The sequence below is a fragment of the Marinobacter sp. ANT_B65 genome (assembly GCF_002407605.1).
Taxonomy (GTDB): domain Bacteria; phylum Pseudomonadota; class Gammaproteobacteria; order Pseudomonadales; family Oleiphilaceae; genus Marinobacter.
In genome coordinates, this window is record NZ_NXGV01000001.1 from 741,970 (window position 1) to 972,655 (window position 230,686).

Consider the following 230,686-nt stretch of genomic DNA (forward strand, 5'->3'; position numbering starts at 1 on the left):
TGGGTTTATACAGCCAGTTGATTGACCGCTGCCTCGGTGCCGGTTTTGACGTGCTTGCCTATGATCAGCCGGGCCACGGACTTTCCAGTGGAACGCCGGCAGCGATTGGCAGTTTCCTGGAATACCAGGGGGTTTTGTCAGAAGTTATTGCCAGTGTCCGCGAAAAAGTTCGCGGGCCATGGTTCGCCGTGGGCCAGAGTACAGGGGGCGGTATATTGATTGACTACCTGCTGTCTAACCACCATTCCCGGCAGACATCGGATTTCCGCAAAGTCGTTTTACTGGCCCCGCTGGTGCGTCCTGCTGGCTGGCTTGGTGCGAAGGTATTGCACTCTATGGCAAAGCCGTTTCTTTCCCGGTGGCAGCGAGTGTTTTCAGCCAACAGTGGTAACACCCGGTTTTTGCGTTTCCTGCGTGATCATGATCCGTTGCAGGCCAGGTCGGTGCATGTGGACTGGGTCAGCGCACTACGCATCTGGATACCGCACATTGAATCTGCCCGCCCCGTAGACTTCCCGGTTACGGTTGTTCAGGGCGAGAAAGATCAGACTGTAGACTGGCAGCACAATCTGAGAATTATCCGGAACAAGTTTGCATTGGTAGAGGAAGTGAGAATCGCCGACGGCCGTCATCATCTGGTCAATGAGGCGAAAGATTTGCAAGCGACCGTTTTCAATACGATTATTGATACGTTTGAACATCCGACGGTAGACGCTCTGGCTGACTCTTGAAGCCGTTACAAGAAGGCTTAGAGCTGAAAGGCGCCTGCAGAAAATACAGATACAGGAGAATGCTGTGAAGAAAACCATGCTTGCATTAGCAGTGACGACTATGGGCCTTGCCGGCTGCATGACTTATGACCCATACACTGGTGAGCAGAAGACCTCTGATGCCACTAAAGGCAGTATTATTGGCGCTATCGGTGGTGCGGCCATCGGCGCTGCAACCTCAAGCAAAAGCGATCGTGCTAAGGGTGCCCTGATTGGTGCGGCAGGTGGTGCAGCCATTGGTGGTGGTATTGGTTATTACATGGACCGGCAGGAAGCCCAGTTGCGGCAGAAGCTGGAGGGTAGTGGTGTTCGGGTTGTTCGCAACGGTGACCAGATCGAACTCATCATGCCCGGTAATATTACTTTTGACCTGAATCAGACTTCGATTCGGGGTGGTTTCACCGATACTCTCGAATCGGTTGCTCTGGTACTGAAAGAGTTCGACCAGACCATTATCCAGATCGAAGGTCATACTGACAGCTCCGGTTCGGACAGTTACAACCAGTTGCTCAGTGAACGCCGTGCTGGCTCGGTGCGGGATTTTCTGCTTAATCAGGGTATTGCGTCCAGCCGCACCCGTGCGGTGGGTTACGGAGAGCGCTACCCTATTGCTTCCAATGATACCGCTGCAGGGCGTGAGCAGAACCGTCGCGTAGAGCTGACGCTGGTTCCTATGCAGTAACGGGGCAGTAACGGGGCAGTAACGGGGCAGTAACCTGGTTCGGGTATTGCCGGCCATAAAAAAACCGGAGCAAAGGCTCCGGTTTTTTTATGGTGCTGTGGCTTAAAACAGTACGCGGCAGCGTATGGTGCCTTTTACCTGGAGCAGTTTCTCCAGGGCCAGCTCACCGTAGGCTTTATCCACATCAATTACGACATAACCAATGTCTTCTTTGGTCTGCAGGTACTGACCGCAGATGTTGATGCCATTCTCGGAGAATACCTGGTTGATTTCTGACATCACTCCGGGCACGTTCTCGTGAATGTGCAGCAGACGGTGCTGATTCGGATGCGAAGGCAGTGCAACTTCAGGGAAGTTGACTGACGACACGGAGGTACCGTTGTCGCTATACATGGTCAGTTTCTCGGCCACTTCACGCCCGATGTTTTCCTGGGCTTCGATGGTCGAACCGCCCACGTGCGGCGTGAGGATCACATTGTCGAACTCCCGCAGCGGGGAAACGAATTCTTCGTTGTTGGACTTGGGCTCAACGGGGAACACGTCAATTGCAGCACCCAGCAACTTGCCACTTCTCAGGGCGTCAGCAAGTGCATCAATATCAACAACGGACCCTCTTGACGCGTTCATCAGGATAGAGCCAGGCTTCATCTGGGCCAGTTGCTCTGCCTTGAACATGTACTTGGTGGCCGGTGTCTCCGGAACGTGCAGGCTCACAACATCAGCGATGTTAAGCAGTTCCTGCATCGTTCCTACCTGAGTGGCATTGCCGATGGAGAGCCTGGATACTACATCGTAGAAGTACACGTCCATGCCCAGGCTTTCTGCCAGAACACTGAACTGTGTACCTATGTTGCCGTAGCCAATGATTCCCAGCTTTTTGCCACGAATCTCGTAGCTGTCTTTTGCTGATTTCTGCCATTCGCCCCGATGCGCCTTGGCGTTTTTCTCTGGAACACCGCGCAGCAGGAGGATAGCCTGTGCAAGAACCAGTTCAGCAACGCTGCGGGTGTTGGAGAATGGGGCATTGAATACTGCGATGCCGCGACGGGTGGCTGCCTGGAGATCCACCTGGTTAGTGCCAATACAGAAGCAACCCACGGCGACCAGTTTTTTGGCTGCCTCGAATACTTTCGCAGTCAACTGAGTGCGCGAGCGAATACCGACAAAGTGCGCATCGGCGATTTTCTCAATCAGGTCTTCCTCGGCCAGGGAGTGACTGAGGTACTCAATGTTGGTGTAGCCTGCAGCATTCAGGGTATCCAGTGCGGACTGATGCACGCCTTCCAGCAGCAGAATGCGGATTTTGCTCTTTTCGAGAGACGTCGTTGACATGGGCTTTGCTTCCGAACCTTTCGTCGCATGAAGTGACCTGTAACCAGTCATCATCTGGGCTGGCTCACAGAACAGGGGCGGTATGATACCATAAAAGCAACTTTTCACAGTGTGCCGGTTCGCCTGGATCAACTGAACTGAGAACTTTTTGTCCAGAGCTGCCAGCCTAAACCTGACGAGACTAATGCCTTCATGAAATCTGAACAGATCATTGCTTCCCTCAAAGAGCTGGTTGCCACTGACGCGGCGCCTGGAAAGGTACTGACTGACGCAGCTGATCTCGAAAATTATGGCAAGGACTGGACGCGCATCTATGCCCCCAACCCTTTGGCCATTGTGCTGCCAAAAACTACGGAACAGGTTCAGGCCCTGGTGAAGTTTGCCAATGAGCAGGGGGTGGCTCTGGTTCCTTCCGGAGGCCGCACGGGCCTGAGTGCGGGCGCAGTGGCCGCCAACGGGGAAGTTGTTGTTGCGTTCGATAACATGAATCAGATCCTGGATTTCAGTGCCAGCGACCGGCTGGTTCGTTGCCAGGCGGGCGTGGTAACTGAACAGCTGCAGAATTTTGCCGAAGAGAACCATCTCTATTACCCGGTAGATTTCGCATCTGCCGGCTCCAGTCAGCTTGGCGGGAATCTTTCTACCAATGCTGGCGGCATCAAGGTTATCCGCTACGGCATGAGCCGCGACTGGGTGGCGGGCCTTAAAGTGGTAACCGGAAAAGGGGACATTCTTGATCTGAACAAGGATCTGGAAAAGAACAACACCGGATACGACCTTCGCCATCTGTTCATCGGTGCTGAGGGCACCCTGGGCTTTATAACTGAAGCTACCATGAAGCTTTCTCGCCAACCGGAGAGCCTCACAGTTCTGGTTCTAGGGCTGAACGATCTTTCCAATACCATGGACGTGCTCAAAACCTTCCAGGGCGGCCTCGATCTGACTGCCTACGAGTTCTTTTCACATCAGGCCATGGGGCACGTTCTGGCCCACGGGCAGGTACCGGCGCCGTTCGAAACTGAAGCGCCTTACTATGCGCTGCTGGAGTTTGAAGCCACTTCTGATCAGGTAATGGATAGCGCCATGAGCCTGTTTGAGCAGTGTATGGAAAACGGATGGGTGCTGGATGGTGTCATCAGCCAGAGTGAAACCCAGGCACGGAACCTGTGGCAGCTGCGTGAACGCATCTCGGAATCCATCGCGCCCCGTACGCCTTACAAAAACGATATTTCCGTTGTTGTTTCCAAAGTGCCGGGGTTCCTGCAGGAAATCGATGAGGTAGTAACCCGGCACTATCCGGATTTTGAAATCATCTGGTTTGGCCACATTGGCGATGGCAATCTTCACCTCAATATCCTCAAACCAGAAGATATGGCAAAAGAAGATTTCTTTGAAAAGTGCCAGCAGGTTAACAAGTGGGTATTTGAAATTGTCGAGAGGTATGAAGGCAGCGTCTCTGCTGAACATGGCGTAGGCATGACCAAAAAGCCTTACCTGCAATATACCCGCAGCGAAGCGGAAATCGCTTACCTGAAAGGGATCAAGAAAGTATTTGATCCCAATGGAATCATCAACCCCGGCAAAATATTCGACTGATGCAAAGACACATAGTAGTACTCACCGGCGCTGGTATCAGCGCCGAAAGTGGCCTCTCTACATTTCGCGATAACGGCGGCCTCTGGGAGCAGCACAGTGTGTATGATGTTGCCACCCCCGAAGCCTTTGCCCGCAATCAGGAGCTGGTGCTGCGTTTCTACAACGAGCGCCGGCGCCAGCTTGCCGAAGTCCAGCCCAATCGCGCCCACCGACTGCTGGGTGAACTGGAACAGCACCATCGCGTAACCATCATCACTCAGAACGTAGACGACCTGCATGAGCGTGGGGGTTCCAGCCACGTGATTCACCTCCATGGCGAACTCACCAAAGCCAGAAGCTCGCTGAATCCGGAGCTGGTATACGACATAGGTTACCGGGATATTGAGCTGGGAGAACAGTGCGAACTCGGGCAGCAGCTGCGTCCGCACATTGTCTGGTTTGGCGAAGAAGTCCCTATGCTTGAGGCCGCGGCGGAGCTGGTTCGCACAGCAGATGACCTGCTGATCGTGGGCACGTCGCTACAGGTATACCCTGCAGCGGGCCTGGTTCACGAAGTGGAGAGAGATGTACCGATTACGGTAATCGACCCGGGTGAACCCGCTGGGGTCTCCAGGGCAAGGGTCATCCGGAAAGGAGCCGGTGAAGGCATTGCTGAGTGGGCTGCAAACTACCTGGCCAGATAGGCATTGTCAGTGCGGTTCCGCAAGATACTTGCGAAGCTCCTCACCAAAAGCTGCCTGCACCCCGAGGCGCTTCAGCATCCAGTAATGTCCGGCAATCATCCGGTCAATAAAGATACTCTCAACCGGCGGTTTAAACGAATCCAGGTATTTGAATACCGTGCTTGTTTTGGCGGCTACATGCATGTGAATGCTGGATTCGCCAAAATCATAGGGCTGCTCTGAATCGAAGGGTACAACCAGAATGTCCCGCCACATGGCGTAGTAGGCCTCATCAATGGCCGGCTGACTCCCCACCCGGGCACCAAGATCAATCAGGTAGGCATCCAGCGCCTTGTAATCCTGGGCCAGTGCCGCCGTAACTGCATTGCGGTAGGCTTCAACAATTTCCGGTTTCAGTTTCTTCACGCAGCCGAAATCGTACATCACAATGCTGCCATCCGGGCGATATGCAAAGTTTCCGGCGTGGGGGTCACCATGAATGCACTGAAAACAGAATAACTGGTCCGCCATGGCCTTGAACATGCGCTGGCCGATCATGTTGATCGTCGCCTGGTCATAGCGCTCGGGCGTGACCTCGCTCACGTGGTCACCTTCCTCCAGTTCCAGTGTAAGTACATGGCGGGTTGAGTGGCCGGGAATTACAGAAGGAATAACTATCCAGGGGTCCTTTTTGTGAAACTCCCGGAACAGTTCGATATTACGGGCTTCGTTTTCGTAATCCAGCTCTTCCCTGAGCCGCTCACGGATTTCCGTAAATAACTGGTCAACTGATTCCTTGGGCATTTTCAACAAGCCACCGAGCTTCAGGGCAAGGCGCAATTGTTTCAGGTCTGAATCGCAGGATTCATCTACACCCGGGTACTGGACCTTTACGATTACATCGGTGCCGTCATGCAACCTGGCGCGGTGTACCTGGCCTATTGATGCAGCAGCGTAGGGTGTGTCCTGCAGGTATTCAAACAGCTCACCAACCGGTTTTCCCAGTTCGGTTTCTATCTGCTCAAGAATGATATCGAAGGGCATGGGTGGCGCTTCTTTCTGCAGTTTCTGAAGCGCGTCCGAGAACTCCCGGGGGAGGAAGTCCTGAGTCTGGGAAGCAATCTGGCCAAGCTTCATGGCCGCACCTTTCATTTCACCGAGTGTATCGGTGATGCGGTTGGCCATGCGGGTATAGCTTTCGCTACGGGCACCGTCATCGTTTTCGCTGCTGAACATGCTGCGGGCTTTCTGGCCCGCATACTGCCCAGCTACCGAGGCAGTCATACCCGCAAGCTTGAAGAATCGACCACTGCGTGAGGTAACCGGTTTTTTTGCCATGGCTGACTATACGTGCTCTACAGAAAGAAAGATTGTGTCAGTCCAAGTTAAACCACTTTGGTGGAAACAGACAACAGGTCTTCCAGTTCTAGCGAAAGTGTCTGCCCTGAAGAAAGAGGGCCTACACCCTTTGGAGTGCCTGTGAGTACTACGTCGCCGGGCAGTAGCGTGAAATGGCTGCTTATATGCGTAAGCAATGGAATGATTGGGAAAATCATATCCCGGGTGTCGCCGCTTTGCTGGCGCTGGCCGTTGATATCCATGCTGAAGGTGATGTGATCACCAGGGAAATGGTCTGCAGCCACAAAAGGGGACAAGGGACAGGAGCCATCAAAGGCTTTTGCCAGTTCCCATGGATGCCCCTTTTCTTTCAGTCGGCTTTGCAGATCCCGAAAAGTCAGGTCCAGCGCCAGACCGTAGCCAAGAATGGCATCCCGGGCCTCGCTGGACGATGCGTTGGTGAGGGGTTTGCCGATCAATACCGCCAGTTCAGTTTCAAAATGCGTCTGGCCCTTGTTTGCCTGGAGTTCCAGGGGGCGTGTTACATGGACTGCGGCGGTAGCGGGTTTAATGAACAGCAAAGGTTCTGCCGGTACCGGGTTGTTGAGCTCTTTCGCGTGTTCGGCATAGTTCCTGCCAACGCAGACGATCTTTCCCAGGGGCAGGTGCACGGGTGTGCCGTCTTTCCAGTAGTGCTGGTATTGTTCCATAGGTGACCTTCCAGTGCCGCTTTACATACTCGTGAGGATGTCGGGGCGCAAGCGTCTATTCGCCCTCAAACGAGCATACAGTATAGACCTTGAGGCCTTCTTCCTGCAGTTTGGCTGAGCCTCCAAGATCGGGCAGGTCGATCATGGCGGCTACCTCCACTATGTCAGCACCAATGCGCCGAATCAGTCGGCTGGCGGCCAGCATGGTTCCGCCTGTAGCAATCAGATCGTCGACAAGCACTACCTGGTCGCCGGGCTTGAAGGCATCCTTGTGCAGTTCCACTGATGCGGTGCCGTATTCGAGTTCGTAGTCTTCCACCAGCGTATCGAACGGCAACTTGCCTTTCTTGCGCACAAGAACCAGCGAGGCATTAAGTTCATAGGCCAGCGCTGAGCCAATGATGAAGCCCCGGGCATCCACCGCGGCCACAGCATCAATCTTCTGGCCGTGGTAGCGATGAACGAACGCATCAATCAGCTTCCGGAAGGCAGTCTTGTCCTGCAGAACCGTGGTGATATCACGGAAGGCAACACCGGGCTTGGGCCAGTCAGGCACGGTGCGAATGGCTTGTTTGATGCTTTGGGAAAAGTAATCCATAAAATCAGGCCCTCAGTCCGGGCGCAGCTCAGGCTGCGTCCAGAAAGATGAATTTCAGGATGAATACGACAGAAATTACCACAACGCTCGGGCTGAGCTCAGACCAGCGTCCACTCAGAGCCTTGATGACAGCGTAAGTAACGAAACCCATTGCGATGCCATTGGCGATAGAAAAAGTCAGTGGCATCATCAGAGCGGTAACAACCGCAGGAGCGGCTTCCGTAATATCGTCCCAGTCTATCAGCTTCAGGCCGCTGGCCATCAGTACTGCAACATACAACAGTGCGGGAGCAGTGGCATACGGCGGAATAATACTGGCAATGGGGGATAACAGCAGGCAGGCAAGGAACAGAACAGCTACAACGACGGCGGTCAGGCCGGTGCGGCCGCCGGCAGAGATACCTGCGGTCGATTCTATATAGCTGGTTGTTGTTGAGGTGCCGAGTGCAGCGCCTGACATGGTGGCAACGGAATCAGACATCAGTGCCCGGCCCAGGCGTGGAAGTTTGCCGTCTTCATCCAGCAACCCACCACGGTGGGCGGCGCCAATGAGGGTGCCGGAAGTGTCGAACAAATCGACAAACAGGAATGCGAACACAATACTGATCATGCCGACGTTCAGTGCGCCAGCAATGTCCATTTGCATGAACGTGGGCGCAAGGCTTGGGGGCGCTGCGAAGAAGCCCTTGTACTCAACCATTCCCAGCATCATGGCGATCACGGTTATCGCAATAATACCGATCATCACAGCGCCGGTTATGCGCCGGAATGAGAGTGCACAAATTAGTACAAACCCTCCAAAGAACAAGAGGCTTTCTGCGGATTTCAGGTTGCCCAGACCTACCAGTGTGGCAGGGTGATCTATTACGATGCCGGCATTTTTAAGGGCGATCAAAGCGAGAAAGAAGCCAATGCCCGCGGAAATGCCGAAGCGTAGCGACATGGGAATACTGTTAATTATCCATTCGCGAACCTTGAAAATACTCAGCAAGAGGAAGATAAAGCCAGAAAGGAATACCGCCCCCAGGGCTACTTCCCAGCTATAGCCCAGACTGCCCACCACGGTGAAAGAAAAGAAGGCATTGAGCCCCATGCCCGGAGCCAGGGCGATAGGGTAGTTTGCCCATAGCCCCATGATCAGGGAGCCAATAGCTGCTGCCAGACAGGTGGCGACAAACACCGCACCGAAGTCCATGCCAGTCGAGGACAGAATGTCCGGGTTGACGACAATAATATACGCCATGGTCAGGAAGGTAGTGATACCCGCAACCAGCTCTTTACGCACATTGGTGCCGTGGGCCTGAAGTTTGAACAGTCGTTCGAGCATGAGGGGAGTCTGCCTCTAGGGATGTCAGAGTGTAGGGTGAAAAAACGGTAATCTTACTGGCTGGGGAGCCTGAGGCCAAGAGATGATTGGCGTCTCCCCATTATCGGCTCTGTGCCGGGTCACGTTGCAAGCGAATATCGAAACGTACCGCAGCCATTCGCACAATAACGATAAATAACAGGCCAATCGTCAACGACAGGGTTTCGCTTTGCAATGTCCATTGGCACAGGAAATAAAGCCAGCAGCCAGCGAAGGAAATGGATGCGTAGATCTGGTCCTTGCGAAAAATGAAGGGCACCTCGTTACAGAGGGTATCGCGAAGGGCTCCACCGAATGTACCTGTCATAACCCCGAGTAGTGATGCGATAAACCACGAGTGACCCAGATCGAGGGCCAGTTGTGCTCCCAGTATGGAGAAAGTGCCAAGCCCGATGGCATCCGGAAATACAATCCAGGACTCGCGAATACGTTCAGAGCGCTTCCAGTAACTGAATACAATCGCCATAGCGAGAATCAGAATGGGCTGTTCTTCGTGTTTTATCCAGTAAACCGGATGGTTGTCCATGATGAGGTCGCGCAGGGTTCCGCCGCCCAGAGCGGTAATAAATGCGATGGTGAAAACACCGACCGGATCCATATTCTTGGAGCGCGCAACCACCATGCCTGATATGGCGAAGGCAACAATTCCAATCATTTCAAGCGAGTAGATGACGTCGAGCATAATTGAACCCTGAAGGAAAGGCGGATGGCTGCTGAGTGGCTCGGATCAGGAGCGGGAAGAATAGCGGAAAATGACGCCCGATTCATCTCCGGAAACCTGCCCGTAATAATCCGGGTATAAGCATTATTTATAAACCCCGATAAAGGTTCTTTATTTGCTTCGTGGGTTGAGTCTGTTTAGCTTGACGGAACTCAAGAACAACAGAACTTATCAAAAGGAGCCCTAATGAAAGCGATCCTCTGTAAAGAATATGGCACTGCGGAAACACTCGTCATAGAGAACGTGCCCAGCCCGGAGGCCAAAGAATATGGCGTTAAAGTCCGGGTAAAAGCAGCGGGTCTGAACTTTCCTGACACACTGATTATTGAAGGCAAGTATCAGCTCAAGCCGCCCATGCCCTTTTCGCCAGGTGGCGAAATGGCCGGTGAAGTCATTGCAGTGGGTGACAAGGTTACACGTTTCAAGGTCGGTGACCGGGTTGCGGGTCTTACGGGCTATGGTTCATTTGCCGAGGAAGTGATTGTCCCGGAACAAAACCTGCTGCCAGTGCCTGACGGCATGAGTGATGAGAAGGCGGCGGCGTTCACGATGGTATATGGCACCTCCTATCATGCCCTCAAACAGCGGGCTAACATCAAACCTGGAGAGAGTCTTCTGGTTCTGGGAGCCAGCGGTGGCGTAGGGCTGGCAACGGTCGAGTTGGGTAAGGCTATGGGCGCTCGCGTTATAGCCGCAGCCAGCTCTGCTGAGAAACTGGCTGTGGCCAAAGCAGCCGGTGCAGATGAGCTGATCAATTACTCCGAGGAACCTTTGAAGGATGCGGTAAAGCGTCTGACAGATAATAAGGGTGTGGATGTAATTTATGATCCTGTGGGTGGTGATTTTACAGAGCAGGCATTGCGGGCTATGGCCTGGAATGGCCGCCATCTGATCGTTGGCTTTGCTGCAGGTGATATTCCCAAGATTCCGGCAAACCTCACGTTGCTGAAAGGCTGCGCTGTTGTTGGTGTGTTCTGGGGTAGCTTTACCCGGAAAGAACCCGAAGCAAGTGCCCAGAATATGATGGAACTGATGAAGCTCTATAGCGAGGGTAAAATTGACCCGGTAATCAGTGAGGTTTTTGAGTTTGAGGATTACGCAAAAGCCCTCGGCGCTCTGACTGAACGCCGTGCTACAGGCAAGGTGGTGCTTAAAGTCGGGTCCTGAGTTGATGCTAAAAACGAACCGATCCTGAATCAATATCCGAAACCAGCTGCGGGGTAAGTTGTACATACCCCGCAGTTTCAGGTAGCCAGGCAAACACTTCCTCGCCGGGGCGATCAAGGCAGTAGCCGGCTTTCTGGATATCTACCTTACGGTATTTGAATGTCCCCGTTTTCTCGATGGAGTGAGTAATTCTCACAAACACCGGAACCGCATAGGCTGGAAGGTTGTCGCGTAAGAACATCTGCAGCTTGTTGATATCGAAAGCACTGCCTTTAGGGACCAGTGTAACCATGCCTGCTTTGCCGTTGGTGTCCGGAATCTCTACGCCGTAGACGATGGCCTCTTCCACCATTCCTGAACCGTCGATGATATTCTCCACTTCGGTGGTTGAAACGTTCTCACCTTTCCAGCGGAAAGTGTCTCCCATCCGATCCACAAACTGCAGGTGACGGCATCCTATGTCTTTCAGGACATCACCTGTGTTGAACCAGGCGTCTCCTTTTTTGAATGCGTTGCGCAGGATGGATTTCTCCGTAGCCTCTTTCTGTGTGTAGCCCTCAAAAGACCACTTTTCCGTGATTTCTCCGATGAGCAGGCCCGGATCGCCCTTTGCCACTTCCTGCATGAAGCCTTTTTCATCACGGATCGGGTCGCGGGTGCCGTCGTGAAATTTCACCAGCTTGTAGGGGGCGGTAGACAAGCCGACGGTATTGTCCTGATTGAAGAAGTTGCTGAAACCGATATTGCCTTCGCTGGAGGCATAGAGCTCCGCAATGGTTTCAATGCCGAACCGATCTTTGAATTCTTTCCAGATAGATGGCCTCAAACCATTTCCAAGCATTTTTGTCAGGCGGTGGTTGCGATCCTGATCGCCTGGCGGCTGGTTCAGCAGATAGCGGCAGAGTTCGCCTATATAGCCAAAGACAGTTGCATCGTAGCGGCGCACGTCGTCCCAGAAGGCGCTCGCAGAGAATTTCCGGCGCAGGGCAAAGGCCGAGCCTCCAGCCAGTACTGCTCCCCAACAAACCACAAGGCCTGTGCCGTGATAAAGGGGCAGTGTGCAGTAGAAAACGTCTTCCGGTTTCATGGATAAAGACATGAGGCCAAAGCCTCCGTAGGCCTTCAGGAACTTGTTGTGTGAGCCAGGAGCAGCTTTTGGAAGCCCGGTTGTCCCGGAGGTGAACAGGTAGATTGCCGTATCTCCTGTTCTTGGTGGGTCAATCAGATTCAGGTTGTCGCTGTTAAATGTGCTGACCTGCCGGGCCATATTGGTGTAGCCCGGGGGCGCATCTCCGAAGGCATTGAGGGTATTGGTGTCGGCGAGGAACAGGAAAGGTGACGGATGGTCGAGCTGCAGGCTTTCTTTTATGTCATCAAACGCAGACACCAGTTCCTCACCGATCACGACCAGTTTTGGTTTGACCAGACTGGCGCTATGTTCCAATACCTTGCCTTTCTGGGATGTATTCAGCATGGCGCAGGCAACGCCTATCTTGGCTGCACCCGCAACCACCGCCAGAACTTCCGGGCGATTTTCCAGGAACACGGCGATGGAATCGCCTTTTTTCAGGCCCAGAGCCTGAAAACAGCCTGCAATACGGTTGCTCCAGGCGTTGAAGTCACCCCAGGTAATGCTGCGATCTTCAAAAAGAATCGCAGGTCTGTTTCCATATTTTTCAGCGTTTTTTTCGATCAGGGTTCCGAGGGTAAGGATTTTGCGTGCACCCTTGACTGAATAGTAGTAATAGCCCCTGGCGATAGCGGGGAACCGTTTGAGTATCCCCGGCAGGCTGCGTGCGATATCCATTGCGGTAACAGTGGGCTGACTCATAATCTTTCCTTGTTTTTATAGTTGATTCAGAGCCCCGGAATAACCTCGCTTTGAGGCTAGTCCAGGTAGAGGTCAGGCAGCAGAGCTGCGTCGCCGGCTTTGTATCTGTAACTTTCAAAGTCGGTTACCCCGTCCTGACGAAGCAGATCTTCGTCTATCAGGTTCTGGCCGGTCATTTCTTCCACGGACCGGTTCAGGATGCTTACCGTCGCATCAGCCATGATGTCGGGCGAGCGGCCCTTAGCCATCAGTTGCTCACCGCCTGCTTCATGCAGTATTGCAGCAGTGGATATCAGGGTTTTCGGCCACAAGGTGTTAACTGCTATGCCGTAACGACGGAACTCCTGAGCCATACCGATACTGATCATGGTCATGGCGTATTTTGTGGACGTGTAGGGGCCAAAGTGTGCAAACCATTTAGGATCAAGATTCAGTGGTGGAGACATGCTGAGGATGTGGCCCCGGCCTGATTTTTTCAGCCAGGGCAGGGCAGCCTGACTGCAGGCGAGCACTGCCCGTGCATTCACCTGGTGCAGCAGATCGAAACGGCTGACCTTTAGCTTTTCCACTCCGCTCAGGCGTATGGCCCCGGCGTTATTGATAAGCGCGTCAATACCACCAAAATGTGCGGCCGCCTCGTCGATGCGTTGTTTAATCCGGGCTTCATCCCGCACATCCAGTACCAGTGGCAATGCTTGGCCGCCCGCTTCGCGAACTTCCTCTGCTACGGTGTGAATGGTTCCTGGCAGTTTTGGATGGGGTGTGTCCGATTTTGCAGCAATGACAACATTTGCTCCCTGGCGGGCGCAGGCCAGAGCAATTGCACGGCCGATACCCCGGCTGGCGCCAGTAATGAATACGGTTTGCCTGTTCAGGGGGTTCATTTATTGCTCTCCTGTCCGGATACTTCGCCGTTGGTGATTTCCACCAGTAATTGGTCACGTTTCACCTGGTCTCCTTTTCGGGTCAGAACCCGGGTAACCACGCCCCCACAGTCGGCTTTTACTGGATGTTCCATTTTCATGGCTTCCAGAATCACGAGGATTTCACCCTGGCTAACTGTCTGGCCAGGCTCGATCAGCACATCGATAATGGAGCCGTCCATCGAGGCCTGGATATGTCCGCTGCCAGTTCCATTGGCAACTGCGGCGGGTTGATGCGTAAGGTCTTTGACTTGCCAGGATTCTCCGAACGCCTGTAAATACAGGGAGTCCCCTTTGCGGTGATATTGGCAGCGCTGACGTACGCCGTTGTCGACAGTGCATAAGGTGCCGTTGTGAATACTGGTGATTGCGAGCTCATGATGTTCGTCGCCCAGCTTGCATGAAAGCCTATTGCCCATACGCCTTACCAATAACTCGACGATTTCATTCCCGGTGTCGAGCTTCATGGGCGTGGTGGTGGCTGGTGCGTTGCTCCAGGATTCCTCGCCGCTAGTGCCGTGGATCAGTATGCAGGCTGCGAGGGCCAATTGGCGGATCTCTGGTTTTGTTGGCTGCAACGACGGGTCCTGGTTGAATGTCGTCTGCAGGAAGGCTGTGGTTGCTTCACCAGCACCAAAGCTGTTGTCTGCAATAATACGGCTGAGGAAGTACCTGTTGGTGGTTACACCAAAGACGGTGGTGTCTTCCAGTGCCCTGATCAGGCGCCGGCGGGCCTGATCCCGGGTTTCCCCCCAGGCGATCACCTTTGCAAGCATGGGATCGTAGTGAGGCGTAACCGTATCGCCAGAGCGGATGCCTGTATCAAAGCGCAGACCTTCGCCTTCAGCAGGTTCAAATACGTGCACCGGGCCGGTTTGCGGAGTGAAGCCGCTGGAGGGATCTTCGGCGTAAAGCCGGACTTCGATGGCGTGGCCATTCAGCTCAATGTCGCTCTGGGCCAGAGGCAGTATCAGGCCTTCAGCAACGCTCAGTTGCCAGGCGACCAGATCCTGCCCGGTAATCAGTTCGGTTACCGGGTGCTCTACCTGCAGGCGTGTGTTCATTTCGAGGAAGTAGAAGTTACGTTCTTTGTCGACGAGGAATTCGACGGTGCCAGCACCTTCGTAGTTGCAGGCGAGGGCAGCTTTAACGGCAGCTTTGCCCATGGCAGCCCGGAGCTCGGGGGTCACGAAAGGGGAAGGAGCTTCTTCCACGACTTTCTGGTGGCGGCGCTGCACTGAGCAGTCTCTTTCGCCGAGGTACACGGCGTTGCCGTGGCTATCAGCAAAGACCTGTATTTCCACGTGGCGAGGTTCGATAACGGCTTTTTCGAGGATCAGTTCGTCGTCGCCGAAGGCTTGTCTGGACTCGGATCTGGCGCGTTTGATGTTACCGGCCAGTTCTGATTCTTTCTCGACCAGACGCATGCCTCGGCCACCGCCGCCGGCGGAGGCTTTGATCATCAGAGGGTAGCCAATGTCTGCTGCAGCGGAGATGAGTTCATCATCACTGGCGTTGTCGCCTTCATATCCGGGAACGACGGGGACTCCGGCTTTGTGCATGGCGATCTTTGAACGGCGCTTGCTGCCCATGAGCTCAATGGCGCTGGCTGGCGGCCCTACGAATACGATGCCGGCTTCTTTGCAGGCATTTGAGAAACTAGCGTTTTCGGAGAGGAAGCCGTAGCCGGGGTGGATGCAGTCTGCGCCGGTTTTACGGGCGGCATCGAGTATGGCGTCGGCGTTCAGGTAGGAAGCGGCTACTTGTGCCGGGCCTATGCAAACAGCTTCATCTGCCAGCTCTGTGTGCATGGCGTTGGCGTCAGCCTCGGAGTATACGGCGACTGTGCGGTATCCGAGGGCTTTGGCGGTACGAATAACGCGGACTGCGATTTCTCCGCGGTTCGCTATTAGTAACTTTTTTAGCATTGTGCTGGTCTCTTGTTCTGTGTGAGGCCGCGAGTGAGGAGGGACAGACGTCTCCAGAAAACCGCTACGAGCACATCCATGTGCGCTTGTTTCCGGTCATCCTTGGCCTCCAACATTTTCTGGAGACGTCTGTCCCTCCCCACTCGCTCCACAATCAATTGTTCTCATCTGCCCAGGCTGGCGGACGCTTCTGCATGAATGCCATGGTGCCTTCAGCTCCTTCGCTGCCTCGAACGGCGGCTGTGAACATTTCGGCTGCGCTGTCGAGTAACCCGCCCATGGATTCGTGTCCGACCCGGTGGAGCAGGGCTTTGGTTTTTGCCGTGGCATTTGGCGCGCAGTGGCGGATGCGTTCCAGTGCATGTGCCAGCATGTCGTTCAACTCTGTATCGGATGCTGCTGCTTGGTGAACGATGCCCAGCGCACAGGCTTCTTCCGCTCCAATTCTTAACCCGAGCAACGCTAGTCGTCGGGCCTGGGTCAGGCCTATGCGTTCAACTACAAACGGAGCGATCTGGGCCGGGATGATGCCTAAGGAGGTTTCTGGCATGGCGAATCTGGCAGTGGGGCCCGCAATAGCGACATCGGATACACAGGCCAGGCCAAATCCGCCGCCCATTACTGCACCTTCGGTGACGGCGATGACGACCTTGGAGGATTCGTTCACTTGCTGAATCATCGCCCCAAAGGCGCGATTCAGAACGTAGAAGGGGTCAGCTTCGCCTTCGCCGGTTTTCTGGTTGCGCGCGCCAGCCATGTCTTTGATGTCACCGCCTGCACAGAAGTGGCCGCCAGAGCCCCGGATTACCACGGCGCGTATGCTGGTATCAGATTCCACTTCGGTAAAGATCCTGGATAACTCCGCCACCATTTGCAGACTCATCGCGTTCCGGGTGTCTGGCCGGTTGATGGTGATGTGCAGGGCTGACCCCTGTTTTTCCAGTACCAGTGTTTTGCAGTGAGGCAAGGTTTCCATCGATAGACTCCACGAACATTATTTGGGGCCGGTAGTGCGATTGAACTCTTCAGAACCGTTGAGGGCCAGGGATCGCCCGATCGAGCCCTACAAGGACGTACTCGCGGGCGTGTCCTGAAGAGTTCAATCGCATTACCGGCTTGGCATCTAAGTTCAGCTTTAGCGCTTGCTTGGCAAGGTTCCCATCATTTTGCAGATGATCCCCAGCATGATTTCGTCGGCACCGCCGCCGATGGATACCAGGCGAACATCGCGGAATGCACGGGATGCGGGGTTGTCCCACATGAAGCCGTTGCCTCCCCAGTACTGCAGGCAGCTATCAGTAACCTCACGGCCCAGACGCCCCGCCTTCAGCTTGGCCATTGAAGCGAGCTTGGTGACTTCCTTGCCTTCGATGTGCAGTTCGCAGGCCTGATAGGTGAGGGCGCGCAGAGCCTCTACTTCAGTCTGCAGTTCGGCCAGACGGAAGTGGATCACCTGATTATCAATCAGTGGCGTACCGAAGGTTTTCCGCTCCCGGCAGTATTCGATCGTCTGGTTGATGCAGTTTTCCAGCGCTTTGATAACATTTGCGGCGCCCCATAACCGTTCTTCCTGGAACTGCAGCATCTGCATCATGAAACCCATGCCCTCAGCGCCAATGCGATTGCGCTGAGGAACCCGAACGTCGTCGAAGAAAATCTGGGCGGTTTCGGAGGAGCGCATGCCGAGCTTGTTCAGGTGCGGGCTCATGGTTATGCCCGGGGAGTTCATGGGAACCACGATCAATGATTTGTTTTTATGTGGCTTGTCGTCACTGGTGTTGGCCAGCAGGCAGATAAAATCGGCCTTTGGGCTGTTGGTGATCCACATTTTTGAGCCGTTGATAACATAGTCATCGCCGTCTTTCTTTGCGGTGGTTTTCAAGCCTGCCACGTCGGAACCTGCGCCGACTTCACTCACGCCAATGCAACCCACCATGTCACCGGCGATGGCCGGAGCCAGGAAGGTACGCTTGAGTTCGTCTGAGCCGAAGCGGGATATGGCCGGGGTACACATATCGGTTTGTACACCAATCGCCAGAGGTACGCCGCCGCAGTTGGCCATGCCCAGTTCTTCAGCTGCTACAAGGTTGTAGCTGTAGTCCAGCCCCATACCGCCGTACTCTTCCGGCTTCTGAATTCCCAGCAGGCCGAGGTCACCCATTTTTTTGAATATGTCATGAATAGGGAATTCACCGGCCTCTTCCCATTCGTCGCAATATGGGTTGATTTCTTTCTGCACGAAATCGCGAACGGTGTTTCTCAGGGCTTCGTGTTCGGCTGTGAATTTCACTTTTCTTGTACTCCTCAGGTCGTTCGTGCCTGGTTGGTCTGGTGCACGTTTTTTAGCTTGGGTGGCAGGTGTGTGGGGCCAGTTTCAGAAAACCGCTACGAGCACTTCCATGTGCGCTTGTTTCGGGCCATCCATGGCCCTCTACATTTTCTGAAACTGGCCCCACACACCTGCCCATGCCTGCAAATATGTTGCTACTTGCTGAATTTTTCTTTTTTGCAATGAGCCAGCTTTCTCCTAACTAACCTGTGCCTTTTGCCTGTGTCTGAAAGAGTGTTGCATGGTGGCTTTCCGAGTTGTGCTGAACCGTTTGGGGGGAGCTGTCCAAAAATGTTGGAGGCCATGGACGGCCGGAAACAAGCGCACATGGAAGTGCTCGTAGCGGTTTTTGGACAGCTCCCCCCAAATGGTTCCGCCTCCCAAACTTGGCAGCCATGAAACACAACTCTCCAGAAGCCTGAATCAAAGTCGAGCCACGCCAAATGTATTAGGCCGCAACTGACGGATCTCGGCTTCGCGGCACACGTCCAGAACCAGGGCGACTACGCGCCGTGTATCCCTTGGGTCGATCAGACCGTCGTCCCAGAGCCGTGCTGTACCGAACAGGGCTGTGGATCCATCTTCCAGCTTCCTCGTGGTGGCTTGCTCCAGAAAATCCAGGGTTTTCGGGTCAGGCTCTATGCCGTTGCGGCGCTGTTTGTCTTCCGCCACTATGCGCATTACCTTGCCAGCCTGCGCCGGGCCCATCACAGCGGTTCGGCTGTTGGGCCAGGCGAAGATGAAACGAGGATCCAGGCCGCGGCCACACATGGCGTAGTTGCCTGCGCCATAGGATCCGCCGATTACGATTGCGACCTTGGGGACCCGGCAGTTAGCGACCGCCTGAATCATTTTCGATCCATGTTTTATGATGCCGTTCTGCTCTGAGTGCGTACCCACCATAAAACCGGTTGTGTTGTGCAGGAACAGCAGCGGCGTGCCGGCCTGATCGCAGAGCTGAATAAACTGGGCCGCTTTTGCACTGCCGGCCGGGGTAATCGGCCCGTTGTTGCCGATAATCCCGACAGCGTGCCCTTCAATGCGGATGGTGCCGCATACGGTGTGATTGTCGAATTCGTTCTTGAAGTCCATGAACCTGGATCCGTCAGCAATTCGTGCCAGGATCTCCCGAACGTCATAGGGTTTTTTTGAATCGGATGGAATGACTCCCAGGAGCTCTTCTGCCGGATAAAGGGGCTCATCCCATTTCATCTCACGCCTCAGAGGGAGCTGTTCATTCCAGGGCAGGGCTTCAAGAATGTTCCTGGCCATGCGGATGCCGTCAGCGTCGTCTTCGGCCAGATATTCGGCGGTGCCGGCAACCTGGGCGTGCATTTCTGCGCCGCCGAGTTCTTCGTCATCGGCTATTTCGCCAGTCGCTGCTTTCAATAGCGGCGGGCCAGCCAGAAACATTTTTGCCTGGCCACGGATAGCGATCACATAGTCAGACAAGCCCGGCTGATAGGCACCACCAGCAGTAGCGTTGCCGTGCACAACGGTAATCTGGGGCAGGCCTGCTGCAGACATCCGGGCCTGGTTGGCAAAGCTCCGCGCGCCCTGCACGAAGATATCTGTGGCGTAGTTCAGGTTGGCGCCGCCGCTTTCTGACAGGGAAACAACCGGTAGTTTGTTTTCTCTGGCGATCTGTTGCAGGCGCAGGGTTTTATCCAGGCCAGCGGGCGTGATGGTACCGCCTTTGATGGCGCTGTTGCTGGCGACCACCAGGCAGCGTATGCCGCTGATGGTTCCAATGCCGGCGATGATGTTGCCACCGGCCATGCTGCCGTCTTTGTCGTCATGCATTTTGTAGCCGGCCAGAGAGCACAGCTCCAGGAACGGAGTGCCTCTGTCCAGCAGGCGGTTGACGCGATCCCGGGGCAGGAGCTTTCCCCGTCTGGTGAACTTTTCACGTGCGGCTTCAGCCAGGTCCAGAACCTTTTGCTCCACGTCGCGGAACATCTGGATATGGCAGTTCATGGCCTCGGCATTGCCGCAGAACTCGTCGGATTGTGGATTAACGCTGGTTTCCAGTGTTTGCATAAAGCGTTCCTCAATCTTCGCTGAGAACTTTGGGAGTTACTGCACGGTGAAAGCCATTAAAGGGCGTGTTGTTCCTGGCTTTGGGCAGAGGCCACACCCGGGTACCCTGTGAGGCGGCACCATCAATACGCAGGCAGTCACCGCTGATAAACGCAGCCCCGGGGCTCAGGAGAAAGCAGATAGCTGCACTGATTTCAGATTCCGTCCCCATGCGTTTGACAGGAACGTTGTCGGCGAGACCGCGAATCCACTGCTTCATGTGTTCCGGGTAGCTGTCCATGCCGCTGGACGCAATCCAGCCGGGAGCAACCGCATTAACGCGAACGCCGGATGCACCCCATTCCACTGCAGCGGTCTGGGTGAAGTTCACCATGCCGGCTCTTGCTGCTCCTGAGTGCCCCATGCCCGGCATTCCGCCCCACATGTCCGCCACTATGTTCACTATGGCGCCACCGGTTTTAACCAGAGCCTGAGTGTAGGCTTCTCTCGCCATCAGAAATCCGCCGGTCAGGTTGGTACGCACCACGGTTTCCCAGCCTTTCTGATTGATGCCGGCAAGGGGTGAGGGGAACTGACCGCCTGCGTTATTAACCACGCCGTTCAGCCCTCCATGCTCTTCGATGACCGCTTTCACCGTGGCTTTCACTGCCTCTTCTTCACGGATGTCGCACACATGAGCCGAGGCAATGCCGCCGTCTTCAAGAATTTCTGCTTTTACTGCTTCAACCTTCTCGGACTTGCGACCAACAAGCGCAACTCTTGCCCCAAGGGAGGCGAGTTCGTGGGCAGTGCAACGGCCGATACCGGAACCACCACCGGTCACGATAAATATCTGGCCCCTGAACAGGTCGGGGTGGAATACGGATTGATAGCTCATAGTTTAAAAACCTTATTCAATATTCAGGCACGAACCAGTCCGGAAGGCACTGGTACCGGAAATTCAAGTAATTGCTGGGCAAACGCTTTGCCTTGCGGATCAATTCGCAGGCTGGCAATACCGCCGCCGCCCAGGCTATGTTCCAGGAGAAAATTGAATGCATGGAGTCCGGGCATCGGCCAGCGAGTGACTTTTCCGGTTTCCGGATTCAGTGTATGGGCCATCCATTCGGCAACAGCATCCCCGGTCAGCGCTGCTTCGATAAACGGAACAAATTCCGGCTTGCGTGCAATAACACCAATGTTGCTGTGATCACCTTTGTCGCCGCTACGGGCCCAGGCCAGATCGACCAGGCGTACAGTGGTATCTGTCGCCGGCGCCGGTTTGCCAGCAGGCTGTTCTGTGATTTTTCCGGGCTGGAATCCACCGTCAGAATTTATGTAGACGGGCGTCACCCTGTCATTCAGGTTAACCGACACAGCCACTTCGCTCTTGGGCACCAGGCAGGAGTAGAGCCGGATTTTAGGCCACACCGCTGGCCGCCCCCCCACAATTCCGGTAAGACCTGGTGCCATGCCCGTTGCTGCCTGTGCAATTTCCCGGGAGAACAGTACGAGCGCGCCCTTATTGCTGTGAGCCGTAGCAATCTTGACGACTACTTCCCGGGTGCTCTGGCCTCGGCTCTGCTTGCCATAGGTGGTTTCGGTACCCAGGAGTTCGATACTGGTCTCGGTGTAGTCGGGCAGGCCTCGCTCCCGGAACAGTCGTGATGTTTTGGTCAGAATTGCTTCAGCCACGGCCCGGGCTTTTTTCGGGGCATCAATGCCTGCGAGCAGGAAGGTTGCGGTGCACTTGAAACCGTCTGGCCAGGTGCCGGATACTTTGTAGCTGCCGGTTGGAGGAAGACCACGAGCACCGCGTACGGTTACACGGTTTGTTCCGCTTTCTTCCAGATCAACACCGGTAAAGTCGCAGGTGACATCGGGCAACAGATAAGCGCGTGGGTCGCCTATTTCATAGACCAGCTGTTCGGCCACGGTGCCCCGGCTCACCAGGCCTCCGGTTCCTTCTGGCTTAGTGATGACGAAATCACCGTCTGCACTGACCTCTGCAATCGGGAACCCCATATCAGCGAAGCCTTCGGCAACGTCTTCCCAGTCTGTAAAGTTGCCGCCCGTTACCTGCGCGCCGCACTCCAGAAGGTGACCCGCCAGGCTGCCCTGAGCCAGCTTGTCGTAATCTGCCCAGTCCCAGCCAAATTCGTGAACCAGCGGGGCGAGTATCAGTGCGCTGTCTACGATCCGGCCGGTAAGGACAATGTCGGCTCCCTGTTTCAATGCCTCCACCAGGCCCGGTGCGCCAAGGTAGGCGTTCAGGCTTACCATCATGGCCGGCATAGGCGCGCCAGTGGTCAATTCGGTTGTTCCGGCTTCGCTCAGAGCCTGCTTTTTTGGCAGCAGGTTGTCACCCAACACCAACGCAATGTTCATCTTTACACCGGCTTTTTCGCACAAAGATTGCAGGGCGTCTCGGCAGGCTACCGGGTTGACTCCGCCGGCATTCGCCAGCACGCGGATGCCTTTTGCTTTGATATCTCCAAGCAAAGGCCCCATAACCGTTTCCACAAAGTCCCGGGCGTAGCCCTGGCCTGGATCCTTCATCTTTTGGCCAGCCATGATCGACATGGTGACTTCGGCCAGGTAGTCGGCAACCAGATAATCAATGTTGCCTTTGTGAACCAGTTGCGCTGCCGCAGTTTCGGTATCGCCCCAGAATGCGGAGGAACAACCGATGCGAATGGATTTCCGGGGGTCAGGCATGGTTTTGAATCCTGTTGCTGTGTTGGTCAGAGTCCCATGCTCGGGGATCAATGGTTGATCTGTGCATCAGACAATACCAAGCAAGCGCTTGGTGTGTAAACATTTAAATATCAGGTAGAATGCCCATTCTTTTAAAGCCGGTGGATGCTCCCGTGAATCAAGATGAAATTGTTCAGTCGCTTATTGCTGATAACCTGGTTTCTGATCCGGACAGTGCCCGTGGCCGGCTGCTCCGTGAAGCCGCGCGCCTGTTCCGTGATAAGGGTTATGAGCGAACAACCGTCAGGGATCTGGCAGCTGCTGTAGGCATTCAGTCGGGAAGTCTTTTTCATCATTTCCGTACCAAAGAAGAGATTCTGAAAGCGGTCATGGTTGAAACCATCAGGCTGAACACTGCAGTTATGCAGGCAGCTATGGATGCCGCTGATTCCAGCCGTGAGAAGTTAAGGGCACTGGTAAGTGCAGAACTGGAGTCCATAAACGGCCAGACTGGAGAAGCTATGGCCGTTCTGGTGTACGAGTGGCGAAGTCTCTCTGAAACGTCCCAGGCTGAAGTGCTAAAGCTTCGTGATATCTATGAAGCTTTGTGGCTCGATGTGCTTGGCAGCCTGAAAGAGGAAGACGCTCTTTTGGCAGACCCGTTTGTGGTCCGCCGCATGCTGACAGGTGCGCTGAGCTGGACGGTCACCTGGTACCGGCCGGAGCGTGGTGGCCTGACTCTGGACGGGCTGACCGATCAGGTGGTTGCGATGCTGGGGCTTGGCCAGTCGTAATCTGAAATCTGGCCTCTTGCTTGTGCGATTTGTAATATCCCCTCCAAACCGTGTGTCGTACACTGGCTTCTGTTCAATATCAAAGAGGCCAGTAGGGATGCCCGCCAATTCACAAGCAGCAACTTTTTTCAGGCCGGTCATTCTGGCGGGGCTGATGATTGCGCTGTCAGGCTGCAGTAGCGGCTCTGACAACAGTGCGCCGACAACTGACTCAACCGCACTCGCTGGCATCATCGACATCGAAGCAGGAACACGGGTCGATGCAGATAATGCCGCCACTCTGGCATTGAGTAGTTCTCCCTTGCTCAGTCCGCAGCTTCTGCCTCAGGAGTTCATTCTGGCGGGGTATGTCAGCGCGGGCTCCGGGAGCTACCCCGGTTTGGACGGGTTCAATTATCTGGCCGATCCTGTCGATGCCTTTTCGATGTCTCTGCGCAAAGGGCAGAATATCTATCTCCAGCCATTTTCTACAAGTGCGGGTCAGTCTGCGCTGAATCTGTCGTTGCTGAGTGGCACCCGTGTTATTGAAACTGTTTCCACCAGTAGCCTGCCGGTTCGGGTTGCGTTGCCAGAGACTGAAGTTGCGGGCAGTTATACAGTGCAGGTTGAGGCAGCTGGCGCTGCTCCGGTGCTCTATATCCTTTCTTCATCAGTTGCCGACAGTGTCCGGGTGACGGGGTTTGAGTGGCCGGATTATGACTTTGTTGAGTCAGAGGCAATTGTCGAGTTCAAGCGAGATACGGATCAGGTTTCAATGCAGTCAGCGACATTGCAGGCTGCCATGGAACCGAAAGAGGAGCTGGCTCCGGGAGTCTGGCTGGTGAAGGCTCCGGTCCAGACCGCGCAAAGCCGGACCGCACAACCCAAAGAAGCGACTCTGGAGTGGGTCCGGACACTGAATAAACGCGCGGACGTTGTGTCTGCCGTGCCCAATTATAAAATGCGGGCCATGCAAACCCCTCTGGATGAACCACTCTACAACAGTCCGTCAGTCGGGCAGCAATGGCATTATGAACTGCTTAATGCACCTGTTGCATGGCAGATCACTGGTAATGGTGGGGCCGGCGTCACTCTGGCGGTGATGGATACGGGGTTATTTGGTACTCCAGGAAGCTGGCACAGTGATCTGGATGCAAATGTCGTTAGTCCTCTGCCTGCTGGCACAGACTTTGTGTCGGCAGAATTTGATAATGATGGCGTGCCAGGCCCGGACAGCAACCCTTCCGACCCCGGGAATGCGTTTGGTAGCAGCATTTTTCATGGTACGCATGTAGCAGGAACTATTGCTGCTGTGGTGAACGGTGCGGGTGGGGCTGGTGTTGCATACGAGTCGGCGTTGCTTCCCGTTCGTGTTCTGGGGGAGGGGGGTACTGGCTCGTCTGCGGATTTGCTGGCGGCTCTGCGCTGGGTCGTGGGTCCGCCGGAAGGTGAGCCGTTGGCAGAAATCGTCAATCTCAGCCTCGGAGGGCTGCCCTTTTTACAGCCGTTGCAGGATGTCATCAGTTATGGCGCTGACCGGGGCGTTATCTTCGTTGCAGCAGCGGGTAACTCGGCCTCTACGCTTGCTTCATACCCTGCAGCATTCGATAAGGTTTTTGCTGTTAGTGCGGTGGATGGCGCAGGGGAACTGTCATCCTACTCGAATTACGGAAGCTGGATAGATCTGGCAGCTCCAGGAGGGGATGCCAGTCGTGATGGCAATGCAGATGGCCGGAGCGACCTGGTCAGCAGCACCAGTGCGGCCCTGATTAACGGCATGGTTGAGGAAACCTATATTGGTTTACAGGGAACATCTATGGCGGCTCCCCATGTATCGGCGGTTTTTGCTCTGATGAAGAGTCTTGATTCTGAACTGGGCTATGACGAACTCAATGACATGCTGATGGCTGGGAAGCTGACTTGTGGCAGCACGGTATGCCCGAAGACAGATGAACTGGGGTGGGGGCTTCTGGATGCTGGCAAGTCAGCCTTGGCTGCTTCAATGACCAGTGTATCGGATTTTTTAACGGCATCTCCCTCCATTGTGAACCTTTCAACTGAAGGGGATTTGTCCGCGACTGTTGGCCTGAGTATTTATGGCAGTGAGTCGGGCGGCATCACCATTGAGTCCGTAACTGTTGGCGCTTCATGGCTTCGGCTGGATTCCGCGCCGGCCAGTGAGGAGGTTGGAACGGATTTCGCCATTCGGGTAACTCTGTTGCCTGAAGCTCTGGAGGCTGGCGTTTCAGAGCGGACGATGATTACTGTTGAGTACAGAAGTGATGAATCCCGTCGGCTTGAGATCCCCGTTGTAGGCCAGCGGGTGACTGATCAGCAGGTTCGTGATGCAGGCAGGCATTTTATACTCCTGGTCGACCCGGAGCCCGACGGCGATGTTTATTCAACGGTTGCCCAGGTCAGTGCTCTGGCTGAGAACGGGCAGTACAGGTTTTCATTTATGCTCGATGATGGTGAGGAGCCAAGGCTTCTGAACGAAGTGTCGCCGGGTAGTTATATCCTGGTTGCAGGGTCTGATCTGGATAATGACGGGCTGATCTGTCATGCAGGTGAGGCCTGTGCGGAATACCCTGTAGCCGGCCTCCGGGAGGAAATTACGATCAGGGAAGGGGAGCCCGTTACAGGTGTCCGGATGACGACAAGTTACTCCCGGCCAGCCATATCTGCTGCTACACCTGACGTTTTGCCCCGTCCCGGATTCCGGGGGTATAGCCTGATAGATCCGCAGTCAGACAGTGTGACTGCCCCCAGAACAGTCGGAGTAACGCGTTGATTACAGTATGCAGAAAGATATTCGAAGGCTTGCCTGTGGCTGCTCTGTCGGCCGTGTATGCCTTATTGGTTGGCTGCGCATATTCAGATGCAGTGCAGGATAAGCCTGATGCGCCATGGGCTCGTCAGGTTACCCAGTCTGCCCATTGTGGGCTGACTGGCCCCGGGGTGGCCTACGTCCAGACATCAGAACGGTTACAGCAGTTACTGGAGCTGCCTGCCCAGAATATGGCAGTTCAGCAACTGCGGCAGGTAGACCTGGCCAAAGAGCACCTGCTGTTCGTCACTCTGGGCGAAAAACCGACGGGTGGTTACAGTGTCAGTCTGGCTTCCTCTTCGATCGAAAATCCAGGCAATATCTTACGGCTTGCCATGGCTGTGCGAGAGCCGGCGCCGGAAACAATGGTTTCTCAAGTCATCACCTCTCCCTGTGTGGTGCTTGCCGTTCCGGTGGCGGCATGGCCTGAAATCCGGGTGTCGGGTATTCGTGACCGGGATCTTGTTGTTAAGCTTTAAGTTCCCGGCCATTCACTGGATCTCTATACAAACAGCAAACAGCCGTTGATCTTTGCCGGCGAATCCCTAAGCTATGGGGACGAATTTTTCTTCCTTCGGAGTCACTTCCTGTCTATGAGCCAGCAACAATATAACGCCGACGCCATTGAAGTACTTAGCGGTCTGGATCCGGTGCGTAAACGCCCCGGTATGTACACCGACACCAGTCGCCCGAACCATCTGGCCCAGGAAGTGATCGACAACAGTGTGGATGAGGCTCTCGCAGGCCATGCACGGCGTATTGATGTGGTGCTTTACGCTGATGGATCTCTGAGTGTTGAAGATGATGGCCGGGGTATGCCAGTTGATCTCCATAAAGAAGAAGGGCTGCCCGGGGTTGAGCTGATTCTGACCCGGCTGCACGCGGGCGGAAAATTCTCACAGGGTAACTATAATTTTTCTGGTGGCCTGCATGGGGTAGGCGTTTCTGTAGTGAACGCGCTTTCTACTCATCTGGAAGTGACAATCAGACGAGACGGCCAGCTCCATCGCATGACGTTTGCAAATGGAGACAAGGCTACCGAGCTGGAAGTTATCGACACCGTCGGGAAGCGCAACACCGGCACCCGCATCAAGTTTACTCCGGATATCAAATACTTCGATAGCCCTAACTTTTCCGTCAGCCGCCTGCGGCACAATCTGCGGGCCAAGGCTGTGCTCTGTCCCGGGCTGGCCGTGACATTTGTGCAGGAAAAAACCGGTGAGAAGGATGAGTGGCTCTATGAAGATGGCTTGAAGGACTATCTCCGCACTGAGCTGGCCGACATTGAGGCCATTCCTCTGGAACCGTTTACCGGCAGCTTTTCCGGCAACAAAGAGGCTGTTGACTGGGCAATCCAGTGGCTTCCGGAAGGCGGCGAGACGGTTATGGAGAGCTACGTTAACCTGATTCCCACTGCCCAGGGCGGCACCCATGTGAACGGTTTGCGAACCGGGCTGCTTGAAGCTATGCGTGAGTTTTGTGAATTCCGCAGTCTGCTGCCAAGGGGCGTAAAGCTGTCCCCGGAAGATGTATGGGAAAGGGCGGCCTACGTTCTTTCGTTCAAGATGCAGGAGCCGCAGTTTTCAGGGCAGACTAAAGAGCGGTTGTCCTCGCGGGAGGCTGCCGGGTTTATTTCGGGAGTGGTCAAGGATGCGTTCAGCTTATGGCTGAACCAGCATACCGATGTGGCTGAGGTGCTGGCGGAACTGTTCATCAGCAATGCTCAGCGCAGGCTCAAGGCAGGCAAGAAAGTAGCGCGCAAAAGAGTAACCTCCGGCCCTGCCTTGCCCGGTAAGCTTGCAGATTGTTCCGGTGGTGATACCGCCCGGTCCGAGCTGTTTCTGGTAGAAGGTGACTCGGCGGGCGGTTCAGCAAAACAAGCGCGTGATCGCGAATTTCAGGCGGTAATGCCGTTGCGCGGGAAGATTCTGAACACCTGGGAAGTGGACTCCGGTGAGATTCTCGCCTCTCAGGAAATTCACGATATCGCGGTTGCTATCGGTGTTGATCCCAACTCGGACAAGCTCGGAGACCTGCGCTACAACAAAATCTGTATTCTTGCTGATGCAGACTCAGATGGCCTGCACATTGCTACGCTGCTGTGCGCATTGTTTCTTAAGCACTTTCGCCCGGTTGTTGCGGCCGGTCATGTGTTTGTTGCCATGCCTCCCTTGTATCGGGTGGATGTCGGCAAGGAAACTTTTTATGCCCTCGACGAACATGAAAAGCAGGGTATTCTCGCGCGCATAGAAGCGGAAAAGCGTAAGGGAAAAATTTCCGTGACCCGCTTCAAGGGCCTGGGTGAAATGAACCCGCTTCAACTTCGGGAAACTACCATGGCGCCGGATACCCGTCGGCTGGTCATGCTGACTATTGAGGATGGAGACGATACCGATAGCCGGATGGACATGCTTCTTGGCAAGAAGCGCGCGTCTGACCGGAGAGCCTGGCTTGAAGCCTATGGCAATATGGCCGACGTCGCTGTTTGATGGCCTGGAGACGTTCCGGCTTTCTGTTATTCCTGTTTTGCCTATAAAAAGAATTCGTTATTCTTTTTAATTATTCGTGAAGCTCGTTATCCTGCTGGTTTTATGAACGGGAAAACCGCAGATGGACTGGCAAGGCTGGTTTGCGCTCGGCCTCGCAGGGGGCGCGCTGTTGCTCATGAGCTCAGGACGCTACGCGCCTCATTTGGTTATGATGGGCGTTCTTGTCGTACTGAGTGCCAGCGGCATTATTTCGGCGGATCAGGCGCTGGCAGGTTTCAGTAACACCGGGTTGATGACCGTTGTTGCTTTGTTTGTGGTGGCTGGAGGTATTCACCACTCCGGCGGGGTTGATCTGCTGGTAACGCACTTACTTCGAAATCCGAAAACGATCCGTTCCGCCCAGGCACGGATTACGCTTCCTGTCGCCCTTTTAAGTGGCTTTCTCAACAATACCCCTGTTGTCGCAACTATGATTCCGGCCATTCATGCCTGGTCCCGGAAGATTGGAATTTCACCCTCCAAACTAATGATTCCTCTGAGCTATTCCGCCATCCTTGGTGGCACGCTGACCATGATCGGTACCAGCACCAATCTGGTAGTTAATGGCCAATACGAGCACCTGACTGGTGAAGCCGGTCTTTCCATCTTTTCCATCACAGCAGTGGGCCTGCCCGTAGCGATTCTGGGCGTGGCTGCCATTTTGCTTTTTATGCCCAGAGCCTTGCCAGACCGGGAAGACCAGCACAAATTCGGTGCCATGAGAGAGTTCACCCTGGAGGTTGCTGTGGCCTTTGGTGGGCCTTTGGTTGGCAAAACGGTAGGCCAGGCGGGCCTGAGGGAGTTGGAGCGGCTTTATCTGGTAGAGATTGAGCGTGATGGCAGTGTTGTAACAGCAGTGCCTTCAGAGGAACGCTTGTGCGGTGGCGACAGACTTGTGTTTGCGGGCGACACTCAGGCGGTTTCTGACTTACTGCGCATTAACGGTATTGTGCCTTCTGTACATGCGGATGAGCCCAGTCTGAGTAAGGATCGTGCAGAACGGTGTCTGGTGGAAGCAGCGTTGTCTCCCCAGTCAGAAGTGCTTGGTTTGACGATCCGCGATGCAAGGTTCCGGGAGCGCTATGGTGCGGTGGTTCTTGCGGTTGCCCGGGGTGGTGCCAGGGTGTCCGGGAATCTTGGTAATATTCGTCTGAAACCCGGAGACGTACTTTTGCTCGAGGCCCGGCCGGCGTTTGTGAGCCGTCAGCGCTACAACAGAGAATTTTTGCTTATAAACGACCTGGGGACAGAGGCTCCCAGGCATGATCGTGCATGGCTGTCCTGGGTTGTTCTGATTGTTCTGGTAGGGCTTGCGGCCGGCGGTGTTCTCAGCATGCTGAACGCGGCTATGCTCGGGGCAGCCGTGATGATCCTCAGCGGTTGTTGTTCTGTCGGGCAGGCGCAGAAGTCTGTCGATGTGCCTGTAGTGCTGACTATTGGAGCGTCTTTTGCCCTGGGTGCAGCCCTGCAGCAGACCGGGGCGGCAAACTATGTTGCTGGAGCCATCCTCGGTCTCAGTAACGGTGATGTGTTGATGGCGCTGTTTCTGGTCTACTTTTCTGTGTCTGTACTCACAGAAGTTATTACGAACAATGCGGCGGCGGTTCTGGTTATCCCGGTAGTGCTGTCAATGACCAACACCATGGGTGTGGCGGCAGAACCCTTCGTTATAGCTGTGATGATGGCTGCATCGGCCAGTTTTGCCACGCCTCTGGGTTATCAGACCAACATGATGGTTTTTGGTCCCGGCGGCTACCGGTTTTCGGATTTTGTGCGGGTTGGTCTGCCCATGAATGTGTTCATTGGCCTGGTTTCTGTTGCGGTAATCTCTCTTGTATATGGAATCAGCCCTGGCTGACAGATGATGCAGGCGTGTTGGCCAGAACGTCGCAGCAAAGCACCTTAAGTTCGCTCCCGTGAGAAAAGCAGAGTGACAGGGTTACACACATGTAAGCGCCGGTTACGCAGAGGTAGGGTGTTGTGGCGTGCAGGTTGCCTGGCTGAGCCAGGGCCTGCCGAAGATACTGTTGCCGGTACCAGTCTGCTTTGCTGGTATTCTCTAGCGGCCTGAAGCGCGGATCCAGACCTCGGGATCCAGTGTCTGATACCAGTGTATCCTCAATCTGAACGCCTTTGTCGTTTGCCAGATAACAGCGCGAAACTGTGGGGTGGCTCAGCAGCTTGCTGCACGCCTGGGTCATGGTGGCTCCGCTTTGCAGTTGCTCAGTCGCCCGATGAAAAATCCCCTCGAAAAAATCCACCAGTTGCCGTGTCGGGTCCCGGGTTATCTGGTGCCTGGCTTTATAGTCCTGCAGTAGCTGGTCAAAGTCTGTCGATTCTTTGCATAGCTGTGTCAGATCCGTGCTGGGACGGCAGAAGTAGAACCCCTGAACAAAATCCACGCCCGCATCAATTGCAATCATGGCCTGATCGTTGGTTTCCACGCCCTCAAGTAAAACCAGGCACCCTGACTGATGCAGCAGAGAAACGATACCATTCAGTATCTGTCGGGCTTTATGGTCTTCTGTTGCCCGCGTCAGCAGTTTACGGTCCAGTTTTACGATGTCCGGTGACAGGTTCCAGATTCGCTCAAAGTTGGAGTGCCCGGCACCAAAGTCATCAATGGCTGTCAGACATCCCAGTCTCTTGTAATAGGCAACAGTTTCACGCAGGCGTTCAGCGTCATCGGTTGGCTGTTCGACAATCTCGATAACGATCCGGTGTGGCGGCAGCTTGGTTTTTGCAAGCAATTCGCCGAAAAATGAATCTGTCCGGCTGCCGATGGTCACAACCCGGGGGGAAACATTCAGAAACAGCCAGTTGAGCTGATCCTCTGCAGCACTGTAATTCTGCATATGCAGATACCGACACAGCCGGTCCAGAAGGAGTGCTTCTGCATCTGAGGTGGGTAGCTCAAAAAGATGCATAGGCAAAACACTGGAGTTATCCGGGTCGAACGCCCGAATCAGGGCTTCATAGCCAACAGTTCGTTTGTGGGAAACGCTGTATATGGGTTGAAGGGCGGTGCTTAGAATCAGTCCGCGAAAATCCGCCGACCAGGTGTTGCCGTTTCTGTGTAACATCGGCGACAGCTCATCAAGTTCAGGGTCTGTCGGTGTTTCCGGGAGGGCGTGCCGCATAGTAAGAGTCGGGCCATTAAACGAATGCATCAGGAGCTACGAACCAGGCGCCTGCACGATTATGAATCAGTCACTTTGAAACCGGAAAAACCCTGAGTAAACTGATAGTTGGGATAGAGATTGCCAAAAACCCGGGAACATTGCCACTATTTCATGAAGAAACCGGACGCGGCGTGTAGTGTTCTGGGAGACAGTAGGGGAAGCGGAGAAGAAGGAGGCCCCGTACAGGGGCCATGGCAGATCAGTTATTGCTAGGGATTACAACGGATTCGTCGAATTCAAGTTCCATGTTTTTTCCTCTCGTTCAATGAGGCCCCCGACGGGGCAATTCAGTATGGATAGAGTCTATCGGAGCCATGGATTTCAACAATCCGTAAAACCCGTATGAGACGAAAGCCAAATACCTGATGTCCAAGAGAAACATGTTCAGAATTTTTGATCATGGGGGCCAAAACATTCCAGTTTTTATTGTGAATCTGGCTTCCTATACTTCCCGCAGCAAGTCACAGACAAGGATCAAGAGGCTGTAGTTACCATGCAATTAAGCAATACATCTGCCGGTTACGGGGTGCTGGCTATTGTTGTCCACTGGGTGGCTGCCCTGGCCGTGTTCGGAATGTTTGCTCTGGGATTCTGGATGGTTGACCTGTCTTACTACGATGACTGGTATCGCCGCGCTCCGGATATTCACCGGAGTATCGGTGTTTTATTGTTTGTCCTGATGGTGTTCAGGCTGGTCTGGCGCTTTTTCGCAGGGTCGCCAGACCCGGTTGCGGAACATAAGCGCTGGGAGACTGTCAGTGCACATGCCGCTCATGGTTTTCTGTATGTACTTGTTTTTGTAGCGATGGTGAGCGGATTTCTGATTTCAACCGCAGATGGCTCGTCAGTTAGTGTATTTGGCTGGTTTGATGTGCCATCGGTCACCGGACAGGTCAAAGGCCTGGAGGATATCGCGGGGCAGGTGCACTACTGGAGCACATGGGCTCTGATTGTTCTTGCTCTGATCCATGCGGCTGGTGCGCTGAAGCATCATTTGGTTGATCGTGACAAAACCCTGAGCCGGATGTTGGTTCCTGTGCGCCGGAATGGCTGATTTGTTTAATTTCGCCCTGAGTTGGCGCGTTTCTGTTTGATAAAAGGAGAGTCTTATGAAGAAAGTATTACTTGCATCTGCTGTTTCCATGGCGCTGGTAAGTAGTGTTCAGGCTGATGAGCACAGTGGCACCTATGCATTTGACAGCAAAGGCGCTCACCAGTTTATTACATTCAAGATCTCTCATTTGGGCTACAGCTGGCTCTATGGTCGGTTCAACGATTTTGATGGTCAGTTTTCATACGATGCTGAGAGCCCGGAAAAAAGTTCAGTAAGCGTAACGATTGATACGTCCAGTGTGGATTCGAATCACGCTGAGCGGGACAAACACGTGCGTGGCGAAGACTTTCTGGACGTGGATGAATACCCGGAAGCGAGCTTCAAGAGTAAACGCGTGGTCGTTGATGATGCGGGCGAGGCGGATATTGTAGGTGACCTCACGCTCCGCGGTGTAACCCGTGAGGTGACTCTGGATGTTGAGATGCTGGGGCATGGCAAAGACCCCTGGGGCGGTTACCGTATGGGGTTTGAAGCTGAGACCGAGCTACGCCTTGAAGACTTTGGTATTCCGACGAACCTTGGGAAGGCATCCGAGACTGTAGAGATTATTATCTCGGTTGAAGGTATTCGTCAGTAAATCCGGCTCTCCGGTCAAAACAGACTCCGGGATTAAACCCGGAATCTGCCTGTCTGGTTTTCCAACTCTCGTGCATAACCGTCAAGGGATTGGCTGATTCCGTCAATTTCTCCCGATCTGATCGCGCTTTCTGAAGCCAGATCGTTGATATCCGTAATGCTGCGGTTGATCTCGTCAACAACCTGAGTCTGTTGTTCGGTGGCAGAAGCAACACTGGTGTTCATGTCAGCAATTCGGGTCATGGCGTCCAGCAGGGCGTTCAGCTCCTGTTCGGCTTCAGTTGACAGCTTCACGGTTTCTGAGGCTTCCTGGCTCCCGGTTTCCATGACTGAAACGATATCTGAAACACCGGTTTGCAGCTTTTCAATCATAGCCTGAATATCTTCTGTAGACTGCTGTGTGCGTTGGGCCAGAGTTCGTACTTCATCTGCAACCACGGCAAAGCCCCGCCCCTGGTCGCCGGCCCGTGCAGCCTCGATTGCCGCATTCAGAGCAAGCAGGTTGGTTTGTTCGGCAACGCCACGGATGACATCCAGTACCGATGTGATGTTGTCAGAGTCGTCGGAGAGCTTGCGGATAACCTCGACCGCTTTTGTGATCTGGGCTGAAAGGCGGTGCACCTGTTCTGAAGAATCGCGGATGATTTTCGCGCTGTTGTTACCTTTTTGCTCCGCTTCCCTGGTGACATCTGCTGCCTGGGAGGCGTTTCCGGCTACCTCTTCTATGGCGCTCTGCATTTCATTGATAGCTGTTGCGACCATGGAGATAGCGTCGGTTTGCCGGTTAATACCTTCGTTGTTGTCATTCGAAGCCTGGCGGAGGCTGTTTGCACCCTTGCCCAACTCTATGGTCAGTTGCTGTATTGAGGCGATCATTGACTGCAGGTTTTCAAGAACCAGGTTGAAGCTTCCGGCAAGTGCACCCAGGTCGTCATCGAGTTCAACCGGAATGCGCTGGGTAAGATCTCCCTCGCCCTGTGCAATGTTGTCCAGGTGCTCCTTGAGGGTTGAAATGGAATGAATAATCATCCTCAGGAATATGACAAAAAGCGCTATGCTGCCCAGGATGGCAATGGCAGTAATGATGAGAATTGTCACCGAACTGCTTTGTCCCTCGGAGGCCACGGCTAAAGCCCGTGCATGGGCCCTCTGGTCTGCATGAGCTCCAACATTATCGAAATAGCTGCGAAGGGAATCAAAGCGAGAGGCGGTTTCAGTTGTTGCCAGCTCTCTGGCCTGTTGCTGCATATTCCTGTCCGCCAGACTGATCACTTGCATGGCGGATTGATGCCAGCTTTCGAAGGCGGCGTCGAACCCTTGTGCTACGGCCGCAACACCGGTGCCTTCGAGCTGTTTTACAGTTGTCTCGAAGCGCTCCTTTGCCTGGCCGGCATTTTCTTTAAATTCTGAAAGAAACCGGGAGGCGTCTGTATTGTTGGATTTTGCATCCATATAGGACGTCTGGGCGACGAGAGCCTGATAGAGATCCCTGTCACCGTTCAGAATGCGGCTGACTGAAATCAGGTATGTATTGGCGATATCTTCTGTGCCTGAAACCAGATAGCGCGTGGTGTTAACGCTGAATAATCCAATAAAAACAAGGGCAAGAGAGGTGATGGCGAAAGGGAGTGCGATCTTGGAGCGTAGTCCGAAATGTTTACCGATACTCATAATGTGCTCATGTGTCTGCTTGTTTTTTTAAAGCATAGCAGGGTAGAGCGGATTTTAAGGATTTTATTGCGGCAGTGGTTACTGTGCCATGATATTCAGGCGTCAGTGTGCAGGTTTTGATGTGCTGTGCTGGCTGCATCCCGGGCTGTACCACTGGCCTGGCAAAGGTGCCGCTGGCGCCAGAACTGGGCGGCAAAGATAACCAGCCATATCAGCAAACCTGCAACAAGATAGGTTGTAGGAACCTGAAACGTACCACTGATTGCGAATTCAACAAGAAGCATCAGTGCAACGGCCAGTGCTGCATTCACCATTGCTGTAGCCATGGCCTGCCCGCAGGCTTTGAGATTAGGTTTCATAGTGTTCCGCTTGTTTGGAGGGAAAACGGTCTTCTACTCATCACTGGAGAAGAGCATACGGTGCACCTTACCGACTCTCCATGCGGGAATTCCGCTATTGGAATTGAGGAATACAGGCGTAAGTGAACTGTTTTTCCAATAAATCCGCAGGTTGTTGGTGTATCTGCCCGGTGCTCCATATAATGTCTCTCTGCACCAGCTTCGTGATTATCCGGGGCAAACAAGGTAGCACACGGACTCCTTAAACATCAGGCAATACAGGCAAAAAGAGGCATCCATGCCAGAGTTTCAGACAACGGATGAAGGCTTTGAGCGGGTATCACTCAGGGACTACACGGAAAAAGCCTATCTCGACTACTCCATGTACGTCATTCTTGACCGCGCACTTCCCAATGTCGGCGACGGACTGAAGCCGGTTCAGCGACGCATTATTTACGCCATGTCAGAACTGGGCCTTAAATCTACGTCCAAATACAAGAAGTCTGCCCGTACGGTAGGTGACGTTCTAGGCAAGTTCCACCCTCACGGGGACAGCGCCTGCTATGAAGCCATGGTGCTCATGGCTCAGCCGTTTTCCTACCGGTATCCGCTCGTAGACGGGCAGGGTAACTGGGGGGCGCCGGATGATCCAAAGTCCTTCGCGGCCATGCGGTATACGGAATCACGGTTGGCACGCTTTGCTGATGTACTGCTGGCGGAGCTTGGTCAGGGTACTGTGGACTGGACCCCCAACTTTGACGGCACCATGGACGAACCCTCAGTCTTGCCGGCAAGGTTGCCCCATGTTTTGCTCAACGGCACAACCGGCATAGCTGTGGGCATGGCTACGGACATTCCCCCCCATAACGTAAGAGAAGTAACTGCTGCCTGTATCCGGTTGCTGGATGATCCGGAAGCGACCGTTGACCAGCTTTGTGAACATGTAAAAGGACCGGACTTCCCGACCTGCGCGGAAATCATTACCCCCAGGAAAGATCTACGTCAGATGTATGAGACTGGCCGGGGCTCGCTGCGCATGCGTGCCCGCTGGGTTCGGGAAACGGGCGAGATTGTGGTAACCGACCTGCCTCATCAGGTATCGGGTAACCGGGTGCTGGAGCAGATTGCGCATCAGATGCAGGCTAAAAAGCTGCCTATGGTTGCTGACCTTCGTGATGAGTCTGATCATGAGAATCCGACCCGTCTGGTTATTGTGCCCCGCTCCAACCGGGTCGATCTCGATGGGTTGATGGCCCATCTTTTTGCCAGCACCGATCTTGAAAAAACCTATCGGGTGAACATCAATGTCATCGGTAACGATGGCCGCCCGGGCGTAAAAGGCCTCCATCAGATGCTGACCGAGTGGCTGGCCTTCCGGCGTACCACGGTCACTCGCCGTTTGCAGTACAGGCTTGATAAGGTGCTTGCGCGCCTGCACATTCTTGAAGGCCTGTTGATTGCCTACCTGAATATTGATGAAGTTATCCACATTATCCGCACCGAAGATAAGCCCAAGGCTATCTTTATGGAGCGGTTCGGACTGTCTGCAGATCAGGCAGAATCCATCCTTGAGTTGAAGCTGCGGCATCTGGCCAAGCTTGAGGAAATGAAGATCCGTGGTGAACAGGATGAGCTCGCCGCTGAACGTGATGAACTTCAGACGATTCTCGGATCTGAAGACCGTTTGCGAGAGCTTATTAAAAGCGAACTGCTGGCCGATGCAGAAACCTACGGTGATGATCGTCGTTCCCCGATTGTTGAGCGGCAAGAGGCCAGGGCTTTCAGTGAGAACGACCTGGTTTCCAACGACCCTGTCACCGTGGTTCTGTCTGACAAAGGCTGGGTGCGTGCTGCCAAGGGCCACGACATAGATCCGGACGGGCTGAGCTACAAGTCCGGTGACAGTTTTGCGCTGGCCGCCAGAGGCCGTAATAACCAGCAGGCAATCTTTCTGGACTCTACCGGCCGGGCATATTCACTTATGGCACATAGCCTGCCCTCGGCGAGAGGGCAGGGCGATCCTTTGACAGGAAGGATTAACCCTCCCCCGGGGGCAACTTTCTCTGGCCTGCTGATGGGCGATCCCGCACGCAAAGCATTGCTGGTGACGGATGGCGGTTACGGATTTGTGACCTCGCTGAATGACATGATCAGTAAAAACCGGAACGGCAAGGCGGTAGTCAGTGTGCCGAAAGGTGCCAGAATCATACCCCCGGTGGTTATTCCCGTTACGGACAAGACACTGTATCTGGGAGCGATATCCAATGAGGGGCGAATGCTTGTTTTCCCGCTTAACGAACTACCGGAGCTGAGTAAGGGCAAAGGCAACAAAATTATCAGTATCCCCTCTGCCCGGGTGCAGAACCGCGAGGAGTATGTGGTGGCCATAGCAGTATTCGCAGAAGATGATCAGCTGGAGATTCGTGCAGGCAAGCGCAAGATGGGCCTGCAGTTCAGCGATCTTGAGCATTATCTGGGCGAACGCGGCCGGAGGGGACATAAGCTGCCCCGAGGGCTGCAGCGGGTAGATGCCATCGACGTTATCCCTTCTGCTGCCCGAGCGAAGGAAGAGGAGAGTTCTGAAAGTGAGTGAGCTTGTTCTGATCAACGTATCCGGGCGCGATAAGCCCGGGCTTACGTCGGAAATCACCGGCATCATGGGGCGGTATGACGTGCGGATTCTCGATATAGGTCAGGCGGTCATTCACGACCACCTGACATGGGGCATTCTCATTGAAATACCGGATGAATCGAAATCCTCCCCGGTGATCCGTGATTTGCTGTTCCGGCTGCACTCGCTGGACCTTCAGGTACGGTTCGCCCCGATTACCATAGAGGAGTACCAGACCTGGGCCGAAGGGCGTAACAGGGCCTGTTATATTGTCACTTTGCTTTCCCGCGATATCAAAGCGGAGCAAATTGCCCGGGTTTCTGCAATTACAGCCCGTCATGGTCTGAATATTGACAATATCTCCAGGCTGTCGGCAAGGCCTTCGCTCAACACGACCAGCAACGGGATCGCCTGTGTGGAGTTTTCAGTCCGCGGCACGCCTTCCGACCTGGGGCAGTTGAGAGCCGATTTTCTGCATATTGCCGGTGAGATGAATGTAGATATTGCATTCCAGGAAGATTCCATCTTCCGGCGTAACCGTCGGTTGGTGGTGTTCGATATGGATTCCACCCTCATTGAAGCCGAAGTAATCGATGAACTTGCCCTCGAGGCGGGTGTAGGCGATCAGGTCGCGGAGATTACCGAGCGTGCGATGCAGGGGGAACTGGACTTCAGCCAGAGCTTTGCTGAGCGCCTGGCGTTGCTTAAAGGCCTGGATGAATCTGTGCTGGAGCGTGTTGCAGGCCGGCTCAAGATGACAGAGGGTGCAGAACATTTGATTCTGAGCCTGAAAGCCCTGGGCTATCGCACAGCGATTCTTTCCGGTGGTTTTACCTACTTTGCCCGACATCTCCAGGACAAGCTGGGCATTGATTATGTGTACGCGAATGAGCTGGAGATCCGCGATGGCAAGGTGACGGGTGAGGTTTCCGGCCGGATTGTGGATGGCAAGCGTAAGGCAGAGCTGTTACTGGAAATAGCGGGCAAAGAGCATATTTCACGGGAACAGGTAATTGCGGTGGGCGATGGTGCCAATGATCTGCCTATGCTCAGTCAGGCAGGGCTCGGTGTTGCTTTCAGAGCCAAGCCACTGGTCAAGGAGTCTGCCCGACATGCCATTTCGACGCTTGGGCTGGATGCGATCCTCTATCTTATCGGCTTCCGTGAGAGTGAAACGAATCAGGGTTTGAAGAACGCCGGCCTTTGAGCCGGCGCTCCTCTCCGGAGGCAATTCAGCCTCAGTTATCGCCAAATTCGTAATTCATTTCCGGCAGCGGTGCCTGCAGATAGTACCCCTGGATATAGTTCACTCCGGCCTGCCATAGTGTCGCAAGAACCGCGGCGTTTTCCACCAGAGGCATAATGGTCAGCTTTCCGGCGCTTTGCAGGCTCTTCACCATTTCTTTTACCTGTTCCCTGGATTCTTCACTCTTCTGGATTTCTTCCGTGAAGGAACCGTCGATCTTCACATAATCTGTATCAATGTGCTTCAGGGTATTGAACGGATTCAATGCGCAGCCGAACTGGGCAATGGACACCTTGCAGTGAAGCTGGTGCAGGGTTTTTGTGAATTCTTTGGCCTGCTTCATATACTTGTTGGCATCGCCTTCACGGATCTGGAAAATCAGTGAGTCGCCGGGCAGGCGAGCTGCTTTCAGGGCCACGCTAAGCCAGGATGTGAATGTTTTGTCCTGCAGGGTCTCCGCCGTCACATTAAGGAACATGCGTGTATCGTTGCCTTTCGAGCGGTGGCTGGATAGTTGTTTGATTGACTGAAGAATAACCCAGCGATCGATTTTGATGGCAGTATCACTTGGCCCCATGGGAGGCAGGAAGTCGTAAGGTGAGACTTCTTTCTCATCCTGATCAAGCATGCGCACAAAAGCTTCGTAGTGCTCTTCTCCCTCTCCGCGCAGATTGATAATAGGCTGGAACAAGAGTTTGAAGCGGTTCTCCTCCAGAGCCTTCAATATTGCATCTATGGCGCTGCCATCATCCAGAGTTTCGTAATCTGCCGGGTTGTAGACGCAAATGCCGTTGCCCTGTGCATGGCCTTCCTGTGTACGTACTTCGGAGGATGCGTTATGAGCCCGGGCCATCAGCTCTTCGGCTTTTGGCGAGTTTTCAGTAATTGATGCAATCCCGATACTGACGGTTAAAGGTACCGTACTACCGTTGATATCGAAGAGATGCTCATCTACCGCTTTGCGGATCTGCTCACATCGGTTGGTCAGGGCCTTCTCATGACCGGGCATGCTCAGGAGGCAGAATGCATCATCGCTGAGGCGTGCCAGTACCAGATCATCAGCAGCCTCTTTCTTCAGCAGGGTGGCCAGATCTCCAAGCAACAGATCTGCGCCGGCAATGCCAACCTGTCCCTTCATGGTTATAAAATTATCAAGAGCGATATACGCCAGGGCTCCCATTTCATTGTTTTTACCGGCATTGGCGATGGCTTGTTCAAGCTCTTTCATCAGATATTGCCGGTTATACAGTCCGGTAAGCAGATCCTGGCTGCTGATCTCACGTAACTTCTCTTCCAGTTCCGCATCGCTATGTTCCGGCTGCAGCACTATCTGGGTGCAGACTTCGCTGTCGTAGGTTGCGGCGGACACTGACATGGTCACATTCAGCTCATGATCATCGCTGCGCTTCGCCGTGCAGTTGATGGTCATGCCATCTTCACCCTTCTCCGCGAAGGATTTCATGAACGCCTTGTAGTCGTTCTGGCTTTCGGGCGTTAGCGTATCGAGTACGGGGACACAGATCAGGTCATCAATATCGTCGTATCCCAGAAACTCCATGTAGGACTGGTTGGCATAGATGTGCATGCCGTCATTGATGTAGGCGATGGCATCCTTGGAGCTTTCCAGCAATAACTGGCATCGTTGTTCTGCTTCACGCAGGTGAGATTCCAGTGCTCTGCGGCGGCGGCGATCCTCTAGGGCTGCAAGCTCCCGCTTGGCCATGAGGACCAGCAGATCGTTGTGGCCAGACTGAACTGTACCCTGACCACCGGCTTTCATGACGGCTACCGTTCTTTCACGGCTTTCCTGCTCGGTCAGGAACAGGCAAGGAATGTCTTTATCCATGCGTCGGATCATGGCCAAAGCGCTGTCCGCTGAGAATTCCTGCTCGACATCACGAGCCAGAAGAAGGTCCCAGTTGCTGTTTTTCAGAGCTTCTTCCAGATCCTCTTCGGAGGTAATGCGGTGTGCACGGGTAGCCCTGCCGGCATTTCTGAGCAGGCTTACCAGGGACTCGGCATCATTCTGGGAAGGGTCGAGGATAAGCAGGTGTACGGTGGCGTTCTGTTTCTGCATTCCTAAGGCGTCTCGTAATACAGGTTGGCTGAGCCGGCCCCGGCAGAGATAACTCTACCTTAACTACAGCGTCTTGCAGGAAACTGTGAACTGGTACTGCGAGACCGGACTATCACTACCGCTGAATGATGCAGGGGTTGAGGCTTAATAACAAGCCTCTGGGAAATACACAAAGTTACCTGAGGGTTTCAGAGTGACGGCCACAGGGAATCGAAGTCATCTTCGTTGGTGCCGTTCGCCATTGAGGCGTTCGCAGGTGGCGAAGCCGCGTTGCTGTTCTGTAGTTTCAGCTCGAACTGGCTGATGCTGCCCGTTGAGGAGATCTTTTTCAGTAATTGCCCAGGTTCTTCCCTGCCGTTTTGCAGCAAGGAGATGCGGCTTCCATTCTGGAACGGAAGTCGAGGCGTAATCAGGGTGGCGGCTTGATTGACCACACTGATTTCAGGAAGCAGAAGTCCGCGCAGGTACTCACTGCTGTTACCAACTTTCTGGATCAGACGGACGCCGCAGGGCGATCCGCTGGGTGCCAGGAGTTCGATGCCAACCTGAGTGCCCTGGTTTTTGATCTGCCGGATCCAGCGAACGACCGCGATGCTCCATGGATGTGAGCGTTGCTCTCGCACCCCGAGTATCTCTCCGGCCTGCATCGACGGCGGCACATTGGACTCCCATGAAACGCAGTAGCCACCCGGGCTCGTATTGACCAGCAACGCAGCGTGAGATCTGGGGCGGTTTTTATCGGTTGCCGGTGTCGGCGTATTCCCGAAGCTGCCACGAAAATTGATCGGCGTATCCGCGGAATACAGGTGTTCCTCGTTCGGAGATGCGTCAGGAGCTCCGGCCCAGGCGTCGCCCCGTTGGCGGGACGTGCGGACAAAAAGGTTTTCTTCACCCGCATTGCCATTGTCATTGCCTGTGACGAACTCAGTAAACGACTTCTCACCGGCAATGAAATAGTGCGCTGCAGAGAGCCCTACGCATATTTCGAGGGAACCCTGGCTGGCAATCCGGTTGAAGTTCCGTTTTGCCAGAATCCCCAGAGCCTGGCTCAGGTGAGTGAGCAGGGTATCGTTTACGTCGCCCGGTAAAATCAGAGTATCGGGTGCAGGAAGCTGGCGCAGTCTGGCGTCGAGGTTTTCGGAAATGGTGGTTGCCAGTTCACGGGTATCAAATCCGAAGCTTTCGTCTCCGGGCTTGGACTCAAGCAGGCTCCTGTATACCGGAGAGCTGTCTCGTTCCATGTTTACGACGAAAAGAGTGTCTTCACCTATGTCGCGCCCGCAGTGGGTTTGTTCCGTCCAGGATTCGAACAGGTCATATGCCTGGAGCAGCTCGGACTGCCTGAGCTGGTTTGGCCTTGCGCAACCCAGCAGCAAAAGACGCTTGTAGCTGTCTGCCACTGTACTTGCCTGTCTTTGCTTCAGGGTGTCGTCTTCTATTGCAACGCCTGAGAGCTTGTTGCGGTATGCAAACCGGAACATGCGATGACATTCCAGCCAGCTCTGTGTCGGGCTGGGGCAATAGAGCTGGTGAGATCTCAGGATTGTTGAAGCAAGCTCGGAGATGGCCCTGTGGATGGACGTCGCAACCAGCTTGCGATTTTTATCCAGGCCGCCGTCGTCCAGAGCTTCCAGGATACAAAGCTTATAGCCGCTGGCAAGGTGCAGCTGGAGTGCCTGAGACAGATTGGCGATCTTGCGCTGTTTCTCGGGCAGGGCCACTGCATGGCCGAGGTAGTGGCGGGAGAGTTCACCGCAGACAAAATGAATCTTCTTGCGGGTCAGTTCAAGGAACTGCAGGCGCTGCTGGGGCGCCAGAAACAGGTGGTTGAGTTCGATGATGGCGTGATAGAGCTGACGCGAAACCTCGCCAATATTGGCCATGGGGAGCAGGTTGATCCAGGTCCTGAACGCCTTGGGCGTGGTATCGCAAAACGACAGGCTCGACGTTTTCTGCTCGGGAACACGGAGATCTGGTTTGAGGATCATTCCTTCCATGAGTATGCGCCAATATCAGGACTGGGTTTCGAATTCCGGGCTTTATCCGGCAACACGGACACTGCCGCAGTTTGCCGGTTTACCAGGAAAACACCGAATATACATTTTTTTACAAAATAGACGGTACTGGACTTTAAGGTAGCAAGCCAGCGCAAGAAAGCGAGAAAATTGTGTGTTAACAATGTTTGACATGTGAAATCGGGCCAGCGTTGGATAATCCTCACTCAAAGGGGATTTGAGTAAAGATCAATGGGCGTTTTGGCTGTCTTTCCGGGAACTTCGCGAACCAGCCGCGGAACCAGAAATCCTGGCAATCTGGAGAGCAGATCCCTGACCAGTAAACGGGCCTCTTCGTCGGAAACATCGAAATGCTGAGCTCCCGCAACCGGGTCAAAAGCGTGAAGGTAGTATGGCAGGACCCCTGCATCAAACAGGGCTTCGCTCAAATCCTCCAGCACACCGGCATCGTCATTGACGCCTCTGAGAATAACGCTCTGATTCAGCAATGTTACGCCCGCCGAACGCAGGTAGCTCAGGGCACGACGGGTCGGCTGGTCAATCTCTGCCGGATGGTTGATGTGCAGCACCATCACAACCGGCACAGGTGTGTTGCTGATCCACTTCAATAGTGCGTCGCACACCCGTTGTGGTATGACTACCGGGAGCCGGGTATGCAGCCGTATACGGCGGATGTGGGGGATGCTGCTGATGGCTGATGCCCATTGGGACAAAAGCTGGTCGCTGACCGCAAGCGGGTCGCCGCCGCTGAATATGACCTCGTTGATTTCAGGGGATGCGGCCAGTGTATCCAGCACCTTTTGCCGGCTGGACGGGCTGAGGCGCTGTTCTGTATAGGGGAAATGCCGGCGAAAACAGTAACGGCAGTTTACCGCACACTGGCCGGTAACCATCAGCAATGCCCTGCTTCGATACTTGCGAATCAGGCCTGTGGTCTGTATTGCACTGTCTTCCTGCAGCGGGTCGGTGACAAACCCCTCTGCCATGTTGTTCTCAAGGTCCAGTGGCAGTACCTGTCGTAGCAGGGGGTCTGCGGGGTTTCCTTTCTCCATTCGTGCCAGAAAAGGCTCTGGAACCCTGACGGGAAATAACCGGTGGCCGGCCTCGGCGCCAGTCAGCCAGGTTCTGGCTGGCAAATCCAGCCTTTCCAGTAATTCCTGAGGTGAAGTTATTGAGTCGGAAAGCAGTTGTTGCCAGCTCCGGTTATCATCGCCTGAAAGCCGGGCTTCTATAGAGATAGGGGTTCGCTGTATCATAGCGGCCTTCGAATTTTAAACAGCATTTTGGCAGGTGGACATTTCATGGCTTCATATTCTACCAACGAATTTCGCGGCGGTCTTAAAGTATTACTGGACGGCGACCCCTGTATTATTCTTGAGAACGAAATCGTAAAACCAGGTAAAGGCCAGGCCTTCAACCGGGTCAGGCTGCGCAATCTGACAAGCAACCGTGTGTGGGAGCGTACCTTCAAGTCTGGTGAGAGTATCGAAGCAGCAGACGTAATGGATCATGATATGGAATACCTCTATACCGACGGGGAATTCTGGCACTTCATGCTGACCGACGGTTCATTTGAGCAGTTCGCTGCCGACGCAAAAGCCGTGGGGGATGCGCTTAAGTGGCTCAAAGAGCAGGAAGTTTACACTGTTACCCTGTACAACGGCGCCCCTCTTACGGTTACTCCGCCAAACTTTGTTGAGCTGGAAGTCGTTGAGACTGACCCTGGCATGAAGGGCGATACTGCACAGGGCGGTTCCAAACCGGCAACCCTGTCTACCGGCGCGGTTGTAAGCGTGCCTCTGTTCATCACCATCGGTGAAGTACTCAAAGTGGACACCCGCTCCGGTGAGTACATGAACCGGGTAAAAAGCAGCTGAGTAAGGTATGAAAAATCAGCCCGACTGGCAGCCTTCGGGCTCCCGGGCAGCTCTGGAAAACCGCGCACAACAGTTATCCTATGTGCGCGGTTTTTTTGCGCAACGGGATATACTGGAGGTTGAAACCCCGGTGCTTGGCCGTTGCAGTGTAACGGAGCCCAACCTTGATAGTGTATCCGCCGGGATAAGCGCCCAAGGTGTTATGGGCGGCTGGCTGCAGACTTCTCCCGAGTACCATATGAAACGCCTGCTGGCTGCGGGCTCCGGCTCTATTTACCAGATTTCAAAGGTCTTCCGTAATGGCGAGCGAGGCCGCCGCCACAATCCTGAATTCTCAATGCTTGAATGGTATCGCCCCGGCTTTGATGATGCCGCTCTGATGGCGGAGGTTGCCGAGCTCGTATGTTGTTGGCTGGAATGCCCTGAGCCAGAAGTAACAAGCTATCGCCAGGCAATGATTGACTGGGCAGGTATTGATCCCTTTGTGATATCGGAAAGCGACCTGCACCAGCGCTGTCGGCAATGGCTTGAGCCTGCACAGCTGGAAGACCTTAGTCGCGACGGTTGCCTGGATTTACTGATGAGCTTCGCTGTAGAGCCAAACCTGGGTATTGGTGCTCCGGTTTTCATCAATCAATACCCGGCGACCCAGGCCTCTCTGGCCAGAATCTCCAGAGTTGATGGTTTCGATGTGGCTCACCGCTTCGAGCTTTACATCGACGGCCTTGAATTATGCAATGGCTACTGGGAGCTCACCTGTGCAGACGAGCAGCGTGCCCGTTTTGAAGCAGACAATCGTTTGCGAAAGGCGGCCGGAAAGTCTGAAATGGAAGTGGATGAAGCCTTTCTTGCCGCTATCGAGCACGGCCTGCCGGATTGTGCCGGCGTGGCCTTGGGGCTGGATCGTCTGTTAATGCTGAAAACGGGTGCACGGGATATTTCGGACGTACTGGCATTTCCGTTGGAGCGGGCCTGAGGTCAGGGGTTAACCTGACCAAAAGCTTCGCCCATGCGAACCCGCTTCCCGGCGACCTGTTCAGCATTCCAGCCGACACTGCCCTTGGGCATAACCATCACTACCGTGGAGCCCAGGCGGAAGCGCCCCATCTCTTCGCCTTTAGCAAACGAAATGGCGCTCTCGCCTTCGTAGGTAATCGCCTTTACGCCGTTGTTGCCGGGCACCACAATGCCCGCCCAGGTCGTCTCAACACTGCCCACAATCATCGCGCCTACAAGTACCAGCGCCATAGGGCCTGACTCTGTATCAAAAATGCAGATAACCCGTTCATTCCTGGCAAACAGGTTGGGAACATTCTCTGCTGTTGCCGGATTTACTGAAAATAACTTGCCCGGAACATGAATCATTTCCCGAAGCGTGCCCGCCAGAGGCATGTGTATGCGGTGATAATCCCTGGGAGCAAGATAAATCGTTGAAAACTCACCCTCCGAAAACGCATCCGTCCGGTGAGTGTCACCGCCAAGCAGTTCTGTCAGACTGAACGATTGCCCCTTGGCCTGGAATACCCGGTCTCCGGTTACCTGGCCGAGCTGACTGATGGTGCCATCTACAGGGCTTACAAGTGTATTATGCCCTTCGGCAATCGGACGTATGCCGGGCTTCAGTGCCCGGGTAAAAAATGCGTTGAAGCTGGGGTAGGCTGTCGGATCCTGTTCGGCGGCTTCGCTCATGTCCACGTCATAGCGTTTAACGAACCATTTGACTACCCGGTTTTTGAGCGCAGGGGCGCGATCATTATCTGCCAGGCGGCCGGCCACGCTGGAAACAGTGTGCTGCGGCGTGACGTACTGACTCAGAACAAACAGCTTGTCGAACATTGAGGGGTCCTATGCGTTCAAAGGCTCGAAGTTTATCAAATACTATGGCAGGAGTGTTGTGCATACGTCTGTATGTATAGAAATTGTTTCATGGCTTCGCGGATAATGCAGAGGCTTGCTATGATCAAGCCAGAAAATCCGTGACTGACACCGGCACCGGCCGACAACCTAAATATAAAGGCTTACATTCTTCCCATGTTACTTATCATTGGCGCAGTGATTGTTGTTGCCAGCGTTCTTGGCGGGTATACCCTCCACGGCGGCAATTTAATGGTGTTGTGGCAGCCGACAGAGGTTCTCATAATCTTTGGTGCAGCCATAGGCTCTTTCATAATCGCCAACCCGCTTCATACTGTGAAGGAAGTTTTTTCCGGTGTTTTACGCCTGCTGACTGGTTCGCCGTTCAATAAATCCTATTACATGGATTTGCTGAGCATGCTTTATGAGCTCTTCGACAAATCCCGCAAGCAAGGCGTAATGTCCATTGAGGAAGATATCGATAACCCCGAGTCCAGCCAGATCTTCAGTCGCTACCCGGCGATCATGAAGTCAAAGGAACTGCTCGCTTTCATTACGGATTACCTGAGAATCATCAGTGCCGGAAATATGGCGACTCATGAGCTTGAAGGCATGATGGAGAGCGAAATCGATAGCCGTCAGCACGAACTTGAAGAACCTGCCCATGCCGTGAATAAAATTGCCGACGCGTTGCCGGGTCTCGGTATTGTGGCAGCGGTGCTTGGTATTGTAATTACCATGAATTTCCTCAGCGAGGGGCCAGAGCGTATTGGTCTGAGTGTGGCGGCAGCGCTGGTGGGAACCTTTCTGGGTATCTGGATGGGCTATGGTTTTGTTGGCCCGATGTCCATTGCGATGGAGCACGCTGCGAAATACGAGCTCAAAGCCTATGAGTGCGTTAAGTCCGCTATTGTTGCCACTGTTTCGGGGCAGGCACCCCAGATGGCCATCGAGTTTGGTCGCAAAGCGCTGCCAACCGATAAGCGGCCTGGCTTTCAGGAACTGAATGATCATGTGCGCGCCAAATAGCGCCACCTGCTCTCAGACCCCAGACCCAGGAGTGGCCTTGTGGAACAGCAGCCAATAATCATAAAGCGTAAAAAGGTTGTCGCCGGGGGGCACCATGGCGGCTCCTGGAAAGTGGCCTTTGCGGACTTCGCAACGGCAATGATGGCATTCTTTCTCGTGCTCTGGCTGACTGCCACGGCATCACCGGAACAGAAAAAAGCTGTGGAGGGTTATTTTCGCGATCCGGTCGGCTTTACAGACGGCGGGTCACCGAATCCCGTAGATCTTGAGGGCAGTGCTTCCGTAATCAATGAGGCAAGCATGGATGTTGATCCAGGCCAGATTCCGATCAGCGATAATGTGGTGGATGCGCTCTCGGAAACCCTTGAACAGCGCCGTATGAACGAGCTGTTTCAGGAATTGAAACAACGTATTGAAGAGAATGAAACGCTACAGGAATTCAAGGACCAGCTGTTAATCGATATCACGGATGAAGGGCTGAGAATCCAGATCGTTGACCGCTCAGGTCGCCCTATGTTCGATAGTGGCAGAGCCGAGCTGAAATATTATTCGCAGGAAATTCTGTTTGAGCTTGCGAAAACCCTCGGGACTGTAGACAACAGGCTCAGCATTACCGGTCACACAGACGCAACCCCCTTCGGCGGCCGGCCAGGATACACCAACTGGGAACTTTCAGCCGACCGCGCCAACACTGCCCGCCGGGCCCTGGTCGCAGGCGGCGTACGTGCCCAGCAGATTGCAAGAGTGGTGGGGTTGAGTGATTCCGTATTATTTGACCAGAGCGAACCGACAGCTGCCGTGAATCGCCGGATTTCCATTATCGTACTCAACAAGAAAACTGTGAGCAGTATCCAGAGCAGCGCCAGCGCGACGGGTACGCCTCTTATTGATCTTACGGCGCCATCGGAAGAAGAGCAGAATAAAGCCCGCGAAAACCTGGAGAGCGGTGACTGGCTGAAGGAGAAAGCGGAGCCTGCACCTGGCGAGCTTGACTGGTAGGTCGCCGGGCAGTGCTATCTCAGGTGGCTTTCAGGCCCCGTGACTGCTGCTCGGCCATATCCTCAAGAATACGATGAAAACTTCGTAGTCGTTCCGGGCTGAGTTTACCCGCTTCAGCCGCTGCATCAATGGCGCAGCCAGGATCACCCATGTGGCGGCAATTGCGAAACTTGCAGTAGCCAATAACATCGCGAATCTCGCGAAAGCCATACTCTATTTCCTGCGGCGACATATGCCAGAGGCCGAACTCCCTGATTCCCGGAGAGTCGATCAGGTCGCCGCCCATGGGCAGGTGAAAGAGCTTTGCTGTGGTGGTGGTATGAACACCTTTGCCGGTACTTTCTGAAACCGCGCCAACCCGAATTGCTTCATCGGGCATCAGTGTCTGGATAATCGATGATTTACCAACTCCTGACTGGCCCACAAACGCGCTTGTTTTACCTTTTACCAGCGCCTCAACCTCTGGTGAAGGTCCGCCGTCGAACTGAACTGCTGATGTGCGGACTATCTCGTAGCCCAGCGCAGCATAGCGTGCCAGCAGCGCGTCGATCTGGGCCCGGTTGCGATCAGTGATCAGGTCTGTCTTGTTCAGCAGGATGACCGCAGGAATATCTGTGATCTCTGAAGCCACAAGGTACCGGTCAATCAGGTTGTCATGGGGCTCAGGCTCCGGTGCGATTACCAGAATAATATGATCAATATTCGCCGCTACTGGTTTGACGGCACCAAAATTATCCGGCCGTTGTAGCAGGTTGTCACGATCACAGCGCGCAACAATCACCCCTGTTTCGTTCTTGCCTGGTCTCCATACAACCCGGTCACCTGTTACCAGGCTGTCGATATTCGCCCGGACAAAACAGCGGACAACGTCACCTTTGCGTTCACCCTCCAGGGCTTCCACATCAAGCTGTTGTCCATAGTGAGCAATAATCAGTCCTTCCTGTTCAGGCCCCAGTTCGCCAGCGTCGGCCTGCGCCTGAACCGACTTCTCTTTGCGGGCCGCGCGGGCAGCGCGCTCCTCCTGAACCTTCTTGATCCGGAATTGTTGTTGCTTGTTCAGTTGCCGTTTTGCCATAAAGTCTCAAATAACACGGATGAAAATGGTGACGTTGCTGTGACATCATACGGTAATTAATTATGTGTGGCTTTAATATGGCTGTTTCACCAATGGTATAACAGTGAATTATGGGGCGGGGCTGTCTTTACCTTCCGGGAGTGTCGGAGGCCATGGATGTGCTCGTAGCGGTTCCCGGCAGGTAAAGGGCAGCCCCGCCTACCAACGACGTTTGGTTAAAGAGGAAAGTAGAATGTCAGCAGGCAATCACCTGGTTTGGATTGATCTGGAAATGACCGGCCTTGATCCGGAAAAAGAACGCATCATTGAAATGGCCACCATCATCACTGATTCAGAACTGAACCTGGTGGCCGAAGGCCCGGTAATAGCGGTCCATCAACCCGACAACCTGCTGGATGCCATGGATGAATGGTGTACCCGCACCCACGGCGAAAGCGGGTTAACGAAGCGTGTCCGGGAAAGCAAAGTCTCCGAGGCTGAGGCAGAGCAACAAACACTGGCCTTTCTCAAAGAGTATCTTGAAGCCGGAAAATCCCCCCTGTGCGGTAACAGTATTGGCCAGGATCGCCGTTTCCTCGTGAAATACATGCCTCAGCTGGAAGATTTCTTCCACTACCGAAACCTTGATGTTTCCACCGTAAAAGAACTGGCCCGCCGTTGGCGTCCGGATGTGCTGAAAGGTGTGAAGAAGCAGGGCAGTCATCAGGCGCTGGATGATATCCGTGATTCTATCAACGAGTTGCGCTACTACCGGGAGCACTTTTTCAAGCTATAAGCCATGCTGTGCCAGGGCCCATTGAACATGCTCGCGGACCATATCTGAAGGGTAGTCCGCGCGCTGTTTCAAGGCTTCAATGACCGGAATTGTAGAAGGCGCATTGCCCAGCCCCACCGCAAGATTGCGCAGCCATCCTTCATAACCTGTGCGGCGAATTGCCGAACCCTCAGTTCGTTTTAAAAACTGCTCTTCAGTCCATAAAAACAGTTCCGCCAGCGAACTGTTGTTCAGGCCGTGTCTGGGCTGAAAATCATCCTCACGGGTAGGCTTTTTAAACTTCTGCCAGGGGCAGACGAGTTGGCAGTCATCGCAGCCAAAAACCCGGTTGCCCATCAGGGCGCGCAGATCTTCCGGAATGCTCCCCTTGAGTTCTATTGTGAGGTAACTGATACAGCGCCGGGCATCCAGCTTGTGTGGCCCCACAAAAGCATCCGTCGGGCACAGGTCGAGGCAGGCGGAGCAGGTGCCGCAATGATCGGTTTCAAAGGCAGGGTCTACGGGCAGGGGGGCGCTGGTAAATATCTCGCCAAGGAAAAAGAAGGATCCGGCCTTTGGGTGTATCAGCATATTGTTTTTGCCTATCCAGCCCAGCCCGGCACGTTGTGCCAGAGCTCTTTCCAGTACGGGGGCGCTATCTACAAAGGCACGGTGGTCATAGCCGCTTACTGCATCGTCAATTTTTTTTGCCAGGGTTGCCAGCCGCTTGCGGATCAGTTTGTGATAGTCCCGGCCAAGGGCGTAGCGAGTAATATAGGCGTTTTCGCGGTTAGTAAGCGCTTCTTTCGGGCTGTCCGGTGTGGGCATATAATCCATGCGTACAGAGATTACCCTGGTTGTACCAGGCACCAGGGATTTCGGGGTATAGCGTTTATCCCCGTGGTGAGCCATGTACTCCATCTCACCCTGATATCCCTTGGCCAGCCAGTCCTGCAGATGCTGGGCATGTTTGCCAGTGTCTGCGGTTGTGATACCGGAGTCGGAAAACCCGAGCTCTCTGGCCCATTGCCGGATAAGTGCAGGCAAATCAGTCAGTTCTGGAATCACAGATTTGTCGGTTTCAGTTGTGCTCATAGTTTCCGTTGTGCCAACTGCCCGGCAGGCGCTGGGAATAAGTATATTTAATTTGATTAAGTTATGACCTTTTCTATGGTTTTGCTATGCTTTACAGATAGCTGGCCAATTTTCTTAAACCGGTTTCTGTAACGGGAGCAAAGGTTCATGCCACCGCACACTGGAGGCAGTTTATCAGATGCGCTGTTTTCCGCCGATTCTGTGCGCCGTATCGATCAGTATGTAATCGGGCGCCAGGGCGTTGACGGCTTCGAATTGATGCAGTCTGCTGCCCGGGCGGCGTTTCGCCGACTGGTCGGGCACTGGCCCGATGTGGAGCAGTTACTGGTTCTTTGCGGCGCCGGTAATAACGGCGGCGATGGTTATCTTGTTGCTGCAAGGGCAGTCAGCCACGGGCTGACTGTACGTTGTATTGCGGTTGCACCTGCGGACAAACTTGGTGGTGATGCCCGCAAAGCCTGGGAGAAGGCGGTTGCGGATGGCGTGGAGGTGGAGGAGTTGGCAGACCTGGGCGAAGTCGGGCTGGCATCTCTGTTTGAATCGGCAGAGTTGATTGTTGATGCCATGCTGGGGACGGGTGTTTCCGGTGCTCCCAGAGAGCCGTTTGCCAGCGTAATTGCGCGCTGTAACCGCTCTGGTTTACCTGTGTTGGCAGTTGATCTGCCATCGGGGCTGAACGCTACCACCGGAGCGGCCGAGGGTGAGGTAATACAGGCTGCTCTTACGGTCACCTTTATCGGCCGTAAAGTTGGGCTGTATACCGGTCAGGGTGCTGCCGTGTGTGGTGGTGTGATTTTTGAAACGCTGAACGCGGATACGGGTGTTGTCGGGAGTGGTGAGTGCCCGATAGCCACGCTTCGACGCTGGGACTCCGTAAAATCCTGGCTGCCTGCCCGTGCGGCTGACGCGCATAAGGGTCGGTTTGGCCATGTCCTTGTGGTTGCCGGAGACCGGGGGTTCGGCGGTGCCGGTATTCTGGCTGCAGAAGCAGCGGTGCGCTCCGGAGCCGGGTTGGTTTCACTGGCTACGCGCCCGGAACATGTCACGGCCGCCTTGGCGAGGTGCCCGTCGGTCATGGTTCATGGCTTGATTCACGGTTCGGAATTGCCGGCAATGCTCGATGCGGCAACGGTAGTCGTGTGTGGGCCCGGTTTGGGGAGAAGCGCCTGGGGGCAGCAAATGCTCCAGCAGGTAATTGAAAGCGGCAAGCCCCGCGTTCTGGATGCGGATGCCCTTAACCTGCTTTCGTCACGGGTAACCACGTGTGCCAGCGCACAGATTCTTACGCCCCACCCGGGAGAGGCTGCAAGATTACTGGACTGCAGGGTTCCGGATATAGAGGTGAATCGTATAGCTGCCGCCCGCAAACTGCAGTCCCTTTACGGCGGTGTAGTGTTGCTGAAGGGGGCCGGGACGGTTATCGCGTCCGGGGCCGATGTGGTGGATATTGCGGGTGGCAGCAACCCCGGGATGGCGACTGGCGGCATGGGAGATGTGTTGTCGGGCGTCATTGGTGCGCTCTACGCCCAGATGATTGAAGAGCCTGCGCATGCTGCAACAATCGGGGCGGCTGTGCATCTTGAGGCAGCCTGCAGGGCATCGGCTGATAAAGGATACATGGGGTTGATACCGACCGACGTAATCGACGCATTGCCTCAGGTTTTCCGGGAAACAGAGGCAGTCAGTAGTTGCATCGGGGAGAACTGATGAGCATTTTCGGAAACGAGCGCAGGTTGTTTCTTGAAGGTGAGGCTGAAACAGAGAAACTGGGCGGCGAACTGGCCCGTCTGGCAAAAGAGTCGGGACATGGGCTGACGGTGTTTCTTGAGGGCGACCTCGGCATGGGTAAGACCACCTTCAGCCGGGGAGTGATCCGTGGTCTGGGGCACGAAGGTGCGGTGAAGAGCCCGACTTATACGCTTGTTGAGCCCTACGAAGAACTGTCACCGCCGGCCTATCATTTTGATCTGTACAGGCTGGGTGACCCGGAAGAGTTGGAATACATGGGTATCCGGGATTATTTTAACGGCCAGAGTATTTGTCTTATTGAATGGCCGGAGCGGGGGCAGGGGCTGCTTCCTTCACCGGATCTTGAAGTGCACCTGGAGTATCAGGGTGAAGGTCGCTCGGCAGTGGTCCGGGCGCGCTCGGAACTGGGTGCATCACTTTTGAACGAACTTGAACTGATAGGGCTGGACCATTAAAGGGCCAGCACTGGATAAACAGGCAAGCTGTATGACTAAATTCAAGCTCACGATGAAAACAACGATTGCTCTGGCATCTTTGTGGTTGCTCATGTCGAGCCTGTGCGCGCAGGCAGGTACACAGGTGGAAGGTATCCGCATCTGGCCGGCACCGGATCACACCCGGCTGGTACTGGATACTGCAGGCAAGGTCGATCACAACATGTTTGCACTGAGTAACCCTGCGCGTCTGGTGATTGACCTCAAGAACACCCGGCTGAAAACAGATTTCGCTAAACTCGATCTGTCTAACAGCCCGGTCCGGCGTATTCGTAGTGCCACACGCAACGGCACTGACCTGAGAGTCGTTCTTGATCTGGCCAAGGACATCAAACCGCGCAGCTTCCAGCTGGAACCCAATCAACAGTATGGCCATCGCCTGGTGCTTGACCTTATTGATGAAAGTGGAAGCCGTCTGGAGAAGGCTGCCAAGCCTACGGTAACCCACGATTCAGCCGGCAAACGCGATGTTGTTGTAGTTATTGATGCAGGCCACGGTGGTGAGGATCCGGGAGCTATAGGCCCCAAGGGTACGCGTGAAAAAGATGTGGTTCTGAAAATGGCTCACATTCTCGCGGATATGATTAATAAGCAGTCTGGCTATACCGCCAAGCTCACCCGGACGGGAGACTATTATATCGGGTTGAGGAACCGGACAATTCTGGCCCGCAAATACAGTGCTGATCTCTTTGTTTCTGTACATGCAGACGCGTTTCGTACGCCACAGCCCAAAGGCGCCTCGGTATTTGCGTTGTCTCAGCGCGGTGCGACCAGTGAAACAGCCCGCTGGCTGGCACAGAGCGAAAACCGATCTGACCTTATCGGCGGTACCGGGGGAGTTTCTCTTGATGGGCGCGACGATATGTTGGCTGGTGTGTTGCTTGATCTGTCTATGACGGCGAGCATTAACGCCAGTCTGGGTGTGGGCAGTTCTGTATTGGGCAAGCTCAACGGTGTGGCTAAACTGCACAAGCCAGGTGTAGAGCAGGCTGCGTTCGCTGTGCTCAAGTCACCGGATATCCCTTCTATCCTTGTGGAGGCGGGTTTCATCTCCAATCCTCAGGAAGAGAAGAATCTTGCAACAGACTGGTATCGCCGCAAGCTGGCTGGCGCAATCATGAATGGTATTGATGAGTACTTCCGTAAAACACCTCCCCCTGGCACCTTGCTGGCATGGCAGAAACAGAGCCGTCAGGGGGGCAGTCGTGTAAGTCAGTACAGAGTTCAGAGCGGCGATACGCTTTCAGGAGTAGCCAGGAAAAATCAGACTACTGTCAGCGAGCTTATGCAGTATAACGGCTTGAGGGATGACCGTGTTATGGTAGGGCAAACCATTCGCATTCCCTCATCCTGAGCAACATTCCGAACAAAAGGTAGTCCTGAAATATGCCCTCCATCCGATTGCTCTCGCCGCGATTGGCAAACCAGATTGCCGCAGGCGAGGTAGTTGAACGCCCTGCATCTGTCGTCAAGGAACTGGTTGAAAATGCACTGGATGCTGGTGCTGACCGTATTGATGTCGAAGTGGAGCAGGGTGGCGTCAAGCTGATCCGGGTGCGTGATGATGGCAGTGGTATTGCCGAAAGTGATCTGCCCATGGCACTCAGTCGTCATGCCACCAGTAAAATTGCCAGTCTGGATGATCTGGAATCCGTATCTTCCCTCGGATTCAGGGGTGAGGCTCTGGCCAGTATCAGCTCTGTATCCCGCCTGGCGCTGACCTCTCGTACTGAGGATCAGGAGGCAGCTTCCCGTGTAGAGGTTGAAGGTCGTGACATGGATGCACGAATCTCGCCGGCAGCACATCCTGTGGGAACCACTGTTGAAGTACGGGATCTCTTTTTTAACACCCCTGCAAGGCGCAAGTTTCTGCGTACCGAGAAAACCGAATTCAATCACGTTGAAGAATGCGTACGCCGTCAGGCTCTTGGCCGGTTTGACGCGGGCTTTACGCTGCGTCATAACCAGCGGGTTGTTCAGAATCTCCGGCCTGCGGAGTCTGTGCTGGACAGGGAACGCCGCATTGGCGCCTTGTGCGGGCAGAAGTTTATCGACAACGCAGTGGTTATCGATGCGGAAGCCACGGGGTTGCGGTTGTGGGGGTGGGTGGCTTTGCCAACGTTCTCTCGCAGTCAGGCCGACCTTCAGTATTTCTTTGTGAATGGCCGGGTAATCCGTGATCGGCTGGTGGCGCATGCCGTGCGTCAGGCCTACCGCGATGTGTTGTATAACAATCGTCACCCGGCGTTTGTGCTTTACCTTGAAGTTGATCCTGCAACGGTGGATGTGAACGTGCATCCGACCAAGCACGAAGTGCGTTTCCGTGATGGTCGTCTGGTTCACGATTTCATTTTCCGGACTTTACACAAAGCCCTGGCTGATGTGCGGCCGGACGACCACTTTCGTGGCGCCGCGGCTCAGTCCTTCAGCCGTGAAGCAGCCGGGCAGGGAGAATCTCAGACAGACAGTCAGGCCGCTCAGGCCCGACCCTGGAACGGGCAGCCAGGGATTCCGTCAACGGGAAACCATATACCGGGTACTGGTTTTGGTGGGCAGGCAGCCCCGCAACAGGAGTGGAAAGCCAGTGATCAGATGGCTTTCTACAAGTCTCTTGGCGGGGGTGGTGTCAGCTCTCCGCAAGCGTCGGTATCTCATGGGAGCACTGAAAGTGTAGCTGGCTCCAGGGCCGACTACCCGGGCATTGCTGACGATCAGGCCGAGCCACCTTTGGGTTATGCCATTGCTCAGCTGCATGGCATTTATGTGCTGGCACAGAGCAGCGCCGGAATGATCGTCGTAGATATGCATGCAGCCCACGAGCGGATTACATACGAACGCATGAAGCGCGCCCTGGCAGAACAGGATCTTAAAAGCCAGCCGTTACTGGTGCCTCTGTCTCTTGCTGTCAGTCAAAAAGAAGCAGCCTTGGCAGAGACTCATGGGGACGAGTTGCAACAGCTTGGGCTTCAGATTGAGCGGATCGGGCCGGAGACGCTTGCTATCCGGCAGGTTCCCGCGCTGTTGCGGGGGGCAGACACGGAGCAGCTTGTCAGGGATGTTTTATCTGACCTGATCGAGCATGGCCAGAGTGACCGCATTGAAGCCGTTACCCATGAGCTTCTGGGTACCATGGCCTGCCATGGTTCAGTGCGTGCAAATCGCCAGCTGACTATACCGGAAATGAACTCTCTGCTTCGGGATATGGAAGCGACAGAGCGCAGCGGCCAATGTAATCATGGTCGCCCAACCTGGACGCTGGTTACGCTGGCGGAGCTGGATAAACTGTTTTTGCGGGGGAGGTAGAGTGGAAACGAAAATGCCACCTGCCATTTTTCTGATGGGGCCGACAGCTTCCGGTAAGACCGACCTGGCCATGGAGCTCTGTGACCGTCTGCCTTGTGACATTATCAGTGTTGATTCGGCGATGATCTACCGCGGGATGGATATTGGTACTGCAAAGCCAACGGCTGAGGAACTGGCTCGTGCTCCGCACCGTTTGATTGATATCTGTGATCCGTCTGAAACCTATTCTGCCGCCGATTTCCGGCGGGATGCACTGGCTGAAATGGAACGGATATCCGGCGCCGGTCGTATTCCGTTGCTTGTAGGCGGCACCATGATGTACTTCAAGGCCTTATTGCACGGTATGTCCGGGCTGCCGGCTGCAAGCCCTGAGCTGCGAAGAACCCTTGAGGCTGAAGCAGAAAAGCTCGGATGGCATGCGTTGCATGAAGAGCTTCAGGCTGCTGACCCTGTTGCGGGAAAACTGATTCATCCGAATAATCGCCAGCGTCTGCTGAGAGCTCTTGAAGTCATTCGCCTGACAGGCCGACCGATTTCGGCTTTCTGGGAGTCTGAAGGCAGCCGGACGTCTCAGCAACAGCCGGGTCGGCAGGATATTGAGGATTACACATATTTTACTCAATGGCAGGCAGACGAAACTTCATCGCTTCCGTATACTGTAACGCAGCTTGCTATGGTGCCTCCAGAAAGGCGAGCGCTTCACGAAAGAATACATCGGCGCTTTCTGAACATGATTGAGATGGGGTTGCTGAATGAAGTCGGCGATCTGATGGGGCGAGGCGATCTGCACCCGGATCTCCCTTCAATGCGTTGTGTCGGCTATCGCCAGGCCTGGAGCCATCTGGCCGGTGAAGATGATTATGACGTATTTGTAAATAAGGGCGTTGCGGCCACCCGTCAGCTTGCCAAGCGGCAGCTCACATGGCTCCGTAAGTGGACTGATTTGAACTGGCTGAATAGCGAAGATCGCTTTATCGTTGATGCAGCCTTGAAAAAAATCAGATGTCACACCACATTTAGTTCTGAATATTGACTATCTGCATTTACTAATAAACAGGAGAATACACATGTCAAAAGGGCACTCGTTACAAGACCCTTACCTTAATGCCTTACGCAAGGAACGTATTCCGGTTTCCATATTTCTGGTTAACGGCATCAAGTTGCAAGGGCAGGTAGAGTCTTTTGACCAATTCGTAATTTTGCTGAAAAATACTGTCAGCCAGATGGTCTACAAGCACGCAATCTCCACCGTTGTGCCTGCCAGGAATGTCCGCATTCCACAGCAGAACCCGGCCGGAGAAGATGAGTCTGAAGACTGATCTTCCCGGGTTTCCGGTATTGCCACCCGCTTACCTGACGAGCCTCCGGGTTCCGATGGTAGCGGGTGTTTGTTTTTGTGACCTAAACAAACAAACTGATTGTTGCGGAGTTAATGCCCATTGTTTGAACGCCCTGATGTAGGTGAGCGAGCGATACTCGTCCATATCGATTTCACCTCCCACGACGGCTCGGAAGACCCGGATGAGTTTCGGGAACTTGTGTCGTCGGCTGGAGTCGAGTCGGTTGGAATCGTAACCGGATCCCGCAAGCAACCCAGCCCCAGACTGTTTGTGGGCGAAGGAAAGCTTGAGGAAATTCGCGATGCAGTAATCTTGCATGAGGCAGATGTTGTATTGTTCAATCACGCCCTCAGTCCAAGCCAGGAGCGGAATATTGAGCGTGAGCTCAAGTGCCGTGTGCTGGATCGTACCGGTGTAATTCTGGATATTTTCGCTCAGCGTGCCCGTACACATGAGGGCAAGCTGCAGGTGGAACTGGCTCAGCTGGAGCACATGTCGACGCGTCTGGTTCGTGGCTGGACACACCTTGAGCGGCAAGGGGGCGGCATTGGTTTGCGTGGCCCTGGTGAAACCCAGCTGGAAACCGACCGCCGACTCCTGCGCGAACGGATAAAATCAATTCACAAGCGCCTCGAGAGAGTTCGGCGCCAGCGTAACCAGGGTCGCAGAGCGCGCAAGCGTGCCGATATTCCGACTGTATCTCTGGTAGGTTATACCAATGCTGGCAAGTCCACGCTGTTCAACCGGATTACTACGTCTACCGTATACGCTGCGGATAAATTGTTCGCAACTCTGGACCCGACGATCCGTCGTCTGGAACTTCCGGATATCGGGGCGGTCGTAATGGCGGACACAGTGGGCTTTATCCGGCATCTGCCGCATAAACTTGTGGAGGCGTTCCGGGCAACTCTGGAAGAGACTACCGAAGCCACTATCCTGTTGCACGTCGTTGACAGTCACGATAGTCGTCGTGATGAAAATATTGAGCAGGTTGAGGAGGTGCTGGCGGAAATCGGTGCCGATGAGATACCTGTGCTGCAGGTTTTCAATAAAATAGACCTGATGGATGATTTTGCCCCTCGGGTCGAGCGCAACGAAGATGGTGTCCCTGTCCGGGCATGGGTCTCGGCCGTTACGGGTGAAGGTCTTGAGGGCCTTTATGATGCCATCGTTGAGCGGCTGGCTGAGGATGTTGTTCATCACTTTGTTTTGCTCGGGCCTGCTGACGGCAAGCTCAGAGCGCTCCTGCACGAGGCTAATTCGGTGCTTGGCGAAGAGCATCGCGAGACCGGAGAAACAGTACTTGAGGTCCGGCTCCAGCGCCGGGACTGGCTGCAGCTTCTTAGCCGCGCCGGCATGAGTGAAGAAGAGGTGCGCCTGGAAGACAGGTAAGCCTGAAACCATAGCAGCTATTGCCGGGGCGATGATAAATCCCTAGTATTTGCAACCATTCGACACGTTAGGAACGGAGAGCACTATGGCCTGGAATGAACCGGGTGGAAATCGCAACGATAATGACCCCTGGGGAAATGGTGGTGGTCGTCGCGGTAATGATCAGGGGCCACCAGACCTTGATGAGGCACTGAAAAAGGGTCTCGACAAGCTCAACAAAATGCTGGGCGGCAAAGGCAAGAAGTCGGGTGGTGGCAGCAATGGCGGCGGATCAGGAGTGGCCGGCAGCTTTGGTGCCGTTCTCGCGCTCGCAGCCATTCTTGTGTTGGGCTACGTCGTCTTCCAGTCGTTCTACACAGTAAACGAACAGGAGCGCGCGGTGGTGCTGAGGTTTGGAGAGTATTCCAAGACCGAAAGCCCTGGCCTGAGATTCAAGGTGCCGCTGATTGATGATGTAACCAAGGTATTGGTCACCAGCGTGAGAACCGCCCAGTCCAGCGGTCAGATGCTGACTCAGGATGAAAACCTGGTTACGGTTGATCTGCAGGTACAGTACCGGGTGGGCGATGCCCGCGATTATGTGCTGAACGTGCGGGATTCCAATCAGGCATTGGCATTTGCCACAGATAGCGCCCTGCGTCACGAAGTGGGCAGTTCGTCGCTGGACGACGTGCTCACAGAAGGTCGTGCAGAGTTGGCCGTTCGTGTTGAACAGCGGCTTCAGGGCTTCCTCAAGGAATACGGAACAGGCCTTGAAATTGTGCGGGTTAACGTTGAAAGCACCCAGCCACCGGCAGCTGTGCAGGACGCCTTTCGGGAGGTTCAGCGTGCCCGTGAAGACGAGCAGCGTGTGAAAGAAGAAGCTGAAACCTATCGTAATAAGGTGGTTCCGGAAGCTCGTGGTCAGGCTCAGCGCATGATCGAAGAGGCTAACGCCTACAAGCAGGAAGTTATTGAGCGTGCTCGTGGTGAAACTGCCCGTTTTCTTGAGTTACTGGCTGTTTACCAGATGGCGCCTGAGGTAACCCGTGAGCGGATGTACCTTCAGACTCTCGAGACAGTACTGTCCAACAGCAGCAAGATTCTTGTGGATACTGAGAGCAGTGGCAATATGATGTATCTGCCTCTGGATCGTCTGACCCAGGGCTCATTGCCACGCAGCGGAAGCCAGTCTTCCAGCAGTGGTGGAGAGATGGATATTCAGTCGGTCACTGATCAGGTTATCCAGGAAATTCGAACCAGGCAGGAAGCTAATACACGGAGGAGCAGATAATCATGGGACCTAAAGGTGTAGTGGGCCTTGCAGGCGCTCTGATCGTCATCCTGCTGGTAATGTCGAGTGTATTTATCATTCCGGAAACCCATCGTGGAGTGATGCTGAGGTTTGGTGAGTTGGTTGAGACCGACATCCGGGCGGGCATTCACTTCAAGGTGCCGGTAATCGATCAGGTTCGTGAGTTTGATATCCGTGTGCTGACGATGGATCTGCCTTCCCGGCAGTATCTGACGATTGAAAAGAAGCCGCTGGATGTCACCTCCTATATCGCATGGAAAATCCGCGATGTGGATCAGTTCTACCGGGCGACCGGCGGAGACGAGTTTCGCGCTCAGTCGCTGTTGTTATCCCGGGTGGATAACGGCTTGCGGGATGAGTTTGGTGTTCGCACGATGCACGAAGTTGTTTCAGGTCAGCGTGATGAGCTGATGCATAACCTGCGTGACCGGGTAAACGAAACCTCCGTTAAGGAATTCGGTATTGATGTAAAGGATATCAGGGTCAAGGCTATTGAGTTTCCGGGACAGGTCAGTGACAACGTCTATCGCCGTATGGCGACAGAACGTGAAAAACTGGCACAGGAATTCCGTTCCCGTGGTCGTGAGCTTGCAGAAGGTATTCGTGCCGATGCAGACCGTCAGAAAACCGTTACCCTGGCGGAAGCCTTCTCTACTTCGGAAACAACCCGGGGTGAAGGGGATGGTGAAGCAGCCCGGATCTACGCAGATGCCTATGGCTCCAGTCCGGAGTTCTACAGCTTCTATCGTAGCCTCCAGGCCTATCGGAACACCTTCTCTGGCAAAGACGACATAATGGTTATTGACTCCAAAAGTGAATTCATGAAATTCATGAAGGATTCAAAGGGCGGAAACTAAACTCTGCCCTGTAGGTCGAAAAACCGGAATACTGAGGTATTCCGGTTTTTTTGTGTCTGCCAACAGTGTAAAATCCGTCAGGTTTTGGTTCGGGTTTTTCTGCCCCGAATTTCACCCTAAAAAACCTGCGCGCTTCTTCTGCTTCACAAGCTGGCGTTTGCAGGATGGACAACGGAATCTCATGACAGTATCTGATCGCTGGTTACTGCCGGACGGGGTGGAGGATATCTTGCCGCCACTGGCCGGACAGATAGAATCCCTGCGCCGGGATGTAATGGATACCTGCCAGCGTTGGGGCTACCAACTGGTAATCCCACCGCTAATCGAATATCTCGAATCTCTTTTTACCGGAACCGGGCATGACCTGGAGCTGCAGACCTTCAAGCTGACTGATCAGCTGACTGGCCGCATGATGGGTGTTCGTGCTGATATGACGCCCCAGGCGGCCCGGATTGACGCTCATACGCTGGGGCAAGACGGCATTACCCGCCTGTGTTACGCGGGGCATGTACTTCATACCCGGCCCAGGCACATGCTGACCGGACGTACGCCGATTCAGGCAGGCTGTGAGCTGTTCGGCAGTGCGTCTGAAGCTGCGGATCTCGAAATCATCAGCTTGATGCTTGAAGCTCTTCGTGTGGCCGGTTTGCCGGGCATTCACCTTGATCTTGCGCACGTGGCCATCTATGAAAGCCTTATTGGCGAAGCCGGGTTTGATCGCGATACAAGTGCGGCAATATTCGACGCCATGGCTCGCAAGTCGGTACCTGAACTGGACAGGCTGCTGGGTGACTGCCCCCTCGGTTCAGCCGGCGCACGTCTGCGGGACCTTGCGCGTGTCAATGGTGGCCCTGAAGCTCTGACAGAGGCGCGCAGAATATTAAGTGGAGCCTCCGAGAACCTGAGCGCTGCGCTGGATCAGTTGGGTCGGGTTGCCGGGATGCTTGAGAGAGACTACCCGGAGATCAGTTTCGGTTTCGATTTCTGCGAACTGCGTGGTTATAACTATCATACAGGCCTGGTTTTTGCGGCTTACGTGCCAGGCTGCGGTGATTCTGTCGCCAAGGGCGGCCGCTACGATGCGATAGGCAGTGACTTCGGGCGTGCCCGTCCCGCCACAGGATTCAGTCTGGATGTGCGAGCTCTGGTAACGCTGGGTAAGCGCTCAGTTAATTGCGGCAAGGCCGTCTGGGCCCCTGCAGATAATGACGCAGCGCTGGAGCAGTTGGTCTCGGAACTGAGGAGGACGGATACCGTCGTCCGGGCTCTGCCGGAAGACAACGGAGTGGACCCCGTAACCCGTGGCTGTGACCGTAAGCTGGTAAAGCAGGGTGATCATTGGGTCGTTCAGGCACTGAGTTAGCGCCATTTAGCTGCAGTGAACTCGTACAGGTACATTTGCCAAATTTGCAAGACGCACCTCTTACCGTGTGCGCATTGAGAGATAATCATGGGTAAAAACGTTGTTGTGCTGGGCACCCAATGGGGTGATGAAGGCAAGGGTAAAATCGTCGATCTGCTGACGGAAAAAGTCGCAGCGGTAGTACGTTTTCAGGGAGGCCATAACGCGGGCCATACTCTGGTTATAGAAGGCAAAAAAACAGCCCTGCACCTGATTCCCTCCGGTATCCTGCGGCAGGACGTTCAGTGCCTTATTGGTAACGGCGTTGTTGTTTCGCCTGAGGCCCTGCTGAAAGAAGTCCGTGAACTTGAAGCGTCTGGCGTTGCGGTTCGCGAGCGGTTGCGTATCAGTCTGGCCTGCCCGATTATTCTGCGCACTCACGTACGCATTGATCAGGCCCGTGAACGCGCCAAGGGTAATGACAAAATCGGTACCACCGGCAGAGGTATTGGCCCTGCGTATGAAGACAAGGTTTCCCGTCGGGGAGTTCGTCTCGGCGACCTGTGTAACCCGGCAGATTTCGAATTGAAATTGCGGGAAATCATGTCTTATCACAACTTTGTACTGACTGAGTACTTCAAGGAAGAAGCCGAAGATATTGATGCGGCGCTGGATGAGCTGAAGCAGATGGGAGAGGAAATCCTGCCGATGGCGGCAGACGTTACCGACCTGCTTCACGACTACCGCAAACGCGGCGATGATATTATGTTTGAAGGAGCTCAGGGTTCCCTTCTGGATATCGACCTCGGCACCTATCCGTATGTAACCTCATCCAACACCACAGCAGGTGGCACGGCTACAGGCTCCGGTTTTGGTCCTCTGTATCTGGATTATGTACTGGGTATCACTAAAGCCTATACCACGCGAGTGGGCTCAGGACCTTTCCCCACAGAGCTCTTTGATGACCTGGGCCAGCATCTGGCGGTCAAAGGTAATGAAGTCGGTACGACTACCGGTCGTTCCCGACGTTGTGGCTGGTTTGATGCGGTTGCGCTGCGCCATGCAATCCAGATCAACAGCGTGTCCGGTATCTGTCTGACCAAGCTGGATGTTCTTGATGGGCTGGAAACAGTCAAGGTCTGCGTAGGCTACAAAACGCCGAATGGTGAAATTACCCGGCCACCGATCGGTTGTGACAGTTTCAAGGATATAGAGCCGGTATACGCCGAATTGCCGGGCTGGAGTGAAAGCACTTTCGGGCTGACCACGCTGGAGCAGTTACCGGAAAATGCACGGGCTTATATCCGGTTCCTGGAGGAGCAGATCGAAGCTCCTATCGATATTATTTCCACCGGGCCTGACCGTGTGGAGACCATTATCCTGCGTCACCCCTTTGACAGCTGATCGTCAAAGGAGTTGAAAACCCGCCCTGCCTTCAACGGCAGGGCGGGTTTTTTTTATTTTCAGGGCTTCTCGGCAATGATTGTGGCGCGTTTTGGCCCGGGGTAGCCTTCGATGGTTTTCCCGGGGTCATCAGGATCCAGGAAATCCTGAAGGGAGTTAAAGCGCATCCAGTCTGTACTGCGCTGTTCGTCTGTGCTGGTCTCAGACACATCCACAACGCGGGCATTGCGGAACCCTGTACGGTCCAGCCACCGCAGCAGCGTGTCGCAGCTCGGCAGGAACCATACGTTGCGCATCTGCCCGTAACGGTCTTCGGGCATCAGGCTATAGCCCTCAGGCCCATCCACCACCAGAGTTTCCAGTACCAGCTCTCCACCCCTGCGCAGCGTTCCTTTGAGTTCGAGCAGGTGATCGAGCGGTGATCTGCGATGGTAAAGGACACCCATGGAAAAGGTGGTATCAAAGAGTTCCAGATCTGCAGGCAGGTCTTCCATCCGGATGGGCAGAAGATCAACCGCAACCTCGCCCAGATAACGTTTTACGCTGAGAAACTGGAACATGAACAGCAGTCCGGGATCAATCCCGATTACACGCCCAGCTCCGTCGCCCAGCATGCGCCAGCAATGGTAACCGGAGCCACAACCTACATCCAGAACGCGCCGGCCGGAAAGATCAGAAAGGTAAGGCGATACCCGATCCCACTTCCAGTCGGAACGCCATTCTGTATCAATGTGAGTCCCGAAGAAGTCGAAAGGCCCCTTGCGCCAGGGCATGAGTCCTCTGAGCCCGCTCTCAAGCATTTGTTGCTGGCCGGAGTTTAGCGGGTTCGCGGAACTTAAGGAGATCGCCGGGGTGTTCAGCTCCGAGGTGGTCCCGGAAATATCCGGGAGGCTGTCAAGTGCTGACTGCCAGCGGCCGATGTCGCCGTGGGGATTGTCATCAAAGCGCTGTATAAGCTGGCTTCTGATCGTGTCTGCCCAGCTGCTCTGGCCAGTGTCGTGCAGGTTAGCCAGAAGCTGGCCAAAACAGGTTTTCCAGTCAAAATCCGACATGGGGGGCATAGTCTCCGTATGGGGTTCAGGCGGCCTTTATAGCCAGCATGGATACGAAGTTGAAGCACTGATACCAGACAAGCACTCGGTCAAACCCTGCGTCTTCAAGGCGCTGCTTGTGAGCATCCAGTGTTTCCGGGATCAGTACCTGTTCAATGGCGCTGCGTTTCTGGCTTATCTCCAGATCGGAGTACCCGTTGGCACGCTTGAACTCATGATGAAGGCAAGTCTGAATATCCTGTTCATCCTCGGAATCGAAGCGGATTTTTTCAGAAAGGATCAGCACACCTCCAGGGCGGGTTGCCTCGGCAATCTTGCTCAGAAGGCTGCTCCGCTGCTCCGGGGGTATAAACTGTAATGTGAAATTGAGGGTCGTCACCGAGGCGTTTTCAAGCTCTGTTTCCTGAATGTTCTCGCAGCGAAGCCGGACCGGCAACGAATGGTCGTCCAGTGCGATGTAATGCTCGCAGCGCTCGATCATGGCGGCGGAATTATCCACGCCAGTCAGAGAACAGCTATCAAATGAAATGCCATGACGCATAGCCAGAGTGGATGCGCCCAACGAGCAGCCAAGGTCATAACAATTTGAACCGGCCTGGGCATATTGTTCGGTAATGACTTCAATCATCGGGATGATAGTGGTGTAGCCAGGCACAGACCGGCGAATCATGTCCGGGAATACGCGGGCAACCGCAGCGTCGAACCGGAAGTCTTCTGGCTGCCGTTCAGTAGCAAAAAGCCGGTCTGTCAATTGCTCTGGTGAGCTATCAGCCTTACTCATCGCTGGTGGGTTCCTCTGGTTGCGTGGGCATCTCTGGCTGCGATATCGCAGCCGGTGCGGTCGGAGATGGCCGGGAACAGCGTACGCCCCGGTTTTTGTAATCTACAAGGATGCCGCGAAAAGACGGATCCACGTCGGCGGCAATGGCGAGATAACCGTTTTCGCAGGTTGCATGAAGTTCAGAGGCCTTGGGTGACATCCGGAAGGTTTCTCCCGGCGTTACATGGATTGCCTTGAAGTCGCCGACCGGTACATAGTCCTTATTGTCTGAATGCTTGATGCTTCCGCTGACTTCCAGTACCAGTACAGTGCCCACGATGGATACCAGGGCGGTAAAAAACAGGCTGCGGATAGTGTAACGGGTCTCGTTCTGGCTCATGCCTACCTCAATTTACTGTGAATGAATGATCAGTATTGACCGGGAAGTACAATAGAAGGCGCTTGCAGAGCCGCCAGCTGTTCTCTCAGCGCCAGTACCTGGTCAGACCAGAACCGCGGTTGGGCGAACCATGGGAAAAAGCGCGGAAAAGCCGGGTCATCCCAGCGTTTTGCCAGCCAGGCGCAGTGGCTGATCTGCCGGTAACAGCGCAAAGGCTCAATCAGGTGTCTCTCACAGCGATCAAAATCCCGGAACATTTCATAGCCTTCGAGTAACTCGCCCAGTTGTGCCCCGCGTTCGTTGTCCTCGCCATTCAGTAATAACCACATGTCCTGAATGGCCGGGCCGGAACGGCAATCGTCCAGATCCACAAACAGCATCTGCTCATCGCGGCACAATATGTTACCGGCATGGCAGTCTCCGTGCAGTCGCAGTGTTTCGACTTCTCCGGCATTTTCCATGCGGGCCCGACAGTGAGTCAGCAGATCCGGTATCAGACTGTCCCACGCGGGCCGAAGGTCTTTGGGAATCCAGTTTCCTTCAAGCAACAGCTGATTGTTTGCTTCGATACCATCCAGCAGCGACAGGGCGGTGCGATGACGGAAAGGCTTAACAGCACCAATATTATGAATCTGGCCGAGCCACTGCCCGAGTCGGTAGAGAGTATCGGTAACGCTTGTGTCAGGTGCCTGCCCGCCACGCTGGTCAAAAACGGCGAAAAAAAAGTCACCGTGTTTCCCCAGGGTGTCTCCCGACGGCATCACCAGTGGTGCGACAACGGGAATATCCGCTGCGAGCAAGTCCCGGGTAAATTCATGTTCTTCCCGCACCTGTTCTTCTGTCCAGCGGCCGGGGCGATAGAATTTGGCGATCACCGGTGCCCCTTCATCGAGACCAATCTGATATACGCGGTTTTCATAGCTGTTCAGGGCAAAAAGGCGACCACTTACCGCGAAACCGGCATCTTCCATGGCATCCAGAATGGCGTCTGGTGTCAGGGCATCGTATGGGTGGGTTGAAACGTTCATTTTAAAGCGCAGCCCGACTGGTAAGTGTGGGCCCAAGTATACCTTCTTGGCAGCACTCCCGTAATGCAGGCAGGGCATGTTTCCATGGTTCCTGGCTGTGCAGGATTAGGTTAATGTTAACCTTGGTGGATTTGGGTTATCAGGAGCACCCGGCCGGCAGAAGCTATTAGCAGGTCTGTTCAGCAGATCGATTCTACAGGAGTATCAAGCAGGTGTTTTCGTGACAGGTGATCTTCTCGAACTGGATACAGCGGTTATCGGAGCAGGTGTTGTCGGGTTGGCTGTTGCCCGGGCTCTGGCCCGGGCCGGGCGTGATGTGATTGTTCTGGAAGCCGGAGATCGCTTTGGCGAAGGCGTCTCGTCCCGAAACAGTGAGGTTATACATGCCGGAGTCTATTATCCCGAGAACTCACTGAAGGCCCGTCTTTGCGTAGAGGGTCGCAGGCAGTTGTACGGCTACTGCGAAAGCCACAAGGTAAGGTATCGCAAGTGCGGAAAATGGATCATTGCTACCAGCGAAGCGCAAATCCCCATACTTGAGGGGGTTCAGTCCCATGCGGAATCCAACGGTGCTCCACTGGTTCTGCGGGATGGTAATGCAGTCACTCGCCAGTTGCCCGAAGTCAGTGCCAGCGCGGGACTCTGGTCCCGGGAAACCGGAATACTGGATACTCATGGCCTCATGCTTGCCTTACTTGGCGAACTGCAGGACGCGGGAGGCTCGCTCGCGTTGCGCTCACCGGTTGAGAGCATCGAATCGGCTAATGGTTGTCATGTGCTTCAGGTCGGCGGCGATATGCCGTGCAAGCTCAAGGTCCGGAATCTCGTTAATGCGGCCGGGTTAGGTGCTGTGCCCCTGACCCGTCACTGGGGCGGGCTTCCCGACGAACAGAAACCGGAGCAATGGTTCGCCAGGGGCGTTTATTTCAGCTACAGCGGGCGCCATCCGTTCACTAGTCTGATCTATCCGGTTCCCGAGCCTGGCGGACTGGGCGTTCACCTTACTCTTGACCTGGCCGGGCAGGCACGTTTCGGTCCGGATGTAGACTGGATTGACCGGGAAGATTATGCGGTTGATCCCGGGCGAGTGCAGACCTTTGCTGCCGGTATCCGGCAGTGGTGGCCAGGTCTGGAGGCTGAGCGCCTGCAGCCGGCTTATGCAGGCATTCGACCGAAGCTCAGAAATGCTGAGGGAGGATTTTTTGATTTCCGGATTGATGGTCCCGGTGAGCATGGTGTTCCGGGGCTGGTAAACCTGTTTGGTATTGAGTCGCCCGGGCTGACATCGTGCCTGGCGATTGCCGATCTCGTGAGGAGCAAGCTGGTCTGGCTATAGCGGGCTTAGCCGGGGGTTCTCGCCAATGCCCATACCTGGATTTCCTGCGCTCCAGCCTCCCTTAAAACCGATGCAAGCACTCGCATTGTTGCACCAGTTGTAACCACATCATCTACCATCGCGACCCGTTCTGGCACTGTTGAGCAGACCTTAAAAACGCCCCGCAGATTTGCGAGCCTGGATTCTCTGTTCAGCCCTCGCTGCGTCTGAACTTTGTGTGCCCGGCGAACTATGTTGATGTCAACCGGGACGTTGATCATCGTTCCAATGCTCTCGGCAATATCCCGAGCCTGATTGAAGCCGCGTTTGCGCCGGCGTGAGGGGTGCATGGGCGAGGGGATCAGTATATCTGGCTTTTCCACTCCATAAGCGGCAAGAGCAGGTTCAATATAGTCCACAAAGCCCGCGATCAATGGCCGCGCGAATTTTCGCTGCCCCTGGTATTTATAACGGCTGATCATGCTGTCGACCGGATATTGATAGCGCCAGGGTATAAAAGAGTAGTCAAACGGGGGTGGCGATGTCAGACAGTCACCGCAAAGGTGGTCGCCCCCGGGGTGTGCCAGAGGCAGGGCGCAGCAGCGGCAGTGCCAGTTATTTGCCGGAAGATCTGCATGGCAGGGTTTACACAAACCGCTGGTGGCGTTGGGGGACAGACAGCCTACGCAGGCGCCTTTCATTTTTTCTCTGTTAACCTTTGGTCCATTTAAGGTTGACAGCAAGCTCAGTCTCTTTATCATCTGATTTATCCGTAAACCCAGACTGATAAAAAGGTTAACAGGACTTCTGTATGACTGCCACAGTATTGCGCCATGACTGGACACTTCAGGATGCCCGGTCACTTTTTGAACTTCCGTTTAATGATCTCCTGTTCCGGGCACAGTCTGTGCACAGACAGCATTTTGACGCTAATGAGGTGCAGATCAGCACTTTGCTGTCGATCAAAACCGGTGCCTGTCCGGAAGACTGTAAATACTGTCCCCAGAGTGGTCATTACAATACCGGTCTGGAGAAGGAGAAGCTCCTGGAGCTTGAAAAAGTAGTTGAAGAGGCCCGCGCGGCGAAAGAAAGCGGAGCCTCTCGATTCTGCATGGGCGCCGCATGGCGCAGTCCTGCGGTGAAGGATATGCCCTATGTGCTGGATATGGTCCGACAGGTGAAGTCTCTTGGCCTGGAGACATGTATGACGCTGGGCATGCTGAAGCCGGAGCAGGCGGAAGAGTTGGCCGAAGCCGGGCTTGATTACTACAACCACAATCTTGATACCTCAGAGAAGTACTACAGTCACATCATTACCACACGTACCTATCAGGACCGGCTTGATACCCTTGATAACGTTCGCAACGCGGGTATGAAGGTGTGCTGTGGTGGAATCATGGGGATGGGTGAGGATGAAGATGACCGGGTTGGTTTACTGGTTCAGCTGGCAAATCTGCCGCATCACCCTGAAAGTGTGCCCGTTAATATGCTCGTCAAGGTGAAGGGAACGCCCATGGAGCACGTGGAAGACCTGGACCCATTCGAGTTTGTTCGCATCATAGCTGTGGCCCGGATCATGATGCCGGCGTCACACGTTCGCTTGTCTGCAGGTCGGGAGACAATGAATGAGCAGTTGCAGGCCTTGTGTTTTCTGGCGGGTGCGAATTCAATTTTCTATGGCGAGAAACTGCTGACGACTGCGAACCCGGAAGCGGATTCAGATATGGCGCTGTTCCGTCGTCTTGGTATTCGTCCCGAGCAGCGGAAGCAGTGTATTTCCGAAGAGCAGGAAGAACAGGTGATTGCCGACGATCTCGAGTATGAGGCGACACGTCAGATGTTTTATGACGCGACCAGGGAATCTGCTTAGTTATAGGGATGGTAGCGGGCGGCTGGTTCGTTCCAGGATTGTAGAGGGCCAAAGACGGCCCGAAACAATCGCACATGGATGTGCTCGTAGCGTATCCCGGAACGAATCAGCCGACCGCTGGTTGAACAGTAGATTAACTTCCAGGTGTTATCGTGCGAGATTTTGCGTCAGAGCTTGAACAACGGAAACAGGCGGGGCTTTACCGGACACGCCGGCTGATTTCCGGCCGGCAGCAGCCGGTTCTAATCTCTGGCGGGAAGCCGTTGCTGTCGTTTTGCAGCAATGATTATCTTGGCCTCGCCAGTCATCCATTGAATATTGAAACCTTGAGAAGTGCCCTGGCCGAAAATGGTATCGGAGGGGCTTCATCCCACCTGATCTGCGGACATAATGAAGCACATCATCGGCTGGAAGAACGTCTTGCGGCGTTTACCCGGCGTAGTTCAGCGTTGTTTTTTTCCACCGGATATATGGCTAATCTGGGAGTGATTTCAGCGCTGGCGGGCCGTGGAGATACAATTTTTTCTGACCAGCTTAATCATGCATCTATTATTGACGGCTGCAGTCTGAGCCGGGCGCGGGTATGCCGGTATGCCCATGGGGATGTGGCGTCACTGGAGGGCATGCTTTCGGAGACTGAAGGTCACAAGCTGGTGGTAACCGACGGTGTATTCAGTATGGATGGTGATGTGGCTCCTTTGCGAGATCTGGCTCGGGTTTGCCGGGATCACGGGGCGTTGCTTGTAGTTGATGATGCTCACGGTTTTGGCGTGCTCGGGCCGCAAGGGCGGGGATGCCTGGCGGAGCTCGGATTGTCTGAGGAAGATGTGCCGGTTCTGGTAGGAACACTTGGTAAGGCTGCAGGCACCAGCGGAGCTTTTGTGGCGGGGCCGGCTATGCTCATGGATTATCTGGTGCAGAAAGCCCGAACCTACATCTACACCACTGCAATGCCTCCGGCACTGGCGCTGGCGACCTGCACCAGTCTTGATTTGATTGAACATGGCGATGAACTGCGGGCTCATCTGCAAAGTCTGGTTAACCGGTTCCGGCAAGAGGCCTCTGCTATGGGGTATGATCTGATGCCCTCACGGACGCCCGTTCAGCCTATTATGATTGGAAGTAATACCCGGGCTCTGGCATTGAGTCATGGGCTTGAAGAGTTCGGGTTACTGGTAACGGCGATCCGGCCGCCAACGGTGCCTGAGGGGGAAGCGCGCTTGCGCGTGACGCTCAGTGCGGCGCACTCACATGATGATCTGGATAGTCTTTTGCAGGCGCTGCTGGATTGTCGCCATTTACTGAAAACCTGACAGTTGCCTCAAGTTATGGCGAAGAAAACATTTTTCGTGACTGGTACGGATACGGGGGTTGGCAAGACCATGGTCTCTGCTGCGATTCTGGCAGCGGCCAAAGCAGCCGGTAAGCGCACTCTTGGCATGAAGCCCATTGCTTCCGGGTGTGCAAACACACCAGACGGGCTGCGCAATGAAGATGCGCTTGTTCTCCAGCAAACGGCTACTGAAACAATTGCCTACGATCTTGTGAATCCCGTCGCTCTGGCACCGGCCATTGCTCCGCATGTTGCAGCTGAGCAGGCAGGTCGTGTTATTTCTGCGGACCGGTTGCTCGGTTTTTGCCGCGGTATGCAAATGCGACCTGCGGACCTGTTGGTGATTGAAGGCGCTGGAGGCTGGAGAGTTCCCTTGAATGACCGGGAAACATACTCCGCCGTACCCCGGGGGCTCAGAGTGCCGGTGATCCTTGTGGTTGCTCTCAGGCTAGGATGTATTAACCAGGCGCTGCTGACTGCCGAGGCTATCCGTAATGACGGGCTCCTGCTGGCGGGGTGGGTCGCTAATCGCGCCGAGCCGGATACAATGAGCTGTGAGCAGGAAACGCTGAGCTATCTTATGGAGCACCTTATGGCTCCCTGTCTGGGTGTTGTGCCTTGGGTTGAGGGTGCGAAGCCGGATATCCTGAGAGGCTATCTTGATGTTAAAGCGCTGTTTGAAAATTGAACAATAATGTGGCCTAATGGAGTCAATTAATGGTCACTGGAAGCAGCTGTTATGATCAATAATACGCTCGCGATTGGCGTTCAGGGTATTCAGGACGGCATGTACGGTATGGAAAATGCCGCACGGAGAATCGCCCGGGCCGGTATTGACGGCCCCCAGGGGAGTGCTGAAAGCGGAAGCAGCCTTATCGAGCCTATTGTGGATCTCAAACTCTACGAGCGTAGCGTGGAAGCGTCAGCTCAGGTGGTCAGGGTGGCTGATGAAACCCTCGGCTCGCTTCTGGATATAGTGGTCTGAGTCCTGGCTTCGTGAGCCCCCTTTCTTCGCTTCCGTATACATCTTCCTATTCTGTAGTTACTGGCTCGGCCAGTTCCTCTGTTGACTATAAGTCACGACCCTCCCGGGATTCTTCAGATGGTCTGGCGCCGCCGGCTGTCACTGAGGCGCGTGCTACAACCAAAGCGAGTGGTGAGCCACCTTCAGAAGCCGGCGATCAGGCTGTCCGGGCTGGAGATGAAACTGAGGCTACTCGGGAAGCCCGCAAAAACAGTGATCCGGAAGCATCAAGCCAGAAAGCTGGTGGGCTCGACGAAGCTGAGCTGGAGGAACTTACCGAGCTTAAAGCCAGAGACCTTGAAGTGCGTGCTCATGAGGCAGCGCATCAGGCGGTTGGTGGCCAATATGCCGGTGCCATGTCATTTACCTATCAGCGAGGGCCTGACGGAGCGCAATATGCCGTAGGTGGAGAGGTATCTATCGATGTCTCTCCCGTCAACGGCGATCCACAGGCTACGATTGAAAAAATGCGGGTGGTCCGCGCAGCAGCGATGGCACCAGCGGAGCCCTCGGGCCAGGACCGGGCCGTAGCTGCCCAGGCCATGCAGGTTATGCTTCAGGCCCAGTCGGAGATTGCCTCCGGGCAGGGCGCTCAGGCAGAAGAACCGGTCAGCGATAGCAAGGAATCTTCTGCAAGCTCCCCGGATGACACCTCCTCGCAGCAAAGTTCTTCCGGTCTGTTGCCCAGAGCCAGTGAACAAGCCAGAAGCACCTATCAGGATGTTGCTGGCTACGGGGCGGCCGCTGCATCTTCCTCTGATGGATTTCTACCCATTTCGGCCTGACGGCGTCTGCTCCTGGCCTGCTAACCTGTTTGACTCTTCACGCTGTTGAAAATCGTTTCAGCCCGTAGCTGACGACTAATATATACACAAAATTGTGACCTCGGCTATTGACAATTCTGTGCCTCTAAACGTATGTTTCAAACAAGTGTTTAATTAATGCTGCAGCACTCAATGTTGCAGTGTCTGAGCAAACCCAAGGCCACAAGCTGTTAGTTTCCTATTCAGCCAAGCCCGAAAACCGAGGTGGTTTACATGCCTGAGTACAAAGCGCCCCTGCGTGATATCAAATTCGTAATGAACGAGCTGCTTGACAGCGAGGCCCACTACGCCAGTCTGGAAGGTGCTGAAGACGCAACTCCGGATATGGTTGATGCCATTATCCAGGAAGGTGCAAAGTTTGCTGAGCAGGTACTGTCCCCGCTGAACGCGGTTGGTGACAGGGAAGGCTGTATCTGGAGTGAAGACGGTGTAAAAACACCGACAGGCTTCAAGGAAGCTTACGACAAGTTTGTGGAAGGCGGCTGGCCTTCGCTGGCGGCAGACCCCAATTACGGCGGTCAGGGCTTGCCGGATTCACTTGGCATAGTGATGAGTGAACTGAACGGTACCGCCAACTGGTCCTGGGGTATGTACCCGGGCCTGAGCCACGGCGCAATCAATACGCTCGAAGCCCATGGCACTGAAGAGCAGAAGCAGACCTATCTCACCAAGATGATCAGCGGTGAATGGACTGGCACCATGTGTCTGACCGAATCCCACTGTGGATCGGATCTGGGCACTCTGCGTACCAAGGCAGAGCCGAACGCAGACGGGTCTTACAGCATTACCGGCACCAAGATTTTCATCTCCGCCGGTGAGCACGACATGACTGATAACATCATTCACATTGTGCTGGCACGTCTTCCGGGCGCACCGGAAGGTACCAAGGGCATCTCTCTCTTTATCGTACCCAAGCGTCTGCCCGCTGAAGACGGATCTGCCGGTGATCGCAATGCGGTTTCCTGTGGTTCAATTGAACACAAGATGGGTATCCACGGAAACGCTACCTGCGTGATGAATTTCGATGGCGCCAAAGGCTGGCTGATCGGGCCGGAGAACAGGGGCCTGAACTGCATGTTCACCTTCATGAACGTAGCTCGTATCGGTACCGCTATTCAGGGGCTGGGCGCCGCTGAGCTGGGTTTCCAGGGGTCACTGGCCTATGCCAAAGATCGTCTGGCCATGCGCTCACTGAGCGGAGCCAAGAATCCGGAGGGTATTGCAGACCCGATCATTGTTCACCCGGACGTTCGCCGTATGCTGCTGACACAGAAAGCTGTTGCAGAAGGTGCTCGTGCACTGATCTATATGACTGCGCAGAAGGCTGACCTTGTCTCCCGTGGAAAATCTGAAGAAGAGCGCAAGCAGGCCGACGAGTTGCTGGGCTTCCTGACGCCAATCGCCAAAGCGTTCCTGACGGAAATCGGCTACGAAGCGGCCAACCTGGGGATGCAGGTATTTGGTGGCCACGGATTCATATCCGAGTGGGGTATGGAGCAAAACGTGCGTGATTCGCGTATTGGCATGATCTATGAAGGCACTACCGGTATCCAGGCGTTGGATCTGCTGGGTCGCAAAGTGCTGATGAGCCAGGGAGAGTCGCTTAAGAGTTTTACCAAGCTCGTTCATACATTCTGCAAAGAAAACGCTGATAACGAGCAGATGAAGCCGTTTATCGAGCCACTGAGCGCGATTAACAAGGAATGGGGCGAACTGACCATGAAAGTGGGTATGACCGCCATGAAGAATCGCGAAGAAGTCGGTGCCGCATCCGTTGATTACCTGATGTACTCAGGATATGGCGTCTTTGCATACTTGTGGGCTCGTATGGCCAAAATCGCCCAGGACAAGCTGGCGGAAGGTACCAGTGAAGAGCTGTTCTACAACGCCAAGCTGCAGACTGCTCGCTTCTACTTTACCCGTATGTTGCCGCGCACCAGAACCCACGCAGTAACCATGCTGGCAGGAGCTGACACCTTGCTGGATATGCCGGAAGAAGCCTTTGCACTCTGATTTCCGGGGCGTTGAAGGCTAACCGTTAAGCAAAAGCCCGCGCTCTCAGGAGCCGGGCTTTTTTCATGAGTTGGAGCCGATTTTGAGTTAGTATGGCTATCTATAAAAATTAGCAGAACCGGACACACAGCCGGGGCTGGCGATATGGTATTTATCTCTTTATCGCCTGCACAGACAGATTGATTTTGGAACCTGGAGAGTTTAAATGGCCGATTATCAGGCACCTTTACGTGACATGCGTTTTGTATTGAACGAAGTTTTCGATGCTCCTGCACTCTGGGCGTCATTGCCCAAAGTAGCGGAGAACGTGGACCCTGAGACCGCCGATGCGATTCTTGAAGAAGCTGGAAAAATCACCAGTGGGGTACTGGCGCCGCTGAGTCGTGAAGCCGACGAACAAGGCTGCAAGTGGAACGATGGCGAAGTAACTTCGCCGGATGGCTTCAAAGAAGCGTACCAGACGATTGTGGAAGGCGGCTGGAACGGTTTGGGCGGGAATACCGAGTTTGGCGGTATGGGTATGCCGAAAACTCTCGTTGCTCAGTTTGAGGAAATGATGCAGGGCGCCAATATGGCCTTTGGTCTGGCTCCGATGCTGACAGCTGGCGCGTGTCTGGCACTGGATGCACACGGCAGCCAGGAGCTGAAGGAAAAATACCTGCCCAATATGTACTCCGGTGTATGGGCTGGAGCCATGGACCTGACAGAGCCTCATGCAGGAACTGATCTGGGCATTATCCGTACCAAAGCTGAACCTGACGGCGATGGTTCGTTCAGCGTGACCGGCACCAAGATCTTTATTACTTGGGGCGAGCACGACATGGCGGAAAATATTATTCATCTGGTTCTGGCCAAACTGCCGGGCGCCCCGAAAGGGCCGAAAGGTATTTCGTTGCTGCTGGTGCCGAAATTCCTTGTGAACCCCGACGGCTCTCTGGGTGAACGCAACAGCTTCAGCTGTGGTTCCATCGAGAAAAAGATGGGGATCAAAGGCTCCGCGACCTGCGTGATGAACTTTGACGGAGCCAAAGGCTGGCTGGTAGGTGAGGAAAATAAAGGCTTGAACGCCATGTTCACCATGATGAACTATGAGCGTCTGGGTGTGGGTATCCAGGGTATGGGAGCTGCGGAAGCATCTCTGCAGAGCGCCCGTGAATACGCTATGGATCGCATCCAGAGTCGCGCACCTTCAGGTGCGCAGCAGCCGGAAAAGGCTGCGGATCCGATTCTGGTTCACCCGGATGTGCGCCGCATGCTTCTGACCATGAAAGGCTATGTTGAAGGCGGTCGAGCCTTCTCAACCTACGTGGCGCAATGGCTGGATATCTCCAAGTATGCGGATGCCGCAGAAGAAGAGCGCCGTAAGCATGCAGAAGGCATGGTTGCATTACTGACGCCAGTTGCAAAAGCCTTCCTGACGGATCGTGGTCTTGATGCCTGCATCATGGGGCAGCAGGTTTTTGGTGGTCACGGGTTTATTCGTGAATGGGGGCAGGAACAGCTGGTGCGGGATTGCCGTATCACTCAGATTTACGAAGGAACCAACGGCATCCAGGCGCTGGACCTGATGGGCCGTAAGGTAGTCGGAAGTCAGGGCAAGCTGTACGAGTTGTTTGCAGATGATGTGGCAAGCTTCATTGAAGAAAGCAGTGGAGAAGAAAGTCTGCGTCCATACCTGGAGCCACTTGCAGCAGCACTTGAGCGCCTGTCAGATGTTACCGAACATGTGATCAAACAGGCTTCTGTAACACCTGATGCAGTTGGTGCTGCGTCAGTAGACTATCTGGACCTGTTTGGCCATACAGCGCTGGCCTATATGTGGGCGCGTATTGTGAAGGCCGCAGCACCCAAGGCTGCTGACGACACATCCGGCTTTTACACTGGCAAGCTCAAAACCGCACGTTTTTACTATGATCGCCTGTTACCGAAAACTGTTTCTCTTGCAGAGGGTATCCGTAGCGGAAGTGATTCCATGATGGCGCTTACCGCGGAAGAGTTCTGACGGGAGGCGGTTTCTGAAAGCAAAAAAGCAGGCCCTTGGGCCTGCTTTTTTGTGGTGTTCCGGCAATGATAGTCAAGTGCTGCGCTAAAGCTGCTCAAGGCGCATCGGGTCGGTGATATAGGGGTTTTCATTGCCCTGGATCTCAGCGATCCGTTTGTGACGGGAAACTTCCCTGTCGTCCGGGGGATCGGCACGGTTCCAGTTTTGGAATACCCTGGCTGATCCAAGCCAGGGAAGACCATAGGTATTGACCATATAACCCATGCCACGGGCGACATCACCTTTTACTCTGGTGGGTGGTTCGAAGAAGGGACCGCTTTCACGGATGCCGCACTCGTCTTCTTTGACTGTTACTCCAAGATCTTCGTAACGGGCATTGCGGCGCCTGAGTTCGGTGCGGTTACGTACAGGGATCATATTGTGAAGGTCGGAAGCAATCTGGCGGTAACGGTTGTCTTTCCCGCACTGGCGGGCGGTGCCGCATGACAGCGCGTCACGTACATCTGCAAGAGGGTAAATATAGCCTTCCGTCAGCACAAACCCTTTGCGGGAAAATGGTGCGTCGCAAAAGAACGACCGACCGCCGTCCGTGTAAAGATTGCCCCAGAACTGGTCCCTGATAACGGTTTCGGGATCACTGAATCGAGTGTTCTGGCCGGTAACAAGTGTTGCGCTCAGCAGAAAAACAAGGGTGGTGGGGGTGAGAAACAACTTTTTCATATGCCATTTATACCTCTCAGCGTCTGCAAACGCTTTTGCGGAACGGGCCTGATAAAATCATGCGCAGAATACTGCTCAGGCTGAGTCGTCAAAAAACGATGAATCGCAGTTCACTTATTAGAGGAACTATGGCACAAGGACCCCAAAGCAGGGGCCCTCAAAGGTAAATATTTGTTGCATTATGTTAACGGGTTAACGATTTCACTTCATTTTATCGCGAATATTCTCGTAACCCTTTTTCAGGTCTTCTCCAAGTTTTTTGGCTGTCTGACGTGCTTCCTGGGATGCTTCGCTTGCATCGCCCATAACCTGATCAAACCGGGTTCTGTACTTGTCCCACTCCTGCTCCAGGTCATCGAACTCATCTTTCACATCCTGATGAGCCAGATGAAGCTGCACGCGAGCCTCATCACGATACTGTTTGATTTTATCCGAGAGAGTTTTTAGCTCTTCTTGAAGACCCATATCAGAAACCTCTTTGAGTTACTGGAATGTTCACAATGCCTCTGATTGTGAAAAACTGTCAAGTGAGAGGAACGTAACAACAGGGGTATGTATAGCCGGTTTGATCCAGGTCAGGATCTGGCTGCGAGAAGTGCCGACATATCTCTCAGATAGTGCCAGGGAGAGAGCTCGTCAAAACCTTTTGCAGCGCGATCAATCTGGCTGCAGAGTTTTACGGCTTCGTGAAGTTGATTCGGGTTCAGTCGCCGCGCTGCCTGTTCCAGTGCTCGGGCCCGCTGTGGTTGAAAGACACCACGCTTTTTAAAGAACGCAGATGGGGTCTCTGATCTGTTTTCACCGGTCTTCAGTTCAAGTAGCAGATTGAGGTCGCGGTTTAACACCGAAAGAAGCCCCAGGGGATTTTCTCCCTCCTGCTGTAGTACGCCAATCATCTTGCCAGAGTGTTGTGCGCGGCCCGAAAGCAACTCGGTAACCAGTTCAAACCCGTTGAAGCGGGAACTATCCTGAACAGCCTGTTCAATGGTTTCTTCATCGATGGTGTTGCCGTTGGTCAGCAACGACAAGCGGTCGAGCTCCTGGCTGGCGGCCAACAGATTGCCCTCAAGCCGCTCGGCAAGCATGGCCAGGGCTCCCCGGGTCAGGCTCAGGCCCTTATTTCCGGCTCTTTGCTGAAGCCAGCCCGGAAATTTGTCTGCATCCACCGGCCACACTGGCACGTGGACACCTTTGGTCTGGAGTTCTTTGTACCATTTTCGCCGGGTTTCAGCTGCGTCCAGCCGGGCACTGATCAGCAGTACAATTATATCTTCCGGAGGCTGGGCGAGAACACGCTCCAGAACCGCGCGACCATCCCCAAGCTTTCCTGTGGGCAGGCGTATTTCGATTCTGCGTCGTTCAGAAAACAGAGACATGGCATTGAATTCATCCGCAACCACATTCCAGTCAAGTTGCTGATCGGCGTGAAAGGTCAGGCGATCCTGAAAGCCTGCTTCTCTGGCAGCGCTCCGGATCTGGTCGCAGCATTCCTGTACCAGCAGCGGTTCGTCGCCTGAAACCAGATAAACCGGGGCCAGGCCTTTACGGAGCAGTTGTGACAGTTGACCAGGGTTGGTCTTCATAGGGCGTCAGTTGATGTGTTAGCCGGGGCGTTTGTTTTCTCATGGTTGGCCCTGATCTCCTGCAGCCGTTCCGGGGAAACTGGTGTCAGCCGGAAGATGATCTGCTGCGCCAGACGATCGTCAAGCTGTTGCTTGACGCCATCTTCTTCGCGCTGTTTGGCAAGCACGCTGGTATCGTCGTACAGGTAGCTTTCAACCGATGTAAGGGGGGTGCTGGCGATAACAGGGATGCCGTCGGTACTGATCAGCTCAAGACTGACTGAGTGCCTGAGCGTGTATTCTGCAGCCGCCGCCTCGCTGGTGATTGCTGATACCCGGCGATCCTCCTCAAAATTACGGATCCTGAGGTGGTATTTGGCGTCGTCTTCCGACGTCAGCTGAATACCGTTGAGCTCAAGCTGTTCGCGCACCGACAGGCAGAGAGACGTGGGCACAGGGGGCTGACAATCCAGCGCTAAAGGTTCCAGAGCTGAAGAAACCTGCGGTGCACTCCGTAACTGAAAACCACAGGCTGTAAGGCTGGCAGCCATAGTGCCCAAGGCTATCAGCCGTGCTGCGTTCAGGTACAGAGTGCCGGGCCTCATGTCAGTTAGCCACCACGTTGACCAGTTTGCCGGGTACGACAATAACTTTACGAATTGTAGTGCCTTCGATAAAGCGTAAAACGTTTTCGTTTTTCAGGGCAAACGCTTCCAGGTCGGCTTTGCTGATATCCGCTGGAACTTCTGCTTTGGCGCGCACTTTGCCATTAACCTGCAGCACAACCTGAATCTCGCTACGAACCATGGCGGATTCATCGGCCTTCGGCCAGGGGGCATCAACCACCGGGTTGCTGTGCCCCAACGCCTGCCAGAGTTTATGGCAAATATGCGGAACGATCGGTGCCAGCATCACAACAGCTGTTTCCAGTGCTTCCTGGCGCACAGCGCGGGTCTGAGGCTCTTCACCGTTCAGCCGGCTGACCTCGTTAAGCAGTTCCATTACTGCGGCAATGGCGGTGTTGAACGTCAGACGCCGGCTTATATCGTCGCTCACTTTCACGATGGTTTCGTGGGTTTTGCGTCGCAGGTCTTTCTGAGCATCATTCAGAGAACTCACGTCCAGAGCAGGGGCGGCTCCGCCGGATACCTGTTCGTTCACCAGGCGCCACAGGCGCTTGAGGAAGCGGTGGGCCCCTTCCACAGCGCTGTCTGACCACTCGAGGGATTGCTCAGGTGGTGCTGCGAACATCATGAACAGACGCACGGTATCTGCGCCGTGTGCATCAATGATGGACTGGGGATCTATGCCGTTGTTCTTTGATTTCGACATTTTGGTTACGCCGCCGGCAATAACTGGCTGCCCATCGTCCTTGTGAACTGCACCGATCGCGTGACCTTTTTCATCCCGCTCGACAATGACATCTGCCGGGGCAATCCAGATCTTGCCGCCTTTTTCGTCTTCACGGTAATAGGTGTCAGCCAGCACCATGCCCTGAGTCAGAAGCTGTTTAAAGGGTTCGGAACTTGTTACCAGGCCTACATCCCGCAAGAGCTTGTGGAAGAAACGCGCATACAAAAGATGCAGGATGGCATGCTCTATGCCACCGATATACTGATCCACCGGCAGCCAGTAGTTTGCTGCTGCCGGATCCAGCATACCCTTGTCGTAATTCGGGCTGCAGAATCGGGCGTAATACCAGGACGACTCCATAAAGGTGTCGAAGGTGTCGGTTTCCCGTGTTGCCGGCTGGCCTTCGAAAGAGGTTTTTGCCCATTCGGGATCGGCCTTGAGGGGCGATAGTACGCCGTCCATCTCAACGTTTTCTGGCAGGCGAACCGGTAGCTGATCATCCGGAACAGGGCGCTGAGTACCGTCTTCCATTGTCATCATTGGAATGGGGGCGCCCCAGTAACGCTGACGCGATACGCCCCAGTCACGAAGGCGATAGTTTACAGTGCGCTTGCCAATGCCGGTGCTTTCCAGATGGTCTGCAATAGCTTCAAAGGCTTCGTCGCTGGTCATGCCGGTATATTTGCCGGAAGACACCAGTACCCCTTTGCCAGTGAAGGCCTGCTCTTGCACGTCAATCTCGCAACCATCACTGGCAGCAATAACCTGTTTCACGGGCAGGCGATACTTGAGCGCAAATTCGTGGTCGCGGTCATCATGGCCAGGTACAGCCATCAACGCACCGGTTCCATAGTCAGTGAGTACAAAATTCGCGATCCAGACAGGAATCTCTTCCAGTGTGAGCGGGTTTATAGCTTTGAACCCGGTATCCACACCTTTCTTTTCCATAGTGGCCATATCAGCTTCGGCCACCTTGCTGTTACGGCACTCTTCTACAAACGCAGCGACATCCTGATGGCGTTCAGCTGCGGCTTTGGCCAGAGGGTGTTCGGCGGCCACAGCCATATAGCTCACGCCCATAAGTGTGTCCGGGCGAGTGGTATAAACCGTGAGACCTTCGTCGCTGTCTTTCAGGGGGAATGTCAGCTCTGTGCCGACAGACTTTCCGATCCAGTTGCGCTGCATGGTTTTGACCTGCTCCGGCCAGCCATCCAGATCATCCATGTCGTTCAGTAGTTCTTCAGCGTAATCGGTGATGCGAATAAACCACTGGGGAATTTTTTTCTGCTCAACCAGCGCACCTGAACGCCACCCGCGACCATCGACAACCTGTTCGTTGGCCAGAACGGTCTGGTCGACGGGATCCCAGTTCACAGTGGACATTTTCTTGTAAACCAGGCCTTTTTCATAAAGGCGCGCAAAAAACCACTGCTCCCAACGGTAGTAATCCGGTTTGCATGTAGCCAGTTCACGGCTCCAGTCATATCCGAACCCCAGCTGTTTGAGCTGGTTTTTCATATACTCGATGTTGGCGTAAGTCCACTTGGCGGGAGCGGTCTTGTTGGCAATGGCGGCATTCTCGGCAGGCAGGCCAAACGCATCCCAGCCCATGGGCTGCATAACGTTTTTTCCCTGCATACGCTGGTAGCGGGAAATGACATCGCCAATGGTGTAGTTCCTGACGTGCCCCATATGGAGCTTGCCGCTGGGGTAGGGGAACATGGACAGGCAGTAGTATTTCGGCTTACCCGGTTCTTCCCTTACTTCAAAGGTTTTGTTCTCTTCCCAGAAGGTGCGCGCATTGAGTTCTACGTCACGGGGATTGTACTGCTCGTCCATACCTGCCATTACCAAAGTTACCCTGTATAAAAGTGATGTGCGGAGCGGCCGGACATTCTAACGCACAGAAGGCATAACAGGTAGTCCGGCTCTTCGGTGCAAGAGTATGAGGCTACCACTGTCGCTACATGCTTGTCCGGCCGCAGTTGATGGCCCACAATGAAGTAACGGCATACATAAAAGGAAAATGCGATGACGGCTCAGGAAAAAGACCATCTCTCCGGAAAGGCTCTTGAGGCATACGACCGCATGCTTGAGCAGGTGCAGAGTCGCCTGCGGACAGCTCAGGAAACTACCCTTGAAACCCTGGAAGAGGAGGTTGATAAGGCGATAGAAGTAGAGCAGGAACTCGAGGAAATGACCCGGGACGAAATCAGTCTCCTTGGTACATACCTGCAGAGGGATCTGGAACATCTCATTCACTTTGTGGACGAAACCGGTGAAGGGCTTGCTGAATGGCTTCAGCTTGATATTTCACTGTTGGAAAACCGCCTTACCGAACGCCTGTTGTCAGTGGCTGATCAGACCATGGTGGATACGCTGGCGCTGCGGCAGAAACTCGAAAGCCATGACGCCGGGAAGTACATAGCGGGTGAAGTTGCGACGGCGGGTATGTTCCAGTGCCTGAACTGTAAGCACATGCTTTGCCTGACATCTACCAGTCACCTGGAACCGTGTGAAGCCTGCGGCTCGAAATATTTCAAACGCGTAACCAGCCGGTGGCCACGAAAAGAGAGCTGAGTTTATCTGCCGGCAAGCAAGGACTCGGGGCGGCCGAGGATGGAAGGACTAGTCAAAACCGTGCGGAGCCATGGATGGCGGAGCCGAGCCTACAAGGACGTACTTGCGGCGTGTTTTGACTAGTCCTTCCATCCTTGGTCGCGTGCACCAAAAGTCCGCAGACAATTCAGTTTTTTGGAATAACCCGCTCGCGAACAAATACGATCAGAATCAAGGCCAGTGTCAAAACCGGCCAGGAAGCCGTCATCATATAAGGTGTACTGCCGCTAGCCTTGAACACCTCGCCCGTAAGCACAGCGCGTTCGAACTGTGGAATACTGGAGGTGATCCGCCCTTTGTTATCAATGATCGCCGTCACCCCGTTATTCGTACCACGAATCATATAGCGTCCGGTTTCCAGCGCCCGCATGCGGGCAATCTGCAGATGCTGCAGTGGTCCTACAGAATCTCCGAACCAGCCATCGTTACTGATCGTCAGCAGTAAATCCGAATTAACTGCGTTACGAGCAAGAAAGTCCGGATAGGCCACTTCATAGCAGATGAAAGGCATCACCCGGGCGCCATTGGCGATTAACGGTCCTTGATTCTCGGGACCACGGGTAAAGCTCGACATGGGCAAATCAAAGAAACCGATCAGCCCCCGCAGAACACCTTCAAGCGGGACATACTCCCCGAAAGGCACCAGTTTCTGCTTGTGATATATACCCTCTCCATTGCCAATGGCCGTAATACTGTTGTGATACGTAAAGTTGCCGGTTCGTGCGCTTACACCGTACCAGGGAATACCTGTGATCAGGGTGCTGTCTTTCCCGAGGTTTTCCTTGATGTGATCAATTATTTTCCCTGCCTGGTCCTGTGGGATGGGAATGGCGGTTTCGGGCCAGAGAATAAGATCGGTATCCCAATAAGGTTCAGTCATGCCCAGATAAGCCACAATCTGATCTTTCAGGAACTCCGGGTCCCATTTGACAAGCTGCGGGATGTTGCCCTGCATGGCCGCAACTGACGTAGGTTCGGTGCTTAGATCTGTCCAGTCGACGCGGTTCAATGCCGGAGCGGCAAGCCAGGGGGTCAGAGTCGCTATTACCAGGATTCCGGCGCTGACATGCCGGTGCCGCGCGACAAGCCAGCCAACTGCAAAGATTGCAGCGCCGGTGGCGGCCACCCAAAAGGTGAGGCCATGAACTCCGATAACCGGCGCGAGACCTGCCAGGGGACCGTCGGTATGGGCTGTTCCCAGATACAGCCAGGGGAAACCGGTCAGTAGCCAGCCTCGCAGCCAGTCTCCGAGAATCCAGATGGCGGGGAAGAGAATGAGTCTCCGTACAGCGCTGTTTTTCGCCAGTTTGCCCCAGAACCAGAATGCGATAGCAGGGAACAGTGCCAGCCCGGCTACGAACGCCGCAGTGAGTAGTACCGAAACCGGGATGGTGGTATTTCCGAATTCGCTGATGCTGATATAAACCCAGCTTGCTCCCGAACCAAACAGGCCCAGCCCGGTCAGCCAGCCAGCGGCGAAGAGTCGTTTGGCGGCCAGGGGGATGGAGACCAGAAGAACAAGCAGTATGGAAACCGGGCCAAGCCACCAGAGATAAAACGGTGAAAAGGTGAGAGTCTGCAAGGCACCGGCAACCACAAGGGTTGCCGCGCCGGACCAGCGGTTGGAAAAAAATGAATGGGCCGGGGTAATAAGGGGCTTTGACTCGTCACTGCTCACTACGGGTTACCTGTAACAGGCGGATGACACGATTATCAGCATTGGCAATGGTAAAGCGCAAACCGCCGAATTCAATCGTCTCGCCTCGTCTGGGCAGGTGTCCGAACTCCTTGAGCACTACGCCGCCAATCGTGTCGAACTCTTCCTCATCCAGCCCGGTTTTGAAGAATTCATTGAAGTCGTCCACAGGTGTTACTGCTTTGACAGCGTAAGAACCGTCGCCGTGGGCCTTGATGTGGGTTTCTTCATTGAAATCGTGTTCATCCTCGATTTCTCCGACAATCTGCTCCAGCACATCCTCAATGGTTATCAGACCTGCCGTTCCGCCGTACTCATCCACAACGATTGCCATGTGATTACGGTTTTCCTTGAACTGCTTGAGTAGCTGGTTCAGGCGCTTGCTCTCGGGCACAAACGTTGGTGGGCGCAGAATCTCGCGAACATGAGACCAGTCCATATCGTTATTGAGTGCCAGCGGCAAAAGGTCTTTGGCGAGAAGGACGCCAATGACATCATCCTGGCTGTCGCCAATAACCGGGAACCGGCTGTGGGCAGACGAGATGACCTCATCAAGAAATTCTTTCGGATCCTGGGATGCCCGTACGGTGACCATCTGGGAGCGGGGGATCATGATTTCTTCCACCCGCATGTCCACCACCTGCATGGCACCTTCGATGATGCTCATTGCATCGCCATCGATAATGGCCTGGGATTCGGCATCCCGCAGTATCTCCAGCACGTCTTCGATAGACTCTGGCTCGTTGGAGAAGGCATGTGATATACGCTCCAGCCAGGACTTGTTGGGGCCCTGACTGCGACTCGACTGGTCGTCGCTCATGAGTCTTTTACCGTTTCCTCTGCTGTATAGGGGTTGCCGAGCCCAAACTGTGCCAGCAACCGGATTTCCAGGGCCTCCATGGCCTCTGCGTCTTCATCATCAATATGATCATAGCCCTGGAGGTGTAACATACCGTGCACCACCATGTGTGCCCAGTGTGTTGACGGTTCTTTATGTTGCTCCCTGGCCTCATCTTCGACCACCGGGGCACAAATAACGAGATCTCCTGCCAAAGGCATTGTTATACCGGCTGGGGCTTCAAATGGAAAGGACAACACATTGGTCGGTTTATCCTTTCCCCGGTACTGATGATTCAGCGCCTGGCTTTCATCAATGCCAACAATGCGGATGGTTACCTCGGATGGATCCGGCTCCAGCCAGGCTGACTGAGCCCAGGCCTGAAACAGGGATTCTGCAGGTACTCCGGGCCCTTCGAATACGTTCTGGAAATCAACCGTCAGTTCACTCACTTCCTGTGATCGCTCCCTTTTACGGTTGTTTCATCAAACGAGTCGTAGGCTTCCACTATCCGCTGGACCAGAGGATGCCGGACAACGTCTTTGGCCTCAAAACGGGTAAAACCAATGCCCGTAACCTTGTTGAGCACACCCGCTGCGTGTATCAGCCCGGAATTCTGGCCGCGCGGCAGATCCACCTGAGTGGTGTCGCCAGTAATTACTGCAGTGGAGCCAAAGCCAATTCGCGTCAGGAACATTTTCATCTGTTCACGGGTGGTATTCTGGCTTTCATCAAGAATAATAAACGAGTTGTTCAGGGTACGGCCGCGCATGAATGCCAGCGGTGCAATTTCAATCACGCTTTTCTCGATAAGCCGCGTGACATGATCAAATCCGAGCATTTCATAAAGTGCGTCGTACAGTGGCCGCAGATAAGGGTCCACCTTCTGGGCCAGATCCCCGGGCAGAAAACCCAGTTTTTCACCCGCTTCAACAGCCGGGCGAACCAGCAGGATCCGTTTTACCTGCTCGTCTTTCAGCGCTTCAACCGCGCAGGCCACCGCCAGCCAGGTTTTGCCCGTACCAGCAGGGCCAATGCCAAAGTTGATGTCGTGAGAGCGAATGCTGTGAACATACTTCTGCTGATTCGCACCGCGAGGTTTAGCGGTGAGCTTTGGGGTTTTGATAATCGTAACCGAGCCATCAAACGGAACATCTTCGGGAAGCCGCTCAAATCCGGTTTCCCTGATATACAGATGCACGGTGTCCGGCGAGATATCGTCAGTAGCTTCCGTTTCCCGATAGAGGTGCCGGATCACTTCCACTGCTGCGGCAACGTGCTCGGTCTGGCCTTCCACCCTGAAGTGATGGCCTCTTCGGCTGATTGATACCTGCAGGCGCCGTTCGACGTGCTTCAGGTTCTCATCAAACTGCCCGCAAAGCGTCGTCAACCTGCGTTGATCAATCGGGTGTAAGTCAAACTGTCTGGAATCGTTGGTGTTCAATATTACTCCGTTTCTTTTCAGCCGGTTTGCAGGCTTGAAGATTTATAGAATGGCGGGACCCGAGGCTCAGTGCAGCTTCGAGTCCACAGGCAAACCGCGCAAGGAATTTGCGTAGGCCTGAACAATCTCGACGTCTATGAAGTGCCCGATAATACCGGGATTCTCGTGCCGGAAATTAACAATCCGGTTATTTTCGGTGCGCCCGGAGTACTCCCCAGGGTCCTTCTTTGATAGTCCTGTTACCAGAATACGCTGAGTTGAACCCACCATCTTGCGGCTGATATCCATCACAGTCTGGTTGATCCGGTCCTGCAGGATTTTCAGGCGTTGTTTCTTGACTTCCATTTCAGTGTCGTCTGGTAAATCTGAGGCAGGCGTGCCGGGACGAGCGCTGTAAATAAAACTGAACGACATATCGAACCCGATATCGTTGATCAGTTTCATCGTGTCTTCAAAATCCTTCTCGGTTTCACCGGGGAAGCCAATGATGAAATCGGAGGAAAAACTGATATCCGGGCGAATCTTGCGCAAACGGCGCAGCTTGGATTTGTACTCCAGCGCTGTGTGGCCGCGTTTCATGGCCGCGAGAATACGATCAGAACCACTCTGCACTGGCAGGTGCAGGTGACTGACCAGCTCAGGTACCTGCTCATACACTTCAATCATCGCGTCGGTGAATTCAACCGGGTGCGAGGTGGTGTAGCGGATGCGATCGATGCCGTCGATAGTGGCTATCAGGGTGATCAGTTCCGCCAGGTCCATAAAATCGCCATCGTGGGTTTCGCCCCGGTAGGCGTTCACGTTCTGGCCCAGAAGATTGACTTCACGTACGCCCTGGCCCGCTAGGTGGGCGACCTCCGCGATTACATCGTCAGCTGGCCGGCTGACTTCCTCGCCGCGGGTGTAGGGCACCACGCAGAATGTGCAGTATTTGCTGCAGCCTTCCATGATAGAAACAAAGGCGGATGGGCCGTCTGCGCCCGGATCAGGCAGGTTGTCGAACTTTTCGATTTCCGGAAAGCTCACGTCTACAACGCCCACGCCGTTACCTTTTACGCGCACTTCGGTAATCATATCCGGCAGGCGGTGCAGAGTCTGGGGGCCGAAGACCATGTCAACATAAGGTGCCCGGTCGAGAATAGCCTGGCCTTCCTGGCTGGCAACACAGCCGCCGACACCGATAATCAGTTCCGGTTTCTTTGCTTTCAGTTTTTTCCAGCGTCCCAGCTGATGGAAGACTTTCTCCTGAGCTTTTTCGCGGATGGAGCAGGTGTTCAGCAACAGGATATCGGCGTCGTCCGGGGAGTCGGTCATTTCTACCGCTTCTCCGGTTTTAAGCAGGTCGGCCATACGGGATGAATCGTATTCATTCATCTGGCAACCGTGAGTCTTGATGAACAGCTTTTTGGCCATGGGTCTCAACATAACTGGATGTATTTGGCGTCTGGAGCCTTGGGCAGTCAGGACCGGACGCACTGAAAAGAAGAACTGCGCATTATAACGGCGTGATCATTCTGCAACCAGCACTGTCTCGGTAAACTGCCAGTTTTGCTGTGGTATGATGCGCGCTTTCTGATTATTTGTGCATGAATCAGTCGGCAAGGCTCTTTCCAAAACACGCTACGGGCACATCCATGTGCGCTTGTTTCGGGCCGTCCATGGCCCTCAACAGTTTTGGAAAGAGCCTTGCCAACTGCTTCCCGAACTTTTGAGCAAAGTCCAAAAGCCCATGACTCCAGAGCGTCTTGCCCGCATCAAGCAGGTTTTAAACACCCGCCAACCTGATCTGAGTGTCCTGACCGACCAGGTTCACAAACCGAGAAACCTCTCCGCCATACTGCGATCCTGCGACGCCTTCGGGCTTTCCAGTATGCATGTGGTATGGCCCAAAGAAGGTTTCCGCGCCTTTCGTAAAACCGCTGGTGGAAGCTTCAAATGGGTAACACCCCACACCCATCGCACTATGGATGACGCTATAATGAGCCTGAAAGGGCAGGGCCATAAACTCTACGCTGCACAGTTGTCTGACCGCGCCATCGACTACCGCTCCGCTGACTTCACCGTGCCCTGTACCATCGTCATGGGTAATGAAGTGGATGGTGTCAGCGCCGGTGCGGCTGAGCAGGCCGACGAACACATTGTCATCCCCATGATGGGCATGGTCGAATCCCTCAACGTCTCCGCCGCCTGCGCCATTATCCTCTCGGAAGCACAGAGGCAGCGAAAAGAAGCGGGGTTATTCAACTCCCGACGCATACCGGATGACGAATATAACCGCCTGTTGTTCAGCTGGTGTCAGCCCGTTGTAAAGCGCTACTGCGACGACCGCAACCTGCCATACCCGCCACTCGATCACGAAACCGGTGAACTGGTTGATGGGGTTGGCTGGATGCAGGATGTGAGGGAGCTAAGAGCAAACCGCCCGAGGTGGACCGATAAAAAACCGGAAGAGATAACCTAACCAGATACACCCCTCAGCCTGATCGGCCCGTGGTGTGGTGGCTCTTTTCTGCCGGAAAAAAATGTCTGAGCGCAGCGAGTTGCTTTTTCCAGAAGAAAAGAGCCACCGCGCCGCGGAGCCAGCCATCGAAGCGCCAGGCAAGTCAGGCCGATACATGGTTCCGAAGAATCAGTCCTCGCGACTCTCCAGATACCGCTCCAGCTGCTCCCGCAACGCCTTGGGCAAACGTGTAATCGTAAGTGCATCCTTATCCCGGTCGTAATACACAGCCTGATTTACCAGATCTGAAGAAAAGGAAACGCTCATGCCACCACCAGAGCCGGCAATACGTACCAGCTTCTTCACCTTCCGGTGATCCGGATGCAGGACACCGCTCTCCGGCAGTTCAGCCGACTTGCTTGCAAACTCCCGGAAGCGCTCTGGCTGATCCTCGTCCAGATAGCCAGACAAGGCCTCAATGGCAACCGGCTCGCCCAGAGCATGCTGTTCCTTACAGAATTCGTATGCCCGCGTACGAACTTCTCCCGCTTTTTCCGGTTCTGAAGACTTCGCAAATGCTTCCACCGCATCCAGGAAGGTCAGGGTTTCTTTCTCCACATCTACCTGGTTGGTAAAACCACACAGGCGGATAAACAGTTCGCCGGGCTCGCCAGTACCGCGGGCATGAACCAGAGTAAGGTAGTTCTCGGCTGCGTTGTCTCCCAACCAGTCATCCAGCTCAACCCGCATGGCAAGGTTCAGGCGTGACGTGCTCAGCACATCCGTTGTGTCCAAAGCCTGGTTGCCATCAAAGCGCAGAGCACCATCGCTTTCGAGAATCATTACATAAACAACATCCGAGTCCGCAAGCGCTTCATGAACAACCATAAGCTGTCCCTGAAACTCCTCCTGAGATCCAGTCAGCAATTCCTGCCATTGCCCGAACAACCGGTCAGTGAACGATGCAAAACTCTGTTTCTCCTCAAGGTAATCCTTCAGCCAGCCAGCAAACGGGCTTTCACCAATATCATCCGAAAATCGCCCATATTTTTTACCTGGCTTGCTGTTAAACAGCCGCTTCATCTGTTTGTGCAGGGCCTCGTAATCGCCACCCGGTTCCTGCAGCGATTCACCACTTTGGAGGCGAGCAGGCTGCCCCGGCTGATATTGACTGGAAAAAGCAGTGCGCAGGTGTTTGATGGCCATAAACAGAAATTTCCTGAATTAATAAGCAAAAAAGCCCCGAAGGAAACCTTCAGGGCCACAGATTTTGCCACGTACAACGATTACATTCACGACTAAAAGGGAGAATTACTGCATAGCCTGATAGCCGTGGGGCAGAAAAGACTCCCCGCCCCACGGCCTCCATCTAAACAGCCATGCCTGGTTCCCGGATTAAATTCTCTTATCGCGAACCAGTTCCTGCACCAGAGCAGCAGCAATATCGGATACCTCCTCCGTGTTATCAGCCGATACGGAAACGCTGGCCACATCAGTGCCGAGATTCACTGCAATCGCAATCAATCCATGAGCTGTCAGCAATTGGGCAGTACGACGGCGGTCGTCAGCGTTACCCGCATTGTCTTCGCTCAGGACCACTGCAGTCTTGCCCTGGTCAAAAAGTGCACGCTCCACCGCCAGTGCAAGGGCTGGAGCTTGCTTGCCGCAGCAGCCAATAATCGTCGGCTGCTGCGCCAGTCTGCGCTCGCGTTCTTCCGGAGCAACGGGTTCAAGGGTTGCTGCAGTATCTGCCAGGCTGTGGATCATACCGGCACCAACGGTTACGTTGGTCAGCCGATCAATCACGATAAAGCTGCCCGTGGCGTGGTTGCGCTGGTAGGCGTCAAATGCAATTGGCTGGCTCAGTGTAAGGTCACACAAACCGATTTCATTTACTTGCAGCAGGTCTGGGTTAGCGTTCTGCTCCAGAGTGTTTACGTCTGTCTGATAGTGGATTTTCCGAACTGTGCCCGATGTGAAGGTGGGGCCCAGTTTTATGTCATACAGCCGCCCGGTTTGCAGAGACGCATCAGCCATCCACACGATGTTGGCCTTGAAGCGGTTGCCCACTTCCGGCTCGTCTTCGGGCGTTACCAGCATATCGCCACGGCTGATGTCGATCTCGTCTGCCAGCGTCAGGGTTACTGCCTGGTCGATATAAGCTTCGTCCAGGTTGCCGTCAAACGTGACGATCTCTTTTACAGTACTGGTGCGCCGGGAGGGCAGGGCCATAACCTTGTCACCCGGACGAATCAAGCCAGAAGCGATGGTGCCGCAGAAACCACGGAAGTTCAGGTTTGGGCGGTTTACGTACTGAACCGGGAACCGGAAGTGTTCCAGATTCTTGTCTCTGCCCACTTCTACCGTTTCGAGTATCTCCATCAGCGGCAGGCCGTTAAACCACGGCATGTTCTTGCTGCGGTTGACCACGTTGTCACCTTCCAGTGCCGAGATCGGCACAAACCGGATGTCGTTCAACCCGAGTTTTGCGGCGAAGGCCAGGTACTCTTCCCTGATTTCGTTGAAGCGGTCTTCGCTGAAATCCACCAGGTCCATCTTGTTCACGGCTACTACGATGTGCCGGATGCCAAGCAGGGAAGCAATGTATGAATGTCGACGTGTCTGGGTAAGCACCCCGCGGCGTGCGTCGATCATCAGAATTGCAACCTGCGCGGTGGACGCACCAGTGGCCATGTTGCGGGTGTACTGCTCGTGCCCCGGGGTGTCGGCGATGATGAATTTGCGCTTGTCTGTGGAGAAATAGCGGTAAGCGACATCAATGGTAATGCCTTGTTCCCGCTCTGCCTGAAGGCCATCAACCAGCAAGGCCAGATCCAGTTTTTCGCCGGTAGTGCCCATTTTTGCACTGTCGGTTTTCAGGGTGGCCATGTGATCTTCGTAGATCATTTTTGTGTCATGCAGCAGGCGGCCGATCAGAGTGCTTTTGCCGTCGTCGACGCTGCCGCAGGTGAGTAAGCGCAGCAGCTCTTTGTTCTCGTGCTGTTTGAGATAGGCCTGGATGTCGTCGGCGATGAGATCAGATTGGTGTGACATATCAGAAGTACCCTTCCCGCTTTTTCTGTTCCATGGAGCCAGCAGAGTCGTGATCGATCACGCGGCCCTGGCGTTCTGAGCTGGTTGCCAGCAACATTTCCTGAATGATCTCTGGCAGAGTGTCCGCTTCAGATTCAATAGCTCCGGTCAGCGGGTAACATCCCAGGGTACGGAAACGGATGGATTTCATCATCGGCTTTTCACCCTCTTTCAGAGGCATGCGATCGTCATCCACCATGATGAGTGAGCCGTCCCGCTCTACCACCGGACGCACTGCAGAGTAATAAAGCGGAACGATTTCAATATTTTCAAGGTAGATATACTGCCAGATGTCCAGCTCAGTCCAGTTTGAGAGAGGGAAAACCCGAATACTCTCGCCTTTGTTTACCTTGCCGTTATAGGTGTTCCAGAGTTCCGGGCGCTGGTTTTTGGGATCCCAGCGGTGGTATTCGTCGCGGAAAGAGTAAACGCGCTCTTTGGCCCGGGATTTTTCTTCATCCCGGCGGGCACCACCGAAGGCCGCATCAAACCCGTGTTTATCCAGGGCTTGTTTGAGTGCCTGGGTTTTCATGATGTCTGTATGTTTTGCGCTGCCGTGGGAAAACGGGCCGATACCCTGTTCCACGCCGTCCTGATTAATGTGCACAATCAGATCCAGACCGTATTCCTTTATCTTGCGCTCCCGGAAATCGATCATGTCCCGGAATTTCCAGGTGGTATCCACGTGCATCAGAGGAAAAGGCAGTGTGCCTGGGTAGAAAGCCTTGCGGGCCAGGTGCAGCATGACGGCGGAATCTTTGCCGATGGAGTAGAGCATTACCGGGTTATCAAACTCGGCAGCCACTTCGCGAATGATGTGGATGCTTTCCGCTTCCAGTTGCTTCAGATGCGTGAGGTTGTATGTGGTCATGATAATCCGTGCCGCAGCGGGTCTTGATGGCGTGCAAATTTGAACGGCAATTATATCAGATGCAATACAGCTATAAGAAGTCTTGTGGTTAGAGTTTTGAGTTATAGCAATATAGCGCTCAAAGGGCGCGGCCAGAAGTGAGGTTGGGCCTGTTATACCAGCGGGTTTCAGGCGAAGTTGCGCGTATCGGCCAGAAGTTTGCGCACATACAGGTCTACGTAATCGAACCCGTTACCTTCAAAGTTCGCAAACTGTATGCCTAGCTGAAACTCGTCTCTTGCCATTCTTCGCAGGTGAATGATGTTCCCGTTGGCTAAAATCGATACTGGCTGGGCTGCGACGACCGGTACAGAGAACCTGGCCTTTACGGTAAGCCAGTTTCCCGGTGCGGGGGCTTTCAGGTCGGGTATTAGCTGGCCTGCCGTCGCCTGATTGCAGCGAACCATCACGCCTGTCCGGGAAAGGTTTGAAATTTTGCAGGTGAGTTGGCCGCCATCTGGCATCTCAATGGTGATGTCGCTCTCGATATCCACACGTTGCTGGTTGCGCAGGTTTGGTTTAATTGTGGCTGTTTTCATGGGCACTCTTAATAAGCTCTGTGTAAGTAGTCATTCTTCATAAGCGCCCGTTACAGTTTTTTTATGGTCCCGGTTGCGCATGTTCAGGCGTAAAAAATGTTTCAGAACAAGGTGTAACCGCCAAAAAGTGTAGTTGTTTGTTTTCTGATCAGCAACTTTTGTGTCGTACATTGTTGCGGATTTATTATATTTTTCTGAACAAGGCTTCACAATTTCGGATCAAGGCGGAAACATTCAGGTGCCGGGGTGCTCCGGCTTTTGCTGCAGAAAGGGGGTCGACTGGTGTAAAATTCTGCCTCCATTCATTCGGTTGCTCCCGCCGGGCGCCAGGAATCCTGAAAGGTTATATGACAGAAAAGACCGAGAACACAGTGGCTGGCAACGGCAAAGTTGGTTTCATCAGTCTGGGCTGCCCCAAAGCTCTGGTTGATTCCGAGCGCATTCTGACCCAGTTGCGGCTGGATGGTTACGATGTTGTTCCTACATACAATGATGCAGATATTGTTGTGGTGAACACCTGTGGCTTCATTGATGCGGCGAAGCAGGAATCCCTGGATGCCATAGGCGAAGCGATTAACGAAAATGGCAAAGTGATCGTCACCGGTTGCATGGGTGTAGAAGCTGACAAAATCCGGGAAACCCATCCTGGCGTATTGGCTGTTTCCGGCCCTCACGCCTATGAAGAAGTGGTTGGTGCCGTACATCAGTTTGTTCCGCAAACCCGCGAGCACGATCCGTTTACAGACCTGGTTCCGCCGCAGGGCATCAAATTGACGCCCCGGCATTACGCTTATCTCAAGATTTCTGAAGGCTGCAATCATCGTTGCACCTTCTGTATTATCCCCTCCATGCGTGGCGATCTGGTAAGCCGGCCTATTGGCGACGTTATGGACGAAGCCCAGCGTCTGGTTGATGCCGGAGTCAAAGAGTTACTGGTTATCTCGCAGGACACCTCGGCCTACGGTGTAGATACCAAATATCGCACCGGGTTCTGGCAGGGGCGCCCCCTGAAAACCAAAATGCAGTCACTTTGCGAAGCGCTGGGCGAGATGGGCGTCTGGGTACGTCTGCATTATGTGTATCCATACCCCCACGTGGACGACATTATTCCGCTGATGGCAGAAGGTAAAATTCTGCCATATCTGGACATTCCGTTTCAGCACGCCAGCCCGAAAGTGCTGAAAGCCATGAAGCGCCCGGCCCACGACAGCAAAACACTGGACCGTATTCGCAAGTGGCGGGATATCTGTCCGGAGCTGACCATACGTTCCACATTCATTGTGGGCTTTCCGGGTGAAACCGAAGAAGACTTCCAGTATCTGCTGGACTGGCTGGATGAGGCTCAGTTGGATCGGGTGGGTGCCTTTACCTACAGTGCGGTTGAGGGTGCCAAGGCCAATGAGATTGAAGGCGCCGTGCCGGAGGAAGTCAAAGAAGAACGTCTCGCCCGGTTTATGGAGAAACAAGCCCATATCTCAGCCGCTCGTTTGCAGGCAAAAATTGGCACAACGATTGATGTGTTGATTGACGAAGTGGACGAGGAGGGGGCCATTGGTCGCTCCAAGGCTGATGCGCCAGAAATCGATGGTATGGTATATCTGAACGATGTCACGGGTCTTGAGCCAGGGCAGATGGTGCAGGCCGTGGTGGAGCATGCGGACGAGCATGACCTCTGGGCCCGTCTGGCCTGAGTCTTGCCCTGATACTGGCTCTGAAGGAAAAAAGGATCGCCCCCGGTAACCGGTGGCGATCCTTTCTGTTTCTGGGCAATCAGTCCTTGTTGATACGTTGGATCACTTCGGCGTAGAAGTCGTCGAACTGCTGGAACTCCAGGCTGTCCTGGCCGCAGCAGCGGATTTCTCCGGATTCAATGTCGTAGATCCAGCCGTGGATCTGGATTTTCCGGGTGGCCAGCTTGGCGGCCACTACCGGGTGGGTGCGCAGGTGCTGCACCTGCTGCAGTACATTTTCCTCGATGGCCTCATCCATGTGCTGGTGGTCCAGACAGACGCCGGTGGCTATGTCGTGCCGTTCCCGTACGATTTCCATGGCTGAGCGGCAGTGCCCCAGCCACTCCCGGACATGGGGCAGGCCATCCAGGGCTGACATATCCAGGGCACCTTTGATGGCGCCGCAGTCCGTGTGTCCGCAGATAATGATATGGCGCACCTTCAGCACCGCAACCGCATACTCGATGGAAGCGGTCATGCCGCCGGTATCATTGCTATGTGGCGGTATGATGTTGCCCGCATTACGGCAGATGAACAGATCTCCGGGGTGGGAGCCGGTCACCAGGTTCGGATCTATCCGTGAGTCCGAGCAGGTGACAAACAGCACATCCGGATTCTGGCTGTCGGCCAGTGACCGGAACAGATCCTTGCGGCTGGGGTAGATGTCGCTGCGGAATTTCAGTACACCCTGAACAATATGATCCATGTCCGCTCCCGTTATTCGCTGATTTCGATCAGGACTTCACCGGGAGTCACCCGGTCGCCCTTGGCCACATACACGGCGCGCACGGTGCCGGTAATGCTGGTGTGTACTTCCGTTTCCATTTTCATGGCCTCGGTGATCATGACAGCCTGACCGGCAGCGACTTCGTCGCCCTCGCTGACCAGCACGTCCACCACAGAACCGGGCATGGCCGGTGTGATATGTCCGGGCTCGGTGGCCCGCTTGCGGCCGCTGCTGCCTTCGGTGATAAATTCGTTCAGGGGTTCAAACACCACTTCTTCAGGCATGCCGTCCAGTGACAGGTACAGCTTGCGTTTTCCTGCACCGGCGTCTCCCGCTCCGGTGACCGCCACTTCGTAGGTTTCCCCGTGCACATCAATGCGGAATTCGCTGGCTACAGCGGTGGTCATCTGGCCCTTGCGACCCTGGTCTGGCGGCAGCAGGGGTTCCGGTGTCAGGGTGCCGTCCTGGCGTTGCTGCAGGAATTCCCGGCCCAGATCCGGGAACATGGCGTAGGTGAGGACGTCTTCCTCATTTTGCGCGAGGCTGCCGATTTCCTCCCGGAGCCGGTTCAGTTCCGGCTCCAGCTGATCCGCCGGACGACCTTCGTCGACGGTTTCGCTGCCAATGGCCTGCCTCCGAACTTCGCTGTTAACCTCCGCTGGTGGTTTGCCATAGCCCCCCTGAAGGTAGCGTTTCACCTCATTGGTGATGGTTTTGTACCTTTGCCCGGCCAGGACGTTATAGACCGCCTGAGTGCCCACGATCTGGGATGTGGGCGTTACCAGGGGCGGGAAGCCCAGGTCTTCGCGAACCCGGGGAATTTCCTCGAACACTTCCCGGATGCGGTCCAGGGCGTTCTGTTCCCTGAGCTGGTTGGCCAGGTTGGACATCATGCCGCCGGGCACCTGGTTGATCTGTACCGAGACATCTTCCCGGGTAAATTCGCTTTCGAACTGGTGGTATTTTTTCCGGACTTCCCGGAAATAGTCGGCAATCTCGGCCAGCAGATTCAGGTCCAGCCCGGTGTCATTGCCGGTGCCCCTGAGGGCGGCCACCAGGGATTCGGTGGCGGGGTGGCTGGTGCCGGAGGCAAAGGAGGAAATGGCGGTATCTATGCGGTCGGCTCCGGCTTCTATGGCCTTGAGCTGACACATGGGGGCCAGGCCGGAAGTGGAATGGCTGTGTACCACCAGCGGCAGGTCCACGGCGGATTTGATGGCCTGCACCAGTTCAAAGGTGGCATAGGGTGTGAGCAGGCCGGCCATGTCCTTGATGGCAATGGAATCTGCCCCCATGGCCTGCAGGTCCCGGGCCTGGCGTACAAACAGCTCCGGAGTATGTACCGGGCTGGTGGTGTAGCAGATGGTCCCCTGGGCGTGCTTGCCGGCCTTTTTTACCGCGTTCATGGCGGTTTCGAGATTGCGCAGGTCGTTGAGGGCGTCAAACACCCGGAATACATCAATGCCATTGTCGGCTGCCTTCTGGACGAAGGCTTCCACCACATCATCGGCATAGTGCCGGTAGCCCAACAGGTTCTGGCCCCGCAGCAGCATCTGCAGCCGGGTGTTGGGCAGTGCCTTGCGCAGCTGGCGCAACCGGTCCCAGGGATCCTCCTTGAGGAAGCGCACGCAGGCGTCAAAGGTGGCGCCGCCCCAGACTTCCAGGGACCAGTAGCCCACCTGATCCAGCTTGTCGCAGATGGGCAGCATGTCTTCGGTACGCATGCGGGTGGCGATCAGGGACTGATGGGCATCCCGCAGGATGACATCGGTAACTTCGATTTTCTTGGTGGTGTTCATGGGTGTTCCTCCTGCTTACCAGCCGGCATGGGCGGCTATGGTGGCGGCAATGGCCAGGGCGATCTCGCTGGGATGGCGCTTGGTTGAATAGTTCAGCAGTTCCGGATGGGAGGGCACGAAGCTGGTATCGAACTTGCCGCGGATAAAGTCCGGATGTTCCAGTATCTGCTGGTAATAACTGGCGGTGGTGCGGATGCCGTGCAGGCGCATGTCATCCAGGGCTCTCCGGCTGCGGGCAATGACTTCTTCCCAGGTCAGGGCCCAGACCACCAGTTTCAGGCACATGGAATCGTAGTAGGGGGGGATTTCGTAGCCGGTGTAGATGGCGGTATCCACCCGCACCCCGGGGCCGCCGGGGGCATAGTAATGAGTAATGCGTCCGAAACTGGGCAGAAAGTCGTTTTTCGGATCTTCCGCGTTGATGCGGAACTGCAGGGCATAGCCCCGGAACTGTATGTCTTCCTGGCGGTAGCTCAGGGGCAGGCCGGAGGCAATGCGCAGCTGTTCCCGGACAATGTCCACGCCGGTGATGGCTTCGGTGATGGTGTGTTCCACCTGTACCCGGGTGTTCATTTCCATAAAGTAGACTTCGTTGCCGGACAGCAGGAATTCCACGGTACCGGCATTCTCATAGCCAACCGCCTTTGCTGCCCGCACCGCCAGGTCGCCAATGTACTGGCGCTGTTCCGGAGTCAGTTGCGGGCTGGGGGCAATCTCGATCAGCTTCTGGTTGCGACGCTGTATGGAGCAGTCGCGCTCGAATAGATGGATGGCGTTGCCCTGGCTGTCTGCCAGTATCTGTACCTCGATGTGCCGAGGGTTCACGATGCACTTCTCCATAAATACTTCGGCCGAGCCGAAGGCTTTGGTAGCCTCGGAAATCACTCGTGGGTACTGGGCCTTCAGTTCTTGAGGTGTGTCACAGCGACGGATGCCGCGGCCTCCACCTCCGGATGTTGCCTTGACCATTACCGGATAGCCGATATCGTTTGCCAGCTTAAGGGCATCTTCAAGGCTGTCCAGATTGCCGTCGGAACCGGGAGTGACAGGGATGCCGGCTGTGCGCATGCTATTGCGGGCCTGGGTTTTGTCGCCCATTCCGTGGATTACGCTGGATTTCGGGCCGATAAAGGTTACGCCTTTCTGTTCACACAGACGGGCGAAGCTGGCGTTTTCCGATAAGAAACCGTAGCCGGGGTGAATGGCGTCGCAGCCGGTTTCTACAGCCAGGTTCACAATGCGAGCCGGGTCGAGATAGCCGGCCAAAGGGTCTTCGCCCAGGGAGTAGGATTCGTCAGCCCGCTTGACATGCAGTCCATAGCGATCCGGTTCGGTGTATATGGCCACCGAGCGTATCCCCATCTCTGCGCAGGCCCGCACGATGCGGACGGCAATTTCGCCGCGGTTGGCGATTAACACTTTCTTCAGCATGGGGGATTCCTCGTTTCGTCGTCCCGAATGAAGGTGTTGAAAAGGTTAGCGGGATAGATCTTTTTCGGAAAATTGATATTATTTTGTTTATCTATAAGTAATATCTTATGAATAAAAACAGGAAGGAATGCTATGCCCCTGAGTATCCAGAAACTGGCCAGTCGCCTGACGTTCAGACAGCTTCAGGTGTTCAAGGCTGTTAATGATCTGAAAAGCTACAGCAAGGCAGGGGAGATGCTTGGGCTGACCCAGCCGGCCGTTAGCAGTCAGGTACGCCACCTTGAGCAGGCTCTGGGTCTGCCGATGTTTGAGTATGTCGGGCGTAAGCTCTATTGCACTGCAGCGGGCGAGGAAATGGCAGCTTGTGTGCGTTCGGTGTTCCGTGAGCTGGAGCGGGTACAAAACAGTCTGGCTGCGCTGGAGGGGCAAGTGGCAGGGGAGTTAAGGCTGGTGGCGGTTAATACCGCTCAGTATGTGGTGCCCTATATGCTAAGCGCTTTTCTGCAACTGAACCCTCAGGTGACAGTGTCAGTGGCGGTTGTTAACCGGGCGGCGGCTCTCCAGCGACTGAATGATAACGAAGATGACCTGGTGATTATGGGTATGGTTCCGGCGGAACGGCCTCTGGCTTCGCTGCCATTTCTGGATAACGAGCTGGTCCCGGTAGTACCCAGTGGCCACCCGTTACTCCAGCAGCAGAATGTGACCGCTCAGGAGTTTCTGGATAGTGGGTTGTTGGTACGGGAAAGCGGTTCAGGTAGTCGGCTGGCTCTGGAGCTGCATTGCCAGGATCAGCGCTTACGGGCAAAGCCGGGCATTGAGCTGGGCTCTAATGACGCTCTGAAGCATGCGGTTCTGGCAGGGCTGGGCGTGGCCGTTTTGCCAAAGCTGGGGGTGGCGTCGGAGCTCGCTTTGGGCAGCTTGCACATCCTGGATATCAAGGGGTTTCCGCTGAGAAGGAGCTGGTGTGTAGTCTACCCGCAGGCTCGGCACCCTACGCCGGCCATGCGGGCATTTATTGATTACGTTCAGCAGAACATCCGTCAGTTTGAGACGATGTTCCTTAACCCTTGAGCTTTTTCAGCAGAATTTCGTTGAAAAGCTTCGGATTGCCTTGCCCTTTAGAAGCCTTCATCAAAGGCCCCATAAAGCCGCCAAGCATCTTCTTCTGCTTTTTCGGATCGGTTTCCTGCTGATACTGCGTTACCTGGTCAGGCATGTTTGCCAGAACCTCATCAACCATCTGTTCCAGTGCGCCAGTATCCGAAACCTGTTTCAGGCCTTGTGATTCGATGATGGCATCGGCATTGTCGCCTTCGCCACTCCAGAGTACTTCGAATACCTTTTTTGCACCGGATGACGAAACGGTGTTATCAGCAATGCGCGTAACCAGCTGGCCCAGCTGTGTACCGGTAATAGGTGCCTGAGTGACCGTTTTATCTTCCGCGTTGAGACGGGCAGAGAATTCGCCCAGCACCCAGTTCGCCGCCAGTTTCGGGTCTTTGCCGTGGCTGGCGGTTTCTTCGAAAAAGCCTGCAAGCCGGGCGTCCGCACTAAGCAGACCAGCGTCGTAATCATTCAGGCCAAACTGCTCTTTGAAGCGGGCTTTGCGGTCGTCTGGCAGTTCTGGCAGCAGTATGCGGGCACTTTCAATAAAAGAGTCGTCTATCTCAACTGGCAGCAGGTCCGGGCAGGGGAAGTAGCGGTAATCGTTGGCTTCTTCCTTGCTGCGCATAGAGCGTGATTCATCACGATCGCCATTGTAAAGGCGTGTTTCCTGGATGATTCTGCCGCCGTCTTCCAGAATGTCCATCTGCCGTTCCACTTCGTGGGCGATGGCCTGCTCCATAAAGCGGAATGAGTTCAGGTTTTTGGTTTCGGTGCGGGTGCCAAGTTCGTCCGAGCCTTTGGGCTTGAGTGAAATGTTGACGTCAAAACGCAGGGAACCCTGGCTCATGTCACCGTCGCAAATGCCGATGGAGGATACCAGGCTGTGCAGTTTTTTGGCGAAGGCAACGGCCTCTTCCGCGCTGTTCATATCCGGCTCGGTAACAATTTCTATCAGCGGCGTGCCTGCACGGTTCAGGTCAATACCTGTCATGCCATGGAAGTCTTCGTGCAGGGATTTGCCGGCGTCTTCTTCCAGGTGGGCGTGATGAATGCGTACACGCTTGCTGCGGCCATCGGCCAGGTCAATATCCACAAAGCCCGGGCCAACAATAGGGTGGTCCAGTTGTGTGGTCTGGTAGCCCTTGGGCAAATCCGGGTAGAAGTAGTTTTTACGGTCAAACACCGAGCGCCGGCCGATTTCCGCATTAACTGCCAGGCCGAACATTACTGCGTAACGGAAGGCCTGTTCATTTGGCACAGGCAAGGTGCCCGGCATGGCCAGATCAACTGCGCTGGCCTGCGTATTGGGTTCGGCACCAAAAGCGGTGCTGGAGCCGGAAAAAATCTTGGTTTTGGTGGCAAGCTGAACATGAATTTCCAGCCCGATCACAATATCCCATTGCATAAACGTTCTCCTGGTTCGGGCTTACTGGGGAAGCTTCTGGTGCCAGTCAGTGACTTGCTGGAACTGATGGGCTGCATTCAGCAGACGGGCTTCGTCAAAATAGTTGCCGATAATCTGCAGCCCGACCGGCAGTCCGTCCACAAAACCTGCCGGTACCGACATGGCAGGTACGCCAGCCAGGTTTACAGCGATAGTGAAAATATCTTCCAGATACATGGTTACCGGGTCGCTGGTTTTCTCGCCCTGCACAAATGCGGGTGAGGGTGATACCGGGCTCATCAGTACGTCCACGTCTTTGAACGCGGTGATGAAATCCTGCTGAATCAGCCGGCGCACTTTCTGGGCTTTCAGATAATAGGCGTCAAAGTAGCCAGCTGAGAGCGCATAAGTACCTACCAGAATACGGCGTTTTACCTCGCCGCCGAAGCCTTCGGCACGGGTGCGGGTGTAAAGATCGTTGAGATCCTGCGGGTCCTCACAGCGGTAGCCGTACCTTACCCCGTCAAAGCGCGACAGGTTGGCTGAGGCCTCGGCAGGCGCAATAACGTAATAAGCGGCAATAGCCAGCTTCGCATGGGGCAGCGACACTTCTTTCACGGTCGCGCCCAGCTTTTCGTATTCCTTGACGGCGTTGCGTACCTGTTCTTCCATCGCGGGGCTTAGCTGGTCTGAGAAGTATTCCTTTGGCAGCCCGATGCGCAGGCCTTTCAGGGGCTCGTTCAGAGTCGCAGTGTAATCCGGCACGGCGCGGTCAGCGGATGTGGAATCTTTCGGGTCAAATCCAGCCATTATATTCAGCATCAGAGCGTTGTCTTCCGCTGTGCGCGCCATGGTGCCGCCCTGATCAAGGCTGGAAGCAAAGGCGATCATGCCGTAGCGGGAAACTCTGCCATAGGTGGGCTTCAGCCCTGTGATACCGCACAGCGCTGCCGGCTGGCGAATAGAGCCCCCGGTGTCAGTAGCTGTGGCTGCCGGTACAAGGCGGGCAGCAATGGCTGCTGCGGAGCCGCCGGAGGAACCACCGGGAACGCGCTTTCCGCTGCCACTCAGGCCCCAGGGATTAGTCACCGGGCCATAGAAGCTGGATTCGTTGGATGAGCCCATGGCGAACTCGTCCATATTGGTTTTGCCCAGGCACACTGCGCCGGCTGCACGGAAATTGGCGGCTACTGTGGCGTCGTAAGGTGGGACAAAATTGGCCAGCATCTTCGAACCGGCGGTGGTGGTTACGCCGTTGGTGCAGAAAATATCCTTGTGGGCAAAAGGTACGCCGGTCCAGGGGCCGGCATTGCCGGCTGCACGCTGTTCGTCAGCGGATTTGGCATCGGCCATAGCCTGATCTTCGGTGACGGTGATGAAGCTGTTGTACTGGCTGTCTTCGGCCTTGATGCGATCGAGGAACTCACGGGTCAGTTCCACGCTTGAAATCTTGCCACCTTCCAGTTGTCGGGAAAGCTCTGCTACGGATTTGTTATGCATGTTCAATCCTGATGATGTGGTTCGTCAGATCACTCAATAACGCGGGGTACGAGATAGAGGCCATTTTCGGTAGCTGGTGCAATAGCCTGAAAAGCCTCGCGCTGATTGCTCTCGGTTACTTCATCCGGACGCAAGCGCTGAACCGCATCCAGCGGGTGAGCCAGCGGTTCGACGTTATCGGTATCGGCGGCAGTGAGCTGGTCAACCAGGCTGAGGATGTTGCCCAGGTCTTTCTCCAGTGCCGGTATCTGCTCTTCGTCGAGACGAATACGGGCCAGCACGGCGACTTTTTCAATGTCTTCGCGGGAAATGGTCACGTTGACTCCAAAGTATAAAACAGCGTTTTTATGAAGGCCGTTATGGTAACAGATTCACGGCTGTGCGGGAGAGTTGAGGGTGGAGGATACTTCAGTCTGTGTGTCAGTCATGAATCTCATGGAATCGGAGCTCATTCAATTGGCCGGGTATCATCCAGAAGGTCTTTGACTGCGGTGTCACTGCGCTCTTCACGTACTTGTCTCGATATATTGGTGTCCGGGCGAACATCCAGTATATCGTCTGCTGGGGGCGCGGAAGCCGGCGAAGCTGTAACTGTGCCAGTCTCCGTTCTTGAGGCTTTCGCAGGGGGTTTGGGCGCCTCCATTGTGGCCGGCGTTACTGGTGACTGGTCGAAACGCAGCCGGTAAATGGGCTCCGGTAAGGTAAAGCCCTGGGATTCCAGTGCATTCTTGGCGGCGCGAATGGAAAGGCTGCGGGCTTTGCCGTAGTCCGATTCGCGCTGGTCAATCCAGGCCAGAAATTTAATCAGTATGTTCGAGTCGCCAACGGAGTCGATGATTCCCTGGGGTTCGGGATACGCCAGTATCCAGTCCAGCCCCTGCAGCGCTGTCAGGCCAGTCTGGATAGCCTGAGCCGGATCGTCTGCAGCGTCTACGCCGAGAACAAAATCAAAGCGGCGCTGGGGGTTGCGACTGTAATTCAGAATAACAGCCCTGAAGACTGTCGAGTTGGGAATGCGCAAGTGGTTGCCGTCCAGTGTCATCAGCACGGTCGAGCGCGATGTCAGCCGGACGACAACGCCTTCGTATTCGTTGATAGCTACATGCTCCTGCGCACGAAAAGGCTGGCGGATACTCAGCATGATGCTGGAAATGTAATTTTCCATGGAATCTTTGACGGCAAAACTGATGGCCAGGCCCAATACGCCTGCGCCGCCCAGCAATGTGCCCATCAGTGCTGTGGCTCCGAGAATGTTCAGGGCAAGAAGCAAGCCTAAAAGCAAGGTTGTCAGCCTGACAGCATGCCCCGCCAGTTCCGCCAGGAACGGGTTTTCGGTTAACCGAGACCAGAGCTGGTTGTGGCTCGCCAGACGGTGTCCTGTGAAGGCCACTATGACAAAAACACTGAGTGCCACCAGCAATAGTGGCAGGGCTCTTACCCAGCCGTGTAAGGTATTTTGCAGGGAATCCCAGAGGGGGTTCAGGTTGTCTTGCAGGCCCAGGGTGCGCACGATCCTGTCATCAACTGCAATGGTGCCCTCCACTCGACCGGCAAGTTTCAGGGCCCGTTGCGCCTGGGATTCATTGGCAACTTGCCCTGTCAGCGATACCACGCCGCTGTCAACATTCACCTGCAGAGCCTCGAAGTGCGGAATCTGGTTAAAAATGCTGGAAATGCGCCCGGCGATCAGGACATCACTGTCAGATCCGGGGTTCAGGGAGATTGTGCCTGTTGGTTCGGACTCGTTCTGCTGGGCCTGAGTTGAGGTGGGAATCCCCGCAGAGACAATTAATACCAAAGCCAATAATAAATTGCAGGACATTGTTGTCCTGAAGGTGCGATGCGTCAGGCTGATTTCTGGTATTCTCAACTGGGGCCTCGATTTTGGCAGTTTGAGTTGGGTGGGCCGGAGATTTTCAGGTCGTCTTTTCAGCCATCTTTAATATGAAGCAAAGATCAATCCGTTGCCCGCGTCAACCTGCAGATTACCGCCTGGGGGATCATCATCCTGCAGGCGGATGAACAATTGTTCATGCAGGGGGCAATATCATTTACCTTTACAGCAGGCTGCGCCTTGCCTGAGCGGGGGGGCACTGCTAAAGTTGCCGCATCTTTCTGCAACCGCAACTCTCAGGTTGAAACTACACGAATGTTGATTAAAAGACTCCGAGGCTTATTCTCCAGCGACCTGTCCATCGATCTGGGCACCGCCAACACCCTTATTTTCGTGCGTGACCGCGGGATTGTGCTGAACGAGCCTTCCGTTGTAGCTATTCGTACCACCAACTCCCAGAAAATGGTTGCCGCCGTTGGCGCTGAAGCCAAACGCATGCTGGGCCGTACCCCTGGCAACATTACCGCTATCCGTCCGATGAAAGATGGCGTAATCGCTGATTTCGTTGTTACTGAGAAAATGCTTCAGCACTTTATTCACAAGGTGCATGAGAACAGCTTCATAACGCCGAGCCCAAGGGTGCTTGTATGCGTACCCAGCAAGTCCACACAGGTAGAACGCAAGGCCATCCGCGAATCGGCCCTTGGTGCCGGTGCACGGGAAGTGTTCCTGATTGAAGAGCCCATGGCCGCAGCCATTGGCGCTGGCTTGCCGGTTGAAGAAGCCAGCGGCTCAATGATTGTGGATGTCGGCGGCGGTACCTCCGAAATTGCGATTATTTCCCTTAACGGTATTGTGTACGCCGATTCGGTAAGGGTAGGTGGTGACAAATTCGACGAAGCTATTGTTACCTACGTGCGCCGTAATTACGGCAGCCTTATCGGTGAATCTACTGCCGAGCGCATCAAGCACGAAATCGGTTGTGCGTATGAGGGTCTGGAAATTCTCGAAATCGATGTGCGTGGACGTAACCTGGCCGAAGGTGTGCCGCGTGCGTTTACTCTCAACAGTGAAGAGATTCTGGACGCACTTCAGGAATCCCTTGCGCAGATAGTTCAGACCGTTAAAAGTGCGCTGGAGCAATCCCCTCCGGAACTGGCCTCGGATATTGCAGAGCGTGGCATTGTTCTGACCGGTGGCGGTGCACTGTTGCGTGGTCTGGACAAACTGATCAGCGAAGAAACCGGGCTGCCGGTGATTATCGCCGAGGATCCGCTGACTTGTGTAGCCCGTGGTGGTGGCAAGGCGCTGGAAGTCATTGACCGGGGCGGCATCGGAATGTTCTCTCCGGAGGGATAATCCTTTGGGGAGGGATCGTTATTAAAACCATTTTTGTCCAGGGGCCAATGCCCGGTCTTCGGCTCCTGCTGGTAATTATTGTATCGGCGACACTGATTGTTGCCGACCAGCATTACGACCGTCTCACGCCTGTACGAAGTACTCTGGCAACCGGCCTTACTCCTGTTTACTGGCTTGGCAATGCGCCTTATCAGTTCAGTGACTGGGTTGTCAGCCTGTTTACCACCCGCGAAGATGTGAAGCAGGAAAATGAAGACCTGAAAGCCCGCCTGCTCATTCTTGAGCGGAGGGCCCTCAAGTACGCCGCTCTGGCCTCTGAAAATAATGAACTCCGCCGTCTGATGAATTCCTCTGAGCTTCTCGATGACCGGGTTATCGTCAGCCAGGTGGTGAGTGTTTCGCCGGATCCGTATTCACACGAAATTATTATCAATAAAGGTCGCAGTGATGGCCTGCAGGTCGGGCAGGCCATACTGGATGCTCATGGTTTGATGGGGCAGGTAGTACAGACCAGTCAGGTGACCTCTCGTGTACTCCTTGTTTCCGACAGCAGTCATGCGGTTCCGGTTGAAGTGGTGCGAAACGGGCTGCGGGCCATTCTTCTGGGTACTGGAGATTCAGCGACGCTTGATCTGGTCCACGTGCCGGATACGGCTGATATCCGTGAAGGGGACCTGCTTGTCAGTTCGGGTCTTGGCGGGCGTTTTCCGAGAGGGTATCCGGTTGCCGAAGTCAGTCTGATCAATAAAGAGCCGGGAGAACCTTTTGTATCGATCCAGGCTACGCCCAAGGCACAGCTCAATCAAAGCCGCCTGGTACTCGTGGTTTTCCCTCCAAAGGATGGGGCTCCCGCACTTCCCGCTACCAATAATGACCAGGTTCCGGAGGGGCAGGGCTGATGTTATCTGTAATCAGTTACCCGGTGTTTGTGTTGTCAGTGCTTGTGTCGCTGGTGCTAAGCATCTCCCTGTTTCCTGTGGGCTGGTATGAGTTCCGGCCTGAATGGCTTGGCTTGATTGTGTTCTATTGGACGTTCCGGGCCCCGGCGCAGTTCGGCATTCTGTTTGCCTGGTGCCTCGGCTTGTTACTTGATGTACTTGAAGCTACGCCCTTGGGTGTCAATGCGCTGGCGATGGGACTTATCGCGTTTCTGGTTTTTACCATTCACCAGAGGCTGCGCATGTATCCCATGCCGCAACAGTGCGTTATGGTCTTTCTTCTGCTGGGTATCAATCAGATGCTGGTGCACTTCCTGAAACAGATGCTGGGAGGCGAAGATGCAGGTTTCAGTTATCTGTGGCCTGCACTGACCAGCGCCCTGGTATGGCCCTTGTTTTCCATTCTGATGGACAACATTAACAGGAAGATGGGATAGCCATGGGGTCTATTATTCTCGCCTCTGCCTCGCCCCGCCGCTCAGAGTTGCTTGAGCAGATTGGCGTTGAATTCTCCGTGCAGCCCGCTCATATCGATGAAACACCCCGATCTGCTGAGATGCCTGGTGATTACGTTGAACGTCTGGCCCGGGAGAAAGCGCTCGCGGTTGCTGTCGACTTCCCCGGCAAACTCGTTCTTGGTTCAGACACATCTGTGATACTGGAGAATGCCATTCTTGGCAAACCGGCTGATGAGCATGAAGCCAGATCCATCCTGGCTGAACTGTCTGGAACTACTCATCAGGTCATGACCGCCATTGCACTGGCGCAGGACGGGCACTGTGAATCTCGCCTGGTGACTACAGAGGTGAGCTTCCGTTCCCTGTCTCCGGCTGAAATTGCTGCCTACGTGGCCACGGGAGAGCCCATGGACAAAGCCGGAAGTTATGGAATTCAAGGCCTTGGTGGTATTTTTGTTCAAGAACTTAAAGGCAGTTACAGTGCGGTAGTGGGCCTGCCATTGCAGGAAACAGCTGTTTTACTGGCCAATGCAGGCTGCCCTGTATGGAAATACTGGCCAAGTAGTCGGGAGAGCCAATCATGAGCGAAGAAATCCTGATCAATGTAACGCCGGTTGAAACCCGGGTCGCGCTGGTTGAGAACGGTATGCTGCAGGAAGCCTATATTGAGCGTGCCAGCCGCAAGGGTATTGTCGGTAATATCTACAAAGGCAAGGTAGTGCGCGTGCTTCCCGGTATGGAGGCCGCATTTGTAGACATAGGCCTTGAGAGGGCAGCCTTTATCCATGCCTCCGATGTTGTCTCAAACCAGGCCGCCGCAACAGAGGCCGGTGACGGCCCGAAAACCGTTCCGGACATCCGTACCTTGCTGCGAGAAGGGCAGTCATTGGTGGTGCAGGTAACCAAGGATCCCATCGGAACAAAAGGTGCCCGACTTACTACCCAGCTTTCTATTCCATCCCGTTACCTGGTTTTCATGCCTGATGTCAGTCACGTAGGTATTTCCCAGCGAATTGAAGACGAGACTGAACGCAGTCGATTAAAAGCGCTCGTTGAGAAAGGCGCGGCAGCGCATGCTGATGTGCAGGGCGGATATATTATCCGCACGGCAGCTGAAGCCGCATCGGAAGAAGACCTGATGGCTGATATGAGCTACCTGCATCGCCTCAGTCAGTCCATACATGACCGGATTGATAAGGTTCAGGCACCTGCAGCTGTTTACAAGGATTTGCCTCTGTTTATCCGTACCATACGGGACCTCATACGGCCACAAACTGAAAAGGTGCGTATCGACAGCCGCGAAAGCCATCAGCGGGTTATGGAGTTTGTCGGAGAGTTTGTTACCGAGTTTGCCGACAAGGTGGAATATTATCCGGGTGAGCGGCCGATTTTCGACCTCTATTCAGTGGAAGATGAGATTCAGAGGGCGCTTAGCCGCAAGGTTCAGCTAAAGTCTGGTGGCTATGTGATCATCGATCAGACCGAAGCCATGACCACCATTGATATCAACACTGGCGCATTTGTGGGTCATCGTAACCTGGAAGAAACCATTTTCAAGACCAACCTGGAAGCGGCCCGGGCGATCAGTCGTCAGTTGAGGCTGCGTAATCTGGGCGGAATCATCATTATCGATTTTATAGATATGGAGGATGTCGAGCATCAGCGCCAGGTTCATCGCATGCTGGAAAAGATGCTCGAAAGGGACCACGCCAAAACCAAAATTACCGGTGTTTCAGAGCTGGGCCTCGTGGAAATGACCCGGAAGCGGACCACGGAGAGCCTTGGCCAGGTACTGTGTGAACCTTGCCCTATCTGTGATGGTCGGGGGTTTCTGAAAACCAGTGAGACAGTGTGTTTCGAGATTTTCCGGGAGATCCTCCGGGTTAACCGCGCCTACGATGCCGAAAACTATCTGGTGATGGCTTCCCAGAGCGTAGTTGACCGCCTGCTTGATGAGGAATCCGATAACGTAGCGGACCTTGAAACTTTTATAGCCAAGACTGTCCGTTTTCAGGTGGAGCCCTTTTATAGCCAGGAGCAGTACGATGTTGTTTTGCTATGATCCCGGAGCGGATTACCGGCGCAGGGTGTGACAGATAGCGATGCCCAGAATGCCCTCCACTGAACGCCCGCCTGTCCGTTTGATTGCGCTGTTTACCAGTGCTGTCTGGTGGTTGTTGGTGGTTGTTCTGGTGCTGTTTGCTCTTTATGCAGGGATTGGCCGACAGCTTACCCAGAATATCGACAGCTTCCGGGATGATCTTTCCCGTGAGCTTTCTGTCCGCCTGGGGCACGAAGTAAGCATTGGCAAACTCTCCTCTCGCTGGTTCTGGCTTGATCCATCTTTTACTGCACAAGATATAGACGTTACCAACCCTGATTCCGGGGTGCAGGTGTTGAGCCTGCAGCATTTGACCATTCGTTTCGATGCTTTGGCTTCGCTGATGCGTTTGCGGATTGTGTTTGAGGATTTTGAAGCCGAAGGCCTTGAGTTGACGGTGAATCAGCAGGACAGTGGCGACCTTGGCCTTCGGGGCGCTGACGTGCCGGCGTCACTGAACAACCGGTTCCGGAATTGGCTGGAAGTCGCCCGGAAATGGCTGTCAGACCCTTACATAAAAGTGACCCGCGTAAGCCTGGGAATCCGCGACAACCAGGGCCACATCCGACACCTCGACATCCCCCAGCTTGACCTGATCTACCACCAGGGCCTGTTCCGTGCGTCCGGGCGGGCCATGCAATCCGCGACAACGCAGCAGCTTGCCAGCTTCACTCTTGTAGGAAAGCACTTCTTCCGTGGTAATTTTACCGGTCAGTTGTACCTCGATGTGGATTCCGGGCGTTTGTTTGACGGGCTTGTCGATGAATACATGTGGCGGGACATTCGCGTAGAAGGGTTCGATCTGGGTGGTGAAGCCTGGCTTACCTTCAGCGAGGGCGCTTTACAGCAAGTCAGCGGAACGGTCAGAACGCCCTATCTTCAGCTGGGTGTTGGCGGAGAGTCTCTGGCACCGCTGGAGGATATCAGTGCGCGTTTTGGTTGGAGGCGACATCCAGATGTTATGGAAGTGTCGGCAGAGCCCGGGAACCAGTCGGAAACCATTGGTGAGTGGCACCTCAAACAGCTTTCCTGGGCCTGGAATGGTAATGAGGTCTCACCATTCAGCCTGAGGCTGCTGCCTGATCGGGATGGGATTACGATCACGGCTGACGCTTTGCCGTTGCGGCCGCTAAGGAGCTTGATTGGTGCGCTTCCGTTGCTGCCGCCGGTGGCAAGTGACGCGCTGGAACACTATCGGCCTTCCGGTTTCCTTGATGATTTGAAAGTCAGTGTTCCCGGAGCAGGCGAGAACAGTTTTGAGTTCTCTGGACAGCTCCGGGATGTCGGAGCTGCTGCCTATCAGGGGACTCCTGCAGTCAGCGGTGTGAATGGCTTCATCTATGTTGATCCGGGGGCTGGGTATGTTATCGCCCGGGCCGGAGAGGAGCCTGTTACTCTGGCCTTTCCAGAATTGTTTGGCAGTGTGTGGTCAATGCCCGGGCTTGATGCCAGCGTTGCCTGGAAGCTGGATGGGCCGGTAACCCGTGTGTATGCAGATGACATACGAATGAGCTTTAGCAATGGCAATGGCGAAGACACTCGCCTGACCGGCGCATTTGACCTGAAGCTTGATAACCAGGGTGAGGATAATCTCGGGCTTCGTATAGAAGTTGAGAATGGCGACGCCTCTATGTTGGGCGAGTTTGTTCCGGAAAAGATTGTAGATGGCGAATTGTACGAGTGGCTTACCACGGCAATCAAGGAAGCAGACATTACGTCGGGCGTGTTTTACGGCCATGGTCAGATAGGCAGAGATGCGCCTGCAGGATCTTTCGTTTCATCCATGTGGTACGAGTTCGGAAATGGCACGGTTCAGTACGATGAGCATTGGCCTGAAGTGACAGAAGCAAGGGGGAAAGTCTCCATACAGAACGGCGACACCCTGGTATCGCTTGAATCCGGAAAAACCGGTGGGCTGTTATTGAACCCTGGCACTGTCGCCGTTATTCCCGGTAATGAAGGGGCACTTGTCCGGGTGGATATCTCGGCTCTGGTGCCTGGCGATTCCATCGCGTTCTGGATGGCAAACAGTCCGTTTGGGGACATGGCCGGCCCTCAGGCTGCAAGCCTGAAATATGCGGGTGATTACCAGCTTGATCTGGGTATTGATTTGCCTCTTGCCGGCGCTGGCGATGTGGTGGTTGCCGCTGAAGTCAGTACATCGAATGGTTATATTGAGTATCCGGAAGCAGACCTGAGCTGGGACGAAATTTCCGGGTCAGTGGAGTACCACTCAGACAAGGGTTTTTCCGGAGAGCCCCTCGGAGCAAGGTTTCTTGGTGAGCCCGTCAAGGTCAGTTTCAGCCAGCCATCGTCAGGCAGTGCTTCCGGTGCAAACACGCTGACAATCCGGCAAGCCGGTTCGTTATCCGTACCCGGGGCGCTCCGGCAGGCAGGCTTGCTGGACCCCGATGTTGAGGCCCGCGGTGGGATGGACGAGGGCGGATATGGGCTGAAAGGCAGAATTGATTACTCTGCGGAGCTCAACGTAACGGCTGACACGGCATCGCAGATTATCGTTCGCTCTGACCTTGAAGGGCTGGCTATTGACTGGCCAGGCCCCTTTTCAAAGAAGGGGGCGGAAGCTGCTCCGCTGGTTGCGGAAATCAACCCCGAGGCAGCAAATGGGGTCGGCATAACGGGAAGCTGGGAAGATCGCGCGACTTTCGATCTGCTGCTCAAAAGCTCAGGTGTCGAGCTGACGTTCGGTAAGCTGTATCTTGGGGATCAGACGCTCACGGATATTCATCTTGAAGCGCTGGATCTGGGGGATCGCTGGATTGTCACGACCCGCTCTGAACGGGCTGCGGGCCGGATGGTATTCCCGGACGATGATCGCCCTGTGACCGCAGATTTTGACGTGCTGCGTCTCGTCCGGAATAACTCCAGTGTAAAAAGTACGCCAGAGTTGCTGACGATTGAACAACAGTTGGAAGCCTTCCGGGCTATGGATATCGTGAACTGGCCTGATATAGATATCGCCATTTCAGAACTGCAGCTTAATGAAGACAGCCTGGGGCGCTGGACGTTTCAGGTGCGTCCCGAGCCTGATCAACTTAATATCTCCGGGATTGAGGGGCGCCTGAAGTCTCTTACACTTCTGGGTGAAATGACCTGGAGCGTTGTAGACAACCGGGAAACCAGTCAGTTTTCAGGATCAGTTTCCGGCGGTGCTGTGGCGGATCTGGGTGAGTTGTTTGATACCGATATCCCGCTTTCCAATAAGCAGACAGACGTTCAGCTGGAGCTGGACTGGCCGGGGAGACCGGATGAGTTCGATATAGCGGAACTCAGTGGTGAAGTCAGTCTGCGGCTTGATGATGGCGTTATTCTGGAGCGAAACAACAGCGCTCAGGTTTTCCGGATATTCAACCTGCTCAATGCCGATACGCTCTGGCGCAGGCTGAAGCTGGATTTTTCCGATCTGTATGAACGCGGTGTTGCATTCGATGCGATTTCAGGTAAAGCCCGGCTGGACAGGGGGTTGCTGACTATGGAACCGGAGCTTCAGGTAGTGGGGCCATCGGGAGCGTTCAAGCTCAGTGGTTCCACAAGCCTCACAGACGGCGCGCTTGATATGCGTCTGGTGGTCGTTTTACCGCTGACCCAGAACCTGCCTCTGGCTGCGCTGCTGATGGGCGCCAGCGCGCCTATCGGGGGTGCGCTGTTCGTGCTGGACAAGGTGCTGGGTGACCCGTTGAGCAAATTGACCAGCGCTACCTACAATGTAACCGGCTCCTGGAACGAACCGGAAGTAGACCTTCGGCAGGTTTTTGATACCGGTAATTAGGCCCTGTCCAGAGCTGGGAAATCAGGCCTCAACTTCGTCAATGCGTTCTCGCAGGTAGCGGAACAGCTTGCGGGTCTGGCCGGTGTTCTTCTGTTTTTCTACATCCTTGCGGGCGTTGCGGACAAGGTTGCGTAAGTGTTGTATATCAGCACCAGGGCAGTAACTGAAGAACTCGCCCGCTACGGAATCACCTTCGGTAATCATGCGGTCACGCCAGCGTTCAGCCAGGTGATGGCGACGGGTATGTTCCACGCTTCCCGAGTCAAAGGCATCGATGGCTCTCTGTACAGCTTCAGGGTCATCTTCCTGCCGGATAATCTTGCCAATATACTGAAGGTGACGCCTCTTGGCCTCGTTCTGGCGAATCCTGCGGGACTCCTCGATAGCGTTTCTCAGAGTATCGCTGATGCTGAGTGTATCAAGCTGCTCATCGCTCAACTCCATCATGCGCTTGCCAATATTCTGGAGCGCGTGCATGTCTCGCTTGAGCTGGGATTTACTTGGCCCGGAATATTGCGGGGCTTCGTCTTGGTTGCTGTCGATCATTGTTCATTCCAGATTAGTCGGTTCAGGCGTAGAAGAGGGTGGCCAGGCCCAGAAAAGATGTAAAGCCAACCACATCTGTGACTGTTGTCAGTATAACGCTGCCGGCCAATGCCGGGTCGATATTGCGGGACTTCAGGAATAGCGGTAATACCGTGCCCACGAGTGCGGCCGCGACCAGGTTGATCATCAGGGCAGCGGCAATAATCCCACCGATGGTTACATCCTGAAACCAGATCATCGCGGCTGCAGCCACTAACGTGGCCCAGAGCACGCCGTTGAGCATGCTCGAAAGAAACTCCCGGTTCAGCAGCCAGCCCACGTTGGCGGAGCTGATCTGCCCCACAGCCATGCCCCTGATCACAAGGGTGAGTGTCTGGCTGCCTGCTATGCCTCCCATACTGGCAACGATTGGCATCAGTATGGCAAGGGCGACAACCTGGTCAATGGTGCCCTCAAACAGTCCTATCACCCCGGACGCAATAAAGGCGGTGACAAGATTGACTCCTAACCATACAGCCCTGCGTCTGGTGGTTTTCCAGACCGGAGCGAAGGTGTCCTCATCGTCATCCAGCCCGGCCATACTCATCAGTGAGTGGTCGGCATCCTCACGGATAACATCCACCACGTCATCGATGGTTATCCTGCCCAGCAACCGCCCCTCTGAGTTTACCACCGGAGCGGAAATAAGATCGTAGCGCTCGAAAAGGTGGGCCACTTTGGTGTCAGAAAGGGTGACCGGTATAGGTTCTATATCGGTATCCATGACTTCCCGCACCGTTGCGGTTTGATTGGATACCAGCATTTTTGTAATGGGGAGCATGCCGATAAACTCGTCGCGCCGGCTTACTACAATCAGGCTGTCAGTCATCGGGGGTAGCGCTCTGTGCCGGCGCAGGTATCGCAATACTACATCAATGCTCAGGTCGGGGCGCACGGTGATGGTGTCCGTGTTCATCAGGCCGCCGGCGGTGTCATCCGGGTAGGAAAGCACCTCTTCGACCCGTTGCCGGTCCTGTTCATCCATGGTGTCCAGAACTTCCTGGATCACCGTGTCCGGTAACTGTTGCAGAAGGTCGGCGAGATCGTCGGACTCGAAGTCCTCGATGATATCCGCCAGTTCCTGAGCGTTCAGCCGGCTCAGATATTCCGCACGAATGTCCTCATTAAGGTACTGGAGAACATCGCCTTCCAGCTGTTTATCTACCAGATTCCACAGCAGAGCACGTTGGCGCGGAGGAGAGGATTCGAGTAAGTGAGCGATATCGCTGGGGCTCAAGCCACCATTGAGGATGCGGGCGACCTGTTTCAGGGCACCACTGTCCAGCGCTTCACTCAGCGAGCGTAAACGTTGGCGGGCCTGGCTTTTTTCCAGAATATCGGACATGAATCACCTACGCACAGAAAACGCCTGTATTATAACGGAGTTAGCCTTTGCACGTGAGAAAGAGTTGCAGGGAAATGCTATGGAAAATGGCGAGCTATTCACCTTCCCCGAAGTAATCGTTTATCAGCGCGGTTAAGGCTTCAATGGCTTCCTGCTCTCCCGGGCCTTCGGCCACAAGCTCCACTTCAGTGCCTTTGCTGGCCGCGAGCATCATGACTTGCATGATATTTTTCGCATCTACCTCGCGGCCTTTGCCGCAGACTTTGACAGAACAATCGAAAGCCGATGCGGTGGCAACCAGTTTGGCGGTGGCCCGGGCATGCAGCCCAAGTTTATTGATAATAACAATCTGCTGACGTATCACTCTGGGTCAGACCTCTTTCCGGGCCTGCAGGTGCGGCAATTCGGTGTGACGCACCTGTGCGTTGCTGCTGTGCTCGCGGAAATACTTTCCCAACTGTTCGCACACGTACACCGAGCGATGCTGGCCGCCAGTGCATCCAATGGAAATGGTCATGTAACTGCGATTGCTGTCTGCAAAAGAAGGAATCCAGCTTTCGAGGAATGCAATAAGGTCGTTTACCATTTTATGACTTGCGGGTTCTTTTTCCAGAAACTCGATCACCGGCCCGTCAAGACCTGTAAATTTGCGCAGGCTGGTATCCCAATAGGGGTTCGGTAAACAGCGCACATCGAATACGTAATCAGAATCCAGCGGAACGCCGTGCTTGAAGCCGAACGACTGGAACAACAGGGCCAGTTCCTGGTCTTTGCGGCCCGCTACTCTCTGCTTCACCATATCCCGCAACTCGTACATCGAGAGCCCTTTGGTGTTGATGTAGAGATCCGCGAGCTTTGAAAGTGGCTCCAGCAGAGCTTTTTCGTTGTCAATAGCTTCTCTGAGAGAGGTTTTGTCATCGCTCAGAGGATGCTTTCGACGAGTGGCATGAAAGCGCTGCAGCAAGGACTGCTCATCGGCATCCAGGTATATGATTTCTACCTGAATATCAGCCTTGCGAAGTTTGCGGTAAATATCTTCGAAATTGGCCAGTTCGCCTGACAGGTTGCGGGCATCAATACTGACCGCCATCTTGTCGAGCCTTCCCGGCGCGCTCTGGTTAGCCGCCTCCCGGGTAAGAGGGAAAAGAAGCCCGATAGGCAGGTTATCGATGCAGTAATATCCCAGGTCTTCCAGTACGTGAAGAGCTGTACTCTTGCCGGAACCGGACCGGCCACTGACGATGATCAGCTTCATGGTGAAACAGCCTGTTGCCAGAGTGGGTATCAGCCGTTTTCGGCCGTCATGCGTTGGTAAAGTGTCTGAGCATCCTCACATTGCCTGAGGCTGTCGCAAAATGTGCTTTCATTGAATTTCTCTGCGAGCTGGCTCAGTAATTCCAGATGTTCGCTGGTGGCTTCCTTGGGCACAACAAGTGCAAACACGAGATCCACCGGTTGGTTGTCAATAGCATCAAACTCGACGGCTTCTTCCAGCGTTATCAGGACGCCAATTACATGTTCGAGCCCTTCCAGACGGCAGTGGGGGATGGCGATCCCCTGGCCGATTCCGGTGCTGCCCAGCCGTTCACGAGCGATCAGATTGTTGAAGATCTGGCTCTCGCCGAGTGAATCATTGTGCTGACGGATCTGCTCGGCAATGAACTCCAGAACCCGCTTTTTACTTGATGCGGGTACCTTGCACTGGGTCAGTTCCGGCGCAAGAATGTTGTCTATTGTCAGGGATGTGTCGCTCATGAATCGACCGTGCTTCCGTTAAAAAAAACTGCGACACGTTGTCCGCGCCGCAGTCTGATGAGATGACATGCCTGAAAACAGCCGCCTAGCGGGCGGTGTTCCCCTGCATCCTGTCTACACTCTTTTCTTTGTGCTTGAGAATCTGCCGGTCAAGCTTATCGATGAGTCCGTCGATAGCTGCGTACATATCCTCACTTTCCGCCTTTGCGTGAATCTCACCACCAACCACGTGGAGTGTTGCGTCCGCTATCTGACGAACCTTATCTACTTCCAGGGTCACCTGGCAGTTACTGATGTGGTCGAAGTGCCGCTCCAGTCGCTGAAACTTTTCAGACACATAATCCTTCAGGGCGGGAGTCAGTTCTACGTGATGGCCTGAAATATTAAGTTGCATAGACGTCTCCTGTTGTTATCCGTTCCGGCTCTGGGAGCCCGGCCTGGGTGCTGACACCTGTTATTGCGCCAGCGAAATTCTTGAGAACCCGTAAACAGTGCCTGGTTCAGACCAGACGCTTGCGTTCGTTCGAAGGCGGAATGTGCATCGCCTCACGATATTTTGCAACTGTGCGTCGCGCAACCTTGATTCCCTGTTCTCCAAGCATGGCTGCAATCTTGCTGTCACTCAACGGCTTTTTAGGTGTTTCTGCAGCAATTAACTTTTTGATCATGGCGCGAATCGCTGTTGAGGAACATTCGCCGCCCTCGTCGGTACTGACGTGGCTGGAGAAAAAGTACTTCAGTTCAAAGATGCCTCGCGGTGTATGCATGTATTTTTGTGTGGTTACACGGGAAATGGTGGATTCGTGCATTTCCACAACCTGGGCAATATCCGAGAGGATCAGTGGCTTCATTGCCTCCTCCCCATAATCCAGAAATCCCTGCTGATGCTCAACAATACGCGTGGCAACCTTCAGCAGAGTTTCGTTCCGGCTTTGCAGGCTTTTTATAAACCACTTGGCTTCCTGGAGCTGGTCGCGAAGATAGGTGTTATCCGCACTGCTGTCGGCCCGCCTTATTAGTGAAGCATAGCTGGCATTTACGCGTATGCGCGGAGCAATTTCAGGATTCAGCTCTACCCGCCAGCGGCCATTGTGCTTGCGAACGATGACATCGGGAATGACATAATCCGGCTCGGTCCGGTCTATGATGTCGCCGGGGCGCGGGTTGAGGCCGGTGATAAGGGTAAGCACGTCACGCAGCTGTTCTTCCTTGAGGCGGCTGCGGCGGAGCAGCTGGGCATAATCACGGTTGCCCAGCAGATTTATGTAATGGGTGATGACGAGTCGTGCCTGGGCAAGCCAGGGAGTTTCCGGTGGTAGCTGGTTGAGCTGGATCAGCAGACAGTCCTGAAGATCCCGGGCAAAAACTCCCGGTGGATCGAAGTGTTGCAGCCGGCGTAAAACGGCTTCTACTTCATCTATCTCAAGGGGGTCCTCATCTGTATCGTCGGTCAGGCCGGCATAGATGTCCTCAACAGGGCTGGTGAGGTACCCGCGCTCGTCCACTGCATCCATCAGGGCGTGAGCAATGGCCTGATCCCGTTCGTTCAAAGGTGTCAGGTTGAGCTGCCACTCCAGATGATCTCTCAGGGTTTCGGTTGGTGAGTTTCTGGTTTCGAAATCATGGTCGTTTTCGTCATCATTCCGTGCAGCGGGGGCAGGGGCCGACTGATAAACGTCTTCCCATGCGGTATCAACGGGCAGATCGTCGGGAAGTGTATCCGGGATTTCGTTTTCAGACTGCCAGTCCGGGCCGGTTTCGCTCTCATCCCAGTCGGAGGTGGGTGTATCAGCTGTCGCTTCAGCGGACATTTCGACGGCGGAACTATCCTGATTCTGATCACTGTCGGCTGAAGGCGATTCAATCTGCTCGTCATCTTCCGAATTTTCCAGCAGGGGATTGGATTCCAGGGCTTGCTGGATTTCCTGCTGGAGATCGAGAGTTGATAACTGCAGAAGCCTGATCGCCTGTTGCAGCTGGGGCGTCATTGTCAGGCTCTGACCCAGCTTTAATTGTAATGAGGCTTTCATAACCATCGCTCAGGATCCGTCACACTTACCTGCTCTGAATTTCTTGCATTGGCCAAAAAATCTATGTATGTCGGCTACTTGCCGCCCCTATAGATTACCCTAGCAAGTTCTTTGCCGAGTTTACTTGCTCCCGGTCAGCAAAACAATCGAAGGGACATGCTCCGGAGCGAAAACAGACCCTAAAGGCGAAATTCATTTCCAAGATACACTTCTTTAACTTGTTGATTGGCAAGTATGGTTTCGGAGTTTCCGGAAGCGATAATGTGGCCTCCGGAAACTATGTAAGCGTTCTCGCAGATATCCAGTGTTTCACGCACGTTGTGATCTGTGATCAGAACGCCTATGCCCTTGTCCCGGAGGTGGCGGATAATCTGTTTGATATCACTTACGGAAATGGGGTCTACCCCGGCAAACGGCTCGTCCAGAAGGATGAAAGCCGGTTCCATTGCCAGGGCGCGGGCAATTTCGACCCGGCGCCGTTCACCGCCGGAGAGTGCCATGCCCAGGCTGTCGCGGATATGGGTAATGTGGAACTCTTCCAGCAGTTGTTCGAGTTTACTCAAACGTTCAGTGCGGCTGAGGGATTTACGGGTTTCCAGAATCGCCATAATGTTATCCCGCACTGAGAGCTTGCGGAATACAGATGCTTCCTGCGGAAGGTAGCCAATGCCTTTGCGGGCCCGGCCATGCATGGGCAGTGGCGTGATGTCCTGGCTGTCTATGGTTATACGGCCATTGTCAGCATTCACCAGCCCCACAATCATGTAAAAACAGGTGGTTTTTCCGGCGCCGTTGGGGCCGAGCAGGCCTACGATCTCGCCGCTGCGAATTTCCAGTGAGACATCAATGACCACTTTTTTCTGTTTATAGCTTTTTGCCAGGTTACTCGCTCTGAGAACTGCCATTGGATCCCTGTTTTCTGCTATTTGGTGGAGTCACTGCTGCTGCCTCGGGGCTGGATGACCATTTCGACCCGGCCCGGGCCTGCGCCGGTATCCCTGCCGCCTTCTGCTGTGACTACTCTTTGCTCGGTGTCGTAATGAATAATGTCGCCGCGAAATACGTTGCCATTCTGCTCAATTACGGCTTCCCGTTCAAAGGTGAGTTGCTTGTCGGAAGCAGACCAGGTGATGTTTCGGGCTTTGGCGTCGGTTTCACCCTCACCGCTGGTAACAGGTTGCTGGTAACGGGCAGGGGAGCCGTTGGCTTCGATACGGTTGAGGCCTTCGGCGCTTCGGTACAGTACCACCCGTTCCGCCGTCAGGCGGGTTTTGCCCTGAACCAGTTCAACCGCTCCGGTGTAGGTGGCAATGCCCTTGCCATCATCCAGGCGGGCGCTGTCTGCGCTGACAGTTATAGGTGTACCGGAATCGAGATCGAAAGCCAGGGCCGGGCTGACCAGGCTTGCAGCCAAGAGAGCCGCAAGCACCTTGTGCAATGAATTATCTGACGGTGTCATAGCGTCCTTCCACCTGGGAGTTAAGTTCCAGAATACGTTCATCAATCCACGCGCTCATGCCTTTAGCCCGGGTAGTGCCCATGCTATCAGTTATTTCTACAAGGTCATCGGTATAGACTTTGCCCTGATCGTTATCCAGGGTCAGGCTCTCAGTGGTCAGTGTCGCTTTGCGGGTACCGATTGTACGTGTTACACGAACGTTACCGGTCAGGTATAGCAAGTCTGCACTCCGCAGCAGGCTGCCTTTCTCGGCTTTGAGGATCCAGGGCTCCGCCTCATTTGCACCGAACACTTCTGCGCTGGGTGACTCCATGGTAGCCAGGTCTTCTTCTTCAAACTGTTCGATGCGAGGGCTTGTAAAAACAATCTTGCGCTGGCCTGCTTCATCGTAAGATGTGTAGCTGCCGTTGATTACAAAACCATCAGGTTCTGCTACGCCCCGGAGTTGCCGTGCATCGCTATAGCTGGTTATTGCCGGCTCGTCACTTTGCCACAGCAGAAAAAAGGCTGCGGCAATAGTGGCGGCGAGTGCAAGCATGCGCAGCCTGGGTCTGTTTCCCAAGGCCATGAGGGAGAGCAGGCTTTGCCTTTCGCTCTGTGCCATGGTTATGGCTCCAGGTAGGGGGCCAGTGTCGTGCCAAGCTTGCCCCCCGCTGTCAGCAGGAGGTCGCAAAGCTCCCTTACTGCGCCCTCGCCTCCGCTAACCCGGGTACAGTAATCTGCGTGCTTTCTCACCAGCCAGTATCCGTTCGGGACTGTTACTCCGAGGCCAGCGTAACGAATTGCTGGCAGATCCGGCAGGTCGTCGCCCATATAAGCGATAGCTTCTGGCCTGATGTCCAGAGTGCTAACCAGTTCCTGCAGGGCGATTTTTTTATCTTCGCGACCTTGCATCAGATGAGGTATTCCCAGGTCTCTCATGCGTTTTTCGGTTAGTGGCGAGCTGCGGCCGGTGATGACCGCTACTTCGATTCCGGCTGCCATGATCTGTTTCAGCCCAAGTCCATCGAGAATATTGAAACCTTTCAGCTCATCGCCTTTGGCGCTGAAGTAGATTTTGCCGTCGCTCATGATGCCATCAACATCCAGCGCAACAAGTCTGATACGTGCAGCTTTAGCCAGTAGAGTAACCGGCCAGCTTGCTTCCAGAGGGCTATGAAGACTGGTCATTAAAATGGCTCCTTGGATCACCCATTGAGTTTTTCTTCAGATCGCCCATTAACCTGCCCCTCAGAGCACACCGGCGCGAAGCAGGTCGTGCATATTTATTGCGCCAACAAGAGCGCCGCTCTCATCAACAACAGGAAGCGCATTGATCTTGAGCTCGTCCATTATATTGAGTGCTTCTGCAGCCAGTTGTTCGGGTTGAATGGTTCTGCCGTTTTGTGTCATTACATCGCGCATAGGCGTGGTATGAACATCAATGGATTTGTCCAGGGTTCGACGCAGATCACCATCTGTAAAAATGCCAGTCATTGCGCCTGTGGCGTTTACAACCGTGGTCATGCCCAGACCTTTGCTGGAGATCTCAAGCAGTGCGCCGCTCAGCGTGGTGTCTTCCGTTACTTTGGGTATGCGCTCGCCAGTGTGCATGATGTCGGCTACGCGCAGCAGAAGTTTCCGCCCCAGGCTGCCGCCAGGATGAGAGAATGCAAAATCTTCCGCGCTGAATCCCCGGGCTTCCAGTAAGGCAACGGCCAGGGCGTCACCCATTACCAGGGTTGCGGTTGTGCTGGATGTTGGTGCCAGACCGAGCGGGCAGGCTTCTGTTTTAACGCTCACATCCAGGTTTGCTACAGCTTCTTTTGCCAGTGTGGAGTCCGGGTTGCCGGTCATGCTGATCAGAGGTGCGCCCATGCGCTTGATAAGTGGCAGAATGGTAATTACTTCACTGGTGTTGCCGCTGTTGGAAATAGCAATAACCACATCCTGGCTGGTAATCATGCCCATGTCGCCGTGGCTGGCTTCCCCGGGGTGAACAAAAAATGACGGTGTTCCGGTACTGGCAAAAGTAGCCGCGATTTTGTTGGCGATGTGTCCGGATTTTCCCATTCCTGTCACAACAACCCGGCCCCGGCATGCCATGATCACTTCGCAGGCTCGTATAAAATGGCTGTCGATACGGTTTTCCAGGGCGCTGATTGCATCGCGCTCGATACGAATAGCCTGGAGTGCGGGGGTTCGGAAGTCGTACGTTTTAAATTCAGTCATCGGGCGAATGGCCTGCTTTCTCGTTGATGCTTTGTCTTGAACGACGGGATTGCGCATAGATTGGCGGAGTATAACATTTCCCGCAGCCGGGGCAGTCTGGTTACTGCAAGTTCATCAGAGAGTTAATGAGAGAATTGCCGGGATAGTTCGGTAGAACTGATCATTGCGATCAGTACATTTTGGGATCAAGCGATTGAGCTTGCGGGTTTCTTGGCATAATGTAGCCGCTCTCTGAGAGTCAGGGGTGTTTATGATATCGCCATATAAAGAGCCAGAGGCTGCGGGCTGTAAGCTGAAGGTTATGGGCTGAAAGGTAAGAACTATGGGTTTGAGCTCGTACATATCATTGAAGGATGTTGTATTTTCCCGCTCCGGGCGCCGCATTTTCAACGGCGTGTCCATGGAGATCCCCCGTGGGAAAATTACCGCCATCATGGGGCCCAGCGGTACCGGGAAAACCACGCTCCTGCGTTTGATAGGGGGGCAGTTGCGGCCAGATTCCGGCAGTATCATGGTAGACGGCCACTCGGTCCCTGATCTGCGCCGCAAGGAACTTTACTCATTGCGGGAAAAAATGGGCATGCTTTTCCAGAGCGGTGCATTGTTCACGGATCTGAGCGTATTCGAGAACGTGGCATTCCCCATGCGCGTGCACACCGACCTGCCGGAAGACATGATTCACGATATTGTATTGATGAAGCTCGAAGCTGTTGGCCTGCGGGGCGCACGCAATCTGATGCCATCCGAGCTGTCCGGCGGCATGACCCGGCGAGTTGCGCTTGCCCGCAGCATTGCTCTGGATCCGGAACTTATTATGTATGACGAGCCATTTGCGGGGCAGGATCCGATCGCCATGGGTGTGCTGGTGAAGCTGATCCGTGATCTTAACAGCTCCATGGGGCTCACCAGCGTTCTGGTATCTCATGATGTCAAGGAGTCGCTGAGTATCTGTCATTACGCCTGCATCATTGCAGATGGAAAAATCATTGGCGCGGGTACGCCGGCGGAGCTGGAGGGTCATCCGTCTGAGCAGGTACAGCAGTTTTTGCAGGGGCATCCTGACGGCCCGGTGCCGTTCCATTATCCCGCCCTGGCCGCAACAGAGGATTTCGGGCTTGCAGGAGGTGTTTTGTGATCGACAAAATTGCTTCCCTGGGGCATAGCGGAATCAGTATGGTCATCTCTTTTGGTCGTGCAGGCCGCTTTCTCGCAGGGGTGCTGTCAGGAGTTCCCCGTCCGGTAGTCGGTTTTCCGTTGTTAATGCGACAACTGTACTCCGTTGGTGTGTTGTCGCTGGCTATTGTTGTTGTGTCGGGACTGTTTATCGGCATGGTGCTGGGCCTTCAGGGCTACACCATACTTAGTGATTTCGGTTCCGAGGCTGCCATTGGGCAGATGATTGCGCTCACTCTGGTGCGCGAACTCGGGCCAGTGGTAACAGCATTGCTGTTTGCAGGGCGTGCAGGTTCGGCTCTGACGGCAGAGATTGGCCTGATGAAAGCGACCGAACAGTTGTCCAGCATGGAAATGATGGGTGTAGACCCTCTGCGAAGAGTTATTGCGCCCAGGCTTTGGGCTGGCTTTATTGCCATGCCGGTACTGGCTGTCATTTTTTCGATGGTAGGTATCTGGGGCGGTATGCTGGTTGGAGTGGACTGGCTCGGTGTATTTGAAGGCTCATACTGGGGCAATATGCAGGCCTCTGTGGATTTCCGGGACGACGTGGTAAACGGCGTCATCAAAAGCGTAGTGTTCGGTTTTGTCTGCTCCTGGATTGCGGTTTACCAAGGTTACGATTGTGTACCTACATCAGCGGGAATCAGCTCCGCTACCACGAAAACAGTGGTGTACTCTTCGCTGGCTGTGCTGGGGCTGGATTTTGTGCTTACCGCCGTAATGTTCGGCAACTTCTGATCAACGATTGACGAGATAACACCGGGAGCCGGTAATGAAACAAAGAACAACCGATATTACAGTTGGCCTGTTTATGCTCGCCGGGTTGGCTGCACTGCTTTTTCTTGCGTTGCAGGTAAGTGGTCTGTCACCGAAGTCGGCTAAAAGTACCTATACCGTTTATGCGGATTTTAATGACACTGGTGGTATCACGCCCCGGGGCAGAGTGTCTATGGCAGGAGTGACGGTGGGTACCATCGATTCGGTTACCCTGAACAAGGAAACCTTTCAGGCCCGGGTTGCCATGTCCATACACGGCGATGTGGACAACATTCCTGCAGACAGCGCTGCAGTAATACGTACATCCGGCTTGCTGGGGGAACAGTACATTGACATATCCATTGGCGGCGAAATGGAATCGCTCAAACCAGGCGACACGTTTTATTCCACTCAGTCGGCCATGAACATTGAACGACTTATCAGCAATTTTGCATCTGGCAAATGAGTCTGTTTTGTGAGAGAGAAAGAACATGAGAAATCAGGTGATTGCGTTAACACAACAATATTTTCTGGCCCTGACACTGATGGCCTTTTGCGTGGCATCGGTTCATGCGAGCCCGGAAGATGACTTGTTGCAATATGTCGATGACAACACGCAGCGACTGGTAGAACAACTTAATGCTGAGCGCGGGCTCTATGAGCAGGATCCTGAAGCTTTTTACCGGAATATGGATAATGCACTGGAGGGTTTTGTTGATTTTCGCCGGATCGCTGCCCGGGTGATGGGGCGCTATGCACGCCAGGCAAGCCCGGAACAGCGGAATGCGTTTGTGGTGAAATTCAAACGCAGTCTTTTTGACAGCTACGCGCAGGCTTTGGTAAGTGCAGAAGATTTCAGTATCAAGGTCAATGATGCCTCCATCAATCCACAGGACGATAACCGTGCCTCTGTGGCTATGGAGGTGATTACTGCTTCTGGCAACCGCCATTCAGTTACCTATTCCATGTACCGGAAGGAAGGTGGCAGCTGGATGATGGAAAATGTAATTGTTGAAGGGGTCAACATTGGCCTTTCATTCCGGGATCGTTTCACCCAGGAAATGGAAGCCAGTCGAGGGCAGGTTCAGGTTGTGATCGAAGGATGGAGTGATGCAGTAAAATCCTTCAACCTGGAAGAGGAAGTGAACAACTCATGAGCGTTGAAGCTCCGGATGTTCAGCTGCAGGACGGTGTGCTCATGGTCTCCGGTCCAATTGACACCCGTTCCGTTATACCGCTTCGGGCAGAGGGCGAGAGGCTGATTACATCAGCCAGTGGAAGCCTTGTGGTTGATCTCAAAGGCTTGTCCACGACCCACAGCGTCGCCCTCTCCATGCTCCTGTGTTGGAGTCGGCTGGCTGAAAAACAGGGCCTTTCGCTGTCTTTCAGGGATGCACCTGCCCGTCTCATATCTCTTGCCGCTTTGAGCAACCTTGAGGATTGGTTACAATCCCGCTCCTGATTTTAAAAAATATCCGAGGATTTACTATGGACGCCACCGAAGTCACCGAGTTGGTCAAAGAAGCACTGCCCGAATGTGAGGTGCAAGTACAGATCGACGGTAGCCATTATATGGTGGTAGTTATAGGTGATGTTTTCGAAGGCCTGTCGACCATTAAACGGCAGCAACTGATCAATAAAGCGCTCTTCCAGAAAGTTATGGATGGCACTATTCATGCCCTTCACCCCAAAGCCTTTACACCGGCTGAATGGGCTGCGCGCCAGGGCTGAACTGCTCGCACACGACAGGACTACTATTGTGGACAAACTTTTGATCCGGGGCCGCAAGCCTCTGGACGGAGAAATCCGGATTTCCGGTGCAAAAAACGCGGCCCTTCCGATTCTTGCGGCAACGTTGCTTGCGGATGAGCCGGTTACCATAGGCAACCTGCCGCATTTGCACGACGTTACAACCATGATCGAGCTTCTGGGTCGCATGGGTGTGGAATTGATGATTGATGAGAAAATGAGCGTTGAAATTCACGCCAACACCATCAAGCACTTCCATGCGCCATACGAGCTGGTTAAAACCATGCGCGCATCCATTCTGGTGCTTGGGCCACTGGTTGCTCATTTTGGCGAGGCAGAAGTGTCTCTGCCAGGAGGCTGTGCTATCGGTAGCCGTCCGGTAAATCTGCATATTCAGGGCCTTGAGCAAATGGGCGCGGATATCAAGGTAGAAAACGGCTACATCCGGGCGAAAACCAACGGGCGTCTGAAAGGCGCGCACATCTTCATGGACGTCGTGACGGTAACCGGCACTGAAAACCTGTTGATGGCTGCAACCCTGGCGGACGGTCAAACCATTCTCGAAAATGCCGCCCGTGAGCCGGAAGTTGTGGATCTGGCCGAGTGCCTGATTGCCATGGGGGCGAACATCACCGGGCAGGGTACATCGACCATTGTCATTGAGGGTGTTGAACGCCTGCACGGCTGCCATTACAACGTGCTGCCAGACCGTATTGAAACTGGTACTTATCTGGTTGCGGCAGCTGCGACCGGCGGCAGGGTAAAGCTGAAAGATACTCGTGCGGACCTTCTCGACGCCGTGCTGCTCAAACTTGAAGAAGCGGGCGCCCATATCACTTCGGGGCCCGACTGGATTGAGCTGGATATGAAGGGCCGGCGCCCGAAAGCAGTCAGTATCCGAACAGCGCCTTACCCGGCTTTCCCGACGGATATGCAGGCTCAGTTTGCTGCTATGAATGCTGTAGCAGAAGGTACTGGTACCATAATCGAGACTGTGTTCGAGAACCGCTTCATGCACCTGCAGGAATTAACCCGTATGGGTGCCGATATATCCCTGGAAGGCAACGCCGCGATGATCAAAGGCGTTGATCACCTGACCGGTGCTCCTGTTATGGCTACCGACCTTCGGGCGTCCGCCAGTCTGGTTATCGCAGGCCTGGTGGCGGACGGCGACACTATTATTGATCGTATCTACCATATCGACCGTGGCTACGAGTGTATTGAAGAGAAACTGCAGTTGCTTGGCGCGAGTATCCGCCGCCTGCCAGCGTGACAGACACAAACGGGAAACCGGAAGGACGCATGACAGACTTCATTACTATCGCCTTGTCGAAAGGGCGAATCCTGGACGAAACCTTGCCACTGCTGGCGGAAGCCGGGATTGAGCTGATAGACGATATCAAGAAATCCCGTAAGCTGGTGTTTCCCACGACGGATCCGAATGTAAGGGTACTTGTTATCCGCGCGACGGATGTTCCGACCTATGTTCAGTATGGTGGTGCTGATCTGGGTGTGACGGGCAAGGATGTACTGATGGAACACGGCGGAGAAGGGTTATACGAGCCGCTGGATCTGAATATCGCCCGTTGCCGCCTTATGACGGCGGGCCCCAAGGGTGAAACCCCGCCAGCCGGGCGCATCCGTGTAGCAACCAAGTTTGTTAACATGGCTCGCAGGTATTACGCAGCGCAGGGGCGCCAGGCAGATATCATCAAGCTTTATGGTGCTATGGAGCTGGCGCCGATTCTCGGGCTGGCGGATGAGATTGTTGATATCGTGGATACCGGTAATACCTTGAAGGCCAACGGCCTTGAAGCGCGGGAACTGATTGATGACATCAGTACGCGGCTGGTAGTGAACAGGGCATCCATGAAAATGAAGCACGAGCGCATTAACCCCATCATTGAGAAGATGGCGGCTGCCGTCGAAAAACGCAGATAAAGTTCGTAACCCAAAGCAGGACGTGAGAAATGACCGTTAACATCAAACGATTGAACGCTTCCCGAAGTGACTTTGACAGTACACTGGCCACATTGCTGGCATGGGATGACAGCGTTGATCATCAGGTGAACGAGACGGTGCGTCATATCCTGCACGAAGTGAAAACCGGGGGCGACCGGGCGGTACTGGAATTTACGGAAAAATTTGATCGTCTGGACGTCTCCAGTGTTGCGGAACTGGAAATGAGCCAGAGCCGTTTGCAGCAGGCGCTGAAATCCATTCCGGAGGATCAGCGCGTAGCTCTTGAGCACGCGGCCGCCCGTGTTCGCGATTATCACGAACGACAGAATCAGAAATCCTGGCAGTACCAGGATGAGGACGGCACAGTACTGGGCCAGAAAGTAACACCACTGGATCGTGCAGGCCTGTACGTGCCTGGCGGGAAAGCGGCTTATCCATCATCGGTTCTGATGAACGCCATCCCGGCGAAAGTTGCCGGTGTCAGAGAGGTCATTATGGTGGTTCCCACCCCGGATGGGGTTGTGAACGATCTGGTGCTGGCCGCTGCCGCTATTGCGGGTGTTGATCGAGTGTTTACTATAGGTGGTGCTCAGGCTGTCGGTGCACTTGCTTATGGCACAGAAACCATCCCTGCAGTCGATAAAATTGTTGGCCCTGGCAACATCTTTGTGGCCACAGCAAAACGTGAAGTCTTTGGTACTGTGGGTATAGACATGATCGCCGGGCCGTCGGAAATTCTGGTGATTTGCGACGGCAGGACTGACCCGGACTGGATTGCTATGGATCTGTTTTCCCAGGCCGAGCATGACGAACAGGCTCAGTCCATCCTTGTCAGTCCCGATGCGGGTTTCCTTGACGCCGTCGAGGCAAGCATTAACAAGCTACTGCCAACCATGGAGCGCGCCGACATTATCCGCACCTCCATGGCCGACCGGGCAGCACTGATCCAGGTTGCCGATCTCAGCGAGGCCGCTAAGGTTTCGAACCGCATAGCTCCGGAACACCTGGAGTTGTCGGTTGAAGACCCGGAAACCCTGCTGAAAGAAATCCGCCACGCTGGCGCCATTTTTATGGGGCGATATACAGCCGAAGCTCTGGGTGACTACTGCGCTGGTCCGAATCACGTGCTGCCTACCAGCGGAACGGCCCGCTTCTCATCCCCATTGGGCGTCTACGACTTCCAGAAGCGGTCTTCTATTATAGGTTTCAGTGCCCGGGGTGCTGACCGGATGGGGCGCGTTGCATCGGTTCTTGCGAGAGGCGAAGGGTTAACAGCTCACGCACGTTCAGCTGAATACAGGATTAAAAGCGATGAGTAAGTTCTGGAGCCCCTTGGTCAGCAGTCTGGTTCCCTACGTGCCGGGCGAGCAGCCCAAAATGGCCAATCTGGTGAAGCTGAATACCAACGAAAATCCGTTCGGCCCCTCACCAAAAGTCATAGAGGCCATACAGGCAGAGCTCAACGATAACCTCCGCCTCTACCCGGATCCGGAAGGGGAAAGTCTGCGCAAGACTCTGGCCGACTACCACAGCGTAAGGCCTGAGCAGGTTTTCCTGGGCAACGGCTCGGATGAGGTTCTGGCCCACATTTTTCACGCCTTGTTCCAGCACGGCGAGCCTGTTCTGTTCCCGGACGTAACCTATAGCTTCTATCCGGTTTACTGTGGCCTCTACAACATTGAAGGCAAAACGGTTCCTCTCACGGACAGTTTTGAGATTAATCCGGAAGACTACAGGCAGCCAAATGGCGGAATCATCTTTCCGAACCCCAATGCGCCCACTGGTCGTTGTTTGGAGCTTGAACACATAGAGTCGATCCTCCGGGCTAATCCGGACCGTGTTGTAGTGGTTGATGAGGCCTACATAGACTTCGGTGGCGAAACTGCTATATCCCTTGTGGATAGATATCCTAATCTTCTGGTTTGCCAGACACTCTCCAAAGCCCGTTCACTGGCTGGTCTTCGCGTGGGGTTTGCCATTGGTCACCCGGATCTGATTGAAGCCCTTAACCGTGTTAAAGACAGCTTTAACAGCTACCCGCTGGACAGGCTTGCACAGGCAGGCGCAAAAGCCGCTTATGAAGACGAAGCCTGGTTCCAGAAGTCCTGTAAAGGCGTGATTTCTGAGCGGGAGCGCGTGACAGAAAGTCTGAAAGGTCTGAACTTTGAAGTTTTGCCCTCAAAAGCCAACTTTGTTTTTGCCCGTCATAGAGAGAAGTCTGGTGAAAGCCTGGCGAAGGCGCTCAGGGAGCAGGGCATTATCGTTCGCCACTTCAACAAGCCCAGGATCAGCGATTTTTTGAGGATTACCATTGGTACTCCTGACCAGAATGATGCGTTGATTGCCGGGCTTGAGTCTTTGTAACCAATCGAAGTCCGAGAGAGGCTTGCGGGAAGAAGCGTTCCGGGAATGTCGGAGGCCATGGACGGCCGGAGACAAGCGCACATGGATGTGCTCGTAGCGGTTCCCGGAACGCTTCTTCCCGCAAGCCGGTAACTCCGAAGTACAGGTTTTGTCAGGAGGGAAACGCAAATGGCTCATCGCGACAGTATTCTTGCGAAGCTGAATGAGTGGCTGCAGCCCGAAAACTTTCAGGACTATTGCCCGAATGGACTGCAGGTTGAAGGCAAGGGCGACGTAAAAACCATCATCACTGGTGTGACCGCCTCCCGCGCATTAATCGAAGCGGCCATTGCCGCCAATGCCGATATGGTAATTGTTCACCACGGGTATTTCTGGAAAGGCGAAGACCAGCGCATCCAGGGTATGAAACGCGATCGTCTCAAGCTGCTTCTGGATAACGATATAAATCTGGTTGCTTATCACCTCCCTCTGGACGACCACCCCATATACGGCAATAACCGTCAGCTAGCCGACGTTCTTGGTATACAGAGCCCGCGCCCGTTAAACGGTTTGGTGTGGGAAGGTGAACTTCAGGAAGCAATGAGCCCCGAACAGTTAGGGGTACTCATTGCCGGAGCGCTTCACCGTGAACCCTTGAGAGTTGGCGACGGGAAAGCGAATATCAGAAAGGTAGGGTGGTGCACCGGCGCTGCGCAAGGGTTTATCAATACGGCGGTTGACGCCGGCCTGGATGCGTACATCAGTGGTGAAATTTCTGAACCGACTACCCACACGGCCAGAGAGTGCGGTATACACTATTACTCTGCAGGCCACCACGCAACGGAGCGTTACGGGGTGAAGGCAGTCGGTGATGCATTGGAAAATGAGTTTGGCGTCATACACCGGTTTATCGATTGCGATAACCCGGTATGATCAGGCCTCAGCAGCCTTGTCACCTTTTTTGAGTCCAAAGTCCTCAGACAGTGTCCCGGAAGTCTTGGGGGCGTAGTCCCTTGGTGGTTCCACGCCATCCTCGCTGACTTCCTCCAGGCGCTTGCGGGATGTTTCTTCTGCCAGTTCGGCCATCCAGTCTTCATCATTACACAAGCGGTTTGCGCCACGAGCCATGTGCTGATTCACATCGCGGTACGCATCATTAAACCGGCGCAGCAAGTGGGCCGACTCCATAAAGTGCTCGTTCACCTGGGCCTGGTAACGGGTATACTCGTTGCGCAGCTCCTCCACTTTCTGTTCCGCACGGCGTTGCCGGAGAGAGGACCCCTGCCCCGAGCGGCCTACAAGTGCTCCGATGACAATGCCAACAATCAGTGCGGCAATCGCTGCCAGAATCAGGTTTGTCATATGCTGTGTCGTCCTGTTGCCTGAAAAGTGAACCAATCCGTGTGGGCCAGTATAACGCTCACAGCCTCATCAGCCCATGCTTGCGTGCTGCGCCTATCGTCGTATTGCTCTGTCAGCCGGTCAGCGTGGCGAAAAAACCGTAAATAAGCGATAATGCGCCGCCCCGAAATCAACGATCAGACCCTGGGATTCCCTGATGACAGCTTCTATGCCTTCTGAAACGAATGCACTCCCAACCCCCTGGCAGCGCTACCAAGCGGATCTTGAGCGCCCGGATTTTCACAGGGATGCCGCGCAGGCTGATGCCGTTCAGCGTCTTCAGACACTTTACGACAAACTGGTGGACGCGGAAAGCGAACGCGGAAAAGCATTGGCCAAATTGCGGCGCAAGTTGAAAAAGGGAAAGGAAGAGCCTGTAAGCGGCCTGTATTTCTGGGGCGGGGTTGGCCGTGGCAAGACCTACCTGATGGATACCTTTTTTGAGTCTCTGCCCTTTAAACGGAAGATGCGCGTGCATTTTCACCGTTTCATGCAGCGGGTTCATCAGGAACTTAAAAATTTCAAAGGCGAAAAGAATCCGCTGGATCTGGTGGCGAAAAAATTCGCCGATGAGACCCGGGTAATCTGTTTTGACGAATTCTTTGTATCAGACATCGGCGACGCAATGATTCTTGCGACCCTTATGGAGGGGCTGTTCAGGCGTGGCGTTACCCTGGTGTGTACCTCCAATATTGTTCCTGACGGCCTGTACAAGGATGGTTTGCAACGGGCGCGGTTCCTGCCGGCTATAGCGCTTGTAAAAAAATATACCGATGTAGTGAATGTGGATGGTGGTGTTGACTATCGTTTGCGGAGTCTGGAGCAGGCTGAACTCTATTATTCACCTCTGGGTGAGCAGGCAGATGCATCTCTGCGCAAGAGTTTTGACGCACTGGCACTTGAGGCCGGTAAACACAGTAAATCCATGGAAATCAATGGCCGCAAGATTCCGGCACAGGCCCATGCCGATGACGTAGTCTGGTTCGATTTCAAGGATGTGTGCGACGGGCCCCGCAGCCAGAACGATTACATTGAAATGGCGCGCCAGTTTCACGCGATTATTATCAGTAATGTACCGGTGCTGGGAGGAGACAAGGACGACCAGTCACGCAGGTTCGTGAATATGATCGATGAGTTCTATGACCGCAATGTGAAAGTTATTATTTCAGCAGCTGTCCCTATAACGGAGCTGTATTCCGGTGGTCGTCTCAACTTCGAGTTTGAGCGCACAGAATCGCGGCTTCTGGAAATGCAGTCGCAAGAATATCTTGAGGCTCCGCACAGGCCCTAGGGAGCATAAAAAAACCATCAAAAGCAAAGTGGTTGCATCCGGAATTGTTGTCTATAGTGGTTCTGAGCGAGTAAACCCGGCATCGATCGGGGGGGTGAGCGGGTAGTGAGAGCAAAATCATACTTTTGACTGATCAAAGCGCTGGACAGCGTTAGCTATAGTGCCTACATCACGAGCACTGTGCATGAAGCCTCCAATACATCGTGAATACCAATAATCAGAGCAGCGACTCAGAACAACAATGGAGTAGCCTTCCAATGACAAGAAAAAAACATCAATGGCAGCGTTGGACAAGATTACCGCTTGCTGTGGCAGTGGCGGCCGGTATGTCTGGTCACGCATCTGCATATTCTTTTTACCTCGGAGATGTTGAGGCCCAGTTCAATACGACGCTCTCTGCGGGTGTAGGCTGGAGGGTTTCAGATCAGGACAAGCGTCTGATCGCCCAGGGCAACCTGGGGCCTCAATATGCCAATACTACCCAGGGTTCCTCCACCAACAACTACGATGATGGCAACCTGAACTTTGACAAGGGAGATACCTACTCCAAAATCGTCAAAGGCAACAGTGAGCTTTTCCTTAACTACGATGTCGATGGCGACATGCTTACCAGGGTTGGGGCATTGGTTCGGGGCCGTTACTGGTATGATTTTGAATTGAAAGATGAGAGTCGCGCTGTTGATGATGTAGGGCAGCGCCGCGAATTGAACAGCGACGTAAAAGGCAATGCTTCCGGCGGTGAAATACTGGATGCCTATGTATTTACTGACTGGTATCTGGGTGATGTTCCCCTGAGTGTTCGTTACGGTCAGCAGGTTCTGAGTTGGGGTGAGAGCACCTTTATTCAGGGCGGGATAAATACAATCAACCCGGTGGATGTGCCGGCGTTCCGGGCTCCGGGCTCAGAGTTGAAAGACGCCCTTTTGCCGGTTGAAATGTTCTATATGTCGGCAGGTGTTACCGAAAATGTCACGCTGGAAGCCTTCGTCCAGACCGACTGGGCTCCGGTTCGTCCGGATGACTGCGGAACCTTCTTCTCCACCAACGATTTTGCCGGGGATGGTTGTGGTCCGGTACTTCTGGCCGGGCAGTTGCCAGATTCACAGGCTTATTCTCAGGGTTTTATAGCGCCAAGACTGGGTGATGTAGAGGCAGACTCGAAAGATCAGTTTGGTATTGCCATGCGCTGGTATGTGCCGGCCCTGAATGATTCCGAGCTGGGTTTCTATTACATCAAGTACAACAGCCGTTTGCCGTATGTGAGTGGCACCATAAAAGATTCCAGCAACCCCTTTCCGTCGTATTTCATTGAATACCCGGAGAATATCAATCTGTACGGAATCAGTATCAACACCAACACTGCGGGCGGCTGGTCTCTGGGGGCTGAATACTCCTATCGTGACAATGTGCCACTGCAATGGAACGCTTTTGAGCTGATCTATGGTGGTATTCAGCTTGCTAACCCGATTGATGGCAGCCCGGTAAGTAAGCTGGAACAGCAGCGTATCGCAGAAGCGGGAGGAGCTCTTGCTCCGGGTTCCAGAGTGTCCGGTAACGACCGTTTCGGTGTGTCCCAGGCACAGTTCACGCTAATCAAGTTCTTCGATCAGGTAATGGGTGCAAGCCGCCTGTCTCTGATCACGGAATTTGGCGCAACCTACATTCACGACCTGCCAGGTCTGGATGAGGCCCGCTATGGTCGTTCAGGTACCTTCGGTCTCGGGACTCTGCCAACGAATGCGGGCGGGACCATCGTTGATGTGTGTGCGGCAGGCGTCAACATCAACGCCCGGAACTGCACCAACGACGGGTTTACAACAGATTTCTCCTGGGGCTATCGTTCCCGCCTGGTATGGAGCTACCCCAACGCATTTGCCGGTATAAACCTGTCGCCTCAACTGGCCTGGAGTCATGATGTGGAAGGTTATAGCCCACAGCCTGGCGGAGCGTTCAATGAAGGTAGCAAGGCGCTTGGTTTATCTCTTGAGGCGGTCTACCAGAACAGAATTACCGGCAATATCGGTTACACCAACTTTTTCGGTGGCAAGCCGTATAACGAGTTGACGGACCGTGATTACGTAACTGCCAGCGTTTCTTATTCATTCTGAACCGCCAAGAATTCGTTTAACGAGGTAACGTAAATGAAACTAAACAAAAAAATACTGGCCACGGGCATTCTGGCGGCGAGTCTTGTTGCAGGTCAGGCCTGGGGTGCGGTATCTGCCGAAGAGGCAGCCAGGCTGGGTGATACTCTGACCCCGATGGGAGCTGAAAAAGCCGGTAACGGCGGAGCTATCCCTGAATGGACTGGCGGGATTACAACTCCGCCTGCGGGTTACAAAGGTGATGGCATCTATGTAAATCCGTTCCCGGGTGAGACGCCAAAGTTCACCATTGATCAAAGCAATGTCGCGGAATACGCAGACCATCTGTCGCCAGGGCAGGTTGCAATGATCAAGCAGTATCCAACCTACGTGCTGCCTGTATACGAAACGCACCGTTCCTCGGCCTACCCGAAAGACATCATGGACGAGACGGTCAGGAATGCCACTGGTACCGAATTGATCAAAGACGGTAACGGTCTGGCCAACTACCAGAACGCAACTCCATTCCCGATTCCACAGAATGGCATTGAGGTAATCTGGAACCACATCACCCGCTATCGTGGAGGCTCTGTACAGCGTAACGTAGGACAGGCAACTCCAACGGCGAATGGGGCCTATTCCATCGTCAAATTTCAGGACGAGCTGAGCTGGCGCAGTTACCTGGAAGACTACAGCGAGGGTGAGGACACTAACGTACTCTTCTACTTCAAACAGGCTATTACCGCTCCTGCCCGTCTGGCCGGCAACGTGTTGCTGGTGCATGAGACAATTGATCAGGTAACAGAGCCTCGCCGGGCATGGGTTTACAATGCGGGTCAACGTCGCGTTCGCCGTGCCCCTCAGGTGGCATACGATGGACCAGGTACCGCATCCGATGGCATGCGTACCTCAGATAACTTCGATATGTTCAACGGTGCTCCTGACCGCTATAACTGGGAGCTGCTTGGCAAGAAGGAAATGTATATTCCATACAATTCCTACAAGCTGGTTGACCGCAATCTGAGTTACGACCAGATCATCAAACCAGGCCATATCAATCAGGATTACGCCCGTTACGAACTTCACCGTGTGTGGCATGTGCGGGCAACTCTGAAAGAAGGTGAGCGTCATATCTATGCTCAGCGTGACTTCTACATTGATGAAGATACCTGGCAGGCATCGGTTGTCGATCACTATGATGGCCGTGGTGAACTCTGGCGTGTAGCAGAAGCACACTCCATGCAGTTCTATGACCAGATTGTCCCCTGGTATGCGGTAGAAACCCTGTATGACCTTCTGTCTGGTCGCTATCTGGTACTGGGCCTGACAAACGAGGAAGTTGATCCATACCAGTTTGGCGTTCAGCGCCAGTCAAGGGATTACACCCCGGCTGCTTTGCGGAGAGCCGGAACCCGCTAAACGGGTATGTTGATCTTCAGAAACGGCGGGCCTGGACCTGCCGTTTCTGTTTCCGTGATAATAAACTGCCGCCGGATAAACGCCTTTCACGTCAAAACTTTGCAGCCAGCCCCTTAATTGGTTTAACCTCACTATTATACTAAAGGCGTATTCGGGGCGGTCTGTGAAATCATTCCATGATGGCTATGCAGCCAATGACGAGTTCCAATCAGCAAACAGTGGGCTTAAGCGGGGCGAACTCGTAAGAGACCTGCTGAAACAAAGACTTCAGGCACCTGTTGTTCCGGCGCATTCATTGGTGCGCCCGCATCTGGATGCTTTAATTGCGGAGGCGTTAACACCACGGGGTGTGACTTTCGTTGAAGCGCCCTGTGGGTACGGAAAGACCCATACAGTTGCAATGGGGGTCCAGGCAGCAGGAATTTCAGATGAAAATGTCCGCTGGCTGTTACTGAACTCCCAGGATAACGCTCCCACCCGGGTTCTCAGCCTGCTGTCTGTAGCGCTGGATTTTCCAGAATCTTCTGAAAGCAGTCTGCAAGGCGGCGCTACATTTCCTGATGCCCTTGCAATCATGCTGATGGAGCTGAAAAAAAAGCCAGTGGAGAAACACTCTGTTCTGGTTCTCGATGGTTTGCACCATATTACAAACCCGGCGGTCATTGCGTTGCTGCAACAGTTGGTCGCTGACATACCTGCTCATTTTTCGATTGTTATGCTTTCCAGGCAATCGTTGCCATATGAAACCCACGCGCTGGAGCTCGAAAACCGGTTTAGCCGCATAGGTACCGAAAAGCTGGAATTCAGCCGAAGTGAAACATTTGAATTTTTCAGGGACATTCTTGGTGATCAGCAGTTAACCAGTGTCGCAATTGATCACCTGTACGACCTGACGGAAGGCTGGCCTACGCCGCTGGCGCTTTATCGCAGGGATATCCTGCAAAGCCCGGAAAGATACACTGTTGCAGAAACCCCGGGTGTTGACCGGTTTCTGAAGGAATCGGTGCTGGGCAGCCTCGCGCCAGGCCAGATACGTTCTCTGAGAGTTATATCTGAGCTCGGGCTTTGTTCTGATGAACTGGTCCTGTCACTTGAACCTCTGATTCCAGATGGCGTTATGCTGCCATCCGAAGCCTGTGAGCGAGGTTTGCCGGTCAAGGCCATGCCGGGCTGGGGGCGTTGGTATCGTCTCAATCCGCTGTTAATGGAATGGCTGAAATCCCCGGTGATGGCGGGTTATGCCGACAGAATGCTGGCAGCGAGCCGTTGGTTTGGCAGCCGCAACCAGTTTCCTGAAGCTCTGAAGTACTCATTGCTGGCTGGTGATGCAGAAGAGGTAATCCGTATTGCATCAGAGGGTTCCGAAGCATTGTTGCTGGGGCAGGATACGGCATCTCTGCTGCGCTTACGCAAAAGCCTTCCGGTACCGCTACTCGAGCGCAGTCCCAGATTGAGAATTGTTTATAGCTGGGTACATGCTATTGGTGGTCAGTTCCGGCAGGCACAGGCTCTGATTGATGGCATGGATGAAAACAGCCGGCAAGAGCATGAAACTCGGATATGCGCCCTGAGAGCATTTATCCTGCGCGGCGAAGGACAGGTAGCGCCGGCTCTGGAGCTGGCCGAACGTGCTCTCTCCGGGCGGGAGCTTTCAACTCAGGGGCAATTGGTCACACAGATGGTTCGTTCCAGCGCCTTGTGTGCCTCCGGGCGCTTTACCGAAGCCCGGGAAGCCAACCGCATTGCGGCCCGGCTGGCCAGAGAAGCGGGTGATTCAGGTTCAGAAGCCCTGGCGGTATACGCCCATGCCCGGATTGAGTTGGGTAAAGGCGCTCTCAAACATGCGGAACAGCTGCTTCGAACCGGTCTGGATACAGTGGTGCAGGAGCTGACACGGCCCGCCCGCATCGGAGAAACTCGGCTCCAGTTAAACCTGGTGCTCGTGCTCTGGCACCAGGGCCGCGATGCAGAGGCGGACCGGCTGCTGATGACCTGTGGTCGCCATGCGGAGCAGACCCGGGATCTCGGGCTATTGTTGGTTATGGCTATCCGGGTACTGATGTGCCGCTCTCAGGGCCGTCTGGAAGACGCATTTGTCTGGATCGGAAGGGCTGAGCGCACCATGCACACCTGGCAGGTAGATGAATCGCTCTACGTGCCAGTGCTGGAAGCACTGAAAGCCAGTTGCTGGCTGGCTCTGAATCAGCTCGAAAGTGTGGCCCAGGCACTTGCAAAACTGCGGCCATACCGGGAAGCCGGCTGCGTGCCGGAGCTCTTCCCTATGATGCCGGGGTTGCTGGACTGCCTTCAGATCCGGCTGGATCTGGCCCGGGGGGAAACCGTAAAAGCCCGTGAAACCCTAACAAACACGCGCAAGCGGCATAATGAGGCTATTCCATGGGGCGTGGATATTCACATACGGCTGCTGGAAGCCATACTCGTCAGTGAAGAAAAGGGCTTGCCAGCTGCGCAGAAAATCATTGCAGCGGTAGTCTCCGAGGCCGAGAAAGAACACTTCATAAGTCCATTTTCAGAACTGAAGCTTGAGCTTAAGGACCTGATGGAGAAAGCATTCAGCCAGTTGCCTGACACACCATTCAGGAGTGTGTTGGGCAAGTTGTTCGGTATAGCGTCAGGAACAATGCCTGCGATACTCGCAGAGCCTATCAGTGACCGTGAGCAGGGTGTGCTTGAGTTAATCGCCAAAGGATTGTCGAATCAGGAGATTGCCGACACGCTGCACATTTCGCTGCACACGGTTAAAACTCACGCCCGGCGAATAAACGCCAAGCTGGAGGTGCGCTCCCGTACCCAGGCGACGGTTCGTGCCCGGGAGTTGGGGCTGCTGTAAAGCGCAAAAGGCGTATCACTGAATCAGGCCTGATGCTCGCTTTTGATTCGTTCGATGCGGGCGTCTTTCTCTTTCCAGATCTCGCTCACCCAGCGTTGGAATTCCACACGGGTTTCCCGGCTGTTCTCATAATCCATTCCAAGAAACTGTTCGGGAATCTCCCGTATCTGGATATCAATCACAATTCTGCGAATCCTCCCGCTCAGATAATCCCAGATGCCAATAGGATTCTTCTCCGGATAAACAATTGTTACATCCAGCATGGTATGCAGCATCTCGCCCATGGCACCCAGAACAAAAGCAGTGCCACCTGCCTTAGGCTTGAGGAGGTGCTTGTATGGTGAGTTCTGGCGCTGGTGCTTGGCGTCAGTAAAGCGGGTTCCCTCCATGAAATTAAAAATGGTCACAGGTGTATAGCGGAATTTTTCACAGGCTGCCTGGGTGGCGGCGATGTCTTTGCCTTTCAGTTCCGGTTTACGGGCAATCTGCTCTTTGGTGTGGCGGTGCATAAAGGGAAAGTCCAGTGCCCACCAGGCGATTCCCAGCAAGGGAACCCAGATAAGCTCCTTTTTGAGGAAAAATTTCAGCAAGGGCACGCGGCTGTTGAGCACGTATTGTATCACCGGAATATCCGCCCAACTCTGATGGTTACAGGTAATGAAATACCATTGCTCGTGGCTGAGTTGTTCAGCTCCCCGGATATCCCAGTCCAGCTTGTGGAAAGTATTCATAACCGTATTGTTTACCCCTATCCACAGGCGGGCAATATTGTTCAGCACGACGGTGCAGGCTTTGCGGATAGGGGTTACCGGGAGCACAAGCTTGAGTAATGCAAACAGCAACAGAAACGGGAACAACACGAGGGTGTTGAGCAGTAAACACAGAGCCGCCAGGGTTCCCTTCAGCGGCGCAGGCAGAAAATCAAGCATGCGGGAATGTCTCAGGTTATCAGGGGTTAATCGGAGATCAGCCTTCGGCCGAAGCACCAATGCTCTGGCCTGGCAAAAGGGCCTGTTCGGTTTTCGCCGATGCCAGATCCTTCAGGTGCGATGGGCTGCGATCGCTTAAAATTTTGCGGAATTCAGTGTCGTAGAATTCCAGGTTGTTATAACGGATCATCGAGCGAATTTCATTAACATATTCTTCGCCGCGTTCTGAGTAACTGATTAATCCGCGGGCAAGGGCGAGCCCTGAAAGCGGCTCGCCGGTTTCTCTGTCATCAAGGCGGGTGTTACGCAACCCCTGATAGCTGGCATGTCGGTTCAGGTTCTGGATGTAGGCCCGCACAGAGTGGTATGGCGATGCGAAGGTGGCCACTTCATGGCTGGCGCCGTCTATACGGCTCAGAGGTACCAGGCCGCAGCCTTTGGAGAAACACCACTGGCCAAACAGGTTGTTGCCGCGAAGAGCAAATCGCGACGTTCCCCAGGCTGATTCATTGGCGGCCTGGGCCAGAATCAGTGAGGGAGGGATAATATCCAGACGCTTTCTCAGCAGGGAAAACTGCTCGGGGCTGCCGTGTTCTTCTTCGACCCGTAAGCGTTTTGACTGGGCTTCGAGCCAGAAGTATTCTTTTTTCGATAGCGTATCTTTCGTGACGAGGCTATCCAGATAATCCCGTTCAATGAGGATGCGGGAGTTGGCAAGCACAATGCGTGGATACAAAAAGGAAAAAAAGGCAACTTTCCTTTCAGTGGCATCCTGATAACCAGAGAAATCCGGCAGATCCTCCAGGGCCCAGGAGGGCAGGGGAGGCAGCGCGCTCAAGGCGGGCTCAGATCCGGTATTATTATCATTTTCTGAATACTCTGAAGGCACATAAAGCCCCCCGCCGATTGCAAAAGCAATCAACGGAACTGCCAACATTAGCGAGCGTATTGCGGCAGACATAGATCCTCTCTTCATTACCTGTCAGTGCCCGGCTTTTCCGGGCACCCGGAAAAGCCGGCTAAACGGCCTTAGAAGAAAATCTTCATACCGGCAATAATACCTTCGTCAAGGTTTATGTCACCCTGGTATGGAGCGTCAAGCTCGGTGTTCAGGTACCGGTAACCGGCAAACACTTCCGCATTGCGGATAACCCTGTAGCTGGCACGTAGCTCAAGGCTGGTCAGCTCTTCCGAATCTCCAAATGAAAGGATTCGGGGGGCGTAATGCAGGCCGCCAGTGAATGACAGGCCCGGAACATCGGGGACATTAACTGTGGCAAAGCCGCCCAGGGCCACTGCGCCGCCATCAACGTGGTCGTCATCCCACCCTATGGCGCGCATGCCTATACCGGCGGTAGTGGGCAGGTTGCCAAGCGCAGTGCGCCCCTGAGCGTGAAAATCCACGTTGCCAATGTGGCGGCTACCTTCATGATAGGTGTAACCGGCACCAAGCTGAAGGTCATTGTTGGTGCCGAAGAAATTTACCTGTCCTTTTACGGAATCGCTGGTCAGGCTCAAATCCACGTCGCTGGCGAACGCTGGAGCAGCAGCGAGAGAAAGAACCAATACAGAAATACGGGATACTTTCATTCTTTTACCTTCTTGATTGCGGTGCAGGTATTAATTGTGGGCGAATGGTAGCGGGCTGGCATGGGCACCACAACTTACAAGCGTGTAAGTCCTTTGTAAGCCGGTACAGGTGTGCCCGTAGCATTCAGTGATGCGTTGTTTCGCCACCCTGATCAAGGTCATCCGGAAACGCATTTTCTGCAGGAACCCGGTATTCCTCGTTGGCCCAGGCTCCAAGATCAATCAGCTTGCAGCGTTCTGAGCAGAATGGTCGAAAAGGGTTGGCATTTGTCCATTCTATGGTTTTTTTGCATGTGGGGCATTCTACGTTCATGAGAACCTTTCAAATCATGTTTTATGTTTGCGCTAACCGCTGCTTGCTTAGCGACGTTATACAGGGGCTTTAGCGGGAGCTCCATGAGCGTATTGTTCCAGTACTGACCGCAGCATTTCAATATTGACAGGCTTGGCAACAAATGAGTCCATGCCGGCCTGGCGACAACGTTCCTCATCCTCTTCCATTGCGCTGGCGGTAAGAGCTACCACAGGAACCCGTGCTCGCTTATGTGATTTCTCCCACTCCCGCAAACGCCGGGTAGCCTCAAAGCCGTCAACTCTGGGCATTACACAGTCCATGAATATCAGGTCGAATGGATGCCACTGCCACAGGCTTGACGCTGCCTCGCCATCATTTGCCGTCATCACATCGCATCCCAGCTTTTCCAGTAGCCTGCGGGTTAGTGTGCGGTTTACCGGATTATCCTCTACCAGCAGCACCTTCATGCGGCGTGAGGTGAGTTCGCGGCGTTTTTCTGTATCGTTGCTGCTTTGCAGGGAAAACCGGGTGAGAAAGCACCGTTCGTCTTTTGTGGCATCCTCAAAGAGCTGGTTGAGAATCGGCGTCAGGCAGGATTCCCGCAGGGATTTGCTGAGAAAAGCATCTGCTCCCGCCTGCCGGAAATGCTCCGCATCTCCGCGCTGGGGATTGGATGAGAGAATCAGCAGGCGCATATCGGCCCATAAGGGGTTGCCACGAATCTGGCGGCACAGCAGGTCGCTATCCATATTCGGCAGGAAACCATCAAGAATAATGGCGTCAAATGGCTCCTGACTGTCAAAGGCCAGCCGCAACGACGTAAGAGCCTCACCTGCGGATTTGACTGCCTCAATGTGAACCTCATGGCGCGACAGCATTTCCAGGGTAATCTTGCGGGACAGTTCGTAGGAATCGGCGACCAGTATGCGCTTGCCTTTCACCAGGCGCGTGTCCGGGCGCAGGCGGGAAGCGCTATCCGGTACTGCCGGCAACGTCAGCTCCACCCAGAACGTTGAACCTTCACCGGGCTGGCTTTCCAGATCCAGAGATCCCTGCATAAGGCTGACAAGCTGCCGGCAAATGGTCAGCCCAAGCCCGGCACCGGGGAACTGGCGCTGGAATCTCTGGCCCAGCTGTACATATGGCTCATATACCAGAGGAATATCTTCCGGGTTGATGCCAATGCCTGTGTCTTCAACCGCCAGACGCAGCCGGACCTTCTCATCCCGGCGCCCCAGAACCTCGATGCTGATCAGCACATGCCCGGAATCGGTAAACTTTATGGCGTTGGAAACCAGGTTCAGTAAAACCTGCCGGATCCGGACAGGGTCACCACGCAAGGCCCAGGGCAGCTCCTCATCAATACGTAACTCCAGTGCCAGACCTTTTTCCCGTGCGCGGTCTCCCAGCATGTGCACCAGATCGTTCAGGGTTTCTCTCAGATCGAAAGGTATGTCTTCAAGTACAAGTTTTTCAGCTTCCATGCTGGAAATGTCCAGCAGGTCGTTGATGATGGCTGAGAGGCCTTCTGACGCTTTGAGCAGGGTGTGTACGTATTCACTTTGCTCCTGATCCAGGGGGGTGTCTGTCAGCAGGTTTGCATAGCCGAGAACGGACTGCAGAGGTGTTCGTAGTTCATGGCTTACATTGGCGAGAAACTGGTTCTTTGCGCGGTTAGCCCGTATTGCCTCATCCCGTTCACCCTGGGATTGAATAGTGGTTTGCCGGAGGGACCGGGTGTCTTCCAGAATCTGAAGCCGCATCTTGTTCAGTGCATGCTCGAGCTCCGAAAGTTCATCGGGTGTACGGGGTGGTTTGCGCTTCAGTCGCAGCGGCTCCACTAGCGCGTCCAGATTCAGCCGGGCGGCATAATCTGCCATGGATTCCAGGTGACGGGAAAGGGTAAGGCGAACAATGATAACCAGCCCCAGTGTCCCCAGCATCACCACAATCGACTGGAACAGCAGGTTGATCAGGGCGCCATTACGAAGTTCGGAATAAACCTGCTCCACTGACGATGTAATTGTCAGGGAGCCCATCTCCTTTGGGCCATTAAACGAGTCTCTACTGAATATCAGAGGGAAGGTTTGTGAAATAACCCGCCCTTCTGGATGGATGCCAGTGGTGAACTGTTCCCCGGAAGAGGTCGTAACGCTGGCGTAATCAATGGCGTCAACCGTACGCATGTCATCCAGGCTGTTTGCCACCTCGCTGAAATTCATCAGCCAGATGTTGTTGCTCATAGCGCCGGAAACAAGCCCGGCGGCGCGTTTCTGGGTTTCCTGGAGATCTGCCTTGCGGCGGTCAAACTCGCCGATCATCTGTATGCCTGTGGCCACCAGAGAAATCATGAGGCTGAACATCAGAACATAAGCAAGCAGCCGCATGGCGAGCGGCCGAATACCTGTGCGCGTGAACATTCGATTGGAAGGCAATGCACGAATTCCCTGTTTTGACTACTAAATCATCAACGAAGTCTAACAGACCGTCAGCACTTCGACACTTTTCTGTAAGTGATCGTTCACAAACCGGAATCGCACGTTCAGATCATAAAGATGCGCACCATAAATACGCTCTTCATCACGGCCTCTGCGGAAAGAGGGACGGGGATCATAGCTTACAACATCGGTAATCAGCAGTTTCAGGTCCGGATACTGCTCAGGAGGCAGGCTGGCGAGTTGAGCCTCGGCTTCAGGCAGAAAACTAACACCAAGGCGCTCAGTGGGGGGCGTTTCAGCCCAGCCCAGCCCGGCGTCCGGCACTGAATCTGCAAATGGCAGATAAGGCTTGATGTCCAGAATCGGCGTTCCATCGATGAGGTCATGATCTCTGATCTTCAGCTTCAGTTGGCCATCTTTACGTTCAATCCCCTCATTACGAACTACAGATAGCCCGAGGCTGTTGGGGCGGAAGGGTGACCGACTGGCGAATACGCCCATTTTCCTGTTGCCTCCCAGGCGGGGAGGGCGGACCACTGGCCGCCATTCGGCCCGAACCGCTTCGTGAAACTGGAATATCAGCCAGAGGTGGCTGGCAGTTTCCAGACCGCGGAATGCCTCATCCCGATCATAAGGCGGCTGGACAATCAGGTCGGCTCTTGCATAGCGGGTAAGCCCTGGTTGGCGGGGAACCCCGAACTTGTCTTTGAAACAGGATCGTGTGATCGCTATGGGGGTCAAAGTCAGAGCTTCGCCTGCCGGAATAGAGGGGTGTCTGGCCATTGGTCCTGATTTATACTCTTCGGGGGTTAGAAGTTCCGGTTAATGTTACCGGCGAAAAACATTTCTACGCGAAAAAGAACTGAGCCCTGATCTTTAAAACTCTCCTCTCTCGGAAAAGTTAAAGCAGGGATTAGCTCAGCAAACAGCCAGTCGCTGTGGAGCCTGTAACGCCAGGTAAGGTCTGCAAACGCCGACGTGGTCCGCCAGCCTGGTTTGCTCTCACCGAGCACACCTATGCGTGGAGTCAGGGTTGAGCGATTATCCAGACGTTTGCTGGTGCTGAAAATCTGTGACGCAACAAATTCGCTGTCGCTGTGCACCCATTCCAGCTCGGAAGAAGACCAGAAATGCCAGCCATTGCCTACATCCCTGCCAGCCCGGAACCAGGTGCGGGCACCCCAGCCATCCTGATGGTAATAGTAGAAGCGCTGCTGAACCCGCAATACCCAGTCTGAATCTGCTTTCCAGCGTTTCTCCGCTGTAGCCCGCCAGAACGCATCGGGAGGAAAGTGGAGGCGGGCACCTATGTCGTTTGACAGGTTAATGGCGTCTCCGATCTGTGAGAGATATCGAAAGGCACCCGTTGTTGTCCCTGTGGTACGGTCTGTCTCTGTAAGCTGGCGGTCGCGCTGGCGTTCCTCCAGGGGAATCAGCTCGTCGCTTTCGCTTTCTATTACCAGGCGCAGTTTGCGTTTTGTGGTTGGTATATCGAGCCGGAACCGGACTTCCGGCTCGAATTGCGCCGGGTCGCCGTATTCCGATTCGGTGGCAAAGCCAAGGCGCAAGTAGCTCTCGTTATTGGGGAGGTCATGGATCTCGCCGGAGAGGGTTCTGTCTGCCCACTGCCCAAGGGACTGAACTTTCGGCCCCTGGATACGCTCCTGGCGCAGAATGAAGTTGCTGAAACCGAGCCAGTAAGAATCATCAGGCTCCGCCCAGTACTCATCTGGCTCAAACGTATAGAAGGAAAGCGGCAGCTTTGCAGGGGCCAGAGTATCCGGTATAGAGTGTTCCCGAACCTTGAATACAGGCTCTATGCCGTAACTGTTTACACTGATAAAAAGAAATGACGCCGCTGTGATCCAGGCTAAAGCAGCACGATTTTTCCTGTGGGAATGCTTAGCCAAAGTCCACCATGAATTTTTCATGTAATGCGCGAACCTCGGCAGCAACTTTTTCTGTGGGTTGGCTGTTATCAACAATGGCATGCGCTTTTGCGATACGTTGTTCGCGGGGCATCTGGGCGGCAATGATCCGTTCCACCTGTTCCCGGGAATTCGTATCCCGTGCCATGGTGCGGGCAATCTGTATATCCACCGGAACATCCACCACCAGTACCTTATCAACCAGTTTGTGCTGGTCTGTCTCCAGCAGCAGGGGCGACACTAACAGTACATAAGGCAAAGTATAGTCTGCGGGATGAAGCTGGCGGATCAGCTCTTCACGGATGATCGGATGTAACAGGCTTTCGAGCCAGGCCCGTTGCTCTGGTTGTTCAAATATAATATGCCGGAGACGTGCCCTGTCGAGAGCTCCTTCTGGCGTGAGAATGTCCTGCCCGAAGTGGTCGGCTATAGCCGCCAATGCGGGCATTCCCGGCTCTACGACTTCGCGGGCCACATCATCTGCGTCCACCCAGTGGACGCCATGATCACCGAACTGTCGCACGATTGTGGATTTACCAGACCCTATTCCGCCTGTAAGTCCGATAATATTCATTTGATGTGTCAAACTCCTAACAGCCCGTACCAGATTTCCTGGATCTCACTGCCAAACCATAAGCTTAACAAGCCTGCAGCAGCCAGATAAGGCCCGAAGGGAATAGGTACTTCGCGCCCATGCTTTTTAAACAGCATCAGGCTGATGCCCACAACAGCACCCACTGCGGATGATAACAGGATTATAGCCGGCAAAAGTTCCCAGCCCAGCCATGCACCTAAGGCCGCCAGCAGCTTGAAGTCGCCGTGCCCCATCCCCTCTTTGCCGGTTGCCAGCTTGAACAGCCAGTAAACAGACCAAAGGGAAAGGTAACCAAGAACAGCGCCAAGGAAAGCGCTGTTAAAATCACCCAGATACCCGAAATAACTCAGAACAAGCCCGAGCCACATCAAGGGCAGGGTGATGCTGTCCGGGAGGAGCTGGGTATCGAAGTCGATCACCGTCAGCGCGATCAGCGCCCATACCAGCAGCAGGGTCAGTAACGTTGTCCCGGAAGCGCCGCCGATCATCAGGGTGATTACGGAAAACAGGGCTGTTAACGCCTCAATCACCGGATAGCGGATCGAAATGTGCGATTTGCAACCGCTACACTTCCCGCCAAGAATCAGATAGCTGATAACCGGAATATTTTCCCATGCCCGGATTTTATGGCCGCAAGTGGGACAGGTGGAAGCAGGGGTTGAAAGCGTTACAGGCTCTTCCTGCTTGTGCTGGGCTTCCGGGATTTCCAGGAACGCCTCGCACTGACAACGCCAGTCCTGATGCATCATTTTCGGCAGCCGGAGAATGACGACATTCAGAAAGCTGCCTATGCAGAGAGATACAAATATAACGAAAAGGTACAGGAGCCAGGGAGTTGAGAGGAAGATGTTTAATGTGGACATTCAAAAAGCTCTAAGTGATTCTCTTGTGTTCCGCCCCACACCTTCCGGAGAAGGGGTGGGGCGAAGGGTGCGATGGCCTCCGGCAGAAAGCTCTTACCCCACAACTGCGCCCATCTGGAAGATAGGCAGATACATGGCAATAATCAGACCACCCACAAGCACACCCAGCACAGCCATAATCATTGGCTCCATCAGTGCGGTCAGGTTGTCAACCATGTCATCAACCACGGCTTCATAGTGCACGGCTACCTTCTCAAGCATTTCGTCCAGGTTACCGGACTCCTCACCAATAGCTGTCAATTGCACTGCCATTACAGGGAAAACATCCTGTTGTCGCATGGAAGCCTGCAACTGGGTACCGCTGGATACGTCGTTCTTGATGCGATCAATCGCATCCCGGTAAACCGCGTTACCCGTGGCACCCGCCACTGAGTCCAGAGCATCTACCAGAGGAACACCCGCAGCAAAAGTAGTCGACAGAACCCGGCCGAATTTGGCGACCGCTGATTTATCGAGAATCTCGCCAATAATAGGTAGTTTAAGGATATACTTGTCCACTATGTCCGAGAATTTCTGGGAGCGACGCCTGGCTTCCTTGAATAAAAAGATAGTGCCTGCAACGCCTAGCAACACCACAAACCACCAGCTCTGCATCCACTCGGAAAGCCGTACAACCATCTGGGTGAAAACGGGAAGCTCTGCACCAAAACCCTGAAAAAGGTTTTCGAATTGAGGAACAACTTTTACCAGAAGAATAGCGCTCACAATTATAGCCACGACTATGATTGCAGCGGGGTAAGTCATCGCTTTTTTTACCTTTTTCTTCAATAGCTCTGTTTTCTCAAGGTAAAGGGCGATACGGTCCAGCATCTGCTCCAGAGCACCGGCTTTCTCGCCGGAATCCACCAGGTTGCAGTAGAGATCGTCAAAGTGTTTTGGGTGCTTTTTTAGCGATCCGGCAAAACTGTTACCGGAAGCAATATCGTTCCGGATTGACATAACCAGCTCCTGCAGCCCTTTGTTCTCCAGGCCGTCGCTGACTATGTCAAAGCTCTGAACCAGAGGTACGCCGGCTTTCATCATCGTTGCCAGTTGCCTGGTAAGCATGGCTATGTCGAAGGGCGTAACCTTTTTGCTGCCGCCGAACAACGGCTTTGGTTTCTTCCTTACCTTGTCTGGAATGATTCCCTGCTTGCGTAGCTGGGCTTTAACCAGAGCCAGAGTTGAGCCGGTAAGCTCACCTTTGGATTTATTGCCTTTCCGGTCTTTACCTTCCCAGATATACGATTCCAGCTTTTGCGCTTTCTCTGACATGCTTAATCCTTCGTCACGCGGTTCGCTTCCTCAAGACTGGTCACGCCCTCCATCACCTTCATCAGTGCGGACTGGCGTAAATTTCGGAAGCCTTCGGCCTCAGCCTGCTTTGCAATTTTAATGGAGCTGGCTTCTTCCATAATCATGCTTGCCAGCTTTTCAGTGATCTTGACCACCTCGTAAATACCGACGCGGCCTTTATACCCACCATTGCATTTATCACAGCCCTTGGGGTGGTACAACTTGAAGCCTGTATCAATTTGTTCCTGTGTGAACCCTTCGGCCAAAAGTACGTCTTTTGGAACATCGCCGGGCTGTTTGCAGGCACTGCACAGGCGCCGGCCGAGCCTCTGGGCAATGATAAGACTTACGGATGTCGCAATGTTGAAGGCAGGGACCCCCATGTTCATCATCCGGGTAAGCGTTTCAGCAGCGCTGTTGGTGTGCAGGGTGGATAAAACCAGGTGTCCGGTCTGTGCAGCTTTGATCGCAATATTGGCGGTTTCCAGGTCACGGATCTCGCCTACCATGATTACATCCGGGTCCTGACGAAGAAAGGCTCTGAGTGCTTCTGCAAACCCCAGCCCAACCCTGTTGTTCACGTTAACCTGGTTTATGCCCTCCAGGTTGATTTCGGCCGGATCCTCTGCCGTGGAGATATTGATGTCTTCGGTGTTAAGAATATTCAGGCCCGTATACAGGGATACTGTTTTACCGGAGCCCGTCGGGCCTGTAACCAGAATCATGCCCTGGGGCTGGGAAAGTGCATCAAGGAACAGTTGCTTCTGGTCTTCTTCGTAGCCCAGTGCGTCAATACCCAGTTTTGCCTGGCTGGGGTCAAGAATCCGGAGAACGATTTTCTCACCCCAAAGGGTAGGGAGTGTATTAACCCGGAAATCAATAGCTTTGGTTTTGGACAGTTTCATCTTGATCCGGCCATCCTGAGGAACCCGGCGCTCGGATATATCCAGTTGCGCCATGATTTTTATGCGGGCCGAGATCTTGGGAGCCAGTTTGATTGAGGGGTGGGACATTTCCTTCAGCATGCCGTCGGTTCTGTAGCGCACCCTGTAAGTCTTTTCATAAGGTTCGAAATGTACATCCGAAGCGCCGCCACGAATAGCGTCCAGCAACATCTTGTTCACATATTTGACGATAGGGGCATCATCGAAATCATTTGCCGAGGTGGTCGCCTCATCATCTTCCTGGTCGCCGCCCTCGGTTTCCACACCCTCGAGATCCGCATCATCGAGATTGCCCATGCTGTTGTCATGGGATTCCAGGTACTTGTCGATAGCTTCCCGGAGCCGGGCATCATCGACCAGAATAGGGTCCGTGCTCAGGCCTGTGTTGAACTTTATTTCATCCAGTGCCTGAATGTTCGTAGGGTCTGAGACGGCTATAAAAAGGCGGTTTCCCCTTTTATACAGAGGCAGGGCGTTGTGCTTTCGCACCAGCTTCTCGTCAACTATTTTCTCCGGCATCATCTCCGGAAGAAATGATGACAGGTCCAGAACCGATACCCCGAACTCCATGGCCGCCGAAAACGCCAGCCTGGAACTATCCGCCAGGTTATTCTGGGTAAGGTAGGTGATCAGCGGAATGCGGTTCTGGGACGCCTGCACAAACGCATCTTTGGCGGTTGCTTCATCAAGAAGCCCGTCATCCACAAAGCGCCGGGCGAGGCCGGTAAGCGTGATATTACTTTGATTAGTAGCCATAAACTGAGTAAAGAATGCCGTCTAAGTGACTGAAAAAGAGTTTTCGTCGATTGTGGAGAGTTTAGATGGCTGGCCTGGGTTTGGGAAGGTGTGTGGGCAATTTGGGGCAGGCTCCGGATAAATGGCAGGCAGGGGTGACGTTTTTTGTCAGGAAGTGACGATCATTGATGGCGGCAGATGATAACTCTTTGCTCCGGTATGTCGCATAAGTGACATGAAGATTGCCTAGCTATCTGATTTTATGTGTTTTGTTTTTTTTGGTTTGTAGTTGGCACGCTGGGTGCTTTGTCTGGCTCAGGCTCAATAAAACTGCTTGCGGGCCGTTTCGAGATTCTTAATATCCAAAGGTAGAGGTCACATATGAAGAACATGCAAATGAACCATGCTCAGAAAGGTTTTACACTGATTGAATTGATGATCGTTGTTGCGATTATCGGTATTTTGGCGGCCATCGCTATTCCGCAGTATCAGGATTATACGGTTAAATCTAACGCAGCAGCTGCGCTTGCAGAAATTACCCCGGGTAAGGTTGCGTTTGAGCAGGCAATTAATGAAGGGAAAACCCCGAGCCTGACTGCTGCTGATGAGGGATTTATTGGTATTACTAACCCTACTTCATACTGTACCGTTTCGATCAATGCTGCGGCTGATGGTGAGATTAAATGCACTGGAATAAACGGTAATGCGGCTAAGTTTAATGGCAAAGAGATCACCTGGTCACGCACAGCTGATGGAGAATGGTCATGCACATCTACTCTGGACGCTAAATATAAGCCGGGTAAGTGCAGCTAATTGAGTAGACTCAGATCATGGGCAGGCACCGCATAAGCAGAGTCTGACCTGATTCTCAAAGGCCCGGGGTGTAGATCCTCGGGCCTTTGTCGTTTCTGGTACCGGTGTCTCAGATTCACGTTAAAGTAGCGATATGAGTATGGTTAACTTCTTGGGATAATGTTGTATGTCAGGTCTGTCAAATTAGCGGCTAAGTTCGTCGGATCAGGATATGGTGTCATAGGGAGGGCGGTTGTTCTGATAGATTGCTTCAAGCCTTGTTGCCCGCTCGAATCACAGGCCGGGATTTATGTTCAGTTGCTCAAGAATCGGTGGAGTGTCTCGTTAACTGAATCGCGTTTGTCTCACCGGCTAATCTGTCCCGTGTGGCTCAAAGCACCATTGAGCACGCTCTATTTTCGTCTATTGTCTGCTAGAGGGGCTGTGGATCGGTTGGAAAACAATGCGGGGTACTACAGCATAGGTTGCGCCAAAACCCGGCTACAATTGACGGGTTAGAAGATGGTGTTCAGGCAGTAGGAACTGCATCCATCTGAACACTGATTCTGGGTGCAGCAACATCAATATATCTCTGTTCCATATTCCGTTTCAGCAGCAAATTAAAAGCCCGGGAAACATCCCACTGGCACTCCGGCTTTGTTCTCATCCGCATCCGTAGTACCGGGCAACCCTCTTCAAACGAGTGAATGCCCTGCATTTCAAGAGGTGACCAGATCAGCCAGCGCATATCTGGCTGGGTGCGCAATTCCTCAGCGGTTTCTTCCATCAGAAGGATTGCGTCGTCGATAGGCAGTTCGCGGGGAATCCGGATTTTGATCAGCGCGATACCAAATTGCCTGGACATGTTGTGAATGGAGCTGATTTTACTGAAGGTGATGTGGTGAACTACCCCTTCAAGGTCGCGCATTCGCACGGTGCGCAAGTTAAAACCTTCTACCGTTCCCATAAAGCTGTTGATCTCCACGAAGTCGCCGACCGACATGGAGTCTTCAACCACAATGAACAGGCCCGTGATTAAATCCTGTACGAGAGTCTGGGCGCCAAAGCCCACTGCGAGGCCGATAATGCCGGCACCCGCCAAAAGGGGGGTTACGTCTACGCCCAGGGTGGAAAGGCCGACAAATATGGCCACAATAATGATTGTGATCAGCAGGGTGTTCCTGGCAATTGGCACAATGGTCTGAGCTCTAGCGGTGTTGCCCCGCTTTTTGCGGTCTCCACCGCGTAATGCCCGCTCCAGGAGTTCGTCCACGAAAATCCAGACAATGCTCGCAATCAGCCATGTGAGGAATACACCGATCAGGCTGTTAATCAGGCCGGTACTGATCGGTGGTTTTTCGCCCACCCCCAGCAAGGACAAATCCCAGACCTGTAAAACCAGCTCAAAAAACGCCAGCCATGCGGCTGTCTGCAGCAGGCGAAAGCCAAAACGTACCAGCCTCTGGCTGAACTTGCTGAGTGCCCGGTGCTTGGGGCTGTTCTCCTGAATACCGAAGAGACCCTGGATGGCCAGGGTTACTGCAAGCAGTAGTGCGCAGACCATGGCCTTGCCCAGGGCTGCGTCTGCTTCTCCTCCATTGGCAAAAACCGCGACCACTGATGCGCTGATGGCCATTAACATGGGGATGTGCCAGAGCCTGGCCAGCAGAGCTGTTACTTCCCGCCATACGCCCTGGTTCTTGCGCTGCTTGTAGGGGCGGTTGCGAATCAGGTGGGTAACGGGGCGACGGTTACGGATGATAAGGAAAAAGCTCAGAAGGGCTGCCGCTATGCTGAAGGTCAGGGCCAGGGCGCTGGCGAGTTCTGTTCCGAGTTGCGAGGTGAGCTCGGCTGTGCCCAGCGCGTCCTCAAGTGCGAAGAGTACGCCGATAATGAACAGTGGCACCATCATTCGCCGGCGTAAGATCAGAACGGCGGTCTGGCGATGGCCGCTGGAGAAAATTGAGATTATTACGTCAAAGAACGAAGTCAGCCCGCGGGCACACAGTGCGGCGTAAGCAAGGATGAGAACAGTGCTTTGAGCGCCTTCAGACATGCCGAATGTAGGCAGGCCCGCCAAAAGCGCGGTAAAGGTGATAAGCCAGGGCAAAAGGCGCCGCGCCAGGTGGGCTATAAGCATCCAGGGCCTGGGCTGTCTGGGCATTTGCAGTGGCCAGCCTCGCCATGTATATAGCATGCGTGCGAGGCGTGAAAGGCCCCAGAGTGCGGTCAGCCACGCTGCAAGCCCTGCAATGGTTTCTACCAGAACGCGAAGCGATGCGCTTGCCAGCAATTTTTCTGCTGCACTGTAGGCGTTCCGGAAGTTGTTCTTCCACTTTCCAAGGGGTGTCCCGGCATCGGTGTCAGGGTTGGACGCTTCATCGAAAAAAACAGCCAGGGCGCCCAGCAAACCCTGTCCGCCGGTTACCTTCTGTGCCGTTTGTGCAGATTCCGCCTGAAGACCCTGCTGCAGGGACTTGAGTTGCTCTACCAGAGCCCGCCTGCTCTCGTCGTCCTGAAGTGCCTGAATGGTTATTTCAAGCGACTCGGCCAGCTCTTCGGGCGAAGCGGATTCCTGCTCTTCGGTCTGCCCCGAAAGCCCGGGGATGCCGGGTAAGGTAAAGGGCTGAGCCAGAGCTGTGCCAGCGCAAGTGAATAATAACAGGGCGCCAAGGAAAAGTGCGGTGAGCCTCAAATTTCAACCTCTTCAAACAAATCGGGCACTTCGGCGTCCCATCCGAATTTTTCATTGATCCGCTTGCGCATGATGTCGCTGGCCAGCATCTCTCCGTGGGTTACATACACCTTCTCTGGTTTAAGAGTTCCCTGTTCAAGCCATTGCAGGATTTCGTTGTAGTCGCCATGGGCTGAGAGTGAGCCTATGTTGTGGATTTCCGCTTTCACCGGCCAGTATTCGCCATGAATCTTTACCGAATCTGCTCCTGCTACCAGTCTGTCGCCCCGGGTGCCGGGTGCCTGGAAACCTGCAAAAATAACGCTGTTCCGGTAGTTTGGCAGCAGCGTTTTCAGGTGGTGGAGAACCCTGCCTCCGCTTGCCATGCCGCTTGCAGACACGATGATGCAAGGGTAGCGGGCAGAATCCAGCTTTATGGATTCATCCACTGTGCGGACGAACTCGGTGTGGTTGTCGATCATCTCGCACTGGCTGGCGCTCAGTTTGTGCTCTTTGTGGTGCTTGCAGAATATCTCTGTGGCCTTGATGGCCATGGGGCTGTTGAGAAATACCGGTAACCTGGGGATGCGTCCTTCTTTCATGATCTTGTGGATCACGTAAAGCAGCATCTGTGCGCGGCCAACCGCAAAAGCGGGTATCAATACAATGCCGCCACGGTTCACGGTGCGGGTAATTATCTCCGCCAGTTCGGTTTCCGGGTCGGTTTCCTCATGTGTGCGGTCTCCGTAGGTGGATTCGCAAACAAGCACGTCGGCTTCTTTGATAGGCTCTGGTGCCCGCATGATTATGTCATTCTGTCGGCCCACATCGCCGCTGAATACAACTGTACGGTTGTCGGCTTTGTGGTGAACGTGTACGCAGGCAGAGCCCAGAATGTGCCCGGCGGGGGTAAAGGACACTTCAAAATCCTTCACTGGTTCGAAGGTCTCGTGGTAGTGAAGGGGCTCAAAATGTTTCAGGGCTTCCCATGCATCTTTTTCGGTAAACAGGGGTTCCGGATGTTCATGCTTTGAGAACTTTTTCCGGAACGCGTATTTTGCGTCCTCTTCCTGGAGGTATCCCGCATCCGGCAGCAGCACTTTGCACAGGTCGTGAGTACCCTGGGTGCAGTAGATCTTGCCCTTGAAGCCATTTTTTACCAGTGCGGGCAGATAGCCAGAGTGGTCGATATGGGCGTGTGTGAGAACTACCGCATCTATGGTGCCCGGATCTACAGGAAACTTCGCCCAGTTCCTCCGGCGCAGGGTTTTAACACCCTGGTACATTCCGCAATCGATCAGTACGCGATGGTTTTCATCGGATAACAGGTAGCGTGAGCCGGTTACTGTGCCGGTGCCGCCGAGGAAGCGAAGTTTCATACACGAGGCCCTTTCGATGCTTGCGTTGAAATGCGTTTAAAATAGGTTTTGTCAGATTGCCTGAAAGCGCCACCACAAAAAAGCCCGAATATGGGCAGTTGCTCATATTGCCAACATTCAAACTCCCCAAAAAAGCAGGAAGCAGACTATGTACTACAGCTCAATACTCCCGGAAGTGATCAGGGTGGCCGATGAGGCCAGCGACCGAGTGCTCCATATCTATCAGTCTGATTTCAAGGTGAGCTACAAGGAAGACGAATCCCCCATCACGGCTGCGGATATTGCCAGTCATGAAATTATAGTAAGGGGGCTGCGCAATATAAGCCGGGATATTCCGATCCTTTCGGAAGAGAGCGTAGCGGCTCCGTGGGAAGAGAGGAAGCACTGGCGCCGGTTCTGGCTTATTGACCCTATAGATGGCACCAGGGATTTCACTCAGCGCACAGGTGAGTTCACGGTAAATATTGCCATGATTGAAGACGGCGTGCCGGTAATGGGTGTGGTTACCGCGCCGGCTTTGAAGGAAGCCTTCTGGGGTGTTAAAGGGGAGGGTGCCCACAAGCGCGACCGTACAGGCCTGATTCACCGTATGCGGGTGGCGGAGCCCGGGGAAGTCAAACGTGTGGTCGCCAGCAAAAACCATCTGAATGATGAGACCCGGGCTTTTATCGATAACCTGGGTGCGCATCAGACAGTCCAGGCTGGCAGTTCGCTCAAGTTCTGCCGGATAGCTGAAGGTCATGCCGACATCTATCCGCGTATGGGGCCCACCAGCGAGTGGGACACTGGAGCTGCGCACGCTGTTCTGCGTGCGGCAGGTGGCGACGTGCGGTCATTAGATGGCCTGCCACTCCAATATGGGAAAAAAGATGTTTTAAATCCTCACTTTATCGCTGCGGGGAACTGGTACTTCTGAAATTGACAAAAACGTGAAGTCATTAAATTGACGCATTTTAGGGTGAAACGGCGACGGGTTTAGCATTAATTTGTGGTTGCGCTGGTTAACATAGCATCGTCTACTAATTCCGGAGATGTTATGACTCCCTTTAACGAACGTTTGCGATTAGCTTTTGCTACCCTTGTGCTTAGCTCATTGCTATCGGCCTGTGGCGGCGGTGATTCTTCAGATTCATCGCCCGATGCATCAACGGGAGCTCCGGCCAGTGCAGTAGAAAACCCTCCAGCTGAACCCGAAAGTTCACAGCAGAAGCTCTGGGTTGAGGGCTATGCGGTCAAGGGTGCGATTGAAAGCGGCCTGGTCTCTCTTTGGTACCATGAGCCTGATACTTCAGATTACGGATGGGTACAGGTAGGCAGTACCGTCAGGACGGATGTTAATGGCGGGTTCCGGGTTGAAGTGCCTGATGACTATTCAGATTATTCACTGAAAGTGGTTCTTACGTCAGATTCTCAAACAGCGATGCGTTGTGATGCACAGCCGTCATGCAAGACCCCCTCTGGTGTCAGTGTTGCGTTTGGGGAATGGTTCTGGCCGGGCAGTAACCTGGTTTTAAAGTCGCTCGTGGATCCATCTGATACCGGCCGGGTAGTAGCTTTGACTCCGTTGGTAACTCTTGCATTCGAGCAGTTTCTTGAGCAGCCAGAAGGCGGTATTTCTGGCTTTATGGAGATTCTTGCGCAGCAGGAAGAACTCTTCGGGCTTGATGCTGGTGCTTTGTCCAGGAAGCCTCTTGATCTTGCGTCGCCAGACCTGAGCAATTTGCAGCCGTCGGACTTGAAAACAGCCTTGTTGAATGTTGCTTTTCTGAGCCTGGTTGATGGTGATCGCTGGAATACATTAGGGGATGTACTGGAGTCTGCCCGAACTAGCTCGGATGTATATGGCGAACTGCCGTCAGGTTCAGGGAATGATCTGGGCCTGAGTGTTGAGTTGCTGGCCTTGTCAGCAGTGTTGCAGGTTGAGTATTTGCAAGACCAGTATGATGGCACGGGAGTCTGGGGTAATGCCCTTTCTGATGCACTTGGTAGCCTTGAAGAAACTTTGATGGCAACAGGGTATAGCAGTGCGCCTGAACCCACCCCGCAGCCAGAGCCTTCTCCGGAATCTGATGCACCTCCAGAGTCTGGTGATTTAGCTCCGGAACCTGATGCTGCTCCAGAGTCTGGTGATGTAGCTCCAGAATCTGATGCTCCTCCAGAGTCCGATGTGGCTCCGGCGTCTGATGATACAGCTCCAGAATCTGATGCACCTCCAGAGTCTGGTGTGGCTCCGGCGTCTGATGATACAGCTCCGGAATCTGATGCACCTCCAGAGTCTGATGTGGCTCCGGCATCTGATGATACAGCTCCGGAATCTGATGCTCCTCCAGAGTCTGATGTGGCTCCGGCGTCTGATGATACAGCTCCGGAATCTGATGCACCTCCAGAGTCTGATACGGCTCCAACTCCGGAACCGGTGACTGGTGCAGCAAAAATAAGCTGGCAGGCACCTCTGACACGAGCAAATGGAGAGTCGCTGGCCATGGGGGAGATTGACAGATATATAGTCCGGTATGGTACCGGGCAGAGTGCTGACGAAATGCCGTCTGAGGAAGTTGTTGAAGATGGTCAGGCTATGAGCTACGAAATAGCTGGTCTGGAAGAAGGTACCTGGTACTTTGCAGTTCGCACAATAGATACCAACGGTCTGGAGAGTGCCTGGTCTGAATCGGTCAGCAAGACGATTTCCCGGTAGCTCTCTGAATTAACGCTCATTCCCTGAATTAGAAAGTCCTTCACCATAGCGCCGACAAAAACGTCGGCGCTATGGTGAACCCCTTCCGGACCTTCTATCCTTTCAAGACACTGACTCACTTCTGCCCGGAACTATAAGGTTCTGTCGCTGAAGCTGAAATATCTGTTCGAACTATTTCTGAAGACTCCCTTATAATGACTGGAAATCATCCTGAGGTTATATAATGGGCTGGCGCGTGGGTGGCTGGTTGGCTCCGGGGTTGTGTGAGCTTCTGATCGGGGATGAATCCCAATGAATATTCTTGTAACCGGTGCTACGGGTTTCGTCGGGAGGCGGGTATGTGCGCGGCTGCAGAAGAGTCAGAGCTATAATTTATCCAGCGCGGTAAGGCAGTCAGGCTCTAACCCTCCAGGATCTGAAGTTGTCATTCATGAGGTGGATGGTCAGACCAGCTGGCAGTGTGCCCTGAAGAATCAGCAAGTAGTGATTCACACTGCGGCACGTGCTCATATCATGAACGACGAGGTTGCAGACCCTTTGGCCGAGTATAGAAGGGTTAACGTAGATGGCACCCTCAATCTCGCCCGGCAGGCCGCAGAGGCTGGTGTAAGGCGCTTGATCTACATCAGTTCTGTCAAGGTGAATGGTGAACAGACTCCTGCTGGTTGTCCTTTCACGGCGGAGGATGCAGCGGCCCCTGCAGATCCATATGGCGTTTCCAAGCTGGAGTCGGAAATGCAGCTGCGGCAGTTGGCGAAGGATACGGGTATGGAAGTAGTTATTATCCGTCCATCACTGGTATATGGGCCGGGAGCTAAAGGTAACTTTGCAACTATGGTAAGGCTGGTTGCAAAAGGCTTGCCCCTGCCATTGGGCTCAATCAGGAACCGGCGGTCTTTGCTGGCTCTGGATAATCTGGTGGATCTGATTGTTACGTGCATCAGCCACCCCAATGCCGCAAACCAGACGTTTCTGGCAGCAGATGGTGAAGATTTGTCCACAACAGAGCTTCTGCGTGGTGTCGCAAATGCTATGGGTATACCATCACGTTTGATACCTGTGCCGGCCGGGTTGCTGCAGTTCGGTGCCACGTTGCTTGGCCAGAAAGCCCTTGCCCGGCGGTTGCTTGGGTCTTTGCAGGTTGATATCGAGCACACTCGAAAGTGCTTGAACTGGACACCACCACTAACTGTAGAGCAGGGACTTCGGCACTGTTTTGAAATTCGTCAGGACTGATTGTGTGATTCGAATACTGGATGTTCTGTTCTCTCTCTCAGGGTTGGTTCTGGGGTTTCCTGTATTGTTGGTGCTTTACCTGATTGGTCTGTTTGATACAGGTTCACCGGTGTTTCTGCAGGAGAGGGTCGGGCAAAACAAGCGCCCCTTTACTTTGGTGAAATTCCGTACAATGTCCGTGGATACTGCTTCTGTTGCCAGCCATCTGGCAGTCAGTTCATCCATAACCAGGTATGGCCGCTTCCTGAGACGTACCAAGCTGGACGAATTGCCACAGCTCTGGAATGTTCTTAAAGGTGATATGAGCCTGGTGGGGCCACGGCCCTGTCTGTTCAATCAGGAGCACCTGATTACTGAGCGTGAGCGGCGCGGTGTGTTAATAGCCCGGCCGGGGATTACTGGTCTGGCTCAGGTAAATAATATTGATATGTCGATGCCGGAATTACTGGCAGAAACAGACGCAAGGATGCTCTCTGACCTGAATATCACAGCATACTTTAAATACATTTTCATGACAGTTGCGGGCAAAGGCTCCGGCGACAGAGTGCCCGGTCGTGATTAGACTATTAGCCCCTACGGCGACAGTGAGTTGCTATGCTTGAATCATTTTTAAGGCTTCCGCGCTTTTACAAGCGCATCATTTCTGTCTCGGTAGATGCGGTCGCGCTTTCGTTCGCCCTTTGGGCATCCTTCGCCCTGCGCCTGGAACAGAGCCTTTGGCTTCCTAGCCGGGGGCAGTTGCTGGTCACCGGGCTCACGGTTGTTTTCACTCTGGCTGTTTTTGTTCGCCTCGGCCTGTACCGCGCTGTTGTGCGCTATATGAGTGACAGGGCGTTTCTGACTATTGTTACGGGTGTAGGCATTTCTGCCCTGTTGCTGATCCTGCTTGGATACAGCCTTCATGTTCTGATTCCGCGCTCCGTTCCGGTTATATATGCAGCGCTGGCTTTCATTTTCGTGGGTGGCAGCAGAATGAGCGTGCGTATGCTGGTAAACCACTCATCCAATCAGGGCAAAGAATTAGTCGCCATTGTCGGGGCGGGTGAGACTGGTGCCCAGCTTGCGAAGGCGTTGCAGGAGGGCTCTGAGTATCACCCGGCCGTGTTTATCGGTTTGCTGTCAGCCAACCACAAAGCTCTTATCGCTGGTGTCCCGGTATACTCTCTGGAGCATCTCGAGAAGGCGGTGCAGGCCCATGGTGTAAAGCGATTGTTGTTGGCTTTGGATGCCAACAAGCAGATTGACCGCCGGCAGTTGCTTAAGCGGCTGGAAGTTTTGAAGTTACCCGTGCAGACAGTGCCTTCGCTCAGTGAGCTGGTTGCGGGCCAGGCCCGGATCAGCGATATCCGGGACCTGGAGATTGAAGACCTGCTCGGCAGGAACCCTGTTCTGCCGGATAGTGCTCAGGTTGCTGCCAGCCTTTATAGCAAGGCCGTGATGGTAACGGGGGCTGGTGGGTCCATTGGCTCTGAGTTATGCCGGCAAATTATTCGCCACCGCCCGCGATCCCTGGTCCTGTTTGAGCAATCCGAGTATTCACTTTACGCCATTGAGCGCGAATTGCAGGCAATCAACCGGATTGATGAGCTGAACGTTGAGATTTTTCCTATTTTAGGGAGCGTTATCCATCGTCGCCGGTGTGAGATGGTTATGCGCAGTTTTGAAGTCGAGACGGTTTATCACGCAGCGGCATACAAGCATGTGCCTCTGGTTGAACATAATGTAATTGAAGGTGTTCAGAGTAATGTGTTCGGCACCTTGCATGCGGCAGAGGCAGCGATTGCGGCGAAGGTTGAACGGTTTGTTCTGATTTCTACTGATAAGGCTGTTCGTCCCACAAATGTGATGGGGGCGAGCAAGCGCATGGCAGAGTTGGTGTTGCAGGGTCTTGCACAGAGGCAGGACAGAACGGTTTTCTCCATGGTCCGGTTTGGCAATGTACTGGGTTCTTCTGGCTCGGTGGTGCCTTTGTTTCGTGACCAGATACGTGATGGAGGGCCTATTACGGTGACCCATCAGGATATTATCCGTTATTTCATGACCATTTCAGAGGCCAGCCAGCTGGTATTACAGGCGGGCAGTATGGGCCGTGGTGGTGAAGTGTTTGTACTGGATATGGGGGAGCCGGTAAAAATTGCGGATCTGGCTCGCAAGATGATTCACCTGATGGGGCTTGTGGAGAAAACACCGAGCCAGCCGAACGGCGATATCGAAGTTGTCTTCACCGGGTTGCGGCCCGGTGAGAAATTGTTCGAGGAGTTGCTGATTGGTGGTGACCCCCAGGGAACATCTCATCCTCGCATCATGATGGCGCGTGAGGTGTCTATGCCATGGTCAGAACTGGAATCAGTGCTGAACAAACTGCAGCGTGCCAGTCAGGAGTTTGATTGCCATCAGATCCTGGAAGTCCTCAAGAATGCTTCAACAGATTTTTCTCCAAATGGCAGTGTGTCTGATCTTGTCTGGTGTCATGGCGGTCATGATTTGACAGTTCTGAATGAGAGCTCTGGAAAGGTGCACCGGCTTCCCGTTTGACTGAAACCCGCAACAAGGATTGTTGAGAGTGATAGATATAACCCATCATGGCGCCACTGCTGGCGTGACTGGTTCCTGTCATGAACTGACTCTTTATAATGCAAAAAGCGCCATCGCCGGAATCCTGATTGACTGCGGCCTGTTCCAGGGGCAGGAGAAGGGCGAGAATGCTTCGGCTTTAGATCTCTCTGTCGATTTCCCCCTTGAGCATATCCGTGCTCTGGTTGTTACCCATGTTCATATCGATCATGTGGGCCGTATTCCCTATCTTTTGGCTGCTGGATTTGAAGGGCCGATTATCTGTTCGGAACCTTCTGCCATCATGCTTCCGGAAATTCTGGAAGACGCCCTGAAAATCGGTTTCACCCGGGACAGATCGTTGATTGACAAGGTGCTCGGGTTGATTCGCTCCCGGCTGGTACCTGTGCCATACGGCCAGTGGCATGAAGTATTCTCAGGGCCGGATGGGTCGCTTTCGGTGCGCTTGCAGCGCGCCGGGCATATTCTGGGCTCTGCATATGTGGAATGTGATGTTACTTATGAAGGCGGGCGTGAGCGGGTGGTGTTCAGCGGCGACCTGGGTGCTCCTCATGCTCCGTTGTTGCAGGAGCCAGCTTCGCCAGAGCAGGCAGACCGGCTGATCATTGAAAGTACCTACGGAGACAGGAATCATGAAAACCGGGAAGCACGCCGCTACCGGTTGAAGGCGATCCTGGAGAATGCGCTGGCAGACGGTGGGACTGTCCTTATCCCTGCCTTCAGTATCGGGCGCACACAGGAGTTGTTGTACGAAATAGAGGGCCTGATCCACGAATTCCGGAGCCAGCCTGTAGCGGACGGTCTGGTGTGGGATGATCTGGAAATTGTGGTGGATTCCCCCCTGGCAGCAGAATTTACAGGTATCTATCGCAAGCTGAAACCATTCTGGAATGCTGAGGCGGCCGACCTGGTGTTGCAGGGGCGGCATCCGCTTTCGTTTGAGCAGTTAACTGTGATCAACTCTCATGGGGATCATCTTAATGCAGTTGAGTATCTTGCGGGCTCACATCGCCCTTGCGTGGTATTGGCCGGTTCCGGTATGTGTGCCGGGGGAAGGGTGGTTAACTATCTGAAAGCGATGCTTGGTGAAGAAAGGCATGATGTTTTGTTTGTTGGCTACCAGGCTACAGGTACACCGGGGTGGGATATTCTCACATACGGACCCTCAGGCGGTTGGGTAGAGCTGGATGGCAAACGGTATGACATACGCGCGCGAGTACACCAGATAGGCGGTTACTCAGCCCATGCAGGGCAATCGGATCTGATCCGTTTTGTTGAGGGTATTCCGGAGAAGCCAGGCGAAATCCGTATTGTGCATGGAGATGAATCTTCCAAGCAGGCGTTTAAACGATGCCTTGTTGAGCGGAATTATTCTGGTGTGCTGATTCCTGATCGGTAGGGTATCTAAATCTTTTTTTTGGATTGGGGGCCGGCGTATATCTTTATTCCGGCCTCGCGCTCAATCCGCTCTGTCGCTCACTGCAACGTTGTGTTCAGTTGCTTGAGTTCGTGTTCCAGTGCTTCGCCGTAGCGTTGCCGGGCAGTCTTTGTGATGGCCAGCTCGGTTTCCAGTTCTGCAATAATTTTGTCAGAAGCCCGCAGGTTCGTGATTTGTGCTTTTGCGTTCTCGTTGAGCGCGTCAACAGGGTATGATTTCCCATCAATAGTAATCATTTCCTTTGATGCCTTGTTGCTCGCAGTTTTTCGCGTTGTTTTCTTTGGTGCAGCTCCAGCCGCCGGCTTGGGTGCACTTGCTTTTCTGGCTGCAGGCTTTGCTGGTGCCTTCCCGGCAGGCTTTGAGGCTGTACCTGTTTTCTTTGTGTCTGTCATCGGAGAACTCCAGTCATCTCGATAAATTTAGTTCTGAGTAAAAACGGAGGCCTGTTACGCGGTCTTGGTGGCCAGCTTTCGCAGGCGATCCACGTAGCTGGATTGCGCTGTATTGGCAATGGCCAGCCGGGCTTCCAGTTTTTTTATGTGCGTTTGCGTTGCTGTTGCCTGGCGCGCAAGTAGTTTGCCTTCTGAGGGCAAATCTTCCAGTTTGTAGGTTTTTCCGTCAAGCGTAATGCTTTCCATAACAACACCAGTAATGTCGTGAGTGAATTTGCTAAGTAATGTAGGTGAGGAAAGTAACACAGGTGCAAAAGATACACGAAGCAAGCGATTTTTTCTTTGCCTGGAGATATTAATTTTTTGACACAGGCTAAATGCACTCTCTGAAAGGGTTGAAGTTTACCTGTTCGGAACCATTAAGGGCGGGAATGCAGGCTTCCCTTGCCTTTCTTTCAGTGAGGTAATGGGGCGCCCGGGTGTTCGTTGACACTCCGTCATGCGCTGCCTAGAATGGCCGCCACTCGTGGGACGGGCTGTGGCGCCGCAATACTGGCACCCTGATGTCTGAGTTAGAGCACCAACCATAGTGATGCACTTCTTCAATAAACTGGTACCGCTGTTATGTCCAGAAAAGCGAACCCTGAGAAAGCCGAACGCACAGAGCTGGAACTGGCTCTGAGGCAGTGCAAGCGCGGCTTTATCTCTGTTGGTGTGTTTAGTTTGTTTATCAATCTCTTGATGCTTGTCCCTGCGATCTACATGTTGCAGGTATACGATCGGGCGTTGGGCAGTCGCAGCGAAGATACGCTGATCATGCTCACATTGGTTGTTGTGGGTCTGTTCATCACCCTTGCACTGCTGCAAATGGTCCGCTCTGCCATACTTGTGCGCATCGGTAACAACATAGACAGGGATGTAGGCGACAAGATATTCTCGGCGATGTTCAAGCAGGCCATTGATAAGCCCGGAGGGCAGGGTGCCCAGCCTTTAACGGACCTGACCACATTAAGGCAGTATTTGACCGGGCAGGGGCCAATAGCGTTCTTTGACGGCCCCTGGTTGCCAATCTTTATCGCTATCCTCTTTGTTTTTCACCCCTGGTTCGGTGTTTTCTCCATCATTGCAGCCCTCATTCTCATCGCTTTGGCGTTTGCGAACGAAAAGCTGACAGGGTCAATGCTGGCGAGTGCAGGCAAGGCCAGTATCCAGTCAACCCAATACGCCGGTTCATGCCTTCGCAATGCTGAAGTGGTCCATGCCATGGGTATGGAGAATAACCTCAAGAAGCGTTGGGCGACGCGACACCTGGACTTTTTGTTGAATCAGGGCACTGCCAGTGACAGGGCCGGCATAATTTCCAATGCTTCCAAGACCCTGCGCATGATGTTTCAGTCGCTGATGCTTGGTCTGGGTGCTTACCTTGCCATTGAGCAGGAGATCAGCTCCGGTATGGTTATCGCCGGCTCCATTTTGATGGGCAGGGCACTGGCCCCGGTGGACCTGATGATAGGTTCCTGGAAAGGGTTTTCGTCGGCCAGGTCTGCATATGAACGTTTGCAGGAGCTTTTCCGGACCTATCATTCAGATCAGCAACCTATGCCGCTTCCAGCACCAGAGGGAGCGCTGAAAGTAGAATCGCTTGTTGTCGTGCCTCCGGGGGCTCAGGCCCCAGCGCTTCGGGGCGTTGGGTTTGAGCTGGTCAAGGGCGACATGCTTGCAATCGTAGGCCCGAGTGCGGCAGGTAAATCAAGTCTTGCCAGAGCCTTGCTCGGAGTCTGGCCCGTTGCTAACGGCTCTGTTCGCCTTGATGGAGCTGATGTTCATCAATGGGATAAGGGGCAGCTGGGCCCTCATGTTGGTTATTTGCCCCAGGATATCGAGCTTTTTGAAGGTACTATCAGCGAAAATATATGTCGTTTTGGTGAGCTGGATCCGCAAAAAGTGGTTGCCGCTGCCAGGCTGGCCGGGGTTCATGAATTGATTCTGAGGTTGCCCAATGGCTATGACACGCCAATTGCGGTTGTTGGTGGTGTATTGTCCGGTGGGCAGAGGCAGCGTGTTGGTCTTGCCAGAGCAGTCTATGGAAACCCCAGTCTGATTGTGCTGGATGAGCCCAATAGTAACCTTGATGATCAGGGCGAGCAGGCTTTGCTGAATGCCCTGGAACAGCTCAAGGCCAAAGGGATTACAGTCATACTGATCACTCATCGCAAACCTATACTTCGCCTCGTCGACAAGATGCTGGTGCTGGCAGATGGTCAGGTTGTCGGCTTCGGGCAGCGGGATGATGTAATGCGAGCGCTCCAGGAGGGTCAGATTGCAATTGGCCAGGGAAGCAAAGGGCGTGGAAGCAAATCGAATAAAGAGGGTGAGGCGTAATCCATGGCAAACGACAAAGACCGCAGTGATCAGCCGGAAAGCAGCACCCATAAATCCTCGGGTCCGAGAACTGGAAGTTACCCGGCAGACGAAAACCCCGCTCAGGTAACAGAGAATGGCGAGCAGGAGGAAGCCTGGGAAGAGGTAGATGAAAGCGAGCTGCCCGCTGAATATGTCCGGGAGGTCAAAAACCAAAGTGGCCCCGATGAAAGCGGCATTCCTACGGATTATAGCCGCCGGGTTCGTGCAGGAATAATCATACTGCTTGTTACCTTTGTTGGTGCCGGTGGCTGGGCCGCTTTTGCCAGGCTGGATGGTGCCGCCATTGCAGCAGGCCGGGTAGTTGTTGAGTCCCAGAATCGAGTGGTTCAGCACCTTGAAGGTGGCATCATTGAAGGCTTGATGGTCCGCGATGGCTCCAGGGTAAACAGTGGTGACCCGCTTGTAATTCTGTCAGACACAAAGCCCCGTGCAGAACTCAATATTATCGAGTCCGAGCTCCGTGAGGTGCTGGGGCGCGAAGCAAGACTCAGGGCTGAGCGTGTCGGGGCTGAAAAAATCGAATTCCCTGAAGAGCTGACAGCGCAGGATAATCCCTCTGTACGTAATATTATTGAAGGCCAGAAGGAGCTGTTCAAATCCCGGACAGAATCCTTGCAGGGCCAGCTAAGCATATACAAACAGAGAGTCCGGGCACTTACCCAGCAGATGAAAGGGCTGCGGGATATGAACCGAAATCTCGATTCACGAATAGCCAGTTACGAGGAAGAGCTTGCGAACTGGCAGGAGCTTTTCGACCAGGAACTGGCTGACCGTAATCGTATCAACGAAATGCAGAGAGAGTTGTATCGCCTGCAGGGCGAGAAAGCGGGGAATGAGTCGAAGTTATCGGAGCTGGAGATAAAGATTGGTGAGACCCGCTCTGAGGCGTTGGTCACCAAGCAGCAATACGCTGAAGAAGTTGCCGAACTCTTGCGTGAAACCCAGCAAAGTATTGCGGACATGCGGGCCAGAAAAACCGCTCTTCAGGACACACTCGACAGAACCACGATTATTTCACCGGTTAGTGGAACCGTTGTAGATCTTGCAGTGCATACCGTTGGGGGTATCGTGCGGCCTGGAGAGACGTTGATGGAAATAGTCCCGGGCGACCAGGATTATACAGTTCAGGTAAGAGTGCAGCCCCAGGATATCGACAGAGTAGCGGTTGGTCAGTTTGCCGACGTCAGGCTGTCTGCGTTTAATCAGCAGATGGCAGATCTTATTGAGGGTGAAGTGACAGGCATCTCTGCAGACGCACTGAAAATTGAGAACGGTGAAGAGCGTTATTACGAAGCCAGAATAAGGGTGACTGACGCCGGGCTCGAAGTAATGAAAAACCAGGGCATGTACCTGGTGCCAGGCATGCCAGCCGAAGTCATGATCAAGACCGGAGAGCGTACTGTGCTTCAGTATTTGTTGGACCCGGTAACGCGCATGGTTGAACGCGCTTTCCGGGAGGAGTGAAGATGAAGCTAATCTCAATTTTAGTTTGTAGTTTTACTGCGTTTGTCGCAGCGGCGCCTGCACTTGCTCAGAGTTCGGGTGAAATAAGCCTGGTTGATGTTTACCAGAGTGCGCTGGAAAAGAACTACGGTCTGCAAAGCCAGCAGTATTCCTATCAGGCAGAGAAGGAAGGGGTTCGGCAGGCATGGGCGGGAGTACTCCCTCAGGTTGAGGCTTCTGCCAGTTACGGTGTATCTGACTATACCCGGGATTTCGATTTGCAGAGCAGTATCTCCGATCAGGACGAGCATACCCGGTACGATCTCAGCCTGATCCAGGTGGTCTATTCCCGCAAGGCATTCAAGGAAATCGAGCGTGCCAAAGCCGGAGAGAAGCTGGCGGCAGAAGAACTGGCTGGTCGGGAGCTTGAAATTGGTTATTCTGTAATAGAGGCCTTCTTGCGGGCACAGATGCTGCATGAGCAAATTGCTATTGTGGAAGATGAGCGTACAAGCCACGAACGCAGGCTGGATCAACTCGAGAATATGCTTTCCAGAGGTTTTGCCACGCGTGCGGATACATTGGATGCTCAAGCCAGAATAGATGAGGTTTCGGCAGAGCTCGCCGGCCTCAGGCATAATTATCGAGCGGCAATAAAAAATCTTGAAGCTGTTGCCGGGATTCGAGTGGGAGAGCAGGGGCTGCATCCTGTGTCAGGGGAAATTTGGCGCAATACCCCTTCTCTTCTTGAGAAAAACTGGGAACAGCTGGCGGCCGAAAACTCTGCGCTGATCAGGCAGGCTAAAGGTGAGCTGGACCTGGCAGAAGCTACCAGAAAGGCCGAAAGTGGCGCTCACTGGCCGGAACTGTATTTGAATGCCCGCTACACTGATAACGACACCTTTGCTACTGATCTTCGGCAAGAGAGCCGGGTTGAGCTGCAGCTCAAGTTGCCTATTTATAAAGGTGGCAGCACCTCATCCCGGGTGCGACAGGCGACCCAGAGCATGTATGCGGCGGAGTATGCGGTCAAAGACAGCGACAACATGGTCAGTGTCGAAATTTCCAGAATTACAGAAGAACTGCGGGGCAGCTACGCTCAGATTCAGGCACTGATCACTGCTGAAAAGTCAGCTCGTGCCGCACTTGAAGCGGCCGAGAAAGGGTTTGTTGGGGGAGTGCGCAGTTTAAATGATTTGCTGGACAGCCGAACGCGCCTCTCTGACATTCGCCGTAATCTTGTAAATGAAGTGCACCAGAATCATATGTTGCAGTTCGAATTGCGCCAGGTAGCGGGAACACTCACGATCAACGAGGTTCGCAATGCAACAGCCAGTTAATCGGGTCAGTGTAAAGCGCTCATGATACGAATCGCGCAACAGCTATGGCTTTATCGGAACTTCATAACCGGCAGTGTGAAGCGAGAGTTTCAGAGCAAGTATATGAACTCGCTGCTGGGAGTGGCATGGGCGGTTATCCAGCCGCTGTCCATGATCCTGGTATACACCCTGATTTTTTCGCAGATCATGCGGGCCAAGCTGCCCGGAGTTGAAAGTCAGTACGCCTATAGCATCTATTTGTGTTCAGGCGTTCTTACCTGGGGGTTGTTTTCAGAGGTTACCAGCCGTACACAAAATATGTTTCTGGATAATGCAAACCTTCTGAAAAAACTCAGCTTTCCCTGGTATTGCTTGCCAGTGACTGTTATCGCAAGCGCCGGGCTTAACTTCCTGATTATATTCATATTGTTTGCCATATTTCTTGTGGTTACCGGCAACTTCCCGGGCTGGGTTGTACTGACAGGGCTCCCGGTGTTGGCTGTTCAGCTTTTCCTGGCCGGTAGCCTTGGTCTGATGCTGGCGGTGCTGAATGTGTTTTTTCGCGATGTAGGTCAGCTGTATACTGTCATTCTGCAGTTCTGGTTCTGGCTTACACCTATTGTCTACCCGCTGGAGATCTTGCCAGATCGCCTTCAAAGCATCATACAGCTTAACCCCATGACCAGCCTCATATCCGCCTATCAGGATCTCTTCACATTAGGGAAAATTCCGGACTGGACAAGCCTTTTACCGACTATAGCTGTAGCTGTTGTATTTTTTCTGCTGGCGGTCAACTTGTTCCGTAAACATGCAAACGAAATAGTAGACGAGTTGTAATGACCGCAATATCTGTAACCGGGTTGGGTAAGGCTTATAAGCAATACCCTGGCAAATGGTCGCGTCTGGGTGAGTGGCTGTTGCCGGGTAATCGAGTGCGCCACAGCCTGCACTGGGTGCTGCAGGATATTCAGTTTGAAGTGCCTCGGGGCGAAGCTGTGGGCATCCTCGGAGTTAACGGAGCCGGCAAGAGTACGTTGCTGAAATTGATTACCGGCACCACGCATCCTACTGTAGGACATATCAGCGTTAATGGTCGTATTGCTGCACTACTGGAGCTGGGTATGGGTTTTCACCCGGATTTTACCGGGCGGCAGAACGTATTTATGGCTGGCCAGTTGCAGGGGCTTTCACCACAGCAGATTGAGGATGAACTGCCAGCCATAGAACAATTTGCGGGCATAGGGGAGTATCTGGATCAGCCTGTAAGAGTTTATTCCAGTGGCATGCAGGTACGGCTGGCATTCGCATTGGCTACGGCCATTCGGCCGGATATTCTTATCATCGATGAAGCTCTCTCGGTAGGCGACGCAGCCTTCCAGCGTAAGTGCTTTCGTAGAATTAACGAATTTTTGGAAGAAGGCACTACGTTACTATTTGTTACCCACGATATAGACGCTGTAAAAAAACTGTGCAAACGTGCCGTGTTTTTGAAGCAAGGCCGGGTGGCTGCTTATGGGCCTGCAAAAACGGTTTGCGATAGCTACGAGAAATATCTGTTTGGGGGGAGTGCTCCTGCAATGTTGGAGGTTGAGCCAGAAGAGTCCGCTCAACAAGACAACGAAAGCCAGGGAAAGCTGGACACAGCGCTCACTTCCGACTGTGAAATAAGTTATGGCGATGGGCGGGCCACAATAGAGGCGGTGTGGCTGGAAAATCGGGACGGAGATACTGTCAATATGTTTGGCAGTGGTGAGCCTATGGTGCTGAAAACCCGTGTGCGTTTTAACCAGGCAGTAGATCATGCTGTTTTTGCTTTTATGATAAAAACCCGGGAGGGGCTGAGTCTGTTCGGCCTTGATACCAGTGATCATCCTGCCTTTAGCGGTCGTCGCTTTCATAAAAACGAAACCCTTACTCTCAAGTACTGCCTGGCTAATGCTTTTGCGCCTGGGGTTTACTATGTGAACTGTGGTGTGCGGGACGATCGCAGTAAAGAGTTGGTGTTCCTGCATCGCAGACTGGACACCCTGCTTTTCCGTGTACGAACAGATGACAATACCACTGTGAAATCGGGGTTGATCAATGTGCCCGTCGAAATTGGTATCGAGGAGCGCCTGGAATGACCCCGTCAGCTCAAAAGCAGCCTGTTTTTCTGCATGCGTTATTTCGTACTGGTAGTACCTACCTGTATCAGGCTTTTCGTCGCCTGGGTGCTGGTTACACCTGTTATCAGGAGCCACTGCATGAAATTGCGGCAAAAGCCCTGAATAACTCCAATATACTGAACGACAGCCGGGATTCGCTAAAAGCTGAAACTCTTCGTCACCCGGAAATGGAGCGGCCTTACTTTGCCGAATTGCACGAAGTGGCTGATCAGGTTCTGCCGCACCTGCAGGAAGATGATATATACAACGGCTATTTTGGTGGCCCGGAAAATTGTAGAGGGCTGAACTACTGGCGAGCACTGATTGAAAATGCGGCCAGCCGGCCACTGATTCAGGAGTGCCGTTCGGCTGGCCGCATACAGGCTATGCGCGAAAATCTTGGTGGGTTTCATGCTTATCTATGGCGTAATCCCTGGGATCAGTGGTGGTCTTATCAGGTGTCTTCCTACTTTGATCTGACCACCCAGCTGATTTTTAATGCTCCGCAACGTCCCGCACTGATTGAAAGGGTCAGCGAGCATATTGGCTTTATCTCCATGCATGGAGAAAGTCTGGAAGTGACCCAGGACTGGTTTGCCAATCGCCCATTAACCCCGGATAACGCTTACATAGCATTTTACACGCTATGGTTGCTGGGCCTTCAGGAGGCAAATAAGCATGCAGACCTGCTGATTAACATTGATCAGCTCAGTGCAAAGCCAGATATACAGAAACAAGTGACGGAAAAGTTTGCTGCTTTGGGTATCCAGGGTCTGAATCTCAGGGATTGTAAAAGCCCTGTGTCGCTTTTCAGCCGGGCAGAAGAGGCACACTTTCAAACGCTGGAAGCTACTGTTCATAAATGTTGGCGGGAAGCAGGGCTGTCTGGGCAAGTCCTTAGTGAAATACTCACACTACGGGAGCAGGCAGCTCCGGAACGGGATGTCGCCACAGACTCAGCGGACCACAGCAGAGACCTCGCCCGTTACCGCGATTTGCTTAAGCGGCGACAACAACTAGTGGTAGATCTTCATTCCAGCTCAGACGCCGCTTTGCAGGCCTCGCATCGCCGTGAAGACAAATTGCGCCAGCAGCTACAGCAGTCTGAACAGAATATTGAACAAAGCCAGACGGAAGTCAGCCTGATGAACAGGCAGCTTGCCATGGCCCGGGACAGCCACCAGAAATTGCAAAACAGTCATCAGGAATTGCTGAGTAACTACCAGGAATTGCTCAGCAGTCGCCAGGAATTGCTCAGCAGTCGCTCCTGGCGAATTACGGCGCCTTTGCGTGCTGGAGTTATGGCTGCCAGGCATTTGCGTAAAGGCGATCATCAGGCCATCAGGGCGGGAGTTATGCGTCGCCTTAAAGTGATGATTCTGGCGGTTGAACACTATAGCCGCGGGTACCCGAGAGTGCGCGGCATTATGGTATCCACAGTGAACAAAGTGCCCTGGCTGGCGGCCCGGTTGTACCGGCTAAGGCATGCCCCGGTTCTGCCCGAGCGAGATAGCCTGGTAATGCTTACCCCAAGATCCCGTGTTATATACAGCCAGTTGGTGGCTGCTGTAGATAGTCTGCAAAATGACGATAGCCAGCAGGGGGGATCATGAAGCTCCTTATAGATCTTCAGTGTTTGCAAACCAGTAGCCGTTACCGCGGCATTGGGCATTACGTGAACTCCCTTGTTAAAGCCCTGCTGACTATTAACAAAGCGAGGCCTCAGCCACACAATATAACTCTGCTATTCAACGGCTATCACCCCGAATTGATAGACGAGCTGCGTCAGCAATGGGGGCCGCTGCTTGAGGGTGTTCACATCAGGATTTTTCATGCGCCGCCGGATACCGCTGAGTCGGGCTGCCCTAATCAGGGTATTATTCGTGTTGGTGAGTCTCTCCGTGACGAATTTATTGCCCGTCTGGAGCCTGATTTCGTGCTCATCGGTTCACTGTTTGAGGGGATGACCGATAACTATGTGTGCGAGATTTCCCGGGCCCGGCAATATGCCGTAGGCGTAATAGGCTACGACCTGATTCCGCTGATCAGCCCTGAACAATACCTGGGCGATCCGCTTATACATGAATGGTACTACCACAAACTGAAAAGCCTGCACTGTGCTGATGTTATTTTTGCAATATCTGAGAGTGCACGGAAGGAATTTGAAGACCACTTGCAGCAGCCTGATGGCTCAGTTATTACTATATCGACTGCATGTGATGACAGTTATTACCCTTTGGATGGTACCAGTGAAGATTGCAGTCACACTCTGGCTGAACTAGGTATAACCAGGCGTTATATTTTGTATAGCGGTGCGGCAGACGAGCGCAAAAACCTTAATGCCCTGTTGCAAGCTTTCAGCCAGTTGGACGGGGCGCTAAAGAATGATCTTGGTTTGGTGCTTGTGGGCAAGTTCAGTGAAGCCGATCGGGCTGGCCTGAGCCGTTTTGCCGGAAATCATGGAATACCGCCAGAGCATATTATCTATACAGGCTTCATAGCTCAGAAAACCCTGAACGTATTGTACAACCGGTGCAGTGTGTTTGTGTTTCCTTCCCGGCATGAAGGTTTCGGTCTTCCAGTTCTTGAGGCCATGACCTGTGGCGCTCCTGTACTCTGTGCCAACACTACCAGCCTGCCTGAAGTTATGGGGTTGGAGGCCGCCATGTTCGGGCCGGATGACATTCCCCGGCTGGCTAGCCTGATAACCCGCGTAGTAACTGAGCCTGAATTCAGTAAACAACTTCGTGAGCACGGCCTGAAACAGTCGAAAAAGTTCTGTTGGCGTAAAACTGCTGAAAAGCTCCTGGTGCACGCCGAGCAAATTGTTTCTGAGTACCGGCCTGCTGGGAAGGCAGACAAGCCTGATCGCATCAGCCACCTGGCCCGTCTGTGCTCCATCTGGCAAATGGAAGATCATCGCCTGCGACAGATTGCAAACTGCTTGGCCGCCAACGACCTGGCTCTTGAGTACCGGCTGCCAGAACATCAACGACACTGGCGCATTGAAGGCCCATTCGACTCCAGCTATAGCTTGGCCCTGCTCAATCGGGAAATTGCTCGTGGTTTGACGGCGATAGGTCAGACTGTCAGCCTGCACTCCACTGAAGGCCCGGGTGACTTTGCTCCGTCAGAGGAGTTTCTGGCTGATAATCCCGACGTGGCCCAAATGGTTAGCCGAAGCCAGCAGAATATGCTGCAGCCGGAAATAACCAGCCGCAATCTGTACCCACCCAGGGTGCACGACATGGCATCAGATACCCGGCTATTGCATTTGTATGCCTGGGAAGAAACTGGCTTTCCGCAGGAGTGGGTTGGCAATTTCAATCAGCACCTTACGGGGCTTACCTGCTTGTCTGAGCACGTACAAAAAGTACTGATAGACAATGGTGTATGCCTTCCGATGGCAGTCAGTGGCTGTGGGGTAGACCATTGGGATAGAGTGGAGCCGCAGGCATACCCGCTGGTAGCTCCCGGCTTCCGCTTCCTCCATGTATCTTCCTGTTTTCCCCGCAAGGGCATCGACGCGATGCTGCAGGCGTGGGGAATAGCATTTAGCCGGCACCAGGACGTTACCTTGGTAATCAAAACCTTTGACAACCCGCACAATAACGTAGACCAGCTGCTGGCCGAGCATCAAAGTGCCAATCCGGATTACCCGCGTGTGATTGTAATTAAAGAGGATTTGCCAGATGGTCAGCTGAAAAGCCTGTATCAGCAATGCCATGCATTGATCGCGCCCAGTAAGGCCGAAGGTTTTGGTCTGCCGTTAGCCGAGGCGATGCTAAGCGGTTTGCCGGTTATTACTACAGGATGGAGTGGGCAGATGGACTTTTGTGATGAAAGCACCGCCTGGCTGGTCCGCTTTGAATTTGAGCCGGCCGATACCCATTTCAACTTGAGCGACTCTTTGTGGGCGAATCCCGGCGTTGAAGATCTCGCCAGCCAGCTACAGGTAGTTTTTAACGCCAGCGAAAGTGAGCGCGAGCATAAGTCCATTATGGCTGCTAGCCGCCTGCGTGAACATTTTACCTGGGAGCAAGTGGCTATGCGCCTGGCTAACCAGACTGAAAGTATCATCAAGCGTCGGCAACACGAAAACCTGAAGCGGCCTTTGAATATAGGATGGGTGAGTACTTTTAATCAGCGTTGTGGCCTGGCCACCTATTCACAGCATTTGATTGAACAGAATGCCGAAGACAAAATTACTGTTTTTGCCCCGTACACCAGCGAGCCGGAAACTGAAACAGATAATAGCCCTGTTGTGAAGCGTTGCTGGCAGCTCGATGACAACGACACGCTCGAAGATCTGGCCAGGCAGTTGCTTGCAGAAAATCTGGATGCTGTTGTTATCCAGATGAACTACTACTTTTATGATTACCAGGCACTGACGCACCTGATCGCAACCCTGAAAAACCGTGGTTTGGTGGTTACTCTTACTCTGCATTCCACCTCAGACCCGGAGCCCCGGAAGGCCGTGGCTAACCTTCAGACGGCACTGGAACTGGCAGACAGGGTAATTGTGCACACAGTTAAAGACATCAATTGCCTGGCTGATATTGGCATAGTAAGTAATGCGGTGCTGATACCCCACGGCGTTGCCCGTATTGAAGCAGGCCCGGTAAACTGGCCGTTCGCCGGTCGCCCCTGCATTGCGTCTTATGGTTTTGCCTTGCCCCACAAGGGCCTGGAGGAATTGGTAGATGTATTCGCTCAATTGCGACTGGAATACCCTGAGCTCGTATTAATGTTGCTTAATTCAGAGCACCAGGAGCCTGTTTCTGGCGAATTTATTGAGAGTCTGCACCAGCGAATAACAACCTTGGGGCTGGAGGAATCGGTATATGCCGAACACCGCTTTTTGCCAGATGCTCAAAGCATTGGCCTGCTGCAGCAGGCTACAGTAATAGCCATGCCGTACCAGAATACGGGTGAGTCCTCCAGTGGTGCTGTGAAAATGGCCATAGCTTCTGGTCGCCCGGTACTGGTTACGCCACTGCCTGTTTTCGCGGATGTAGCACCTGCAGTAACCATGTTGAAAGGGACTAGCGCCGAAGCTCTGAAAGAAGGCCTGGTTCAGGCTTTGGCAGGTAAAGGGTTGCCGGATTCTGGCGGAGTGACACGCTGGCGTGAATCTCGTGCTTACCCTGTGATTGCTAAGCGTACCTTTAATATGGTGCGTTCGCTCTGGATTAACCGCCAAACAGGAGAATAACCCCGGCGCCGGCCAGAGCTCCCAGAGTATTGGCGAGCATGTCATACCAGCAGAAACCAGAGCCGTAGAAACGATCCCACACTTCCTTGCCAAGGCCAATGGCAAAGGTGCCTGCCAGTGCAACTGGGAGCCCGAACGGCGCGGAGCAGAGCACTAGAACCGAAGAAACAAAAAAGTGCTGCTGCTTGTCGCGTTCACGGAGTCGCTGCCAAAAAGTGACCATAAAGTGTTCTTTCTCCGGAGGGAGGCAAAATAATTAATAATGAGGTGAGGGTGCTAACAGGAGTAAGTCTTAAAGTGGTATCACTTTCAGGTTACCGTCATCATTCTATACTGTCCAGTGAAGTGTGTATAAGTGTAATTTAATGTGTGGGTAAACATAAATTGTAGCGTTATATTAATCTTTACAAAACCCGACAGTAAGCCGGTTGACGCGGCTTCGAGGCTGCGTTATAAATCGTTCCTGAGTTGGGCGAGCCGGCCCGGAGTAGAGAGATTAAAAACCGGAATTTAAAGCGATTTCCTTGTCGCAAGCCCGGTAAGCTGTTAGAGTTTTGATCGGTAAAAACTCGCAGCCCTCGGCGCATAAGAATTTACAGCTTAAAGACCAGGCTCTTTGTGTTGTAACTGGGATGTTCTATCTTTACGGGGTAGCCGTGGAGGTAAGTACATGTCAGGCAGGCATCGACGGATGCCATTGGCAAATGCCAAGCCTGAAATTAGTCGATTCGACTTAACTAATGGAGAGTAAAAGTTTATGGCAACTTACACTGTTGAAGAACAGGTTCAGCAGCTCTACGTCGGCCTTTTGGGTCGCGCTGCTGATGCGGTAGGGTTTGAATACTGGGTTAATGAGATCAACTCCGGAACGCTTACTCTGGAAGAAGTTCGTTCGAACTTTGTTAACGAGCAGGCTGAAGGTCAGGCAATTTACGACTCAGGCAATAGCCGCGCAGATATTGTTGCTGCCTTATATGACAACCTGTTTGACCGTGCCCCGGGCGCAGGCGCTGACTACTGGATTACCGGTGAAGGCGCTAGCGTTCCTGCAGATTTGCTGGTATACGCCCTTATTAATGGCGCCAGCGCGGCTGATCGTGCTGCTTTGGATGCTTCTGTGGTAGCAGCTCAGGCAGAAACAGATGCAGATGGCGAAGTTCCAACTCCAACTGTTCCTGGCGAGACCATTCTGCTGAGCGAAGGCCGTGACGTTGTAACTGGTACTGACGACGACGACACCTTCTACGGTAACGTTGGCCAGAACCAGGACGGCGATCTGGCTAACGAATTCGCTACTGGCGACGTTCTTGATGGTGGCGCAGGTCGCGACATGATCGAAGCGACCATGATTCGTGATTACACATCTCAGAACGAATTCGAAGACAACGCTCTGGCTCCGCGCCCGATCACTTCGAACATTGAAGAAGTTTACATCGAAGCTCTGGAAGATGTGACCATCAACACTACTCGCATGGCGAACGTAGAAGAATACTGGTCCAACTTCAGCGATGCTGATGTGTCTTTCGTAAACGTGAACCTGAACGGCAGCAACCTGAACGTTACCAAGGATGTTACCTTCGGTATTCGCGATACCCGTTTTGATACTGACTTCTCCGCAACGTTTGACAGCCAGTCGCTGCTGCGCGCTCCGGAAGAAGCAAGCAACTCCCAGCTGGAAATCCGCATTGCGGACGTTAGCACTCAAACGCCGGCTACTCCTTTGGCGAACGTAAGTGTAACGCTTGGTTTTGAATTGGGTGGTCAATCGTTTGTTCTGGCAGACGTTGTTTCTACAGACGGTACTTATCAGGGTCTGGTAGATGCTATCGATGCGGCTTTGGCTACTCAGGGTCTTTCTGCCCTGCAAGTTACTCTGTCCGAGCCTTACACCACAGTAACTGTTGCTGGTAACACCGTAACCCTGCCGTTCACTGCACAGGAAATTCTGGTGACAGATCCTGATGGTGAGACATTCGGTGAGGTTGACTTTACTCAGGCTGCAATCGCATCTGTACCTGGTGGCTTCCTTGTTGCAGGTAACGCTGAGCCGGTTGATCCGTCAGTAACCAGCAACCTGATTGAGACTAACCTGATCCTGGACAACGCAGGTCGCGGCTCTATCGCCGGCAATGTAACCATTGGTGGCGAGTCTAACTCTGATATTGGTGTAGAGCGTTTCAACGTATCTGTAGATCGCGGTAGCAAGATTGCTTCACTGGTTCAGTCTGGTGCTAACAGCAGCGAGTTGGAAGAGATTTACATCGACTCTATGGGTGCAAATGGCGATCTGTACATTGGTACGGTTGATGCCGACCTGAACGTGATCAATGCGACTGCTTTTGAAGGCGCTAACCTGAGCATCGGTGAAGGCGGTCCTGTTAGTGATCTGGTAGTTTTCAACAGCTCTGGTTCATCAACAAATGTAACTTTCATTGCCGATTACGACGGAAATGGTCGTGCTTCTGACGCGCAGGCTTTCACCATTAACACCGGTGTAGGCAGTGATGTTATTACTGCTGATGTGACTGGCACCTCAACTTCTGGTAGTACCACAGCTAGTGTGACTATCACTTCAGCTGGCGGTGATAACATTGTTACCTTGACTTCAGATAACACTGAAATCAACGAAGCCTTCGTCACTTTGGGTTCTGGTTCAGACACGGTTACAGGTGAAGAAACTCATCTGACAGCCAGCACTGGCGCAGGCAGTGACGTTATCTACACCGAGAACACTGGTGACAAAGCTATAGCAGAACTGTTTGCTGGTGGTGCTAACCTGGGGACTACCGGTGCCGGTACTGCAGCATTGGTTAATGCTTCCCAGCTTCTATACGGCCGTTCAGTTCAAGTGACTGTGGCAATGCCGGAAGAATTGGTCACAATGACTGATGCTGATTCCTTCGTTGACGGTTATGAAGTTACCGCTGAGATTGAAGCTAGCCAAGGCTATCTGACTACTGAGCGTGACCTGTACGAAGCTGCTGCCCGTGCTATCAACAACGACCCTGTTGTTAACAAGCTGGTTGAAGCCAGTGTTGACAGCAATGGAACCCTGATAGTCGAGTATTTGGTAGACGGCGTAACAGCCGGTACTGAGACTATGGTACAGCTGGAAGTTCTGGGCGACTGGACAGATCTATCTTCTGCCGAGCAGGGCAACGTGCTTGCAGGTATTCAGGAAGCCTATTCTGACTCCAGCATCGCTTCTGTTGATGTAGGTAACCTGTATGATGGCACTGTAGCTGAAGCTGTTGTTGTAACTACCAATGGTACGGATTCCGCTACTAACGGTGTTAACACAGTGAATGCAGGCGCAGGCGACGACGTGATCGTACTGAGCTCCAACGATAGCACTGTTGATACTGTTGTATTTGATCAAGGTGGTTTCGGCAACGACACTATCGTTCACTACGATGATGTTAGTGGCGGTGACGTTCTGGACTTCAGTGGATGGTTGAACAATGTAACCTCAGCGTCTGGATCTACAGATTCTCAGGTTCGTGTTGCAGGAAGTGTTATTGACCTGACCGCAGCTGCTGGCGCAATTACAGATAATGCTGTAGTTGTTACTCAGCTTGAAGAAGTTGACGCTTCTCTGAACTTCGCGACAATGACCAATGCTCAGGTATTGGCAGGGTTGAATGCTAACTTCACTCAGGCCGCTGCTACACCTTTCTTGGTTGGCGACGCTCAGAAGTCTATCGTAATGGTTGAAAACTGGGACGGCGGTGTTGCTGACGATAACCTTGGTGAGTACAAGGTTTATGAAGTGTCTTACAGCACTACAGGCTCGGCCTTCACTTCAGCTACACTGGTAGGCAGTGTAGACTTTGGTGACTCGCTTGACGCTGCTAGCATGGACGCAACTAACGTTGCTTAATGCATAGGCGTTGATTGAGAACTACAGGTGAGCGGCTTTGGCCTGGTAGCCTGATTCCTTAAAGCAGCTTCTGGTTGCGAGTGAGGAAGACAAGAAAACCCCGATCTTCGGATCGGGGTTTTTGCGTCTGTTTCTTGTCATTTATCTGCCTTGATGCAGATGTGGTATCCTCCGTTCATACCCAGAACCCAGTAAATATGAGGTGTACATGTCCGATTATGTGCCATTAAGCAAAACCGTCCATAGTAAGTCAGGGTTGGTTTCAGCGGATTGCTCTTTTGCGCTTGAGCAAACCCTTGTTCCGGTAGTTGCAGAAGAGTTGCCACAGGTTGTGCCTACCATGGCTATTGGCTTTGTGCAGTCTGTAAATGGCAAAAGCTTTGAGTTGGTCGCCCTGCAGTCTCTGCAGGCCGGTGTGAATGTCTATGTGCACACCAGTGGGCAGTGGATAGGTGGCTATCGCCCCGCCTGGTATCGGGCTCACCCGTTCCGATTATTGAAGGGGAAGCAGAGTAATCGTTATGTGGTATGTGTAAATGAGGCTTCGCCGGCTTTTGAAAAAAATGCAAGTGAGCAGGCTGTAAGGCTCTTCGATGATGAGGGCAATCTCACGCAGCGTACTCAGGGTATTACCGGCTTCCTGGAAAAGCTCCAGAAAGCCACGGCTGTAACTCAGGCATTGGTGAGGCAGTTGGGAGATGCAGGTGTCGTTGCGCCCTGGCCATTGACGACAAGGCGTTCTGCGAAAGAAGAAGGGCAAAAAATTGAAGGTCTGTATCATATCGATGAGGCAGCATTGAGGGCCCTCAATCCAGATGTGCTGGGCCAGCTTGTTGGTAGCGGTGCCTTGTCGGTGGCATATGCCCAGTTACTCTCAGAGCATCGTCTTCAGGGGTTGTCGCGGCTATACGGGTTGCGCAGCGAGGCCAATCAACAGGTTAAGTCTGCAAGCGATGTTGATCTGGAAGACCTTTTCGGCGAAGACGATGATGATCTGAGCTTTAACTTCTGAGCTGAGTGGGTATCAAGTGCTAAAAGCAGGTATTGCATTGTTACTTTTCCATAATGCTACCTGGATAACAGTTTCACGTCAGTATGGTAAACTGCGCGGTTTTGAGCACCCAATTCAGGGGTGTTGAAATAGTACCGTGCTCGGAGAGCCATTTGTTGAACGTGCTACAGTTTTATCGCACCTATATGCCCGAATCCCATGGTGGTATCGAGGAGGCCATACGGCAGATCTGCATTGGGTCGGGCAAGTTTGGCGTTCGGCACCGGGTGCTTACGCTGGCTAATATAAAGTGCGTGGAGGAAATCGAGCGCCCGGAGGCCAGGGTCATCCGTGCTCCCCTTCAGCTGGCTCCAGCTTCCTGTTCCATGGGCTATGAACTCTTCCGGCTGTATCGCGAACAAGCTGAGTGGGCAGATGTTATTCATATACATTACCCATGGCCGTTTGCTGATCTCGTTCACTTATTGTCTGGTGTACGCAAGCCGGTGGTATTGACCTACCATTCGGATATTATCCGCCAGCGTATGCTGGAGCGTCTTTATCGCCCTTTGAGGTCCCGGTTTTTCTCCCGGGTTGACTCCATTGTGGCTACTTCGCCGGATTATTATGCCTCCAGTCCTGTACTGAGTGGGCTGGGTGATAAATGCTCCATAATCCCCCTTGGGCTCAGCCCCGAAAGCTATACACCACCGGGCCAGCAGGCTCTTGCACAGGTTTTACAGCGATACGGCAATGGTTTTTTTCTGTTTGTGGGGGTGCTCCGGTATTACAAGGGGTTGAGCACCCTGTTAGACGCAGCTGCTCAATGTAAGCTGCCGGTGGTCATTGCCGGGCATGGGCCAGAAGAGAGCAGGCTCAAGGCCCAGGCGGCGGCCCTTGGGCTCACCAATGTTCATTTTACAGGCTTCGTAAGTGACGATGAAAAACAGGCATTGTTCGATCAGTGCCTGGGTGTTGTGTTTCCGTCTTGTGTGCGCTCAGAGGCTTTTGGTGTAACTCTGCTGGAGGGGCAGTTGCATGCCAAACCACTGATCAGCTGTGACATAGGAACCGGAACCACGTTTGTGAATCAGGCCGGAATAACCGGGCTGGTTATCCCCCCCAATAATGCAGCTGCCCTTGCCCGGGCAATGGAATCTCTCGCCGAAAACCCCGCCCAGGCTACTCAGATGGGCCGGGCAGGGCGCGAGAGGCTGGAGCAGGTGTTCTCCGGCGAAAAAGTAGGGCGCGCTTATTCAGATATCTATCAGCGACTGGGAGCCAGCGTTCAGCCATAAATTGGTTGACGTTAATGCTGCCATGACATTTAAAGTGAGTAGGATTATCAAATGAAAAAGGCATTAGTCACCGGTATTACCGGTCAGGATGGGGCTTATCTGGCTCAGTTGTTGTTGAACAAAGGATACCAGGTGTACGGCGCATACCGGCGTACCAGTTCAGTCAATTTCTGGCGGCTGCAGGAGCTGGGAATTGATACCCACCCCTCATTACACCTTGTGGAATTTGATCTGACCGATCTGGGTGGCGCTGTACGGCTCCTGAAAAATACCGAAGTGGAAGAAGTGTACAACCTGGCAGCTCAGAGTTTTGTGGGTGTTTCGTTTGATCAGCCAATTACCACAGGTGAAATTACCGGTATTGGCGCGGTTAACCTGCTGGAAGCGATCCGGATTGTGAATCCCGATATTCGTTTTTACCAGGCGTCTACCTCGGAGATGTTTGGCAAGGTTCAGTCCATGCCCCAAACCGAGAACACGCCCTTCTATCCTCGCAGTCCATACGGTGTGGCCAAGCTTTACGCCCACTGGATGACGGTTAACTACCGCGAGTCCCACGGTATTTTTGGTTCCAGTGGTATTCTTTTTAATCATGAATCCCCCTTGCGCGGGCGGGAGTTTGTCACCCGTAAGATTACCGATGGTGTGGCTCGCATAGCGACCGGCAACCTGGACAAGCTTGAACTGGGCAATATGGACGCAAAGCGGGACTGGGGCTATGCCAAAGACTATGTTGAGGGTATGTGGCGCATTTTGCAGGCCCCCGAACCTGATACATTTGTTCTGGCAACTAATCGCACAGAAACAGTACGGGATTTTGTCACCATGGCTGCCAGAGCTGTTGACCTGGATATTGTCTGGGAGGGTGAAGGTGAGAGCGAGCGGGGCATAGACAGGGCTTCAGGTCGTACTATAGTGGCTGTTAATCCGGAATTCTATCGCCCGGCGGAAGTGGATCTTCTTATAGGGGATGCCTCCAAAGCCCGGGAACAACTGGGCTGGGAGCCGACCACATCGCTTGAAGAACTGTGCAGCATGATGGTGAAGGCTGACGTGGCTCGTGTCTCAAGTGGTTTCTCATTCTGAAGAGCCAGCAGCAGGAGGCGATATGAAACGTATTCTGGTAACTGGAGCAAGCGGCTTTACCGGCCGCTTTGTGGTCAGGTTGCTGCTTGAGCGTGGCTACGATGTTTACTCCATGGGTGCCAGTGGCGAGGATGGAGAGAATGTCGTTGCGGCAAATATGCAGGACAGGGCCTCGCTGGAGTCAGTTGCCCGGCAAGTGCGTCCTCATGGTGTTGTGCATCTGGCGGCATTGTCTTTCGTTGCCCATGGTGTTGCTGAAGAGTTTTACCGTGTAAACACGATCGGCACGCTCAATCTTCTGGAAGTGCTGAGTGAACTTGAGGTTGTGCCTTCCCGAATTATTGTGGCAAGCAGTGCCAATGTTTATGGCACGCCAGCAGTAGAACGGATCAGCGAAGGCCAGTGCCCTGCACCGGTTAATCATTATGGTGCCAGCAAGCTGGCTATGGAGCACCTGGTTACAGCCGGGTTCGGGCACTTACCTGTGACTGTTACCCGGCCTTTCAACTATACCGGGCCTGGGCAGCAAGAGCGGTTTTTGATCCCTAAAATCGTGAGCCATTTTGTCCGTCGTGAATCGACCATAGAGCTGGGCAACCTTGATGTAAGCCGGGATTTTTCCGATGTGAGGGATATTGCCCGCTATTATGTGCAGCTTCTGGAAGCAGACAGTAGTGTTTCACCGGTTAACCTGTGTTCGGGCCAGGCCTACTCAATCTCCCAGGTGCTGGACATGATGGCGGCGATAGCGGGTTACCGTATACAGGTAGAGATTAACCCGCAGTTTGTACGGGCTAACGAGATTCCTTTGCTTGTGGGGGATAGCAGCCGGCTTGTGGGTGTTATCGGCAGCCAGCCGTTGATTCCGTTTTCTCAGACTTTGCAGGACATGTACAGCCTGGGTGAGCTGTGAAGGTAATGCTCCGGCTGGATTCGCTTGAACACCCCAGAACGGGTATTGGCTATTACACGGAGAACCTTTGTCGTGAGCTTATTGGTCAGCCGGAAGTTGATCTGGCAGGCGTTTTCCGTGGCCAGTTGTTGCGGGGCGGCAAGCTAAAAAATTTGCTGGATGAAGAAGATATTTCCTCTGCCACAGATAAGCCTGCGGGTGCCCGGAGTCTGCTGGCAAAGTTTATTCGCCGGAGCAGGCCGCTGGTTCGTTCCCTGCCCGGCGCCTACGCTCTGAGGCAGTCAGTGCGCGACCGGCAGGCTCTGGCTGCAGCAGCAGGCTTTGGTAAGTGCATTTATCACGAACCTAATTTCATTCCTTTCCGCTTCTCCGGCCCGCTTGTGCTGACGGTACACGACCTTTCTCACATAAGGTACCCGGAGCATCATCCTGCCAGACGCGTGCGTTTTCTTTCCAGCCGTCTTCCAGCAGCTTTGAACCGGGCCGATGTAGTGATTACGGACAGCCGGTTTGTTCAGCAGGAAATAGCAGAGCTTTTCCCGGCCGTTGCTGGCAAAGTAGTCCCGATACACCTTGGGGTTGAGAGTGCCATCCGGGAGTTGGGGGAGACTGCTGCTCGCAAGGTACTGGAAAACTATAACCTTGATTACAAAGGGTATGTCCTGTCGCTGGCAACCCTGGAGCCAAGGAAGAACCTCACAGGGCTGGTTCGGGCCTATGATTGTCTGCCAGATCACATCAAGGCAGATTTGCCACTGGTTCTGGTTGGCGGCGCCGGTTGGAAAAGCAAATCTCTGTATCGGTTGGTGGACCCTGTAAGGAAGCGTGGAGGCCGGGTTGTGTTCACTGGCCGGGTGCCGCGTGCTGATCTGGCGGGGCTTCTGTCTGGCGCCAGATTGTTTGCTTACCCGTCATTTTACGAAGGTTTTGGTTTGCCGATTGCTGAAGCTCGTGCCTGTGGCACACCGATACTCACTTCTGATTTTGGATCTATGGCGGAGATAGCCGGGGATCAGGCATTTCTTGTTGATCCGGGAAACCTGGTTGAAGGTCTCGCTTCTGCATTATCCGACATGCCAGAGCACCTGCCACCAGTGAGGTATTCGTGGGAGGATACTGCACGGAAAACCCTGGATGTGTATAAGGGGTTGTAATTGTGAAAGATGACTCAATAGTTATATTTGTATGTCTTTATCGTTAACTATATTGCGTGTATTATTATCTCGTTATTTTTATACTTCTTGTGTTCTGTATGATTCTACCTATTGATCCATCTGTCTTTCTAATAAGGTTTTAAGTCCATGGCAAAGATTAATGATTATTATCAGAAGAAGCAGCTTATGGAGAAGCTTGCGGAAGAGATTAATCAACTGGAACAGGATCAGGCTCTGAAACGCGAACTGGCGTTTGAGAATAGTATTCGTGAGTTGATGAAGGAATACGATAAGTCTCCGAAGAATGTGCTTCAGATTCTGGCGGCTATCGATCCCTCCATTGCCGGAGCCAAAATGGAAAGCACTGCTGGCACCCGTGCCAAGCGTCCTATGAAGACCTATAAGAACCCACATACCGGCGAAGTGGTTAAAACCCGTGGTGGTAACCATAAGGTTCTTAACGAGTGGCGTGAAAAGCACGGTAAAGATGCAGTACAAAGCTGGCAGCAAGACTGACTGGTTGAGTATTAAAAAAAGGGTCGGATGAGATAATCATCCGGCCCTTTTTTGTTTGAAACACAATGCTCTGGAAGACTACTCAAAAACAACTACGCGGTTTCTCCCGCTCTTTTTTGCAGCATACAAAGCTTCGTCGGCCTGTTGCATCCATTTTGTATAGCTTTTGGCAGAGCCGCTTAGTTGTGCAATGCCTATGCTTACCGTATAGCGAACAGGTGCGGTGGTGGTATTGACTATACTATGCTCAATGCTCTGCCGTATGCGTTCACATATTATGCGGGATCCTTCAGCATCGGTTTCCGGTAATATTATCCCGAACTCTTCACCACCATAGCGGCCGATACTGTCGGATTGCCGCAAATTGCTTTTTGCTGTTGCAGCGGCATGTTTGATGACTTCGTCACCTGTGAGATGGCCGTAGTTGTCGTTTACCTTTTTGAAGAAGTCGATATCAAACATTACAAGGCTTGTTGCCTGGCTATAGCGGCGATATCGCTCATATTCTGCACCCACGAGATTTTCCCAGGCTCCTCTGTTCAGCAGGCCGGTTAACCTGTCGGTCATACTGAGCCTGGCAAGCTGTTTGTTTGCCTGCTCCAGTGCGCGCTTGCCGGAGGCGATGTCTGTTACGTCATACACCATGAGGCATATCTTCTCCACCTCCCCGGTACTGCCCGAAAGTGGGCTGATAGTAAGGTTCTGGAACATGTAGTCTTCTGTTCCGGTGATGGGGCGGGTGTTACGAAACCTGAACAGGTAAGGCCTTTGTTCCCAGGAAGTGAAAGCCCGGGTGTTTAACAGGGCAACTGCGTCCACCTTGCGGGTAAGCCAGGCTTTGGGGATGTCAGGGAATAAATCAAACAGTACCTGGTTGTGGATCTTGCTTGCGGTAATGCCGCTATGGTTTTCCATAAAGCCATTCCATACCTGCACCCGGAACTCCAGGTCCAGAACTACGAGGCCGACTTCAACGGATTCCAGCATATCAACCAGCCAGTGGTAGGGTTGGGTGTCAGCTTGGTCTATAGCCATGGTTCAGTCCGTCAGGTATTGGAGGCGTTGTTCAAGGAAGGGTATGGAGTCTTCCGTGAGCAGTATCAGCATGTCGCAATGCATATCCTGACCTTCCAGCGTATAGCTGATCTCGATGCAAAGAAGCTGCTCTTCCCGGGAATTCTGGTGCTCCAGTAGTTCTGCGATTTGCCGGTGCTGGCCTAATACGCTTGGATGACCCAGGCCCAGCTTGAGATCCAGCTGATCTCCAATGCCATTCAGGAATGCTCCGAACAGAATGCTGGACATGTCCATCAGAACTTCCACGTTCACGGATTCGCTTTCGAGCGTCTCATAATGCAGGAGCTTGGCCATTTCCCGAAAGCTTGCATCAGCAAACAGCAACAGTGCTTCACCGGCAATGCCGGCACCAGTGAAACCCTGGCACACAGCCGAGTAGGTGTTGCTGTCGCGGGCGGCAGAAATAGCCATGTGGAGTTCGGAATTGGCAATAAACGCGATTTTCGGGATAGGCTGTTTTACAAACACCCGTAATAGCCGCGCAAGCAAGTCTGATGAACGCCCCATTGCAACATTGGATATTTCCTGCAGGTAATCGCTCAGTGAAACCGAGATTTCCGGCACATCGGATTTATTGTCGGAGATGAGGTCGCCATCGTTCAGCGCTGCGTTTTCAAGATCACCAGGGCGATAAAATCCATATTCTGTAAGCAGTGCCAGGACAACGCTCAGATCTGTGGGCTTTTTGATGAAATCAATGGCGCCGAGTTTGCGTACCCGTTCCCTGGCCTCTGGCTGTATGTCGCCTGAAACCACAATGGTCATGATGGGCAGGTCTTCGGCCAGCACGTGCTCCAGAACCGCATAGCCATCCATCTGTGGCATATTGAGGTCCAGAAACATCAGATCTGCCTCATGGGCACGCAGCTTCTCAAGAGCTTCCACGCCGTTATTGGCAAACAGGATTGTCTCCGCCAGGCCGGAGGGAAGGGCTCGGGCCATCTGTTTTCTGGCAAGTGCGGAATCGTCGCAGATGAGTATGCGGGTGGTCATGGTTGTGGCCGGAAAGGTTTGGAAAACGTACCGTAAATTATAACAGGACGCCCGTATGTGTACATGTAAGCTACAGCTTATTAAGGTACTGTAATGCTGTAACATTCTGTCGTCCGGGTTTGTGACCTGGCTCACTCTGTAACCCGTGGTAAGCCTTTGTCAGGTGCATTCATGTACTTGGGCGAAAGCGCTGGGCTAGAATCGGGTAAACTGATGTCACACTATTCCCCAGCTGGAGTCCGGTTTTGATTCGTTCGTTCTATTGGCATGACTACGAAACTTTTGGCGTCGACCCGGTCCATGACCGGCCATCCCAGTTTGCCGGCGTGCGAACCGATGCAGACCTCAATATTATCGAAGAACCGCTGGTTATCTACTGTAAACCTGCGGACGATTATCTTCCGTCACCGCAAGCTTGTCTGATTACCGGCATCACACCTCAGAAAGCTCTGGAGGAGGGGTATCCGGAAACAGAATTTATCGCTCAGATAAACGAGGCATTCAGTCAGCCCGGCACCTGCGTGGTGGGTTATAACAGCCTGCGGTTTGATGATGAAGTTACCCGTCACACCCTCTACCGTAACCTGCGAGATCCCTACGCACGGGAATGGCAGAACGGGAACTCCCGTTGGGATATTATTGATATGGTGCGGCTTGCCTACGCCCTGAGGCCTGAAGGCATCAACTGGCCGCGTAAGGAAGACGGCAGTCCAAGCTTTAAACTTGAAGCGCTGACTACCGCTAATGGCATCGCCCATGAAGCAGCACACGATGCCATGTCAGACGTGGAAGCCACCCTGGCCGTTGCCAGACTGATTCGTGAAAAGCAGCCAAAGCTGTTTGATTTTGTCCTGAACAACAAAGACAAGCACTCAGCGCGGGCCATGCTGGATACTGCAGCCATGAAGCCGGTATTTCATATCTCCTCCAAATACCCGGCTACTCGCGGCTGCTGCGCTATGGTGGCACCTCTGGCAGATCACCCTGCCAATAAAAATCTGGTGATTGTTTATGATCTGCGGGAAGACCCGAGCGAACTGATTAATGCTACGCCTGAACAGATTCGTGAGCGGGTATTTACATCTCAGGCCCGGTTGGGGGAGACAAAGCGCTTTCCACTGAAAGGCGTGCAGTTGAATAAGTGCCCGGTACTGGCTCCCGCCAATATGCTCACCACACTTTCTGCCGAGCGGCTTGCTGAGCTTGAACTGAATGGTGAAACGCTTCGCGCCAACCTCGCGCTTTTGAGGAAAGCCCCTGGCTTGCCGGAGCGAATTGCTGAGGCGTTTGATCAGCCTCATGAAGGCGACCTGACAGACCCGGATGAACAGCTCTATGCAGGCGGCTTTATTTCCCCCGCAGATCGCAGTGAACTGAACAGGGTGCTGCAGACGCCGCCGGAAGCTCTGGTGGACGAGACCTTCAATTTCAAGGATGAGCGATTGCCGGAGTTGCTGTTCCGCTATCGGGCCCGTAATTACCCGGATTCACTAACCAGCGAGGAAGCAGAGCGTTGGGAAACCTTCCGTTCTCAGCGTTTGATGGCGCCCAAGAAAGGCTGGCTTTCTCTTGAGGCCTTTGGCCTTGAGTTGCAAAGGCTTGCCAGTGACCCCGAGTTGACACCTCAGAAGCGGCAGGTGCTGGAGGATTTGCACTTGTATGGGGAATCGTTGATTCCATACGTCTGAGTGGTCAGAAGACTGGACTAACCCTCTCCCGCAAGGGGAGAGGGCGCTTCCTGAGCAGCTTTAATCACCGCCGGCGCTGGAAATAGACGCTGAGATTCTGCCCCATCAGGCTCTGGACCTCACTCCCCAGTGCCTCGGCCTGAATCTGCGTTTGCACAGGCCGGGTAGCCAGGCTGTGACCGTCTTCGTCACGGGCCTTTACCAGCTTCCATTCCACTTCATTGCTCACCATGGCCATCAGGTCTTTCAGCTGCGCTTTGTTCTGTGGCCGGAACCAGCGATCGCGGCACCCGCCCAGACTGTAGAAATCATCTTCATGGGCAAGTTCCTGCCAGGTTGCATCCTGGCGGTTGGTCAGGACCATCCTGCGGAGTTGACGCAAGGCCGCGCGGGTTGGCTGAAGGCCATGCTCTGCGATCAGCTTGCGCATTTGTTTGTCGCCGGCTGTCTGTTCCGCAACGGCGGTGTGCAGGTGCACAATGGCGCCGGACCCGGCGGCATTGCTAACCAGTGCCGCGAGTGAGAGCTCCGTCATCGCCGGGGAGGGCAGGCGGCCGACTTCAACCCAGTGCACCTGGTGGCCATCTGCAACAAACTGCCGGGCGATAGACCAGGGCCAGAACACGATGTTGTTGATGTCGGATTCGGCCGCCATGCGTGTGGCCTTGGCAATGTTGGCCAGGGATTCGTCCACTGCGATGACTTCCACATCCGCAAGATAACGTGCCAGCTCCATTGCCCGCTGGCCCGACTGGGCGCCACACACCATTACCCGTAAGGTGTCCGGCAGCTTGTCTGTGGCCAGTCCCAGCTCTTCTGACATCAATGATTTCAGGCTGCTTTCAGCCCGATATGCCAGTTTTGACCAGGCAGGCCAGGCTTGTGGTACGTCGGTTTTATTCAGGCACAGCTCTTCCGCTTTTTCATCAAAGCATTGTTTGATGCCTTCTTCTTCGGCGCGGTGGTAGTAGCTGGCAGCCAGAACCGGCTGGAGTGCCAGCGGCCAGTCCACCAGATTCCACTGTCCGAGGTGTACAGCGATATCCTGATGAAACAGGGCGCCATACATGGAGCTGATCATCAGGGATCCGATCAGGGCTTCCTGAGGCTCGCCCATCGCAAGCTGTGCTTTGAGGCTGTCATTCACAGCTGCCACGAGCCGCTCTTCATCATCTTCTGCTGTCAGTGCATAGCCTGTGCGGTCGGCATACTGCGCTATGGCGAGGGTGAGTTGCTGAAGGTCATCCCGGAGATCTACGGTTTGGGCGACTTCCGCCAGAATAGCGCGCCTCAGCATTCCGACAAGTTCTTCCACGGCCGGATCTGGTATCAGCGTTTTTTGCAGAGCGAGAATCAGCAGCTCATCATTACAGGCCGCGTCCAGAAAGATCTCTGCTTTCGGGTTATCCAGATCGTACTGCTGGCGAATGATAGCGCCCACAAAACGCCCGATTTCCTGATGGGGAAGGCCTTCGTGCCGTAACAGGGCAATCGCATCCAGCACCAGATCCTGGTCGGCTTTGTTGACCGCAAGGTGCTGGGCACAGGTAAGCATGCCGCTGTATACAGAATCCCACTCGGCGCCGGCCTCAAGCAGTTTGCGATAGTGCAGATAGGCGACATCAAACTGTCCCTGCAATCGCTTTGCATGAGCCACACCGCAAAAAGCGGCTGCGGATTGCCGGTCGCATTCCAGAGCCTGAAGAAAGTTCTGCTCAGCCAGGGCTGGCCGTTCGGTTTTCAGTGCCCAGTACCCCAGGTTCGCATACTGCTGGGATTGCCCCGGTTGGGCTTCCAGGCTGGCTGTAAAGAGGGCGTGGGCCTTCTCAAGCTGGCCGTCGTCCATTTCAACGCGTCCCAGCAAGCCCAGAGCAACAGCATTGCCGGGCTCCAGTGCATTCACCTCTTCCAGATATCCACGACACTCCTGCCGGGCCTGCAGGCGCTGGATGTGGCTGAGCCCGTTGCTGTTGGACTCGCCGTAGGCAAGGTTGGCCTGCAGAAGCAGGCGGGCAGCCTGGGCCTGCTGGGTATGGGATTCCTGAATGTGATGTTTGGCTTGCATGGGATACCTCGTTTACCTGCCGCTAGATTCAAAAATTGCGGCAAAGGCCTGCAGTTTTTGGTTGTTTGCTGTACGTTAAGTGAGGTCTTGCGAAAGGTGTGCCAGTTCCGTGGGAAACGAGTGTTCAATTTTCATTGCCATTGGCTTGGGGTAGACTCAAGTCTACTTGGTCGGTAAAGGGAGGATGCTATGCCTGATCCGGATATGCTTCAGTTACTGCGGAATAGACACGATGACATTCGTGCACTTTGTGAAAAGCATAAAGTAACTCAACTGGCTGTGTTTGGTTCTGCCGCCACAGGAAAATTTCATTCCGCTAGCGATTTGGATTTTCTTGTGGAATTTGAAGAGAAATTGCCGGCGAAGGATATGGCCATAGCGTTTTTCGGGCTTAAAGAAGACTTGGAAAATATGTTCTCTCGATCAGTTGATTTGATTACTGCATCCTCACTGACCAATCCGTATTTTCGCAGCTCAGTGATGGAAGAGAGGCAGTCTTTGTATGCCGCGTAAGGCTTTGAAGTATATATTTGACATAAAGGCTGCCGCAGAGAAGATACAGCGATTTGTTGTAGGTAAGGCGGAAGTTGATTATATGGGCGATGAGCTGTTGCAGTCGGCAGTAGAGCGTCAGTTCGAAATAATTGGCGAAGCAATGAGCAAGCTGCACAAGATTGATGCGGGTATAGCTGAGAGTATTGATGATTACCGGAAGATGATCGCCTTTCGAAATGTTTTGATTCACGGCTATGCGACGATTGACCCATTGATCGTTTGGGGTGTGATTGAGAGTAACCTTGAAAATCTGATTGAGCAGGTTACTGCGATTCTTGAAGGCTCGTGAAAAGCTTATGGATGCAAAACGGCCGGGTTCTTAGCCCGGCCGTTTTGTTTTCTGCGAAGGAGTTTAGCTCTGTAGCAACTGCAACACCTGCTGAGGTCTGGCGTTGGCCTGGGCCAGAACTGAGAGGCCGGCTTGCTGGAGCACCTGCGTGCGGGCCAGTTCGGCGGATTCGGTGGCGAAGTCTGCATCCTGAATCCGGGATCGGGCCGCAGACAGGTTTTCCGAGGTGGTGCTCAGGTTGGCAATGGTGGATTCCAGACGATTCTGGGCGGCACCCAGGTCGGCCCGGATACCACTTATGGTTTCCAGCGCTGCGTCAATAACGGCCAGAGCGTTGGTGGCCCCTTCTACAGTGCTTATATCAACATCGGCTACGGCTTCAGTGGTCGAGCCAGATGCGGTATTGGCCGCTGCGTTATTGAGCATGCTTCCCGCAGCTGCGGTTGCATCCGAAGAGGCAGCAAAGCTGACAGCAGAATCAAGGGTGATTTCCCCGCCTACACGGGTCGAATTAGCTGCACCATTGGTCAGCTCGATCGCGCTAGGATCTCCACTGCCTTGAACAGCCAGCTGCTCTGACCCGCTGGCGGTAAAATCGCTAAGAGCGATGTCTTTTCCCTGGGGCTGCACCAGAGTAATACTGCCATCGCTTTCAACTTCGGCGGTTATGCCGGTTTTGCCGGTGGCGGAATTGATCTCACGGGCCAGAGCAGACAGATCGCTGGCATCGGTAATCTGGGCCGATACTGTTGCTGAGCTGCTGCCGTTGGAGACAGTCAGGGAAATGGTTTGCGGAACCGTCAGTGGCGTGGTTGCTGTGTTGCTGAGGGTGACTTCGGTTCTTGCGCTGGCTTTCACCCCGGTGGTGGCGGCGATGTTGTTGATGGCTGCCGCTATATCTTCAGCTGTATCACCTGCACCGACAGGAACAACCTGGCTGTCCAGAGAACTGGAAATGGTCAGGTTCTGGGCTCCGATGGTGTTGGCTGCCGGGAGAGTTGCATTGGCTGCTGTAGTAGATCCGGTGCCCTGGTTAAGGGTGGCGTTGCTTGCGGTCAGGGTGTTGTTAGCCAGGTCTGATGTGCGGGCACCGCCTATGGAAACGGCGATCGTCTGATTTTCATTGGCACCGGCCTGGAACTGCTGGGCCTGGAAACTACCATCCAGCAGGTTGAGCCCGTTGAACTCTGTTGTGGTGGCAATTCGTTCAAGCTCTTCCTTTAACTGGTTTACTTCAGACTGCAGTGCCTGGCGGTCAGATGCCGAGTTGGTCGCGTTGGCAGACTGAACCGCCAGTTCCCTGATGCGCTGGAGAATGTTGCCGGATTCCCCGAGCGCGCCTTCTGCGGTCTGGGCCAGGGAGATGCCATCGTTGGCATTTCTGACGGCCTGGTTAAGGCCTTCAATCTGGGAGGTGAATCGCTCAGAAATTGCCAGGCCTGCGGCATCGTCTTTGGCCGAGTTGATACGCAAACCTGACGATAGTCTTTGCAGGGCCACGTTGGAGTCATTCTGCGATGAGTTCAGGTTCCTTTGAGCATTCAGTGACGCGATGTTGGTGTTGATGATCTGGGGCATAACCATTCTCCTGCAAAGAGGGGCCGGTGCGTTGCTGCCGGTGAATCTGGCAGCGGGGCATCGGCATGTATTCATTAAATTGCCGTTTTGCAGAGACTAAGCGAAGGTTGTGCCAGTTTCTCAAAAAGTTCCTTAACCAAATGAATAAGAACGGGTTTTTTGTGCGACTTGAGTGTGTTAAAGCCGTTGGCGAACGGAAGGATGATGGGTTTCTGGCAGAGCTTTGCCGCTTTTTTGGATGATTTAACATTCCTTTACAAAAAGGGCTGATTTTTTTCTAAAGCAACCGGCTGGGGTGCCGTTAAGTGAAGTAACAGGGCGGCGCTCCCAAACCAAAAAAGCGGACGCCAGACCTTTTCCATGAAAGTACGACATTTGTCGAAGGGGAAATAAAATGGCTCTTGGTATCAACACCAACATCGCGTCACTTACAGCACAGAATAACCTGAGCAAATCTCAGAGCATGAATGATCAGGCGCTGGAGCGTCTGTCTTCTGGTCTTCGCATTAACTCTGCTAAAGATGATGCCGCCGGCCTGGCGATCTCTACCCGCTTCCAGTCCCAGATTTCCGGTCTGAATGTAGCGCAGCGTAACGCTAACGATGGTATCTCTCTGGCTCAAACCGCGGAAGGTGCTTTGACTGAGGTTACCAATAACCTCCAGCGTATCCGGGACCTGGCGGTTCAGTCTGCCAACGCCACCAACTCCAGTTCAGATCGCGAAGCTCTGCAGGCAGAAGTTTCCCAGTTGGTTTCTGAAATTGACCGGGTTGCAACTCAGACCGAATTCAACGGCCTCAAGATTGTTGACGGTAGTTTCACTGCACAGGCCTTTCAGGTAGGTGCCAATGCTGGTCAGACCATTACCGTGGACTCTATTGCCAGCGCCAAAGCTTCTGATCTTGGTCAGTTCCGGGGCTTTACCGAAACTAACTTTGCAATTGGTACTGCCAGTGATACTGCGGTTGCCAAAGATATAACCGTAGGTGGTCAGGTTTATGATTTGGGTGTTGTTGCAGATGATGCCAAGGCGATCGCCAATGCGCTGAACTCTGCCGGTATCTCCGGGCTGGTTGTATCTGCCAACGAAACTAAAGCTGCCGGAGTGGCATCTGTAGTGGCTGGTTCTGCATCTGATACAGATTCCATTGACATCAATGGAACTACTATTTCCCTGACTAATACAGGTGATGCGGCGAGCAACCGTCAGGCAGCACTGGATGCCATCAATGCACAATCCAGCGTAACAGGTGTTAGGGCGGAGGATAACGGCTCTGGTCTGGATCTTCTGGCGGCCGATGGCCGGAACATTACCACTGCGTTCACAGGTGGTGGTTCTGCTACTAATGCTGACTATGGTATCGCCGCAGATGCAACTACCGGTGGGTCTCTGGATATGACCTACAAGGCTCCGACAGGTGTGACCGGCGCAGTCCAGTTCTCTACCGGTTTTGATGCTGCGTTTGCTGATGAGACTATTGCCGCAACTGGTACTGCACTTAACGCTATCGATATCGGCACTGTTAGTGGGGCCAATGCTGCTATTGTGTCTATTGATGCTGCTCTGGATGCGATTAACGCTTCCCGGGCCGACCTCGGTGCGGTACAAAATCGCTTCGAAAGTACCATCGCTAACATTGCTACCACTTCTGAAAACATGAGTGCGTCCAACAGCCGTATCCTGGATGCTGACTTCGCTTCAGAAACTGCCAACCTGGCCAAATCCCAGGTGCTGCAGCAGGCCGGTATCTCCGTACTGGCACAGGCTAACGCCCGTCCGCAGCAGGTTCTGTCTCTCCTGCAGTAAGGGGTAAGGGTAAGGGCCGGAACCTTCGGGTTCCGGTTTTAAGCCGTTTAAGGATAAAGGGGTAAGCTATGAATGACGTTAACCTGAGCAATCCGGACCTGAAGGTTGTGCGCTCTGGCGCCCAGAGTCCGGTCAAGGCACTGTCGTCATCTCAGGCCGAAGGCAGTAATGCCTCCGGGCTTGCTTCTTCATCTTCTGGATCAGCAGCACCGGTTACGGTGCTTTCCCGCGTTCAGGATGCGTCTAAAGCTGAACAGCTAAAGGAGCAGAATGAAGCGCAGCGGAAAGAACTGGATTCGGCGGTTTCGCAACTGAACGACTATGTTCAGAATGTCCAGAGGGATCTGCAGTTTGAAGTGGATAATGATTTGGGTCAGACCATTGTTCGTGTGGTGGATCAGCAAACCAAGGAAGTTGTCCGGCAGATGCCTGATGAAGTGGCATTAAGGTTGGCAGAGAAATTGCAGCAGGATGAACCGCTGACGTTGTTTAACATTAAAGTCTGAGCGCTTGCCGTTTTGGGCTTGAGGTTGATAACGGTATTTCAGCACCGCCGCACCTGAGAGGGGCCGGCGGTGCTTTGCATTTTGGGTTAAGCTTTGTTTTAACGGGTTGTTACAATTTGCATGAAGAAAGAGGCAAAGTTTTGCCGTCTTCTGCCGATAAACTGAGCAACGAATAGATTCGCCCCTGTGGGAGGCATGGTTATGTCAAGCATTTCATCGCTAGGGATTGGTTCAGGTGTTCTGACATCTGATCTGGTAGATCAGCTGGTCGCAGCGGAGCGTGCTCCGACTGACACGCGTCTTGCGCAGAAAACTGAAGAAGCTGAGGCGATGATCTCAGCCTACGGGGCACTTCGCAGCGCCGTGACTGAATTGCGCTTGCCCATGGCGATGCTGAGTTCACAGGAAAGTCTGACAGCGTTTTCCGCCAGCTCCTCCAATGAGGACATTGGCGTGACGGTTGATAGCGCCACGGCCAGTCGCGGCAACTACAGTGTCGAAGTAACCAGCCTGGCAAGTGCTCAGGCGTTGGCTTCCCGTGATGTATTTGCTGATCGCGACAGCACCAGCGTTGGCCAGGGAACACTTACTTTATCTGTAGGAAGCAACACCGTTGATGTTGTTATTGATGACAGCAACGACACTTTGCAAGGAATGGCCAACGCTATTAATGATGCGAATGCGGGTGTTTCTGCAGGCGTGATTGATACTGGTAACGGATTTCAGCTGGTGTTTTCTGCGGATGACAGTGGCACATCCAATGCGGTTAGCATTTCGGTCTCAGGGGATTCCGAGGGCACTGCGACGGACAATCTGGGGCTATCCCGCTTCGCCTTTAACACCGGGATGGATGCGGATTCCGGTCTGCAGGAGACCATCGCGGCGACCGATGCAGTGATGTCTATTAATGGCGTAGAGATTACCCGTTCCAGCAACAGTTTTGAAAACGTTATAGACGGTCTGAGCTTTGACATTGCTGAAACCGGTTCATCTGTCATCAAGGTTGAACAGGATTATGAATCGGTAGCGGACCGTGTCCAGGAGTTTGTTGATCAGTTCAATGCCCTGCAGGAAACCATCGACAGTCTTTCGGGCTACAATGCCGATGCCGGTGTTGGCGGTTTGCTTTCTGGCGACAGTACCGTTCGCTCTATTCAGAATCAGCTTCGGGAAGTGCTGACCCGGGTAGTGCCAGGCCTGGAAAACTCCAACGTAAGAAGCCTTGCGGATGTGGGGGTTATCACAAACTGGGAAACCGGTGGTCTGGAGTTTGATCGGGAGACCTTCATTGCCCAGCTTCAGGCCAATCCGGATGATGTGACCGCCCTGTTTGCAGAGCAGGGCCGGGCGACGGACAGCCAGGTTGAGTTCGTGCGTAGTGGTCTGGATACCGAGCCAGGAACCTATGCGATCAATGTCACTCAGGCCGCAACGCAGGGTAGTGTGGTAGGTGATACTGCGCTTGCGAACGGTGTTGTCATTGACGGTTCGAACGACTCGATCGAGTTTATGGTTGATGAGTCTACGAATTTTTCGATTCAGCTAACCCAGCAGACCTATGCAACGGCTGAAGAGTTGGTGGCTGAAATACAGAGCCAGATCAATAGCAGTGCCCCGCTCGATGCCGCCGGCCAATCGGTTAAGGTGGGCCTGGATGAAAACGGTGCGCTCAAATTTACATCCGGCAGTTATGGCAGTAGTTCGAATGTGAGCCTTGTGTGGGCTGAAGGTGGCAATGACCTTGGGATTTCCGCTAAAACAGGCACGGTTGGTCTGGATGTGGCCGGTACTATTGGAGGGAGGGCCGCCGAAGGTGACGGTCAGGTACTTTATCTGGCCAGCGGCTCCGGAGGTGCGTCTGGCCTTCAGGTCCGTATCCTGGGAGATCAGACGGGCAGTCGAGGCTCCATTACCTTTATTGAAGGGATTGCAGAGCGTACGGCGGATCTGGTCACCAGTCTTGTTGGAGAGGGCGGCTCTCTTGACTCCCGGACCATCAGTCTGAATCAGCAGTTGGAAGATATCGCAGAAAGCCAGGCTGCGCTGGAAATACGAATCGAGGCCTATCGGGAACGGCTGGTCAGTCAGTTTACTGCGGCGGATTCGCTGATTTCTCAGCTTAACAGCACCGCAGATTATGTTACTCAGCAGTTTGAAGCACTGCTAGCAAGCAATAGTGATTGATAATCAGGTTTTACCAGGTATAACCTGTCAACGAACTGGCCTGGCCAGTGGCAAACGAGGCGAACTATGAACGGTTTACAGGCCTATCAAAGGGTAAATACACAGACCAGCATCACGGATGCTGATCCCCATAAGCTTATCCAGCTCCTGTATAACGGTGCGTTAGAGCGTATCAATATGGCCAAGGCTCGTATGCAGGCCAGGGACTATGCGGGTAAAGGTCAGCTGATTTCCAAAGCCATCGAGATTATTGGTGGTTTGCGTAGCTTCCTGGATTTTGAGAAGGGTGGTGATCTTGCGGCCCGTCTGGAAGGTCTGTATGACTACATGGAGCGCACGCTGTTTGAAGCTAATGCCAAAAACGACCCGGCCAGGCTGGATGAGGTGGCAGATCTTCTCCGCTCAATTAAAAGCGGCTGGGACGGGATCCGTGAAGAGGCTGCAGGTCTCTCGGCCCAAACTGCCTGACCATTGCAGTTCGCCGTGCTTTCGAGCCCCTTCCCTCTTTGGGGAGGGGCGGTTAGTACCCCACCCAATAGCCAATTCCCGCGCCATCCCGTACAATACGCCCCTTCTTTTCAATACATCCATTCTGTTCAGTCTGGAGCACAGACATGTCTGATATCAAAAAGGTGGTGCTGGCCTATTCCGGCGGCCTGGATACTTCCGTTATTGTTCGGTGGTTGCAGGATACTTATAACTGTGAGGTAGTCACTTTTACTGCCGACATCGGTCAGGGCGAGGAAGTTGAGCCGGCGCGGGCGAAAGCCGAGGCGTTGGGAGTCAAGGAAATTTACATCGAGGATCTGCGCGAGGAATTTGTGCGCGATTACGTATTCCCGATGTTCCGTGCGAATACCATCTATGAAGGTGAGTATTTACTGGGTACGTCCATTGCTCGCCCTCTGATTGCCAAGCGTTTGATTGATATCGCCAATAAAACCGGTGCAGACGCCATTTCCCACGGCGCGACCGGCAAGGGTAATGATCAGGTTCGTTTTGAGCTGGGTGCATATGCACTCAAGCCGGGTGTCAAGGTTATCGCTCCCTGGCGTGAGTGGGATCTGAACTCCCGTGAAAAACTGCTGAAGTACTGCGAAGAGCGCAATATTCAGGTTGATATGAAGAAGGGTAAGTCGCCTTACTCTATGGATGCCAACCTGCTGCATATTTCCTATGAAGGCATGAACCTGGAAGATCCATGGTCGGAAGCCGAGGAAGATATGTGGCGCTGGAGTGTATCTCCGGAAGCTGCACCTGAAACACCTACCTATATTGAGCTTACCTACCGCAAAGGCGATATTGTTGCCATTGACGGGCAGGAGTTGAAAGCGCACGAAGTGCTTGAAAGCCTGAACAAGGTTGCCGGTGCCAATGGCATTGGTCGTCTGGATATTGTCGAGAACCGTTATGTGGGTATGAAGTCCCGTGGCTGTTACGAAACACCAGGCGGCACTATCATGCTGCGCGCGCACCGTGCTATCGAATCCATCACGCTGGACCGGGAAGTGGCGCATCTGAAAGACAGCCTGATGCCGCGTTATGCGGAGGTCATTTATAACGGCTATTGGTGGTCGCCGGAGCGTGAAGCTCTGCAGGCGCTGATCGACCAGACCCAGGAATACGTGAACGGTACTGTTCGCCTGAAGCTGTATAAAGGCAATGTGGACGTAGTTGGCCGTAAGTCTGACGACTCACTGTTTGATGAGACCATCGCAACGTTTGAGGAAGACCACGGCGCCTACGACCAGAAGGATGCCGAAGGCTTCATCAAGCTGAACGCCCTGCGGTTACGGATTGCCGCCGGTAAAGGCCGCAAGCTGTAAGCTAAGGTTCAGGCTGACTGGTTGTGCATGATACGCCCGGAGCTTTCCGGGCGTAGTTCGTTCTGGGGGGCGGAAAACAAAAAAGCCAGCTGAGGAGCTGGCTTAAACAAGAACAAGTATCTGAACAATTCGTTAGTTCGGTGGATGTCCCATTTGGTGGCGGAGGTACAACACGGCTCCTCCGCCATGGGGGATACTGCTTAAATCCACAATCTCAGAATAGGCTGATCGCTTCGCTGTGTCTGTGAGTGATGTGTGTCGCCGTGTTACAGATCGTTTGCTGGCTCAGGCGTCTGCACCGATCTCCGGTGCGGTTTCGGTAAACCGGTGAGTCTCATAGGCTTCTACCAGGCCCTGCACTGAGGCTCGTTCCATATCCTGTATGGATGGTGTTCCGTTCTGCGCGTTGGCTTTGCAAAGCACCATACCGGCTTCCACAGAGATATATCCGGCGGTGGTTTTCAGTGCTTTATGGTTAATGCCGTCAAATATGCGGCGAAACGCCGTTGTTGTGCAGTGATCGCTGTCAGGAAAATAGGAGATGATCGCGAACTGATTATCGCTGATCCTGCACAGGGCATCGATAGGGCGAATCAGGGTGCTGAGTCTGCGCGCAATACCTACCGATAATTCAGTAATGATTGTGGGCGGATGCTTGCGTTTAAGCTCCTGCCAGTTGCGAATGCCGCAGAGCACGTATGCTGTCGTACCTCCCCGGGATTCGGCATGGCGTAGCATTTTTGTTAACTGGTCCCGGGCATAGCGGTTGTTGCAGAGCCCGGTTTCGAGGTCAATGATGTTACTGGATTCGAGCTCGCGGTTATTCTCGATAAGCAGGGCATTGGCACGAAGCAGTGTGTTCTGGCGCTCCGCCATGCGGTCAGCAGCAAAAATTCTGGGGATAAGCTGCTTTGCCATGTCAGATTTGTAGACGAAATCATCCACGCCCCGGTCAAATGCTTCCGCCAGGGCTTCTACACTCTCCCGGGCAGTCAGCAGCATCACATAGGTGTAGTGATTATTTTGTTCGTCCTGCTGGCGGACATGATCTGATAATTCCAGACCATCCATTTCCGGCATCAGCCAGTCTGCGATGAGCACGCTCACCGGGCGCTGTTCCATGAGTTTCAGCGCTGCCGGAGCGTCATTGGCGATACGAACGTCACGATAGCCGGCATTTCGCAGAGTCCGGCCAACAACCATACTGCTGAATTTCGCGTCGTCTACTACAAGTATTGGTAGGTCGAGATTTGGCATGGTTGTCTACTTTTGCAGTCCATTGTCAGATGCGGCGAATACCGGGGCTTGGTATGCTTGCCTCTCTTTCTAATGCAGACAGTATACTCGCTACAGATCCAGGAGAATAACGATCATGCCTTCTTTTGATATTGTATCTGAAATTGACATGCACGAAGTCACCAATGCGGTAGATCAGGCCAAACGTGATCTTGGTAATCGCTGGGATTTCAAGAATGTGGATGCGGACATCGAGCAGGATGAAAAAGGCATTACTATCAGTGCGCCGGAGGAATTTCAGCTTGAGCAGCTCTTGGATATGCTGCGCATGGCTTTTGCCAAACGCAATATAGATGGGCGTGCCCTGTCAGAGGACAGTGAGAGCAAGGCTGGCAAGCTGGTTAAGCAGCATTTGTTGCTGAAGCAGGGTATTGAAACAGATATGGCAAAGAAGATTGTGAAGATGATCAAGGATGCCAAACTGAAAGTGCAGGCCAGTATACAGGGTGACAAAGTCCGGGTGACCGGCAAGAAGCGGGATGATCTGCAAACCGCGATTGCCTTGCTGCGTGAGACCGAGCTGGACGTACCTCTGCAGTTCAATAATTTCCGCGACTGATCCGGAGGCTACACCATTTCAACCGGCACCCGCCTGGCCCTGTTCCGGGATTCGCTACACACCTACACACGCTGGCAGGTGGTCGCCCTGTTGTTTCTCGGGTTTTCTGCCGGGTTGCCATTTTTGCTGGTGTTTTCAACCCTGAATGCCCGGCTTGCCGATGTTGGTGTGGAAACAGCGACTATCGGGTTCTTCAGCTGGCTGGGGATTACCTATTCCATCAAGGTGGTCTGGGCGCCGGTGGTTGACCGGTTTAAACTGCCGGTTCTGGACAAGCTGCTGGGGAAACGCCGGAGCTGGATATTGCTGGCGCAGGCTGGGATTGCTACCGGTTTGTATCTGATGGCCCATGTAGACGCCACTCTTGCCCCTGAAACTCTGGCGTTTTGTGGGTTGCTGGTGGCGTTTTCATCGGCTACGCAGGATGTGGCTATTGATGCGTATCGTATCGAGATCGCCGAAGAGCGGCTTCAGGCAGCGCTTGCGGCAACCTACATTTTTGGATATCGGCTGGCATTGCTGGTAGCCGGTGCAGGCGCCCTGTACCTGGCGGAGTTCTGGTCCTGGCAGGTTTCCTATGAGGTGATGGCGGCTCTGGTTGGTGTTGGCGCGGCAACTGTGCTGATTGTGCGGGAGCCGTCGGTAAATCATTTTTCTGCTGCCCAGGATATTGCTCTTAAAGTTGAACTGGAAGCCGCCAGGCACGCTCATTTGGGGCCGCAGCTGGCGCGCTTCGCCGGCTGGTTCTATGCGGCTGTTGCCGGGCCTTTTCTGGATTTTTTCCTGCGCTATAAAGAGCTTTCCATTGCGATTCTTATGATGGTGGCCGTGTACCGTATTTCTGATATTGCCATGGGTGTGATGGCTAACCCCTTTTATCTGGATTTCATGGGTTTCAGCAAAACCCAGGTTGCAGATGTTACTAAAATCTTCGGGTTTTTCATGACCATTGCTGGCTCACTGGCCGGTGGTGTGCTGGTTGTGCGGTATGGCACCAGGAAGGTGTTGCTGTTGGGGGCGATCATGACTGCAGCTACTAATCTTCTGTTTGTTTTTCTCGCTCAGTATCCTCCGGATCTAGTGACGCTGGCGGCGGTGGTGAGTGCTGATAATCTTAGCGGTGGCATTGCCAATGTAGCCTTGATTGCCTGGTTGTCGAGCATGACAAGCGCCTCTTTTACCGCGACACAATATGCTCTGTTCAGCTCTCTGATGACTCTGCCCGGAAAGTTTCTGGGTGGTTTCTCAGGTATGGTCGTGGCGGGTTTTGGTTATGGTGAGTTTTTCCTCGTAGCCGGTTTGATGGGCATTCCCGCAATTCTTCTGGCTTTGTTTTTAATCCGCCAGGGTGACAGGCTGGATGCGTTGGCCCCTGATCACTCTGGCGAAGACGGCGTAAAAACCAGTCAGCCAACAAGCGGGTAGGTGTATGGAAGAGGAAAACGAGCCGGGAAAGGATCAGAAAATCTGGCAGGTGGTGCTGGCGATCCCGCCGGGCAGGGTTGCGAGCTACGGGCAGGTGGCTGAAATGGCAGGCCTCGGACGCCAGGCTCGCTATATTGGTCGCGCTCTGGGAAAGCTCCCGCAAGGCCACTCTGTGCCCTGGTACCGGGTTATCCGCAGCAGCGGCCAGATTGCCTTTCCGGAAGGCTCGGAGGTTTACTGCAGGCAGGTTAGCTCGCTGGAAGCCGAAGGTGTTGAAGTGGTTAATGGCCGGGTGGCAATGAAACGTTTTCGTTGGCAGTAGGGGCCAGGCCGGGCCGGGCCCCTGATGTTTTGTCGAGCTGCGTCAGACTGTTGCCTAGATTCGCATGGCGCCGTCTACTTCGATTATCCGGCCGGACAGGTAATCGTTTTCGAAGATAAATGCAGCCGCCGAGGCGATTTCTTCGGGGGTGCCCATACGTTTGAGGGGAATGACAGAAACCAGTTTTTCGAGTACTTCCGGTCGCATTGATTCTGTCATTTCAGTGCCAATGAACCCCGGTGCAATGCCCATGCATCGGATGCCGTAACGTGCCAGTTCTTTTGCCCACACAGGTACCAGTGCCGACACGCCTGCTTTGGCGGCGGAATAATTGCTCTGGCCCATGTTGCCGGCACGGGAAATGGAAGCAATGTTGATGATGACGCCTTTGCTGTCATTTTTGATCATCTGGGTAGCTGCTTCCCGTCCGCACAGGAATACGCCTGTGAGGTTGACGTCAATAACAGCCTGCCACTGGGATAATTCCATGCGCTTCGTGATCTCGCCGTCTTTCTCTTTTAGCAGAAGGCCGTCCCGCAGTATTCCTGCGTTGTTGATCAGGCCGTTTAGCTGGCCGAAGTCCCCGGCGATTGCTGCAAATGTCTTTTCTACATCTTCTTCTTTTGCAACGTTGCACACATAGGTTTTTGCGTCGCCACCTGCTTTTTTACAGGCCGTTGCGGCTTCTTCGAGTTTCTCGGGAATCAGGTCGATCAGAGCAAGTCTTGCACCTTTTGCCGCCAGATATTCGGCCATTGCGCGACCCAGGCCCTGGCCACCACCGGTAATTGCTATTACAGAATCTTGAAGTTTCATGTTTTGCCCTAAGTTAGAGGAGAGGTGTTTTTGGAAAGGCTGGGAGTATACCAGACCTTTAAATGCCCAAATCCTGATTGCGAGAGCCTGATGCCCATATTTTTATTTATTTTCATTGTCATGCCGATTGCCGAAATGGCGGTGCTCATTCAGGTAGGCAGCATGATTGGTGTATTTAACACCATTGGCTTTGTGCTCCTGACGGCTTTTGCCGGCGCCTGGCTGCTTCGCCAGCAAGGGCTGGCAACATTGCTCAAGGCAAACCAGCGCCTGAATAGTGGGGAGTTGCCTGCAAAGGAGGTTGCCGAGGGGCTTATTCTGGCGGTTGGTGGTGTGCTCCTGCTTACGCCGGGATTTATCACCGATGCCATCGGTTTTTTGTGTCTTGTGCCCTTTACCCGGCACTGGCTGGCTGCGCAGGCGCTGAAGCGCATGGTGGTTTCAGGCCAGAGTGGGTTCTATTTTCGTGCCGGGGGAGGGCCGAATCCATTTGGCAGGGATGAAGGCGGCGATATCATTGAAGGTGAATATCGTGATGAGACCAAAACTGACCATGATCGCCTCGATAAAAAGTGAAAAATTTATGGGAGAGGGTGTTGAAAACCCGGGCGTTAGCCCCACATAGACTTCACAAGTTAGCCGCAGGCTGATACCGGCTGGAAAGCAGCAGGTCAGAAGCCGGGCAATTTTGTCGGATTGAAACAACAGTCCGGCTATCAACAGCAAATGTCATTGCCACATTAATCTGACTATTGGAGAAACCGAGCAATGAAGATTCGTCCGCTACACGATCGTGTCGTTGTACGCCGTAAAGAAGAAGAAGAGAAAACTGCGGGTGGCATCGTGCTACCAGGTAACGCAAAAGAAAAGCCTTCCCAGGGTGAGGTTGTTGCCGTAGGTAATGGTCGCGTTCTGGATAATGGTGAGACTCGTGCGCTGGCAGTCAAAGCGGGTGATACCGTGGTTTTTGGCCAATATGCCGGTAATACCGTAAAAGTCGACGGTGAAGAGCTGCTCATCATGAGCGAAAGCGACATTTACGGCGTGCTTGAGTGATCGCTGAAGCAATTCGCACGAACAGTCACTAACCCGATTGATTCAACGAATTCGGTTTAACGAACAGGAATAGAAGACATGTCAGCAAAAGAAGTTAAATTCGGTGATAGCGCCCGCAAGCGCATGGTCGCAGGCGTCAATGTTCTGGCGGACGCAGTCAAGGTAACTCTTGGTCCCAAAGGCCGTAACGTGGTTCTCGAGAAGTCTTTTGGCTCTCCGGCTATCACCAAAGACGGTGTATCGGTTGCCAAGGAAATCGAACTGAAAGACAAGTTCGAGAACATGGGCGCCCAGATGGTGAAGGAAGTTGCTTCCCAGGCCAACGATACCGCCGGTGACGGTACTACTACCGCTACGGTTCTGGCTCAGGCTATCGTTAACGAGGGTGTGAAGGCAGTGACTGCCGGCATGAACCCGATGGATCTGAAGCGCGGCATCGACAAGGCAACAGCGGAAGCTGTAAAAGCCATTCGTGAAATGGCGAAGCCATGCGACGATAGCCGTAACATCGCTCAGGTAGGCACTATCTCTGCCAACGGCGACGAGACTATTGGCAAGATCATCGCAGACGCGATGGAACGAGTTGGTAAAGAAGGCGTTATCACGGTTGAAGAAGGCCGTGGCCTGGAAGACGAGCTGGACGTAGTGGAAGGTATGCAGTTCGACCGTGGCTTCCTGTCTCCGTACTTCATCAACAACCAGGACAATATGTCTGCCGAACTTGACGATCCGTACATGCTGCTGGTCGACAAGAAGATCTCCAATATCCGTGAACTGCTTCCGGTGCTGGAATCTGTTGCCAAAGCTGGCAAGCCGCTGATGATCATCGCTGAAGACATCGAAGGCGAAGCACTGGCAACTCTGGTTGTGAACAACATGCGTGGCATTGTGAAAGTCGCCGCTGTTAAAGCGCCAGGCTTTGGTGATCGCCGCAAGGAAATGCTGCAGGATATCGCTATTCTGACCGGTGGTACTGTCATTTCCGAGGAAGTAGGTCTGAGTCTTGAGAACACCACTCTGGATGACCTGGGTACAGCGAAGCGTGTGAACATCACCAAAGAAAACACCACCATTATTGATGGTGCTGGTGCGCAGGCTGATATCGAAGCCCGTGTTGAGCAGGTTCGCAAGCAGATTGAAGACAGCTCTTCAGACTACGACAAAGAGAAGCTTCAGGAACGTGTGGCCAAGCTGGCTGGCGGTGTCGCCGTCATCAAGGTAGGTGCTGGTTCCGAAGTGGAAATGAAAGAGAAGAAGGCTCGTGTTGAAGACGCACTTCACTCTACCCGTGCAGCTGTCGAAGAAGGCATTGTACCGGGCGGCGGTGTAACCCTGATCCGCGTTATTGCTGCGCTGGACAAGGTTGATGCCATCAACGACGAACAGAAAGCCGGTGTGAACATTCTGCGTCGCGCTATGGAAGCTCCTCTGCGCCAGATCGTTTACAACGCAGGTGGTGAGTCTTCTGTTGTTGTAGCCAAGGTTCGCGAAGGCGAAGGTGCATTCGGTTATAATGCTGCGACCGAAGCGTACGGCGATATGCTGGAAATGGGTATCCTGGATCCTGCCAAGGTAACCCGTTCTGCACTGCAGGCTGCGGCTTCTGTAGCATCTCTGATCATCACCACTGAGGCGATGGTTGCAGATGAGCCGGATGACGAGAAAGCCGGTGGCGGTATGCCTGATATGGGTGGTATGGGTGGAATGGGAGGTATGGGCGGCATGATGTAATGCCGTTCATAACCTGCTGATCCTGACTGCGCCTTGAGTAACAAGGTGCAGGCTGATCTGCCTTTGAAAACCCCGCGTCGGTTTACACTGACGCGGGGTTTTCGTTTTTTTGTCATGAACTTGACCAAAGCGTTTGTTAGACTCGGCAACCTGTTAATCATCTGTGTGTAACCGAATGAGTGACGCTGAACCCAAACCTTTTCTTCGCCCCGGCAAGGTATTACTGCTATTGCTGCTTGGGGGGCTCGTCTACCTCGGTGCACTGATTGTTTTTATTCCCGCTGGCTGGGCCTGGCACAAGGCCTCGCCCTATGTTTCTCTTCCTGCACAGGTTCAGGTCCGACAGGTAGCAGGCAAGATCTGGGATGGTGCCGCCGGAGTAATTGTTGAAGGTTTTCCGGTGCGTGTTCGCTGGCAGTTGGAGTGGCCGTCTCTTATGGCCCTGGAGCAGCCCGTGAAAATATCGGTTGAGTCTCTGCAGTCATCTGTTTCGGGTGATGTAACCCTGGGGTGGCCTGCAAATCTTCGCCTGGATGCCAACGGCAGGATTGCCGTTGCCGAATTTGAAGAGCTGATCCGTCGCAGTGGTGGTGCCCTGATTGAGGGTGACATCAGCATCGATCGTCTGGAGCTGGAGTGGGCTGACGATCGGATTGTTCACGCCGATGGTCTCGGCCGTTGGGCGGGCGGACAGGTAAGCTGGCCTATGGGGAATCAGACAGGACAGGCCCGGTTTCCGCCTATGCAGGTAGATCTGGATACCATTAATGGTGGCGTGGCTTTGGTCGTTGCGGAACAGGCAGGCAAGGGGCCTGCTGCAGATGCGAGTATTCTCTGGAACGGAATGATGGAGTTGCGGGTCTACAAGCGCATGGTTGACCTTGCGGGCCAGCCCTGGCCGGATTCTGCAGGCCCGGATGATATTGTGCTACGTGTACGGCAGCCATTACTTCCGGGGGCGCGTTGATGATCTCTCTGCCGGCTGCCGACACCCAGCATCGGGTCGCGAAAACAGTTGCCAACCTGCTGCTTGCAGGGTTGGTAATATACCTGGGTATCGTAATGGCAAACGCCACCTGGCTTTTTGCCTGGAAGGATAAGCCCGTTGCCGTTGCACCGGCAGCCGGTGTGCCCGGGCACTCTGTTTTCGGGAGCGCTGACTCCTGGCCTCTGGCTAGCTACGACTTCTTCGGCCGGCCGAAAGCTCAGGGGGTGGTGGCCGAGGCCGTGAAACGTTCGGCCCCGGAAACGGGATTGAAGTTAAGGCTTGAGGGAGTTCTGGTAGGACAGCGCCCGGAAGGTTCAGGTGCTATAGTGGCCGGAAGTAATGGAGAAACAGCCTGGTACCGGGTTGGCGATTTGCTGCCGGGCAACGCAGAGTTGGCAGAGGTAGAGCCGGGGCGCATATTGATTCGCCGCGGAGGCCGGTACGAATCACTGACGTTTGAAGACGGTGACACTTCCACAATGGTTGCAGAGGTGGCCCGGGAGCCGGCAGAATCATCACCGGAAGCCTTTCTTGAGAGCGCCAGACAACAGTTGGACAGCGCAGGTATTGCTGCACTGACGCCTTATGGCCTCAGCCCTGTTGATGATACTGGCAGTTCGGGTTATGTATATAACGGCTCCAATGCCATGCTGAATGCAGTGAATCTCCGGGCCGGAGACGTGATTACTGCCATAAACGGGCAGCGTCTGGGTAATGTAGAGCAGGACCGGTCGCTGCTGGAAAGCTGGCGGGGGCAGGCCAGCCTGGAGATAGAAATCGAACGTGACGGATCTTTCCTTACTATAAGTTATGCCATACCTGAGCAGTGGCGCTGATCGGGTTCATCGATACAGGACGAAATCGCCGGATGTATAACCACAAGACCAATTTGTTGCGGGCCCTGGCTCTGCTTATTCTTTTACCCCTAATGTCGATGGCGCACGGCCAGGAGGAAACCTGGAGGCTGAACCTGAAAGACGCCGATATCCGTGCTTTTGTTACTCAGGTGGCGGATATCACCGGGTACAGTTTTGTGGTGGATCCCCGGGTGAAAGGTAAGGTCACTGTTCTTTCCAGTGCCCCGATGAACAAAAATGAAATTTATGACCTGTTTCTTGCCGTGCTTAGTGTTCACGGTTTCACCGCCATTCCCGGAGAAGAAGTTATAAAGGTGGTGCAGCAGGTGGATGCGAAACAGTCAGCGGAAGCTCTTGGGCGCTTCCCCAATATACCCTCTGAGCAGCTTATTACCCGGGTTATCCAGATTGATAATGCTAACGCTCTGGAGCTTGTGCCTATCCTTCGTCCGCTGGTGGCAAAATATGGGCATCTGGCTGGAGTAGCTGCCGCTAATGCGCTGATTATCAGTGATCATGCCTCCAATATTCAGCGGATCGAGCAGATTGTCCAGGAGCTGGACAGCCCTTCGAAGTACGAAGTTGAAGTGATCAAGCTCAGGGAGGCCTGGGTTGGCGACATGGTGGTGCTGCTGCAGGAGCTGGCTCCGGATGAGTTGGGTCGGGCCGGTAATGACAGCGCTGCGAGAAAGTACAGTGTCACAGCCGATGAACGTAGCAATCGCCTTATCCTCAGAGGGGATGAATCCTTCCGCAACAAGATCCGCGGGCTGATTGTCCAGCTTGACCAGCCCTCAGCCAGTGGTGGTGCAACCAAGGTGATTCGCCTCAAGCACGCCGATGCCGAGAACCTGACCGATATTCTCACCGGAGTGATGGGTGAGCTCGTCAAGGAAGGGGCCGGAGGCGCAGCCAGTGGTGGTTCCAGCACCCGGCCTCAGGGTAATTTTGCAGTGTTTGCGGATGAAGGGCTGAACGCTCTGGTAATTCGCGGGGAGCCTTCGCTGATGCAGGAGGCAGAAGAAATTGTTACGGCACTGGATGTCCGTCGTGCTCAGGTTCTGATAGAGGCCGCAATTGTAGAAATCAGCGATGAGCTAGGCCAGGATCTGGGCGTTCAGGTCGCGGTCGGCGATGAGTCCGGGGCTTCCACACCTGTCTTGGGAACAAGTTTTGGGAATGTTGGAACGAGTCTTGGAGACGTAATCAGCGCAATTCTGACCGAATCAGTTATTACGCCAGCAGTCGGGGGTATTACCATCGGTGCCGGACAAAGAAATGAAGACGGCGTGACCTGGGGTGTTCTTTTGCAGGCCCTTTCGACTTCCGCTGCGGCCAACCTTCTTTCCACGCCGAGTATTATCACCCTGGATAATCAGGAGTCAGAAATTATTGTGGGCCAGAACGTTCCGTTCCGTACCGGCCAGTCTACGGTTACGGGGGATGGCACTACTAATCCGTTTACTACGATTGAGCGCAGGGATATTGGTCTTACTCTGAAGGTGACGCCGACCATCAGTGCAGATGGTCTGGTAAGGCTGGTGGTTGAGCAGACAACAGAAAGCGTCGCCGACAGTATTGAAGATGCGTCGGATATTGTTACCAATAAGCGTGAAATAAAGACAACCGTGCTGGCTGATGACGGGGAAACCATCGTGCTGGGTGGCCTTACCACTGATGACTACACGGTGAACAAGAGCAAGGTGCCGCTGTTGGGCGATATTCCTTACCTTGGGAGGTTGTTCTCATCCGAGTCTGAGCGCAGGGTAAAGCGCAACCTGCTGGTGTTCCTGCGGCCCAGAATCCTGCTTGGTAAGGAGGATGCAGTTACGGCTACATCCGAAAAGTTCAATAAGTTGTGGAACGTAAACCTGGATATTCGCAACAAACTCGACTTGCCCGAAGTGGATGCCAGCCCGGGTGTTGAAGTGTTGTTCGATGTGGGAGATAGCAGGCTTACGGAGTAAGATCAGAAAGCCTGTTAAACAGTCATTGGGGGCATGGGGCAGTCCATCTGGTCTGCCACCAGCCGCATCAGTTCGTATTCCCGCGCATCAATAACCCCATCATAGGTAATGCAATGCCCGCAGGCGTCTATAACTGCGGGTTTCAGCAGGGGTGAGAGCCCGTTCAGTACCTTCAGTGTTTCCTGCAACTGCCGCATGGTTACTTTGGCCAGCATTGGGGTGTCGGTACTTCCATTGTTTGTGAAGCCAGCCATGGCTTCGTGGTAGAGGATTTCCGCCTGTTGGCTGTCGCTTGAACCAGCCCTGGCCATCAGGCTCAGGAGGCTCTGTAATGCCGGTATCGCGGGTTTATAGCTTTTATGGCGTACAGGTATTGCTCTGTCTGCGTCTACGCCCAGGTGTCGGGAGAGAAAGCTGGTAAGAGCCAGTTCAAATAGTGTAATCCGGTTATCCGCATCGACCAGTTTTCTTACATTCCGAATCAATTCAGCGCGCTCTTCCGGGTCCAGTTTCCGCAGGGCCGGCATTGCAAGTTCGAGTGCCGGGAAACGCACAGCCTCTCCCAGGCTTTGAAGTGCAGGAATGAGTTTCGCAAGAAGGTCCGGCTGGGCACCAAACAGCGGGTGGTCGGGAAGCAGGCTCAGGCACTCTGCCTGCTGATGCTCGTCCAGGTCGTAGATGAGCAGGGCATAACAGAGCTGGATCCCTCCGGCCCGGGTGTATAACAAGCTGCGGAAGGTTGATGGCAGACGTCGCAGAAGGTGAACAGCAAAATCTTCGCCTTCCGGGCTGACCGTGCCCACTCTTTCCGAGAGCTTTTGTGCTCCTGCTGACGCGGGCCCGGGAGTAGAAGCTATCGGTTTGGTTGATGAGGCCCGTCGACCGGGGACGTAAGTGTCTGCAGTTGCACCGGCAAAGCTGGAGGTGCCGGAAGGGCGGCCTCCGGTGGTTGCCGCGCGCAGGTCTGCTCCGGGTTCGGTATCTCTCAACCGGCTTTTCAGGCGCGCCAGAAGCCCGGGCTGAATGGCGTTTATGCGTTGTTCAATCGGTGGGTGGGAGGCAAGTAAAGACGTGAACTTCATCCGGGTGGCTTCCCCGAAGCACATGTGGTTCATGTCGCTGGCGTGGCCTGTGGTATCCAGGTAGCTGCTTCTGAGCCCGATTTTGAAAAGTGCGCCGCCAATCCCATCCGGGTTGCGTGTGAACTGTACTGACGATGCATCGGCGAGGGTTTCCCTCTGGCGTGACACGGCAGCCTGAATCAAGCGTCCGAAAAATACACCTACATAACCAATTACAAATAGCGCTACACCGAGAACTCCCATGGCCGCCTGGGAGCGACCGTCCCGATTTCGGGCCGCGGCCCGCCCGCCGCTGTAGAAGGATGCACGAAGCAGAAAATCACCGATCTGGCCGATCATCAGGATACCGGAAAGCAAGGCAATGAGGCGCACGTTCAGACGCATGTCGCCGTTGAAAATGTGACTGAATTCGTGACCCACAACGCCCTGAAGTTCATCCCGGGTTAACTGGGTGATAGCCCCATGGGTGACTACCATCACGGCAGATCCGGGCGAGTATCCGGCTACAAATGCGTTGATGCCGGTTTCGTTGTCCATCAGGTAGAGTTCCGGCACGGGTACGCCGCTGGCAATGGCCATTTCCTCTACAATATTGCGTAGTTTACGTTCATCGTTGTCGCGGGTGTCCGGGTCAACAGGCCTGGCGCCAACCATTTTCGCCACACGGCTGCCACCCCCCGCCAGGTCCGCCCAGCGTAGAAGTGAGCCCATAAAAATGAGTGCTACCACAGCCGAAGCAGTGATCAGGCCGTGAGTGGACAGTAGCCAGTAGTGGAAAGGTTGATCAGAGGTTTCGCTACGGGTGACAAAATAGCCCACGAGGCACACAGCCAGTGTAATCAGCAGTACAGCTGTGAGAAACAGAAATACCAGCAGGCTGGTGTTGCGCCGGGCATTGGCCTGGCGCTGGAAAAATCCGGGATGAGCCATGACTCAGGGTCTCAGAAGGCCACTTTGGGTGCCTGGCGGGCTTCTGGTGATTCAAGTTCCAGTTGAGAGCTTTCTTTGAACGAGAACATTCCGGCCAGAATATTATTGGGGAACTGTTCGCGAAAGGTGTTGTAGCTCATTACGCTGTCGTTGTATGCCTGGCGCGCAAAGGACACCCGGTTTTCTGTGCTTGAAAGTTCTTCCATCAATTGCTGGATGGTTTCATTCGCTTTCAGCTCCGGGTAATTTTCGGCTACCGCATAAAAGTTGGCGAGAGCTTTGGTGAGCAGGTTTTCGGCACCACCAAGGCGTTGGATTTTGGTACCGTCTCCAGGATCTTTGGCTGCATCTTTCTGGGCACTGACGGCGTTATTTCTTGCTTCCATCACCTGGGTCAGTGTTGATTTTTCGTGATCAAGATAGGCTTTTGCTGATTCGACCAGATTGGGGATAAGGTCGTGCCTGCGCTGGAGTTGTACATCAATCTGAGCAAAGCCGTTTTTGAACTGATTGCGCAGAGAAACCAGACGATTATAGATAAAAACCAGATAGATTGCCGCGACAGCAATAACGATCAGGCCAATAATAGTAGTTCCCATGGCAAATCCTCTGAAGTAATGGGTCAGGTGTTATTTTCGATAAGCTTTTGGTGGAAATCCTGCACAAACGTCTCAAAATCTGCAGGGCGCAGAGGCTTGCTGAAGAAGTATCCCTGTGCCAGTTTGCAGCCGCGCTGGCTCAGATAGAATTCCTGCTCCGCTGTTTCCACACCTTCCGCAACGACCGTCAGGTTGAGGCTTCTGCCCAGATCGATAATGGTGTTGGCGATGCGTGTGTCTTCTTCATTTACCAGCAGGTCCCGGATGAACTGCTTGTCAATTTTCAGATGTTTAACCGGCATTTTCTTGAGGTAGGTCAGGGAGGAATAGCCGGTGCCAAAATCGTCCACAGCAATACTGATACCTGCGCGGTTCAGAATATCCAGCTTGGCGACGGCATCTGAAAGGTTTGTCATGAAGCTGGTCTCAGTAACTTCCAGTTCCAGGCGGCCTGCAGGAATGTCGTGGCGCTTCAGGGTGCTCAGAATGTCTTCAACAATGCGTTCCTGGTGTAACTGCACTGCCGAGAGGTTTACTGCGATGCGTATGGGAAGCCCTTTGCCTGCCCACACCCTCGCTTGCTGGCAAGCCTGCTCCAGCACCCATTGTCCAATTTCTACAATGGAGCCATTGCTTTCCGCGAACGGAATAAAATAATCCGGTGGCACCAGCCCCCGCACAGGGTGGTCCCAGCGAAGCAGAGCTTCTGCGCCAATGACCCGTTTTGTTTCAAGATCTACCTGAGGCTGGTACACCACATAGAACTGATCAAGGGCCAGAGCCTGGGAAAGGTCCTTCTCAAGTTGTTTACGATCCCGGATTTCCTGGTCGATACTGGCCACGTAAAACTGAAAGTGATCCCGGCCTTTCTGCTTGGCCAGCATCATGGTTTGCTCTGCACTCTGAAGCAGCCGGTCGGGCTGGATGGCGTCAGATGGGTACAGCGCTATACCCAGTGTTGCGGTCATGGAAATGGTCTGGCCTTCAATTCCTGTGCTCTCACTGATGCTGGCCAGAATGGCTTCTGCCGTATCTGCCGCCTGAAAGCCATCTTTAAGCCCTTTTTCTACCACAACAAACTGGTCGCCCCCGAGGCGGGCCAGGGTGAAGCGGCCACCCACCAGACATCCGATAAGCCGGTCTGCAACGGTTTGCAGGGCTACGTCCCCGGTACGGAAACCGCATTGATCGTTGATGGATTTGAAGTCGTCTATGCCGCAAACGATCACGGACAGAAGAGTCTGGTTGCGTCTCGACTCTTCGATATCATGCTCTAATAGCTCCATGAAGCTGTCCCGGCTCAGTAGTCCGGTCAGCTGGTCGTAGCGGGCGAGGCGGCTTACCCGGTCTTCTGCATCACGATGGCGTTTCTGGCTTTCCCCAATGGCTATGAGCAAGGTGTTTGTTGCGCTCACCCAAAGCCCGAGTTCATCTTTCTCATGGCCTGCCGGTGTTTCCACCAGGCGGTCATCCGGATGTGCCGGGTCTACCTGTTTAACAGAATGGACGATGCGCAACAGCGGGCGGGTCAGCAGCATGTATACAACGAAGAACAGCACCATTCCGAGAATGACTGCTGTGGCAATTACCGAGATGAAGGTAATGATGGCGCGGCCCAGCCACATGTGAGCGGCTGGAACCGTGTCGTAGTGGACAATGAAATAGCCGTATACAGTCTCGGGATCGCCCTGACGCGTCAGCTCTATATTGAATTGGCGTTCGGCACCGAAAATCCAGTTGGTCAGTGGCCGGAATGTGCTTTCAGCCAGAGGTCGCTCGCGAGTACTCAGGGGCTCCCCGTTTGTGTGGAGGATCTGGGCCAGATGCACGGACTCTTTTGCAAACAGGCCGTCGACCACTTGCGCGGCCAGGTCTTCGTCGATGCTGAAGACGGCCTGGGTTGCAGCATCTCTAACCATTGCCATTGTCTGGTTGGCCTGGTTATTGAGATCGGCTGACACGCGACGGGCATCCAGCACTATCTGTATGGTGCTGACGATTACGCTGCTGATCAGTGCAACTGTAAGTATCCACCAGAGGATGCGGTAGCCAAGGCGGTTTTCAACCTTAAAGGATGTTTGCATTCAGATCCGTCTTTAGCCTGTTTGCCAGGCGCCCATTTTTTGTAATCCTTAAGCGTCTGCGACACATAACATATTGCTGACAGTACGGATTATGGCTCAGGTTAAACAACACTGCATATAGTATCGGTGATTATTCCAAATAGTTGAGATTTCCGGCGTTTCAATTTGTAAGTGTCGCCGGTTGTCACATGCAAAACGCCCGCATATAGCGGGCGTTTTGCGGTCAGCCGTCACCGGCCGGATTTGGATCTGATCAGGCCAGGTTTTCGTTTACGAAATCCCAGTTGACCAGCTTCCAGAAAGCTTCGAGGTAGTTCGGGCGGGAGTTGCGGTAGTCGATGTAGTAGGCGTGTTCCCACACATCAACAGTCAGCACTGGCTTGTCTGCACCGGTCAGCGGAGTTTCCGCATTGCTGGTGTTGACAATGGCAACGCTGCCATCGGCTTTCTTGACGAGCCAGGTCCAGCCGGAACCGAAGTTATTGGCGGCTTTGTCGCTGAATTCTTTCTTGAACTCTTCAACTGAACCAAAGGCTTTCTCAATGGCTTCCTTGGCCGCACCAGTGGGCTCGCCACCGCCGTTCGGGCTCAGGCAGTGCCAGTAAAAAGTATGGTTCCATACCTGGGCTGCGTTGTTGAATACCGGGCCGCTGGCGCTTTTGATGATTTCTTCAAGCGACTTGTTGGCGTTGTCAGTACCTTCAACCAGGCCGTTAAGCTTGGTTACGTAGGTGTTGTGGTGCTTGCCGTAATGGTATTCGAGGGTTTCAGCAGAGATATGCGGTTCGAGTGCGTTCTTTTCGTAAGGTAGTGCCGGAAGTTCAAATGCCATGAGGTCGTTCTCCCTGGTTCTCTCAATTATGGTTAATGTCACGGCTCTAATATAGGGCCGATTTGAGCGATATCAACCCCGTAAGGCAATTCAGCTCTTAGGGGTCAGTGTGCTGTTGAACTCGGGACTGCCAGGCAGAAACTGCACGCAGTTCCTGACCCGCCAGACCATTTCTTCGTAGCTGTCAGCTAAAACGTTGACGTGGCCGAGTTTTCGGCCGGGCCGCTCGGCTTTGCTATAAAGATGAACGTGAGCGTAGGGCAGTTCCAGCAGTCGCTCTATATCCCCGTGTTCACCGATAATGTTGATCATGCAGCTGAGGCCGCGTGGTGCGACATTGCCCAGTGCATGGCCGCTGACGGCTCTGATATGGTTCTCGAACTGGCTGGTCATCGCACCTTCGATGGTCCAGTGGCCGGAGTTGTGAACTCGCGGTGCCATTTCGTTTGCTACCAGGCCTGTGGGCGTATCAAACAGCTCCAGCGTCAGCACTCCAACGTAGTCCAGTTCGTTGAGCAGGGCTTTGATATAACGCTCTGCATCTTCCTGAACGTGCTTTTCCAGTCTGGGTGCCGGAGCGATCGCGTAGCGCAGTATGCCCTCGTGATGCACGTTCTCGGAGATGGGGTAGAAGGCCAGTTGGCCATCTTCAGCCCGTACTGCAATAATCGATACTTCGCGCTTGAATTCGACAAATTTTTCTACCATCAGCCGTGAATGGCCGATGGATTCCCAGGCGGCTTCCGCGTCTTCCGGGCTTTTCAGTACGGCCTGACCCTTGCCGTCGTAGCCTTCGGTATTGGATTTGGCAACTACCGGGCAGCCCAGGCTTTCTGCCGCGGCTCTGAGGGATTCGGCACTGTCGGCAATTTTCCATTGTGGTGTAGGGATGCCCAGCTCACCGAACAGTGTTTTTTCGGCTTCACGGTTCTGGCAGACCTGCAGGGCGCGGGGGCAGGGGTGAACCGGTTTTTCTTTTGCGAGTTTTTCTGCAACTTCCACTGGCAGGTGTTCGAACTCGTAGGTGACCCGATCTACCCGGGACAGAAAGTCGTCCAGGTATTTGCCTTCACGATCAATAATAACTTCACCCAACCCCGCGCTGGGGCTGCCTGACATGTCATAGAAAACAAAGGTTTTGGCCAGCGGATATCCGGCGAGGGCAAGCATTCTTCCCAGTTGGCCAGCGCCTAGTACGCCAATTCTCATTTGTGTTCTCCTGCCGAAGTCGGGCACTTTGCTTTGGGTGGTAAGCGAGGGTGGGGCGAGGCTTTTCAAAACACGCTGTGAATACGTCCGTATACGCTTGGCTCCGCCATCCATGGCTCCGCACAGTTTTGGAAAGCCTCGCCCCGCCCTCGCAATCTTAACTGGGCAGTGGGTTCACTGCTCTTTCGGATCCGGGTTGTCCAGAATCGTTTGGGTCTGCGTTGCCCTGAATTCATCAACGGCTTTGCGAACACTTTCATCAGAAGTGCCGATTATCTGTGCTGCGAGGAGGCCTGCGTTGGTGGCGCCAGCATTGCCGATCGCCAGTGTGCCTACAGCTATGCCTCCTGGCATTTGTACGATGGACAGCAGCGAATCTAGGCCGCTGAGTGCTTTTGATTGCACAGGAACGCCCAGTACCGGCAAGGAGGTCTGGGATGCGACCATGCCGGGTAGATGGGCGGCGCCACCAGCGCCTGCGATTATGACTTTCAGACCGCGGTCGGAGGCAGTTTTCGCATAGTCGAAAAGCAGATCCGGCGTGCGGTGGGCCGAGACAACTCTGGTTTCATAGGCGACGCCGAGTTTGTCCAGCATATTGGCGGCGTTTTCCATGGTGGGCCAGTCGGATTTGGAGCCCATGATAAGACCTACTAGCGGCTGCATACGCAACTGTCCCGTGATAATTGGAAAGCGGCACATTGTATGTTTTGGCTATCTACCATGCAAGGAAGGTGTTGCAGTGCTTCGCACGGCTTCATATGCCCTCGTAGAGTCAGTACCTTGAGGCTTCGTCATTTCAACCGGTGAACAACTGCATGTATTATCGATAACAGTAAATCAAACCGCCCATATCCAGGAGTTGTAATGGAACCCATCCGTCCTGATGACGATGAACTGAGAGCCGAGCGGCCTTTTGGTGTGTCAGAGCAAAATACATCCGTGCAGAAGAAAACCAGGGCGTCAGCCGAGGGTGCAGGTGGTAGTTCCAGGCCACCGAAACCGCCCAGTGGTGATAACGAAGGAGGCGGCAGCAGGTCGAGCCTTGTAGTTCTCTGGCTGGTTGTTGTGATTGTGGCTGTGGCTTCTGTCGCTGGCTGGTACTCGCAGAATCAGCAGATTCAGATGCTTGAAGGTCAGCTGGAAGAAGCGGATTACTGGGCGCGGCAGAGTAAGCTTGCGTTGGCCCGGTTTGAAGGAGACCTTACGGAAACGGGGGAAAATCTGCAGGAGCATGGTGCATCACTGGCAGAGCAGTTGGCATCCCAGAAGAAACAGATTGACGAGGCCGGTAGCGAGATCCGTAAATTGTGGGTTGTCGCAAACGAGCGGAACAAAAAGCGTCTGGATGATCAGCAGGAGCGAATTGCTGCCGCAGAAGCTACGCTTGCACAAAGCAGTAAGGCACTCGCGGATGTGAGTTCCACGGTTGAGCAGGTCCGGACCTCGCTGAGTGCCGATCTTGCAGCCCTGACGAGGCAGACGGAGACTTCAATTGCGGCCCTGGAAGATTCTGGCCGACAGACAGCAGAGCAGCTGACATCAGTCAGCAAACAAGTGGCGGATGTCGATCAGGTTGTTGAACGACGGGTACGCCGTTTTGAGCAGGAACAATCGCTTGGTATCAGTGGAATCGAAGGACGGTTGTCTGCTATTGAACAAAAACTTGCCGGTCTGGCCGGCAATGATGGCGAGCGGGCACTCAGAAATGAGTTGGCTGAGGTGAAAAAGAATATTCAGGCGATTGACTCTTCCCGGGCTCAATTCACCTCGCGCCTCGTGCGCTTGTCGGAGGAGGTTAATCAGTTACGTAATGAGACTATTGGCCAGTAGGTTGAAAAAAATTTGACACCGCCGGACAAATGCTTAAAATGCGCCTCTCACTTGATCGAGACAACGAAGTTTGTTCGCAGATCTCAGCGGCTTGATCAGGTGAAAGCCTTTGAAAGGTTTGAAGTGGGTGGTTAGCTCAGCTGGGAGAGCATCGCCCTTACAAGGCGAGGGTCACTGGTTCGATCCCAGTACCACCCACCACTTTCTTTCAAGGCAGACATCGGGCACTTGAGTTCGATGTGCGATTCAGGTTTAATGCCGAATCGATGTGGAGCGGTAGTTCAGTTGGTTAGAATACCGGCCTGTCACGCCGGGGGTCGCGGGTTCGAGTCCCGTCCGCTCCGCCACTTTATTCCCGGGTGGTTAGCTCAGCTGGGAGAGCATCGCCCTTACAAGGCGAGGGTCACTGGTTCGATCCCAGTACCACCCACCAGATTCCAGAAAAGGGCAGGTCCATTGGACCTGCCCTTTTTTTTATTTTCCGATTAGTGACTGGCCACAAACCCGCACAACGTTTCCATTGACGCCACCGGATGCGGGGCTGCAAAGCCAGGCAATGGTTTCTGCGACATCTACCGGCTGGCCGCCCTGAGACAGGCTGTTCATGCGCCGTCCGGCTTCGCGCAATGTTATAGGCATGGCTGCTGTCATCCGGGTTTCAATAAAGCCCGGGGCTACTGCATTTATGGTAATGCCGTTCCTGACCTGACGGGCCATGGCGTTTACGTAGCCGATTACACCGGATTTAGCTGTTGCGTAGTTGGTTTGTCCGAAGTTTCCGGCGATGCCGCTGATGGAGGATATGCACAGGATACGTCCGCTTTCGCGAAGTAATTCCCGCCCCATCAGTTCCTCATTGATGTGTTCCTCGGCCGTGAGGTTAACCGCGATGGTCATATCCCAGAAATGCTCGGGCATCTTGCCCAGTGTTTTGTCACGGGTGATGCCCGCGTTGTGAATGAGCAGGTCCACGCCACCAAAATGCTCTTCTATAAAGTCCGCAATCTTTGCAGGAGCTCCTTTGGCAGTAATGTCGCAGGAAAGAGCTTTGCCATTAATAGTGTGAACTACTTGTTCGAGCTCATCCATGGCCGCTTCAATGTCCAGTCCAATGACAGTGGCTCCGTCCCGGGCGAGAGTTTGCGCAATGGATGCGCCGATCCCCCTTGAGGCGCCTGTTACCAGTGCCACTTTGCCGGTAAGCGGTGCAACCGGATTAACTGTTGGTGCATCAGCAGCTTTGCCAATACGTACAGTCTGGCCGGATACATAGGCGGACCGGGCAGACAGAAAGAAGCGGAGGCTGGACTCCAGTTGCTTTTCTGCATTGGGTGCCATCCAGAGTAGGTTGGCGGTTGCTCCTTTTTTGCCTGCTTCTTTGCCAACGCTGCGAGTAAAGCCTTCCAAAGCCTGCTGTGCCGCAGCCTGGGAGGCTTTGCGGCAAGTGGCCGGATCCTGGCCTACAATCAAAACACGGGCATTCATGCCGAGCTTTTTGATAGTGGGGTGGAAGAAATCGTACAAGGCGCGTAAATCTTCAGAGCTTTTCAGGCCGGTTGCGTCGAATACCAGAGCTGAGAGTTTTGTCTGGGTGTCTGAGGTCAGTTCCCACGCCTGTGCCTTGCTGCCGGCTTTTGACGAATCTTCAAGCGTTGCTTTGCCGCTGGCACTATAAAGAGTAGCGGCGCTGGCGCTGAGCACGCTGCCAATTGCCGTTATGGCTTTGCCGCCGTTACCTGCCCCAACCAGTACATTGCCTTCAATAAATGGCTGGTCTGCGCGTCTGAGTCGTTTTAACGGTACGGGAGAGGGCAGGCCAAGGGATTGAGCGGCGGTTTTGCCGATCGGAGTATTAACCAGTTTGAGGTAGATGTCAGACACGACTTCGTCCTTGCGTTGCATTGATTGAAGGGGGGGGCGCACGTTTCGTTTCAACGATAGGCTTTTATCATGGCACAGGCCCTGGAGCCCAACCAGAAGAAATCAGCAGCCCCGAAAACGTCAGGAAAGGGTATTGACGACACCCTGTAAGGATAAATTTCCGTAAAGTGGGAATAGTCTTTGACAGATGGGCTCAGGCTCCGTAATATGCGCGCCACGGTGATCGAGAGATTGCCAACAAGTTTGATGCGGGGTGGAGCAGTCTGGTAGCTCGTCGGGCTCATAACCCGAAGGTCGTAGGTTCGAATCCTGCCCCCGCTACCATATAAAAGAAAGGCAGATCAGTAGCTTACTGATCTGCCTTTTTTCGTTTTTGTCTCTTCTTCTTCCGGTTCGGCCAATCGCAGTAATGCGGTATGTCTTTGGTTGTATCACAGCACTGCGGTAAGCAGCGATCTGTGCTGATGCGAAACTGATCCAGTGCTTTCTGCAAATCTGATCGTTCTCCTGTCTCCTGGTGTGGTGTGCCAGTCTCTGGTTTCAGGGAAACAGGAGAGCCCCTGTAGGCGGGGGTGTTGATATGCAAACTTTATACTGACCGCGGGTATACATGTCGCCTTTATGTGCTTATTTTATGTGTCCGCCCTAAAGTAAAGAATAGACTATGGTATATGATCGTTTTGATTGACTTGAGAGTCTGCGTCAGTTATCGAATAGCTACCTTGAAGCCTTATTTATCTCCGGCCTGATACATTTTGGTTGCTCTCTGTGCGGGAGTAGTTTTATGGGCATGTATTGGGAGATATTTCAATGCTGACGTGAAGGGTAAAGTCCGGAATTAAGCTGGAAAGGCCTGGAGAGTCAGTATTTACGGGCCTTCAGGGTCAACTCCTTTGAGCGGTAAGCTGCTATTTTTTCTGATAAAAGCCGGGAAATCTATCTGCTTTGTAACTGCCTCGTTACCTGTTGTTACATATTTCCGCATTAATGCTCAGTGCGCTGACGTTTTAAAAGATTTTGTAAAACAAAGTTTTATATTTAATCGGTATTATTGAATTCATTGATTTTATTTCACGCCTGTTATTTATAACCATGGAAATAATATGACCGAAAGTGAGCAATATTGCCTCCTTATGCTGCTCAGAAAAGTGAAGCGTGACCAGAGCAACCTGCACATTAAATTCAAAAGCGGTGGTCAGATGGTTGTGTTGGGAAAAGAGGGCTTGTTCAGGCAGGACGGGTGCAACTTGAAAAGCCTTGTTCAGGCTACACCTGCCAATACCGTGGTCAGAAAAATAGCAAAAAAATCTCCTGTTATAGATGGCGTTAAAAAAAGGGGGCGGGAGTTACGCGAACTGCAATGGATGCTTGCCTATGAGATGTCCGGTGGAAAACTGCTGTTCGACGCTAAGGACACACACGTTTTCAAAATTGATCGATGGCCGAATTTTACAAGGCTACCGCACTCTGACAGCTGTTTAAGGATGGCCGCATTTCTTGGCAAGCGCGCGACATCTGTTGCGCTGGTGTCAAAAATACTGGAAATACCTATCGAGCAGGTCAGACGCTTCTATGTTGCATCCCGGGAGGCCGGTTACACCGTTGCCCTGAATGAAAAAGCCGAAGTGACTGAGGTAGGTGCTAAATGGATCAACCGTGCTCTGATCTCGTCGTTGCTGATGAAGCTTAAGCGGGTGCCCTCCGATGTCGCATAAGATCATTTTCAGTGGCTCCGTCGGTGCCGGGAAAACCACAGCGATTGCTGCCATCAGTGACAAGAATGTTGTGTCTACTGACGCCAGGGCCAGCGACGATGTGAAGTTGAAGAAGGCGACGACAACGGTTGCAATGGATTACGGCGTTCTCGAACTGGAGGGCGGTACCCGTATTCATCTCTATGGCACACCTGGTCAGCAACGCTTTGACTATATGTGGGAGATTCTCAGTGTTGGAGGGCTGGGCCTGGTCATTCTCGTCGATAACACAGCGAAAGACCCTGTTGGCGAAATGGATTTTTATCTCAGGAACTTCAAGTCCTTTCTCAAGGAAAAGCCTGTTTGCGTTGGTATAACCCGAATGGACCTGGCGCCTGAACCCCGGTTGGACGATTACCAGCAAAAGCTGATCGAACTTGGACGTTACGCACCCGTCTTTGAGGTTGATGCCCGGAACGCAAATGATGTTAAGACGCTGGTTCGTAGCCTTGTCAATATGATTGCTGTCGGGGCCTGAATGAACAGCATTTTGTCTCTTAAAGCATTTGGCGTTGGTATAGGGGAGCGCACCATTCTTGGCGGGATTGATCTTGAGGTTCCCGAGAAGGGTGTTACATCGCTGTTTGGTCCAAGTGGTACGGGAAAATCAACACTCATGAGAACACTGGCAGGCCTGAACGATGCCAGTCCGAATCTGCGGACCTGGGGTGAGGCTCTTTATGCCGGAACCTTCCTTGGTGGCGGAGAACGACCCGCAATGCTGGTACAAAGCGCAAGGCTCCTGGCTGCAAACGTATTGCAGAATATTTTGCATGAAGTTCCTGAGCGATCTTCACTTGGTTTGGCGCAGCAAAGGGAACTGGCCGTCCGGTTATTGGATGACTGGGGCCTGCCGGAACTCAGTGACAGGCTCTACGAGCCCGCAGTAAAGCTGGATCTGGCTCTTGGCAGGTGCCTTTCCATCATGCGCATCTGTGCTCCGAACCCTAAAATGATCTGCCTTGACGAGCCGACAGCCGGTTTGGACCCGGAGGGTGCGGAAAAAGTGCTCAAGGCTGTCAAATTACAGGCTGAGAAGCGGGCGGTATTGATGACACTGCATAACCAGGCTCAAGCCGAGTACCTGGGTGGTAAAGCAGTGCTCACAGCTGGCGGTTATGTGCAGGAAGAGGGGGCAGCCGAGAGCTTTTTCAAGGCACCGAAAACTGAGATCGGGGCAACATTTGCAAGAACCGGCTCTTGCAGTGTGCCGTCACCGGATGCACTACCTGAAGATCTGTCTCTGGATGCTCCAAAACCCAGAGTCTTACCCAAAGAGGCCTCCAGCTACGTGAGTGATAGTTTTGGCCCGCGTGGTTTTTTGTGGATTAAAAAAGGCATCCTGGCCGGCACGCCAAGACCAGGAGTCTTTTACGATGAGGAATACGACGTCAAGTCCTTGAGCCGGGTGGAAATCAATCATCTCATCACGCTGACTGAGCCGCCGCCTAAAGAGCTGGCGGTAAATGGAGATTTACTGGGTCAGTACGGCATCGAAAACTCGTGTTTTCCTATACCTGATATGGGGGCGCCGACGCTGAAGCAAGCCTTTAGCATCTGTAAGACCATTGATCAGTTGGTTAAAAACGGTGACAGGGTTGCCGTGCACTGCAAAGCCGGGATGGGGCGGACTGGCACTGTGCTCTGTGCTTACCTGATATGGGAGGGGGACGATGCCATTACTGCACTCGAACGAGCCCGTAACATAGAGCCTCGATGGGTTCAGTCAGAGGTGCAGGTAGCGTTTCTGGAAGCTTTTGAGGACGTTGTATGTCAGGCATCGAAGGAGCGCCCCAGGTCATGAAAAAAGATATTTGGCAGGTTGAATCGGACGACGGCTCAGGTGTGTTGAGTCATGACGATATTTTTTTCGATGATGAATCAGTTAGTGGGCAGGTTGAGTATACAGATGATGACGATTCTGACCTGTTGGCTGTCGATAGTGCACAGGAAGAGACCAGGGATTTTGAAGAGATTGTTAACTTGCAAAGCTCCGTTTCGGAAAGTGCCGAGGCAGAGAGAACCAACAGAGAGAGAAAATCAATGTCTGAATTTGATGATGCTATCGCTAAAGCCGTGTCTAATATTCCTGAGTGTTTAGCAGGCGGTGTTGTGGATCTGGAGAGCGGTATGCTGCTGGGAGTAAAAACAGTGGATTCCCATCCGCAGGAGGTGCTGGATATGCTTGCTGCGGCGACTCAGGATTTGTTCCAGGGACAAAACGTGGTGACTATTGAAAACACCTTCAAGAAGGCCCGTGGCCTCGAAATGGATGATTATCATTATTTTAAGGAAATCATCGTTAACTCTGAAAACCTTATTCATGTGTTTATCCGGGGGAAACAGCACTCCCAGTACGTGATGACTTTTGTGTGCCGTCTGTCGGCTAACCTTGGCATGGTGTTGACCAAGGCTCGCGCTCAAGTTCCTGTGTTGGAAGCCGCCATTTAAAGAGAATGTAGCTCAGCCCTTCCTTAGCGTAGATGAAATTGCCTGACGGCCGGAGTTCCCGGTCGCGGGTATTGTTAAACCATGGATTGACCATTATGAGCACAAAAAAGGAAGAGCTGCTTCTTCCTGTATTGAGGCGATTGAAGACATCTTCCGGTGGCGATATTGAGGCATCAGCTGTAGTCACCAGAGATGGGCACATACTTGTGTCTGATATGAAGCCAGGAACAGATGTTGAGCGATTTTCCTCTATGTGTGCGTCGCTTTTCGCTTTGGCTGAGCAGAGCCTGAAGGAAATAGCTATCGGGGATATGCGGCAGGTTATGATCATGG

Annotated in this window: 198 protein-coding genes and 4 tRNA genes (2 of these 202 running past the window's edge); 111 read left to right on the forward strand and 91 right to left on the reverse strand. The window is 53.8% G+C overall.

The features are described from left to right. Together CPA50_RS03580 and CPA50_RS03585 are read left to right on the forward strand one after the other, a co-directional pair. A protein-coding gene (locus tag CPA50_RS03580) for an alpha/beta hydrolase (RefSeq protein ID WP_096781087.1) crosses the window boundary here: on the forward strand, nucleotides 1-731 show its 3' portion. Its footprint begins 286 nt before the window's first position; 731 of the gene's 1,017 nt are visible here — the last part of the coding sequence; its start codon lies beyond the left edge, outside the window; its stop codon occupies nucleotides 729-731. A 64-nt stretch (nucleotides 732-795) separates the two neighbouring features. Further along, a complete protein-coding gene (locus CPA50_RS03585; RefSeq protein WP_096781088.1) occupies nucleotides 796-1,452 on the forward strand; it encodes an OmpA family protein in 657 nt (218 codons plus the stop codon). 102 nt (nucleotides 1,453-1,554) lie between these two features. On the opposite strand, the gene serA is transcribed toward CPA50_RS03585, so the two are convergent. Next, nucleotides 1,555-2,784 carry a phosphoglycerate dehydrogenase gene (gene serA, locus CPA50_RS03590; protein WP_096782318.1) on the reverse strand — a complete coding sequence of 410 codons (1,230 nt, stop codon included), beginning with the start codon at nucleotides 2,782-2,784 and terminating at the stop codon, nucleotides 1,555-1,557. A 192-nt stretch (nucleotides 2,785-2,976) separates the two neighbouring features. Here serA and CPA50_RS03595 point away from each other — a divergent pair, with 192 nt between their 5' ends. Both CPA50_RS03595 and CPA50_RS03600 read left to right on the forward strand, forming a co-directional pair. Beyond that, nucleotides 2,977-4,380 carry an FAD-binding oxidoreductase gene (locus tag CPA50_RS03595; RefSeq protein WP_096781089.1) on the forward strand — a complete coding sequence of 468 codons (1,404 nt, stop codon included), beginning with the start codon at nucleotides 2,977-2,979 and terminating at the stop codon, nucleotides 4,378-4,380. Further along, nucleotides 4,380-5,063 carry an SIR2 family NAD-dependent protein deacylase gene (locus CPA50_RS03600; protein ID WP_096781090.1) on the forward strand — a complete coding sequence of 228 codons (684 nt, stop codon included), beginning with the start codon at nucleotides 4,380-4,382 and terminating at the stop codon, nucleotides 5,061-5,063. The genes CPA50_RS03595 and CPA50_RS03600 overlap by 1 nt, the downstream gene beginning before the upstream one ends. Before the next feature lie 6 nt (nucleotides 5,064-5,069). On the opposite strand, the gene CPA50_RS03605 is transcribed toward CPA50_RS03600, so the two are convergent. The 5 genes from CPA50_RS03605 to CPA50_RS03625 all read right to left on the reverse strand — a co-directional run bounded on the left by CPA50_RS03605 (nucleotide 5,070) and on the right by CPA50_RS03625 (nucleotide 9,736). Next, entirely contained in the window at nucleotides 5,070-6,380 is a 1,311-nt protein-coding gene (locus tag CPA50_RS03605) for an ABC1 kinase family protein (protein WP_096781091.1), read from the reverse strand. A 47-nt stretch (nucleotides 6,381-6,427) separates the two neighbouring features. Next, nucleotides 6,428-7,090 carry a fumarylacetoacetate hydrolase family protein gene (locus tag CPA50_RS03610; RefSeq protein ID WP_096781092.1) on the reverse strand — a complete coding sequence of 221 codons (663 nt, stop codon included), beginning with the start codon at nucleotides 7,088-7,090 and terminating at the stop codon, nucleotides 6,428-6,430. A gap of 55 nt (nucleotides 7,091-7,145) precedes the next feature. Then, a complete protein-coding gene (locus CPA50_RS03615) occupies nucleotides 7,146-7,688 on the reverse strand; it encodes an adenine phosphoribosyltransferase (protein WP_096781093.1) in 543 nt (180 codons plus the stop codon). A gap of 28 nt (nucleotides 7,689-7,716) precedes the next feature. Further along, nucleotides 7,717-9,015 carry an NCS2 family permease gene (locus tag CPA50_RS03620; RefSeq protein ID WP_096781094.1) on the reverse strand — a complete coding sequence of 433 codons (1,299 nt, stop codon included), beginning with the start codon at nucleotides 9,013-9,015 and terminating at the stop codon, nucleotides 7,717-7,719. A 100-nt stretch (nucleotides 9,016-9,115) separates the two neighbouring features. Continuing rightward, a complete protein-coding gene (locus tag CPA50_RS03625) occupies nucleotides 9,116-9,736 on the reverse strand; it encodes a trimeric intracellular cation channel family protein (RefSeq protein ID WP_096781095.1) in 621 nt (206 codons plus the stop codon). A 225-nt stretch (nucleotides 9,737-9,961) separates the two neighbouring features. On the opposite strand from CPA50_RS03625, the gene CPA50_RS03630 reads away from it, so the two are divergent. Next, a complete protein-coding gene (locus tag CPA50_RS03630; RefSeq protein ID WP_096781096.1) occupies nucleotides 9,962-10,942 on the forward strand; it encodes an NADPH:quinone oxidoreductase family protein in 981 nt (326 codons plus the stop codon). A 7-nt stretch (nucleotides 10,943-10,949) separates the two neighbouring features. On the opposite strand, the gene CPA50_RS03635 is transcribed toward CPA50_RS03630, so the two are convergent. From CPA50_RS03635 to CPA50_RS03670, 8 genes are all read right to left on the reverse strand, one after another. Beyond that, entirely contained in the window at nucleotides 10,950-12,773 is a 1,824-nt protein-coding gene (locus tag CPA50_RS03635) for a long-chain-acyl-CoA synthetase (protein WP_096781097.1), read from the reverse strand. 56 nt (nucleotides 12,774-12,829) lie between these two features. Continuing rightward, on the reverse strand, nucleotides 12,830-13,657 hold the full coding sequence (locus tag CPA50_RS03640) for an SDR family oxidoreductase (RefSeq protein ID WP_096781098.1): 828 nt from the start codon (nucleotides 13,655-13,657) through the stop codon (nucleotides 12,830-12,832). Next, nucleotides 13,654-15,624: an acetyl/propionyl/methylcrotonyl-CoA carboxylase subunit alpha gene (locus CPA50_RS03645; RefSeq protein WP_096781099.1), complete on the reverse strand. Its 1,971-nt coding sequence runs from the start codon at nucleotides 15,622-15,624 to the stop codon at nucleotides 13,654-13,656. Before CPA50_RS03645 ends, CPA50_RS03640 begins: the two co-directional genes overlap by 4 nt. Nucleotides 15,625-15,778: 154 nt before the next feature. Beyond that, nucleotides 15,779-16,600 (reverse strand): enoyl-CoA hydratase/isomerase family protein, encoded by an 822-nt coding sequence (locus CPA50_RS03650; protein WP_096781100.1) that lies wholly within the window; start codon nucleotides 16,598-16,600, stop codon nucleotides 15,779-15,781. A 159-nt stretch (nucleotides 16,601-16,759) separates the two neighbouring features. After that, entirely contained in the window at nucleotides 16,760-17,914 is a 1,155-nt protein-coding gene (gene atuD, locus CPA50_RS03655) for a citronellyl-CoA dehydrogenase (protein WP_096781101.1), read from the reverse strand. A gap of 462 nt (nucleotides 17,915-18,376) precedes the next feature. After that, the gene (locus tag CPA50_RS03660) at nucleotides 18,377-19,993 is read right to left on the reverse strand and encodes an acyl-CoA carboxylase subunit beta (protein WP_096781102.1); all 1,617 of its coding nucleotides are present in this window, start codon (nucleotides 19,991-19,993) and stop codon (nucleotides 18,377-18,379) included. Between the two features lie 10 nt (nucleotides 19,994-20,003). Then, on the reverse strand, nucleotides 20,004-20,870 hold the full coding sequence (locus tag CPA50_RS03665) for an SDR family oxidoreductase (protein ID WP_096781103.1): 867 nt from the start codon (nucleotides 20,868-20,870) through the stop codon (nucleotides 20,004-20,006). A 23-nt stretch (nucleotides 20,871-20,893) separates the two neighbouring features. Continuing rightward, nucleotides 20,894-22,690 (reverse strand): acyclic terpene utilization AtuA family protein, encoded by a 1,797-nt coding sequence (locus CPA50_RS03670; RefSeq protein WP_096781104.1) that lies wholly within the window; start codon nucleotides 22,688-22,690, stop codon nucleotides 20,894-20,896. 119 nt (nucleotides 22,691-22,809) lie between these two features. Here CPA50_RS03670 and CPA50_RS03675 point away from each other — a divergent pair, with 119 nt between their 5' ends. The 5 genes from CPA50_RS03675 to CPA50_RS03695 all read left to right on the forward strand — a co-directional run bounded on the left by CPA50_RS03675 (nucleotide 22,810) and on the right by CPA50_RS03695 (nucleotide 30,655). After that, a complete protein-coding gene (locus tag CPA50_RS03675; RefSeq protein ID WP_096781105.1) occupies nucleotides 22,810-23,463 on the forward strand; it encodes a TetR/AcrR family transcriptional regulator in 654 nt (217 codons plus the stop codon). A 97-nt stretch (nucleotides 23,464-23,560) separates the two neighbouring features. Then, nucleotides 23,561-26,233, forward strand: coding sequence for a S8 family serine peptidase (locus CPA50_RS03680; protein WP_096781106.1), 2,673 nt, complete (start codon nucleotides 23,561-23,563; stop codon nucleotides 26,231-26,233). Between the two features lie 35 nt (nucleotides 26,234-26,268). Continuing rightward, nucleotides 26,269-26,748, forward strand: a complete 480-nt coding sequence (locus CPA50_RS03685; RefSeq protein ID WP_143750722.1) for a protease complex subunit PrcB family protein — start codon at nucleotides 26,269-26,271, stop codon at nucleotides 26,746-26,748. A 114-nt stretch (nucleotides 26,749-26,862) separates the two neighbouring features. After that, nucleotides 26,863-28,758: a DNA topoisomerase IV subunit B gene (parE, locus tag CPA50_RS03690; protein ID WP_096781108.1), complete on the forward strand. Its 1,896-nt coding sequence runs from the start codon at nucleotides 26,863-26,865 to the stop codon at nucleotides 28,756-28,758. A 121-nt stretch (nucleotides 28,759-28,879) separates the two neighbouring features. Then, nucleotides 28,880-30,655, forward strand: coding sequence for an SLC13 family permease (locus CPA50_RS03695; protein ID WP_096781109.1), 1,776 nt, complete (start codon nucleotides 28,880-28,882; stop codon nucleotides 30,653-30,655). Here CPA50_RS03695 and CPA50_RS03700 read toward each other — a convergent pair. Next, nucleotides 30,642-31,937: an EAL domain-containing protein gene (locus tag CPA50_RS03700; RefSeq protein WP_096782319.1), complete on the reverse strand. Its 1,296-nt coding sequence runs from the start codon at nucleotides 31,935-31,937 to the stop codon at nucleotides 30,642-30,644. The genes CPA50_RS03695 and CPA50_RS03700 overlap by 14 nt on opposite strands. Nucleotides 31,938-32,472: 535 nt before the next feature. On the opposite strand from CPA50_RS03700, the gene CPA50_RS03705 reads away from it, so the two are divergent. Continuing rightward, on the forward strand, nucleotides 32,473-33,033 hold the full coding sequence (locus CPA50_RS03705; RefSeq protein WP_096781110.1) for a cytochrome b: 561 nt from the start codon (nucleotides 32,473-32,475) through the stop codon (nucleotides 33,031-33,033). A gap of 55 nt (nucleotides 33,034-33,088) precedes the next feature. Then, nucleotides 33,089-33,670 carry a YceI family protein gene (locus CPA50_RS03710; RefSeq protein ID WP_096781111.1) on the forward strand — a complete coding sequence of 194 codons (582 nt, stop codon included), beginning with the start codon at nucleotides 33,089-33,091 and terminating at the stop codon, nucleotides 33,668-33,670. A 32-nt stretch (nucleotides 33,671-33,702) separates the two neighbouring features. Here the strand turns inward: CPA50_RS03710 and CPA50_RS03715 are convergent, their stop codons facing one another. Together CPA50_RS03715 and CPA50_RS03720 are read right to left on the reverse strand one after the other, a co-directional pair. Then, nucleotides 33,703-35,340, reverse strand: a complete 1,638-nt coding sequence (locus tag CPA50_RS03715; protein ID WP_096781112.1) for a methyl-accepting chemotaxis protein — start codon at nucleotides 35,338-35,340, stop codon at nucleotides 33,703-33,705. Between the two features lie 95 nt (nucleotides 35,341-35,435). Beyond that, nucleotides 35,436-35,699: a hypothetical protein gene (locus CPA50_RS03720; RefSeq protein WP_096781113.1), complete on the reverse strand. Its 264-nt coding sequence runs from the start codon at nucleotides 35,697-35,699 to the stop codon at nucleotides 35,436-35,438. Nucleotides 35,700-35,976: 277 nt separating this feature from the next. On the opposite strand from CPA50_RS03720, the gene parC reads away from it, so the two are divergent. Together parC and serB are read left to right on the forward strand one after the other, a co-directional pair. Beyond that, on the forward strand, nucleotides 35,977-38,271 hold the full coding sequence (gene parC / locus CPA50_RS03725; RefSeq protein WP_096781114.1) for a DNA topoisomerase IV subunit A: 2,295 nt from the start codon (nucleotides 35,977-35,979) through the stop codon (nucleotides 38,269-38,271). Then, nucleotides 38,264-39,496: a phosphoserine phosphatase SerB gene (serB, locus tag CPA50_RS03730; protein WP_096781115.1), complete on the forward strand. Its 1,233-nt coding sequence runs from the start codon at nucleotides 38,264-38,266 to the stop codon at nucleotides 39,494-39,496. The genes parC and serB overlap by 8 nt, the downstream gene beginning before the upstream one ends. A gap of 31 nt (nucleotides 39,497-39,527) precedes the next feature. Here the strand turns inward: serB and CPA50_RS03735 are convergent, their stop codons facing one another. The 3 genes from CPA50_RS03735 to epmB all read right to left on the reverse strand — a co-directional run bounded on the left by CPA50_RS03735 (nucleotide 39,528) and on the right by epmB (nucleotide 44,883). Then, a complete protein-coding gene (locus CPA50_RS03735; RefSeq protein WP_096781116.1) occupies nucleotides 39,528-41,612 on the reverse strand; it encodes an EAL domain-containing protein in 2,085 nt (694 codons plus the stop codon). A 188-nt stretch (nucleotides 41,613-41,800) separates the two neighbouring features. Further along, entirely contained in the window at nucleotides 41,801-43,609 is a 1,809-nt protein-coding gene (locus tag CPA50_RS03740) for a GTPase (protein WP_096781117.1), read from the reverse strand. Between the two features lie 224 nt (nucleotides 43,610-43,833). Next, entirely contained in the window at nucleotides 43,834-44,883 is a 1,050-nt protein-coding gene (gene epmB / locus CPA50_RS03745; protein ID WP_096781118.1) for an EF-P beta-lysylation protein EpmB, read from the reverse strand. 45 nt (nucleotides 44,884-44,928) lie between these two features. Here epmB and efp point away from each other — a divergent pair, with 45 nt between their 5' ends. After that, nucleotides 44,929-45,504, forward strand: a complete 576-nt coding sequence (gene efp, locus CPA50_RS03750) for an elongation factor P (protein WP_096781119.1) — start codon at nucleotides 44,929-44,931, stop codon at nucleotides 45,502-45,504. 7 nt (nucleotides 45,505-45,511) lie between these two features. Next, nucleotides 45,512-46,480, forward strand: coding sequence for an EF-P lysine aminoacylase EpmA (gene epmA, locus CPA50_RS03755; RefSeq protein ID WP_096781120.1), 969 nt, complete (start codon nucleotides 45,512-45,514; stop codon nucleotides 46,478-46,480). Nucleotides 46,481-46,482: 2 nt separating this feature from the next. Here epmA and asd read toward each other — a convergent pair whose 3' ends face one another. Beyond that, nucleotides 46,483-47,340: an archaetidylserine decarboxylase gene (gene asd / locus CPA50_RS03760; RefSeq protein ID WP_096781121.1), complete on the reverse strand. Its 858-nt coding sequence runs from the start codon at nucleotides 47,338-47,340 to the stop codon at nucleotides 46,483-46,485. A 195-nt stretch (nucleotides 47,341-47,535) separates the two neighbouring features. Here asd and motA point away from each other — a divergent pair, with 195 nt between their 5' ends. Then, nucleotides 47,536-48,387 (forward strand): flagellar motor stator protein MotA, encoded by an 852-nt coding sequence (gene motA / locus CPA50_RS03765; protein WP_096781122.1) that lies wholly within the window; start codon nucleotides 47,536-47,538, stop codon nucleotides 48,385-48,387. Between the two features lie 39 nt (nucleotides 48,388-48,426). Further along, a complete protein-coding gene (motB, locus tag CPA50_RS03770) occupies nucleotides 48,427-49,386 on the forward strand; it encodes a flagellar motor protein MotB (RefSeq protein ID WP_096781123.1) in 960 nt (319 codons plus the stop codon). A 19-nt stretch (nucleotides 49,387-49,405) separates the two neighbouring features. Here the strand turns inward: motB and rsgA are convergent, their stop codons facing one another. Beyond that, entirely contained in the window at nucleotides 49,406-50,461 is a 1,056-nt protein-coding gene (rsgA, locus tag CPA50_RS03775; RefSeq protein ID WP_096781124.1) for a small ribosomal subunit biogenesis GTPase RsgA, read from the reverse strand. A 232-nt stretch (nucleotides 50,462-50,693) separates the two neighbouring features. On the opposite strand from rsgA, the gene orn reads away from it, so the two are divergent. Beyond that, nucleotides 50,694-51,236: an oligoribonuclease gene (gene orn, locus CPA50_RS03780; protein ID WP_096781125.1), complete on the forward strand. Its 543-nt coding sequence runs from the start codon at nucleotides 50,694-50,696 to the stop codon at nucleotides 51,234-51,236. On the opposite strand, the gene queG is transcribed toward orn, so the two are convergent. Continuing rightward, the gene (gene queG, locus CPA50_RS03785) at nucleotides 51,231-52,310 is read right to left on the reverse strand and encodes a tRNA epoxyqueuosine(34) reductase QueG (protein ID WP_096781126.1); all 1,080 of its coding nucleotides are present in this window, start codon (nucleotides 52,308-52,310) and stop codon (nucleotides 51,231-51,233) included. The genes orn and queG overlap by 6 nt on opposite strands. 147 nt (nucleotides 52,311-52,457) lie before the next feature. Between queG and CPA50_RS03790 the strand changes: the two genes are divergently transcribed. From CPA50_RS03790 to CPA50_RS03840, 11 genes are all read left to right on the forward strand, one after another. After that, nucleotides 52,458-54,017 carry an NAD(P)H-hydrate dehydratase gene (locus tag CPA50_RS03790; RefSeq protein WP_096781127.1) on the forward strand — a complete coding sequence of 520 codons (1,560 nt, stop codon included), beginning with the start codon at nucleotides 52,458-52,460 and terminating at the stop codon, nucleotides 54,015-54,017. Beyond that, nucleotides 54,017-54,514, forward strand: coding sequence for a tRNA (adenosine(37)-N6)-threonylcarbamoyltransferase complex ATPase subunit type 1 TsaE (tsaE, locus tag CPA50_RS03795; protein WP_096781128.1), 498 nt, complete (start codon nucleotides 54,017-54,019; stop codon nucleotides 54,512-54,514). Before CPA50_RS03790 ends, tsaE begins: the two co-directional genes overlap by 1 nt. Before the next feature lie 52 nt (nucleotides 54,515-54,566). Beyond that, a complete protein-coding gene (locus CPA50_RS03800) occupies nucleotides 54,567-55,907 on the forward strand; it encodes an N-acetylmuramoyl-L-alanine amidase (protein ID WP_179397193.1) in 1,341 nt (446 codons plus the stop codon). Nucleotides 55,908-55,939: 32 nt separating this feature from the next. Next, nucleotides 55,940-57,856, forward strand: coding sequence for a DNA mismatch repair endonuclease MutL (mutL, locus tag CPA50_RS03805; protein WP_096781130.1), 1,917 nt, complete (start codon nucleotides 55,940-55,942; stop codon nucleotides 57,854-57,856). Nucleotides 57,857-57,869: 13 nt separating this feature from the next. Further along, nucleotides 57,870-58,889, forward strand: a complete 1,020-nt coding sequence (gene miaA / locus CPA50_RS03810) for a tRNA (adenosine(37)-N6)-dimethylallyltransferase MiaA (protein ID WP_096781131.1) — start codon at nucleotides 57,870-57,872, stop codon at nucleotides 58,887-58,889. A gap of 34 nt (nucleotides 58,890-58,923) precedes the next feature. Continuing rightward, nucleotides 58,924-59,175 carry an RNA chaperone Hfq gene (gene hfq, locus CPA50_RS03815; protein WP_096781132.1) on the forward strand — a complete coding sequence of 84 codons (252 nt, stop codon included), beginning with the start codon at nucleotides 58,924-58,926 and terminating at the stop codon, nucleotides 59,173-59,175. A 120-nt stretch (nucleotides 59,176-59,295) separates the two neighbouring features. Further along, nucleotides 59,296-60,588, forward strand: a complete 1,293-nt coding sequence (gene hflX / locus CPA50_RS03820; protein ID WP_096781133.1) for a ribosome rescue GTPase HflX — start codon at nucleotides 59,296-59,298, stop codon at nucleotides 60,586-60,588. Nucleotides 60,589-60,673: 85 nt separating this feature from the next. Beyond that, complete coding sequence (gene hflK / locus CPA50_RS03825; RefSeq protein ID WP_096781134.1) at nucleotides 60,674-61,861, forward strand: FtsH protease activity modulator HflK; 1,188 nt, start codon at nucleotides 60,674-60,676, stop codon at nucleotides 61,859-61,861. 2 nt (nucleotides 61,862-61,863) lie between these two features. After that, nucleotides 61,864-62,739, forward strand: a complete 876-nt coding sequence (gene hflC / locus CPA50_RS03830; RefSeq protein ID WP_096781135.1) for a protease modulator HflC — start codon at nucleotides 61,864-61,866, stop codon at nucleotides 62,737-62,739. A gap of 181 nt (nucleotides 62,740-62,920) precedes the next feature. Then, nucleotides 62,921-64,102 carry an ATP phosphoribosyltransferase regulatory subunit gene (locus CPA50_RS03835; RefSeq protein WP_096781136.1) on the forward strand — a complete coding sequence of 394 codons (1,182 nt, stop codon included), beginning with the start codon at nucleotides 62,921-62,923 and terminating at the stop codon, nucleotides 64,100-64,102. An 87-nt stretch (nucleotides 64,103-64,189) separates the two neighbouring features. Then, nucleotides 64,190-65,485, forward strand: a complete 1,296-nt coding sequence (locus CPA50_RS03840) for an adenylosuccinate synthase (protein WP_096781137.1) — start codon at nucleotides 64,190-64,192, stop codon at nucleotides 65,483-65,485. Between the two features lie 59 nt (nucleotides 65,486-65,544). Here the strand turns inward: CPA50_RS03840 and cmoB are convergent, their stop codons facing one another. From cmoB to CPA50_RS03860, 4 genes are read right to left on the reverse strand one after another with little or no spacing between them, the layout of a single operon-like run. Next, a complete protein-coding gene (gene cmoB, locus CPA50_RS03845; RefSeq protein ID WP_096781138.1) occupies nucleotides 65,545-66,537 on the reverse strand; it encodes a tRNA 5-methoxyuridine(34)/uridine 5-oxyacetic acid(34) synthase CmoB in 993 nt (330 codons plus the stop codon). Between the two features lie 25 nt (nucleotides 66,538-66,562). Then, nucleotides 66,563-67,318 carry a carboxy-S-adenosyl-L-methionine synthase CmoA gene (cmoA, locus tag CPA50_RS03850; RefSeq protein WP_096781139.1) on the reverse strand — a complete coding sequence of 252 codons (756 nt, stop codon included), beginning with the start codon at nucleotides 67,316-67,318 and terminating at the stop codon, nucleotides 66,563-66,565. Further along, nucleotides 67,311-67,697 carry a kinase gene (locus CPA50_RS03855; protein ID WP_096781140.1) on the reverse strand — a complete coding sequence of 129 codons (387 nt, stop codon included), beginning with the start codon at nucleotides 67,695-67,697 and terminating at the stop codon, nucleotides 67,311-67,313. Before CPA50_RS03855 ends, cmoA begins: the two co-directional genes overlap by 8 nt. 29 nt (nucleotides 67,698-67,726) lie before the next feature. After that, nucleotides 67,727-68,725, reverse strand: a complete 999-nt coding sequence (locus tag CPA50_RS03860; RefSeq protein ID WP_096782320.1) for a serine/threonine protein kinase — start codon at nucleotides 68,723-68,725, stop codon at nucleotides 67,727-67,729. Nucleotides 68,726-68,945: 220 nt separating this feature from the next. On the opposite strand from CPA50_RS03860, the gene CPA50_RS03865 reads away from it, so the two are divergent. Next, a complete protein-coding gene (locus CPA50_RS03865) occupies nucleotides 68,946-70,061 on the forward strand; it encodes an NAD(P)/FAD-dependent oxidoreductase (RefSeq protein WP_096781141.1) in 1,116 nt (371 codons plus the stop codon). A 5-nt stretch (nucleotides 70,062-70,066) separates the two neighbouring features. Here CPA50_RS03865 and CPA50_RS03870 read toward each other — a convergent pair whose 3' ends face one another. Then, entirely contained in the window at nucleotides 70,067-70,741 is a 675-nt protein-coding gene (locus CPA50_RS03870) for a ComF family protein (protein WP_227519480.1), read from the reverse strand. 110 nt (nucleotides 70,742-70,851) lie between these two features. Between CPA50_RS03870 and bioB the strand changes: the two genes are divergently transcribed. The 7 genes from bioB to CPA50_RS03905 all read left to right on the forward strand — a co-directional run bounded on the left by bioB (nucleotide 70,852) and on the right by CPA50_RS03905 (nucleotide 79,106). Next, nucleotides 70,852-71,910 carry a biotin synthase BioB gene (gene bioB / locus CPA50_RS03875; RefSeq protein ID WP_096781143.1) on the forward strand — a complete coding sequence of 353 codons (1,059 nt, stop codon included), beginning with the start codon at nucleotides 70,852-70,854 and terminating at the stop codon, nucleotides 71,908-71,910. A 152-nt stretch (nucleotides 71,911-72,062) separates the two neighbouring features. Next, on the forward strand, nucleotides 72,063-73,223 hold the full coding sequence (bioF, locus tag CPA50_RS03880; RefSeq protein WP_096781144.1) for an 8-amino-7-oxononanoate synthase: 1,161 nt from the start codon (nucleotides 72,063-72,065) through the stop codon (nucleotides 73,221-73,223). Between the two features lie 15 nt (nucleotides 73,224-73,238). After that, the gene (gene bioD, locus CPA50_RS03885; RefSeq protein ID WP_096781145.1) at nucleotides 73,239-73,931 is read left to right on the forward strand and encodes a dethiobiotin synthase; all 693 of its coding nucleotides are present in this window, start codon (nucleotides 73,239-73,241) and stop codon (nucleotides 73,929-73,931) included. A 51-nt stretch (nucleotides 73,932-73,982) separates the two neighbouring features. Beyond that, the gene (locus CPA50_RS03890; protein ID WP_096781146.1) at nucleotides 73,983-74,228 is read left to right on the forward strand and encodes a flagellar biosynthesis protein FlgE; all 246 of its coding nucleotides are present in this window, start codon (nucleotides 73,983-73,985) and stop codon (nucleotides 74,226-74,228) included. Between the two features lie 11 nt (nucleotides 74,229-74,239). Beyond that, complete coding sequence (locus CPA50_RS03895; protein WP_227519481.1) at nucleotides 74,240-75,052, forward strand: putative metalloprotease CJM1_0395 family protein; 813 nt, start codon at nucleotides 74,240-74,242, stop codon at nucleotides 75,050-75,052. Nucleotides 75,053-75,304: 252 nt separating this feature from the next. Next, the gene (locus CPA50_RS03900; RefSeq protein WP_096781147.1) at nucleotides 75,305-77,104 is read left to right on the forward strand and encodes an acyl-CoA dehydrogenase C-terminal domain-containing protein; all 1,800 of its coding nucleotides are present in this window, start codon (nucleotides 75,305-75,307) and stop codon (nucleotides 77,102-77,104) included. 205 nt (nucleotides 77,105-77,309) lie between these two features. Beyond that, nucleotides 77,310-79,106, forward strand: a complete 1,797-nt coding sequence (locus CPA50_RS03905; RefSeq protein WP_096781148.1) for an acyl-CoA dehydrogenase C-terminal domain-containing protein — start codon at nucleotides 77,310-77,312, stop codon at nucleotides 79,104-79,106. Between the two features lie 84 nt (nucleotides 79,107-79,190). Here the strand turns inward: CPA50_RS03905 and CPA50_RS03910 are convergent, their stop codons facing one another. The 5 genes from CPA50_RS03910 to leuS all read right to left on the reverse strand — a co-directional run bounded on the left by CPA50_RS03910 (nucleotide 79,191) and on the right by leuS (nucleotide 84,580). Continuing rightward, nucleotides 79,191-79,826, reverse strand: a complete 636-nt coding sequence (locus tag CPA50_RS03910; RefSeq protein ID WP_096781149.1) for an endonuclease — start codon at nucleotides 79,824-79,826, stop codon at nucleotides 79,191-79,193. 201 nt (nucleotides 79,827-80,027) lie between these two features. Continuing rightward, on the reverse strand, nucleotides 80,028-80,291 hold the full coding sequence (locus CPA50_RS03915; RefSeq protein WP_096781150.1) for a hypothetical protein: 264 nt from the start codon (nucleotides 80,289-80,291) through the stop codon (nucleotides 80,028-80,030). Nucleotides 80,292-80,401: 110 nt separating this feature from the next. Further along, a complete protein-coding gene (holA, locus tag CPA50_RS03920; protein ID WP_096781151.1) occupies nucleotides 80,402-81,409 on the reverse strand; it encodes a DNA polymerase III subunit delta in 1,008 nt (335 codons plus the stop codon). Beyond that, nucleotides 81,406-81,993, reverse strand: a complete 588-nt coding sequence (gene lptE, locus CPA50_RS03925; protein ID WP_096781152.1) for an LPS assembly lipoprotein LptE — start codon at nucleotides 81,991-81,993, stop codon at nucleotides 81,406-81,408. The genes holA and lptE overlap by 4 nt, the downstream gene beginning before the upstream one ends. A 1-nt stretch (nucleotide 81,994) precedes the next feature. Then, complete coding sequence (gene leuS, locus CPA50_RS03930) at nucleotides 81,995-84,580, reverse strand: leucine--tRNA ligase (protein WP_096782322.1); 2,586 nt, start codon at nucleotides 84,578-84,580, stop codon at nucleotides 81,995-81,997. Between the two features lie 192 nt (nucleotides 84,581-84,772). On the opposite strand from leuS, the gene CPA50_RS03935 reads away from it, so the two are divergent. After that, nucleotides 84,773-85,321: a zinc ribbon-containing protein gene (locus CPA50_RS03935; RefSeq protein WP_096781153.1), complete on the forward strand. Its 549-nt coding sequence runs from the start codon at nucleotides 84,773-84,775 to the stop codon at nucleotides 85,319-85,321. 166 nt (nucleotides 85,322-85,487) lie between these two features. Here CPA50_RS03935 and lnt read toward each other — a convergent pair whose 3' ends face one another. From lnt to miaB, 5 genes are all read right to left on the reverse strand, one after another. After that, nucleotides 85,488-87,038 (reverse strand): apolipoprotein N-acyltransferase, encoded by a 1,551-nt coding sequence (gene lnt, locus CPA50_RS03940; RefSeq protein ID WP_096781154.1) that lies wholly within the window; start codon nucleotides 87,036-87,038, stop codon nucleotides 85,488-85,490. Then, nucleotides 87,028-87,876 (reverse strand): HlyC/CorC family transporter, encoded by an 849-nt coding sequence (locus tag CPA50_RS03945; RefSeq protein WP_096781155.1) that lies wholly within the window; start codon nucleotides 87,874-87,876, stop codon nucleotides 87,028-87,030. The genes lnt and CPA50_RS03945 overlap by 11 nt, the downstream gene beginning before the upstream one ends. Beyond that, nucleotides 87,873-88,346, reverse strand: a complete 474-nt coding sequence (ybeY, locus tag CPA50_RS03950) for an rRNA maturation RNase YbeY (RefSeq protein WP_096781156.1) — start codon at nucleotides 88,344-88,346, stop codon at nucleotides 87,873-87,875. Before ybeY ends, CPA50_RS03945 begins: the two co-directional genes overlap by 4 nt. Further along, nucleotides 88,343-89,338 (reverse strand): PhoH family protein, encoded by a 996-nt coding sequence (locus CPA50_RS03955; protein ID WP_096781157.1) that lies wholly within the window; start codon nucleotides 89,336-89,338, stop codon nucleotides 88,343-88,345. Before CPA50_RS03955 ends, ybeY begins: the two co-directional genes overlap by 4 nt. Before the next feature lie 66 nt (nucleotides 89,339-89,404). Continuing rightward, a complete protein-coding gene (miaB, locus tag CPA50_RS03960; protein ID WP_096781158.1) occupies nucleotides 89,405-90,751 on the reverse strand; it encodes a tRNA (N6-isopentenyl adenosine(37)-C2)-methylthiotransferase MiaB in 1,347 nt (448 codons plus the stop codon). 316 nt (nucleotides 90,752-91,067) lie between these two features. On the opposite strand from miaB, the gene trmH reads away from it, so the two are divergent. Further along, nucleotides 91,068-91,799 (forward strand): tRNA (guanosine(18)-2'-O)-methyltransferase TrmH, encoded by a 732-nt coding sequence (gene trmH / locus CPA50_RS03965; protein WP_096781159.1) that lies wholly within the window; start codon nucleotides 91,068-91,070, stop codon nucleotides 91,797-91,799. 168 nt (nucleotides 91,800-91,967) lie between these two features. On the opposite strand, the gene CPA50_RS03970 is transcribed toward trmH, so the two are convergent. The 4 genes from CPA50_RS03970 to CPA50_RS03985 all read right to left on the reverse strand — a co-directional run bounded on the left by CPA50_RS03970 (nucleotide 91,968) and on the right by CPA50_RS03985 (nucleotide 96,320). Then, nucleotides 91,968-92,984 (reverse strand): nucleoid-associated protein, encoded by a 1,017-nt coding sequence (locus CPA50_RS03970; protein ID WP_096781160.1) that lies wholly within the window; start codon nucleotides 92,982-92,984, stop codon nucleotides 91,968-91,970. Nucleotides 92,985-93,173: 189 nt separating this feature from the next. Next, nucleotides 93,174-94,832, reverse strand: coding sequence for a sulfate adenylyltransferase subunit CysN (gene cysN / locus CPA50_RS03975; protein WP_096781161.1), 1,659 nt, complete (start codon nucleotides 94,830-94,832; stop codon nucleotides 93,174-93,176). A 1-nt stretch (nucleotide 94,833) separates the two neighbouring features. Beyond that, the gene (gene cysD / locus CPA50_RS03980; RefSeq protein ID WP_096781162.1) at nucleotides 94,834-95,742 is read right to left on the reverse strand and encodes a sulfate adenylyltransferase subunit CysD; all 909 of its coding nucleotides are present in this window, start codon (nucleotides 95,740-95,742) and stop codon (nucleotides 94,834-94,836) included. Nucleotides 95,743-95,909: 167 nt separating this feature from the next. After that, the gene (locus CPA50_RS03985) at nucleotides 95,910-96,320 is read right to left on the reverse strand and encodes a PilZ domain-containing protein (RefSeq protein ID WP_096781163.1); all 411 of its coding nucleotides are present in this window, start codon (nucleotides 96,318-96,320) and stop codon (nucleotides 95,910-95,912) included. A gap of 347 nt (nucleotides 96,321-96,667) precedes the next feature. On the opposite strand from CPA50_RS03985, the gene rimO reads away from it, so the two are divergent. Next, nucleotides 96,668-98,011 (forward strand): 30S ribosomal protein S12 methylthiotransferase RimO, encoded by a 1,344-nt coding sequence (gene rimO / locus CPA50_RS03990; RefSeq protein WP_096781164.1) that lies wholly within the window; start codon nucleotides 96,668-96,670, stop codon nucleotides 98,009-98,011. Between the two features lie 79 nt (nucleotides 98,012-98,090). Here rimO and CPA50_RS03995 read toward each other — a convergent pair whose 3' ends face one another. The 3 genes from CPA50_RS03995 to CPA50_RS04005 are packed head-to-tail and all read right to left on the reverse strand — an operon-like array spanning nucleotide 98,091 to nucleotide 102,007. Next, complete coding sequence (locus CPA50_RS03995; RefSeq protein WP_096781165.1) at nucleotides 98,091-98,756, reverse strand: carbonic anhydrase; 666 nt, start codon at nucleotides 98,754-98,756, stop codon at nucleotides 98,091-98,093. A gap of 11 nt (nucleotides 98,757-98,767) precedes the next feature. Next, the gene (gene oadA / locus CPA50_RS04000) at nucleotides 98,768-100,576 is read right to left on the reverse strand and encodes a sodium-extruding oxaloacetate decarboxylase subunit alpha (RefSeq protein WP_096781166.1); all 1,809 of its coding nucleotides are present in this window, start codon (nucleotides 100,574-100,576) and stop codon (nucleotides 98,768-98,770) included. A 15-nt stretch (nucleotides 100,577-100,591) separates the two neighbouring features. Continuing rightward, nucleotides 100,592-102,007 carry an acetyl-CoA carboxylase biotin carboxylase subunit gene (locus CPA50_RS04005; protein WP_096781167.1) on the reverse strand — a complete coding sequence of 472 codons (1,416 nt, stop codon included), beginning with the start codon at nucleotides 102,005-102,007 and terminating at the stop codon, nucleotides 100,592-100,594. 132 nt (nucleotides 102,008-102,139) lie between these two features. Here CPA50_RS04005 and CPA50_RS04010 point away from each other — a divergent pair, with 132 nt between their 5' ends. Further along, nucleotides 102,140-103,081: a LysR family transcriptional regulator gene (locus CPA50_RS04010; RefSeq protein ID WP_096781168.1), complete on the forward strand. Its 942-nt coding sequence runs from the start codon at nucleotides 102,140-102,142 to the stop codon at nucleotides 103,079-103,081. Here CPA50_RS04010 and gatB read toward each other — a convergent pair. The 4 genes from gatB to CPA50_RS04030 all read right to left on the reverse strand — a co-directional run bounded on the left by gatB (nucleotide 103,071) and on the right by CPA50_RS04030 (nucleotide 107,823). After that, nucleotides 103,071-104,522, reverse strand: a complete 1,452-nt coding sequence (gene gatB, locus CPA50_RS04015) for an Asp-tRNA(Asn)/Glu-tRNA(Gln) amidotransferase subunit GatB (RefSeq protein WP_096781169.1) — start codon at nucleotides 104,520-104,522, stop codon at nucleotides 103,071-103,073. The genes CPA50_RS04010 and gatB overlap by 11 nt on opposite strands. A 21-nt stretch (nucleotides 104,523-104,543) precedes the next feature. Next, entirely contained in the window at nucleotides 104,544-106,001 is a 1,458-nt protein-coding gene (gatA, locus tag CPA50_RS04020) for an Asp-tRNA(Asn)/Glu-tRNA(Gln) amidotransferase subunit GatA (protein ID WP_096781170.1), read from the reverse strand. Nucleotides 106,002-106,030: 29 nt separating this feature from the next. Next, entirely contained in the window at nucleotides 106,031-106,318 is a 288-nt protein-coding gene (gatC, locus tag CPA50_RS04025) for an Asp-tRNA(Asn)/Glu-tRNA(Gln) amidotransferase subunit GatC (protein WP_096781171.1), read from the reverse strand. A 131-nt stretch (nucleotides 106,319-106,449) separates the two neighbouring features. Continuing rightward, complete coding sequence (locus CPA50_RS04030; RefSeq protein ID WP_096781172.1) at nucleotides 106,450-107,823, reverse strand: mechanosensitive ion channel domain-containing protein; 1,374 nt, start codon at nucleotides 107,821-107,823, stop codon at nucleotides 106,450-106,452. Between the two features lie 330 nt (nucleotides 107,824-108,153). Here CPA50_RS04030 and CPA50_RS04035 point away from each other — a divergent pair, with 330 nt between their 5' ends. From CPA50_RS04035 to CPA50_RS04060, 6 genes are read left to right on the forward strand one after another with little or no spacing between them, the layout of a single operon-like run. After that, entirely contained in the window at nucleotides 108,154-109,194 is a 1,041-nt protein-coding gene (locus CPA50_RS04035; RefSeq protein WP_072797766.1) for a rod shape-determining protein, read from the forward strand. A 29-nt stretch (nucleotides 109,195-109,223) separates the two neighbouring features. Beyond that, nucleotides 109,224-110,093, forward strand: a complete 870-nt coding sequence (gene mreC / locus CPA50_RS04040; RefSeq protein WP_319823112.1) for a rod shape-determining protein MreC — start codon at nucleotides 109,224-109,226, stop codon at nucleotides 110,091-110,093. After that, nucleotides 110,093-110,569, forward strand: a complete 477-nt coding sequence (mreD, locus tag CPA50_RS04045) for a rod shape-determining protein MreD (protein ID WP_096781174.1) — start codon at nucleotides 110,093-110,095, stop codon at nucleotides 110,567-110,569. The genes mreC and mreD overlap by 1 nt, the downstream gene beginning before the upstream one ends. Nucleotides 110,570-110,571: 2 nt before the next feature. After that, complete coding sequence (locus CPA50_RS04050) at nucleotides 110,572-111,174, forward strand: Maf family protein (RefSeq protein WP_096781175.1); 603 nt, start codon at nucleotides 110,572-110,574, stop codon at nucleotides 111,172-111,174. Continuing rightward, a complete protein-coding gene (gene rng, locus CPA50_RS04055) occupies nucleotides 111,171-112,652 on the forward strand; it encodes a ribonuclease G (protein ID WP_096781176.1) in 1,482 nt (493 codons plus the stop codon). Before CPA50_RS04050 ends, rng begins: the two co-directional genes overlap by 4 nt. 49 nt (nucleotides 112,653-112,701) lie before the next feature. Continuing rightward, nucleotides 112,702-116,481 carry a YhdP family protein gene (locus CPA50_RS04060; protein ID WP_227519482.1) on the forward strand — a complete coding sequence of 1,260 codons (3,780 nt, stop codon included), beginning with the start codon at nucleotides 112,702-112,704 and terminating at the stop codon, nucleotides 116,479-116,481. Nucleotides 116,482-116,502: 21 nt separating this feature from the next. Here the strand turns inward: CPA50_RS04060 and yjgA are convergent, their stop codons facing one another. The 12 genes from yjgA to CPA50_RS04120 all read right to left on the reverse strand — a co-directional run bounded on the left by yjgA (nucleotide 116,503) and on the right by CPA50_RS04120 (nucleotide 125,866). Beyond that, a complete protein-coding gene (gene yjgA, locus CPA50_RS04065) occupies nucleotides 116,503-117,027 on the reverse strand; it encodes a ribosome biogenesis factor YjgA (RefSeq protein WP_096781178.1) in 525 nt (174 codons plus the stop codon). 22 nt (nucleotides 117,028-117,049) lie between these two features. Then, nucleotides 117,050-118,411, reverse strand: a complete 1,362-nt coding sequence (gene mgtE, locus CPA50_RS04070; RefSeq protein ID WP_096781179.1) for a magnesium transporter — start codon at nucleotides 118,409-118,411, stop codon at nucleotides 117,050-117,052. A 94-nt stretch (nucleotides 118,412-118,505) separates the two neighbouring features. After that, nucleotides 118,506-118,775 (reverse strand): HPr family phosphocarrier protein, encoded by a 270-nt coding sequence (locus tag CPA50_RS04075; protein ID WP_096781180.1) that lies wholly within the window; start codon nucleotides 118,773-118,775, stop codon nucleotides 118,506-118,508. Between the two features lie 6 nt (nucleotides 118,776-118,781). Further along, on the reverse strand, nucleotides 118,782-119,666 hold the full coding sequence (rapZ, locus tag CPA50_RS04080) for an RNase adapter RapZ (RefSeq protein ID WP_096781181.1): 885 nt from the start codon (nucleotides 119,664-119,666) through the stop codon (nucleotides 118,782-118,784). A 29-nt stretch (nucleotides 119,667-119,695) separates the two neighbouring features. Continuing rightward, nucleotides 119,696-120,166, reverse strand: coding sequence for a PTS IIA-like nitrogen regulatory protein PtsN (gene ptsN / locus CPA50_RS04085; protein WP_096781182.1), 471 nt, complete (start codon nucleotides 120,164-120,166; stop codon nucleotides 119,696-119,698). Nucleotides 120,167-120,251: 85 nt separating this feature from the next. Beyond that, entirely contained in the window at nucleotides 120,252-120,560 is a 309-nt protein-coding gene (gene hpf, locus CPA50_RS04090) for a ribosome hibernation promoting factor (RefSeq protein ID WP_096781183.1), read from the reverse strand. Nucleotides 120,561-120,666: 106 nt separating this feature from the next. Continuing rightward, on the reverse strand, nucleotides 120,667-122,202 hold the full coding sequence (locus CPA50_RS04095) for an RNA polymerase factor sigma-54 (RefSeq protein WP_179397148.1): 1,536 nt from the start codon (nucleotides 122,200-122,202) through the stop codon (nucleotides 120,667-120,669). 173 nt (nucleotides 122,203-122,375) lie between these two features. Then, nucleotides 122,376-123,101, reverse strand: a complete 726-nt coding sequence (gene lptB / locus CPA50_RS04100; RefSeq protein WP_096781184.1) for an LPS export ABC transporter ATP-binding protein — start codon at nucleotides 123,099-123,101, stop codon at nucleotides 122,376-122,378. A gap of 17 nt (nucleotides 123,102-123,118) precedes the next feature. Next, the gene (gene lptA / locus CPA50_RS04105) at nucleotides 123,119-123,655 is read right to left on the reverse strand and encodes a lipopolysaccharide transport periplasmic protein LptA (protein ID WP_096781185.1); all 537 of its coding nucleotides are present in this window, start codon (nucleotides 123,653-123,655) and stop codon (nucleotides 123,119-123,121) included. Further along, nucleotides 123,639-124,259 (reverse strand): LPS export ABC transporter periplasmic protein LptC, encoded by a 621-nt coding sequence (lptC, locus tag CPA50_RS04110; RefSeq protein ID WP_096781186.1) that lies wholly within the window; start codon nucleotides 124,257-124,259, stop codon nucleotides 123,639-123,641. The genes lptA and lptC overlap by 17 nt, the downstream gene beginning before the upstream one ends. Nucleotides 124,260-124,261: 2 nt before the next feature. Further along, on the reverse strand, nucleotides 124,262-124,825 hold the full coding sequence (locus CPA50_RS04115) for a KdsC family phosphatase (protein ID WP_096781187.1): 564 nt from the start codon (nucleotides 124,823-124,825) through the stop codon (nucleotides 124,262-124,264). A 60-nt stretch (nucleotides 124,826-124,885) separates the two neighbouring features. Further along, on the reverse strand, nucleotides 124,886-125,866 hold the full coding sequence (locus tag CPA50_RS04120) for a KpsF/GutQ family sugar-phosphate isomerase (protein WP_096781188.1): 981 nt from the start codon (nucleotides 125,864-125,866) through the stop codon (nucleotides 124,886-124,888). A 322-nt stretch (nucleotides 125,867-126,188) separates the two neighbouring features. On the opposite strand from CPA50_RS04120, the gene CPA50_RS04125 reads away from it, so the two are divergent. From CPA50_RS04125 to CPA50_RS04175, 11 genes are all read left to right on the forward strand, one after another. Beyond that, the gene (locus tag CPA50_RS04125; RefSeq protein WP_096781189.1) at nucleotides 126,189-127,001 is read left to right on the forward strand and encodes an ABC transporter ATP-binding protein; all 813 of its coding nucleotides are present in this window, start codon (nucleotides 126,189-126,191) and stop codon (nucleotides 126,999-127,001) included. Further along, nucleotides 126,998-127,780, forward strand: a complete 783-nt coding sequence (gene mlaE, locus CPA50_RS04130; protein WP_096781190.1) for a lipid asymmetry maintenance ABC transporter permease subunit MlaE — start codon at nucleotides 126,998-127,000, stop codon at nucleotides 127,778-127,780. Before CPA50_RS04125 ends, mlaE begins: the two co-directional genes overlap by 4 nt. Before the next feature lie 34 nt (nucleotides 127,781-127,814). Continuing rightward, nucleotides 127,815-128,264 carry an outer membrane lipid asymmetry maintenance protein MlaD gene (gene mlaD, locus CPA50_RS04135; protein WP_096781191.1) on the forward strand — a complete coding sequence of 150 codons (450 nt, stop codon included), beginning with the start codon at nucleotides 127,815-127,817 and terminating at the stop codon, nucleotides 128,262-128,264. Between the two features lie 79 nt (nucleotides 128,265-128,343). Next, nucleotides 128,344-128,955 carry a phospholipid-binding protein MlaC gene (locus tag CPA50_RS04140; RefSeq protein WP_096782324.1) on the forward strand — a complete coding sequence of 204 codons (612 nt, stop codon included), beginning with the start codon at nucleotides 128,344-128,346 and terminating at the stop codon, nucleotides 128,953-128,955. Continuing rightward, nucleotides 128,952-129,260 (forward strand): lipid asymmetry maintenance protein MlaB, encoded by a 309-nt coding sequence (locus CPA50_RS04145; RefSeq protein ID WP_096781192.1) that lies wholly within the window; start codon nucleotides 128,952-128,954, stop codon nucleotides 129,258-129,260. Before CPA50_RS04140 ends, CPA50_RS04145 begins: the two co-directional genes overlap by 4 nt. Before the next feature lie 26 nt (nucleotides 129,261-129,286). Then, nucleotides 129,287-129,529, forward strand: coding sequence for a BolA family protein (locus CPA50_RS04150; RefSeq protein WP_096781193.1), 243 nt, complete (start codon nucleotides 129,287-129,289; stop codon nucleotides 129,527-129,529). 28 nt (nucleotides 129,530-129,557) lie between these two features. Next, entirely contained in the window at nucleotides 129,558-130,820 is a 1,263-nt protein-coding gene (gene murA, locus CPA50_RS04155) for a UDP-N-acetylglucosamine 1-carboxyvinyltransferase (protein WP_096781194.1), read from the forward strand. A 29-nt stretch (nucleotides 130,821-130,849) separates the two neighbouring features. Continuing rightward, nucleotides 130,850-131,488, forward strand: a complete 639-nt coding sequence (gene hisG / locus CPA50_RS04160) for an ATP phosphoribosyltransferase (protein ID WP_096781195.1) — start codon at nucleotides 130,850-130,852, stop codon at nucleotides 131,486-131,488. Nucleotides 131,489-131,517: 29 nt separating this feature from the next. Beyond that, nucleotides 131,518-132,828 (forward strand): histidinol dehydrogenase, encoded by a 1,311-nt coding sequence (gene hisD, locus CPA50_RS04165; protein ID WP_096781196.1) that lies wholly within the window; start codon nucleotides 131,518-131,520, stop codon nucleotides 132,826-132,828. Then, entirely contained in the window at nucleotides 132,821-133,873 is a 1,053-nt protein-coding gene (gene hisC, locus CPA50_RS04170; protein ID WP_096781197.1) for a histidinol-phosphate transaminase, read from the forward strand. Before hisD ends, hisC begins: the two co-directional genes overlap by 8 nt. Before the next feature lie 168 nt (nucleotides 133,874-134,041). Beyond that, a complete protein-coding gene (locus tag CPA50_RS04175; protein ID WP_096781198.1) occupies nucleotides 134,042-134,785 on the forward strand; it encodes a Nif3-like dinuclear metal center hexameric protein in 744 nt (247 codons plus the stop codon). On the opposite strand, the gene CPA50_RS04180 is transcribed toward CPA50_RS04175, so the two are convergent. Beyond that, complete coding sequence (locus tag CPA50_RS04180; protein ID WP_096781199.1) at nucleotides 134,786-135,214, reverse strand: YhcB family protein; 429 nt, start codon at nucleotides 135,212-135,214, stop codon at nucleotides 134,786-134,788. A 196-nt stretch (nucleotides 135,215-135,410) separates the two neighbouring features. Here CPA50_RS04180 and zapE point away from each other — a divergent pair, with 196 nt between their 5' ends. From zapE to CPA50_RS04200, 4 genes are all read left to right on the forward strand, one after another. Then, the gene (gene zapE / locus CPA50_RS04185; RefSeq protein ID WP_096781200.1) at nucleotides 135,411-136,544 is read left to right on the forward strand and encodes a cell division protein ZapE; all 1,134 of its coding nucleotides are present in this window, start codon (nucleotides 135,411-135,413) and stop codon (nucleotides 136,542-136,544) included. A 257-nt stretch (nucleotides 136,545-136,801) separates the two neighbouring features. Further along, on the forward strand, nucleotides 136,802-138,652 hold the full coding sequence (locus tag CPA50_RS04190) for a DUF1302 domain-containing protein (RefSeq protein WP_096781201.1): 1,851 nt from the start codon (nucleotides 136,802-136,804) through the stop codon (nucleotides 138,650-138,652). 33 nt (nucleotides 138,653-138,685) lie between these two features. Further along, on the forward strand, nucleotides 138,686-140,047 hold the full coding sequence (locus CPA50_RS04195; RefSeq protein ID WP_096781202.1) for a DUF1329 domain-containing protein: 1,362 nt from the start codon (nucleotides 138,686-138,688) through the stop codon (nucleotides 140,045-140,047). 163 nt (nucleotides 140,048-140,210) lie between these two features. Further along, nucleotides 140,211-142,898, forward strand: coding sequence for a LuxR C-terminal-related transcriptional regulator (locus CPA50_RS04200; RefSeq protein WP_096781203.1), 2,688 nt, complete (start codon nucleotides 140,211-140,213; stop codon nucleotides 142,896-142,898). A gap of 23 nt (nucleotides 142,899-142,921) precedes the next feature. On the opposite strand, the gene CPA50_RS04205 is transcribed toward CPA50_RS04200, so the two are convergent. From CPA50_RS04205 to pilB, 11 genes are all read right to left on the reverse strand, one after another. Further along, nucleotides 142,922-143,827: an acyltransferase gene (locus tag CPA50_RS04205; RefSeq protein ID WP_096781204.1), complete on the reverse strand. Its 906-nt coding sequence runs from the start codon at nucleotides 143,825-143,827 to the stop codon at nucleotides 142,922-142,924. 37 nt (nucleotides 143,828-143,864) lie between these two features. Continuing rightward, nucleotides 143,865-144,788, reverse strand: a complete 924-nt coding sequence (locus CPA50_RS04210; RefSeq protein ID WP_096781205.1) for a glucosaminidase domain-containing protein — start codon at nucleotides 144,786-144,788, stop codon at nucleotides 143,865-143,867. A gap of 68 nt (nucleotides 144,789-144,856) precedes the next feature. After that, on the reverse strand, nucleotides 144,857-145,417 hold the full coding sequence (locus CPA50_RS04215) for a YfaZ family outer membrane protein (protein ID WP_096781206.1): 561 nt from the start codon (nucleotides 145,415-145,417) through the stop codon (nucleotides 144,857-144,859). A gap of 124 nt (nucleotides 145,418-145,541) precedes the next feature. Continuing rightward, nucleotides 145,542-145,730, reverse strand: a complete 189-nt coding sequence (yacG, locus tag CPA50_RS04220; protein ID WP_096781207.1) for a DNA gyrase inhibitor YacG — start codon at nucleotides 145,728-145,730, stop codon at nucleotides 145,542-145,544. 56 nt (nucleotides 145,731-145,786) lie between these two features. Then, on the reverse strand, nucleotides 145,787-148,147 hold the full coding sequence (locus CPA50_RS04225) for a response regulator (protein ID WP_096781208.1): 2,361 nt from the start codon (nucleotides 148,145-148,147) through the stop codon (nucleotides 145,787-145,789). A gap of 42 nt (nucleotides 148,148-148,189) precedes the next feature. Continuing rightward, on the reverse strand, nucleotides 148,190-148,933 hold the full coding sequence (gene tsaA, locus CPA50_RS04230) for a tRNA (N6-threonylcarbamoyladenosine(37)-N6)-methyltransferase TrmO (RefSeq protein WP_096781209.1): 744 nt from the start codon (nucleotides 148,931-148,933) through the stop codon (nucleotides 148,190-148,192). 26 nt (nucleotides 148,934-148,959) lie between these two features. Beyond that, on the reverse strand, nucleotides 148,960-150,081 hold the full coding sequence (locus tag CPA50_RS04235) for a hypothetical protein (RefSeq protein ID WP_096781210.1): 1,122 nt from the start codon (nucleotides 150,079-150,081) through the stop codon (nucleotides 148,960-148,962). Further along, entirely contained in the window at nucleotides 150,053-150,652 is a 600-nt protein-coding gene (gene coaE / locus CPA50_RS04240; protein ID WP_096781211.1) for a dephospho-CoA kinase, read from the reverse strand. The genes CPA50_RS04235 and coaE overlap by 29 nt, the downstream gene beginning before the upstream one ends. Nucleotides 150,653-150,660: 8 nt before the next feature. Further along, entirely contained in the window at nucleotides 150,661-151,536 is an 876-nt protein-coding gene (locus tag CPA50_RS04245; RefSeq protein ID WP_096781212.1) for a prepilin peptidase, read from the reverse strand. Nucleotides 151,537-151,629: 93 nt separating this feature from the next. Continuing rightward, nucleotides 151,630-152,850, reverse strand: coding sequence for a type II secretion system F family protein (locus CPA50_RS04250; protein ID WP_096781213.1), 1,221 nt, complete (start codon nucleotides 152,848-152,850; stop codon nucleotides 151,630-151,632). A gap of 2 nt (nucleotides 152,851-152,852) precedes the next feature. Continuing rightward, nucleotides 152,853-154,571: a type IV-A pilus assembly ATPase PilB gene (gene pilB, locus CPA50_RS04255; RefSeq protein ID WP_096781214.1), complete on the reverse strand. Its 1,719-nt coding sequence runs from the start codon at nucleotides 154,569-154,571 to the stop codon at nucleotides 152,853-152,855. Between the two features lie 360 nt (nucleotides 154,572-154,931). Here pilB and CPA50_RS04260 point away from each other — a divergent pair, with 360 nt between their 5' ends. Continuing rightward, entirely contained in the window at nucleotides 154,932-155,363 is a 432-nt protein-coding gene (locus CPA50_RS04260; protein ID WP_319823108.1) for a pilin, read from the forward strand. A 508-nt stretch (nucleotides 155,364-155,871) separates the two neighbouring features. Here the strand turns inward: CPA50_RS04260 and CPA50_RS04265 are convergent. Beyond that, nucleotides 155,872-158,037 carry a mechanosensitive ion channel domain-containing protein gene (locus CPA50_RS04265; RefSeq protein ID WP_096781215.1) on the reverse strand — a complete coding sequence of 722 codons (2,166 nt, stop codon included), beginning with the start codon at nucleotides 158,035-158,037 and terminating at the stop codon, nucleotides 155,872-155,874. Further along, nucleotides 158,034-159,395, reverse strand: coding sequence for an MBL fold metallo-hydrolase (locus CPA50_RS04270; protein WP_096781216.1), 1,362 nt, complete (start codon nucleotides 159,393-159,395; stop codon nucleotides 158,034-158,036). Before CPA50_RS04270 ends, CPA50_RS04265 begins: the two co-directional genes overlap by 4 nt. 148 nt (nucleotides 159,396-159,543) lie before the next feature. Between CPA50_RS04270 and cysQ the strand changes: the two genes are divergently transcribed. From cysQ to CPA50_RS04300, 6 genes are all read left to right on the forward strand, one after another. Then, nucleotides 159,544-160,311, forward strand: coding sequence for a 3'(2'),5'-bisphosphate nucleotidase CysQ (gene cysQ / locus CPA50_RS04275; protein WP_096781217.1), 768 nt, complete (start codon nucleotides 159,544-159,546; stop codon nucleotides 160,309-160,311). Nucleotides 160,312-160,431: 120 nt separating this feature from the next. Beyond that, nucleotides 160,432-162,090 (forward strand): fibronectin type III domain-containing protein, encoded by a 1,659-nt coding sequence (locus tag CPA50_RS19595; protein WP_227519484.1) that lies wholly within the window; start codon nucleotides 160,432-160,434, stop codon nucleotides 162,088-162,090. A gap of 291 nt (nucleotides 162,091-162,381) precedes the next feature. After that, nucleotides 162,382-163,326, forward strand: a complete 945-nt coding sequence (locus CPA50_RS04285) for a UDP-glucose 4-epimerase family protein (protein WP_096781218.1) — start codon at nucleotides 162,382-162,384, stop codon at nucleotides 163,324-163,326. A 4-nt stretch (nucleotides 163,327-163,330) separates the two neighbouring features. After that, nucleotides 163,331-163,888 carry a sugar transferase gene (locus CPA50_RS04290; RefSeq protein WP_096781219.1) on the forward strand — a complete coding sequence of 186 codons (558 nt, stop codon included), beginning with the start codon at nucleotides 163,331-163,333 and terminating at the stop codon, nucleotides 163,886-163,888. 32 nt (nucleotides 163,889-163,920) lie between these two features. Then, entirely contained in the window at nucleotides 163,921-165,861 is a 1,941-nt protein-coding gene (locus CPA50_RS04295; protein WP_096781220.1) for a polysaccharide biosynthesis protein, read from the forward strand. A 28-nt stretch (nucleotides 165,862-165,889) separates the two neighbouring features. Further along, nucleotides 165,890-167,299 (forward strand): MBL fold metallo-hydrolase RNA specificity domain-containing protein, encoded by a 1,410-nt coding sequence (locus CPA50_RS04300; RefSeq protein ID WP_096781221.1) that lies wholly within the window; start codon nucleotides 165,890-165,892, stop codon nucleotides 167,297-167,299. Between the two features lie 77 nt (nucleotides 167,300-167,376). On the opposite strand, the gene CPA50_RS19520 is transcribed toward CPA50_RS04300, so the two are convergent. Then, nucleotides 167,377-167,730 (reverse strand): DUF6447 family protein, encoded by a 354-nt coding sequence (locus CPA50_RS19520; RefSeq protein WP_202971734.1) that lies wholly within the window; start codon nucleotides 167,728-167,730, stop codon nucleotides 167,377-167,379. Nucleotides 167,731-167,784: 54 nt separating this feature from the next. Further along, nucleotides 167,785-168,060 carry a DUF6447 family protein gene (locus CPA50_RS04310; RefSeq protein ID WP_179397149.1) on the reverse strand — a complete coding sequence of 92 codons (276 nt, stop codon included), beginning with the start codon at nucleotides 168,058-168,060 and terminating at the stop codon, nucleotides 167,785-167,787. Nucleotides 168,061-168,354: 294 nt separating this feature from the next. Between CPA50_RS04310 and CPA50_RS04315 the strand changes: the two genes are divergently transcribed. Genes CPA50_RS04315 through CPA50_RS04345 form a run of 7 tightly spaced genes read left to right on the forward strand, consistent with a single transcriptional unit; the run spans nucleotide 168,355 to nucleotide 180,275 of the window. Beyond that, entirely contained in the window at nucleotides 168,355-170,112 is a 1,758-nt protein-coding gene (locus CPA50_RS04315) for a type I secretion system permease/ATPase (RefSeq protein ID WP_096781223.1), read from the forward strand. Between the two features lie 3 nt (nucleotides 170,113-170,115). Further along, nucleotides 170,116-171,618 carry an HlyD family type I secretion periplasmic adaptor subunit gene (locus CPA50_RS04320; protein WP_096781224.1) on the forward strand — a complete coding sequence of 501 codons (1,503 nt, stop codon included), beginning with the start codon at nucleotides 170,116-170,118 and terminating at the stop codon, nucleotides 171,616-171,618. 2 nt (nucleotides 171,619-171,620) lie between these two features. Continuing rightward, entirely contained in the window at nucleotides 171,621-172,937 is a 1,317-nt protein-coding gene (locus CPA50_RS04325; RefSeq protein WP_096781225.1) for a TolC family protein, read from the forward strand. A gap of 21 nt (nucleotides 172,938-172,958) precedes the next feature. After that, nucleotides 172,959-173,753, forward strand: coding sequence for an ABC transporter permease (locus tag CPA50_RS04330; protein ID WP_096781226.1), 795 nt, complete (start codon nucleotides 172,959-172,961; stop codon nucleotides 173,751-173,753). Continuing rightward, a complete protein-coding gene (locus CPA50_RS04335) occupies nucleotides 173,753-175,039 on the forward strand; it encodes an ABC transporter ATP-binding protein (RefSeq protein WP_096781227.1) in 1,287 nt (428 codons plus the stop codon). Before CPA50_RS04330 ends, CPA50_RS04335 begins: the two co-directional genes overlap by 1 nt. Beyond that, a complete protein-coding gene (locus CPA50_RS04340; protein WP_096781228.1) occupies nucleotides 175,036-176,673 on the forward strand; it encodes a hypothetical protein in 1,638 nt (545 codons plus the stop codon). The genes CPA50_RS04335 and CPA50_RS04340 overlap by 4 nt, the downstream gene beginning before the upstream one ends. Further along, nucleotides 176,670-180,275 (forward strand): glycosyltransferase, encoded by a 3,606-nt coding sequence (locus CPA50_RS04345; protein WP_096781229.1) that lies wholly within the window; start codon nucleotides 176,670-176,672, stop codon nucleotides 180,273-180,275. The genes CPA50_RS04340 and CPA50_RS04345 overlap by 4 nt, the downstream gene beginning before the upstream one ends. Here CPA50_RS04345 and CPA50_RS04350 read toward each other — a convergent pair. Continuing rightward, nucleotides 180,253-180,498, reverse strand: a complete 246-nt coding sequence (locus CPA50_RS04350) for a hypothetical protein (protein WP_096781230.1) — start codon at nucleotides 180,496-180,498, stop codon at nucleotides 180,253-180,255. The genes CPA50_RS04345 and CPA50_RS04350 overlap by 23 nt on opposite strands. 534 nt (nucleotides 180,499-181,032) lie before the next feature. Between CPA50_RS04350 and CPA50_RS04355 the strand changes: the two genes are divergently transcribed. The 7 genes from CPA50_RS04355 (at nucleotide 181,033) to CPA50_RS04385 (ending at nucleotide 190,113) form a co-directional block, all read left to right on the forward strand. Beyond that, on the forward strand, nucleotides 181,033-184,155 hold the full coding sequence (locus tag CPA50_RS04355; RefSeq protein ID WP_096781231.1) for a DUF4214 domain-containing protein: 3,123 nt from the start codon (nucleotides 181,033-181,035) through the stop codon (nucleotides 184,153-184,155). A gap of 208 nt (nucleotides 184,156-184,363) precedes the next feature. Beyond that, nucleotides 184,364-185,167 (forward strand): SapC family protein, encoded by an 804-nt coding sequence (locus tag CPA50_RS04360; RefSeq protein ID WP_096781232.1) that lies wholly within the window; start codon nucleotides 184,364-184,366, stop codon nucleotides 185,165-185,167. Between the two features lie 161 nt (nucleotides 185,168-185,328). Next, a complete protein-coding gene (locus tag CPA50_RS04365; protein ID WP_227519575.1) occupies nucleotides 185,329-186,444 on the forward strand; it encodes a glycosyltransferase in 1,116 nt (371 codons plus the stop codon). A 51-nt stretch (nucleotides 186,445-186,495) separates the two neighbouring features. Then, nucleotides 186,496-187,530, forward strand: a complete 1,035-nt coding sequence (gene gmd / locus CPA50_RS04370; protein WP_096781233.1) for a GDP-mannose 4,6-dehydratase — start codon at nucleotides 186,496-186,498, stop codon at nucleotides 187,528-187,530. A 22-nt stretch (nucleotides 187,531-187,552) separates the two neighbouring features. Beyond that, on the forward strand, nucleotides 187,553-188,443 hold the full coding sequence (locus CPA50_RS04375) for a GDP-mannose 4,6-dehydratase (RefSeq protein WP_096781234.1): 891 nt from the start codon (nucleotides 187,553-187,555) through the stop codon (nucleotides 188,441-188,443). Nucleotides 188,444-188,448: 5 nt separating this feature from the next. After that, nucleotides 188,449-189,597 (forward strand): glycosyltransferase family 4 protein, encoded by a 1,149-nt coding sequence (locus CPA50_RS04380; RefSeq protein WP_096781235.1) that lies wholly within the window; start codon nucleotides 188,449-188,451, stop codon nucleotides 189,595-189,597. A gap of 147 nt (nucleotides 189,598-189,744) precedes the next feature. Next, a complete protein-coding gene (locus CPA50_RS04385) occupies nucleotides 189,745-190,113 on the forward strand; it encodes a histone-like nucleoid-structuring protein, MvaT/MvaU family (RefSeq protein ID WP_096781236.1) in 369 nt (122 codons plus the stop codon). Between the two features lie 78 nt (nucleotides 190,114-190,191). On the opposite strand, the gene CPA50_RS04390 is transcribed toward CPA50_RS04385, so the two are convergent. Both CPA50_RS04390 and CPA50_RS04395 read right to left on the reverse strand, forming a co-directional pair. Further along, nucleotides 190,192-191,148 carry a GGDEF domain-containing protein gene (locus tag CPA50_RS04390; protein WP_096781237.1) on the reverse strand — a complete coding sequence of 319 codons (957 nt, stop codon included), beginning with the start codon at nucleotides 191,146-191,148 and terminating at the stop codon, nucleotides 190,192-190,194. A 3-nt stretch (nucleotides 191,149-191,151) separates the two neighbouring features. Further along, nucleotides 191,152-192,183 (reverse strand): response regulator, encoded by a 1,032-nt coding sequence (locus CPA50_RS04395; protein WP_096781238.1) that lies wholly within the window; start codon nucleotides 192,181-192,183, stop codon nucleotides 191,152-191,154. Between the two features lie 245 nt (nucleotides 192,184-192,428). Here CPA50_RS04395 and sbcB point away from each other — a divergent pair, with 245 nt between their 5' ends. Beyond that, nucleotides 192,429-193,871, forward strand: coding sequence for an exodeoxyribonuclease I (gene sbcB, locus CPA50_RS04400; RefSeq protein ID WP_096781239.1), 1,443 nt, complete (start codon nucleotides 192,429-192,431; stop codon nucleotides 193,869-193,871). 64 nt (nucleotides 193,872-193,935) lie between these two features. On the opposite strand, the gene CPA50_RS04405 is transcribed toward sbcB, so the two are convergent. Next, nucleotides 193,936-195,936, reverse strand: coding sequence for a tetratricopeptide repeat protein (locus CPA50_RS04405; protein ID WP_096781240.1), 2,001 nt, complete (start codon nucleotides 195,934-195,936; stop codon nucleotides 193,936-193,938). Between the two features lie 189 nt (nucleotides 195,937-196,125). On the opposite strand from CPA50_RS04405, the gene CPA50_RS04410 reads away from it, so the two are divergent. Together CPA50_RS04410 and CPA50_RS04415 are read left to right on the forward strand one after the other, a co-directional pair. Then, nucleotides 196,126-196,449 (forward strand): nucleotidyltransferase family protein, encoded by a 324-nt coding sequence (locus CPA50_RS04410; protein WP_096781241.1) that lies wholly within the window; start codon nucleotides 196,126-196,128, stop codon nucleotides 196,447-196,449. Further along, entirely contained in the window at nucleotides 196,439-196,780 is a 342-nt protein-coding gene (locus CPA50_RS04415; protein ID WP_096781242.1) for a DUF86 domain-containing protein, read from the forward strand. Before CPA50_RS04410 ends, CPA50_RS04415 begins: the two co-directional genes overlap by 11 nt. A gap of 63 nt (nucleotides 196,781-196,843) precedes the next feature. Here CPA50_RS04415 and CPA50_RS04420 read toward each other — a convergent pair whose 3' ends face one another. Then, nucleotides 196,844-198,358, reverse strand: a complete 1,515-nt coding sequence (locus tag CPA50_RS04420) for a flagellin (RefSeq protein WP_096781243.1) — start codon at nucleotides 198,356-198,358, stop codon at nucleotides 196,844-196,846. 394 nt (nucleotides 198,359-198,752) lie between these two features. Here CPA50_RS04420 and CPA50_RS19765 point away from each other — a divergent pair, with 394 nt between their 5' ends. The 5 genes from CPA50_RS19765 to CPA50_RS04445 all read left to right on the forward strand — a co-directional run bounded on the left by CPA50_RS19765 (nucleotide 198,753) and on the right by CPA50_RS04445 (nucleotide 204,681). Continuing rightward, entirely contained in the window at nucleotides 198,753-200,165 is a 1,413-nt protein-coding gene (locus CPA50_RS19765) for a flagellin (RefSeq protein WP_096781244.1), read from the forward strand. Nucleotides 200,166-200,233: 68 nt separating this feature from the next. Beyond that, nucleotides 200,234-200,671: a flagellar protein FlaG gene (locus CPA50_RS04430; RefSeq protein ID WP_096781245.1), complete on the forward strand. Its 438-nt coding sequence runs from the start codon at nucleotides 200,234-200,236 to the stop codon at nucleotides 200,669-200,671. Nucleotides 200,672-200,872: 201 nt separating this feature from the next. Then, complete coding sequence (gene fliD, locus CPA50_RS04435; protein ID WP_096781246.1) at nucleotides 200,873-202,855, forward strand: flagellar filament capping protein FliD; 1,983 nt, start codon at nucleotides 200,873-200,875, stop codon at nucleotides 202,853-202,855. 66 nt (nucleotides 202,856-202,921) lie between these two features. After that, nucleotides 202,922-203,323: a flagellar export chaperone FliS gene (gene fliS, locus CPA50_RS04440; protein WP_096781247.1), complete on the forward strand. Its 402-nt coding sequence runs from the start codon at nucleotides 202,922-202,924 to the stop codon at nucleotides 203,321-203,323. A gap of 146 nt (nucleotides 203,324-203,469) precedes the next feature. Then, complete coding sequence (locus tag CPA50_RS04445; protein ID WP_096781248.1) at nucleotides 203,470-204,681, forward strand: argininosuccinate synthase; 1,212 nt, start codon at nucleotides 203,470-203,472, stop codon at nucleotides 204,679-204,681. Between the two features lie 285 nt (nucleotides 204,682-204,966). Here CPA50_RS04445 and CPA50_RS04450 read toward each other — a convergent pair whose 3' ends face one another. Beyond that, nucleotides 204,967-205,938 carry a response regulator gene (locus CPA50_RS04450; RefSeq protein ID WP_096781249.1) on the reverse strand — a complete coding sequence of 324 codons (972 nt, stop codon included), beginning with the start codon at nucleotides 205,936-205,938 and terminating at the stop codon, nucleotides 204,967-204,969. Between the two features lie 115 nt (nucleotides 205,939-206,053). On the opposite strand from CPA50_RS04450, the gene CPA50_RS04455 reads away from it, so the two are divergent. The 3 genes from CPA50_RS04455 (at nucleotide 206,054) to CPA50_RS04465 (ending at nucleotide 208,283) form a co-directional block, all read left to right on the forward strand. Further along, nucleotides 206,054-206,536, forward strand: a complete 483-nt coding sequence (locus CPA50_RS04455; protein WP_096781250.1) for a YajQ family cyclic di-GMP-binding protein — start codon at nucleotides 206,054-206,056, stop codon at nucleotides 206,534-206,536. 78 nt (nucleotides 206,537-206,614) lie between these two features. Then, entirely contained in the window at nucleotides 206,615-207,961 is a 1,347-nt protein-coding gene (locus tag CPA50_RS04460) for an AmpG family muropeptide MFS transporter (RefSeq protein WP_179397150.1), read from the forward strand. A gap of 4 nt (nucleotides 207,962-207,965) precedes the next feature. Continuing rightward, complete coding sequence (locus tag CPA50_RS04465; protein WP_096781251.1) at nucleotides 207,966-208,283, forward strand: MGMT family protein; 318 nt, start codon at nucleotides 207,966-207,968, stop codon at nucleotides 208,281-208,283. A gap of 54 nt (nucleotides 208,284-208,337) precedes the next feature. On the opposite strand, the gene CPA50_RS04470 is transcribed toward CPA50_RS04465, so the two are convergent. Then, nucleotides 208,338-209,099, reverse strand: a complete 762-nt coding sequence (locus CPA50_RS04470; RefSeq protein WP_096781252.1) for an SDR family oxidoreductase — start codon at nucleotides 209,097-209,099, stop codon at nucleotides 208,338-208,340. Nucleotides 209,100-209,189: 90 nt separating this feature from the next. On the opposite strand from CPA50_RS04470, the gene CPA50_RS04475 reads away from it, so the two are divergent. The 6 genes from CPA50_RS04475 (at nucleotide 209,190) to gspD (ending at nucleotide 215,698) form a co-directional block, all read left to right on the forward strand. Continuing rightward, nucleotides 209,190-209,675, forward strand: a complete 486-nt coding sequence (locus CPA50_RS04475; RefSeq protein WP_096782330.1) for an FxsA family protein — start codon at nucleotides 209,190-209,192, stop codon at nucleotides 209,673-209,675. A 192-nt stretch (nucleotides 209,676-209,867) separates the two neighbouring features. Further along, the gene (groES, locus tag CPA50_RS04480; RefSeq protein ID WP_071266492.1) at nucleotides 209,868-210,155 is read left to right on the forward strand and encodes a co-chaperone GroES; all 288 of its coding nucleotides are present in this window, start codon (nucleotides 209,868-209,870) and stop codon (nucleotides 210,153-210,155) included. Between the two features lie 78 nt (nucleotides 210,156-210,233). Continuing rightward, a complete protein-coding gene (groL, locus tag CPA50_RS04485; protein WP_096781253.1) occupies nucleotides 210,234-211,886 on the forward strand; it encodes a chaperonin GroEL in 1,653 nt (550 codons plus the stop codon). A 175-nt stretch (nucleotides 211,887-212,061) separates the two neighbouring features. Continuing rightward, complete coding sequence (gene gspN, locus CPA50_RS04490; protein WP_096781254.1) at nucleotides 212,062-212,853, forward strand: type II secretion system protein N; 792 nt, start codon at nucleotides 212,062-212,064, stop codon at nucleotides 212,851-212,853. Beyond that, the gene (locus CPA50_RS04495) at nucleotides 212,853-213,710 is read left to right on the forward strand and encodes a type II secretion system protein N (RefSeq protein ID WP_096781255.1); all 858 of its coding nucleotides are present in this window, start codon (nucleotides 212,853-212,855) and stop codon (nucleotides 213,708-213,710) included. Before gspN ends, CPA50_RS04495 begins: the two co-directional genes overlap by 1 nt. A 32-nt stretch (nucleotides 213,711-213,742) precedes the next feature. Then, on the forward strand, nucleotides 213,743-215,698 hold the full coding sequence (gene gspD / locus CPA50_RS04500) for a type II secretion system secretin GspD (RefSeq protein WP_096781256.1): 1,956 nt from the start codon (nucleotides 213,743-213,745) through the stop codon (nucleotides 215,696-215,698). A 14-nt stretch (nucleotides 215,699-215,712) separates the two neighbouring features. Here gspD and CPA50_RS04505 read toward each other — a convergent pair whose 3' ends face one another. The 6 genes from CPA50_RS04505 to purE form a co-directional block, all read right to left on the reverse strand. Continuing rightward, a complete protein-coding gene (locus CPA50_RS04505; protein ID WP_096781257.1) occupies nucleotides 215,713-217,710 on the reverse strand; it encodes a M48 family metallopeptidase in 1,998 nt (665 codons plus the stop codon). Nucleotides 217,711-217,721: 11 nt separating this feature from the next. Beyond that, nucleotides 217,722-218,309: a LemA family protein gene (locus CPA50_RS04510; RefSeq protein WP_096781258.1), complete on the reverse strand. Its 588-nt coding sequence runs from the start codon at nucleotides 218,307-218,309 to the stop codon at nucleotides 217,722-217,724. Between the two features lie 23 nt (nucleotides 218,310-218,332). Further along, nucleotides 218,333-220,393 carry a putative bifunctional diguanylate cyclase/phosphodiesterase gene (locus CPA50_RS04515; RefSeq protein WP_096781259.1) on the reverse strand — a complete coding sequence of 687 codons (2,061 nt, stop codon included), beginning with the start codon at nucleotides 220,391-220,393 and terminating at the stop codon, nucleotides 218,333-218,335. A gap of 253 nt (nucleotides 220,394-220,646) precedes the next feature. Then, complete coding sequence (gene sodB, locus CPA50_RS04520) at nucleotides 220,647-221,225, reverse strand: superoxide dismutase [Fe] (protein WP_096781260.1); 579 nt, start codon at nucleotides 221,223-221,225, stop codon at nucleotides 220,647-220,649. 90 nt (nucleotides 221,226-221,315) lie between these two features. Beyond that, nucleotides 221,316-222,434 (reverse strand): 5-(carboxyamino)imidazole ribonucleotide synthase, encoded by a 1,119-nt coding sequence (locus tag CPA50_RS04525; protein WP_096781261.1) that lies wholly within the window; start codon nucleotides 222,432-222,434, stop codon nucleotides 221,316-221,318. Nucleotides 222,435-222,608: 174 nt separating this feature from the next. Continuing rightward, on the reverse strand, nucleotides 222,609-223,100 hold the full coding sequence (gene purE, locus CPA50_RS04530; protein WP_096781262.1) for a 5-(carboxyamino)imidazole ribonucleotide mutase: 492 nt from the start codon (nucleotides 223,098-223,100) through the stop codon (nucleotides 222,609-222,611). A gap of 201 nt (nucleotides 223,101-223,301) precedes the next feature. On the opposite strand from purE, the gene CPA50_RS04535 reads away from it, so the two are divergent. From CPA50_RS04535 to CPA50_RS04550, 4 genes are all read left to right on the forward strand, one after another. Continuing rightward, nucleotides 223,302-224,267, forward strand: a complete 966-nt coding sequence (locus CPA50_RS04535; protein WP_096781263.1) for a hypothetical protein — start codon at nucleotides 223,302-223,304, stop codon at nucleotides 224,265-224,267. Nucleotides 224,268-224,392: 125 nt separating this feature from the next. After that, nucleotides 224,393-224,468, forward strand: a tRNA-Val gene (locus tag CPA50_RS04540). Nucleotides 224,469-224,537: 69 nt separating this feature from the next. Then, nucleotides 224,538-224,614: transfer RNA gene (locus tag CPA50_RS04545), tRNA-Asp, on the forward strand. Nucleotides 224,615-224,624: 10 nt separating this feature from the next. Continuing rightward, nucleotides 224,625-224,700: transfer RNA gene (locus CPA50_RS04550), tRNA-Val, on the forward strand. Nucleotides 224,701-224,741: 41 nt separating this feature from the next. Here the strand turns inward: CPA50_RS04550 and CPA50_RS04555 are convergent. Then, nucleotides 224,742-226,148, reverse strand: a complete 1,407-nt coding sequence (locus CPA50_RS04555) for a 3-oxoacyl-ACP reductase (RefSeq protein WP_096781264.1) — start codon at nucleotides 226,146-226,148, stop codon at nucleotides 224,742-224,744. A gap of 247 nt (nucleotides 226,149-226,395) precedes the next feature. Between CPA50_RS04555 and CPA50_RS04560 the strand changes: the two genes are divergently transcribed. The 6 genes from CPA50_RS04560 to CPA50_RS04585 form a co-directional block, all read left to right on the forward strand. After that, nucleotides 226,396-226,472 (forward strand) — tRNA-Met (locus CPA50_RS04560). Between the two features lie 779 nt (nucleotides 226,473-227,251). Further along, nucleotides 227,252-227,863, forward strand: a complete 612-nt coding sequence (locus CPA50_RS04565) for a hypothetical protein (protein ID WP_096781265.1) — start codon at nucleotides 227,252-227,254, stop codon at nucleotides 227,861-227,863. Next, nucleotides 227,853-228,380: a GTP-binding protein gene (locus CPA50_RS04570; RefSeq protein WP_096781266.1), complete on the forward strand. Its 528-nt coding sequence runs from the start codon at nucleotides 227,853-227,855 to the stop codon at nucleotides 228,378-228,380. The genes CPA50_RS04565 and CPA50_RS04570 overlap by 11 nt, the downstream gene beginning before the upstream one ends. After that, nucleotides 228,381-229,706 (forward strand): ATP-binding cassette domain-containing protein, encoded by a 1,326-nt coding sequence (locus CPA50_RS04575; RefSeq protein WP_096781267.1) that lies wholly within the window; start codon nucleotides 228,381-228,383, stop codon nucleotides 229,704-229,706. It begins immediately after the preceding gene. Beyond that, nucleotides 229,703-230,353 (forward strand): hypothetical protein, encoded by a 651-nt coding sequence (locus CPA50_RS19525; RefSeq protein ID WP_202971735.1) that lies wholly within the window; start codon nucleotides 229,703-229,705, stop codon nucleotides 230,351-230,353. Before CPA50_RS04575 ends, CPA50_RS19525 begins: the two co-directional genes overlap by 4 nt. Before the next feature lie 95 nt (nucleotides 230,354-230,448). Next, a protein-coding gene (locus CPA50_RS04585; RefSeq protein ID WP_179397151.1) for a roadblock/LC7 domain-containing protein crosses the window boundary here: on the forward strand, nucleotides 230,449-230,686 show its 5' portion. It continues 149 nt past the right edge of the window; the window shows 238 of its 387 coding nt (coding positions 1-238); its start codon is at nucleotides 230,449-230,451; the stop codon falls past the right edge of the window.

Bases quoted from the DNA above. Each gene is read 5' to 3' on its own strand.
- serA (WP_096782318.1), bottom strand. From the start codon at position 2,784: ATGTCAACGACGTCTCTCGAAAAGAGCAAAATCCGCATTCTGCTGCTG.
- CPA50_RS03595 (WP_096781089.1), top strand. From the start codon at position 2,977: ATGAAATCTGAACAGATCATTGCTTCCCTCAAAGAGCTGGTTGCCACT.
- CPA50_RS03600 (WP_096781090.1), top strand. From the start codon at position 4,380: ATGCAAAGACACATAGTAGTACTCACCGGCGCTGGTATCAGCGCCGAA.
- CPA50_RS03605 (WP_096781091.1), bottom strand. From the start codon at position 6,380: ATGGCAAAAAAACCGGTTACCTCACGCAGTGGTCGATTCTTCAAGCTT.
- CPA50_RS03610 (WP_096781092.1), bottom strand. From the start codon at position 7,090: ATGGAACAATACCAGCACTACTGGAAAGACGGCACACCCGTGCACCTG.
- CPA50_RS03615 (WP_096781093.1), bottom strand. From the start codon at position 7,688: ATGGATTACTTTTCCCAAAGCATCAAACAAGCCATTCGCACCGTGCCT.
- CPA50_RS03620 (WP_096781094.1), bottom strand. From the start codon at position 9,015: ATGCTCGAACGACTGTTCAAACTTCAGGCCCACGGCACCAATGTGCGT.
- CPA50_RS03625 (WP_096781095.1), bottom strand. From the start codon at position 9,736: ATGCTCGACGTCATCTACTCGCTTGAAATGATTGGAATTGTTGCCTTC.
- CPA50_RS03630 (WP_096781096.1), top strand. From the start codon at position 9,962: ATGAAAGCGATCCTCTGTAAAGAATATGGCACTGCGGAAACACTCGTC.
- CPA50_RS03635 (WP_096781097.1), bottom strand. From the start codon at position 12,773: ATGAGTCAGCCCACTGTTACCGCAATGGATATCGCACGCAGCCTGCCG.
- CPA50_RS03640 (WP_096781098.1), bottom strand. From the start codon at position 13,657: ATGAACCCCCTGAACAGGCAAACCGTATTCATTACTGGCGCCAGCCGG.
- CPA50_RS03645 (WP_096781099.1), bottom strand. From the start codon at position 15,624: ATGCTAAAAAAGTTACTAATAGCGAACCGCGGAGAAATCGCAGTCCGC.
- CPA50_RS03650 (WP_096781100.1), bottom strand. From the start codon at position 16,600: ATGGAAACCTTGCCTCACTGCAAAACACTGGTACTGGAAAAACAGGGG.
- CPA50_RS03660 (WP_096781102.1), bottom strand. From the start codon at position 19,993: ATGCAAACACTGGAAACCAGCGTTAATCCACAATCCGACGAGTTCTGC.
- CPA50_RS03665 (WP_096781103.1), bottom strand. From the start codon at position 20,870: ATGAGCTATCAATCCGTATTCCACCCCGACCTGTTCAGGGGCCAGATA.
- CPA50_RS03670 (WP_096781104.1), bottom strand. From the start codon at position 22,690: ATGCCTGACCCCCGGAAATCCATTCGCATCGGTTGTTCCTCCGCATTC.
- CPA50_RS03675 (WP_096781105.1), top strand. From the start codon at position 22,810: ATGCCCATTCTTTTAAAGCCGGTGGATGCTCCCGTGAATCAAGATGAA.
- CPA50_RS03680 (WP_096781106.1), top strand. From the start codon at position 23,561: ATGCCCGCCAATTCACAAGCAGCAACTTTTTTCAGGCCGGTCATTCTG.
- parE (WP_096781108.1), top strand. From the start codon at position 26,863: ATGAGCCAGCAACAATATAACGCCGACGCCATTGAAGTACTTAGCGGT.
- CPA50_RS03695 (WP_096781109.1), top strand. From the start codon at position 28,880: ATGGACTGGCAAGGCTGGTTTGCGCTCGGCCTCGCAGGGGGCGCGCTG.
- CPA50_RS03700 (WP_096782319.1), bottom strand. From the start codon at position 31,937: ATGCGGCACGCCCTCCCGGAAACACCGACAGACCCTGAACTTGATGAG.
- CPA50_RS03705 (WP_096781110.1), top strand. From the start codon at position 32,473: ATGCAATTAAGCAATACATCTGCCGGTTACGGGGTGCTGGCTATTGTT.
- CPA50_RS03710 (WP_096781111.1), top strand. From the start codon at position 33,089: ATGAAGAAAGTATTACTTGCATCTGCTGTTTCCATGGCGCTGGTAAGT.
- CPA50_RS03715 (WP_096781112.1), bottom strand. From the start codon at position 35,340: ATGAGTATCGGTAAACATTTCGGACTACGCTCCAAGATCGCACTCCCT.
- CPA50_RS03720 (WP_096781113.1), bottom strand. From the start codon at position 35,699: ATGAAACCTAATCTCAAAGCCTGCGGGCAGGCCATGGCTACAGCAATG.
- parC (WP_096781114.1), top strand. From the start codon at position 35,977: ATGCCAGAGTTTCAGACAACGGATGAAGGCTTTGAGCGGGTATCACTC.
- CPA50_RS03735 (WP_096781116.1), bottom strand. From the start codon at position 41,612: ATGCAGAAACAGAACGCCACCGTACACCTGCTTATCCTCGACCCTTCC.
- CPA50_RS03740 (WP_096781117.1), bottom strand. From the start codon at position 43,609: ATGGAAGGAATGATCCTCAAACCAGATCTCCGTGTTCCCGAGCAGAAA.
- epmB (WP_096781118.1), bottom strand. From the start codon at position 44,883: ATGATACAGCGAACCCCTATCTCTATAGAAGCCCGGCTTTCAGGCGAT.
- efp (WP_096781119.1), top strand. From the start codon at position 44,929: ATGGCTTCATATTCTACCAACGAATTTCGCGGCGGTCTTAAAGTATTA.
- epmA (WP_096781120.1), top strand. From the start codon at position 45,512: ATGAAAAATCAGCCCGACTGGCAGCCTTCGGGCTCCCGGGCAGCTCTG.
- asd (WP_096781121.1), bottom strand. From the start codon at position 47,340: ATGTTCGACAAGCTGTTTGTTCTGAGTCAGTACGTCACGCCGCAGCAC.
- motA (WP_096781122.1), top strand. From the start codon at position 47,536: ATGTTACTTATCATTGGCGCAGTGATTGTTGTTGCCAGCGTTCTTGGC.
- rsgA (WP_096781124.1), bottom strand. From the start codon at position 50,461: ATGGCAAAACGGCAACTGAACAAGCAACAACAATTCCGGATCAAGAAG.
- orn (WP_096781125.1), top strand. From the start codon at position 50,694: ATGTCAGCAGGCAATCACCTGGTTTGGATTGATCTGGAAATGACCGGC.
- queG (WP_096781126.1), bottom strand. From the start codon at position 52,310: ATGAGCACAACTGAAACCGACAAATCTGTGATTCCAGAACTGACTGAT.
- CPA50_RS03790 (WP_096781127.1), top strand. From the start codon at position 52,458: ATGCCACCGCACACTGGAGGCAGTTTATCAGATGCGCTGTTTTCCGCC.
- tsaE (WP_096781128.1), top strand. From the start codon at position 54,017: ATGAGCATTTTCGGAAACGAGCGCAGGTTGTTTCTTGAAGGTGAGGCT.
- CPA50_RS03800 (WP_179397193.1), top strand. From the start codon at position 54,567: ATGAAAACAACGATTGCTCTGGCATCTTTGTGGTTGCTCATGTCGAGC.
- mutL (WP_096781130.1), top strand. From the start codon at position 55,940: ATGCCCTCCATCCGATTGCTCTCGCCGCGATTGGCAAACCAGATTGCC.
- miaA (WP_096781131.1), top strand. From the start codon at position 57,870: ATGCCACCTGCCATTTTTCTGATGGGGCCGACAGCTTCCGGTAAGACC.
- hfq (WP_096781132.1), top strand. From the start codon at position 58,924: ATGTCAAAAGGGCACTCGTTACAAGACCCTTACCTTAATGCCTTACGC.
- hflK (WP_096781134.1), top strand. From the start codon at position 60,674: ATGGCCTGGAATGAACCGGGTGGAAATCGCAACGATAATGACCCCTGG.
- hflC (WP_096781135.1), top strand. From the start codon at position 61,864: ATGGGACCTAAAGGTGTAGTGGGCCTTGCAGGCGCTCTGATCGTCATC.
- CPA50_RS03835 (WP_096781136.1), top strand. From the start codon at position 62,921: ATGACAGTATCTGATCGCTGGTTACTGCCGGACGGGGTGGAGGATATC.
- CPA50_RS03840 (WP_096781137.1), top strand. From the start codon at position 64,190: ATGGGTAAAAACGTTGTTGTGCTGGGCACCCAATGGGGTGATGAAGGC.
- cmoB (WP_096781138.1), bottom strand. From the start codon at position 66,537: ATGTCGGATTTTGACTGGAAAACCTGTTTTGGCCAGCTTCTGGCTAAC.
- cmoA (WP_096781139.1), bottom strand. From the start codon at position 67,318: ATGAGTAAGGCTGATAGCTCACCAGAGCAATTGACAGACCGGCTTTTT.
- CPA50_RS03855 (WP_096781140.1), bottom strand. From the start codon at position 67,697: ATGAGCCAGAACGAGACCCGTTACACTATCCGCAGCCTGTTTTTTACC.
- CPA50_RS03860 (WP_096782320.1), bottom strand. From the start codon at position 68,725: ATGAACGTTTCAACCCACCCATACGATGCCCTGACACCAGACGCCATT.
- CPA50_RS03870 (WP_227519480.1), bottom strand. From the start codon at position 70,741: ATGAAAGGCGCCTGCGTAGGCTGTCTGTCCCCCAACGCCACCAGCGGT.
- bioB (WP_096781143.1), top strand. From the start codon at position 70,852: ATGACTGCCACAGTATTGCGCCATGACTGGACACTTCAGGATGCCCGG.
- bioD (WP_096781145.1), top strand. From the start codon at position 73,239: ATGGCGAAGAAAACATTTTTCGTGACTGGTACGGATACGGGGGTTGGC.
- CPA50_RS03890 (WP_096781146.1), top strand. From the start codon at position 73,983: ATGATCAATAATACGCTCGCGATTGGCGTTCAGGGTATTCAGGACGGC.
- CPA50_RS03900 (WP_096781147.1), top strand. From the start codon at position 75,305: ATGCCTGAGTACAAAGCGCCCCTGCGTGATATCAAATTCGTAATGAAC.
- CPA50_RS03905 (WP_096781148.1), top strand. From the start codon at position 77,310: ATGGCCGATTATCAGGCACCTTTACGTGACATGCGTTTTGTATTGAAC.
- CPA50_RS03910 (WP_096781149.1), bottom strand. From the start codon at position 79,826: ATGAAAAAGTTGTTTCTCACCCCCACCACCCTTGTTTTTCTGCTGAGC.
- CPA50_RS03915 (WP_096781150.1), bottom strand. From the start codon at position 80,291: ATGGGTCTTCAAGAAGAGCTAAAAACTCTCTCGGATAAAATCAAACAG.
- holA (WP_096781151.1), bottom strand. From the start codon at position 81,409: ATGAAGACCAACCCTGGTCAACTGTCACAACTGCTCCGTAAAGGCCTG.
- lptE (WP_096781152.1), bottom strand. From the start codon at position 81,993: ATGAGGCCCGGCACTCTGTACCTGAACGCAGCACGGCTGATAGCCTTG.
- leuS (WP_096782322.1), bottom strand. From the start codon at position 84,580: ATGGACGAGCAGTACAATCCCCGTGACGTAGAACTCAATGCGCGCACC.
- CPA50_RS03935 (WP_096781153.1), top strand. From the start codon at position 84,773: ATGACGGCTCAGGAAAAAGACCATCTCTCCGGAAAGGCTCTTGAGGCA.
- CPA50_RS03945 (WP_096781155.1), bottom strand. From the start codon at position 87,876: ATGAGCGACGACCAGTCGAGTCGCAGTCAGGGCCCCAACAAGTCCTGG.
- miaB (WP_096781158.1), bottom strand. From the start codon at position 90,751: ATGGCCAAAAAGCTGTTCATCAAGACTCACGGTTGCCAGATGAATGAA.
- trmH (WP_096781159.1), top strand. From the start codon at position 91,068: ATGACTCCAGAGCGTCTTGCCCGCATCAAGCAGGTTTTAAACACCCGC.
- CPA50_RS03970 (WP_096781160.1), bottom strand. From the start codon at position 92,984: ATGGCCATCAAACACCTGCGCACTGCTTTTTCCAGTCAATATCAGCCG.
- cysN (WP_096781161.1), bottom strand. From the start codon at position 94,832: ATGTCACACCAATCTGATCTCATCGCCGACGACATCCAGGCCTATCTC.
- cysD (WP_096781162.1), bottom strand. From the start codon at position 95,742: ATGACCACATACAACCTCACGCATCTGAAGCAACTGGAAGCGGAAAGC.
- CPA50_RS03985 (WP_096781163.1), bottom strand. From the start codon at position 96,320: ATGAAAACAGCCACAATTAAACCAAACCTGCGCAACCAGCAACGTGTG.
- rimO (WP_096781164.1), top strand. From the start codon at position 96,668: ATGACAGAAAAGACCGAGAACACAGTGGCTGGCAACGGCAAAGTTGGT.
- CPA50_RS03995 (WP_096781165.1), bottom strand. From the start codon at position 98,756: ATGGATCATATTGTTCAGGGTGTACTGAAATTCCGCAGCGACATCTAC.
- oadA (WP_096781166.1), bottom strand. From the start codon at position 100,576: ATGAACACCACCAAGAAAATCGAAGTTACCGATGTCATCCTGCGGGAT.
- CPA50_RS04005 (WP_096781167.1), bottom strand. From the start codon at position 102,007: ATGCTGAAGAAAGTGTTAATCGCCAACCGCGGCGAAATTGCCGTCCGC.
- CPA50_RS04010 (WP_096781168.1), top strand. From the start codon at position 102,140: ATGCCCCTGAGTATCCAGAAACTGGCCAGTCGCCTGACGTTCAGACAG.
- gatB (WP_096781169.1), bottom strand. From the start codon at position 104,522: ATGCAATGGGATATTGTGATCGGGCTGGAAATTCATGTTCAGCTTGCC.
- gatA (WP_096781170.1), bottom strand. From the start codon at position 106,001: ATGCATAACAAATCCGTAGCAGAGCTTTCCCGACAACTGGAAGGTGGC.
- CPA50_RS04030 (WP_096781172.1), bottom strand. From the start codon at position 107,823: ATGTCCTGCAATTTATTATTGGCTTTGGTATTAATTGTCTCTGCGGGG.
- mreD (WP_096781174.1), top strand. From the start codon at position 110,093: ATGTTATCTGTAATCAGTTACCCGGTGTTTGTGTTGTCAGTGCTTGTG.
- CPA50_RS04050 (WP_096781175.1), top strand. From the start codon at position 110,572: ATGGGGTCTATTATTCTCGCCTCTGCCTCGCCCCGCCGCTCAGAGTTG.
- rng (WP_096781176.1), top strand. From the start codon at position 111,171: ATGAGCGAAGAAATCCTGATCAATGTAACGCCGGTTGAAACCCGGGTC.
- CPA50_RS04060 (WP_227519482.1), top strand. From the start codon at position 112,702: ATGCCCTCCACTGAACGCCCGCCTGTCCGTTTGATTGCGCTGTTTACC.
- yjgA (WP_096781178.1), bottom strand. From the start codon at position 117,027: ATGATCGACAGCAACCAAGACGAAGCCCCGCAATATTCCGGGCCAAGT.
- mgtE (WP_096781179.1), bottom strand. From the start codon at position 118,411: ATGTCCGATATTCTGGAAAAAAGCCAGGCCCGCCAACGTTTACGCTCG.
- rapZ (WP_096781181.1), bottom strand. From the start codon at position 119,666: ATGAAGCTGATCATCGTCAGTGGCCGGTCCGGTTCCGGCAAGAGTACA.
- ptsN (WP_096781182.1), bottom strand. From the start codon at position 120,166: ATGAGCGACACATCCCTGACAATAGACAACATTCTTGCGCCGGAACTG.
- hpf (WP_096781183.1), bottom strand. From the start codon at position 120,560: ATGCAACTTAATATTTCAGGCCATCACGTAGAACTGACTCCCGCCCTG.
- CPA50_RS04095 (WP_179397148.1), bottom strand. From the start codon at position 122,202: ATGGTTATGAAAGCCTCATTACAATTAAAGCTGGGTCAGAGCCTGACA.
- lptB (WP_096781184.1), bottom strand. From the start codon at position 123,101: ATGGCAGTTCTCAGAGCGAGTAACCTGGCAAAAAGCTATAAACAGAAA.
- lptA (WP_096781185.1), bottom strand. From the start codon at position 123,655: ATGACACCGTCAGATAATTCATTGCACAAGGTGCTTGCGGCTCTCTTG.
- lptC (WP_096781186.1), bottom strand. From the start codon at position 124,259: ATGGCACAGAGCGAAAGGCAAAGCCTGCTCTCCCTCATGGCCTTGGGA.
- CPA50_RS04115 (WP_096781187.1), bottom strand. From the start codon at position 124,825: ATGACCAGTCTTCATAGCCCTCTGGAAGCAAGCTGGCCGGTTACTCTA.
- CPA50_RS04120 (WP_096781188.1), bottom strand. From the start codon at position 125,866: ATGACTGAATTTAAAACGTACGACTTCCGAACCCCCGCACTCCAGGCT.
- CPA50_RS04125 (WP_096781189.1), top strand. From the start codon at position 126,189: ATGGGTTTGAGCTCGTACATATCATTGAAGGATGTTGTATTTTCCCGC.
- mlaD (WP_096781191.1), top strand. From the start codon at position 127,815: ATGAAACAAAGAACAACCGATATTACAGTTGGCCTGTTTATGCTCGCC.
- CPA50_RS04140 (WP_096782324.1), top strand. From the start codon at position 128,344: ATGGCCTTTTGCGTGGCATCGGTTCATGCGAGCCCGGAAGATGACTTG.
- CPA50_RS04145 (WP_096781192.1), top strand. From the start codon at position 128,952: ATGAGCGTTGAAGCTCCGGATGTTCAGCTGCAGGACGGTGTGCTCATG.
- CPA50_RS04150 (WP_096781193.1), top strand. From the start codon at position 129,287: ATGGACGCCACCGAAGTCACCGAGTTGGTCAAAGAAGCACTGCCCGAA.
- hisG (WP_096781195.1), top strand. From the start codon at position 130,850: ATGACAGACTTCATTACTATCGCCTTGTCGAAAGGGCGAATCCTGGAC.
- hisD (WP_096781196.1), top strand. From the start codon at position 131,518: ATGACCGTTAACATCAAACGATTGAACGCTTCCCGAAGTGACTTTGAC.
- hisC (WP_096781197.1), top strand. From the start codon at position 132,821: ATGAGTAAGTTCTGGAGCCCCTTGGTCAGCAGTCTGGTTCCCTACGTG.
- CPA50_RS04175 (WP_096781198.1), top strand. From the start codon at position 134,042: ATGGCTCATCGCGACAGTATTCTTGCGAAGCTGAATGAGTGGCTGCAG.
- CPA50_RS04180 (WP_096781199.1), bottom strand. From the start codon at position 135,214: ATGACAAACCTGATTCTGGCAGCGATTGCCGCACTGATTGTTGGCATT.
- zapE (WP_096781200.1), top strand. From the start codon at position 135,411: ATGACAGCTTCTATGCCTTCTGAAACGAATGCACTCCCAACCCCCTGG.
- CPA50_RS04190 (WP_096781201.1), top strand. From the start codon at position 136,802: ATGACAAGAAAAAAACATCAATGGCAGCGTTGGACAAGATTACCGCTT.
- CPA50_RS04195 (WP_096781202.1), top strand. From the start codon at position 138,686: ATGAAACTAAACAAAAAAATACTGGCCACGGGCATTCTGGCGGCGAGT.
- CPA50_RS04205 (WP_096781204.1), bottom strand. From the start codon at position 143,827: ATGCTTGATTTTCTGCCTGCGCCGCTGAAGGGAACCCTGGCGGCTCTG.
- CPA50_RS04210 (WP_096781205.1), bottom strand. From the start codon at position 144,788: ATGTCTGCCGCAATACGCTCGCTAATGTTGGCAGTTCCGTTGATTGCT.
- CPA50_RS04215 (WP_096781206.1), bottom strand. From the start codon at position 145,417: ATGAAAGTATCCCGTATTTCTGTATTGGTTCTTTCTCTCGCTGCTGCT.
- yacG (WP_096781207.1), bottom strand. From the start codon at position 145,730: ATGAACGTAGAATGCCCCACATGCAAAAAAACCATAGAATGGACAAAT.
- tsaA (WP_096781209.1), bottom strand. From the start codon at position 148,933: ATGGCCAGACACCCCTCTATTCCGGCAGGCGAAGCTCTGACTTTGACC.
- CPA50_RS04235 (WP_096781210.1), bottom strand. From the start codon at position 150,081: ATGAAAAATTCATGGTGGACTTTGGCTAAGCATTCCCACAGGAAAAAT.
- coaE (WP_096781211.1), bottom strand. From the start codon at position 150,652: ATGAATATTATCGGACTTACAGGCGGAATAGGGTCTGGTAAATCCACA.
- CPA50_RS04245 (WP_096781212.1), bottom strand. From the start codon at position 151,536: ATGTCCACATTAAACATCTTCCTCTCAACTCCCTGGCTCCTGTACCTT.
- CPA50_RS04250 (WP_096781213.1), bottom strand. From the start codon at position 152,850: ATGTCAGAGAAAGCGCAAAAGCTGGAATCGTATATCTGGGAAGGTAAA.
- pilB (WP_096781214.1), bottom strand. From the start codon at position 154,571: ATGGCTACTAATCAAAGTAATATCACGCTTACCGGCCTCGCCCGGCGC.
- CPA50_RS04260 (WP_319823108.1), top strand. From the start codon at position 154,932: ATGAAGAACATGCAAATGAACCATGCTCAGAAAGGTTTTACACTGATT.
- CPA50_RS04270 (WP_096781216.1), bottom strand. From the start codon at position 159,395: ATGAAACTTCGCTTCCTCGGCGGCACCGGCACAGTAACCGGCTCACGC.
- cysQ (WP_096781217.1), top strand. From the start codon at position 159,544: ATGTACTACAGCTCAATACTCCCGGAAGTGATCAGGGTGGCCGATGAG.
- CPA50_RS19595 (WP_227519484.1), top strand. From the start codon at position 160,432: ATGACTCCCTTTAACGAACGTTTGCGATTAGCTTTTGCTACCCTTGTG.
- CPA50_RS04285 (WP_096781218.1), top strand. From the start codon at position 162,382: ATGAATATTCTTGTAACCGGTGCTACGGGTTTCGTCGGGAGGCGGGTA.
- CPA50_RS04295 (WP_096781220.1), top strand. From the start codon at position 163,921: ATGCTTGAATCATTTTTAAGGCTTCCGCGCTTTTACAAGCGCATCATT.
- CPA50_RS19520 (WP_202971734.1), bottom strand. From the start codon at position 167,730: ATGACAGACACAAAGAAAACAGGTACAGCCTCAAAGCCTGCCGGGAAG.
- CPA50_RS04315 (WP_096781223.1), top strand. From the start codon at position 168,355: ATGTCCAGAAAAGCGAACCCTGAGAAAGCCGAACGCACAGAGCTGGAA.
- CPA50_RS04320 (WP_096781224.1), top strand. From the start codon at position 170,116: ATGGCAAACGACAAAGACCGCAGTGATCAGCCGGAAAGCAGCACCCAT.
- CPA50_RS04325 (WP_096781225.1), top strand. From the start codon at position 171,621: ATGAAGCTAATCTCAATTTTAGTTTGTAGTTTTACTGCGTTTGTCGCA.
- CPA50_RS04330 (WP_096781226.1), top strand. From the start codon at position 172,959: ATGATACGAATCGCGCAACAGCTATGGCTTTATCGGAACTTCATAACC.
- CPA50_RS04335 (WP_096781227.1), top strand. From the start codon at position 173,753: ATGACCGCAATATCTGTAACCGGGTTGGGTAAGGCTTATAAGCAATAC.
- CPA50_RS04340 (WP_096781228.1), top strand. From the start codon at position 175,036: ATGACCCCGTCAGCTCAAAAGCAGCCTGTTTTTCTGCATGCGTTATTT.
- CPA50_RS04345 (WP_096781229.1), top strand. From the start codon at position 176,670: ATGAAGCTCCTTATAGATCTTCAGTGTTTGCAAACCAGTAGCCGTTAC.
- CPA50_RS04350 (WP_096781230.1), bottom strand. From the start codon at position 180,498: ATGGTCACTTTTTGGCAGCGACTCCGTGAACGCGACAAGCAGCAGCAC.
- CPA50_RS04355 (WP_096781231.1), top strand. From the start codon at position 181,033: ATGGCAACTTACACTGTTGAAGAACAGGTTCAGCAGCTCTACGTCGGC.
- CPA50_RS04360 (WP_096781232.1), top strand. From the start codon at position 184,364: ATGTCCGATTATGTGCCATTAAGCAAAACCGTCCATAGTAAGTCAGGG.
- gmd (WP_096781233.1), top strand. From the start codon at position 186,496: ATGAAAAAGGCATTAGTCACCGGTATTACCGGTCAGGATGGGGCTTAT.
- CPA50_RS04375 (WP_096781234.1), top strand. From the start codon at position 187,553: ATGAAACGTATTCTGGTAACTGGAGCAAGCGGCTTTACCGGCCGCTTT.
- CPA50_RS04380 (WP_096781235.1), top strand. From the start codon at position 188,449: ATGCTCCGGCTGGATTCGCTTGAACACCCCAGAACGGGTATTGGCTAT.
- CPA50_RS04385 (WP_096781236.1), top strand. From the start codon at position 189,745: ATGGCAAAGATTAATGATTATTATCAGAAGAAGCAGCTTATGGAGAAG.
- CPA50_RS04390 (WP_096781237.1), bottom strand. From the start codon at position 191,148: ATGGCTATAGACCAAGCTGACACCCAACCCTACCACTGGCTGGTTGAT.
- CPA50_RS04395 (WP_096781238.1), bottom strand. From the start codon at position 192,183: ATGACCACCCGCATACTCATCTGCGACGATTCCGCACTTGCCAGAAAA.
- CPA50_RS04405 (WP_096781240.1), bottom strand. From the start codon at position 195,936: ATGCAAGCCAAACATCACATTCAGGAATCCCATACCCAGCAGGCCCAG.
- CPA50_RS04410 (WP_096781241.1), top strand. From the start codon at position 196,126: ATGCCTGATCCGGATATGCTTCAGTTACTGCGGAATAGACACGATGAC.
- CPA50_RS04415 (WP_096781242.1), top strand. From the start codon at position 196,439: ATGCCGCGTAAGGCTTTGAAGTATATATTTGACATAAAGGCTGCCGCA.
- CPA50_RS04420 (WP_096781243.1), bottom strand. From the start codon at position 198,358: ATGCCCCAGATCATCAACACCAACATCGCGTCACTGAATGCTCAAAGG.
- CPA50_RS19765 (WP_096781244.1), top strand. From the start codon at position 198,753: ATGGCTCTTGGTATCAACACCAACATCGCGTCACTTACAGCACAGAAT.
- CPA50_RS04430 (WP_096781245.1), top strand. From the start codon at position 200,234: ATGAATGACGTTAACCTGAGCAATCCGGACCTGAAGGTTGTGCGCTCT.
- fliD (WP_096781246.1), top strand. From the start codon at position 200,873: ATGTCAAGCATTTCATCGCTAGGGATTGGTTCAGGTGTTCTGACATCT.
- fliS (WP_096781247.1), top strand. From the start codon at position 202,922: ATGAACGGTTTACAGGCCTATCAAAGGGTAAATACACAGACCAGCATC.
- CPA50_RS04445 (WP_096781248.1), top strand. From the start codon at position 203,470: ATGTCTGATATCAAAAAGGTGGTGCTGGCCTATTCCGGCGGCCTGGAT.
- CPA50_RS04450 (WP_096781249.1), bottom strand. From the start codon at position 205,938: ATGCCAAATCTCGACCTACCAATACTTGTAGTAGACGACGCGAAATTC.
- CPA50_RS04455 (WP_096781250.1), top strand. From the start codon at position 206,054: ATGCCTTCTTTTGATATTGTATCTGAAATTGACATGCACGAAGTCACC.
- CPA50_RS04465 (WP_096781251.1), top strand. From the start codon at position 207,966: ATGGAAGAGGAAAACGAGCCGGGAAAGGATCAGAAAATCTGGCAGGTG.
- CPA50_RS04470 (WP_096781252.1), bottom strand. From the start codon at position 209,099: ATGAAACTTCAAGATTCTGTAATAGCAATTACCGGTGGTGGCCAGGGC.
- CPA50_RS04475 (WP_096782330.1), top strand. From the start codon at position 209,190: ATGCCCATATTTTTATTTATTTTCATTGTCATGCCGATTGCCGAAATG.
- groES (WP_071266492.1), top strand. From the start codon at position 209,868: ATGAAGATTCGTCCGCTACACGATCGTGTCGTTGTACGCCGTAAAGAA.
- groL (WP_096781253.1), top strand. From the start codon at position 210,234: ATGTCAGCAAAAGAAGTTAAATTCGGTGATAGCGCCCGCAAGCGCATG.
- gspN (WP_096781254.1), top strand. From the start codon at position 212,062: ATGAGTGACGCTGAACCCAAACCTTTTCTTCGCCCCGGCAAGGTATTA.
- CPA50_RS04495 (WP_096781255.1), top strand. From the start codon at position 212,853: ATGATCTCTCTGCCGGCTGCCGACACCCAGCATCGGGTCGCGAAAACA.
- gspD (WP_096781256.1), top strand. From the start codon at position 213,743: ATGTATAACCACAAGACCAATTTGTTGCGGGCCCTGGCTCTGCTTATT.
- CPA50_RS04505 (WP_096781257.1), bottom strand. From the start codon at position 217,710: ATGGCTCATCCCGGATTTTTCCAGCGCCAGGCCAATGCCCGGCGCAAC.
- CPA50_RS04510 (WP_096781258.1), bottom strand. From the start codon at position 218,309: ATGGGAACTACTATTATTGGCCTGATCGTTATTGCTGTCGCGGCAATC.
- CPA50_RS04515 (WP_096781259.1), bottom strand. From the start codon at position 220,393: ATGCAAACATCCTTTAAGGTTGAAAACCGCCTTGGCTACCGCATCCTC.
- sodB (WP_096781260.1), bottom strand. From the start codon at position 221,225: ATGGCATTTGAACTTCCGGCACTACCTTACGAAAAGAACGCACTCGAA.
- CPA50_RS04525 (WP_096781261.1), bottom strand. From the start codon at position 222,434: ATGAGAATTGGCGTACTAGGCGCTGGCCAACTGGGAAGAATGCTTGCC.
- purE (WP_096781262.1), bottom strand. From the start codon at position 223,100: ATGCAGCCGCTAGTAGGTCTTATCATGGGCTCCAAATCCGACTGGCCC.
- CPA50_RS04535 (WP_096781263.1), top strand. From the start codon at position 223,302: ATGGAACCCATCCGTCCTGATGACGATGAACTGAGAGCCGAGCGGCCT.
- CPA50_RS04565 (WP_096781265.1), top strand. From the start codon at position 227,252: ATGACCGAAAGTGAGCAATATTGCCTCCTTATGCTGCTCAGAAAAGTG.
- CPA50_RS04570 (WP_096781266.1), top strand. From the start codon at position 227,853: ATGTCGCATAAGATCATTTTCAGTGGCTCCGTCGGTGCCGGGAAAACC.
- CPA50_RS04575 (WP_096781267.1), top strand. From the start codon at position 228,381: ATGAACAGCATTTTGTCTCTTAAAGCATTTGGCGTTGGTATAGGGGAG.
- CPA50_RS19525 (WP_202971735.1), top strand. From the start codon at position 229,703: ATGAAAAAAGATATTTGGCAGGTTGAATCGGACGACGGCTCAGGTGTG.